Consider the following 224,878-nt stretch of genomic DNA (forward strand, 5'->3'; position numbering starts at 1 on the left):
CCCGCGCGGTGGCGAAACCGTGCCAGATGCGCAGCCCCGCCCGCTCGGACGGCTCGTACCAGGGCGGCGGCAGGTCGGACATGGTGGGTGCGGAGGCTAGTCGGATGCGCGGCGATGCTCGGCGCAACAGTACATCTTCTCGCCCGGCCCGGGCAATGCGTCGGTGGCGGGCAGGTGCAGGCCGCAGGCGGCGCATTGCACCATCGCCTCGGGGCCGCGCGGCTGGCGGCTCGCGGTCTGCTTCTGCACCGCCTTGCGCCGGTCGCCGCGCAGCAGCCAGACCAGCAGGGCCACGGCGGCCAGCACCATCAGCAGCTTCATGACGGTGTCCGCCCCAGCACGACTTCGAGCACGAAGCGCGAGCCCACGTAGGCCAGCAGCAGCAGCGCCGAGCCGGCGTACAGCCAGCGCAGCGCGGTGCGGCCGCGCCAGCCGAAACGCGCCCGGCCGAGGATCAGCACCAGGAAGGTGACCCAGGACAGCAGCGAGAAGATGGTCTTGTGGTCCCAGCGCCAGGCGCGGCCGTAGATGAGTTCGCCGAAGAAGATGCCGGCCAGCAGCGTGGCGGTCAGCAGCACGAAGCCGGCGGTGACGAAACGCAAGGTCAGGCGCTCCAGCGTCAGCAGCGGCATGCCGCTCTGCGGTTCGGCGGCCTGGCGCATCTGGCGCTCGGCCCGGGTCATCAGCCAGGCATGCACCAGGGCGGCGGCGAAGAGGCCGTAGGAAGCGATGCCCAGGGCCAGGTGCAGTGCGAAGAGCGTTGCGCTGCCTTCCACATGCAACGGGCTGCCGGGAAAGACCAGCGCCAGCAATACGGCCAGCGCGCCCAGGCCGGAAAGCGCCCAGCGTGCGCGCAGCAGCGGGAACATGCGGCTCTCCACCGCATAGACCGTCAGCACCAGCCAGGCGGTGACCGACAGCGCCGGCCCGAAGCCGAAACGCGCCGGCTCGCCCAGCAGCGTCCAGCCCAGCACCACGGCGTGCAGCAGCCAGGCGACGATCAGTGAGGTGCGCCCCGCGCCATCGGTGATCCGGCGGGCGAAAACGGCCGGCACGGCGTAGGCTCCGGCGGTCGCCAGGCCCAGCCCCAGTACCGCATTTCCCGCCCCGGACGCACTCGCTAGAATCATGCGTCCGAGTGTAGTGGCCTTTGTCGCCCGCACTTCGTGGGACCACCCCTCCAGCGCACCGGTTCGTCAGCCGCGTACATCCCCCTTTCTCCCCATGGCTTCCGCACTCACCGAAAAGCTCTCCCGCCTCGTCAAGGAAATGCGCGGCCAGGCGCGCATCACCGAATCCAACGTCCAGGACATGCTGCGCGAGGTGCGCATGGCCCTGCTCGAAGCCGACGTCGCCCTGCCCGTGGTGCGCGACTTCATCGCCCGGGTCAAGGAAAAGGCGCTGGGCGCCGACGTGCTCGGCTCGCTCAAGCCCGGCCAGGCCCTGGTCGGCATCGTCAACCGCGAACTGGCCGCCACCATGGGTGAGGGCGTGTCCGACCTCAACCTGGCCGCCCAGCCGCCGGCGGTGATCCTGATGGCCGGCCTGCAGGGCGCGGGCAAGACCACCACCACCGCCAAGCTGGCCAAGCATCTGATCGAGAAGCGCAAGAAGAAGGTGCTGACGGTGTCCGGCGACGTCTACCGTCCCGCCGCCATCGAGCAGCTCAAGACGGTGACCGCCCAGGCCGGCGCCGAATGGTTCCCCAGCACCGCCGACCAGAAGCCGCTGGACATCGCCCGCGCCGCCATCGACTACGCCCGCCGCCACTATTTCGACGTGCTGCTGGTCGACACCGCCGGCCGCCTGGCGATCGACGAAGCGCTGATGCGCGAGATCAAGGAACTGCATGCCGAGCTGAACCCGGTCGAGACCCTGTTCGTGGTCGATGCGATGCAGGGCCAGGATGCGATCAACACCGCGCGTGCCTTCAAGGAAGCGCTGCCGCTCACCGGCATCGTGCTGACCAAGCTCGATGGCGACTCGCGCGGCGGCGCCGCGCTGTCGGTGCGACAGATCACCGGCGCGCCGATCAAGTTCGCCGGTGTCTCCGAGAAGATCGACGGCCTGGAGGTGTTCGACGCCGAACGCCATGCCGGCCGGGTGCTGGGCATGGGCGACATCGTGGCCCTGGTCGAGCAGGTCACCGCCGGTGTCGACATCGAGGCCGCGCAGAAACTGGCCGCCAAGGTCAAGAGCGGCGACGGCTTCGACCTGGAAGACTTTCTCGGCCAGCTGCGCCAGATGAAGCAGATGGGCGGCCTGGGCAGCCTGATGGAGAAGATGCCCACCGAACTCACCGCCAAGGCCGGCCAGGTCGACATGGACAAGGCCGAGCGCGAGGTGCGCCGCAAGGAAGGCATCATCTGCGCGATGACGCCGCTGGAGCGCCGCAAGCCCGATCTGATCAAGGCCACACGCAAACGCCGCATCGCCGCCGGTGCCGGGGTTCAGGTGCAGGACGTCAACCGCCTGCTCAATGAATTCGGCCAGATGCAGACCATGATGAAGAAGATGAAGGGCGGCGGCCTGATGAAGATGATGAAACGCATGGGCGGCATGAAGGGCATGGGCGGCATGCCCGGCCTGGGCGGCGGCAAGCGCCCCTTCTGACCGCTTTCTCCAGACGTAAAAAAACCGGCTCGCGAGCCGGTTTTTTCATGGGCGCCTGAAAGATCAGGCAGCAGCCGCGGCCGTGGCCGACAGGCGCGGGCGGGAGAGGCGGTTGGCGTGCAGCCGTGCGCGGCGCAGCACCGAAGGCGACCAGCGCTCTTCCGGGATCAGCAGGAAACCGCGGCTGCGCATCGCGCTGCCCAGTTCCACATGGCTGGTATAGACGCTGACCGGAATGGCCAGCAGCAGCGGCAGGCCCACCGGCAGCAGCCAGACCAGGGCGCTGGCGTCGATGGCGGCGATGCCGGCGGCCAGCACGGCCACCACGGCGCTCATCGGAGCCAGGCTGGCGGCGGAATCCTTCCAGCCCAGGCCGTTGGCTTCGCGGGGGGGCGACTTCCAGTCCAGCTTGATGCCGGTCAGCGCGGTGATCACGAACAGCGAGTGGGCCAGCATGCGGACGGGCGATTGCAGGATGGCCAGCACGCTTTCCAGCGCCGAGCTCTTCAGCAGGCCCCAGGTGCCGCCGAACATGCGTTGTTCACCCTTGATCAGCACGGCGGCGATGCCCAGCACGCGCGGCAGGAACAGCACCGACACGGTGAAGGCCCACAGGCCCATCAGCTCGCCCGGCAGCACGTTGAAGTCCTGCACCAGGCGGCTGCCCGACAGCCACAGGGCGGTGCCCAGGGTCATGAAGGCCAGCCACAGGGGGGCCGACACATAGGACAGGGCGCCGGTCAGGAACATGGCGCGGTGCACACGGTGCAGGCCCGGCTCGGCGACGAGGCGGAAGTTCTGCATATTGCCCTGGCACCAGCGGCGGTCGCGCTGCAGTTCGGACAGCAGGTCCGGCGGTTGCTGCTCGTAGCTGCCGGCCAGGTCGGAGACCAGCCAGACCTGGTAGCCGGCACGGCGCATCAGCGCGGCTTCCACGAAGTCGTGCGACATGATGCCGCCCGACATGCCGCCGGTGCCTTCGATCGGCGCCAGGGCGCAGTGCTTCATGAAGGGTTCGACGCGCAGGATGGCGTTGTGGCCCCAGTAGTGCGACTCGCCCAGCTGCCAGAACTGCATGCCCAGGGTGAAGAGGCGGCCGGTCATGCGCGAGGCGAACTGCTGCGAACGGGCATGCAGGGTGGCGTGGCCGATCGATTGCGTGGCGGTCTGGATGATGCCGGCCTTGGGATGGGCTTCCATCAGCTTGACCAGGGTGGAGAGGCAGTCGCCGCTCATCACGCTGTCGGCGTCCAGCACCACCATGTACTTGTAGTCCTTGCCCCAGCGGCGGCAGAAGTCGGCGACGTTGCCGGCCTTGCGGTGCGTGCGGCGGGTGCGCAGGCGGTAGTACACCTCGATCTGCGGCTGCTCGGGATTGGCGGCCAGGGCGGCGCGCAGGTCTTCCCAGGCGGCGCGTTCGGCCGAGATGATCTCGGGCTTGTAGCTGTCCGACAGCACAAACACGTCGAACACCTTCGAATTGCCGGTGGCGGCGACCGATTCGCAGGTAGCGCGCAGGCCGGCGAAGACGGTGGAGACGTCCTCGTTGCAGATCGGCATGATGATCGCGGTGCGCGCATCGGGGTTCATCGCATGGCCCTGGACTTCCTTGGAAGACAGGGTGTGCGCGTCGCCGCGCAGCGAGACCCAGAAGCCCATCAGCGCGGTGGTGAAGCCGGTGACGACCCAGGCCGACAGCACGGCGAACAGGGCGATCTGGCCGTACTGCAGCCAGGCGCTGTCGTAGTCGGGCTGCACGCCGGCGAACAGCGTGGTGGCGATGGCGGTGGTGACGATCGTCAGCAGCAGGAAGGTCAGGCGGCGCGCATTGGCGGCACGCTGCCAGGCTTCGGGCGACTTGCGTTCGAGTTCGAGGGGGGTGGGGGTGCTGCGGCGGCGGGTTACGGCCGACAGCAGCACAGCGCCGACGCTGTTCCAGAAACCGCGCCAGGGCAGGGGTGCCATGGAACCGCGGTTCACCGGCGGCGCGGTGACCGCGTTGGGGTGACGCTCCTCACGCAGCAAGCTGCGGGCGGCGCGGGGCCGGCGGAAGGGGGTGGCATTTTGGATTCGCATGCCAACCAAGTTGCACGGACCGTGCCAGATATGAAAATCTGTTTTATATCAATGATATGGGATGAAAATCGGATGTCGTTTCTTCAAAAAACCATCCGCACCTTCGCGAAAACCCCTGTTTTTGTCGCCGAATCACGACAAGCTCGGATCAGGGTCAACCCTATTCCAACAAAATCAACAACTTAGCCTTGTCGTCACTCAGCGACGCCACTTGCGCCTTCAGCGACAGAGTCCGCCTTGAAGTGTCCGGCAGTCAGCGCATGCTTCTGCAGCAAGCGATAGAACTCGGTGCGATTGCGGTCCGCCAGGCGTGCGGCGTCGGCGACATTGCCGTCTGTCAGTTTCAGCAGACCGACCAGGTAGTCGCGCTCGAACTTGGTCTTGGCATCCGCATAACTCAGCACCTCGACCGAGGGCGTGCGCAGCGCCCGCTGCACCAGGGCCAGCGGCACCAGGGGGGTGGTCGAGAGCGCGCAGACCTGTTCCACCACGTTGTAGAGCTGCCGCACATTGCCCGGCCACTGGGCGCTGGTGAGGGCCTTGAGCGCCTCCGGCGCGAACCCCGACAGGCGCTTGCCGTACTTCTGCCCCAGCTTGTGCAGGAAGTAGTTGGCCAGCAGCGGGATGTCCTCGCGCCGGTCGCCCAGGGTGGGCAGGGTCAGCGTGACCACGTTCAGCCGGTAGTACAGGTCTTCCCGGAACTGGTTGTTGCGCATGGCGACATCCAGGTCCCTGTGGGTGGCCGAGATGATGCGCACGTCCACCGGAATCGAGGCGCTGGACCCCAGCGGCCGCACCGCGCGCTCCTGCAGCACCCGCAGCAGCTTGACCTGCAGGGCCGGCGGCATGTCGCCGATCTCGTCGAGCAGCAGGGTGCCGCCGTCGGCCTGCTGGAACAGGCCCTTGTGGTTGGCATGGGCGTCGGTGAAGGCGCCCTTCATGTGGCCGAAGAGTTCGGACTCCAGCAGGTTCTCCGGAATCGCGCCGCAGTTCACCGCCACGAAGGGTTTGCGGGCCCGCGGGCTGGCACGGTGGATGGCGCGCGCCAGCAGTTCCTTGCCGGCGCCGCTGTCGCCCCGCAGCAGCACGGACGCATCCGACTGGGCGATCATGCGCGCCTCGGCCAGCACCTCGGCCATGCGCGGCGAGCGGCTGACGATCTCCGAGCGCCAGGACTCGTCGGCATGCTCCTCGTCCACCTGCGGCGCGGTCAGCGCCAGCGCCTGCGAGATCTTGTCGAGCAGGGCCTTGCCGTCGAATGGCTTAGTGAGATAGCTGAAGACGCCGCGCGAGGTGGCCTCCACCGCATCGGGAATCGTGCCGTGCGCCGTCAGCAGGATCACGGGCAGGGCCGGATGGCGCGCCCGCACGATGTCGAACAGCGCCAGGCCGTCCTTGCCGGGCAGCTGCACGTCCGACAGCACCAGCTGGGGCAGCGAGAGTTCGAGCTGGTTCAGGGCCGACTCGGCCGAGGCCACGGCGGTGACGCGGTAGCCGGCGGAGGTCAGGCGCATCGACAGCAGGCGCAGCATGTCGGCATCGTCGTCCACCACCAGGATGGGGGCGCCCCGGCCCGGGCCGACGGGCGGGGCGGCGCTCACGGGCGGGCTCCCGGTGCGGCGGTGGCGCCGGCATTGGCGCCGGACCGCGTCAGGCTGCGCTCGATGGCGCGCACCGCCTCCAGCCGTTCGTTGAGCTGGTCGAGCTTGCGCTGGTTGTCGCGCATCGCCTGGTTCTGCTTGTCGAGCAGGTCTTCCACCCGGCGCTGTTCGGCGTAACGCGCGCCGATCAGGCGGGCCAGGGGCTGCAGCCGGCGCGCGTCCTCGCTGGTGCCGCCGACGACACGCTGCAGCAGCAGCTGGGCGCGCTGCAGGTCCTGCGGCTGGCGGGTCTGGCCCAGGGCCACGGCCAGCTGCAGGTCGCCGAAGGGGCCGCGCAGGGCGTCGGAGGTTTCGTTGAGGTGGCCGATCTCGGCGGCGAGGTCGCCGGTGCTGAGGGTGCGCACCCGGTCGGCATAGGCCAGCAGGGCGACATTGCCCTCGGCCTGCGCGCGGTTGCCGCCGCGCGATTCGTTCGCGGGCGGCGTGTTGCCAGCCGGCGCCGTGGCGTTCTCGTCGGCGGGCGGGCGCTCGCAGATCACCGGCGCCGGCGGTGGGGGAGGGGCCGGCGGAGGCGGCGTGGCGCAGCCGGCCAACAGCAGGGCCAGCGAAAAAGCGGTCGGTGCCGCCAGCGGCGTTGCGCGGGCGAGGCGAAGAAGATGGTTGCGTCTACAAGGCATGGGGCAATTCGATACGGAAATGGGCGCCGCGGCTGTCGGCGAGCAGCGTGATCTGCCCGCCATGGGCGGCAATGTATTCATGGACGATGGACAGGCCCACGCCGCTGCCGCGCGCCGCGTCGCTGGGCTGGACCTGGCCGCGGTAGAAGGGCTCGAAGATGCGGGCGCGGTCGGCTTCGGCCACGCCCGGGCCCTCGTCCTGGATCTCGATGCGGATGCGGCCGTCCACCCGCTCCAGCCGCAGGCCGATATGGCCGTTGCGCGGCGAGAAGCGGATCGCGTTGGACAGCAGGTTGGCCACCGTCGTGCCGATCTTGGCGCTGTCCACCTGGGCCGGGATCGAGCTGCCGTCGAGCTTCACCGACAGGCCGCGCGCCTGCCACTGCAGGCGCTGCGCATCGATCTGCTCTTCCAGCAGCTGCAGCAGGTCGACCTTCTGGCGATTGAGCTGGCGCGCCTCGAAGGCGGCGGCGTTGAAGCGCAGCAGCGCCTCGATCTGGCTCTGCAGCACGGCGGTGTTCTGCTGCAGGATGCGCGCCACCTCGCGCTGGTTCTCGTTGAGTTCGCCGGTCACGCCGTCTTCCAGCAGCGACACGCCCTCGCGCATGGCCGCCAGCGGCGTCTTCAGCTCGTGCGAGATGTGGCGCAAAAAACGCGCCTTGTCGGCATCCAGCTCGGTCAGCCGCAGGCGCAGCCATTCGAGCTGCTGGCCCACGCGCCGCACGTCGGCCGGGCCGCGGATGTCGATCGGCACATCCAGCCGGTTCTCGCCCAGGCCGACGATGGCCCGCTCCACCCGCTTGAAGGGCCGGCCCAGCCACACGCCCATGGCGATGGCCAGCAGCACGGCCAGGCCGATGGTGCCGATCACCAGGCGTGTCAGGCGGGCCCGGCTGTCGTCGAGTTCGGCGGCCATGGCGCGGTTGCGTTCCTCGATGGCGCGCTGCACCTCCTGGGCGACGGCGGCGGTCATGCGTTCGAGTTCGCGGAACTCGGCGGCCATGGCGCGTTCGCGGTCGAGCGCGGTTTCGGGCGCGCCGGCGAACAGGGCGGTGATGTCGGCCAGCTCGTCGCGCCAGCGCTGGGCCACCTCGGGGGCACATCGCCGGGCACCAGTTCTTCGAGCAGGCCCTGGGCCTCGCGCGCGGCCTCGTCGAAGCGCTTGCGCAGCATGCCGTCGTTGAGGATGAGCGACTGCCGCCCGGCGCGTTCCATGGTGGCGCTGCGGTCGCCCAGGCCCTGCACCGCGGCATTGAGCTGCAGCGCCCGCGCGGCGAAGCCGCGGCTCTGGCCCATCAGCCCGTCGAAGGTGAAGACGGCGCGCAGCGAGATGCCGCCCAGCAGCGCGGCGATCAGCAAGAAGGCCAGCAGCAGCATCTGCTGGAAGGAGCCGCGCAGCAGCAGCCTGCGCGGCTCCACGGCCCCTGCCATGTGGGCCGAGGCGGGCTGGGGCGGGTTCGGCAGCGCCGCCGTCATGCGGCGACCGGCTCGGCCGTCACCACCGAGCCGCGCAGCGAATAGCCCAGGATCTCGGTGACCTTCACATCCACCATCTGCCCGACCAGCCGTGCCGGCCCCTGGAAGTTGACGACCCGGTTGCATTCGGTGCGGCCCATCAGCTCGGGCGCCTCGGCGCTCGACTTCTTCGACGGCCCCTCGACCAGGATGCGCTGCACCGTGCCGACGCGGCTGCTGCCGATCTCGCGGGTGTGCTCGTCGATCACCGCCTGCAGCTCCTGCAGCCGGCGCAGCTTCTCGGACTGCGGCGTGTCGTCGGCCAGGTTGGCGGCCGGCGTACCGGGGCGCGGGCTGAAGATGAAGGAGAAGGAGTTGTCGAAGCGCAGGTCGCGGATCAGCTTCATCATCTTCTGGAAGTCTTCTTCCGTCTCGCCGGGGAAGCCCACGATGAAGTCGCTGCTCAGCGAAAGCTCCGGCCGCAGGGCGCGCAGCTTGCGTACCGTGCTCTTGTATTCCATGGCGGTGTAGCCGCGCTTCATCGCCATCAGGATGCGGTCGCTGCCGTGCTGCACCGGCAGGTGCAGATGGCTCACCAGCTGCGGCACCTTGTCGTAGGCCTCGATCAGGCGCTGGGTGAACTCGTTGGGATGGCTGGTGGTGTAGCGGATGCGGGCGATGCCCGGGATCTCGGCCACGTATTCCAGCAGCAGGGCGAAGTCGGCGATCTCGGCCGTGTCGCCCATGGCGCCGCGGTAGGCGTTCACGTTCTGGCCGAGCAGGGTGACTTCCCGCACGCCCTGGTCGGCCAGGGTGGCCACTTCCACCAGCACGTCGTCGAGCGGGCGGCTCACCTCGTCGCCGCGGGTGTAGGGCACCACGCAGTAGCTGCAGTACTTGGAGCAGCCTTCCATGATGGAGACGAAGGCGGTCGCGCCTTCCACCCGGGCGGGCGGCAGGTGGTCGAACTTCTCGATCTCGGGAAAGCTGATGTCGACCTGCGGCTTGTCCAGCCGGTCGCGCGCGGCCAGCATCTCGGGCAGGCGGTGCAGGGTCTGCGGGCCGAAGACCACGTCCACATAGGGCGCCCGCGCGATGATGGCCGCGCCCTCCTGGCTGGCCACGCAGCCGCCCACGCCGATCTTCACGCCGCGCGCCTTCAGGTGCTTGACCCGGCCGAGGTCGGAGAAGACCTTCTCCTGCGCCTTCTCGCGCACCGAGCAGGTGTTGAACAGGATCAGGTCGGCGGCGTCGATGTCCTGCGTGGGTTCGTAGCCCTGGGCGGCGCCCAGCACGTCGGCCATCTTGTCCGAGTCGTACTCGTTCATCTGGCAGCCGAAGGTCTTGATGAATACTTTTTTGGAGGCCATGGGGTGCGTCCCGGCGCCGCTGGTGGACGCCCGTGGTTGTGTCGGGGGAGGGATATCCGTCGGCTCAAAGGCCGAACCAGCGCTGGTACCACGAGGGCGAGGCGCTGGCGCGCGGCAGCGCGGCTTCTTCATCGGTCAGCAGCCAGACTTCGTTGAGCTGGCCTTGCGGATCGCGGGTGTAGTTCACCAGATGCACCTGGCCGTCGGCCAGGGTGGCGGAGGTGACGAGCAGGTTGCGGGTGTCGCGTATGCGGGCGCCCATGGAGAGCTGGTCGGCCTTGCCGTCGAGCTGCACCGCGGGCGGCGTGACGACTTCGAGCTGGCCGCGCAGCGCCGCGGGCGGGAAGTTGCGCACCGCGTCGGCCTGCGCGGCCGTGGCCGCGTACAGCAGCAGGCCGAGGGCCAGTGCGGTGCGTGGGTGGGGGAGGACGGCGGAGGTCCAGCGGGTCGTGGTGTTCATCCAGAGGCTGAGGGGGCCGGTAAACCCGCGATTTTACTTGGCCCTTTCCGCCTGAGCGGGCCGGTGGGACTATGCGGCGGACTTACGGCCCGGCCGGCGAGCCGGCCAGCACCTGGACGATGGCATCGAAGGTCTGCGCCTCGATCTGCTGCGACAGCACCGGCCAGCTGCGTCTCTGCTCCTCTGCGGAGAGCGCCTCGAATTCCATCGCCAGCTTCTTCTGCCCGGCAAGCATGATCTCCTGCGCCAGCAGTTCACGCAGCGCCATCGGGGCGGGTGCCAGCAGCGGTTTCAGGAAGGCCAGGAATTCCAGGTGTTCGCGGCTCGGGATGTAGAGCCACAGCCCGGCGATGAACTGCAGGTTGTCCGCGGCCAGCGCCTGCGTGGGCTGCACATGCAAGGCGCCGGCCGGCTCCCTCAGCCGCACCATGGCGGCGATGCGCGCACCGGGCTGCTTGAGCTGGTTGCGCACCATGTTCCTGCAGGCCGCCTGCAGCCGGCGCGAGACCGGCATGGTCGGCCCTTTCAGGAGTTCCGCATCGGCCCAGGCGCGCAGCGGCGCCGGCGTGGTTTCCAGGAAACGCTGGACGGCGGCGATCACGGCGCCGGCCATGCCGGGGGTGAGCATGTTCTCGCCCAAGGCGGGCTTGAGAATGTCCTCGCCGGCCAGGTCCTCGACCTCGCCCTGCACCAGCCGCAACAGCTGCCAGCGCTGCGGCAGGGCCTGCCGCGGCCCGAGCAGATCGCGAAAGCCCAGGTGCAGATGCGAGAGGAAGTCGATCGCCGCCACCAGCGCCGCGACCCGGGCCGCGGTGCCGCCGGTGCGGGCGCCTTCCAGCCGGCCGATCATCTCTTGCGTACCGGCGCGGGCCTCCTCCAGCCAGAGCTGTACCTGTGGCGCCCAGGTTTCCCGCGCGATGCGGTGGGTGCGGCGATCGACGTGGCCGAAGGAAAAGGCGTCGGCGAAATCGAGCTTGCGGATCACCTGGTGCACGAGCTTGTCGGGCAGACGGTGGAATGGATTGACGTCTTCCTTCACGATCCCGCTGCCCTTTTCAGGTGTTTGGCTGGCGGGGACGGTTTTGGCGGGCGATCGAAGCTTGAGTGTCGGGATCATGGCCGGGTTCCTCGTTGTGCAGGCAATGGAGCCGTCCCGGGCGCCGGCCGACAAGACCTGGCCCATGGCTTCGGCGTCTGCCGATTGGAGCGGCCGTGCCGCGCCGCGGGCGCCGCGGGCCGCAGCCGGGCCCGGTATCGCGAAGCTGGCTATGCTGCGGGCTCCATCAGCCGTCCGCGAGTCCGCCACGTGACTTCCAGCATCCCCGCCACCCCGCTCCATGACAGCGCCGCGCCGCAGGTCGACGACGCCATCCGCAGCCGCCGCTCGGTACGCGCCTTCCTGCCGCGGCCGGTCGAATCCTCGTTGATCTCCGAGATCCTCGACCTGGCCCGCTGGGCGGCCTCGGGCAGCAACACCCAGCCCTGGAAGGTGGCGGTGCTGCGCGGCGAGACCCTGGCGCGGGTGGTCGAACAGGTGGGCATCGCCGACCGCGCCGCCGCCGCCGATCCGGCCGAAGCCGCCCGCCACCAGGCCGAATACGACTACTACCCCGCCACCTGGACCGAGCCCTACATCGGAAGGCGCCGCCAGACCGGCTGGGGCCTCTACGGCCTGCTGGGCATCGGCAAGGGCGACAAGGAACGCATGCAGGAGCAGCACGGCCGCAACTTCCGCTTCTTCGACGCGCCGGTCGGGCTGATCTTCACGGTCGACCGCATCATGGGCCAGGGCTCGCTGCTGGACTACGGCATGTTCCTGCAGACCGTCATGCTGGCGGCCCGCGCCCGCGGCCTGCACACCTGCCCGCAGGCGGCCTGGAACCGCTATGCCGGCGTGATCCGGCCGCTGATCGGCGCCAAGCCGCAGGACATGGTCGTCTGCGGCATGGCCATGGGTTATGCCGATCCGGACGATCCGGTCAACGGCTTTCAGCCGCCGCGCATCGCCGCCGGGGAGTTCGTGCGATGGTTCGAATGATGCCGACCTTCTGCCGCCGCCTCCTGCTGGCCCTGGCCTGCGCGCTCGCCGGACAGGCCGCCTGGGCCCAGTCCGCCGGCTGCCGCGAACGGGCGGCGGACGAGTGCTACCACTCCATGAGCTTCGCCGGCGGCGCGCTGCACTATTACGCCTCCCTGCCGGCCGGTGCCGGGCCGACCAGGGCCATCGTCGCCATGCACGGCCATCCGCGCGATGCCAACCGCACCTTCGACGCCACCCTGCTGGCGGCCCGCAAGGACAGCGCGCTGGACGACACCCTGATCGTCGCCCCGGTGTTTCAGGTGCCGGCCGGCCAGTCGGGCAAATGCCATGCGCCCGGCACGCCGCCGCCGCAGGACGGCGACCTGCTCTGGACCTGCGCCTCCTGGCTCGAAGGCGGCCAGGCGGACAACGGCGACAGGCCCGGTTCCTTCGCCGCCCTGGACGCGCTGGTGGCCGAACTCGCCCGCCGCTGGCCCAGCCTGCGGGGCGTGACCATCGCCGGCTTCTCCGCCGGCGCGCAGATGGTGCAGCACTACATCGGCTTCGCCCGTGTGCAGGCGGCGCGGCCGCTGGCGCTGCGTTATGTGGTGGCCGACCCCGGCACCTGGCTGTACTTCGATCCGCTGCCCGGCACCGACAGCTGCCCGGCCGCCAACCAGTGGAAATACGGCACAGGAAACCTGCCCGCAGCGCTGGGCCGCAGCGCGGCAGAGGCGCGCAGCCAGTACGCGGCCGCCGACATCCACTACCTCGAAGGCGCGCTCGACAGCGCCGATGCGCCCGGCGCCTTCTACCGCATCCTCGACAAGTCCTGCGGCGCGGCCGCGCAAGGCCCGTTCCGGCTGCAGCGCGGCCAGGCCTATGTGGAATACGAGCGCCAGGTGCTGACGCCCGGCCGCAGCCGGCCGCTCACCGTGGTGCCGGGCTGCGCGCACGACGTCTCCTGCGTCTTTCCTTCGGACGCGGCGCGGCCGGCGCTTTTCGGACCCACCCGGTAACAGCCAGGCGCGTGGCCAGGGCTACGCTGCCGTCTTCATTTGGGAGCACACCACGCATGGCCGACAAGATCCTCGTTTTCTACGGTTCCTACCGATCCGACCGCATGGGCATCCGCCTGGCGGATTACCTGGTGCGCAAGCTGGCCGAGCGCGGCGCCGCGCCCGAGCTGATCGACGCGAAGGCGGTCGGCCTGCCGATGCTCGACCGCATGTACAAGGAATATCCCAAAGGCCAGGCGCCCGCAGCCATGGAAGCCCTGGCCGAAAAGATCCGGGCGGCCGATGCCTTCGTCTTCGTCACCGGCGAGTACAACTGGGGCCCGCAGCCCGGCCTGAAGAACCTCACCGACCATTTCCTGGAGGAGTGGTTCTGGCGCCCCGCCGCCGTCGCCAGCTATTCGGCCGGGCGTTTCTCGGGCGTGCGCGCGGGCACCACCTGGCATGCCATCCTGTCGGAGATGGGCATGGTGCCCATCTCCAGCGCCCTGGCCGTCGGCCCCATCGGCCAGACCCTGGACGAGCACGCCCAGCCCAGCGGCGGCGCCGGCGACTCGCTGGAAAAGGCCTTCGGCCGCTTCGCCGACGACCTGGCCTGGTGGACGGAAGCCGCGCGCGAGCAGAAGAAACGCAAGGCGCCGCCTTACTGAACGCAGGGCCGGGCGGCACGTGCATTGCTTGCGTCCGGTCCATGTCCGAAAGCGCCGCCGCCGAAACCGAATCCACCGCCTGGACCGAACGCCTGGGCCTGCTGCTGGAGTCCACCGGCGAGGGCATCTTCGGCATCGGCCTGGACGGCCACTGCGTCTTCATCAACCGCGCCGGCGCTGCCCTGCTCGGCTGGGAGGTGCAGGAGGTGCTGGGCCGCAACATGCACGAGCTGACCCACCACAGCTACCAGGACGGCTCGGCCTACCCCGACAGCGCCTGCCCGATCTTCCGGGCCTTCCGCCGCGGCCAGCCCTGCCGCATCGACTCGGAAGTCTTCTGGCGGCGCGACGGCTCGCCGCTGCCGGTGGAGTACTCCAGCCATCCCATCCTCGACGGCCACAAGGTGCGCGGCGCGGTCATCACCTTCGTGGACATCACCGAACGCCGCCGCGCCGACCAGGCCCTGCGCCAGTCGCGCACCGTGCTGGAGCAGCGGGTGGCCGAACGCACGGCCGAACTGACAGCCGCGCTGGAACAGCTGCGTGCCCTCTCGGCCTGGACCGACTCGGTGCGCGAGGAGGAACGCACCCGCATCGCCCGCGAGATCCACGACGAGCTGGGCAGCCTGCTGGTGGCGCTGAAGATGGAGGTCAACTGGCTGGACAAACGCCTGTCCGAGCAGACCGCCCGCACACCCGATGCGGCGCAGGCCATGCGCGAATCCATGCGCTGCAAATGCCAGGGCATGAGCGGCCTGATCGAGCGCGCGGTGGACGACGTGGGCCGCATCATCACCGACCTGCGGCCCAGCATCCTCGACCACCAGGGCCTGTGGGCGGCGCTGGAATGGCAGGCCCACGATTTCGCGCAGAAGGCCGAACTTCCGCTGGACTGGGACATGCAGGTGGCCGCCGCCGCCGAGCCCTCGGGACCGGCCGCCACCGCCGTCTTCCGCATCTTCCAGGAGATGCTCTCCAACGTCGCCCGCCATGCCCGCGCCGGGCAGGTGGCCGTGCGTATCCTGGCCTCGGGCTCGCTGCTGCAGGTGGATGTGCGCGACGACGGCATCGGCGCAGCCGCCCAGGCCTTCGGCGCACCCACGGCCTACGGCGTGCGCGGCATGCGCGAGCGGGCCCGCCACTTCGGCGGCACCCTGGACGTGTGGAGCGCGCCCGGCCAGGGCTGCACCGTCGGCCTGCGCCTGCCGCTGACCGGAAACTGAAAAGAAAACCATGTCCGTCCTGCCCCACGCCATCCGCGTCCTCATCGGCGACGACCACCGCATCGTGCGCGAGGGCATCAAGCAGATGCTGCGCGACCCCTCCAACGGCCAGCCCGAGATCCACGTCATGGCCGAGGCCCAGACCGGCCCGCAGGTCATCGACGAAGTGGCCGCCCGAAAGGGCAACGAAGGCCTGGACGTGGTGCTGCTCGACATCGCCCTGCCCGAGCGCGACGGCCTCGACGTGCTGCAGCAGCTGCGCCGCGACTGGCCCGCGCTGCCGGTGCTGGTGATCTCCACCTATCCCGAGAATCAGTACGCGGTGCGCTGCATCCGCCTGGGCGCCGCCGGCTACCTCAACAAGAGCGCCGATCCCGACGCCATGGTGCAGGCGGTGCGCCAGGCGGCGGCCGGCGGCATCTATGTCACGGCCGCGGCGGCGCAGGCCCTGGCGCTGGCGGTGGGCAAGGGCGCGGCCGGCGAGGCGCTGTCGCACCGCGAGCACCAGGTGTTCCGGCTGCTCACCACGGGGCGCACCGTGAGCGAGATTGGTGCGCAGCTGGGCCTGGCGTCCAACACCGTCAGCACCTACCGGGCGCGCATCCTGGAGAAGACCGGCACCAAGAACGACGTGGAGCTGGCGCTCTACGCCGAACGGCACGGGCGCGACGCGGTTTTGTAGGGGCAGCCCTACAGCACGTGGCCGCGGCACCCGTGAAAGGCCGAGCCGGGGCGCGCTTGGCACGCGGCTGGTCCGGCGGTTGCGATGGCGCAGGCATCCCTTTTCCGGAGCCGCACCATGTCCCGACTGCCGACCCTCCCCGCCGCCTACGATGCCGACCGCCCGCTGCTGCTGCGCTGCGCCTGCGGCGCCGACCACGCGCCCGGCGAACACGCCTCGGCCGAGGCCCTGTCCAACGACAAGATCGAGGCGGCCCTGGTCAAGGCCCTGTTCCCGCAGGACGGCGTGCGCCGCCGTTTCCTGCAGGCCGTGGGCGCCAACACCGCCCGAGCCGCCATCGCCTCGCTGCTTCCCCTGGGCGCGCTGCAGGCCATGGCCCAGGACAAGGCCCCGCTGGAGAAGAAGGACCTGAAGATCGGCTTCATCCCGATCACCTGCGCCACGCCGCTGATCATGGCCCACCCCCTGGGCTTCTACAAACAGCAGGGCCTGAACGTGGACGTGGTGAAGACGGCCGGCTGGGCGCTGATCCGCGACAAGATGCTCAACAAGGAATACGACGCCACGCATTTCCTCTCGCCGATGCCGCTGGCCATCTCCATGGGCGTGGGCTCGAACGCGGTGCCGATGGAAGTGGCCACCATCCAGAACACCAACGGCCAGGCCATCACCCTGGCCAACAAACACAAGGACAAGCGCGACCCCAAGAATTGGAAGGGCTTCAGGTTCGCCGTGCCCTTCGAGTTCAGCATGCACAACTTCCTGCTGCGCTACTACGTGGCCGAGCACGGCCTGAACCCCGACACCGACATCCAGATCCGTGTCGTGCCGCCCGCCGAGATGGTGGCCAACCTGCGCGCCGGCAATATCGACGGCTACCTGGGCCCGGACCCCTTCAACCAGCGAGCGGTGTTCGAGGAGGTGGGTTTCCTGCACATCCTCACCAAGGACATCTGGAACGGCCATCCCTGCTGCGCCTTCGGCACCAGCGCCGCCTTCATCCAGCAGAACCCCAACACCTTCGCCGCCCTGGTGCGTTCGGTGCTCACCGCCTCGGCCATGGCGCGCGAGCCGAAGAACCGCGAACTCATCGCCAAGGTGATCGCCCCCGCCCAGTACCTCAACCAGCCCGAGACGGTGCTGACCCAGGTGCTCACCGGCCGCTTCGCCGACGGCCTGGGCAACATCAGGACCGTGCCCGACCGGGCCGACTTCGACCCCATCCCCTGGCAGTCCATGGCCGTGTGGATGCTCACCCAGATGAAACGCTGGGGCTATGTGAAGGGCGAGGTCGACTACAAGCAGATCGCAGAGAAGGTCTACCTGCTGACCGATGCCAAGAAACGCATGGCCGAACTCGGCCAGAAGCCGCCGGAGGGGGCCTACCCCAAGTTCACCATCATGGGCAAGGTGTTCGATGCGGCCAAGGCGGAGGAATACACACGCAGTTTTACCATCTCGAAGATGGCGGGCTGAGACGGTGTCGGCGAAGAACCTCAACCTGAAGGCTGCATTGCTGTCGCTGCTGGTCCTGGTGCTGCTGATCGGCGTGTGGCACCTGGCCACGCTCTCCAGCGCGCCGAACAGCTCCGCAGCGGGCATGACGCCGGAGCAGATCGAGTACGCGAAGATGCTCGGCAAGGACCCGACGGCGGGCGCGGCGCAGAAGGGCTCGGGCTTTCCAACGCCAGCCCAGATGGCGGCCACCATCGCCCGGCAACTGGCCCATCCCTTCTACGACAACGGCCCCAACGACAAGGGCATCGCCATCCAGCTCGGCTGGTCGCTGCTGCGGGTGGGCAGCGGCTTCCTGCTGGCCTGCGTGGTGGCGCTGCCGCTGGGTTTCCTGATCGGCATGTCGCCCCTGTTCCGCAAGGCGCTGGACCCCTTCATCCAGGTGTTGAAACCCATCTCGCCCCTGGCCTGGATGCCGCTGGCGCTCTACACCATCAAGGATTCCTCGGCCAGCGGCATCTTCGTGATCTTCATCTGCTCGGTCTGGCCGATGCTGCTCAACACCGCCTTCGGCGTGGCCTCGGTCAAGCGCGAATGGCTGAACGTGGCGGCCACGCTGGAGGTGCGCCCGATGCGCAAGGCGCTGCGGGTGATCCTGCCGGCGGCCGCGCCCACCATCCTCACCGGCATGCGCATCAGCATGGGCATCGCCTGGCTGGTGATCGTGGCGGCCGAGATGCTGGTCGGCGGCACCGGCATCGGCTACTTCCTGTGGAACGAGTGGAACAACCTGTCGCTGACCAACGTGATCTTCGCCATCCTGGTGATCGGCGTGGTGGGCATGGCGCTGGACCTGGCCTTCGCCGCCGTCCAGAAGAAGGTCAGCTATGTCGAATGAACTGCTGCTGAAGATCCAGGGGCTGGCCAAGTCCTTCGTGCCGGGCCGGCCGGTGTTCGACGGGGTGGACTTCACGCTCGAGCGCGGCGAGTTCGTCTGCATCATCGGCCACTCGGGCTGCGGCAAGACCACCATCCTCAATGCAATGGCGGGCCTGGACCACGCGAGTTCGGGCCATATCTTCATGGACGGCCGCGAGGTGGTGGCGCCCGGGCTTGAGCGGGGCGTGGTGTTCCAGAGCCATGCGCTGATGCCCTGGCTCACGGTGCGCCGCAACATCGCCTTCGCGGTGGAGTCGCGCTGGCCGGACTGGAGCCGGGCTCAGGTGCAGGCGCAGGTCGAGAAATACGTCGCCCTGGTCGGTCTGAGCGCGGCCATCGACAAGAAGCCGTCCCAGCTCTCCGGCGGCATGAAGCAACGTGTGGGCATCGCCCGCGCCTTCGCGATCGAGCCCCGCATGCTGCTGCTCGACGAGCCCTTCGGCGCGCTCGATGCACTCACCCGCGGCACCATCCAGGACGAGCTGCTGGCCATCGTGCGCCAGACCGGGCAGACCGTCTTCATGATCACCCACGACGTGGACGAAGCCATCCTGCTGGCCGACCGCATCCTGCTGATGCGCAACGGCAGCGACACGGCGGCCGGCTGGCGGCCGGGCGGCGTGGCCGAGATCGTCGCCAACCCTCTGCCGCGCGAACGCAACCGGGCGGGCCTGCACCGGCTCGACGGCTATTACGCGATGCGCAACCGCATCGTCGATTTCCTGGTGGGCGCCGCCCACTGATCCACCCCCTCACGCATTTCCAACAGGAGTTTTTCCCATGAGCCGCAACGACGTTACCGAGAAAATCATGACCGCCAAGGTGCTGAACGGCATCAGCTGGGCCAGCGTGGCCGAGAAGGTCGGCCTGTCCAAGGAATGGACGACGGCCGCCTGCCTGGGCCAGATGACGCTGACGGCCGAACAGGCGGCCATCGTCGGCGACATCTTCGGCCTGGATGCCGACGAGCGGAAATGGCTGCAGGTCGTGCCCTACAAGGGCTCGCTGCCCACCGCCGTGCCCACCGATCCGCTGATCTACCGCTGGTACGAACTGGTGAACGTGTACGGCACGACGATCAAGGAGCTGATCCACGAGGAGTTCGGCGACGGCATCATGAGCGCCATCGATTTCTCCATGGACATGCAGCGCCAGAACGACCCCAAGGGCGACCGGGTGCGGGTGGTGCTGTCGGGCAAGTTCCTGCCCTACAAGACCTACTGAAGCGGCGCGGCCGTCACGACGGGGTCCACCGCCAGCCGGGCCTCTTCCTGCACCCAGGCGCAGAAGGCCAACTGCCCGGCGCTGGCCGGCTGCTGCTGGTCCAGGCAGAGGAAATAGCCCCGGCCGGTGGAAACCGGAATCGGGAAGGGGATCACCAGCTCGCCGCGCGCCAGCTCGCGCTCGATCAGGCAGGGCTGGGTGATCGCCACGCCCACGCCCTCCTTGGCCGCGAAGATCATGTTCATGCTCAGGTCGTAGCCCGGCCCCAGGCGCGGCTCGCCGCCCAGGCCGGCGGCATTGGCCCAGCGCGCCCAGTTCTCGGGGAAGTTGGTGTGGTGCAGCAGCACCTCGCGGCCCAGGTCGCGCGGCGCCTGCAGGCGCGGCAGCACCTCGGGGGCGCAGACCGGCACGATGTCGCGGCCCAGCAGGTAGGTCACCTGCAGCCGGCTCGGCCAGCGGCGGCGCGGGCGCTTCACGTCGATCCAGATGTCCACGTCGTCGCGCTGGAAATCCTCGTCGTGGCGGAACTGCCGCATCTCGATGTGCAGTCCCGGATGCGCCGCCTGGAAACGCGGCAGGCGCGGCAACAGCCATTTGGTGCCCAGGGTGGGGATCACACTCAGCCGCAGCTTGGCCGAGGAGCGCGGCTGCTGGAAAAGGGCGGTGGCCGACTCCAGCGCCATCACATGCCGCTCGGTCAGCTGGCGCAGCTGGCGGCCCTGCTCGGTCAGCGTCACGCCCTGGGGCGAGCGTTCGAAGAGCCGGCAGCCGCCCAGGTGCTGCTCCAGCCGCTGCACCGCGCGGCTCACCGCCGCCTGCGTCACGCACAACACCTCGGCGGCCTGGCGGAAGCTGCCCAGGCGGCACACCGCCAGGAAGGCATGCAGTTCGACCAGCGAGGGGGAGCGCAACTTCATGGCGGGAATTACATCATGTCATCGCGGACGATGATTTTGTCGTTTGAAACCCGCGGCGGTCCTGGCCTACGCTAGCCGCATTCCCGATCCTTTCGACGCCATGACTTCACCCGCATCCGACCGCCGCCGCTTCCTGCAATCCACCGCCGCCGCCGGCCTCGCCGGCCTGGGCCTGCCCGCCTTCGCCGCGGACACGCCGTACCCCAGCCGACCGATCAACCTGGTGGTGCCCTTCACGCCCGGCGGCTCGGTGGACGTGGCCGGCCGGCTGATCTCCGACCGCCTGGCGCGTGCGCTCGGCCAGCCGGTGGTGGTCGACAACCGGGGCGGCGCTGGCGGCACCATCGGCTCGACCTACGTGGCCAAGGCGGCGCCGGACGGCTACACCCTCATCGTCACCTCGCAGAGCACCCATGTGGTCAACCCCGCGATGAACCCCAGGCTGCCCTACGACGCGGTCAAGGACTTCGCACCCATCACCATCATCGGCCGCCTGGCCAATGTGCTGCTGATCAACGCCGACCTGCCGATCCGCAGCTTCGACGAGCTGGTGAAGTACGCCCGCGCCCATCCCACGGCGCTCAACTACGCCAGCGCCGGCACCGGCTCGGTCTCGCACCTGAGCATGGAGCTGCTGAAGAACCAGGCCGGCATTCCCATGGCCCACATCCCCTACCGCGGCGCGGGCGTGGCGCTGTCGGACCTGCTGGGCGGCCAGGTGCAGCTGACCTGGAACAACCTCTCGTCCAACCTCGGCAACATCCTGAACGGCAAGCTGCGCGCCCTGGCCGTCGCCGCGCCGGCCCGCGTGCAGCAGCTGCCCGATGTGCCCACCTTCGCCGAACTGAAGCTGCCCGACCTGAACCTCACCTCCTGGAACGGCCTGGCCGCGCCGGCCAAGACGCCGGATGCCATCGTGCAGAAGCTCTACACCGAGACTCGCAGGATCCTCGCCGAGCCCGCCACCCGGGCCACCTGGCTGGACAAGGGCATGATCGTGCCCGAGGACGTCACGCCCGCGGCCTACCGCAAGGAGATCGCCGAGCGCATCCAGTTCTACCAGCGCATCGCCCGCGACAACCGAATCGTCATGGATTCCAACTGATGAGCGCCCCCGTCCTCACCCAGGTCGCCGACCTGCAGCCGCTGCACGAGGAACTGAGCGTGCTGCGCCACCACATCCACCGCCATCCCGAGCTGGCCTTCGCCGAACACGCCACCTCCGACCTGGTCGCGGACAAACTCACGCAATGGGGCTACCAGGTCACCCGCGGCATCGGCCAGACCGGCCTGGTGGCGCAGCTGAAAGTGGGCGAGGGCGGCAAACGCCTGGGCCTGCGCGCCGACATGGATGCGCTGCCGATCCAGGAAGACACCGGCCTGCCGTACGCCAGTGCCACGCCCGGCCTGATGCACGCCTGCGGCCACGACGGCCACACGACCATGCTGCTGGGCGCTGCCCGCCACCTGGCGCAGACGCGGCGTTTCTCGGGCACCCTGAACCTGATCTTCCAGCCGGCCGAGGAACGCGGCTTCGACAGCGGCGGCAAGGCCATGGTGGCCGACGGCCTGTTCGAGCGCTTTCCCTGCGACATGGTGTTCGCCATGCACAACCATCCGGGTGCGCCGCAGGGGCATTTCCTGATGCGCCAGGGCCCCTTCCTGGCGGCGGGCGACCGGGTGTTCATCAAGATCCTCGGCGTGGGCGGGCATGCGGCGCGGCCGCACCTGGCGGTGGATCCGCTGGTGGCCTCGGCCGCCATCGTGATGGCCTTGCAGACGGTGGTGTCGCGCAATGTCGATCCCAACGAATCGGCGGTGGTCACCGTGGGCCGGCTGCGTGCGGGCGATGCGCTGAACGTGATCCCGGCCGAGGCCGAGATCGGCATCAGCGTGCGTTCCTTCAGCCCGGCGGTGCGGGCGCTGCTCAAGGAGCGGATCACCAGGCTGGTCGAGTCCACCGCCGAGGCCCATGGCGCCCGCGCCGAGATCCGCTACATCGAGGGCTATCCGGTGGTGGACAACGCGGCAGATGCCGTGGCCCTGGCCGGCGACGTGGCCACCGAACTGGTCGGCGCCGACCGTGTGGCGCGCGACTTCCCCAAGATGATGGGCAGCGAGGACTTCGCCTACATGCTGCAGGCCTGCCCGGGCGCGCTGGTGCGCATCGGCAACGGGCCTTCGGAAGGCGGGCGGGGGCTGCACAACCCGCGCTACGACTTCCACGACGGCAACCTGACGGTGGGGCGGCCTTCTGGAGCCGGCTGGCCGAACGTTTCCTGGCCTAGGAGCCCGGGCTCAGACCCGCAGGGCGCCGGGCGCGAGCAGCGCCACGTCGCCTTCGGCATAGGCCACGCAGGGGAGTACATAACCCTCCTGCTTCTCTTCGCGGCTGAGGCCGGGCCAGGCGATGCGGTAACTCACCTCGCCCGCGGTCTTCAGGCAGATGCAGCTGCGGCAGGTGCCGTTGCGGCAGGAGCTGGCCAGTTCCACCCCGGCCGCCTCGGCCGCCATCAGCAGGGTGCTGCCGGCCGGCACCGGCAGCAGCCAGCCATGGGGCTCGATGCGCAGTGTGGCGGGACTTGCTTCTTTCACTTCCATGCGTCGCGCGAGCGCTGGCGCACGCCCACCTCCATGCGTGCGGCCACCCGCGGGCCGGCCGTGCCGGCGGCCGGCGGCGGCCAGAACACCTGGTCGAAATCGAGCACCGCCCGCTCGTCGATGAAGCGGCTGCGCGCGGCATACATGTGGCGGTCGCCGTTGCGGGCCTGCTGGGTGACGTAGAAGCGGTGCGGCACCACCAGGTGCAGATGCTCGCGGGCGCGGGTCATGGCCACGTAGAGCAGGCGGCGCTCTTCCTCGATCTCGGCGCTGTCGCCGGTCGCCATGTCGGACGGGATGCAGCCGTCCACCACGTTGAGCACCGACACCGAGGTCCATTCCTGGCCCTTGGCCGAATGGATGGTGGAAAGGATCAGGTAGTCCTCGTCCAGCAGCGGCACGCCGGACTTGTCGCTGGTGGATTCCGGCGGGTCCAGCGTCAGTTCGGCCAGGAAACGTTCGCGCGAGCCATGGCCGGCCGCGAGGCGCACCAGCTGTTCCAGATCGGCCCGGCGGGTTTCGGCATCCTCGTGGATGCGCTCCAGGTGCGGCACATACCAGGCCAGCGCCCGTTCGGCATCGCCCGGCCAGCTGGACTGCTGCGCATCGCGCAGGGCGGCGTAGAGCGTGGCGAAGGCCTGCCAGTCGCCAGCCAGCGAGGGCTTGGGCCGGAAGCCTGCGATCACGCCGGCCGGATCGGGACTGGCCTCCATCGCATCGAGCAGCCGGCCGGCGGTGGCCGCGCCCAGGCCCGGCATCAGCTGCAGCACCCGGAATCCGGCCAGCCGGCTGCGCGGGTTCTGCACGAAACGCAGCACGGCCAGCAGGTCCTTGACGTGGGCGGCTTCCAGGAATTTGAGGCCGCCGAACTTCACGAAGGGGATGTTGCGCCGGGCCAGTTCCAGCTCCAGCGCGGCGCTGTGGCTGGCGGTGCGGAACAGCACCGCCTGCGAGGTCAGCCGCAGCCCGCCTTCGCGCAGCGACAGGGTGCGCTCGGCCACCCAACGCGCCTGCTGCATCTCGTCGGGCACCACCACCAGTTCGCTGCGCCGGGTGGAGGCCTTGTCGGTCCACAGGCGCTTGGCATGGCGCTCTGCGGCGCGGGCGATGACGGCATTGCTCACCTGCAGGATGGGCTGGGTGGAGCGGTAGTTGCGCTCCAGCGCGATGACGGTGGCGGGCGGCTCGAACTGCGCGGGAAAGTCCAGGATGTTGCGCACCGTGGCGCCGCGGAAGGAATAGATGGCCTGGGCGTCGTCGCCCACCACCGTCAGGCCCCGGCCCTCGGGCTTCAGGCCGAGCAGGATGGTGGCCTGCAGCCGGTTGGTGTCCTGGTATTCGTCGACCAGCACATGGTCGAAGCGCTCGGCCAGCAGCGGGCCGATGGCGGGGTCGGCGGCCATGTCGGCCCAGAAGAGCAGCAGGTCGTCGTAATCGACGGTGTTCTGCTGCTGCTTGGCGTCCACATAGGCGCCGAAGAGCTGCTTAAGCTCGGCCTCCCATTCGGCGCACCAGGGATAGGCCTCGCGCAGCACCTGCTCCAGCGGCATGCGGGTGTTGACGCAGCGGGAGTAGATGCCGAGACAGGTGCCCTTCATCGGGAAACGTTTGGCCGTGCTGGAAAAGCCCAGTGTGTGGCGCACGATGCCCATCAGGTCCTCGGCGTCGCCGCGGTCGTGGATGGTGAAGTTGTCCTCCAGTCCGATGGCCGCCGCATGCTCGCGCAGCAGCCGCGAGCCTATGCCGTGGAAGGTGCCGGCCCAGGGCAGCGAGGGCGCCTGGCCGCTCTTGCCTGCGATGCCCAGCACCTTCTGCAGCACTCCGCCGATACGCCGCTCCATATCGACGGCGGCGCGGCGCGAGAAGGTCAGCAGCAGCATGCGCTGCGGATCGGCGCCATCGAGCACCAGCCGGGCCACGCGGTGGGCGAGGGTGGTGGTCTTGCCGGAGCCGGCGCCGGCCACGATCAGCAGCGGGCCGTCGCCGAAGAAGACGGACTCGCGCTGGCGCTCGTTGAGGGAATCGAAGGCGGTGGAGGCCGGGGAGACCGGTGAATGGGGTGAGGGCATGGCACGGGCGGTGAAGCCCGTACTGTATATCCGTCCAGATGATGGCTGCCTATAAATCCAGCACCAGGGTCGGGGATAGCGCGCGTGAACAACACAGGGCGACCTGGTTCTGGGCGGCTTTTTCCTCCGCCGTCTGGTAGCGGTCGCGGTGGTCGGCCTCGCCGGCGAGCAGGGGCGTGAGGCAGGTGCCGCAGACGCCTTGTTCGCAGGAGGTCCAGACGGTGACACCTGCCTTCAGCAGCACGCTGGAGATGCTGCAGCCGACCGGCACTTGCACCGTCACGCCGCTGCGCGCGGCCTGCACGGTGAAGGCGCGGTCGGCCGGCTGGACTTCTTCGTCGGGCGGCTGGAAATGCTCCTGGTGGCAATGGTCGGCCGGCCAGCCCAGCGCCCGCGCGCCGGCCTGCACCGCACGCATGAAACCCTCGGGGCCGCAGGTGTAGGCATGGGTGCCGGGCTGCGGCTCGCCCAGGGCCTGGAGGATGTCCAGCTGTTGGGCGGCCGGGCCGTCGTCGGCATGGAGGTGCACCCGGTCGGCGAAGGGTGTGTCCTGCAGCAGTCCGGCGAAGGCCGCGCTGTCCTGCCCGCGCACCGCGTAGTGCAGCGTGAAAGGCGTGCCCAGCCGATGCAGCCGCCAGGCCATGGCCAGCAGCGGCGTGATGCCGATGCCGCCGGCCAGCAGCACCGCGCGCCGGGTGCCGGCGGCCAGGGGGAACTGGTTGCGCGGCGGGCTTACGGTCCAGCGGCTGCCCGGCGCCAGCCGGTCGTGCACCGCCTGCGAGCCGCCGCGCGAGGGCCGGGCCAGCAGGATGGCCAGCTGCCAGTCGCCCGGCAGGTCGGGATCGCCGCACAGCGAGTACTGGCGCACCAGGCCGTCGCCCAGGTGCAGGTCGACATGGGCGCCGGGCTCGAAGGCCGGCAGCGGCGCGCCGTCGGCCGAACGCAGGCGCAGGTGCAGCACGCCGCCGGGCAGCAGGGCGCGGGCCGCGACGGTGACGGCGAGGGTGGTGGAGACAGTGGTGGAGAGGGAGGCGGCGGCCATGGTCATGCCGGCTCCTGTTCGGCCAGGCGCAGGGCTGCCAGCAGGGCGCGGCCCAGCATGCCCTCGGGCGAGGCATAGGTTTCGGCCACCTCGAAATGGTCCAGGTCCGGCGCGGTCTCGCGCGCCATCAGCAGGCCGCGGCTGTCCAGCGCGGCGGCGAAGGCATCGGCCTGGGCCTGCATCAGCGGGTTGTCCAGCTCGCCGGTACCGACGAAGACCGGGCAGGCGATGGCACCCACCTGGTGGATGGGGCTGAGCGCGCGGGCCTCGGCGGCGTCCAGTCCCAGGTACTGGTTGCGTGCGCTGCGCGCCACCGGCGCCATTTCGTAGAAGCCGCTGGAGCAGATGGCCGCGCGCAGGAAACCGCCCGGCAGGCCGAATTCCGCCTGCCAGTCGGTGGCCAGGGCCAGCGCCAGCAGGTGCGAACCGGAGGAATGCCCGGCCAGCACGATGCGCTGCGGGTCCGCGCCGTATGCGGCGGCGCAGCGCCGTACATGGGCGATGGCCTCGCGCACCTGCTGCGCCATGGTGGCCAGGCTGACGGCAGGGCATTGCGCGAACTCGATCGGCACGAAATGCGCGCCGGCGGCCAGCACGGTGCCGGCGGCGAAGCTGTTGGTCTCCTTGCTGCCGGAGCGCCAGGCACCGCCGTGCACGAAGACGACCACGGCCCTGCCGCTGCCGCTGCTGGGTGCGAACCAGTCCATGCGCTGCGCCGGGTCGGGTCCGTAGGCGATGTCGGCGCGGTGCGGCAGGCGGCCGCGCAGGGCGGCGCTGGTGGCGGCGTAGCGGGCCAGGCCGGCGTCCATGTCGCGGGCCCAGGCGCGCTGGTCGAGCAGGCGGTCCAGCGTGGCCTGGTCCAGGGTGTCGAAGTCGAGCACGGGGTTCATGCCGCCATCCCCATGGCCCGGTCGAGCAGGGCCGAGACGCGCTGGCTCTGCTCCGCCGCCTCGGGGGTCAGCCCGGGCAGGCGCGGCTGGCGGCGGTCGGCCAGGCCTTCGAGTTCGCCCACGATGCGGCCGGGCCGCGCCGCCATCACCACCACCCGGCTGGCCAGCTGCACGCTCTCGATCACGCTGTGGGTGACGAAGACCACGGTGCAGCCCAGCTGGCGCCAGAGTGCCGCCAGGTCCTGGTTGAGCCGGTTGCGGGTGATCTCGTCGAGGGCGGCGAAGGGCTCGTCCATCAGCAGCAGGCGCGGCCGGGTGACGAGGGCGCGGGCGATCGACACCCGCATGCGCATGCCGCCCGAGAGCTGGCGCGGGTAGGCGTCCGCCGCCTCGCGCAGGCCGACCAGGGCCAGGGCCTCGTCGATGGCGCCGGCCACCTGGGCGCGCGGCACGTCCTGCAGCTGCCAGGGCAGGTAGACGTTGTCGGCCACGCTGGCCCAGGGCATCAGGGTGGCGTCCTGGAAGACGAAGCCGATCTCCGGGCGCTTGCCCTCTCCGCCCCACTGCAGGCTGCCGCCGCCGGGCTTGAGCAGGCCGGCGAGCAGGCGCAGCACGGTGGACTTGCCGCAGCCCGAGGGGCCGAGCAGGCAGACGAAGTCGCCCTCGTGGATGTCCAGGTCGATGCCGCGCAGGGCGGCGGCGCCGCTGCCGGCGAAGGTCTTGTGCACGCCCTGCAGGCGGGCCAGCAGGGGGCGTGTGGAGGGCGGGTTCATGGTGTCGGCCGGTTCAGTGCTCATGCGCGGTCTCGCTCTCGTGCCAGTGCGCCAGCAGGCGGCGCTGCACCAGCGTGGTCAGGGCCCAGACGGCCAGGCCGAAGAGCGACAGCAGCACCAGCGCCGCGAACATGCGCGGCACGTTGAGCATGCTGCCGCTCTCCACGATGGCCCAGCCCAGGCCGCGGGCGGTGCCGCTGCCGGCGACGAATTCGGCCACCACCGCGCCGATGACGGCCAGGCCCGAGGAGATGCGCGCGCCGGTCAGCACGTGGGGCAGGGCGGCCGGCAGCTGCAGGTGGCGGAACCGCTTCCAGCGCGAGGTGCCGTAGAGCTGGAAGAGTTCGGTCAGCCCCCGGTCCACCGATTTCAGCCCGGCCACGGTATTGGCCAGGATCGGGAAGAAGGCCACCAGCCAGGCCAGGATCAGCAGGGCCAGCCAGACCCGGTCCATGCCGACCCAGATCATCACGATGGGTGCGATGGCCACCACCGGCGTGACCTGCATCACGATGGCATAGGGCCAGAGCGTCATCTCCACCGTGCGGTTCTGCGCGATCAGCACGCCCGCGCCCAGGCCGGTGACCAGGGCCAGCGCGAAGGCGCCCAGCGTGACGGCCGCGGTGTTGGCCAGGCTCAGCAGCAGGCCGCCGCTGTCGGCCATGAAGGCGGCGGCGATGGCGCTGGGCGCCGGCAGCACGAAGGGCGGCACCCGCAGCAGGCGCACCAGCGCCTCCCAGGCCAGCAGCGCCAGCAGGCCGGCGGCGAGCGGCAGCCAGGTGGCGGCGCGCGGCCGCCAGCGCGGTGCATGCAGGCGCGCGGCCGCAAGGCGCACGGCGCCGGGATGGGGAGGGTGGGCGGCCATGGGCTTTCCTTCAGGCGGGTTGGGGCGCGGTGCCGCGCGGCAGGGCCACCGGCACCCAGGCCGGCGCTTCGGCGCGCTGCTCCTGCTCGCCGGCCTGGGCCAGCAGCTTCATGAACAGGCTGCGCATCACCAGGCCGGGGCGGTCGCTGGCCATGTGCAGCTCCTCGCCGTCGACCACGGCCAGCGGCACGTCGGGGTCGCAGCTCTCCAGGATGGCCTTGTCCTCCAGCGTCACCGCGCGGTCGAAGGCGATCACGCTGGCGGCGCTGGCCTCGGCTTCGCTGTCGTTGCGGTAGACCCATTGCAGGATCATGGAACGACGGTCGTCCATCGGCGTGGCGCAGGTCACGATCACATGCTCCAGTCCGTTGGGATAGCGGATGCCGGTGCGGCGCACGAAGGGCATGAACCAGGCCGAGGTCTGTTCGCGCACCGTCTCGGCCTCCTCGCTGCCGATGGCGCGCTGCGCCGTCTCGCCGCGCACCACCACCCGGTAGTGGGTGGTGGCCTCGAAGCCGTAGGCATGCTGCGAGGTGATGCGGTAGAGATTGGGCCGCGCATCCTGCACATCGCCGAAGGTCGCGCGGTGCACATAGGCCACATGGGCGTTGTCGAAGGAGTTCTCCATCAGCCGCAGCGCGCCGATGTCCCAGGGTTCGTGGAACTCGGCGATGCGGCGGAAGGACGGATCAGCGTCCTGCGGCAGCTCGGGCAGGCCGGCCAGCGGCTCTTCGCCGGGCGCCGCCAGCGTGACCCAGACATGGCCGTAGCGCTCCTGCGCCCGGTAGGCCGGCACGCAGGCATTGGCGGCGATCGGCGTGCCCGGTGCCTGCTGCGGCACCCGCACGCAGCGGCCCTGCGGCGAGAAGGTCCAGCCGTGGTAGCCGCAGACCACGTCGCTGCCTTCGACGAAGCCCAGCGACAGGCGCGCGGTGCGGTGGCAGCAGCGGTCGCGCAGGCAGGCGACGCTGCCGTCCTCGGCGCGCCAGAGCACGATCGGCTCGCCCAGCAGGGTGAAGGGATGCAGGCCGCCGCCGTCGAGCAGGGCGGCCGGCATCACCGGGTACCAGAAGCGGCGCAGGGCCGCTTGTCGGGTGATCTGCATGGCCAGCTCCTCAGGCGGACACGGCGATGGGCACCACGGTGCGCAGCCGGCTCTCGGTCTCGCCGTGGGCGGCCAGCAGCTCGCGCAGGCGGCGGCGGATGGTCAGGCCCGGGCGGTCCGAGCGCATGGCGATCTCCTCCTCGCGGGTGGGCACCAGGGGCACGTCGTATTCCATGCTTTCGAGGATGTTGCGGTCCTCGTCCACGATGATGCGGTCGTAGGCGGTGGCGGCCTCGAAGCTGACCTCTTCCTCGGTGTCGCTGCGGAAGCAGAACTGCACCAGCATGCAGGTCTTGTCGTCGATCGGCGTGGCGCCGGTGAAGAAGGTGCAGCGCAGGCCCGAGGGATAGCGGATCGCCAGGCGGCGCGAGAAGGGCATGAACCACTGGGCGGTCTGCGAGCGGTGCGTCATCTCGCCCTCCACCCGCAGCGCGGCGACGGCGCCGGTGCGGTTCATCGCCCGGTGGCTGCGTTCGGCCACGTCGAAGCCCTGGGCGGTTTCCTCGAAATGCAAGGCCTCCTGTACCACATCGGTGATGTCGCCGAAGGAATGGCGGTGGGTGAAGGCGATGTGCGAGGTGTCGAAGGAGTTCTCCATCACCCGCAGCGAGGCGCATTGCCAGACCTCGCAGAACTGGTCGAGGCGGCGCATGCCGGCATCGGCGGCCTCGGGCATCTCGGGGATGGGCGAGAGCGGATCCTCCAGCGCCACCCAGACATGGCCGTAGCGTTCGGCCACATGGTAGGACTCGATCGAAAGGCCGGTGGGCTTGCCCTGCTGCTCGGGCGCGGCCTGGGGGATGCACATCACCTGGCCGTCGGCCGCATAGGACCAGCCGTGGTAGGCGCAGGTGATGCAGTTGCCTTCGACATAACCACGCGAGAGCTTGGCCGAGCGGTGGCAGCAGCGGTCGCGGATGGCGCCCAGGCTGCCGTCGGCGCCGCGCCAGACGACGAGTTCGGTATTGAGCAGGGTGAAGGGCTGGGGGCCGGCCTCCAGGCGGCTGACGGGCATCAGCGGATACCAGAAGCGGCGCAGGACGGGATGGGCGGTTTGCAACATGGTCTGTTCTCGTGGGACTTGCATGGACGTGCGGCCGGCACCGCGCGCGCGGCGCCGTGGGTCACGGCCAGCGATGGATAGGGAATGGGACGGTGGCGGCGCCCGCGGGCGCCGTGGGGCGCCTACTTCGGCGTGGGCCCGCGGTTGACGAACTGCAGGGTGTAGGCACCCCTGGTGTCGGTGCCGGCCGGGAACACGCCTTCCTGCACCAGCACGTCCATGTGCTCGCGCCAGCGCTGGTCGGACATGGCGCCTATGCCGAGCCTGGCCGTGTTGGCGTCGTCCACCACCTGGAGCGACACCAGCCGCTCGCGGGCGAACTTCAGCAGGCCGTCGCTCATCTGCGGATCGCGCTGCTTGATCAGCGCCATCGCCGGCTCCGGATTGCCGTAGAGGAAATGCGACCAGCCCTCGGCCGTGGCATCGACGAAGGCCTGCACGGCGGCCGGCTTGTTCTTCACCCAGTCCTCGGGCACCACCAGCAGCACGCCGTAGCTGGCGTAGCCGTAGTCGGCCAGCAGGAAGGAGGTGGTCTCTGCCTTCTGCTGGCTGGCCAGGTATTCGGTCGAGGTGATGAAGCCCTGCTGGATCGCATTCGGGTCCGACAGAAAGGGCGCCAGGCTGAAGGCGAACTTGCGGATCTGCGTGTCGGTGAAGCCGTACTTGGCGCGCAGCCAGGGCCAGAAGGTCGTCGCCGAGCCGGTGGAGATCATGATGGGCTTGCCCTTCATGTCGGCCAGGGAAGCGATGCCGTTGCCCTTGTGGGTGATGAGCGTCTGCTGGTTCTTCTGCGCGAATGCCGCGACGGCGGTGACCGGTGCGCCGGCGCGTCTGAGGTTGACGACCGCGTCGTTGGACTGCACCAGGGCGAAGTCCACGGCCTTGGCGGCCAGCAGCTGGGAGGCATTGATGCCGGGGCCGCCCTCACGCAGTTCCACGGTGATGCCGTGCTTGTCGTAGAGACCCTCGGCTACGGCCTGGTAGAAGCCGCCGTAGTCGGCCTGGGCTGTCCAGCCCGTGAGAAAGACGATCTTTTCCCTCGCCTGTGCCGCCTGCGGTAGCCAACAGGACCACAGGCAGGCGAGCCCGGTCAGTGCAAGCTTGATCCTGCGTTTCGTTTCATGCCATAACACCCTTTTCACCATACGTCTCGCTCGTACTGCGCGACCGCCCGGTGCACCATGCACCGGACCCGAACAGCCTCTTAGACGCCTGGAGGATCCCAAGCAATGGATGTGCCATGACGCTTCTCGCCGGTTCCGCCTCCTGGACCGACCCCACCCTGCTGACCCCGGGACTCTTCTATCCCACCGACGTGCACACGGCCGAGCAGCGCCTGCGTTTCTATGCCTCGCGCTTTCCCATGGTGGAGGTCGACTCCAGCTTCTACGGCCTGCCCACGCCCCACAACGCGGCCCTCTGGGCCGAACGCACGCCGCCGGGCTTCGTGTTCGACATCAAGGCCTTCCGCGCCTTCACCGGGCACGACATCCCGCTGTCCTGCCTGCCGCGCGAACTGCGCGGCCAGGTCGGCACCCAGGAGACGGTGCAGTGGCGCGACCTGCCCAGCGATGTGCGCCAGGAACTCTGGTGGCGCATGCGCGCCGCGCTGCATCCGCTGCAGGCGGCCGGCAAGCTGGGCGCGGTGCTGTTCCAGTTCTCGCCCACGGTGCGGCCGGGCGCGGTGGTCGAGACCCACCTGGAGCACTGCGTGGACATGATGGCCGGCGCCACCGTGGCCTTCGAGTTCCGCCACCGCAGCTGGTTCGAGGGCCCGCAGGCGCGGCGCACGCTGGCGATGATGCGGGAGCTGGGTGTGGTCAACGTGGTGGTGGATGCGCCCCAGGGCGATTTCGACAACAGCGTGCCGGCGGTGTGGGAGGCGACGCATCCGGAACTCGCCATCGTGAGGCTGCACGGGCGCAATGCCTCGGCCTGGAACCGCAGCGCGGGGGCTTCCTCGGGGCGTTTCCAGTACGTCTACAGCGATGCGGAACTGGGCGCCATGCTGCCCGGGATGCGCCGGCTGGAAGAGCAGGCCGGCCAGGTGCACGCCACCTTCAACACCAACTACCGTGACCAGGGCCAGGTGAACGCGCGGCGGCTGCTGACGCTCTGGTACGGCGACGCCTCAACGCAGCTGCATTAACAGCACCCAGGGCTGGTCGTTGAGGCTGGCGTCGGGGTCGGCGGCATGCTCGCGGTAGCGGGCCGCCAGGCGGGGCGGCAGGGCCGGGTCGGGCTGTGGCTCCAGCGCCAGCGAACGCAGGGTGACCGACTGCAGCACGTTGCCGCCGATGGAGCGGGCCATGTGCGCGCCGCGGTTCACGTCGACCACCAGGTCGCAATGCATGGGCAGCGAACCGCCGGCGGCGAGCGCCAGGCCCAGGGCCTGGAAGTCGGTGATGGCGGCGGCGCGTGCGCGGGTGTTGCAGACCAGGTCGCCGGGGCGGGGCGGCGTGTCGGCCAGGTCGCAGGCGCGGTAGGCGCCGGTGTCGGGCTGGTGATCGGCCTCGTGCCGGCCGGTGGCGAAGGCGGCGCGGGCATAGTCGGCGTGGGCGTCGGAAAAGACGAATTCGTTCGCGCCGAAGCCGGCCTGGCGCATCAGGTAGCTGATGAAGACGGCCGACCAGGGGTTGTCCACCAGGGCGGCGCGTTGCACAGAGGCGTCCAGCGCATCGGCCTCGCGGGCGTTCAAGCCGATTTCGCTGGCCTCGCCGCCAAAGCTGGCCAGGCGTGCGCTGCTGGCCAGGTTCACGCCCTGGCGCAGCAGATCGGTGCGTTGCCAGCGGCCCTGGCTGTCGCGCACCTGGCCGGGCGATCCCGGCGACCAGGCCGACCAGAAGCGCTGCACCTTCTGCCAGGTGGGGTCGGGATCGCCCGGCTCTCGGTCGAATTCGGCCTCGCCGAAGCCGGCGCGCACCAGGCGGCCCTCGCTGTCGATCTCCTGGCGGCCGAAGGCGGCATGCTGGGCGCGGGCCTCGGCGATCAGCGCGGCGACACGGCCATCGGCCGGGGCCTGCGCGGCGGTGGCGCTGCACAGCGCCCCTGCATCGCCCGCCTCGGCCGCAGCGGCGGCGGCCAGCAGGGCCGCGGCCAGCGCCGCCTTAGAAGGCCACGAACGGACCTGTCCCCAGCGGAGTGCTTGCATCGATGATGGCGGTGAACACGCTGCGGCCATAGTAGAAGGGCAGGCCGAAGAGGAAGCCGGTGGTCGAGCCCAGGGTCGCGCCCACGTCCGGCAGCACGGCGGTGCTCGACGGCGTGGTGAACAGCGTGCTGGCGTTGGCGATGCGGAAGCTCACCGTGCCGCTGACCGCGTTGGTGCCGCTGATGGTGGCCGACAGGGTCTGGGTGGAAGTGGGGCAGTAGAAGCTGCTGCTGGAGCCGCTGCAGCGCGCCAGGGTGCTGTCGCTGAAGAAGTAGAAGTTGGAGCCGCTGTCGAAGGCGGTGCGGCTGTAGGTGCGGCCGTTGTAGGCCGAACTCAGGTAGCCGGTGCTGCGGTCCACCCCATAGGCCACGGCCGAGCCGACGGCGTTGTTGGTGCGGGTGCCTATGCCCATCACCAGCGAGCCGGCGACGGTGGTCTGGCCGCCGCTGTTCACGGTTGGGAAGACGATCATCGAGCCGTTGTTGTCGCTCGGCATCTTCGCCACCGGGTTGGCGATCTGCTGCGCCAGCGGGATCGCCGCCGGGGTGCAGCTGGAGGCGCTGGCGCAGGTGTAGTAGGCGGCGGAGACGGCGCTGGCGACGCAGGCGTTGCCGCAGTCCTGCACGAAGTGGCCGATGCCGAGGATGCCGTTGGCGCCCAGGTCCGACACATTGTTCTGCGAGCTGCCGGTGTTCGAGCAGGCCGTGGGCACGGTGGGATAGGCCGGGTCGGCGATCACCTGGATCGGCAGCGAGGCGGTGGTCAGCCCGCCCAGGGTGACATCGGCCTTGCGTACCGAACCCCAGGTATAGCCGCTGACGAAACTGCCGCATGCCGCATACGGCGTGCTCGATGCGGTACTGGTCTGCAGGGGGAAGTTGGTGGCGGTGCCGATGGCCGAGGCCAGCAGGCGCAGGCCGACGGAGCCGGTATCGACCAGCACGTGGTCGATGGTCACGCAGCCGCTGGCCGAGCCCGGCGGGCAGATGGTGACGCTGGCGTAGGGCAGGTTGGCGATGCGGCTGGTGATGCCGCTCGGGCCGCTGTCCACGACCAGGGCCACGACATTGGTGCCGCTGACGACACCGGAACCGCCGCTGGAGCCACCGCTGGAGCCACCGCTGGAACTGGAGCTGGCGCTGGAACCGCCACCACCGCCGCCGCCGCCGCAGGCGACCAGCGCGGCAGCCGTGCACAAGGCCAGGCCCCACAGCCGCAGGCGTTGGGAGAGGGTGCGGGAGAGGGAGGCTTCAGCGGATCGCATCGGTATCGACTCCGGCGGGCAGTTGCGGGGTGAGGTAGGCGCGGCCGGCGAAGGCGCGCATGTGGCCGGTGGAATCGAAGACCATGCCGGAGGCGTCGGCGGGCCGCAGTTCCATCGGTCCGCGCCGGCCTTCGCGGTTGCGGCTGCGGGCGCCGCTGTCGACCGCATCGAAGTGGGTGTTGCCCAGCAACTGCTTCAGGTCGGGCATGGCCGGACCCTCCCAGGCCACGGCGAAGACCACGCCGCTGGCGCCCAGGTATTCCCGGATCACGGTGGTCGAGGGCAGGGTGAAGGTCTTGACGGTATAGGCCGCCGCGGGCGCCGGGGTGCCGGCGGTGCCGCTCATGGCGACGCGGTCGGCTTCGATGGAGGCCTCGTCGCCGCCGAGGGTGGCGAAGGCATGCAGGGGGGCGAGGCAGGCGAGGACCGCGATGGCGCCGCTCAGGCGGCGCAGCGGTGAACGAAAGGGATGTGCCATGGCGGTCGGAAATCCTGAAGCTGGGCTGCTTCAGATTCTGGCATGCGGATGTATCGGCAAATCCGGATTTTGCTGCTTGTAGGGGCTTACGCAGGGGTCCTGTGGAGCCCGTCGCAAGCCGGAACTTGCGACGGAAATTGCCAGTGAGCGCCAACCATGAAGGCGTTCAGGACTGGCCGGCGCTGCGGTGCGCCCATCCGGTGGTGCGTTTCTCGATCACGCTGAACAGCTCGTACATGGCCATGGCCATGGCGCCCACCACCAGCAGGCCGGCGAAGGCCAGGCCCATCTGCATCGAGGAGCCGGCCGAGATCAGCAGGTAGCCGATGCCTTCGTTGGCCGCGGTCATCTCCGAGACGGTGGTGCCGACGAAGGCCAGGGTGATCGCCACCTTCAGCGAGCCGTAGAAGTAGGGCAGGGAGCGCGGCAGGCCGACCTTCATCAGCACGTCCCAGCGCTTGGCGCCCAGCACCCGCAGCACGTCTTCGAGCTCCGGCTCCAGCGTGGCCAGGCCGGTGGCGATGTTGACCATGATGGGAAAGAAGCTGATCAGGAAGGCGGTCAGCACCGCCGGCCCCACGCCGATGCCGAACCACACCACCAGGATGGGCACGAAGGCCGCCTTGGGCAGGGCGTTGAAGGCGGTCATCAGCGGATAGACGGCGGCGTAGGCCAGGCGCGAGCTGCCGATGACGAAACCCAGCAGCACGCCCACCACGATGGCGATGCCGAAGCCCACCATCGTCACCCAGAAGGTGCGCCAGGCATGGCCGGCGATGATCAGCTTGAACTCCATGAACTGCGCGGCGATGCGCGCCGGGCTGGGGAAAATGAATTCCGAGACGTTGAAGGCGCTGCAGACGATCTGCCACAGCGCCAGCACCACCACCAGCAGCAGCCAGGGCGACCAGCGTTCCATCTGTTTCTTGTCGAGCTTCATGGGAAGGGCGGCCTTCTTATTGCGGAACGGCGGCGGCGCCGACCGGGGTGCGGATGGCGCCGATGTGGCTGCGCAGCTCCAGCACGATGTCGGTGAATTCCTTGGCGTAGGTCAGCTCCAGCGGACGCGGGCGGGGAAACTCGATCTCGCGCTTGGCCACGAAGCGGCCGGGGCTCTTGCTCATCACATAGACCGAGTCGGCCAGGAAGACGCTCTCGCGCAGGTCGTGCGTGACCAGGATCACGTTGAAGCCCTGCTCGGCATGCAGGTCGCGCAGGATGCACCACAGCTCCTCGCGGGTGAAGGCGTCGAGCGCGCCGAAGGGCTCGTCGAGCAGCAGCATCTTGGGCTCGTGGATCAGCGCGCGGCAGATGCTGGCGCGCTGCTGCATGCCGCCGGAGAGCTGCCAGGGGAACTTGTCCTCGTAGCCGGCCAGGCCGACCTTCTGCAGCAGGCGGCGGGCACGCTCTTCGTATTCCTTCTTCTTCTGCTTGAAGCTGGAGCGGTAGGGCTCGACGATCTCCAGCGGCAGCAGCACGTTCTCGACCGTGGTGCGCCAGGGCAGCAGGGAGGAGGCCTGGAAGGCCATGCCGGAGATCTTCAGCGGCCCGGTCACCGGCTGGCCGTCGATCAGGATCCTGCCCATCGACGGCATGCGCAGGCCGGTGGTGAGTTTCATGAAGGTGGACTTGCCGCAGCCCGATGGCCCGACGATGGCGATGAACTCGCCGCGTTTGACCTGCAGGTCGATGCCCTCCACCGCGAAATGGTTGGCGCGCAGCAGCTCTTCGTTGTAGGCGAGCCAGACGTCGCGGAAATCGACGAAGGGTGGTTCTGTGGGCGCGTCTTGCATGGCGGGTGGGTTCCGGCGGGCTTACTTCTTCAGGATGTTGAGTTCTGCCTTCGAAGGCAGATAGGCCGAGGTCCACACGGTCTCGGGATTGACCCGCGTCTTGGTGCCGAAGGCATCCGAGACCTGCGAGGCCATCAGCGACAGGCGCCCCGGCACCACCTGGCCGAAGCCTTCGCTGCGCGCGTCGGGGCTGTTGATGACGGTGTCGATCGCCAGCTTCAGGCGGCGGGTCTCCAGCTCGCTGTTGACGATGCCGTCGCGCGCCTTGACCGTCTCGACGGCGGCGGCGGGATTGGCCAGCAGGTCCTTCACGCCCAGGGTGAAGGCCTTGAGGAAGGCCTTCACCGCCTCGGGCTTTTCCTTGAGGAACTTGGGGTTGACGATGATCGCGTTGCCGTAGAGCTTCACGCCGTAGTCGGGGTACTGCATCACCACCACGTCCTCGGCCTTGACGCCGCGCGCCTCCAGGTTGAGCAGCGAGGTGAAGGTGAAGCCGGTGATGGCGTCGACATCGCCGCGCACCAGCATGGTTTCGCGCAGCGGCGGGTCCATGGCGGTCCACTGCACCGGGCCGATCTTGTTGGCCGCGGCGAAGATCGGGTAGGCGCGGCGGCCGGCGTCGAACACCGGCGCGCCCAGCTTCTTGCCGGCCAGGTCGGCGGGTTTGGCGATGCCGGACTTCTTCAGCGCCATCACCGAGGCGGGCGTGTTGTTGTAGACCATCATCACGGCCACCGGCTTGTTCGGCGCGTCCGGGTTGTTGGCGTGGAATTCCATCAGCGAGGCCATGTCGGCGAAGCCGATGTCGTAGCTGCCCGAGGCCACCCGGGTGACGGCGCCGCCCGAGCCGTTGCCGGCATCCACCGTCACATCCAGGCCCGCCTGCTTGAAGTAACCCTTGGCGACCGGCACCAGGAACAGGGCGGCCGGGCCCTCGAAGCGCCAGTCGAGCTGGAACTTCACCGGCGTCAGCGACTGCGCCAGGGCCGGCACGGCGACCAGCGCCGCGAGTGTGGTGGCCAGGGTGGAGCGGAGGAAACTGCGTTTTTGCATGAAGTCGGGCTCGGGCAGGGAGTTGGAGGGGATGAGGCCTCGATTGCAAGAAGGATGCCCGGTGCACGCAGCTTCCGTACACATGGGTGTATACGATTTTTGCGTGCAGAACGGTCTGCAGCCTGATGGACGCCGCCCCGTAAGAAAGCACGGCGCACCGTCATGGTTCCTCTTCGGCTGTTTCGGCAGGCTTGGCGGGACTTCGGCCAGCGGTCGGGGCAGGAGCAAGGTCTGCGGGCGAAATCCTGTTTTCCATCTGCAGCCAGGCCATCCGCCTTGGTCGATCACCATGCTTTCACCGCGCCGTACCAGCCCGGCGGAGCCTGTCCACAGGCTCTCACCCGTTTGCCCGTCATCCAGGTCGCCGATCGCGCACGAGCCGGCGACGGACCTGTCCGGTGGCGAGAACCCCTCCCACCCATTGCCGCTGGCGGAGCTGGCGCAGGCCGGCAAGCGCCGCCGCTCGGCACAGGACGAGGCGCCATTCCAGGTGGTGCCCGCCCGGCAGAGCAAGGTCCGCAAGCCGAAGCCCGCGATAGCGATTGCGCAAGAGCCTGCGGCCGAATCCCGCGAGCTTGCCTGCCTGGGCTGGCCGGACCTCAAGAACGTCGAGGCCGTCCTGCAGATCCTGGAGACCATGCGCCGGGCCGGCGTGGAGGCCCGCTGCGTCCGCTGGGAGGAGGTGCTCGCGCTGCTCAATGAGCGCGGCATGGGCATGTCCTGGTCGGAGCTCAACCGTGTGCTCTGCATGGTGATGGCGGGGCCCGCGCCGGTGCGCAACTTTCCCGTCGCCGCGGGTCACGCCGCACGCGTGCTGCTGGAATTGCTGAACTGGTGCAGGGTCTGGCAGAGCAGCTTCAACTGGTCCGAGCTTTGCCTGCTGATGCCCCAATGCTCGGACTCCATGGTGCACAAGGCCACCAGGGAAGTGCTGAGGGCGGGCTGGCTGGAGCGGCCGGCCCACAACACCTACCGGTGCACCTCGAAATTCCTGACCGATCCTCTGCCCGCCCCACCGGGCGCCGAGTCCTGGTGGTCGCGGGGCTTGCCTGCCTTCGGGCCGCGCCCGCCGGGTTCGTCTTGCCCCTGACCCGGCATGCCGGACGGGGGCGAAATCCGCAGACAACCACTCTCTGCCGCCCCCCGGCGCGCATCCCCGCCATGTGGCAACCCTCCCTGCCTTCCGCCCTCGTACTGCCCCCGCATGCGGAGGAGGACGACGAGTCCCGCGACGGCTCACCGCCTGTTTCTCCAGGCGATTCCACGAACGCCCTCGATGCCCTGCAGCGCATGAGCGAAGACGTCTCCTCTTCCTTGGGCGCTTCCAGTGCGCCGTCCAGCTGGTCGCAGCCGCGTGTGCCGGCCGGCCCTGCCGTGTCGCTCTTCGGTGCCAGGCGCATGCTCAATGCCCTGCTTCGCCAGATCGGCAACGCCGGAATGGCCGACCGGCCATGGACCGAGGACGCGCTGCGGCGGGTGCTCGCCACGCGCAATCTCAACCTGTCGGCCGATGAGCTGCAGACCGTGATCGCCGCCGCGCAGCCTCGTTCGCCGGCAAGCTCCGGCAACGAGCCTGTGCGGGTACCGGTGCCGCGGGCCGGGCGGCCGCTGCAGCTGCCGGTGCCGCGGACCCTGTCGTGCTCCATGCCGACCGTGCCCGTGCCCCTGCCTCGCCGGCGCTCCACGGCCATCGGCCAGCCGCTGCTGGAGGCGCTGAACCGGCATGTCTTGCCATCGGACCGTAGCTTGCTGTCGCGTCCGCAGCTGATGGACCTACTGCGCACCGAACTCGACGATCCGTCGGAAAACACCTTGACCCGCGCGATCGATCGCCTGCTGGAGCTGGGCGTCCTGTCCACGCCCTGCCGCGGGCGCTATGCCCGCACCGGCAATGCGCTGCCGGTGGCCCGGCTGCTGGAGATGGGCCGCGACCGCAGGGTCGTCGGAACCCGTCGCCGTGCACGCTCGCACGGCAGCCGTTAGACCAGGCGGAAGCGACCGGCGCTTATTGCTCGCTGTAGCTCACCGACAGGCCGCCATCGACGAAGTAGGTGCTGCCGGTGACATAGGCGGCCTCCTCGCTGGCCAGGAAGGCCACCAGGGCGGCCACTTCGTCCGCCTGGCCCAGCCGGCCCAGCGGAATCTTGGCCTGCAGCGGGCGCAGCAGCTCGGGCGTATCCATCAGGTGGCGGTTGATCGGCGTGGCGATGGCGCCGGGCGCCACGTTGTTGATGCGGATGCCGAGCGGCGCGAGTTCGTTGGCCAGGTCGCGGGTCAGCATGCGCATCGCGCCCTTGCTGGCGCAGTAGGAGGCGAAATGCGGAAAGGCCAGCTCCTCGTGCACCGAACTCATGTTGACCACGGCGCCTTTCCTGGCGGCGGCGCGGCAGTGCTTCACGAAGGCCTGGGTGACGAAGAAGGGGCCCTTGACGTTGGTGTCCATCACCAGGTCGTAGTCTTCCTCGGTGGTGTCCCAGAAATCGCTGCTGCGCTCCACGCCGGCGTTGTTGACCAGCACGTCGAGCACGCCGATCGCCTCGACCGCCTGCGCCACCAGCGTGGCGGCCGCCGCGGCGGTGCCGACATCGGCGGCCACGAACACGCAGCGCTGGCCCATGGCCTGCAATTCGGCCAACAAGGCTTTGGTTTCCTCGCTCTCCTTGCGGCCATTGATGACCACGTTGGCGCCTTCCTTGGCGAAGCGCCTGGCGCAGGCTGCGCCAATGCCTTGGGAACTGCCGGTGACCAGAACCGAGCGGCCGGTGAAACGCGCCATGGATATCTCTCCTGATGATGTCGGGCCGGCCCTGGCGGTCGCAGGGCAGCGGTGGGGGGGCGAGCCATCATAGGCAGAGCATCCGCCGCGCATGGGCCGCTTCGCCGGAAAGCGGCGCTGTCCCACGCGTTCTTGCGCCGCGCGGGCAAACGCGCTCAGGGCTGGGCGGCAAGCTCGGCGAAGAAATCCGCCGAAATCAAAATGCTCTTGACCAGCGCGACAATATCCTGAATACCCGAATTCATTTTGTCGTCGAGATAGGATATGTAATACGGCATGCTCGGCACCGGCGGCCGGGTTTCAATGCGCCGCACCAGGCCGTTTTTCAGCGCCTCGGCCACCACGGGTACTGGTAATGCCGCAATGGCATGTCCCGATTGCACCAGCCGAATAATCATGGCAATCGAATTGCAGGAGCTGAAACTGTTGAATTCATAACCGGAGACATGCAGCCAGTCCTTGACCAGCCCGTGCAATATCGACGGCGCCGGATTGGTCACGATGGGCAGCAGCACCGCCCGCTCGGGCGTCAGCGGCGCCGGGCCGGCATCGAAGCCGCTGGCGGCGATCCAGGTCAGGCTGACATGGCCGAGCAGCTCGTCGACCACGTTCGGCCGTTGCAGCGCGGTGCCGTGCAGGGCCAGGTCGATCTCGCGCCGGGCCAGCTTTTCGCGCAAGACCTTGCTCACCTCCAGGCTGAGTTCCACCTTGAGCGCGGGGTGCAGCAGCTTGATCTGCCTCAGAAGCTCGGTGGCGGCGACGGCGGCGCCGGTCTCGTCCGCACCAAAACGGAGCACGCCTTGCAGCGGCACCGTGCTGCCGCCCAACTGCTGGAGTTCATGCCCGGCACGCAGCAAACGCTCGGCATAGGACAGGGCCTTGCGGCCCGCCGCCGTGAGTTCGATGCGCTGGTGGCTGCGCGAGAAAAGCGTGAGTTGCAGCGCGTCTTCCAATTCCTTGATTCTGGTGGAGACGGCCGGCTGGCTGATATGTAAATGCTGGGCCGCGGCATGCACCGTTCCGAGCATTGCGCACCAATAAAAGGCCTCGATTTGGCGCAGGGTAAAACGGGTCATCCATTTATTTTATCAAGCCGCTTTTGAATAATCAATTTTGCTGCCGTGCCTGCCGGCTGATAGCGTGGCGGCCTGTTTTGATTTCCTGAAAGCCGCGCCGTGTTCGTACTCAAATCCCTGCCGCCCCAAGTCGATCCGGCCCTGCTCGAACTGCTGGTGCAGGCGGAGCCCGCCGTCATCGGGCATTTCCGCTATACGGGCTTCATGTCGCCCGACATCAAGGCGCACCAGCAGGACCGTCGGGTGGTCGGCACCGCGGTCACCATCCGTGTGCCGGGCATGGACGGCTCGATGGTCCACTACGCCATCGGCCAGGCGCGCAAGGGCGACATCATCGTGATGGACCGCTGCGGCGAGATGTCCATCGCCTCCATGGGCGGCGCCCTGGCCTATGCGGCCAAGGTGATCGGCGTGGCCGGCTTCGTGGTCGACGGCCTGGTCACCGACCTGGGCGAACTGCGCCAGTACGGCGTGCCGGTCTGGTCCAAGGGCACCTCGGCGGTCACCGTCAAGTCGCTTGGCTTGGGCGGAGAGTTCTGCATTCCGGTGACCTGCGGCGGTGTGGCGGTGAATCCGGGCGATGCCATCCTGGCCGACGAGAACGGCATCCTGGTATTGCCGCCGGAGGATATCGAGGCAGCCGCCAAACGCGCGATCCAGATGCAGGCCGATGAAAAGATCACGCTGCGGCGACTGGATGCGGGCGAGAAATATCCCGACGTCATGGGCACCACGGCGATTATCAAGAAAGCCATGGGACTGGCATGAGCGCCTTGCCTTCCGCCCATACCGGCGCCGATTTTTCCGACGGGTTTCCGGGCATCGCCGAAATGGGGCAATGGCTGCGCGAGGGCCGCTGCAGCTCGGTCGACCTGGTCAAGGCCAGCCTGGCCCGTATCGAGGCGCTCGATGGCGAACTGCACGCCTTCGTCGCCGTGTATGCCGAGGAAGCCCTGCTGGCCGCCGAGGCCGCCGACCGGCAGATCGCCGCCGGCATCCACCTCGGGCCGCTGCAGGGCATTCCGGTGGCGATCAAGGACAACGTCGACCTGATCGGCCGCGCCAGCAGCGCCGGCTGGCCGATGCTGGACCGGCCCGCCACCGAGAACGCCTGGATCGCCCAGCGCCTGCTGGCCAATGGCGCGGTCATCGTCGGCAAGACGCACATGGTGCAGTTCGCCCTCGGCGCCTGGGGCCACAACGAACAGATGGGCGCGCCGCGCAATCCCTGGGGGCGCGATGTGCACCGTGCGCCGGGCGGATCGAGCAGCGGCTCGGCGGTGGCGGTGGCCGCGGGCATGGTGCCGCTGTCCATCGGCACCGACACCGGCGGCTCGGTGCGCATGCCGGCCTCCTTCTGCGGCATCACCGGCCTGAAGCCGACGGTGGGCAAACTCAGCACCCAGGGCGTGGTGCCGCTCAGTACCACACTCGACAGCGTGGGCCTGTTCACCCAGACGGCCGCCGATGCGTCCCTGGCCTATGCGGCCCTGTCGGGCGAGCCCGAGAAGCCGGCCGCCAGCCTGGCCGGCCAGCGCATCGGCTTTTTGGGCCGGGCCGACCTGCAGGGCGTGCAGCCCGAGGTGCTGGCGGCCTACGACGCGGCGCTGGAAGTCTTTCGGCAGGCCGGCGCGCACCTGCAGCCGATCACGCTGACCGGCTCCTTCGACGGCTTCGCCGACATCGCCGCCTCCATCATGCTGCCCGAGGGCGCCGCCTTCTGGGGCGAGCAGGCGGCCAACCCGGCACTGGCCATGGACGGCGCGGTGCGTCCGCGCCTGCTGGCCGGCGCCGCCATCCCGGCCGTGCAGTACGTCAAGGCGCTGCAGAAGCGCGACGCCCTCAAGCGCGAGATCGCCGAGGTGCTGAGCCGCTTCGACGCCTTCGTCACGCCCGCCACGCCGCACACCGCCACCGCGCTCGCCGACATCGACCATGGCAAGCCGCCGGTGAAGTACACGCGGGTGGTGAACCTGCTGGACCTGTGCGGCGTGTCGCTGCCGCTGGGCCTGGACGGGCAGCAACTTCCCATCGGCCTGCAGATCGCGGCAGCCGAAGGCGCCGACGCCCTGCTGATGCAGATCGCCCGTGCCTTCCAGGCCGCGACGCGCTGGCACGAAACACGCTGGAAGGCCTGAACACCGCACAGCCAGAGAGATCGCGCCGATAAGAACACCACACCGGCGGAGCGAAGAGGAGACGAGATTTCAGAAACCGCGGCCTGCGCGAGCCAGCCGCTCTTTCCAACTGCCACCTGGACCTCTTGTCATGAAAAATTTCCTCCGGTCCCTGACCCTCGCCGCGGCGAGCATCGCCTGCCTCTGCGCTCCCGCCTTCGCCGACGACTATCCCAACAAGCCGATCAAGCTGATCGTGCCCTTCCCGCCGGGCGGCAGCGTGGACATGGTCGGCCGCCTGGTCGGCCAGAAGCTCTCCGAAGCGCTCGGCCAGCCGGTGCTGGTGGACAACCGCTCCGGCGCCGGCGGCAACATCGGCATGGACTTCGTCGCCAAGGCGCCCAAGGACGGCTACACCCTGCTGGTCGCGCCCTCGGGTTATGCGGCCAACCAGCACCTGTTCGCCAAGCTGCCCTTCGATCCCAACAAGGACCTGACCCCGGTCATCCGCGTGGCCGACCAGCCGGCGGTGCTCATCGTCAATCCCAAGCTGCCGGTGAAGAACGTCAAGGAACTGATCGCCTATGCCAAGGCCAACCCGGGCAAGGTCAACTTCGGCACCTCCGGCGTCGGCGGCGCGCAGGACGTGGCGGCGCGGCTCTTCATGAGCATGACCGGCACCGAGATGGTCAACGTCGCCTACCGCGGCGGCGCCCCGGCCCTGGCCGACCTGCTGGCCGGCCAGATCGACCTGATGTTCGAGACCTCGCCCACGGCGGTGCCCTACGCCAAGAGCGGCAAGCTGATCCCGCTGGCCGTGACCACCGAGAAACGCATCGCCAGCCTGCCCGACGTGCCCACCATCGCCGAAGCCGGCATCCCCGGCTACCACTCCATCACCTGGATCGGCATGGCCGCCCCGGGCGGCACGCCGCCGGCCATCGTGGCCAAGCTCAATGCCGAGATGCAGAAGGTGCTGGCCGACCCGGCCGTCAAGAAGCAGATCGGCGAGATCGCGCTGGACATCGCCGGCGGCTCGGTGGAGGACTTCTCGAAGTTCCTGAAGAAGGAATCGGCGGACTACGCCAAGTTCGTGAAGGACAACAACATCACGCCGCAGTAAGCCCGGCTTTTTTCACAGAGGCGGGGTCGGCCGGTCCGGGGGGATTCGGCCGGCCCCGCTTTCTGCTTCCGCCCGTAAGAATTCCTCGAAGTGGTTCGGGCTGGTCGGAGGTAAGTAGCTTATAAGCTACGATTTCTGGCATGATCGAGCTTTTCCGCTACCGTCGCGACGACGGATACGAGCCCTTCAGCGACTGGCTCAACGCCCTGCGCGACAAGGCCGCCCAGGCGCGGATCCGCATCCGCCTGCGGCAGGTGCAGACCGGCAACTTCGGCGACTGCAAGTCGGTCGGCGAGGGCGTCAGCGAACTACGGGTGCACATCGGCCCCGGCTACCGCGTGTATTGCGGGCGCCATGGCAAGACGGTCGTGCTGCTGCTGTGCGGCGGCGACAAGGCCAGCCAGGCGAGCGACATCACACGGGCAAAGGAAATGTGGCTGCAATGGAAACGGAGTCAGACATGAGCAAACTCAAGAACGCGGTGTCCCACCATGATGCGGAGTTGGCCGAGCTGCGCGCCGACCGGCAGGTCGCGGTCGAATACCTCAAGGCCGCCATGGAGTCGCTGGACGACCCCAACGACCGCGCCGCCGGCCTGCTGGCCCTGCGCACCGTGGCCGAGGCCTACGGCGGCCTCGGCGCCGTCGCCCACGAGGCGGGGATCAGCCGGGAGGCGCTCTATCGCGCGCTGTCGCCCAAGGGCAATCCCACGCTCAAGACCTTGCTGGCGGTGCTCAAGACGGTTGGCCTGCGCCTTTCCGTCGAGTCGGAAAAACACGCGCACGCTTAAGAAGCCTGGACGATCACGCCTGTCGTCGATAACGCTGGCTCACCGATCCGACGAGTTCGGCAGGCGCGACCTGCAGGGCTGCCGCCAGCCGAAACAACGTTGAGAGCGAAGGGCTGGTCTGCGCCAGTTCGAGCTTCGCGACAAAGGTCCGGTTGAGTGAAGCCTTGAAGGCGAGGGCTTCCTGGCTGTCTCCGGTCGCGGTTCTGCGAGCCCGTATCTCGGCGGCGAAAGCCTGGAGAAGATCGCTGTCTTGTGCGGATTTCATCCGCTGCAATGTTCTGTAATTGCAGTGTTTATGCACCTGCTTATATGGTACAAAATGGCTTCTTCCCAAGGAGGAGGCATGAGCCATGCAGGGACCCACCGACGCCGAGCTGCACCAAGCGCAAGAGCTTATCGAACAGATCGTATTGCTGGCGGCCACGGCCGACCGGCTCTGTCATCACTTCCCGGCCGATAGCGAAGATCTGGAGCGTCATCGCGATCACGCCGATGTCCTGCGCCAGATCATTCAGCGGCTCGGTTGGACGGCTGACGCCGCGGCGTGCGCGCTGGCGCCGGAACGCACCACCGGCGATGCCGCCTGCTGGCTGTTGCCCATGACGCCTCGCTGACATCCAAAAGAAAAGCCGCGGCACTCGCATGCCGCGGCTTTCGTTCGTGGACCGGGCCGCAGCCCGGCCGGTCAGGCCGCCTTGGCCGCCGCCGCTTCGGCCGCCGCCAGCGCCGTCATGTTCAGGATCCGGCGCACCGTGGAGGACGGCGTCAGGATGTGCACCGGCGCGGCCGCGCCCAGCAGGATGGGGCCAATGGTCATGCCCTGGCCGCTGGTGGTCTTCAGCACATTGAACAGGATGTTGGCCGCGTCCAGGTTGGGGCAGATCAGCACGTTGGCCGAGTCGGTCAGCAGGCTGTCGGCCACGCCCGAGCCGGCGCGCACGCTGGCCGACAGGGCGGCGTCGCCATGCAGCTCGCCTTCGGCCTCGATGTCGGGTGCCAGTTCGCGGAAACGCTCGAAGGCCGCGCGCATCTTCAGCGCCGAGGGGCGCGTGCTGGTGCCGTAGTTGCTGTGCGACAGGAAGGCCACCTTGGGCGGCAGGCCAAAGCGCTTGACGGCCTCGGCGGCGGCCAGGGCGATCTCGGCCAGTTCTTCCGCGTCGGGCGTGTCGTTGATGTAGGTGTCGGCGATGAACAGGGTCTGCTGCGGCAGCATCAGCGCGTTGAGGGCGGCGAAGCCATGGGCGCCGTCCTTCAGGCCGACGATGTGGCTCACATGCTCCAGGTGGTGGTCGTAGCGGCCGACCAGGCCGCAGAGCATGGCGTCGGCATCGCCGAGCTTGACCATCAGCGAGGCGATCAGCGTGTTGCTGCGGCGCACGGCGGCCTTGGCGGCCTCGGTGCTGATGCCGTTGCGCTGCATGGTGGCGTGGTAGGCCTCCCAGTAGGTGCGGAAACGCGGGTCGTCCTCGGGATTGACGTTCTCGAAGTCGCGGCCGAGCTTCAGGCGCAGGCCGGCCTTCTGGATGCGCGCCTCGATGACGGCCGGGCGGCCGATCAGGATGGGCTTGCACAGGCTTTCGTCGATGGCGACCTGCACGGCGCGCAGCACACGTTCGTCCTCACCTTCGGCGAAGGCCACGCGCTGCGGGCTCACCTTGGCGGCGGCGAACACCGGGCGCATGAACATGCCGGTCTTGTAGACGAAGCGGGTCAGCGTTTCGCGGTAGGCCTCGATGTCCTCGATCGGGCGGGTGGCCACGCCCGAGGCCACGGCGGCCTGGGCCACGGCCGGCGCGATGCGCAGGATCAGGCGGGGATCGAAGGGCGTGGGGATCAGGTAGTCGGGGCCGAACACCAGTTCCACGCCCGGATAGGCGGCGGCGACCTCGTCGCTGGTCTCGGCCTTGGCCAGCTCGGCGATCTCGCGCACGCAGGCCAGCTTCATCTCCTGGGTGATCTTGGTGGCGCCGCAATCGAGCGCGCCGCGGAAGATGTAGGGGAAGCACAGGACGTTGTTGACCTGGTTCGGATAGTCCGAGCGGCCGGTGGCGATGATGCAGTCCGGGCGGATGGCCTTGGCCAGCTCCGGGCGGATCTCCGGCTCGGGGTTGGCCAGGGCCAGGATGATGGGCTGGCGCGCCATGGTCTTGACCATGTCCGCCGTCATCACGCCGGGGGCCGAGCAGCCCAGGAACACGTCGGCGCCATTGACCACGTCGGCCAGGGTGCGGGCCTCGGTCTTCTGGGCGTAGCGGGCCTTGGATTCGTCGAGCTTGCCGGGGCGGCCTTCGTAGATCACGCCCTTGGAGTCGACCATGAAGATGTTCTCGCGCTTCACGCCCAGGCCCACCATCACGTCCACGCAGGCGATGGCCGCGGCGCCGGCGCCGGAGACGGCGATCTTCACCTCGTCGATCTTCTTGCCGACCAGTTCCAGCCCGTTGAGCAGGGCGGCCGAGGAGATGATGGCGGTGCCGTGCTGGTCGTCATGGAACACCGGGATGTTCATGCGCTTGGAGAGCTGCTGCTCGATGTAGAAGCACTCGGGCGCCTTGATGTCCTCGAGGTTGATGCCGCCCAGCGTGGGTTCGAGCGAGGCGATGATCTCGATCAGCTTGTCCGGATCGCGTTCGGCCAGCTCGATGTCGAACACGTCGACGCCGGCGAACTTCTTGAACAGGCAGCCCTTGCCTTCCATCACCGGCTTGGCGGCCAGCGGGCCGATGTCGCCCAGGCCCAGCACCGCGGTGCCGTTGGTGATCACCGCCACCAGGTTGCCGCGCGAGGTGTAGTCGGCCGCCTTGGACGGGTCGGCCTGGATGTCCAGGCAGGGGTAGGCGACGCCCGGCGAATAGGCCAGGGACAGGTCGCGCTGGTTGTCCAGGCGCTTGGTCGGCTCCACCGAGATCTTGCCCCGGGTGGGCAGGCGGTGGTAGTCGCGGGCTGCGTCGCGCAGGGCCTCTTCGGCCGCGGAAAGCTGGGTCATGGCGTGTGTCGCCCCGAGTGGGGAGGGGTACAACAAAAGGGGTCGGCAGCTTACCCCAGCGCGGCCTGCTTTGGCCGTGCGGGGAAATACATACGCATGCTGCACTGCGGCATGGCGCGGGAGTGCCCCGCAAAGACGGGGGCTCATGCAGCACTGCTTGGTACACTGCGAACCCGTTTGTATTCGTAACAGATTTAGCAAAAAAGATGTCGAACTGCTGGAGCGCCTTCCCCGCCCTGGGCCGCCGCCCGGTGCTCCGCATCCGCTGCCTGCTGGCTGCCGCTTTCGGCGCCCTGGCGCTGTGCGGCGCGTCGTGGGCCCAGGTACCTTCCGATGCGAGCCGCGGCGGCATCCTGCCGGCAGCGCCCGGCGTGCTGCAGACGCAGGCCTTGCCGAGTTCCACGGTGAGCAACGCCCGCATCGGCAGCGGCGACGTGCTGCGCATCACGGTGCTGGGCCAGCCCGACCTGTCGGCCGAAGTCGGCGTGAACGACCGCGGCTCGGTGGCCGTGGCCCTGATCGGCGAGGTGCCGGTGGCGGGCCTGTCGACCAGCGACGCCGCCGCCCTGATCGCCGACCGCCTGCGCAAGGGCGGTTTCCTTCTGCAGCCCGAGGTGTCGGTGGATGCGGTGCAGATCCGCAGCCAGCTGGTCTCGGTGCTGGGCGAAGTGCGCCAGCCCGGCCGCTACACGATTCCCGGCCGGCTCACCGTGCTGGAGCTGCTGGCCACCGCCGGCGGCCTGACCGACAACGCCGACCAGACCGTCACCCTGCTGCGCCTGGCCGACCCGGCCGCCGTGGCCGCCTCGGCCGCCGGCAACGTGCCGGCCAGTCCCGACGCGGTGCCGGCCGATGGCGGCCGGCGCATCCCGATCCGCCTGGGCGACGCCACGGCCTCCGGCGGCGCCAGCCGCGGCGGGCTCGACGCCGAGCTGCGCACCGGCGACGTGGTCTATGTGGAGCGCAAGAAACTCTTCTACATCCACGGCGAGGTCAACCGCCCCGGCGCCTATCCGATGGAGCCCGGCATGACGGTGATGCGTGCCCTGGCCCTTGGCGGCGGCGCCAACCTGCGTGCCTCGCTCAAGCGCATCGACATCCACCGCAGCGTCAACGGTGCCGACCAGCCCTTCCGCGCCGGCATCGCCGAGCCGGTGCTGCCGGGCGACACGGTGTACGTCAACGAAAGCCTGTTCTAGATGGCCACCGTCAACGCACCTCCCGCCGGCATGTCGTCGACGCAGCTGATCGCGATGATCCGCGCCCGCCGCCGGCTGGTGCTGGGCGTGGCGGCGCTGACCTTCCTGGCCACCGCCCTGGTGCTGATGGTGGTGCCGCGCAGCTGGACCGCGTCGTCCGACGTGTATGTCGACTACAAGGCCGCCGACCCGATCAGCGGCCGGCAGTTCTCCGCCGGCCAGGACGAGAGCTACCTCAGCACCCAGATCGACATCCTGAGCAGCCGCGCCGTCACCGAGCGGGTGGTCGACAGCCTGAACCTGCGCGATTCGCCGGACTACCGCGAACTGGTCGCCAAGGTCGGCTCGGACAAGGCCTACTCGCAGCTCGTCAAGACGATCGCCGACAGCACGCAGGCGGTCAGCCGCCGCACCAGCCGGGTGATCGAGGTCTCGTATTCCGCCGACTCGCCCGACAAGGCGCGCGACTATGCCAATGCGGTGGTGCGCTCCTACATCGCGCTGTCCGCCGAGATCGCCTCCAACGCGGCGCGCTCGCGCAGCGAGCAGTACAACGCGCAGCTGGAGAAGCTGCGCGCCGAGGTCAACCGCATCCAGGACGAGCTGACCGCCTACCAGCAGAAGGTCGGCATCCTGAACGTGAACGAGCGCGACGACGTGGCCAATGCCGAGATCGGCAACCTGACCACCTCCCTGGTCAACCTGCAGAACCAGCGCCAGGAAGCCCTGGGCCGCCAGCACACCATCGACTCGATGCTGCAGAGCGGCCGGCCGGAAGACCTGCCCGAGATCGGCAGCCAGCCCGCCGTCGCCGACCTCAAGGCGCGCCTGAGCGATGTGGACCGGCGCCTGACCGAGGCCCGCTCGGTGCTCGGCCCCAACCATCCGCGCAGCCGCAGCCTGGTCGCCGAACGGGCCGAACTCAGCGCCCGCCTGGCCCGCGAGACGCGCTCGGCCGTCTCCGCGCGCCGGCTCGACCTGGACCGGCTGGCCGGCCAGCAGCGCGACGTGGAGCGGCTGATTTCCGTGCGCCAGAAGAAGCTGCTGGAGCAGAAGGCCCAGCGCGACACCCTGCTGGCCTACCAGCGCCAGCTCGATGGCGCCGAGCGTGTCTACACCGCGGCCACGCAGAAGTACGATGACATCCTGATGGCCGGCAACATCAGCGCGGTCAACCTGACCGTGCTGCGCCAGGCCGAGACGCCGAGCATCCCGTCCAAGCCGCGCGTCACCAGCAGCCTGGCCGCCAGCCTGGTCGCCGGCCTGCTGCTGGGCCTGTGCATCGCGCTGCTGCTGGAGCTGGGAACACGCCGTCTGCGCAGCCGCGAAGACCTGGTGCGCGGCCTGCGCCTGCCCGTCCTGGGTGAAATCGGCATGGTGGGCTGAAGCGATGGATCCTTTCGAAAGCACCGAAATCCCCCAGGCCGACCGCGCCCATGCGCCGGTGCGGCAGCGCCCGGTTCCGCCGCCGGTGATGCCGGTGGCCGCCGAGGCCGCGGAAACGGCCCAGGCACCGGTGGGCGCCACGCCCGACAAGATCGGCGACCGCTTCGTGCACGCCGGCCTGCTCACCCATGCGCAGGTCGCCCAGGTGGTGGAGCGCCAGCACAGCTCCGGCACGCGTTTCGGCGAGGCGGCGGTGCAGCTTGGCCTGCTGTCGCAGGCCGATGTGCAGTCGGTGCTGTCGCAGCAGTTCCGCTACGCCACCGGCACCGGGCCGCGCACCGGGCTCGATCCTTCCCTGGCGATCGCGCTGGCGCCCTACAGCGCCGAGGCCGAAGCCGTGCGCCGGGTGCGCGCCGAACTCTCGATCCGGCTGTCGGCCCTGCCCAAGCTGGCCGTGGCCATCGTCAGCCCGGGCGACGGCGAGGGCAAGAGCTACCTGGCCGCCAGCCTGGCGATCGCCTATTCGCAGCTGGGCAAACGCACGCTGCTGGTGAATGCCAACCTGCGCAGCTCCGGCCAGCGCGACTGGTTCGGGCTCAACCGCAAGGACGGCCTGTCCACCATGCTGGCCGGCCGCGCGCCGATCAGCGCGGGCGAGCCGGCGCCAGGCTTTCCGCTGCTGCATGTGATCGGCTCCGGCCCGCAGCCGCCCAATCCGCTGGAGATCCTGCTGGAGCCGGCGCTCGAACGCCTGCTGACCTCCTTCGCCGAGGACTTCGACGTGTTCATCATCGACACGCCCGGCGCCGGCGAATCCTCCGACGCCCAGGTCATCGCCCGCCAGGTCGGCCAGTGCCTGCTGGTGGGACGCCAGCATGTCACCCGCCTGGAAGACCTGGAACGCACCCAGGCCCAGCTGGTCACCTCCGGCGCGCAGATGGTGGGCATCGTCTACAACACCTTCGATGCCGGAGCCCGGGCCCCGGCGCTGCCGGCCGGCAAGCAGCGGGGCGGCTGGCTCAAAGCCTTGCGCCTATGGCCGCGCCGCAGCTGAAGCCCCCCGGCCGCGCCGGCCGCCGCCTGCTGCTCGACTCCTTCGCCTCGCTGTTCGACCAGGGCCTGCTCTCGGCGCTGAACCTGGCGCTGGGGCTGCTGCTGATCCGGCTGACCGCCAAGGAGAGCTACGGCCTGTACGCCCAGCTCTACGTGGCGGGCATCTTCACGACCTCGCTGCTCGATGCGCTGGTGACCGGGCCGCTGACCACCCTGGCGCCCGGCATGGACGATGCGAAGCGCCAGGCCCTCATCGCCCATCTCGACCGCTACCAGCGGCGGCTGGCCGCGGGGCTGGCGGTGGTCTCGGGCGTCGCGGCGGCTGCCGTCGTGGCCTGGTTCGGCCTGGATGCGCATCCCGTGGCCCTGGGCCTGGCCTTCGCCGTCTACGTGTGGGCCGGCTCGTTGCGTGAATACGGCCGCAGCGTGGGTTATGTCGAAGGCCGGGCGCGCGCCGTGCTGCGCATGGATGCCTGGTATGGCGTGGCGGTGGTCGTCTCCATCCTGGGGCTGGCCGCGCTGCAGTGGCTGAGCGTGCCGGCGGTGATGCTGGCGCTGGGCCTGTCCAACCTGGCGGCGCTGTCGCTGCGGCCGTTGAAGGCCGAGGGCGGCGCCGTCGGTTACGCCGAGGCGGTGGCCGCCGTCTGGCAGCGCAGCAAGTGGGCGCTGCCGGGCTCGCTGGTGGCCTGGCTGACCAACTACAGCTATCTCTACCTGGCCGCGCTGTGGCTGGGCGTGGGCGCCTCGGCCGATCTGAACGCCTCGCGCCTGCTGCTGATGCCGCTGTCGCTCTGCGCCCTGGCCTGGGCGCGGGTGGCGCGGCCGCATGCGGTGCGCCTCTTGAAGTCGGGCGGGCACAAGGCGCTGGACCGGTACGCGCTGCTGTCGGTGGCCGGCCTCGAACTGCTCACCTTCTTCTACGCCGGGATCCTGTGGCTGCTGCTGCCCTGGCTGGAAACCCATGTGCTGGGCGACAAGTACAAGGGCCTGGAGCCCCTGCTGCTGGTCTGGACGCTGTACTTCGCCGTCTACGGCGCCCGCTGGATCGGCACCTCGCTGCTGTCGAGCGGCGACCGCTACCGCATGCTGCTGATCAGCGGCGTGATGTGCCTGGTGGTGATGCTGGCCGCCACCGCCTACGCCGTGCCGCGCTGGGGCGTGCAGGGCGCGGTGGCGGCGCTGACGCTGGTGGAACTGCTCGACCTGCTGCTGATCTGGCTGGTGCTGCTGCCCGCCGCCCGGCGCGATGCCATGCGCCCGCCCGCCGCACCCCCGACCGGAGCCGCGCCATGAGCCTGGAGACGACACCGCAGGTCAGCGTCTGCATCTGCACCTTCAAGCGGCCGCAGCTGCTGGACGATCTGCTGCGCGCGCTGCACGGCCAGATCGGCCCGGATGCCGGCGTGGAGTTCGTCGTGGCCGACAACGACCCCGCGCATTCCGCCCGCGAGGTGCTGGCCGCCTGGAGCCAGCGCCTGCCGCTGCGGGTGCTGCATGTGCCGGTGCCCAACATCGCCTCGGCGCGCAACGCGGTGGTGGGCGCCGCGCGTGCGCCCTGGCTGGCCTTCATCGACGACGACGAATCGCCCGACGCCGACTGGCTGGGCCAGCTGCGCCAAGCGCAGGCGCGGTACCAGGCCGACGTGGTCTTCGCCCCGGTGGTGCCGCGCTACGTGGCCGGCACGCCCGACTGGCTGCGCCTGGGCGGCTTCTTCGACCGGCCGCGCTTCGCCACCGGCACGCCCATCACCACCCGCGACGCGCGCACCGGCAACGTGCTGCTGCGTACCGAGCTGGTCCGCGCCCTGGGCGACATGCCTTTCGACGTGGCCTTCGGCCGCACCGGCGCCGAAGACACGGTGCTCTTTCGCACCCTGCTGGCGCGCGGCGCGCGTTTCGTCTGGTGCGACGAAGCCACGGTGCAGGAAGAGGTGCCCCTGGCCCGCGCCAACACCGCCTGGCTGCTGCGCCGCTCCTACCGGCTGGGCCAGACCTGGCTGGTGTCCGAAACCTTCGAGCTGCGCGGCGGCGCCTGGCTGCTGCGCGTGGGCGCGCTGGGCCTGCGCGCCTTCGCCCAGCTGCTGATCGCGGGCGGGCTGGCGCTGCTGCTGTGGCCCTTCTCGCGCATCCGTTCCTTCCGCTGGCTGCGCGCGACCGTCGCGCAGCTCGGCAAACTCAGCGCCCTGGCGGGCCATCGCTACCATGAATACGGCGGCTGACACTGCGCCATCGTCCGGCGGCGGCATCGCCGCGCCCCTGGAGCTGTGGCTGATCCGCGCCCTGGTCGCCTTCAGCTTCGTCTTCTGCTTCCTGCCGTCCAACTTCACCTGGACCTACGACGAGCAGGACTTCGACTTCACCCAGGGCTCGATCGCCACGCAGCTGGAGTTCGGCTCCATCTTCCTGGCCGGCGTCTGGCTGGCCTGGCGCCATGCCGACTGGACCCTGCTGCGCCTGCGCCAGGCCAATCTGTTCCTCTTCCTCTTCGTGGGTTTCGCCGTGCTGTCGGCCGCCTGGTCGGGCTATCCGATGGTGACGCTCAAGCGCTCGGCGCAGCTGGTGGGCTTTCTGATCGTGGGCATCGCCATCGCCCCGCCGGTGGGCGGCTCGCGCCAGGTGCTGCAGGTGCTGATGTGCACCCTCACCGTGCTGCTGGTGCTGTCGCTGTTCACCGTGGTGCTCAACCCGCGCGTGGGCATAGACACCATGCTGGGCAATGCCTGGCGCGGCCTGTTCCTGCAGAAGAACACCACCGGCCAGGCCGCCGCCATCTGCGCGCTGCTGTGGCTGCGCGAGGGTTTCGAGGCACGCTGGCTGCCGCGCCCGGCCTGCGTGCTGGCGCTGCTGTTCTCGCTCTTCATGCTGGTGATGGCCAAGAGCAGCACCTCGCTGCTGGTGTTCTGCATCGGCAGCCTGCTCTACGTGGTGATGCGCCGGCAGTACGTGGTGATGCGCCAGCCCTGGTGGCTGATCGGCCTGACCGGCTGCGTGCTGCTCGGCCTGGCGGTGCATCTGTTCTACGTGCTGACCGGCCACCTGCCCGGCTGGGACGACATCGCCGGCTCGATCGGCGCGCTCTTCGGCAAGGATTCCGACCTGACCGGCCGCACCGACATCTGGGAGCTGGTGCTGCGCGAGGTGCGCCAGCACCCGGTGATGGGCACCGGCTACGGCGCCTTCTGGCTGGGGCTGGAAGGCCCGGCCGAGGCCATCGCGCGCGCCCTCTACTGGATTCCGCTGCAGTCGCACAACGGCTATCTGGACATCGTCAACGAGCTGGGTTTCGTCGGCCTGGGCCTGGCGCTCTGCGTCTTCGCGCGCCACGCGGTGCTGCTGGGCCGGCTGCTGCAGATCGACCGCGAGGAGGGCGCGATGCACTGCGTGATCTTCGTGCTGATCCTGATCAGCAACATGACCGAGAGCGAGATCTTCCGCGGCTCGCTGTTCTACAACATCCTGTTCCTCTACTCGGCCTGCAGCGTTGCCTCGCAGGTCGCCCTGGCCGGACAGGCGTTGACCGACGATGAAGGCACGCCGGCGCGGCCGGTACAAGGACTCGCATGAGGTGGACGGGTGTTTTCGCGGCGGCAGGCCTGGTGCTGCCGTTCTGGCTGGCGGCCTGCGCGCAGGCCCAGCCGGTGGTGCCGGCGCCGGCCTTCGTGCAGGACGGCGCGGGGGTGCCCTTCTTCCGTTTCGCGGTGGACGAGGATGGGCTGGGCGGCGCGCCCGACCGCTCGGCCATGAACCGGCCGCTGGATGCCGCCTCGCGCATCGTGGCGCACGACGGCCATTTCTTTTCCGTGGGTGCCGACGGCAAGGCCGGCGGCGGCGACGACCAGCGGGTGCGCCTCTTCGGGGTGAACCTGTCCTTCGCCGCCAACTTCCCGTCCGACATCGATGCGGTGAAGCTGGCCAAACGCCTGCGCAAGCTCGGCTTCAACGCGGTGCGGCTGCACCACATGGATTCGGCGCCCGACACCCGCGCCAACCCGCCGCGCAGCGTGCTGCTGCCGGGGCCGTTCCCCACCTTCAACCCCGAGGCGCTGATGCGCCTGCGCCGGCTGATCGAGGCGCTGTCGGCCGAAGGCCTCTACGTGGACCTGAACCTGCGGGTGGGCTACCGCTTCCGCCCCACGGTCGACCAGGTGCCGCCCATGGACGGCGGCGCGGCGGCCGCGCCCTACACCGCGCCGATCTACATCTACACCCCGCGCATGATCGAGCTGGAGGAGCGCTACGCCCGCGGCCTGATCCGCGGCCTGGGCCTGCGCAACCATCCGGCGCTGGCGCTGGTGGAGGTGAGCAACGAATCCTCGCTGCTGGCCGCCTGGCGCCGCCGCGAATGGCATGCGGCCGTGCCGCGCGCCTACGAACCCCTGCTGCGCGAGCAGTGGAACCGCTGGGCGGTGAAGCAGTACGGATCGGCCGCCGCCGCCTGCAAGGCCTGGGACGGCTGCCCCGACGCCAGCGCCCCGCTCGACCTGCCCATGCCCGGCGACGAGGCCATCGTGCCCGGCGCCCTGGGCCAGCTGCAGGAAAAAGTCAGCCGCCGAGCGCGTGAACTGGCCCAGCGCTGGTGGGGCGCCTCGGCCGCGGCCGGCGGCAGCGACGCCGCGCCCACCGGCCGGGTGCTGCGCACCCAGGACTTCCTGCGTTTCCTGGCCGACACCGACCGCGCCTACTACGAACGCATGCGCCGCGCGGTGCAGGAAGAGACCGATACCCGGGTGCCGGTCAGCGGCACCCAGATGGACTACGGCGGCGCGCTCAACCACGACGCCAGCACCGGCATGGACTGGCTGGACACCCACTTCTACGCCGACCATCCCGACTTCCCCGGCAACGACTTCAATCCGCTGAACTGGCGCATCCGCGATGCCTCGCCCGCCGCCCCGCCCTGGCTGGACCGCATGCTGGTCATGTCCTACTGGCGCGACGCCGGCAAGCCCTTCGTGGCCAGCGAGATCAGCGTGCCCTTTCCCAACCGGCAGGGCGGCATGGGCACGCCCCTGATCGCGGCCTTCGCGGCGCAGCAGGACTGGGACGGGCTCTTCCTCTTCGACTACGCCGACGGCGACACCTGGGCCGACGTGCCCGCCGGCTTCACCCTGTCGGGCGACTGGGGCCGCTACGCCATGGTGGGCCAGTCGGCGCAGCTGTTCCGCTCGCCGCTGGTGGCCAGCCTGCCGCCCGCGCCGCCGCTGTCGCTGCCGCTGTCGGGCCGCCTGGCCATCAATGCCAGCGAGGACCGCTGGGCCATGGATTCGGTGCTCGACGCCCGCACCGGCGTGCGGCCGGAGATGGCGCTGCAGCGGCAGATCAGCGTCTCGCCCCGCGCCACGGCCTGGCAGCCGGTGGCGCCCGCGCCGGCCGCCACGCCGGCCTTCGAATCCGACCGCACACGCGGCACGCTGCTGCTGCGCTCGCCCCAGGCGCGCGGCTTCTTCGGCGCGGTGGGTGCCGGCCGGTCGCTGGGCGATGCCACGGCGCAGCTCACGCTGCGGGTGGCCGGCGCCGGGCCGAAGGAAGCGCGCGGCATGGCCAGCGTGCTGCTCACCAGCCTCGACGGCAAGCCGATCGCCGATGCGCGGCAGCTGCTGGTCTCGGTGTCCGGCGCGGTGCGCGGCACCCAGCCGGCCTCCATGCCCCGGCGGCCGGTGGACCTGGTGCCCTACAACGGCGACCGCGAGTTCTGGACCTTCGAGCGCGATCCCGCCTCGCCCGGCCAGCCCTCGGGCTCGCGCGAGGCCACCGGCCCGGTCTGGGTGGAGCGTGTGGCCGCCGAGCTGCGTTTCGCCACCACGGCGCGCAGCGCCACCGTCTATCCGCTCGACGGCAGCGGCCGGCGCATGGCGGCCCTGCGCGCCGACCAGGTGCGCATCGAAGCCGGCCAGCTGCGTGTGCCGCTGCAGGTCGAGGCCGCGCAGGCCAGCCTCTGGTACGAGGTCGTCGCCCAGTGAGCCCGCGGCGCGCCGCCCTGGTCTGCCTGGCCGCGTTCTGCGTGCCGGTGGGCGGGCGCGCCACCACCGAGATCGCCGGGCAGGTCGGCACCAGCGTGCAGTCGGTGGACAACCCCTTTCTCTTTCCCGAGAGCAGCGCCGATCCCCTGAAACGCCGCGACCGCGTGCAGACCACCGACCTGGGCGTCGCCATGCGCATGCCGCTGCCCAGCGACCGCAGCTTCCTGGCGGTGGGCGCCACCGCCTCGCGGGTGGTGTACGACGCGCTCAGCCAGCTCGACTACACCGCCAGCCAGTTCGACGGCCTCTATCAGTGGGAGTACGGCAGCGCCCTGCGCGGCCGGCTGCGCCACCGCGAGGGCGATAGCCTCTACAACTACTACGGCGGCTTCTTCACCCAGCGCGAGGTGCCGCATGCGCGCCAGGACCTGGCCGAGGTGTCGCTGCGCATCACGCCCGAACTCGAACTGCCGGTGACGGCGACCAGCGGCTCGCTGAAATACCAGGACGCGGGCCTGGCCGAGCGCTACAACCAGGAGGAAAAAGGCCTGCGCCTGGCGCTGAGCTACACCTCCGGCCGCCGCTCCACCTTCAGTGCCGGCGTGCGCCAGAACGAGGTGCGGTTTCCCCAGCGCAACGCCGCCGACGTCGCCAGCATCGACTCGGCCTACACCGACCGCGAAGTCTTCGTGGACACCGCCTGGCGCTACAGCGACAACACCATCGTCTTCGGCCGCATCGGCCGCCTGGACCGCAGTTTCGCCAGCCTGAGCAACCGCGACACGCAGCTGGTCTCGCTGAGCTCCGGCGTCGAATGGCGCTATTCGCCCAAGACCTATCTCTCGCTGCGCGGCTACCGCCAGCCGCAGACCAACGGTCAGGCCGACCTGCGGCTCTACGTCATCTCCACCGGCATCGAGGGCCGGGTGCTCTACGACATGACGGCCAAGACCCGCATCTCGCTGACCGGCGGCTACGAGCAGCAGAAGTACCAGAGCTTCAGCAACACGGCGGCTGCCGCGACCGGCGGCACCGACAAGGTGATGCGGGTATCGGCCCGCGTCGAGTATTCGCCCACCCAGCACACGCTGGTGCGGCTGGAGGGCCTGCGCGAGCGCTATTCGCCGGACCCGGCGGTCAGCACCACCGGCGACTTCACCCGCAGCAGCCTGCAGCTGGGGCTGTCCTACACCTTCGAGAACATGCAGGGTGCCAACCGCGCCCGCACCCAGCTCGATGCGATGCGCTACGACCGGGTGCAGTGATGCGCCCCAGGACTCCGCCATGAACCTTGCCCAGCGCGCCAGCCGCTTCCTGTCCCGCCATACCGACCGGCGGCTGCTGCCCTTGCGGGGTGAGGTGGGGGTGGTGAGCTTCAGTTTCGACGATGCGCCGATGTCGGCCTGCATGGCGGGCGCGGCGGTGCTGGAGCGGCATGGTGTGCGGGGCACCTTCTATGTGGCCGGCGGCCTGACCGATGGGGTGGAGGAGGGGCTGGCCTGCCATTCCGAGGCTGTGCTGCGGCGGCTGGTGGCCGAGGGGCATCAGCTGGGCTGCCACAGTTTTTCGCATGTGCATGTGGATCGCATTCCTGCTGCTTCGCGGCGCGAGGAGTTCGACCGCAATGCGGCTTTTCTCGGTGGCCTGGGCGTGGATCTGCGGACGCTGGATTTCGCCTATCCCTTCGGTGGGGTCAATGTGGGGGCCAAGCACGACTGCGCGCTTCGGTTTCGCTCTTCCCGCGCCACCGGCGGCGGCACGCATGTGGGGACTGCCGACCTGAATGCCCTGCGGACCCACCGCTTCTACCGGAGCCAGCCGGATGGGGTTTCCTACGAGGAGCGGCTGGCGGTGGCCGCTGCGCAGCGGGGGTGGCTGGTGGTCAATACGCACGAGGTGCAGCCGGATGCCGGGGCGTTCGGGTGTACGGCTGAGGATCTGTCCCGGGCTGTGGGGCTGGCGCTGGAGGCTGGGTGTCTGGTGTTGACTGTGGGGGGGGCGCTGGACCATTGGATGGGGGCTGGGCGCTAGGGGGTGCTCCTTTGCGGAGGGCTTTGTCTCCTGCGGAGGGATGGTTCTCCTGCGGGGGCCTGGTTCTCCTGCGGAGGGCGGAGCTGGGGCTGCGCGCCCCAGACCGCGCTCACTTTCTTTGCTTCGCCAAAGAAAGTAAGCAAAGAAAGGCGACCCGACACCCGAGGCCCTTCGGGCACCGCTGCGGTACTCGCAAAGGCGGGGTCCACGACAACTCGCCTTCGGCTCAAACAGGTCGTGGCCCTGATCCGCCTTTGCTCCGTTCCTCGCTCTCGGGCTCACGGGACCCGGATACGGGGACAGCGGCTGCTTCGCAGCGCAACGGACCTTCGCTGCGCTCGGCCTCCACTGAAATGCGGCGCACAAGCTGGGGCGGGTATTCATCAGCCAGCGGCCGAGCGAAGCGACGGCCCGTTGCCCTGCGAAGCAGTGGCTGTCCCCGCTCCCGGGTCCCGTCTGCGGGTGAGCGAGGAGCGCAGCAAAAGCGGATCAGGGCCACGACCTGTTTGAGCGAAGCGAGTTGTCGTGGACCCCGCTTTTGCGAGCACCGCAGCGTGCCCCCTCCGAAGGAGGGGGACTCCCGCAGCCGGGTCGCCTTTCTTTGCTTACTTTCTTTGGCGAAGCAAAGAAAGTGAGCGCGGTCTGGGGCGCGCAGCCCCAGCTCCGCCCTCCGCAGGAGAACCAGCCCTAAGCAAGGACATCAGCCCCAAGCAAGGAGATCAGCCCTCCGCAAGGAGACCAGACCCAAGAGCTTCACCCCTTGCCACGCACCCGACGCACAAACGCCCGCAACGCCGGCACCTCCCGTGCCATCTCCCGCACCCGCTGCAGGTTGTAAGCACCGCGCCCCAGCGTCGTGAACGCCTCCCGCAGCGAATACAGCGGCATATGCCGGTCCGCCCACTGGAACTTGTAGGCCTCGTCGCCCGCGGTGAAGTCGAAGACCTTCAACCCGTCGTCGATGCTGCGGCGGATCGCCGCCTCCATCAGCACCCGCCCCGGCGAGAGCTTGGCCCAGGCCTCGTCGTAGGTCGGCATCAGCCAGTACAGCGTGTCGCCCATGCGCAGCCCCCAGTGGGTGGCGATCGGCTTGCCGTCGAGCATCAGGGCCGACACCACGGCCTGCACGCCCTGCAGCGGCGTGCTGTTGAGGCGATCGAAGAAGCTGCGGAAGGCGGGCAGGGCGAAGGCGTCGAAGGCGCCGGTCTGCTGCCAGCGGCGGGACTTCTGCTCGGCGAGGGCGTCCATCACCAGCCGCAGATCGGCGGGGTCTTCCACCAGCGGCAGCATGCGCAGCTCACCGGCGTCGGACAGGCGGCGCAGCTGGCGCCGCGTGTCGGCCAGCAGGCCGGTGCTGCGTCCGGCCGCGTACTCGGCGAAGCTGGCGGGCAGCCGGGCGGCATGGGCGCTTTCGTCCTGACGCGCGCCGGGCAGGGCGGCGAAGGGATTGGGCAGCTCGCCGATCGTCGCCGGCAGGCGCCGCACCCGCACCTGGTCCACCGAGGGCAGGGCGGCGATGAAGCCGCGCCACAGCCGCGCCGCATGGTCGGGCGTGAGGGCGCGGGCGAAGTCGGGGTCGATCAGGGGCGCCTGGTAGTCGATCATCTCGCCGCCCAGGAAACCCATCACCCGCAGCAGGCCCACGCGCCGGAAGCCCATGGGCAGGATCAGCACCGTGGGGCCGTCCGGGCTGTGCGCGCGCAGCTCGGCGATGCACACCTTCCAGCCCTGCGGCTTGCCCAGGGTCTCGAACCAGATGCGCACCCAGTCGAAGCTCTGGAAGGCCGTGGCGGCCATGCGCGGCCAGGCTTCGCGCCAGCGCGATTCGACCGACTCCAGGCTGGCATGCACCGCCACATGCAGCGAGGCGGGCAATGAAGGGAGGGGGGCGGTGGGGGCGAGCGGCGCGCTTGCCTCAGAAGGCATGTCGGTCCCGCACGACGAGCAGGGCGGTCATCAGGATGATGCGCAGGTCCAGCATCAGCGACCAGTTGCGGATGTAGTGCAGATCGAGTTCCACCCGGCGCTCCATCTTGTCCAGCGTGGAGGTCTCGCCGCGCGCGCCGTTGACCTGCGCCCAGCCGGTGATGCCGGGCTTGACCTTGTGGCGCAGCATGTAGCCGCGCACCTGGCGCCGGTACAGCTCGTTGTGCTGCACCGCATGCGGCCGCGGGCCGACGATGCTCATCGAGCCGCCCAGCACGTTGAAGAACTGCGGCAGTTCGTCGAGCGAGGTGCGGCGCAGGAAGGCGCCCACCGGCGTCACCCGCGGGTCGTTGCGTTTGGCCTGCTGCACCACGCCGGCGGCGTCGGGCTGGGGGTCGTTGCGCATCGAGCGGAACTTGTAGACCGAGATCTCCACCCCGCCCGCGCCGTAGCGCTTCTGGTGGAACAGGATGGGGCCGGGCGAACTCATGCGCACGGCGATCGCGCACAGCACCATCACCGGGCTGGCCAGCAGCAGCAGGAACATCGACATGACCATGTCCATCGCCCGCTTGCAGATGCGCGACAGGCCGAGGAAGGGCGTCTCGTAGGCCACCAGCACCGGCATGTCGGCCAGCTCGGCGTAGTGCACGTTACGCAGGCCGGCGGGGCGGTAGTCGGGCACGAAGTAGATCGAGACGACCGAGTCCAGCAGCGAATCCAGCAGCGCCTGGGCACGCGCGCCGTGGGCGCCGCGCAGGCCGATGAAGACCATGTCCACCCGGTGCGTCTGGATCCACTCGTGGGCCTTGGACACCTCGCCGAGCTTCTCCAGCCCCGCGGTGTTGAGCCCGCGCGGCACGTCGCGGTCGTCGAAATAGCCCAGCGGCGTGATGCCGAGAATGGGCGAATCGCGGAAGGTGGCCGAGAGCTGCGCCGCCTCCTCGTCGAAGAACACGAACACCGCCTTGCGCCGCAGGCTGGGCGCGCTGTAGAGGCCGATGGCCATGCGCCGGCACAGCAGCAGCAGCGGCAGCAGCACGAAGGGCGTGGTCAGCAGCCAGCCCAGCATCACCAGGCGCGACATGCTCTCGCCCACCTTGGCCACGTAGAGCGAGAACAGCACCACCGAGAAGGTGATCGCCCAGCGCCGCAGCAGCGAGCGCGCCAGCAGCTTCCAGCGCACCCGCACGTCCAGCAGCTCCTGGCCGATGTCGCGGAAGGCCACCATGCCCATGGCGAAGCCCAGCAGGCTGACAACATTGAAGTTGCTGAATTCGGCCTGGCTGTAGGCGCCCACCCACAACAGCAGCGTGACACTCAACGCGCTTGCGCAGATGAGGGCCACGACACCGTTGAAGAAGGTCGCGTGATGGGTTGTCTTTTGCACTCCGGCCATGTCGGGATTTCAGCGGTAAGCAGTGTTTTTATCGGACGTTGGCGCTGCGCTGCGCGGAGATGGTGCGCTCGTTCCACAACAGGCGTATGAAACGCACGCTCTGTACCAGGTAACGGCGCCAGAGACGTCGGGGTTCGGTGGCCAGGCGCCACAGCCATTCCATGCCGTGGCGCTGCATCCACAGCGGCGCCCGGCGCTTGTGGCCCAGGGCGAACTCCAGGGCGGCGCCCACGCACATCACCACCGAGGTGGCGAGGCTGGAGCGGTGCAGCATGGCCCAGGTCTCCTGCTTGGGCATGCCCAGGCAGACGAACACCATGGCCGGCTGGCTGCGGGCGATGCGGCGCACCGCCTCGTAGCCTTCGATGCCGTCGGCGGAAAACTGCATCGAAGGGGAATACACCTCGACCTGCAGCCCCGGGAACCGGGCCGACAGCTCGGCGGTCAGCTGCGGCTCGTCGCCCGGCATGCCGCCGACCACGAAGATCGGCAGGCGCAGCGCGGCGGCGCGCTCGGCCAGGGTCACGAAGAGATCGGCGCCGGTCACACGCTCGGGCAGCGGCGTTTCGGCCAGGTAGTGGCTGGCCCAGACCAGCGGCATGCCGTCGGCGAAGATGGCATCGGCGTCCCGGTACAGCGCGACGAACTCGGCCGTGGCGCGGTCCAGCCGCACCAGATGGTCCACATTGGTGGTGACCACGACCGTGGCCGGGCGCACGCCCAGCGTGGCGGTCTGCGTCAGGCGGTCCGCCGCTTCGGTGTAGCGCATGGCCAGGATGTCCAGGCCAAACAGATGGCAGACCGGCAACCGGTTCTCGCTACCGAACGGCCGCGTCTGGGCCGGCGGAAGAGGAATGGGATTCGACACTGTCATGGATGGGGGCGGGAACCGGGCAAGCGTAGCGTAACTTACTGTTAACGTCACTGTTAGGATGTGGCGATACTCTCTTTGTACTTCAGTTGTACCCAACTCCATGCCACGTTTGTCGCCATCCGAACTCGTTCCGGTGGAGTCGCCGCCTGCAGTAGAGCCACGCATCATTGCGATGGTGATCATCTCGCCGGTGCGTGACGAAGCCGAGTATCTGCGGCTGACCCTGGATTCGGTGGTGGCCCAGACCTGGCGGCCGGTGGAATGGATCGTGGTGGACGACGGCTCCACCGACGAAACCCCGCAGATCGTGGCCGAGTACGCGGCCCGCTACCCCTTCATCCGCCTGATCACCCGCACCGACCGCGGTTTCCGCAAGCTCGGCGGCGGCGTGGTCGCCGCCTTCGAATTCGGCCGCGCGCGCATCGAGCACCAGGACTGGCGCTACATCGTCAAGCTCGACGGCGACATGTCCTTCGGCCCTCGCTATATCGAACGCATGGTCGGCCGGCTGGAGGCCAACCCCCGGCTGGCGGCCGTCTCCGGCAAGGTGTTCCGCCGCGAGGGCGAGAGCTTCGTCGAGGAGGCGCACGGCCACGAACAGGTCGCCGGCCAGTTCAAGCTCTACCGGCGCGAGGCATTCGAGGACATCGGCGGCTTCGTCGAACACCTGGCCTGGGACGGCATCGACGTGCACACCTGCGCCATGAAAGGCTGGGAGACCCTGGCCACCTACGACAAGGAAGCCTGGCTCTGGCACCACCGGGTGATGGGCTCCTCGGACCGCGACCTCTTCGTCGGCCGCATGCGCTGGGGCCGCGGCAACTGGTACCTGGGCTACCACCCGCTGTATGCGGTGGTGGCGGGGCTCAACCGCATGCGCGAGAAGCCCTATGTGATCGGCGGCCTGCTGATGATCGTCGGCTACTTCTGGGCCGCCATCCGCCGGCTGCCGCGCTACGACAACCCGGAATTCCAGCGCCACCTGCGCAAATGGCAGAACGGCCGCCTGAAGGACGCGCTGACCGGCCGGCTGCGCGAGCGCGACAGCGCCTGAGGGGCGGGGCATTCAGCCGGCCAGCGCGGCCAGGGCCTGGCCCACATCGGCCGTGCTGCCCGGGCGCACCACCCGGGCGATCTCCTGGCCGTCGCGCAGCACCACCAGCGTGGGCCAGAGCTTGACCCGGAAGGCCCGGCCCAACGGGCGCCCGCTGCCGTCCTCCACCTTCAGATGGCGCAGCCCCGGATGCGCCTGCAGCGCCTCGGCGATCAGCGGCTGGGCGGCGCGGCAGTAGCCGCACCAGCCGGTGCCGAATTCCAGCACCGTGTCGCCGGCCAGCGCCTGGACCTCGGCCTGGCTGGGACCGGGATGGGCGTAGGGAGAGCTTTCTGTACTGGACATGGCCACTTCGTATTTGGTGATTTGCCGCCATTAAACCTGTCCGGCCACCGGCTGTCGCTACAGTGCGTTTCCTGGTCCGATTTCCGCCCGTTTTCCTCGCTCCGCCACCCATGCAGATCCAAGACAAGCCCCGTTCGACACCCCCTTCGAGTGGATGGGCGGCGAAACCCGGGTCCAGGCCCTGGTCGAGCGTTTCTACGACCTGATGGACCTGGAGCCGGCCTACACCGCCCTGCGCGCCGCCCACGGCCCCGATCTGGCCAACGCCCGTCAGCGCCTGTTCTGGTTCCTCTGCGGCTGGCTCGGCGGACCGCAGCACTACACCGACCGCTTCGGCCACCCGATGCTGCGGGCGCGCCACATGCCGTTCTCCATCGGCATCCGCGAGCGCGACGAATGGCTGGCCTGCATGGACCAGGCGATGGGCGAGACGGGGGTGCCGGAGGCTTTGCGCGAGCGCCTCAAAACCAGTTTCTTCCAAACCGGCGACTGGATGAGGAACAAGTGATCACCCCAGCCTGCGCACTTCGTGTCTCCGGCAACCCCTCAAGGGGCGGGCCGGCCGCTTGGGGCGGCCCGGCGCGGCGGCCCCTGGAATGGACGGCTCGCTGCGCATCGCTGTTTGAGGCGCGGTTCAGCCCGCAGGCAGCCGCCGCTTCATCGGCCGCAGCAGCACCACCAGCGCCCCCGCGCCGCCGTCGATCGGCCGGGCCTGCACGAAGGCCAGCACCTCCTGCTTCTGCACCAGCCAGCCCTGCACCCGGCCCTTGAGCACCGGCGTCTTGCCGACCGAGCCCAGGCCCTTGCCGTGCACCACCCGCAGGCAGCGCAGGCCGTGTTTGGCGGATTCGCGCACGAAGCCGCCCAGCGCCTCGCGGGCTTCGTCGGTGCGCAGGCCGTGCAGGTCGATCTGGCGCTGGATCGCCCATTCGCCGCGGCGCAGCCGGCGGGTCACGTCCACGCCCACGCCTTCGCGGCGAAAGCTCAGCGCGTCGTCGGTGTCGAGCAGGGTGCTGGCATCGAAATCGTCGCTGATCGATTCCTGCATCACCCGGGCCTCGTCCAGCTGGTGCTGCACCGGGATCGGCGGCGGCAGATCGGGTTCGAACACCGCGCGGTCGCGGTCGGGCAGGGGATGCACCGGGCCGACGGCGCGGGCGAAGACATGGCGGGCGGCCTCGCGCCGGGCGATGGCCGCGGCGCGCGCAGCCTGTTCGGCCTGGGCGCGGGCCTCGCGCGCGGCCAGCTCGGCACGGATCGCCTTCAGCTCATGCAGGCCGCGGGCGGTGACGCTGGCCGGTGCCGGGGCCGCGGGGCTTCGGTGTTGAGGAATCGCCATGCCGTCAGACCAGCCCCATCTCCGCCATCGACACCGTCTGCCCCGGCGCCACGATCACATGGTCGTGCACCCGCACGTCGATCAGCGCCAGCGCGGCCTTCAAGGTCTGGGTGAGTGTCTGGTCGGAGCGCGAAGGCTCGGCATTTCCGCTGGGATGGTTATGTGCCAGCACCACACCGTGGGCGTTGTGGTGCAGCGCACGCAGCACCACCTCGCGCGGGTAGACGCTGGTCTGGGTGAGCGTGCCCTGGAACATCTCCTCCATCGCCAGCAGCCGGTAGCGCACATCCAGGAACAGCACCGCGAACACCTCGTGCCGCCGCTGCGCCAGCTGCAGCTGCAGGTAATGGCGCACTTCACGCGGATCGGCGAATACTTCCGTCTCGCGCAGCTTCTGCGCCAGGGCGCGGCGCGCCAGCTCCAGCACCGCGATCAGCTCGGCGCGTTTGGCCGGGCCGCCCAGGCCCTTGAATTGCCTGAGTTCATCGGCCGTGGTGTGCAGCAGGCCGGCGATGCCGCCGAAGCGGTCGAGCAGGTCCTGCGCCATCTGCAGCACACCGCGCCCGGGCAGGCCGGTGCGCAGCAGCAGCGCCAGCAGTTCGACGTCGCACAGGGCGGAGGCGCCGCGCGCCAGCAGTTTTTCGCGGGGGCGGGCATCGAGCGGAAGCGACTGGACGGTCATGCGCAAATCCCTGGAACCGCCCCGTGGCCGACCGGCAAGCCACCGGCCACGGCCTGGAAAAACAAGGGAGAAGGGCGGTTTTCTACAATACGGGCCAGTTTATAGGGTCACGCATGTCCTCCCCCACCGCCTCTCCCGCCGTCGTCGAAGCCGGCTCCTTCCTCACCCTGCACTACCGCCTGAGCGGCAAGGCCGGCGTGATCATCGATACCTTCAGCGGCAAGCCGGCCACCCTGTCGCTCGGCTCCGGCGAACTGGCGCCCGCCATGGAAGAGGTGCTGATCGGCCTGCCCGAAGGCACCCACACCACCTTCGAGCTGCCCGCCGGCGCCGCCTTCGGCGAGCGCAACCCCGACATGCAGCAATGGGTGGCCCGCAAGCTGCTGGCCGAACTGGGCGACCCGGACGAGCAATACGCCTTCGGCGACGTGGTCCAGTTCCCCACGCCCGACGGCCAGGGCCGCTACGCCGGCACGGTGCGCGAGCTGGGCGCCGACGCGGTGCTCTTCGACTTCAACCACCCGCTGGCCGGCCAGCCGGTGAGCTTCGAAGTCCAGCTGATCGGCGTGCTGTGAGCGGAGCCGCCGCCGTGACCTCCGTCAACGAAATCCTGCTGGCCGAGCCGCGCGGCTTCTGCGCCGGCGTCGACCGGGCGATCGAGATCGTCGAGCGGGCGCTGGCCAAGTTCGGCGCCCCCATCTATGTGCGCCACGAGATCGTGCACAACACCTTCGTGGTCAACGACCTCAAGGAAAAGGGCGCCATCTTCATCGAGGACCTGGCCGACGTGCCGCCCGGCGCCACCCTGGTCTTCTCGGCCCACGGCGTCAGCCGCGCGGTGCAGGACGAGGCCCGCGCCCGCGGCTTCTCGATCTTCGACGCCACCTGCCCCCTGGTCACCAAGGTGCATGTCGAGGTCGCCAAGCTCGCCAGGGAAGGCTTCGAATTCATCATGATCGGCCACAAGGGCCATCCGGAAGTCGAAGGCACCATGGGCCAGCTCGACAGCGGCATCCACCTGGTCGAAGACATCGCCGACGTGGCCCGTGTGCAGCCTGTGCAGACCGAAAAGCTCGCCGTCGTCACCCAGACCACGCTGAGCGTGGACGACGCCGCCGGCATCACCGCCGCCGTGCGCGCGCGTTTTCCCAGCATCCGCGAGCCCAAGCAGCAGGACATCTGCTACGCCACCCAGAACCGGCAGGACGCCGTCAAGGTGATGAGCCCGCAGGTCGACGTGATGATCGTCGTCGGCAGCCCGACGAGTTCCAACAGCAACCGCCTGCGCGAGCTGGCCGAGCGCCTGGGCACGCCCGCCTACATGATCGACAACGCCGGCGAGCTGCAGGAAGCCTGGTTCGAAGGCAAGCAGCGGGTGGGCCTGACGGCCGGCGCCTCCGCCCCGAAGTGCTGGTGCGCGAGGTGATAGACCGCCTCAAGTCCCTGGGCGCCGTCGCCGTGCGCCGCATGGACGGCATCGAGGAGACCGTGAAATTCCCCCTGCCCAAGGGCCTGCGCATGGACGGCGCGCCGGGCGCCTGATCAGGCCCAGACCTCCAGCGCCGGCTCATCGGCCATCACCCGCAGCAGATCGCCGCGCGAGATGAAGCCGCTGAGCCCGCCCTCCGCATCCACCACCGGCAGCCCCGGCAGATCGGCCTGCAGCAGCACCTTGGCGATCAGGTGCACCTCGGTATCGGGCAGGGCGGCGGGCACCGGGGACACCATCACCTCGCGCACCGACATCTCCAGGTCGGCCCCGGCCGCCAGCAGCTGCGCCCGGGTCAGCAGGCCGACCAGCTGCTGGCGCTCGTCGATCACCGGCGCCTGGCCCACATGCTCGCGCAGCATCCAGGCGGCCGCCTCGGCCAGCGTGGCATCGGCCTGCACCGTCACCACCGTGGTCGTCATCACCTGCGAAGTCAGCCGCGGCAGCCGCTTGGGCGCCAGCGTGGGGTTGGCCGCCTGGCCATAAGCCGCCACGGCATCGTTGGCCAGGGTGCTGCGCGGCGGGGCAGGGGTGGCGGCGAGGGACTCCGGCTCCTCCGGCGGACGCTCGTCCACCATGAACTGCTGCACGCTCGCCAGCCGCTCGATGCGCTGCACCGGCACCACCGGCAGGTTCTCCGCACCGCCGCTGTAGAGCCGTCCGCCGACACCGTAGACATGGAACATCGTGCTGCTTTCTTCAGGGGAGAGGAGGACCGGCCATGGTAGTGCCCGATGCCGGGCCCCGCGCAAAATTACAATCGCCGCCATGCTCGACATCAACCTGCTGCGTCGCGACCTCGACGCCGTCCTTGCCCGCCTCCTCACGCGCAAGAACCCCCAGTCCTTCCTCGACGTGGATGCCTTCCGCGCGCTCGAAGCCGAACGCAAGACCCTGCAGACCCGCACCGAGGAACTCCAGTCCCGGCGCAACAGCCTCTCCAAGCAGATCGGCCACCTCAAGTCCAAGGGCGAGAACGCCGACGCGGTGATGGCCGAAGTCGGCTCGCTCAAGGCCGAGCTGGAAACCTCGGCCGCCCGCCTGTCGGCCCTGCAGCCCGAACTCGAAGCCCTGCTGCTGGCCGTGCCCAACCTGCCCCATGCCTCCGTGCCCCTGGGCGAGGGCGAGGCCGGCAACGTGGAAGTGCGCCGCTGGAGCCCCAGCGGCCTGGCCCCCAAGGCCTTCGATTTCCCGGTGCGCGACCATGTCGACCTGGGCACCCCCCTGGGCCTGGATTTCGAGATGGGCACCAAACTCGCCGGCGCCCGCTTCACCGTCATGAAGGGCCCCGTGGCCCGCCTGCACCGCGCTTTGGCCCAGTTCATGCTGGACACCCAGACCGAACAGCACGGCTACACCGAGTGCTACGTGCCCTACCTGGTCAACGCCGATTCCCTGCGCGGCACCGGCCAGCTGCCCAAGTTCGAAGGCGACCTCTTCGCCGCCAAGAAGGGCGGCCAGGAAGCCGAGGTCACGCCCGACGGCACCGCCTTCTACCTGATCCCCACCAGCGAAGTGCCGCTGACCAACTTCGTGCGCGACCAGGTCCTGGCCGAGTCCGAACTGCCGCTCAAGCTCACCGCCCACACCCCCTGCTTCCGCTCGGAAGCCGGCAGCGGCGGCCGCGACATCCGCGGCCTGATCCGCCAGCACCAGTTCGACAAGGTGGAGATGGTGCAGATCGTGCGCCCCGAGCGCAGCTACGAGGCGCTGGAAGAAATGACCGGCCATGCCGAAGCCGTGCTGCAGAAGCTGGGCCTGCCCTACCGCGTGATGTCGCTGTGCACCGGCGACATGGGTTTCGGCGCCGCCAAGACCTACGACCTGGAAGTGTGGCTGCCGGCGCAGAACACCTACCGCGAGATCAGCTCGGTATCGAACTGCGAAGCCTTCCAGGCGCGCCGGCTGCAGGCGCGCTTCAAGGTGGCGGGCGGCAAGAACAACGAGTTGGTGCACACCCTCAACGGCTCCGGCCTGGCCGTGGGCCGCACGCTGGTGGCGGTGCTGGAGAACTACCAGAACGCCGACGGCTCGGTGACGGTGCCCGAGGCGCTGCGGCCCTACCTGGGCGGCCTGGAAAAACTCTCGTCCTGATCGGCGAAACGCCCGGATTGCCTGCTAGAATCCGAGGCTCGACACACCAGGAGAGGTGGCAGAGTGGTCGAATGTACCTGACTCGAAATCAGGCGTAGTGGCGACACTACCGTGGGTTCGAATCCCACCCTCTCCGCCAAAAAGATAAAGCCCAAGTGACCGGTTCACTTGGGCTTTTTTCGTTTTGAACGTCCTGTCCGCCATACCTTGACAGAGGAAGAGACTCTCCCTATCTTGGCGCCCGGTGCTTCAAAACACCTTGGTTACAGCGGTGCAGCCTCCCCGTCAGCGAGGCTTTGTCACGTCTGATTTCGGCGATCGCCTTTTGGCGTTCGTCTTCGGTTTCGGACGGGATGGCCAGAGCGGCAACGCCTGGCGCATGGCTGTATCCATGTTTTGAACATCCCGTCCACCCCTCTGTGCTTCAAAACGCGGCGTGGTGGTTTTGATCTCATACAGGAGTACAAGCCATGTCCGAATTGCTGTCCTACTCAGGCCTAAGCGAGCTGCACGCACGGGGGTGAGGCATGAAAACCTCAGGTTCAACACTCTCCAGCGCATCACCCCTCGTCGTCTCCCGCCTCTTCCAGAACTGGGACGCCGACACCCCACCCCCCTTGCAGATCAACCCCGACGCTCCGCTGCACAGCCTGCTGGCCTGGTGCTGGGGCGAGGCGCTCGGTCTGGAGGGTCTTGCCAGCGCACTCATCGAAACCACCGGCGGCCGGGCCGAAGTCGTGAACCTGTTCTACGCCCGGCTCACGCCGCTGGTCGCGATGCTGGAGCATGTGAGCGCGGCCACCTGGAACCGGACGCAGGGCGGTGCGGGGTAAGTTGGCTGACTTGCTTGTGCCGTGGCGCTGGCGTCGCGCTTGCACGACCAGCGGATCGAGCCGGCACAGGCAAGCGCACGTTTAAGCTCGCACCAGCGCACCCGCGCATAGCCCCAACCCAAAGGTCCCCCACGTGAAAATCCTCATGCGCCTGTTCTCCGTCATGCATGGCCTGATGGCGCTGCTCTTCGCCTGTGCCTCCCTCATGCTGGTCGCCATCGCGGCGCATGTGGGCTGGGGCGCGGTATCCGGCGGCTGGAACGAAGCCGCGGCGCAGACCATCATCGAAGCCTTCGGCCTGCTCGCGGCGGCGGTGGTGGCGCTGCAGGTAGCCGAGACCATCGTGGAGGAGGAAGTCATCCGCGAGGCCGACATCAGCGCGCCGACGCGGGTGCGGCGCTACCTGTCGCGCTTCTTCGTGGTGCTGCTGGTGGCGCTGGCGGTCGAGGGCCTGGTGGCCACCTTCAAGGCGCTGCATGAAGACGCTTCGGAGCTGATCTACGCGGCGGCCCTGCTGGGCGCCACCGCCTTGCTGCTGGCCGCCTGGGGCGCCTTCGTCTACCTCAACCGCTCGGCCGAGGAGTTGGAGCCCGAAGCCATGGCCGATGCCAAGGAAGAGGACGACGAACTCGGCCACGACGACGCGGCCGATGAAACCGGCACCGCACCGGCCGAGGGCGGGCGCGGCGCATCTTCTGCTTCGCCGTCAGATCAGGGAAGCACCCGCGCCGGCAGCCGATGAGCGGCCGGGCGTGAGGATCACCTTGCGGCAGTCCTCTTCCTTCTTCGCGAAGATCTCGTAGCCCCGGGCCGCGTCCTCCAGCGCCAGGGTGTGGGTGACGATCACCTCCGGCCGCAGTTCCCCGTTCTGGATGTGCTCGAGCAGCTTGGGCATGTGTTTCTGCGCATGGGTCTGGCCCATGCGGAAAGTCAGGCCCTTGTCGAAGGCATCGCCGAACAGGAAGGCGTTGACCCAGCCGGCGTACACGCCCGGGGTGCTGATGATGCCGCCGCGCCGGGTGGCGGCAATCGCCTGGCGGATCACGGTGCCGGCGGAGCTTTCGAGCTTGATGGCGGTCATCACCGTCTCGACGGTGCTGCCCTTGGCCTCGAAGCCGACCGCGTCGATGCTGCAGTCCACGCCGCGGTGCTCGGTGCGCTCCAGCATGTATTCGGCGGGGTCGTCGATCTCGTCGAAGTTGATCGGCTCCACGCCGTAGGTCTGCTGCGCGAAGGCCAGGCGGTAGGCATGGTGGTCGATCATGAAGATGCGTTCGGCGCCCAGCAGGCGGGCGCTGGCGGCGGCCATCAGGCCGACCGGGCCGGCGCCGAAGATGGCCACGGTGGAGCCCGGGCCGATCTCGCCGTTGACCGCCGCCTGGTAGCCGGTGGGCAGGATGTCGGAGAGGAACAGCACCTGCTCGTCGGCCAAGCCCGCGGGAATCACCAGCGGGCCGACGTTGGCCTTGGGCACCCGCACGTATTCGGCCTGGCCGCCGGCATAGCCGCCGTAGAGGTGCGAATAGCCGAAGAGGCCGGCGGCGGGGCGCACGCTCTTCTTGTTGAGGATGGCGCCGCGGCCCGGGTTGGTGGTCTCGCAGGCGGCGAAGAGCTGGCGGCCGCAGAAGAAGCAGCCGCCGCAGGCGATGGTGAAGGGGATCACCACCCGGTCGCCGCGCTTGACGGCGGTGACCTCGGGGCCGGTCTCTTCCACGATGCCCATGAATTCGTGGCCCAGGATGTCGCCGGTCTTCATCTCGGGGATCTTGCCGCGGTAGATGTGCAGGTCCGAGCCGCAGATGGCGGTGGCGGTCACCCGCAGGACGATGTCGTCGGCGGCTTCGAGTTTCGAATCGGGAACGGTCTCGACGCGGACGTCCTTGGAACCGTGGTAGGTCAGGGCTTTCATGGCGCTTCCTTGGTTGGGATGCCCGCACGATTGCCGCCGCGCCCTGCGCGCCATGTAGGAAAAGTCGAGAGGCCGGTGTCGTCGATCCGGCCCCGCCGGCCGTCGCTCGCCCTCAGGCCTCGGTGGCCGCTTGGGCGGGCACATCGGCCGCCGGTTTCTCGCCCAGCACCGCGTTGACCTCGGCGCCGTAGATCAGCGTCGAGGCGCTCGCATACAGAAAGACCAGCGTGGCCACCACCCCCGCGAAGCTGCCGTACACCATGGCCAGCTTGCCGGCCGAGCGCAGGGTGTACGACAGGGTCGCGGCCGCCACCACCCAGAGCGCGGCGCCGATCAGGGCGCCGGGGATCACGGTGCGCAGGCGCTGGTGCACGTCCGGCAGCCAGGCATACATCAGGGCGTAGAGCGCCGACAGGGTGAGGAAGGCGCCGCCGTAGCGCACCGTGTCGCGCAGCCAGGGGGTTTCTTCGCCCACGCCCATATTGGCTTCGAGCAGGCGCCAGACATAGGGCGCCACGATCACCGAGCTGAAGGTGGCGATCACGCCCAGCCCGACGACGGTGGTGAACAGCGTGACCTTGAGGCGAGCCTTCCAGAAGGGCAGGCCGCGTTTCACGCCGTAGGAGCGGTTCAGCGCCGAGCGCACCGCCTGCATGCCGGAGGAGGCGGTCCACAGGGTGACCAGCAGGCCGATGGTGAGCAGCGCCTGGTTGCGCTGCTCCAGCACCTGGCGGATGACGGGTTTGAGGGCCTCGCGCACCAGCGGCGGCGCGTAGTCGAGCACCCGGTAGGCCAGCGACGCGGCCTCGCCCGGATCGCCGATGTAGCCCGCGGCGGCCGACACCAGGATCAGCAGCGGGAACATGGCCAGCACCGAGGAGAAGGCCAGGCTGCCGGCCTGGTTGGCGCTCTGGTGCCGCACATAGTTCTGCAGGGCGCGCAGCAGCACGCCCAGGGCGGGCGCGGCCATCAGGGTTTGCCGCAGTCTGCGCAGTCGAAGGAGGTATCTGTTCATGCGGCTCTGGGGGAGGGGGGCGGCGACGCAGCGACACAATACACTCGCGCGTCCAAGCCCGCCGGCCGCCCAGGATGCTGAGCCGCCCCGGCACAACCAGCCCGCAAGCCTCATGGCCCACCTCGACCCCGATCCCGAAGAAATTCCCGTCGCCAAGAGCACGCTGCCGTTTCCGGTGGTGGGCATCGGCGCCTCGGCCGGCGGCCTGATCGCGCTGCAGAAACTCCTGGGCAGGCTGCCGGCGGAACCCGGCATGGCCTTCGTCATCGTGATGCACCTGAGCCCCGAGCATGACAGCTCGCTCGGGCCCATCCTGCAGCGCACCAGCAGCCTGCCGGTGTTGACCGTCGCCGGCGATACGCATATCGAGGTGAACCGGGTGTATGTCATCTCGCCGGCTCTCAAGCTGATGATGACGGACGGCATGCTGCGTGTGGCGCCCTTCGCCTCGATCGAGGGGCGGCGCAGTTCCATCGACCTGTTCTTCCGCACCCTGGCGCATGCCCACGGCGAGCGCTCCATCTGCGTGGTGCTGTCGGGCAGCGGCTGCGACGGCGCGCAGGGCCTGCGCCGGGTGAAGGAGCTGGGCGGCATCGCGCTGGCGCAAAGCCCGGACGACGCCGAGTTCGACGGCATGCCGCGCGCCGCCATGCAGACCGGCATGATCGATTTTGTGCTGCCGGTGGAGGAGCTGGCGACCAAACTCGTGCTGCTGTGGGAGAACGCCCGGCGCATGGAGCTGCCCGCGCCGCCCTCGGACCTGGTGGTGGCCCGCTCCACCGGCGAGGCCGAGCTGCAGGCCGAGGAGGCGCTGCTGTCCATCAAGGCCATCCTGCGCGAGCGCACCGGCCACGAATTCGCCCATTACAAGCGCGGCACCATCCTGCGCCGCCTGGAGCGGCGCATGCAGGTCAATGCGGTGCCCGACCTGCCCAGCTACCGCCGGCTGCTGGATTCGGAGCCGCGCGAAACCGCCGCATTGCTGCAGGACATGTTGATCAGCGTGACCAATTTCTTTCGCGACCCGGACGCTTTCAGCGCCCTCGAACAAACCCTCAGGAGCTACCTGGCCGAGCGCGGGCCGGACGAGCCCTTCCGTGCCTGGGTGGCCGGCTGCGCGACCGGGGAGGAGGCCTACTCCCTGGCCATCGTGCTGCGCGAGGTGCTGGGCCACAAGGTGGCGATCCAGGTGTTCGCCTCGGACATCGACGAGCGTGCCATCGCCAGCGCCCGCACCGGCCTGTTTCCGGTGTCCATCACGGCCGACGTCAGCCCGGAGCGCCTGCGCGACTTCTTCGTGGCCGAGAGCAATGGCGTGCGCATCAACAAGGCGACGCGCGACATGGTGGTGTTCTCGGCGCACAACCTGCTGAGCGATCCGCCCTTCACCCGCATGGACCTGATCTGCTGCCGCAACGTGCTGATCTACCTGGACCGCTTCGCGCAGACGCAGGCCCTGCGCAGCTTCCATTTCGCGCTCAAGCCGCGCGGGCTGCTGTTCCTGGGCAGCTCCGAGACGGCCGACGCGGCCGACTCCCTGTTCGACGGTATCGACAAGGGCCACCGGCTCTACCGCGCCAACATCAAGGCGCAGCGCGCGCGGGCGCTGCCGCCCATCCCGAGCCGGCTGCCGGAGCTGCCGGTGCACCCCTACCGCGGCCCGAGCACCGAGCTTTCCAAGGCGCCGCTGGAACTGCTGCACGAGCGCATCCTGCGCAACTACGCGCCGCCCACGGTGCTGGTGGATTCCGACGACACGGTGCTGCATGTCAGCCAGCGCGCCGCGCACCTGCTGCGCCTGCCCGAGGGCGCGCCCACCAACAAGCTGCTGGCCCTGGCCCGGCCCGAGCTGCGCGCCGAACTGCGCGCCGCCCTGGCCCGGGCCGCCGAGACCGGCATGACGGTGGAGGCGCCGCGGGTGCAGCTGATGGTCAACGGCCAGCCGCACATCGTCATCATGACGGTGCGGCCGGCCACCGAGGAGGTGCCCAAGGGCCTGATGCTGGTGGTCTTCGACGAGGCCCAGGAGAGCATGGCCCTGCCGCCCGAGGGCATCCCCGAGCGCGATCCGCTGATCGCCTCGCTGGAGGACGAACTGCTGCGCACCCAGGAGCGGCTGAAGAACATGGTGGGCGAATCCAGCGCCTCCACCGAGGAGCTGCGCGCCTCCAACGAGGAGCTGCAGACCATCAACGAGGAACTGCGCTCCACCACCGAGGAGCTGGAGACCAGCCGCGAGGAGCTGCAGGCCGTCAACGAGGAGCTGACCACCGTCAACACCGAGCTGACCCTGCGCATGGAAGACACCACCAAGCTCAACGACGACCTGCAGAACCTGATGAACTCGGCCGAGATCGGCACCGTGTTCGTGGACCGGGACATGCGGCTCAAGCGCTTCACGCCGCAGGCCGCCACCCTGTTCAACCTGCTGCCCTCCGATGCCGGCCGGCCGCTGCTGGACATCACCCACCGGCTGCACTATCCGGAGCTGTCGGCCGACGTCAACGAGGTGCTGCGCGACCTCAAGCGCATCGAGCGCGAGGTGCGCAGCCAGGACGAGCGCTGGTTCCTGGCGCGCGCCGTGCCCTACCGCACCAGCGAGGACCGGATCGAGGGCGCGGTGCTGGCCTTCTTCGACATCAGCTCGCGCCGCGCCATCGAGGAGCAGCTGCGCCAGACCGAGCAGCGCATGCGCCTGGTGGCCGAGAGCATGCGCGACTACGCCATCATCACCCTGGACCGCGCCGGCATCATCGCCAGCTGGAGCCCGGGGGCGGAGAAGATCTTCGGCTACGCGCCGGAGGAGGCCATCGGCCAGTCCTTCGCGCTGATCTTCCTGCCGGAGGACCGCGAGGCCGGCAAGGCGGTCGAGGAACTGCGCCGGGCCGGCGAATCCGGCCGTGCCGACGACAACCGCTGGCATGTGCGCAAGGACGGCGAGAAGGTCTTCTGCAGCGGCATCACCACGCCGCTGGACGACGGGCAGGGGGTGGTGGGCTTCGCCAAGATCGCCCGCAATTTCACCGCCGAGGAAATGCGCGACCAGCAGCGCGAGGCCGCCCTGCTGGCCGAGCGGGCCACCAGCAACCGGCTGCAGGAAGCCGGCGCCATGAAGGACGAGTTCCTGGCCGTGGTGTCGCACGAGCTGAAGAACCCGCTGTCGGTCATCCAGATGAACGCCCAGCTGCTGGGCCGGCTGCCGTCCTTCCAGAACGACGGCCGTGCGCTGCGCGCCACCGGCGCCATCCAGAACGCGGTCTCCAGCCAGCTGCAGATCATCAACGACCTGCTCGAACTGTCGCGGGTGAACATGGGCAAGCTGGCGCTCACGACGGCGCTGCTGGACATGGCCGAGCTGGTGCGCAACATCGTCGATGCCGTGGGCCCGGACGTCGCGGCCAAGGCGCAGCGCCTGAGCATGGATCTGGCCCAGGCCCGCATCCACGCCGACGCGGTGCGGGTGGAGCAGATCGTCTGGAACCTGCTCACCAACGCCATCAAGTTCACGCCCCAGGGCGGCTCCATCGAGGTGAGCCTGCACAGCGCCGACGGCATGGCCGTGGTGACGGTGACGGACGACGGCATCGGCATGGAGCCTGGCCACCTGGCCGAGGTCTTCGAGATGTTCCGCCAGGTGGATGTGGGCCCCAGCCGGCGCGCGGGCGGCTTGGGCATCGGCCTGGCGCTGGTCAAGCAGCTGGCGGAGCTGCACGGCGGCAAGGTGCGGGCCCAATCCCGCGGCATGGGGCTGGGAGCCAGCTTCCAGGTCTGGCTGCCGCTGGCGGCGGACGGCCAGGCCGCGCGCCTGGCCACGACGGCCGGCCGCCTGCAAGGCCTGCGGCTGCTGCTGGTGGACGACGATGCGGAACTGCTGAGCGCCTTCGGCGCCATCCTCGAAGGCAGCGGCGCCCGGGTGCTGACCGCCGGCAGTTCGCAGCAGGCGCTGGAGATCGTGCAGGGCACGCCGGTGGATGCGCTGATCTCCGACATCGGCATGCCCGACCGCGACGGCTACTGGCTGGCCGAGCAGCTGCGCGGCGCACAGGACAGCCGCGATCTGCCGCTGATCGCCGTCTCGGGCATGGCGCGGGATGTGGACCGCGCCCGCGCTTTCGCCGCCGGCTTCGATGCCCACCTGGGCAAGCCGGTGGACCTGGAGATGCTGGAAGAAGCCGTCATCGCCGCGCTGGAGCGGCGCAGGCGCGGCGGCTGAAGCGGCGGCTGAAGCCCCGGGCCAGGCGCCGCGGCTCAGCCGCCGTGGCGTGCCGCGGCCAGGGCCATGAGCCTTTCGTCGCGCCAGGCGCGGCGCGCTTCCAGTTCGGCTTCGGACAGCAGCAGGCGCCGCTGCGATTCCACCTCGCCGATCAGCGCCGCGTCCCAGGGCGCTTCATGCTCGCGCGAGGCGGCCACCCGCTGGTAGAGCGGCCCCAGGCGCACGGCATAGTCGGCCACACCGCCCGGCGCGTTCAGGTCGATGGTCTCGAAGGGCCCCATGAAGGACCAGCGCCAGCCCAGGCCGTCGCGCACCGTCTTGTCGATGTCCTCGCAGCTGGCCACGCCCTCCTGCACCAGCGCCCAGGCCTCGCGCAGCAGCACGGCCTGCAGGCGGTTGAGCACGAAGCCCTCGACCTCCTTTTTCACATGCACCACCGTCTGGCCGACGGCCTGCATCAGGGCATCGGCGAAGGCGACCGTGGCGGGCGCGGTCTCGGGCGAGGGCACCAGCTCCACCACCGGCACCAGGTAGGGCGGGTTGACCGGATGCACGATCAGCACCCGCGGCGAGATCGACAGGCCCAGCGCGAAGGCCGAGCCGGGGATGCCGGAGGTGGAACTGCCCACCACCACATCGGGGCCGAGCAGGGCATCGAGTTCCAGCATCAGCGGGCGCTTCACGTCGATGCGTTCCAGCACCGACTCCTGCACATAGGCGACGCCCTGCACGGCCTCGGCCAGGGTCCCCACCGTGCGGATGCGGGCCAGCACATCGGCCGGCGCCTCCCGCAGCAGGCCGTGGCGCTGCAGGCCTTCGAGCTGGCCCTGGATCAGCGGGAGGACCCGGGCCGTGATCTCCGGATTGGCGTCGAACACCTGCACCTGCAAGCCGGCGCGGGCGTACACCACCGCCCAGCCGGCGCCCACCAGCCCCGCGCCCACGATGGCGACCGGTCGGCCGCGGGTGAGTGCCTGGATGTCTTCTTGCTGTCCGTCGTTCATGTCGTCCTTCAGGTGGTCCGCGCCCAGCGCTTCTCGAAATCCCACACCTCCTCGAAACCGATCAGCCGGCAGAACTCGCCGAAGTCGGCCATGGGAATGTCGGGCGTCTGGCTCAGGCCCTGGTCCTTCAGCACCCGCAGCGCCCGCTCCATCGCGGCGGCCGCCACCAGGCTGGTCATGGAGGGATAGATGGCCAGGGCGTAGCCGATCTCTTCGAGCACCTTGGCCGGCAGGATGGGGGTCTTGCCGCCATCGGCCATATTGGCCAGCATGGGTTTGTCGAAACCCGCGCAGGCGATGCGCATCTCCTCCTCGGACTGCGGCGCCTCGAAGAAGAGGATGTCCGCGCCCGCCTTGTCGTAGGCCTCCAGCCGGCGCATGGCCTCGTCCACGCCCAGGCTGGCGCGGGCATCGGTGCGGGCGATGATGAGGAAGTTCTCCTTGTCCTCGCGGGCCGCCGCGGCCACCTTGATCTTCTCCACCATGTCCTCCATCGGCACGCAGCGCTTGTTGGGCGTGTGGCCGCATTTTTTGGGGAATTCCTGGTCTTCGAGCTGGATGGCGGTGACACCCGCCGCCTCGTAGCCGCGCACCGTGTGGTGCACGTTCAGCAGGCCGCCATAGCCGGTGTCGCCGTCGGCGATCAGGGCGGCGTCGGTGGTGGCGCAGATGGTGCGCATGCGGTCCACCATCTGGGTATAGGTGGCGATGCCGGCGTCGGGCAGGCCGAGGCTCGATGCGGTGAGCCAGTAGCCGGTGCCGTAGACGATGTCGAAGCCGACCTTCTTCGTCATCACCGTGGCGATCATGTCCTGCACACCGGGGATGACGAGGAATTCGCCGGACTGCAGCCTTTGTTTGAGGATGGGGTTTGCCATTCGGAGGGGTCTCTCTGTGTCGGGGTGGAAAACGGGGTTCAGTCGATGGAGGCGAGCCAGGGCTGGCCGCTCCGCACACGCGCTTCGTAGGCCCGCAGCGCGTCGCTGAAATGCAGGGTGCGGGCGATGGGGTCCTCGGCCGAGAGCAACTCCTCGGCATGGCCTTCGGCCAGGGCGATCGGCAGGTCGAGGTCGCCCGGCAGGCTCAGGGTGCGGGTGGGCACGTCGAGCCGCAGCTCGGCTTGCGGCGATGCGGCCAGGGCGGCGAGCAGGGCGGCATGGTCGTCCGGCGCCAGGGTGGCGGCCACGATGTCGTTCCTCACGCAGTTGTTGCGGAAGATGTCGCCGAAGGACAGGGCCAGCACCGCCTGCACGCCGTAGTCCGCCAGCGCCCAGACGGCTTGCTCGCGCGAGGAGCCGCAGCCGAAATTGCGGGCGCCGAGCAGCAAACGCGGCGGCTCGGCCCGCTGCATGAAACCGGCCTCCGCCCGGCCCTCCGCACGCCAGTCGGCCAACAGGTGGCGGCCCATGCCGCTGCGTTCGGTCAGGCGCAGGAAGCGGCCGGGGAAGAGGGCATCGGTGTCGATGTCGTCGCGGTTCAGCACGGCCGCCTGGCCCTGCACGCTGGAGACGCTGCGTTTTCTCATGCCATCAGCTCCCGCGGATCGGTCAGCCGCCCGCGCAGCGCCGAGGCGGCCACCGAGGCCGGGCTCAGCAGGTGGGTGCGCCCGCCCGGCCCCTGCCGGTTCTCGAAATTGCGGTTGGAGGTGGAGGCGCAGCGCAGGCCGGGGGCCACGCTGTCGCCGTTCATGCCGATGCACATGGAGCAGCCGGACTCGCGCCATTCGAAGCCCGCATCCACGAAGACCTGCGCCAGCCCCTCGGCCTCGGCCGCCTGCTTGACCTGGGTGGAGCCGGGCACCACCAGGCCGCGCACGCCGCTGGCGATGTGCCGGCCGCGGAGCACGCCTGCGGCGGCGCGCAGATCCTCGATGCGGGCATTGGTGCAGGAGCCGATGAAGGCGATGTCGATAGGCACCGAGGCCATGGCCTGGCCGGGCTCCAGGCCCATGTAGGCCATGGCGGCGGCGATGCGCTTGCGCTCGGTTTCGTCATCGGTCCGCATGCCGTCGGCGACCCGGCCGGTGAGGGCGGCGCTGTCGGCCGGGCTGGTGCCCCAGGTGGCGCTGGGCACGACGGTGGAGGCGTCCATCTGTTCGCGGCGGTCGTAGTCGCCGGGCCGGTCGGTGAACAGGTCCTTCCAGGCCCGCACCGCGGCCTCGAAATGCTCGTGCGCGGCGCCCTTCACCCTGTCGCGCAGATAGGCCACGGTGGTGGCGTCCGGCGCCACCAGGCCGAAGCGCGAACCGGCCTCGATGGTCATGTTGCACAGCGTGAGACGCGCCTCGATGGACAGCGCCCGCACCGCCGCGCCGTGGTATTCGATCGCCTGGCCCACGCCGCCGCCGGTGCCGATGCGGTGGATGACGGCCAGCGCCAGGTCCTTGGCGTACACACCCGGCCCCAGCGCGCCCTCGATGGCGATGCCCAGGGTGCGCGGCTTCTGCATCCACAGGCTCTGGGTGCTCATCAGGTGTTCGACTTCGGAGGTGCCGACGCCGCACGCCAGGGCACCGAGTGCACCCAGCGTGGCGGTGTGCGAATCGCCGCACGCCACGGTGGAGCCGGGCAGGATCCATCCCTGTTCCGGCGCCACCACATGCACGATGCCCTGGCGCGGGTCGTCCAGGTCCAGCAGGCGCATGCCGGTGGCGCGGGTGTTGCGGCGCAGGGCCTCGATCTGCGCGGCGCTCTCGGGGCTGGCGATGTGCACCAGGCGGTCGGCGGTGGTCGGCACATTGTGGTCCTGCACCGCCACATGGCGGGCCAGCGATCGCAGCCCGCGCCCGGCCTCGGCCATGGCGGTGAAGGCCTGCGGGCTGGAGACCTCGTGCACCAGGTGGCGGTCGATATAGATCAGCTCGTCGCCGGCCGCGTTGCGGGCCAGGCGGTGGGCCTCCCAGATCTTGTCGAAGAGCGTGGCCATCGTCAGTCGAGCTTGATTTCCGCGGCCTTGACCACCGCCTTGTTCTTGGCGAGGTCGCGCACGATCTCGGCGCCGAAGGCCTCCGGCGGGCCGGGCATGGCGACGATGCCCAGCGAGTTCAGGCGCTCCAGCATGTCGGGCGCGGCCAGCACCTTGTTCAGCGCCTGGTTGAGCTTGTCGATCACCGGGCGCGGGGTCTTCACCGGGGCGAGCAGGCCGACCCAGGAGTTGATCTCGAAATCCTTCAGGCCCTGCTCGATGAAGGTGGGCGTGTCCGGCAGCGAGGGCGCCCGCTGGCGCGAGGTGACGCCGATCGGCCCGACCTGCCCGGCCTTGATGAAGGGCATGGCGCCGGCCACGGCGGTGAAGGTCATCGGCAGGGTGCCGCCCACCACGTCGGCCAGGGCCGGGCCGCCGCCCTTGTAGGGGATGTGCACCAGGTTCGCGCCGGTGCGCTGGCGCAGCATCTCGCCGGCCAGATGGGTGGTGCCGCCGGTGCCGGAGCTGCCGTAGGAGATGCCGCCCGGGGTGTTGCGCGCCAGGGTCTGCAGCTCGGCGAGATTGGTGGCCTGGACCTTGGGATTGACCACGGCCAGCAGCAGGGCGTCGCCGATCTTGCCGATGGGCGCGAAGTCCTTCACCGTGTCGAAGGGCACCTTGGCATAGACATGGGGGTTGATGACCATGGTGCCGTCGTAGCCCAGCAGCAGGGTGTAGCCGTCGGGCTCGGCCTGGGCCACCAGCTGGGTGCCGATGTTGCCGGCGGCGCCGGGGCGGTTGTCCACCACCACAGGCTGGCCCAGCTGCTGGCCGAGTTTCTCGGCCACGATGCGGGCGCTGGTGTCGGTGACGCCGCCGGTGGCGAAGGGCACGATCAGGCGGATCGGCTTGTTCGGATAGTCGTGCTGGGCCTGGGCGGCCGGCAGGGCGGCGGCGAGGGCCAATCCCAGCAGGCAGCGTCGGGAAGTCGTGCGGATGAAGGCCATGGCGTTCACTCCGGCTTGATGTTGCCGCGCTGCGCGACGGTGGCCCACTTGGCCGCCTCGCTGCGCACGAAACGGTCGAGTTCGGCCGGGCTGCTGAGCACCAGCTGCGCGCCCTGGTCGCGCAGCTGGCCGGCCACCGCCGGCTCGTTGCAGACGGCGCGCAGGTCGGCGTTGATCTGCTCGACCAGCGCGGCCGGCAGGCCGGCGGGGCCGAACATGCCGTACCAGCTGAGCGACTCCACGCCGGGCACGCCGGCCTCGGCGAAGGTCATGGCATCGGGGAACACCGCCAGGCGCTCGCGTGCCGCCACGCCCAGCACCCGCATGTTGCCGGCCTGCACATGGGGCAGGGCGGTGAGCACGCTGGTGTAGCCCATGGGCAGGTGGCCGCCGATGATGTCCACCATCATCGGCGCGCCGCCCTTGTAGGCCACCTCCACGGTCTTCAGGCCCGCGGCCTGGCGCACCAGCTCGCCGGTCAGGCGGGTCTGGCCTTCGGAGTTGCCCACGCCCAGCTCCTCCTTGCGGGCGGCCGTCAGCAGGTCGGGCAGGGTCTTGTACGAACCCTTGGACGCCACCACCAGCACCATCGGCGAGACGGCCACGTTGGTGATGGGCGTGAAGGCGCTCAGCGTGTCGTAGGGCAGGGTCTTCATCAGCACCGGGTTGAGTGCGTGCGAGCCCACCACCAGCAGCAGGGTGTAGCCGTCCGGCGGCGACTTGGCGACATGGGCGGTGCCGATCACGCCGTTGGCGCCGGTGCGGTTGTCCACCAGCACCGACTGGCCCCAGCGGTCGCCGAGCTTCTGCGCCAGCAGGCGGCCGACGATGTCGGTGCCGCCGCCGGCCGCATAGGGCACGACCAGGGTCACGGGTTTTTGCGGAAAGCGGGCGGCGGGCGTGGCGGCGCGGGCGGCCCAGGGCGCGGCGGCGGCCAGCAGCAGGGCGCGGCGCGACGGCCGGCCGGCGCCTGGCAGGAAGGCACTGTCCATCGGTGTTGTCTCTTTCGTTCTTGTGGTGCCTCCTGCAGTGCATCGGCCGTGCCAAACGCGGGCGCCGCCGCAAGTGCTTGATCCGCATGGACGGCCTAGGGTGAGCCCCGAGAGACGGATGTCGCACCGCGCAACCAGAATGTTGCAGCGCACGACATGTGCTTTTCGCCCGAGGCCCGCCATGCACACCGCTTTCGCGGCCGACGCCGCATCCCTGCCGCGGCTCTGTTTCCTGGGCTACCGCCATCTGCGCGAGTTCTCCGCGCCGGTGCTCGACGAATACCGCGACCGGGCCGACATCGAGCTGCTCGACGCCACGGTGGACGGCGCCGTCGCCCTGGCGCGCGAGCGCATCCAGCGCGGCGGGGTGGAGGCCTTCGTCAGCGGCGGCGCCAACGGCGGCATGCTGCGCCAGCAGCTGCGTGCGCCGGTGGCCACGGTGCAGCTCGACGGCATCGACGTGCTGCAGGCGCTGATCGCCGCGCGCCAGCATTCCACCCGGGTGGGGGTGATCGTCTACGGCCAGACCCTGCCCGAACTCGATGCGATCAAGGGCCTGCTGAAGATCGAGCTGCAGCAGCATGCCTACCGCACGCCGGCCGAGGCGCAACGGGGGGTGGACGTGCTGCATGCGGGCGGTTTCCAGGTGGTGGTCGGCACCAGCCTGGCGGTGGAGATGGCCGAGGCGGCCGGCCTGACCGGGGTGATGGCCTATTCGCTCGACAGCATCCGCCGCGGCTTCGACGAGGCGATCGAACTGGTGCGTGCCGCGCGCCAGCAGGCCGGCCGGCCGCTGCACCGCCGCCAGCCGGCCCCGGCCTGCGCCCGCCACCACTTCGAGGACCTGGAAGGCCAGAGCCCCGACTTCCTGCGTGCGGTGGACACGGCCCGGCGCTTCGCCCGCACCGACCTCACCATCCTGGTCACCGGCGAGAGCGGCACCGGCAAGGAACTCTTCGCCCAGGCCATCCACAACGCCAGTCCGCGCTCGGCCAAGCCCTTCGTGGCGATCAACTGCGCGGCCTTTCCCGAGAGCCTGCTGGAGAGCGAACTCTTCGGCTACGAGGAGGGCGCCTTCACCGGCGCGCGGCGCGGCGGCAAGCGCGGCCTGTTCGAGGCGGCGCACGGCGGCACCGTCTTTCTCGACGAGATCGGCGACATGCCGCTGTCCCTGCAGACCCGCCTGCTGCGGGTGCTGCAGGAGCGCGAGGTGCAGCGCATCGGCAGCGCCAGCCCCACGCCGGTGGACCTGCGGGTGATCGCCGCCACCCACCAGCCGCTGGCCGAGATGGTGGCGCAGGGGCGCTTCCGCCAGGACCTGTTCTTCCGCATCAACACCTTGCGCCTGGGCCTGCCCAGCCTGCGTGCCCGCGCGGCCGACGTGATCCCGATGGCCGAACGCCGGGTGCGCCAGTGCCTGGCCCGGCTGCAGGTGCGCGCCGCGCCGGGCGAGCTGCTGGCGGCCATCCATCCCCTGCTGCAGGGCCATGGCTGGCCCGGCAATGTGCGGGAGCTGGAGAACATCTGCGAGCGGCTGGCGGTGTTCATGGCGCAGTTCAGCAAGCCCTCGGCGATCGATTGGAGCGGGCTGCCGCATGAATGCCCGGAGCTGTTCGAGGTCGCCCCCGCCACGGCCGGACCCGCCATGGTCGCGGATCGTGCCGAGCGGGCCCGCCGCACCCTGGAGCAGCACTTCGGCAACCACCAGGCCGCCGCCCTGGCGCTGGGCGTGAGCCGGTCCACGCTGTGGCGCTGGCTGCGTTCGACGGCCTGATTCAGTCGGGCCAGGCCGAGCCGCGGATCACGTCGCAGAAGTTGCCCGGCCGAAAGCCCGCTTGCTTGTCGGCGATCACATCCGCCTTCACATTGCCGAAGGTGGTCTGGGGCTTGTGGCGGATGCCGTCGTGGAAGGCCTGGATGATGTTCTCCTTGAAGCGCTCGCCGCGTGGATGCGCCCGCACCACCGCCTCGCGTTGCGCCGGGCTGAAGTCGCCGTGGCCGAGGCCCAGCACATCCATCTCCACCCCGGCCGTGACCAGTGCGACCACCGGATGCATGTGCCGTGGTATGCCGGGCGTGGTGTGCAGGGCGATGGCGGTCCAGACGGTGTCGATGTCGGCCTGCGCGATGCCGCGGCCGGCCAGGAAATCGCGGGCGGCATGGGCGCCGTCCACCTCGAAGCGTTCGCAGGCGCTGCTGTGGCGGTGAGTCAGGCCCATGTCGTGGAACATGCAGCCGCAGTAGAGCAGTTCGGGGTCGTAGCGCAGGCCTCGCTGTTTTCCGGCCAGGGCGGCGAAGTAGAAGACGCGGCTGGAGTGGTGGAACAGCAGCGGCGAGGCGGTGTCGCGGACCATGTCGGTGATCTCGCGGGCGAGCTGGCTGTCGGGGATGCGGATGCCGTCGATATCGGTGCTCATGGGGCAATGGCCGGTGGTGGGGATGGCATCGATTCTGGTGAGCGGTCGGCGTGGCGCGTATCGGCGTAGCACGCCATATACTGCCATTTCACGTCCATGCCTGCCGCCGCCGCCCGAATGCCCAAGACCGTCGCCATCCTCGCCCTGCCGGGTGTCCAGCTGCTGGATGTCAGCGGACCGCTGGACGTATTCGCCCAGGCCAATGCCGAGGCTGGCCGCGTGGCCTACACACTGGCGGTGGTGGGATGCGAGCCCGGGCCGATCCGCAGTTCCTCGGGAGTGCGGCTGCTGCCCGATCTGGTGCTGGGGCAGGCCCATGCACGCATCGACACCCTGCTGGTCGCCGGTGCGCCGCAGGCTCCGCGAACGCTGTTTTCCTCGACGCTGCTGGACTGGGTGCGGGCCAGCGCCGGCAAGGCGCGGCGCTACGGCTCGGTATGCACCGGCGCCTTCGTGCTGGCGGCGGGCGGGCTGCTGGACGGACGTCGGGTCACCACGCATTGGGCGGAGGCCGGCCGCCTCGCGGCGGACTATCCGCGGGTGACGGTGGAACAGGATGCGCTGTATTTGCGCGACGGCCGGCTGCGCACGGCCGCGGGTGTCACCGCCGGGCTGGACCTGGCCCTGGCGCTGGTGGAGGAAGACCTGGGGCGCGATCTGGCCCTGCGGGTGGCGGCACAGCTGGTGATGTTCTTCAAGCGCCCCGGCGGGCAGATGCAGTTCAGCCGCAAGGGACATGCGGGCCTTGCCGGGCGCTCGGGCCTGCAGGAGGTGCAGCGGTGGGTGGCGGCGCATCCGGCATTGCCGCATTCGGTCGCGGCCCTGGCCGGGCATGCGGGGCTCAGCCCGCGGCATTTCGCGCGGCTGTTCCTGGCCGAGACCGGCGTGACGCCGGCCGCCTGGGTGGAGGCGGCGCGTGTCGCCGCCGCCCGCACGCTGCTGGAGGCGGGCGTCTGGGCGCCCAAGCAGGTGGCGGTGCAATGCGGCTTCGCCAATGCCGATGTGTTGCGCCGCGCCTTCGCCCGCCATGTGGGGGTGACGCCGGCCGACTACCGCAAGCGCTTCGGGGTCCAGGCGATGGCCTGAGGCTGCGTCGGTGGGTCAGGCAAAGAAACGAAAGCGCACGGCCGGGTCCTGCAGGATGCGGGCCGCCACGCCGCGCTCCCAGCGCAGGTAGTCGCGCCAGGCGGCATCGCGGCCCGGGCCGGCGATACGCATGACCGAGCCGTAGTCGTCGTCGAAGGGGGTGAGCAGCTGCGCGGGCTGCCAGCTGGTTTCGAGGGCGTGGCCGGCTTGCTTCCATGCGGTGGTGCCGCCCTGCAGCCAGGCCACGGACGCGGCCGGCGCGCGGGCCTGGGCATCGCGCGCGGCCAGTCGGGCGGCGCGGCCGTCGCTGGAGGTGAAGACCACGGTGGCCGGGCTGCTCAACAGCCGGTCGGCGGGCTGGAGCGAGCTGGGCAGCAGGAAGAAGGCGCCGGGCAGATGGCCCTGCTCGTATTCGGCGCTGGGGGCTATGTCGACCAGCGTGGCGCGGCCGGCCTCGATCAGGCGGGTGAGCGCGGGGATGTCCAGCGCCCGGCGGTCCGATGGGTTTGAGGGCGCCGATGCCGACGCTTCGGGCGGCGTGCCGTCCAGCACCAAGGGCTCGGCCTGGTTGAACTGCGCCAGCCAGAAGGCGGTGATGGCGGCGCGCAGGCCGTGCGGTTCGTCGATCAGCACCACCCGGGCGCCGCGGGTGCCGACGAGGTTCTCGAAATGCATCAGCAGCTGGCCGGCCGCCACCCGGCGGGCGCCGGCGGCCACCGGGCCGTCCAGCCGCAGGTCGAAGAGATAGGTGCTGCGGGCGGGGTCGGCCTGGAAGCGTTCCAGTGCAGCGCCGTCCACCCGCGCCAGGCCGTATTTCTGCACCAGTGCATCGGCGCGCTGGCGCAGGGCGGCGGGTGTGTCCTGCGGGATGTCGTCGGTCGCCCGGGCGTTCTGCACCACCGGCGATCCGCGCAGGCCCCAGGCCATCACGCCGTCCTCGACGAAGGCGACCGAGGGCGCGCCCAGCAGGCGCAGCGTGGTCGCGCCGATGATGCCGCGGGTGCGGCTGAAGCAGTTGACGGCCCAGAGCCGGTCCGGCTCTGCAGCGGCCAGGCGGCGCAGCGCGGCTTCGGTGCCGGGATAGTTGCGTGCGCCCGCGATGCTGAGAAAGGCGTATTCGCTGCCGGGGCGTATGTCGATGAGGGTGGTGGGCCGGCCCTCGCGCAGCCGGGCTTCCAGGCCGTCCGGCGACAGGGTCGGCGTGCGGTAGTGCTGGCGTGCCAGGTCGCCGAAGGACTTGATGAGGGCGCCATAGCCGTCGATGGTGGCCCGGCCCTGCGCCACCCAGGCGGCGAGGCCGCCCCGCAGCCGGCGCACATCGGTCCAGCCCAGGCGCAGCAGCAGGGCCTGGGCCCGCGCGGCGGCGCCGCCCTCGCGGTCGTCCTCGTCGTAGAGCACGACCGGCGTGTCGCGGCGCGGCACGAAGTCGGGCAGCTGCAGCTCCAGGCCGCTCAGCGCCGCATGGCGGGCCAGCGCCAGGTGCGGTCCCAGGGCCTGGCGGGCCTCGCGCACGTCGAGCAGCGCCAGTTCCTGCGGGTCTTGCAGCAGGGCCTGCAATGCGTCGGGCGAGAGGGGCATGGTGGGTCCTGGAAACACGGCGGCTGCGGTGAACAGCCGGCCAATCTAGGCGCCGCCCGTGTGGCGGCGAAGGATGTTTTGGTCATATCCGCATGCGGATTGATCGCAAGGTGGAAGGGAGTCGGGCGCCTAGCATGGGCTCGTCTCCTTCGAGTTGGGTGGCCGGTCTCCTTCGGGAGCCGGCTCTTTTTTTCTAAGAGACACCCACGCCATGCATCCAGCCCTCTCCCACGCCGCATCGCCCCTGCCCCGGTCGCGCTCCGCATCCGCCGCCTGGTGGCGCCGCTGCGAGGCGCCCACGGTGGCGCTGTGCCTGGTGCTCTATCCGGCCTGGGGCGCCCTGGTCTGGTGGCATTCGCTGCTGCCGGCCTGGCTGCTGGCGGTCTGCGGCGGCTACCTGGCGCATCTGCACTTCTCGCTGCAGCACGAGAGCATCCATGCCATGCGCGGCCTGCCGCGCTGGCTGCGGCTGGCGCTGGTGTGGCCACCGCTCAACCTGTGGCTGCCCTATCCGCTCTATCACAGCGGTCACAGCCAGCACCATGTGAACTTCCACCTCACCCATCCTCAAAAGGACAGCGAAAGCGCCTACCACTCGGCCGAGGCCTGGCAGGCCTATGGGCGGGCGCGGCGCCTGCTCTTCGTGGCCAACCAGACCCTGGCCTTCCGGCTGCTGCCCGGTCCCTTGCTGCGCCTGTACCGGTTGGGCTTCGACGAGGCGCGGCGCATCGCGCGGCGAGATTTCTCGCATGTGCCGGCCTGGCTGGGCCATGCGGCCAGCGTGGCGCCGCTGCTGTATTTCGTGGTGGGCGTCTGCGGCATGGCCTTCTGGCAGTACCTGCTGTGCTTCGTCTATCCCTCGATGATGCTGGGCGCCCTGCGCAGCTTCACCGAACACCGCTGGAGCGAGTCGCCGCATGCGCGGGTGGCCATCGTGGAATCCAACGCGGTGATGGGCCTGGTCTTTCTCTTCAACAACCTGCACCACGTGCACCACCGGGCGCCCACCATGCCCTGGTACGAGATCCCCGCTTATTTCCGCCGCCACCGGGCGGAGGTGCTGGCGGCCAACGGGAATTTCTACTGGCGCGGCTATTGGCCCATCGCCCGCCGGCATCTCTTGCGGCCGGTGTTCCTGCCGGTGCATCCGGTGTGGTGAGCCCGGTTTCCTGACTCTGCGTCCTGCCCATCCTCCATGTCCGATCCTGTATCTCCTGCCGCCGCCGCATCGCGCCGGCGTTTCCTGCGCAGCGGTGCCGGCAGCGCCGCGGTGCTGGCCTCGGCCGCCTCGGCCCAGGTGGCGCCGCTGGAGGTCGCGCCCTGGTCGCGCGAGCCCGGCGAGCCGGTGGGCTGGCATCCCTACGGCCAGCCCTCGCCCTTCGAAAAAGAGGTGATGCGCCGCAGCCGCCGCAGCGTGCCGCTGCCCGGCGCCAACTCCTCGATGACACCGCTGCATGCGCTCTTCGGCGCCATCACGCCGACCGGCCTGGTGTTCGAGCGCCACCATGCCGGCATTCCGCAGATCGACCCGGCCCGGCACCGGCTGGCGGTGCATGGCCTGGTGCAGCGGCCGCTGCTGTTCTCGATGGACGATCTGCTCCGTTTCCCCTCGGTCAGCCGGGTGCATTTCCTCGAATGCTCGGGCAATACCGGCAGCGAATGGCGCGGGCCGGGCACGCAGTCGGTGCAGATAAGCCATGGCCTCTTGTCCTGCTGCGAATGGACCGGCGTGCCCTTGTCGGTGGTGCTGCAGGAAGTTGGCCTGAAACCGGGCGCGGCCTGGGTGCTGGCCGAGGGCGCCGACGCCGCCGGCATGAGCCGCAGCGTGCCCCTGGCCAAGGCGCTGGACGACGCCCTGCTGGTCTATGCCCAGAACGGCGAACGCCTGCGGCCGGAGAACGGCTATCCGCTGCGCCTCTTCCTGCCCGGCTACGAGGGCAATATGAGCGTGAAATGGCTGCGCCGGCTGAAGGTGGGCGATGCGCCCTTCATGTCGCGCGAGGAGACCTCCAAGTACACCGACCTGCTGCCCGACGGCAGCGCGCGCCAGTTCAGCTTCGGCATGGATGCCAAGTCGGTCATCACCTTTCCGGCGCCGGAACACCTGCTGCGGGGCGCGGGCTTCTACGAGATCTCGGGCCTGGCCTGGACCGGCAAGGGCCGTGTGCGGCGGGTGGAGGTCTCCACCGACAGCGGCGCGAGCTGGCGCGATGCCGTCTTGCAGGAGCCGGTGCTGGACCGGGCGCTCACCCGTTTCCGCCTGCCCTGGCACTGGGACGGCGGGCCGGCCGTGCTGCAGAGCCGCGTCTGGGACGAGACCGGCTACCGCCAGCCGACGCCGCAGGAGCTGATCGCCGTGCGCGGGCTGGAGTCGGGCTACCACTACAACGCGATCCAGAGCTGGGGTGTGACGCCCGACGGGAAGGTGCGTAATGTCCGCGTCTAGGCTGTTTTGGCTGCCGGCGCTGGCCGGACTGTGTGCGCTGGCCAGCGCCCAGGCGCAGACCTATGGGCTGGGCCAGGCCTTGACCGCCCAGGCCATCGCGCCCTGGGACATCGATGTGGCCGCCGACGGCGCCGGCCTGCCGCGAGGCCGCGGCAGCGTGGCTGCCGGCAAGCTCGTCTACGACGCCCAGTGCGCCGCCTGCCACGGCGCCAAGGGGGAGGGCGGCATCGCCGACCGGCTGGCCGGCGGCAAGGGCAGCCTGGCCACAACCAAGCCGGTCCGCACGGTCGGCAGCTACTGGCCCTACGCCACCACGCTCTACGACTTCATCAACCGCGCCATGCCCTACACGGCGCCCAAGACCCTCAAGCCGGAGGAGGTCTATGCGGTGACCGCCTATGTGCTGCACCTCAACGACATCGTGGCGGCCGATGCGGTGCTGGATGCCAAGGGCCTGGCGGCGGTGCGCATGCCCAACCGCGACGGCTTCGTGGCCGATGCCAGGCCCGACACCGGGCCGACCGCCCGCCGGCCCTGAGCCGCGCTCAGCGCGCCGGCTTGACGAACCGCAGCGTCATGCGGTCCGACTCGCCGATGGCCAAATACTTCGCCCGGTCCACCTCGCCGCCGCGCAGCGTGGGCGGCAGCGACCACACGCCCCGGGCATGGTCGTGGGTGTCGCGCGGATTGGCGTTGATCTCGCTGATCGCCGCCAGCCGGAAGCCCGCCGCGCGGGCGCGGTCGACCACGAAATCCTGCGGCACGTAGCCGCTGGCGATCACCTGCGACAGGCTGGTGCCGGGCAGGGCGCGGTGCTCCTCCACGCCCAGCACGCCGCCGGGCTTGAGCACCGCGAAGAAGGCGCGCAGGGTCTCGTCGAAATGGCCGTCGGAGATCCAGTTGTGGATGTTGCGGAAGGTCAGCACCGCATCGGCGCCGCCGGGCGGGTGGATGTCGGTGAAGCGCTCCACCGGCAGGGTGCCGAGCACCACCCGGCCGTAGGTGGCCGGGTCGGCGACGAGCTTGTCGGCGAAGGCCTTGCGGGCGCGTTGCTGGCCGGGCGAGCCCTCGGCCGGCTCGTGCGCTGCATAGAGCCTTCCCTTGGGCGAGAGGTAGGCCGCCAGGATCTCGGTGTACCAGCCGCCGCCCGGCGCGATCTCGATGACCTGCGCATCGGGCCGCAGGCCGAAGAAGGCCAGGGTTTCGTAAGGGTGGCGCGCCCCGTCCCGGGCGCGGTTGGCGGCGCTGCGCTGCGGGCCGTCCACGGCGGCGCGGAGTTTGTCTTCGGGCGTAGGCGCGGCGAAGGCTGTTGCGCCCAGTGCCAGGGGCGACAGCGCCAGGGCGCTGAGCAGGCGGCGGCGCGTGCCGTGGGAGGGGGTGCGTGGGTTCATGCATGGCAGCATGCCCCAAGCCCGTGGGGCGTGCACGGCCAGGCCTTTGGATGGACTTTCGCAGATGGCCGGCTTCGACAAATATCGGCTTTTATCCGTGTCTGGATAAATTATCGGATCACGGATAAAAGCAGTTATTTGCCACGCCCGGCCGCCGCGCCGCCTCAGCGCCGTGGCGCGGAAGAAGGCTCCCACGAATCCGGCGTGCTGCCCACCAGCGACTTCAGGTCCGTCCACGGCCGGGCGCCGGGCACCTCCTTGCCGCCGACGATGGCCACCTTGGCGAAGGCCACCATGCGTTCGCGCAGGTATTGCTTGTCGCTCTCCGGCCAGGTCTCGATGGAGTGCGGGCCGCGCGCCACCACGATCTCGCGTGCGCCGGGAATCCGGTCGTAGGCGGCGATGGTGCCTTCGAGTGTCTCGGCGCGGTCCCACAGGCCCTTGCCGAAGAAGGCGGCGGGCCAGCGCTGCATGCCGGCCAGGGGCGTGGAGTTGGGATAGAAGAGGATGTGGTGGTCCGCCGCCATGCCGCCCAGGAACAGGTTGCGGTCGGCCAGGTCGGGCGAGCCGGGCAGGTAGCCGGCGCCGCTGGCGAAGGACGACAGCAGGATGGCGCCCTTGATGTTCTGCAGCCCCCTGGCCGGCTCGCACACCGGCTGCGGCATGTCGTAGCTGCAGGCGCGGTCGAAGTTGCGGCTCATGGCCCAGGCGGTGGACATGGAGCCGCGCGAGTAGCCCGCCAGCAGCAGCGGAATCTGGCGCGAGGTCTGCCCGCCCAGCAGCTGGCCGGCCGCGGCGGCGCCTTCGAGCACCCGGCCGTCGGGCAGGCGCAGGCGCATGCCCTGGCCGCTGTCGAGCTGGGCCAGCACGCGGAACACGTCCTCGCCCTGCTCCAGGGTGTTGGTGTCGCTGAAGCCGCCGGAGATGCCTTCGCCGCGCCGGTCGTAGGCCAGCACGTCGAAGCCGGCGGCGTTGAGCGCCTGGAGGTTCTCGCGGTACCAGCGCTGGCCCATGGTCTCGGTGGTGGTGTTGGGGAAACGGATGTCCACCGTCCTGCCGGTGGTCGGGTCGATGCGGTAGGCCTTCTCGTCGGGATGCTGGATGGCGGTGAGCTGGCCGCCGCCGCCGGGCGCGAACAGCACCAGGGCCCGCATGCGGCCGCCGTGGCCGTCGTCCACGCCGCTGCCGGCGATGTACCAGCCGCGCAGCTTGATCGGGTCGGCCATCTTCAGGTCGATGCGTTCGAAGGTGTCGCGCGGCACGGTGAATTCGACGACCGAGGTGCGCGCCTCGGCGGCGGCGATGGACTCGGCATAGGGCGGCTTGGCGAAGAAGCCCGGGCGGCGGATCTGGCCCAGGTCCACGCTGCCTTCGGAATCGATCCGGCCGACCGGATCGACCGTGCCGGTGGTGCGTGTGGAGCGCGCCTTGTTGGGCGGCAGCCAGCGCTGCATCTGGGCATCGACCCGGGCGAAGCAGGCGGCATCGGCCTTGCAGGCGCTCCAGCGTTCCTTGAGTTTGGCGTCGGTGAATTCCGCCACGTGGTAGTCACCCTGGTAGCCGGCGGGCGCGGTGCTGGCATTGACGCCCAGCGGCACGCAGACGCTGCCGCCGCCCTGACGGGGCAGCAGGTAGCCGGACATCTCCTGGTTGCGGTCGGTGCCGACCCAGGCGCGGCAGTCGGGGGCGGGCGGTGTGGCGCGGGCGATGGGTGCCGGACTGCCCGCCGGCGCGGCGCAGCCGGCGAGCGAGAGGGCGGCGGCGGGCACCAGGGCGGCCAGGCCTTGCGATGCTGGTTTCATGTCGTCTCCTGTTGTTCTGGCCGGCAGTATTGCGGCGCCAGCTGTCAGGCCGCTGTCACGGGTCTCCCGGAAAACCCTGGCGGCTTACAACCCGAACAGCCGGTCGATGCCCGCCTGCAGATGTGCCTGCGCAGCCGCGCGCGCCCCGGCCGCGTCCTGCCGTTCGATGGCTTCTTCCACCGCCAGGTGCTCGCGCCGCACATCGGCCAGCCGCTCGCCCTGCGGCCGCCCGGACAGCCCGCGCGCCAGGCCGATCGAGAAGCGCGTTTGCGGCGCCAGCGCGGCCATGGTCATCGCGAAGAAGCGGTTGCCGCAGGCCTCGGAGATGGCGTGGTGGAAGGCGATGTCTTCCTCCACCGCATCCTGGCCGGCCGCCAGCGCGGCCTCGTAGCGTTCGCGGCAGCGGCGGATCTCCTGCAGGTCGGCCGGGCGGCGCACCAGCGCGGCACGGGCGGCGGCCTCGCCCTCCATGCAGCAGCGGAAGTCGAGGAAGGCGCGGATGTCCGGCACGTTCTTCAGCGTGCTCAGCGACAGCGGCTGGGCCTGCGGCATCACGTCGGTGACATAGCTGCCCGAACCCTTGCGCACCGAGACCCGGCCTTCCTCGCGCAGCCGGGCCAGGGCCTGCCGCAGCACCGGGCGGGAGACACCGAGCCGCTGCGACAGGGCCGTCTCGCCCGGCAGCCGTGCCCGGGATTCGAAGCCGGGCGTGCCGAGCAGCTTCAGCAACTCTTCGTAGACCTTGTCGCCCAGCAGGCCGGGGGAGGGGATGGGTTTCATGACAGCTATTGACAGGGAAAACCTGTTGGTGAGGGTGGCGAGGGAAAGCCAAACTCTCCAAACACCGCCAGTTCCGGGCGAAGTTATAAAAAGCTGTCAAAGATGTCAATCATCCAATCCCTGCGTACCTGGCGCCTGCCAGACCGCCCCAGCCTGATCTGGCTGGAGATCGAAACCAGCGACGGCCTCACCGGCCTGGGCGAGACCTTCCGCGGCGGCCTGACGGTGGAGACCTGCCTGCACGAGGAGCTGGCGCCCTGGCTGATCGGACGCGACGCGCGCCACATCGAGGGCATCTCGCGCCACCTGCTCACGCCCTATGTGGGCTACAACAGCTCGGGCGCCGAGGTGCGTTCGGCCAGCGCGGTGGACATCGCCCTGTGGGACCTGGCCGGCCAGCGCCAGGGTGTGCCCATCTACGAAGCCATGGGCGGCGCGGCGCGCACCGGCGTGCCGGTCTACAACACCTGCGCCGGCTATTCCTACAACACCACCGGGCAGCGCCGCGACATCGGCGCGGCCGACCAGGCCGCCGGCCCCTACGACGACCAGGTCGCCTTCATGCGCGATGCCGGCACGCTGGCGCAGAGCCTGCTGTCCGAGGGCTACAAGGCCATGAAGATCTGGCCCTTCGACATCTACGTGCCGGCCAGCAACGGCCAGTTGATCACCCTGACCGACCTGGACAAAGGCCTGGAGCCTTTTCGCAAGATCCGCGAGGCGGTGGGCAACCGGATCGAGGTGATGTGCGAGCTGCACAGCCTCTTCGGCACCCATTCGGCCCAGCGCATCTGCCAGGCGCTGGAGGACTACGACGTGTTCTGGGTGGAGGATCCGCTGTGCAAGATGGACGACGCCGCCGGCCTGGCCGACCTGCGCCGCCGCACCCGGGTGCCCATCTGTGGCAGCGAGACGCTGGGCGGCCTGCGCCCTTTTCGCGACCTGCTGGCGGCAGACGCGCTGGACGTGGTCATGCTCGACCTGGCCTGGTGCGGCGGCTTCACCGAGGGCCGCAAGATCGCCGCCCTGGCCCAGGCGTACAACAAGCCGCTGGCGCCGCACGACTGCACCGGTCCGATCACGCTGATGGCCGGCCTGCACATGGCCCTGCATGCGCCCACGGCGATCTACCAGGAGGTGGTGCGGGCCACGCTGGCGACCTGGTACCGGGACATCGTCACCGGCCTGCCGGTGATCGTGGACGGCATGGCCCAGCCGCCGGTGGGCGCGGGGCTGGGCAGCCGCTTGAAGGACAGCTTCAAGCAGTCGCCCGAGGTGATCACCCGCCTGAGCGGCAAGGGGCGCTGAATGGAGGCCGCCATGAAGATCCAGATCGTCGGCCTGCATGCGCCCCATGCGCCGCGCCTGCGCAAGCTGCTGGGCGAGGGTTACGAGGTGGAGGCACTCGATGCCTTCCCCGCGGAGGGCGCCATCGAGGCCGATGCCGTCATCGCCAACGCCATCACCGCCGAACAGGCCGCCCGCCTGCGCTGCCGCCTGGTGCAGGTGCCCGGCGCCGGCTGCGAGCAGGTGGCGATGCAGGCCCTGCCGGCTGGCACCACGGTCTGCAATGTGCATGGCCACGAGGTGCCGATCGCCGAGTTCACGCTGCACGCCATCCTGGAGCACTGGCTGCAGCCCTGGCTCTACCCCGCACGGCTGGACGCGCCCGCCTGGGCCGAGTCCTATGCCAAACGCCCGCAGCACGACGAGGCCTGCGGCAAGACACTCGCCATCGTGGGTTTTGGCCATATCGGGCAGGAGATCGCACGCCGGGCGCGGGCCTTCGGCATGCATGTGATCGCCGTCACCCGCAGCGGCAAGCCGGCGGCTGCCGAGCTGGTGCATGAGACCGTCCCGGTATCGGCCCTGCACGATGTGCTGCCCCGGGCGCATTCCCTGGTGCTGTGTTGCCCGCTGGACGACAGCACCCGCGGCCTGATCGGCGCGGCCGAACTGCGCCTGCTGCCGCCGGGCGCGCTGCTGGTGAACGTGGCGCGCGCCGAGGTGGTGGACGAAGAGGCGCTCTACCTCGCCCTGAAGGAGCACCGCCTGGGCCGCGCCGCGCTGGACGTCTGGTACCGGTACCCGAAGAAGGGCCAGCCGCCGGTCGACCCCTCGCGCTTCCCATTGCACGAACTGCCCAATGTGCGCGCCACGCCGCACATCTCGGCCATCACACCCGCGCTGCTGGAGCGGCGCTACAGCTTCATGGCCGCCAACATCGCGCGGCTGCACAACGGGCAGGCGCTGCAGAACCTGGTCCACCGCGCGGCCTAGCCAGACACCCGCATTCCAAGGAGACAAGACATGAAAAATATCTTCACCCGCCGCGCCCTGCTGGCCGCCGCCGCGCTGGCCGCCGTGCTGCCGGCCCATGCCCAGGAGCCCGCCGCCGCCTATCCCAGCCATGTGGTGCGCATCATCGTGCCCAACCCGGCCGGCGGCACCTCCGACGTGCTGGCGCGCCTGCTCGCCAAGGAGCTGGGCGAGAGCTTCAAGCAGTCCTTCATCGTCGAGAACAAGGCCGGCGGCAACGGCCACATCGGCGCCTCCTTCGTGGCCAAGTCGCCGCCGGACGGCTACAACCTGCTGCTGCTCGACATGAGCAACCTCACCATCGGCCCGGCCGTCATGCCGGCGCTCAACTACAGCCCGCTGAAGGACCTGGCGCCGATCGCGATTCCCGCCTTCTCGCCGCACCTGCTGGTGGTGCGCAACGACCTGCCGGTGAAGAACATCGACGAACTCGCCGCCTATGCCAAAAAGAGCGGCAAGCCGCCGAGCTTCGGCACGCCGCTGGCCTCGATCAGCCAACTCGCAGGCATCCTGCTGGCGCAGGACCGGGGCTTCGAATTCAACGTGATCGGCTACAAGGGCGGCGCCCAGGCCCTGGCCGACCTGGCCGGCAGCCAGATCGACACCGCCATGGCCAGCGTGGTGGCGACCAACGCCCTGGTGCAGGGCGGCAAGATGCGGGCCATCGCGGTGACCAGCGCCAAGCCCTTCGCCTCGGTGCCGGGCGTGCCGACGGTGGCATCGCAGATCCCGGATTTCGTCACCGGCTCCTGGCAGGGCCTGCTGGCGCCGGCCGGCACGCCGCCGGCGGTGCTCGACAAGCTGCAGGCCGCGGTGCAGCGCATCGTCGCCAAGCCCGAGGTGGCCAAACGCCTGGCGGAACTGGGCTCGGAGCCCTCCGACATGGACCGCCAGCAGATCGCCGCCTGGATGCAGGCCGAGACGGCCCGCTGGGGCAAGGTCGTGAAGGACCACAACATCAAGGCCGAGTAGCGGGCAGCCAGCGTTTTTTGGGGGGAGCGCTGTCGGACGGCGCCTCGATATCCTGGAAGCGCCATCGTTTTTGGGCCCGTCGGCATCGCGCTTGCGCGGCCGCCACCTAGAATCCCCCGCGCGCCATCCCCCGGCGCCGCCCATCTTTCGGGCGGCCGGCAATCCGGATGGGCGAAACGACGGGAACTCCGATGAAAAGCGAAAACCAGGCCATCCACGCCCTGCTCACTTCCGACGAAGACAAGATTCTCGACGGCTGGCTCACCGAAGCCGCCGCCGGCGACCCCGGCGCACGCCGCGGCATGCAGGCCGACGCGGCCGAACTGCTGCGCCAGCTGCGCACGGCCATCGGCGCGGACGCCGACCTGGCCCATCCCGAATCGCCCGCCTGGAACGGCGTGCGCCAGAACCTGGAAGAACTCTCGCGTTCGCGCGCGGCCCGCGGCCAGTCCGCTGGCGAAACCAGCGCCTTCGTGCTGGCGCTGAAGAAACCCCTGTTCGAACTGCTGCAGGCTCGCCACGGCGACACGGCCCTGGGCGGCCTGCTCTGGAGCGTGACCGCGCTGGCCGACAAGCTGGCCCAGCACACCGTGGCCACCTTCCAGCATGCGCGCGAGGACATCATCCGCCGCCAGCAGGAAGAGCTGCTCGAACTCTCCACCCCGGTGATCAAGCTGTGGGATGGCGTGCTGGCCGTGCCCATGATCGGCATCCTGGACAGCAACCGCACCCAGCTGGTCATGGAGACGCTGCTGCAGAAGATCGTCGAGACCGAATCGGGCCTGGCCATCATCGACATCACCGGCGTGCCCACGGTGGACACCCTGGTCGCCCAGCACCTGCTGAAAACCGTCACCGCCATCCGCCTGATGGGCGCGGACTGCATCATCAGCGGCATCCGTCCGCAGATCGCGCAGACCATCGTGCACCTGGGCATCGACCTGCAGGGCATCAACACCAAGGCGAGCCTGGCAGATGCACTGCAGCTGGCGCTGCAGAAGACCGGCTGGCGCATCACGCGCACGCCGGCCTGAGGAGGCGCGAGCACATGGACCGCATCCCCATCCTCCGCATGGGCGAAACCCTGCTGGTGACGATCCAGATCGACATGCAGGACCAGACCGCCATCGCGCTGCAGGACGACCTGGCCAACAAGATCGCCGCCACCGGCGCCTCCGGCGTGATGATCGACATCTCGGCGCTGGAGATCGTCGATTCCTTCGTCGGCCGCATGCTCTCCAGCATCTCGGGCATCGCCCGCATCCTCTCGGCCACCACGGTGGTGGTGGGCATGCAGCCGGCGGTGGCCATCACCCTGGTGGAACTCGGCCTCTCGCTCGAAGGCGTGAAGACCGCGCTGAACGTGGAGCGCGGCATGGAACTGCTGCGCCGCACACGCGAGGAGCAGGCGCTTGGCCGTTGATCCCAGCGGCAGCATGCCGGTCGCCTCCGAGCAGCATATCGTCGCCAGCCGCCAGATGGTGCGTGCGCTTTGCCAGGAGCTGAAGTTCTCCCTGGTCGACCAGACCAAGGTGATCACCGCCGCCAGCGAGCTCTCGCGCAACACCCTGATCCATGGCGGCGGCGGCCGCATGCGCTGGGAGATCGTCGAGGCCCATGGCCGGCGCGGCCTGGTCCTGCACTTCGAGGACGAAGGCCCCGGCATCCCCGACACCAAACTCGCGCTGACCGACGGCTGGACCAGCGGCAGCGGCATGGGCCTGGGACTGCCGGGCAGCAAACGCCTGGTCAATGAGTTCGAGCTCGACACGGCGCCCGGCAAGGGCACGCGTGTGAGCATCACCAAGTGGAAGTGATTCCGGGCTGGGCCCATACCGTCTTCCCGATCGATGACGCCAGCCGTGTCGGCGAAGCCCGGCGTTTCGCCGCGCTGGCCAGCGCCGAGTTGGGCTTTTCGGAGCTCGACGCGGGGCGGCTGGCGCTGGTGGTCACCGAACTCGGCACCAACCTCCAGCGTCATGCCCGGGGCGGCCGGCTGCTGATCGCCGCCCGGCCCACGCTGGGCGACGTGGAGGTGATCGCGATCGACGACGGCCCCGGCATCGCCGACATGGCCCGCTGCATGCGGGACGGCTATTCCACCGGCAGCGGCAGCCCCGGCACCGGCCTGGGCGCGCTCAAGCGCCTGGCCAGCGATTTCGACATCCACTCCAGCCTGCCGACCGACACCACGCCCGGCGGAACGCTCTGCGTCGCGCGGGTGCGGCCCGAAGGGGCCCGGGCAGCGCCCCGCCGGGGCAGCATGCTGGTGGGCGCGGTCAATGTCTGCGCGCCGGGCGAGACGGTCAACGGCGACGGCTGGGCCGTCGCGCTGGACACCGACGACGCCGCCCTGATCGTGGCCGACGGCCTGGGCCATGGCCCGGAAGCGGCCAAGGCCTCGTCGGCCGCCACGGCGCTGTTCCGCGCCCAGCCCTTCGCCGACATGGCCGCGCAGCTGCAGGAACTGCACGTGGCGCTGCAGACCACCCGCGGCTCGGCCGTCTTCTGCATGCGCCTGGCGCCGCAGGAGGTGCGCTCCGCCGGTGCCGGCAACGTGGTCGGGCGCATCGTCTCGGGCGTGACCGACCGCAGCATCGTCACCCAGCACGGAACCGTCGGACTGCAGATACGCCGCGCCCAGGAGGCCAGCCTGCCGCTGCCGCCCTACGCGCTGGCCATCGTGCACAGCGACGGCATCGAAACCCGCTGGGACCCGGCGCGCATCCGCCCGCTGATGGACCGCGATCCCACCCTCATCGCCGCGCTGTTGCTGCGCGAACACAGCCGCGGGCGCGACGACGCCACCGTCGTCGTGCTGCGCCGGGCACACTAGGGCACCATGGCAGACCAAGCATCCTCGTCCACCGACAGCGCCAGGCTCGCGGCGCTGCGGCAGGAACTCGAACTCGCCCGCACCGAATCCGCCGAACTGCGCGCCGAGCTGGAGGAAACCAACCGCGGCGTGGTCGCGCTCTACGGCGAACTCGATGCCCAGGCCGAGCAGCTCAAGCGCGCCACCGAATTGAAGAGCCGCTTCCTGGCCTACATGAGCCACGAGTTCCGCACGCCGATCAATTCCATCCGCAGCATCGCCCGGCTGCTGCGCGAGCACACCGACGGCCCGCTCACCGCCGAGCAGGAAAAGCAGGTCGGCTTCATCCACAACTCGGCCAGCGAGTTCGGCGAGATGGTCGATGACCTGCTCGACCTGGCCAAGATCGAGGCCGGCCGGGTGGACATCTCCCCGGCCTGGTTCGACATGGTCGACCTGTTCCAGGCCCTGCGCGGCATGTTCAAGCCGATGCTCGTCAATCCCGAGGTGGTGCTGGTCTTCGAGGAGCCCGACGGGCTGCCGCGGCTCTACGCCGACAACCAGAAGCTCTCGCAGATCCTGCGCAACTTCATCTCCAACGCGCTCAAGTTCACCGCGCGCGGGGAGGTGCGGGTGTCGGCGCGGGCGGAGGACGGCGTGGTGCGCTTCTCGGTAGCCGATACCGGCATCGGCATCGCGCCGGAGTTCCACGCGGCCGTCTTCGACGACTATTCCCAGGTCAACTCGCCGGTGCAGAAACGCCTGCGCGGCACCGGCCTCGGGCTGGCGCTGAGCCGCCAGCTCGCCGGGCTGCTCGGCGGCGCGGTGAGCCTGGAGAGTGCGTTGGGCGAGGGCTCGATATTCTCCGTGACCGTGCCCCTGCATTTCCCGTCCGAAAACTGAAGAACAACGTGCCCGCCGACAGCGAATTCATCAGCACCACCATCGACCGCAGCCGCCATACCGTGCTGGTGGTGGAGGACGATCCGGCGATGCGCTACGCCAATGCCCGCACCCTGCGCGCCGGCGGCTTCCAGACTCTGGAAGTGGCCACCGGCATGGAAGCGCTGCAGGCCGCGCAGCGGCACCAGATCTCGGCCGTGGTGCTCGATGTGCACCTGCCCGACATCAACGGCTACGAGGTCTGCCGGCGCCTGCGCTCGGACAGCCACACCATGCTGCTGCCGATCATCCATCTGTCGGCCGCCTACACCCAGGACGAGGACAAGGTGCAGGGCCTGAACGCCGGCGCCGATGCCTACCTGGTGCATCCGGCCGAACCGGCGGTGCTGCTGGCCACGCTGCAGGCCCTGATCCGCGCCCGCATGGCCGAGGAGAAGGTGCGGCGCGCCGACACCCGCTTCAGCGCCGTCTACAGCCAGGCGCTGAGCGGCATCGCGCTGCTGCGCTCGGATGGCGTGGTGGACGACGCCAATCCCGCCCTGGTCGGCCTGCTCGGCCGGCCGCTGGAAGAACTCGCCGGCCGCGCGCTCGCCGACTTCGCGCCGCCCGACTGGGCCGACTTCGTGCGCGAGAAGACCGTCACCGGCTCCGAGGAAGGCCCGCCCTGGCAGGGCGAATTCCCGCTGACCCGTCCGGACGGCCGGCTGGTGCACCTCGAATGGAGCATCTCCTCGCATGTGGAGCCGGGCCTGCGGGTGGCGATCGCGCTGGACATCTCCGAGCGGGTGGAACTCGACCGGCGCCGTCAGGAGGTGCTGGAGCGCGAACAGGCCGCCCGCGCCGTGGCCGAGCGCCACAGCCGCACCAAGGACGACTTCGTGGCCGTGCTCTCGCACGAGCTGCGCACGCCGCTCAACTCGATCGCCGGCTGGGTGCACATCCTCACCCGCCGCAGCGGCACGCCCGAGCTTCAGAAGGGGCTCGACGCGATCGACCGCAACGTCAAGGCGCAGGCCCGCATCATCGCGGACATCCTCGACGTCTCGCGCATCAACAGCGGCAAGCTGCGGCTGGACCGCGAGCAGGTCGATCCGGCCGAGGTGGTGGCCACCTCGATCGAGGCGCTGCACGACGCCGTCGCCGCCCGCTCGCTGACGGTGGAGCAGCAGATGGACGCCGCCGCGCACGCCCCGGCCTGGCTGGATCCGACCCGCTTCCAGCAGATCGTCTGGAACCTGCTGACCAACGCCATCAAGTTCTCCGACGACGGCGGCCGCATCCGGGTGGCGCTGGCGCGCAGCGGCGACAGGCTGGAGCTGCAGGTGCAGGACTTCGGCCGCGGCATCGAGCCGGCCTTCCTTACGCATCTCTTCGACCGTTTCAGCCAGAGCGATTCGCCCGACAACCGGCTGCACGGCGGCCTGGGCCTGGGGCTGTCCATCGTCAAGCACCTGGCCGAGCTGCACGGCGGCGATGCGGTGGCCCACAGCCCCGGGCTGGGCCAGGGCAGCACCTTCAGCATTACGCTGGACGTGGCGCCCTCCGCGGCCGATGCGGGCGCGGAGCGGCGCAAGGCTTCGTCCGAAGGCGCGGGGCGCAGGTCGCCCGGCGATGACCGCCTGCTGCACGGCCTGCGGGTGCTGGTGGTGGAAGACAACGCCGACGCCAGCGAGATGCTGACCGTGGTGCTGGCCGATGCGGGCGCCCAGGTGGCCCTGGCGCCGCATTACGACGGCGCCATGGAACAGCTGGCGCAGCGCTGGCCCGATGTGCTGATCAGCGACATCGGCCTGCCGGGCCGCGACGGCTACGAACTCATACGCGCGGCGCGCGTCACCGAGCAGGCCCAGGCCCGCCCGCGCCTGCTGGCCATGGCCTTCACCGCCTTCTCGCGGCCGGAAGACAAGGCCCGCGCCCTGGAAGCCGGCTTCGACGCCCACCTGGGCAAGCCGCTGCAGCCGCATCTGCTGATGAAGATGATCGGCGAGCTGCGGGCCGGCGGGGCGGCCGGCACCTGACGGCGGGGCCGCTCAGGCCGCCTGCTGCAGCCGCCCACGCAGCGCCTGGCCCAGCACTTCGTGGATCACGCCCGGGTCGGCCGGCTTGACCAGGTGGGCGGCGAAGCCGGCGGCGGTGGTGTCGTTGCGGTCGCCGGCGGCGCCGTAGCCGGTCAGGGCCACGACCGGCAGGCGCGGGCTCAGCGCCCGGCCGATCTCCACGCCGCTGCCGTCGGGCAGGCCCAGGTCGGTCAGCACGATGTCGAAGGCCATGCTGTCGGCCGCGCGCAGGGCATCGGCGCAGGTCTCCACATGCACCGGCAGCCAGCCCAGGTCTTCCAGGCAGAGGCTCAGGGTTTCGGCGGCGGCGCGGTTGTCCTCCACCAGCAGCACCCGGCGGCCGGCCTGTTGCGGAATGGTCGCGGCCGGCTTGCCGGTGACGGCGGCGCCGTCGTTGGCGACCAGCGGCAGGCGCAGGATGAAGGTGGCGCCCAGGTCCGGCCCGTCGCTGTGGGCGGTGAGCGTGCCCTCGTGCTGGGCCACCAGGTGGCGCGCGATGGCCAGGCCCAGTCCCAGGCCGCCGAAACGCCGGGCCACGTCGCCGTCGGCCTGTTCGAAGGCTTCGAAGATGCGGCCCAGGGCCTCGGGCTTCATGCCCACGCCCTGGTCGCGGCAGGTGATCACCACGCAGCGCTGGTCGTCGGTGGCGCTGTCCAGGAAGACCTGCGAGCCCGCCGGGCTGAACTTGATCGCGTTGCGCACCAGGTTCGACACCACCTGCTGCAGCCGCGCGTCGTCGCCCACCACCCAGAAGGGCTCGGCGGCACGCTGGTAGACCAGCTGCACGCCCTTTTGTCGGCTCTGCTCCTGGCTGGTCTCGACCACCTGGCCCAGCACATCGCGCATGTCCACCACGTCGGGCTTGACGCTGAGCTTGCCGGTGGTGATGGCGGAGATGTCCAGCAGGTCGTCGATCAGCCGCGCCTCCAGCGCCACGTTGCGCCGGATGGTGGGCAGCAGCTCGCCGTACTTGGGCGGCACGGTGGCCACCTTCTCCAGCAGGTGCGAGGCGAAGGACATCGAGGACAGGGGCGTGCGCAGCTCGTGCGAAAGGATGGCGAGGAACCGGTCCTTGGCCCGGTTGGCCCGCTCGGCCTCTTCCTTGGCGGTGCGCAGGCGGGTCTCGGCATTGCTGCGGGCGGCGCGTTCGGCCACCTCGCGCATGGCGCGTTCCAGCACCACCGGCAGGCGCGACAGGCGGCCCTTGCTGACGTAATCGGTGGCGCCGCGCTTGAGCAGCTCCACCGCGTTGTCCTCACCGATCACGCCCGAGACGAAGATGAAGGGCACGAAGGGCGCCAGCTCGCGCGCCAGGTCCAGCGCCTCGCCGCCGGTGAAGCCGCCGAGTTCGTAGTCCGACAGGATCACGTCGAAGCCGCCCTGGCGCAGGGCCTCGCCGAAACCCTCGGCCTCGTCCACCACCCGCACGCTGGCGCGCGGATAGGCGGCGTGCAGCTCCTCGGTCAGCAGCTCGGCGTCGAAGGCCGAATCCTCCAGCAGCAATACCTTCAGGGGCAGTGGCGAGCTCATCGGGCTCATCCCTGCTCGTAGCTGCGGTTGGCGCGCGAGGAGCCCGGCGGCGGCTCGTTCAGCACCGCCCAGAAGATGCCCAGGTCGGCGATGGCCGAGACGAACTGCTTGAACTCCACCGGCTTAACCACATAGGCGTTCACGCCGAGTTCGTAGCTGCGCATCAGGTCGCTCTCCTCCTGCGAGGAGGTCAGCATCACCACCGGGATGCTGCGCAGGGTGGGATGGGCGCGCACGGCTTCCAGCACTTCCAGGCCGTTGACCTTGGGCAGCTTCAGGTCGAGCAGGATGACGGCCGGGTTGCCTTCGTCGCGCTCGGCGTAGTCGTTCTCGCGCCGCAGGTAGTCGAGCGCCTGGGCGCCGTCGCGCAGCACGATGACCTCGTTGGCGAGCTGGCTGCGTTCGAGTGCCAGCAGGGTGAGTTCGAGGTCGCGCGGGTCGTCCTCGACCAGGAGAATGGGTTTGATCATGTCCGGTTTTCCGTAGGTGTCTCGGCGGGCGTCTCGCCGCGGGGCGGCAGCACGAAGCCGAAGGTGGCGCCGGCATTCGGCGTTCCCCGGGCCCAGACGCTGCCGCCGTGCCGTTCCACGATTCTCTTCACATTGGCCAGGCCGATGCCGGTGCCTTCGAAGTCCTCGGTCTTGTGCAGGCGCTGGAAGACACCGAAGAGCTTGTTGACGTACTGCATCTGGAAGCCGACGCCGTTGTCCTCGACCTCCAGGCCCACGCCGTCCTCGCGCCGCACCGAGCGTACGGTGATCACGGCGGGCGTGCGTTTCCTGCTGTACTTGACCGCGTTGGCCAGCAGGTTGCGCACGGCCACCTGCAGCAGCACCGGGTCGGCATCGAGCCGGGGCAGGCCGGCTTCGATATGCCATTCGATGGGGCGGTCGGCTTCCTGGCGCTCGAGTTCGCGCACCAGGCCGTTGACCAGGTCCTGGGTGTTGAGCGGCCGCACCTTGAGCGCCGAGCGGCCCATGCGCGAGAAGTCGAGCAGGGCATCGACCAGCAGGCCGGCGAAGGCGGCGGCGTCCTTCACATGGCCCAGGTAGCGGTGGGCGCGCGGGCTCAGCAGCTGGCCCTCGGCCTCCATCACCAAGTCCACATAGCCGGCGATGTGGCGCATCGGCGCGCGCAGGTCGTGCGACACGGTGTACGAGAAGGCTTCGAGTTCCTTGTTGACCCGGCCCAGCTCGCCGGCCACGGCGGCCATTTCCTCGGCCCGGCGCAGCACGATGGCGATCAGGGCTTGGCGCAGTTCGCCGGCGGCACCCACCTCGGCGGGTGTCCAGGACTCGCAGCGGCCGGCGATCTCCTGCGTCCAGCTGCTGAAGGAAAGGCGCGGATGCATGCGGCCGGTGGCATCGGTGGCCGATTCCTTGCGCGGGTCGCCGGCCCAGGTGATGGTGCGCACGATCTCCGGCCGGAACCAGAAGATGACATGGCGGTGCACCCGCGAGATCGACAGCGCCAGCACGCCGGCCGCCACCTCGCGCCAGGGCGCGGCATCCGGGTAGGAGTGGGCCAGCCGGTCGCTTTCGTAGACATCCTGGCCCAGGTCCGCCACCCAGGCGGCCAGCGGCAGCAGATCGGCCTCGGGCGGGGTGTCGCCCACGGTCCAGACCTGCTCGTCCAGCACCACCGCGGCGCCGGTGGCGCGGGCGATGCGCAGCATCAGCGCCGCCTCGCCCAGCAGGCCGCGCAGGGAGGCGTCGGCGTCCGACAGCTGCGCCACCATCTCAAGGGTGAGCTTGCGCAGCTCCAGGCGCGACTGCACCTCGGCATGCGCCTCCTTGGCCTCGACCTGCATGGACAGCAGCTGGCCCAGGTGGCTGCAGGCAGCACGCACATCGGGCGGCAGATAACGCGGATCGTGATCGTGGCAGGAGGCCAGGCCCCAGAGCTTGCCGTCCACCACGATGGACACCGACATCGAGGCCAGCGTGCCCATGTTGCGCATGTATTCCAGGTGCACCGGCGAGACGCTGCGCAGGTGCGCCAGCGACAGGTCGATGCGTCCCACCTCCAGTCCGCCCTCCGCCATCAGCGGCACCGCCTGGTAGCGCGCGTCGGGGATCAGTCGGAAGCGGTTGAGCAGGTAGAGATCGCGCGCCTGCAGCGGGATGTCCGAAGCCGGGAAGTGGTGGCCCCGGTAGCTGTCGTAGCCCTCCGCCAGCGACTCGGCCAGCACCTCGCCATGACCCTCGGCATCGAAGCGGTAGATCAGGCAGCGGCCGAAGCCGGTGAGCTGGCGCAGTTCTTCGGCGGCGGCATCGAGCAGCTGGGGCACCGAGCGCGCGGATTGCAGCTGGGGCAGCAGGTCGCGCGCCAGGACATAGATCGGCGGCTCTTCCTCGCTGACCGGTTGCGCCGGCTCGAACTCGACGATGACGGCGTCGTCGCTGCGGTGCGCCCAGGCTTTCCAGGCTGCGCCCGCGATGCGCAACTCGCCGGCCGAGACGGCGCTCTGGCCGGCCGGCAGGCTGTGCAGCCGCTGCGGCTCCAGCGCCTGCGCGGCCGCGCGGGCATCGGCCGCATCGATCCAGTTGCCGCTCCAGGCCTGCAGCGCGAGCGTGCGCCCATGCAGCGCCAGCAGCCGTCCATGCGGCTGAATGGCGCCGGGGACACGGATCGGTTCACGATCACAGGCGGCGATGTCGGCGATGAGGGTCATGGCTGCTGGCAAACCGGCTGCGTTCGCGTCACGCGAGAAGCAGTCCGGTGCTCGGCTCAAAACGCCGATGATGCCAGTAGTCGGTGACTATCGCTCACGCTGTTACCTGATCAATCCTTCACTTCGTCGGCCAGCGTGGCCATGTCGATCACATAGCGGAAGCGCACCTCGCCATCCTCGACCTTGTCGTAGGCGTCGTTGACCTGCTGGATCGGGATGATCTCGATGTCCGGCCCGATGCCGTGTCGGGCGCAGAAATCCAGCACCTCCTGGGTCTCCGCGATGCTGCCGATCAGCGATCCGGCCACGCTCTTTCGGTGCATGGCCGTCTCCATGTTGTTGATCGGCGCCAGTGGCTCCAGCGCGCCGACCGCGACCAGGGTCTTGTCGCGCTTGAGCAGTTCGACGAAGGGGTTGACGTTGTGCTTCTGCGGCACCGTCGAGAGGATGAAGTCGAAGCTGGCCTTGAGTGGGGCCAGCGCTTTCTTGTCGTCCTCCATCACGCCTTCCACGCCCAGGCGCGCGGCCTCGTCGAGTTTCTCGCGGGTGCTGGTGAACACGGTGACCTGCGCGCCCATGGCCTTGGCAATCTTGGCCGCCATGTGGCCCAGTCCGCCGAAGCCCAGGATGCCGACCTTGTCGCCGGCCTGCACCTTCCAGTGCCTGAGCGGCGAATAGGTGGTGACACCGGCGCAGAGGATGGGCGCGGCCGCCTCGGGGCGCAGGCCGGCGGGGATCTTCAGCACGAAGTCCTGCTTCACGACCAGGGTGTCGCTGTAGCCGCCCATGGTGTTGTCGCGGCCGTACATGTTCTCGCCGGTGGGCGCTTTCTTGGCCGGCACCATGGGGCCGTTGTAGGTGGCCAGCCAGCTGTTGGGGCCTTCGCAGTAGTTCTCGAAGCCGGCCAGGCATGCCGGGCAGCTGCGGCAGCTGTCGATCATGCAGCCCACGCCGACGATGTCGCCCACCGCATGGCGGGTGACATTGGCACCGACGCGCGTCACCTTGCCCACCGCCTCATGGCCGGGCATGCAGGGATAGACGGTGTTGGACCATTCGTTCTTCACCTGGTGCACATCCGAGTGGCAGACGCCGCAATACATCACCGCGATCTCGACCTCGTCGGCACCGGCTTCCTCGCGGTCGAAGTCGAAGAGCTTGAGGCGGCTGAAGGAATGCTTGGCGGCGTAGCCATGGGACTTGATCACGGTGGGTTCCTTTATGCGGAGGCTGCAGAAGCATCGAGCCTCGCGGGCCGCGCGATGTCCCCGCGTGAGATCAGGCCGACGCCGGGCGTCGGAAGAATCACGCCGCGCACCTATCCGACAGCGCCGCGTAACCCAGGACCACACGGGAACCCTTCGCCGGCTGTCGCGATGCGGCCCGGAGGTCGCTTCCGATGGAGCCCTTCCAAAAACTCGCGCTACAAAGGTTTCCGCAATGGCCATTCACCACGTTTCCCGCCGCTCCTTCCAGGTTACCGCCACCGCACTCGCCGCATTGGGCGCCGCCCTGACCGTCGGCATGGCCCACGCCCAGACCGCACCCGCCATGCCCGATGCCGACATGAAGATGGTGCTCGACGCCCAGGCCAGCCTGAAAGGCAAGCCGATCGAGACCCTGACCCCGGCCGAGGCCCGCAAGCAGCCCACCGTGACCGATGGCGTGAACCGGGTGCTCAAGGCCGAGAACCAGTCGATCAAGCCGCAGGTGCTGGTGCCGGGCGTCTCCAGCAAGGACATCATGATTCCCGGCGCCGCCGGCCAGCTGCCCGCCCGTGTCTTCACGCCCGCCGGCCGCGGCCCCTTCCCGGTGGTGGTGTACTTCCACGGCGGCGGCTGGGTGATCGCCGACAAGCAGGTCTATGACGGCGGTGCCCGCACGCTGGCCAAGAACACCAAGGCGGTGGTCGTGTCGGTGGACTACCGCCGCGCGCCCGAAGCCAAGTTCCCGGCCCAGTGGGACGACGCCCTGGCCGCCTACAAGTGGACCGCCGCGAACGCGGTCCAGCTCAAGGGCGACCCCACCCGCCTGGCCCTGGCCGGCGAGAGCGCCGGCGGCAATCTGGCAGTGGCCACCGCGATCGCCGCGCGCGACGCCGGCCTGCCCAAGCCCGCCATCGTGTTGTCGGTCTACCCGGTGGCGCAGACCAGCACCGACACGGCTTCGTACAACACCTACGCCGATGCCAAGCCGCTGAACCGGCCGATGATCAAGTGGTTCGTCGACAACCTGACCAACTCGCCGGCCGACCTGAAGGATCCGCGCCTGCAGCTGATCGACGCCAACCTGGCCGGCCTGCCGCCGGTGGTCATCATCAACGCGCAGATCGACCCGCTGCTGGACGACGGCTCGCTGTTGGAGACCGCGCTGCGCAAGGCCAATGTGCCGGTCGAACGCAAGGTCTACGACGGCGCGACGCACGAGTTCTTCGGCACCGCCGCCGTGGTGCAGAAGGCGCGCGACGCCCAGGCCTTCGCGGCCGATCGCATGAAGGCGGCCTTCGGCACTGGCATGTAAACCGCGCCACGGCCTGCCGCGCGGGGCCCTACACTGCGCGGCATGCGAGCCCTCACCCAGCTGGCCGCCTGCAGCCTGATCCTGCTGCTGGCGGCCTGTTCCTCCGCACCGCGCCACCGGCCGCCCATCGTCTACCCCGAGCTGAGCCAGGAGCAGTCGGCCGACATCGCGGTGCATGCGCTGGGCCTGGTCGGCACGCCTTATCGCTACGGCGGCAATACGCCCGAAGGCGGCTTCGATTGCAGCGGCTTGATCGGCTATGTCTATCGCCTGCGGGCCGGCATCGCGCCGCCGCGCACCACCGCCGAGCTGGGCGACTTCGGGCATTCGGTGGGTGCCGGCGAGCTGCGCACCGGAGACCTGGTGATCTTCGGCCGCTTCCGGCCCACCCATGCAGGCATCTATGTGGGCGACGGCCGCTTCGTGCATGCACCGTCCACCGGCGGCGAGGTTCGGCTGGACCGGCTGTCCTCGGCGTACTGGTCGCGCCAGCCGGTGGCGTTCCGGCGACCTTGACGGGCTTGGCCTACGCCAGCTGTCGCCGACTGCCCGTTTCGCAGGCGCCGCATCCGGGCAGATTGGCTGCATGCCCCGCCGGGCTTCCAGGAGCCGACCCATGCCAGCACAGTCCATCGCCATTGCCGCCATCGCCATCCTGACCACGACCCTTTCCTGGGCCGCGATGGCCCAGCCGGCCAGCACGCCTATCGTGCCCGGCACGGAAGGCGCGCCGGGCGCCCGGCCGGCCAACACCACCTCCGCGCCACTCGACAGCGAAGGCGCCGGCAAGCCCGCCAAGGTCAGGCCGACCCGCCGGCCCACCGATCCCGCCACGGCAATGGAAACCACCGCGCCGGTCAGCCGCAGCGGCGATGTGCCGCGCCCGGCGCCTGCTCTTGCGCCTGAGTGCCCCAGGCCCTGACCCTGGGTGGTGCAGCCCAAGCGGCGTTCGCCAGTGCGGACATCGTTTCGCAGCCGGCGGCGATGACGGGCGCGCCATCCCAAGAATGGGCGGATGCTTGACCTCTCCACCCCCGCCTTAGCACCGCTGGTTTCCGGGCCCCCTGCGGCTGTACAGGATCGTGCGCCACCTGCCGCCTCTGGCCTTGCATCGCAGCCGGCCGGCCTGGGGGCGCTGGCCCATCTGCCGGTGAGCGCCGCCGCCACGCCGCTGGATTTTTCGTCCCATGACGACTCACCGCTGCCCTGGGCCTCGATTCCGATAGGGCCTTTCGCGGCAACGCAGTTCCTGAACGCGCCACACGGCTCCCATCAGGCGGATGCATCGGCGCCGCCGACACCGGGATCGGTGCCTATCGGTGTGCCGGCCTGGCAGGCGGCGCCCAAGTTCTATCCGCCTTCGAACCTGCCGCAGATGTGGGAGGTGCTGGGCCCGGTGATCCAAAAATCGCCGCTGCTGATGAACCAGCTGGACCAGGTCCGGCAGAACGGCTGGCGCATCGAATGGAGCGACTCCGGCCCGTCCATGTGCGACCACAATCAGAAGCTCATCCGCATGCGCTCGGATCATCCTCCGGCCCTGGCGATGCAGCTGCTGGCGCATGAAGTGGGGCACACCTTCCAGACGGCGCTGCTGCCGCAGCAGTTCTCCAACGACTATGACAGTGCCGCCGCGGTGGTGATGTACGAAGGCCAGGCGGTGTTGAACCAGTTCCTGGTGGCGGATGAGATCGAGAAGAACGGCGGCCCGAGCATCGGCTACGAGCTGCAGAACGCCGAGTTCTACAAGGCGGCGTTCCAGGCCTGGCAACAGCATGGCGATACCGAAAAGCTGCTGCGCCAGATCGAGAGCATGTATGGCTGGGAAACCTGTTCGGCCAGCGGCGGCTGCTACTGGGAGCTGGGCGCCAACCAGTGGCGCAGCGCTTTCGGGATGCCGCCGATCCAGCTCCCGCCGCAGCTCGTGCAGCAGGGCCAGGCCCACGCGATGGCGGCTTTGCAGCATGAGCTGCACGGCGCCGCGCGCCGGCCGCGCAACCCTGCCGCCGGGCGATCGGCCGTGCCGCTGCCGCCGCGCCGGCCACCGTTGGTGCCGGTGCCGGCTCCGGTACAGACGGCGGTTCAGGCCGGGCGGTCCTCGCCGGTGTCCCGGCGCGGCAGTTGGGCGCCGACCACGGTGCCGGTGGATGCCCTGCGCCGGGAACTGGGCGAGGTGCAGGCCCTGCTGCTCTATTCGGTGCAGAGCGAACTGGCGGTGCTGCGGGTGCAGCTGCAGCGGCTGGCGCCGATGCCGCCGCGGCATCCGGACCCGGTCGTGCACCGCATGGTGGCCTTGTTCCTGCTCTCGGCGATGGCCAGCCACAAGGCCGGCGGCGCGGCCGGGCGCGACTACGACAAGCTGCCGCGGCCGGCGGCGCTGTTCAATCCACGCGCGCGCCCGAATCCTTGACGATGGCGGCCCAGCGGCCCAGCTCGGTCTTCACCGATTCGCCGAACTGCGCCGAACTCAGGCGCCAGGGTTCGGCGCCTTGCTGGGCCAGGCGGTCCTGGATCTCCTTGGCGGCCAATGCCTGGTCCACCGCGGCGTGAAGCTTCTGCACGATGTCGGCCGGCGTGCCGGCGGGCGCGAACAGGCCGTACCAGGGGGTGAAGCCGAAGCCGGGCAGGGTCTCGCCGATGGTGGGCGCGTCGGGCAGCACCGCCACCCGCCTGGCGTTGACGACACCCAGCACCTTGAGTTTGCCGGCCTGGATGAAGCCGATGCAGGAGGGCAGGCTCTGCACCGAGATCGGCACCTGGCCGCTGACCACATCCGTCGCGGCGGCGGCCGACGACTTGTAGGGCACATGCTGGATGTCGATGCCGGCCTGCTTGCGCAGCACCTCGGCGATCAGGTGGTTGAGTGTGCCGTTGCCGGCCGAGGCATAGGAGATGCTGCCGGGCTGGGCCTTGGCCAGGGCGATCAGCTCCCTGACCGTGTTGGCGGGAAAGGCCGGGTTGGCGACCAGCACATAGCCGGCCGTGGCCACCGCCGCCACCGGCTCGAAATCCTTGATCGGGTCGAAGCCCGGGGCCTTGTACAGGGCCGGGGCGATGACCTGGGCGCTGTCGCTGGTCAGCATCAGCGTGTAGCCGTCCGGCCGGGCCTTGGCGGAATAGGCGGTGCCGATGTTGCCGCCCGCGCCGACCCGGTTGTCCACGACGAAGGCCTGGCCCAGCTGCTCCGATACCCGCTGCATGACGATGCGGGCGATGGCATCGTTGGCGCCGCCCGCGCCCTGGGGAACGACGACGGTGACGGCCCTGGCCGGATAGGCCTGCTGGGCCCTGGCCAGGGTGGCCAGGGGCAGGGTGCTCAGGGCCGCGGCCTGGATCAGGGTGCGTCGGGTGGTTCGGGGCGCTTGCATGGGTCTCCTCGCTGGTTTTTCGATGAGGAGATCATGGGGTGCCGCGGGCGACCGGCTTATTGGGAGTTTCCTGGCGGGGAGTCCATCCCCGAGCCGGCCTCAATCGAGCCGGTAGAAGGCCTGGATATAGTCCCACGCATCCTGCGGATCGTCGGTCAGGTGGAACAGGGACAGGTCCTTGGCCGAGATCGTTCCTTCTTCCACCAGCACCTCGAAGTTCACCGTGCGTGTCCAGAAGTCGCGGCCGAACAGCACGATGGGCACCCGCTTGGACTTGCCCGTCTGCACCAGGGTCAGCACCTCGAACAGTTCGTCGAAGGTGCCGAAGCCGCCGGGAAAGGCGACCAGTGCCTTGGCGCGCATCATGAAGTGCATCTTGCGCAGCGCGAAGTAGTGGAACTTGAACGACAGGCTGGGCGTGATGAAGCGGTTGCCGCTCTGCTCGTGCGGCAGGGCGATGTTGAGGCCGACCGTGAGCGCCCCGGCTTCGTGCGCACCCCGGTTGGCCGCCTCCATGATGCCGGGGCCGCCGCCGGTGCAGATGTAGAGCCGCTCCTCGCGCGGCCGCGCCTCGCTGTCGGTGGCCACCAGGTGGGCGAACTGGCGCGCCAGCTCGTACCAGCGGGCGTTGCGCACCTTCAGGCGGGCCGCGGCGATCGCGGTTTCGTCGCCCTCGGCCTCGGCGGCCTGCAGCAGGGCCTCGGCCTCGTCGGGTGCGAGGAAACGGGCGCTGCCGTACACCACGATGGTGTTGTCGATGCCCTGGGCCTGCTGGTCCAGGTCGGGTTTGAGCATTTCCAGCTGCAGGCGGATGCCGCGGGTCTCGCGGCGCACCAGGAATTCGGGGTCGGCGAAGGCGAGGCGATAGGCGTCGGCATGCAGGGTGTTGCCGCTGTCGGCATGCGATTGCAGCGTGGCCCAGGCGTCGGCGATGCGGCGGTCGTTGAGGTTGTGTGTGCTGTCCATGGCGCCATTGTCGTCGGATGCCTCTTCGGCCGCGGACGGGCCGTTTCGCCCGCCGCGCTCGACCGGCGCGGCAACCCCCAAAGCATGCGCGCGGCATGCGGCCGCTGGCTGCCTTCTTCATTCCAGGAACTCCATGCTTGACTCTTTCCTGCGCGCCGGCACGGCGGATGCCGCGGCGCGGCGCGGCGTCTTGCGCCAAGCGCGGCGCACGGCCCGGCCGGAGGTGGAGGTCGCAACCATCTGCGGCGGCGGTCCGTTCGCCGGATTGGCCGGCCTGGCCGGCTGCACCACGCCCGCGACGGCCGCGGACTTCTTCGCCGCCGACGCCGCCCCGCCGCCCGGCGTGCCCCCGGCGCGGCCCGGGCTGCGGCTGCGCCGCCAGCAACTCGATGCCCAGCAGCGCGCCATGCCGCACGAGCGGGCCGGCAGCGTCTGGCGGGCGCTGGCCGATCTGCCGCGCCTGCTGTTCGACAGCGGCATCGAGGCCGGCTGCTTCTTCGCCGCCAACGCGATCGCCCTGACGGCGCAGGCGCGTGTGCGCGAAGGCAGCCTGGGCGCCTGGACCGGCTGGGAGCCGCGCCGGCCCGACGAAGCCGAGACCTACGCGGACGGCCTGCGCGAGGCCGTGGTCGCCGCGGCCACCGTGGCGGCCCCGGTCGCGCTGGTGCTCTTGCTGGCGCGCTGGGCGATCCAGCCGGTGGCGGCGGCCCTCGGCCAGGCGCTGCTGGGGCCGCACGGCTGCAGCGCCACGCCGCCCGAGGTGTTCCACCCGAATCCCTCGCGCCTGCATGCCGATGGCCGCCTGTTGACGCGGGCCGAGTTGCGCAGTGCCTGGCAGGCGGTGCGGCGGGGCCGCATCGCCGTGGCGCGGCGGCAGCGGCAGTTCGAGCACGGCCGGCTGCGCAGCCTGGCCTGCGAGATGGCGCATCCGCTGGCCTTCGCGCTGCAGGGCCTGGCTCTGGATTTCCGGCTGCAGCGGCCGGGCATCCTCACGGCGGGGGGCATCACGCTGGGCACCGCGGCATTGGCGGCGACGCTGTCCGATGCCGGCCTGCATGCGCTGAAGATGTCCGCCCGGATGCGGGGCACCGGCGCCGGGGGCCGGCCGGTGTCGCTGCATCTCTTCGACGCGGGCCATGGCGATGCCGGCGCCAGCCTGGCGCGGCGGCTGCGGAAGGTCGCTGGCGGTGCCACTGGTCCGCGCGGCATGGCGCTGGCAATGGCCGCGGATCTGCTGCGCTGCCTGCTGGCGGTGCTGGCGCTCGATGCCTCGGCCGCGCTGGTCGACAGCCTGGATGCCCAGTTCAACCGCACGCCGGACCAGCGCCTGAGGGCCGAGGTCAACCTGGGCTTCAGCCTGCTGAGCAATGCGCTGGCCATGCTGGGTTTCCGGCTGGCTGCGCGGGCGTCTAGGGGATGCCTCGCCTGCGGCGATCGGCCATAGCGGCTATTCTCCGGGCCCTGCGCTCGCCCTCCGATTCCGCTTCCCGACCCCGATGACCGCCACCGACTACCGTTTCAAGGACCTGCTGCAGCAGCGGGATTTCATGCGTTTCTGGGGCACCCGCCTGTTCGGCACCGCCGGCCAGCAGATGCTGCTGGTGGCCATCGGCTGGCAGATGTACGACCTCACCGGCAGCGCCTGGGACCTTGGCCTGGTCGGCCTCTACCAGTTCGCGCCGGCCCTGCTGCTGGCCCTGGTGGCGGGCCATGTGGCCGACCGTTTCCACCGCGGCCACATCGTGGCGGCCTGCCTGCTGGTGCAGGGCGTGGTGTCGCTGCTGCTGGTGCTGGCCACCGAAGGGCATTGGGCCGGGCGCGGCCTGCTGCTGGGCATCTCGGTGGTGCTGGGCATGGTGCGGGCCTTCCAGCTGCCGGCCCAGCAGGCGCTGGTGCCCATGCTGGTGCCGCCGCTGATGCTGCCGCGCGCCATGGCCTTCGCCACCGGCGGCATGCAGACGGCGATCATCGGCGGCCCGGCGCTGGGCGGCGTGATCTTCGTGGCCGGCGCCAGTGCGGTGTACGGCACCTGCACGGCACTGTTCGTCATCGGCTGCGTGTTCATCGCCCGCCTGCGATACGCGCGGGTGGCCGCGCCGCGCGAGCCGGTTTCCATGCGCACCCTGCTGGCCGGCGTGGGTTTCATCTGGCACCGCAAGCCGGTGCTGGGCGCCGTCTCGCTCGACCTGTTCGCGGTGCTGCTGGGCGGCGCGGTCGCGCTGCTGCCGATCTTCGCCCGCGACATCCTGCACACGGGGCCCTGGGGCCTGGGCATCCTGCGCTCGGCGCCGGCGGTGGGCGCGCTGCTGATGTCGGTGGTGCTGACCCGCTGGCCGCTGGACCGCTACGTGGGCAAGCGCCTGCTGATCGCGGTCGGCATCTTCGGCCTGGCCACGGTGGTGTTCGGCCTGTCGCACAGCCTGTGGCTGTCGGCCGTGGCGCTGGCGGTGACCGGCGGCGCGGACATGGTCAGCGTGGTGGTGCGCCAGTCCCTGGTGCAACTGGAGACGCCCGACGAGATGCGCGGCCGGGTCAGCGCGGTCAACTCGGTCTTCATCGGCGCCAGCAACCAGCTCGGCGAGTTCGAGTCCGGCGCGACCGCCGCGCTGCTCGGCCCGATCGGCGCGACGGTGCTGGGCGGCGTGGGCACCATGGTGGTGGCGCTGCTGTGGGTGCGCCTGTTCCCGGGCCTGGCCACGCGCGATCGCATGGTGGCGCCGAAGTAGCAGGCACGGCGACGGTCTTCGTCGCTGGCGCGGGCCTTTCGTCTTGGCCGCCGGATGGCGGGATCGCGCACGAAGAATGCCTTGGGTCGGCCCACTGTCGGGTGCCGCCCACGAGGAGTCCTGTCCATGTTCCTGCCATCGATTTCCGGTGACCGCGCCCGCAGCCCCACCCGCCGTGCGGATGCCGCCACCAGCACCTCGGGCGATCCGGCCCGCGCAGGCGACGGGCCCGGCGCGGACGCCGAGCTGCCTGCCGGCGATACGCGGCGCCAGGGCGGCACCGCGGAAGCCGGCACGCAGACGCTGATGCACGACAGCCACTGCCATCTCGCCAGCGGTTATGCCGCCGTCCACATGCATGACTTCAGCGCCACGCTGGCCGAATCCCTGCTGCGCCAAGTGGCGCTGCTCGACGCGGCTGGCGTGGACTGCTGCCTGTGCATGGGCATTCCCACCCGCATCGAGGGCGGCGCCCTCAGCTGCGGCTGCGGCCACGACTTCCACGCCCTGGGCCGCAGCTACTACATGCCCGACGAGCTGCGCGACAACACCCGGCCGATCACCGTGGCCGACCTGCAAGCGCTGCGCCGGATCGGCCAGTACTACAACCCCGCGGTCGACTGGCAGCTGGCCCATGCCCTCGGCTCCCTGCCCGCCGAGGTGCGGCGCCGGCTGCTGGCCTCGGTCACCGGCATGCCGCTGCACGATCCCAACGGCGTGCACGATGTCATGCGGCTCAAGCGCGACCATCCCGGCGTCTTCTTCTGGGCCGGCGAGTTCACGCTCAGGAAGGGCGTGGTGGAGACGCAGAACCGCAGCTACCAGCCGGATTTCTCGCCCGAGGCGGCCATCCATGCCTACCTGGCCTTCTTCGCCCGGGCCTCGATGGGCGCCACCATGCACTGCGACGTCAGCGAGGAGCTGGAGTGCGTGCGCACCGGGCAAGCCGGCAGGGCCGAGTACTTCGAGGACGTCTGGGGCCTGTTCACCCGCCATCCCGGTAACGTCATCGTCTGGGCCCACCTGGGCGGCCTGGGCAAGTACAGCCCGCCTTCGCCGCGGCACGAAGACAATCTGCGCCGGCTGCTGAACGCCTTTCCGAACGTCTACATCGACATGTCCTGGGACGTCGTCGCCGCGCACTATTCGCCGTGTCCGGCACCGTCCCTCAACAGCAGCCAGGCGCAGCGCGATGCCTTCGATCCGGCGGCCGACCTGCTGTTGCGGCGCCGGCGCATCGCGGCCCTGGCGGCGGTGATCTCGGAGTTCCCCACGCGCTTTCTGTGCGGCAGCGATTCGCTGGTGGCGATGCGCGCGCAGTCGCTGACGGCGAGCTACGCGATCTATTCCGGTTTCGGCCAGGGTCCGGGCAGCGCGGCATGGGGCGGGCTGTTCGACCAGCTGTCTTCCGGCACGCTGGAGCTGGTGCTGCGCCTCAACACCGCGCGCCTCTACCGCCGTGCCCGCCGGCACGGCCTGGAATACGAACGGCAAGGCCTGCTGGCCGACATGCGGGCCATCCAGGCGCAGGCGACCATGTCGGGCCGCACGCCCAACCGCTGGCCCTGAACCCGCCGCCGCGCCGAACGCATCGGGTACAAAGCGCTTCATGAACCTGCGTTTCGTCGAGGCGTTCTACTGGGTGGTCACCCTCAAGAGCGTCACCCGCGCCGCCGAGAAGCTCTGCCTCACCCAGTCGGCCATGTCCAGCCGCGTCGCCGCGCTCGAAGAGGAGCTCGGCGTGCTGCTGCTGGACCGGCGCGACCGGCGCTTCCGCCTGACCGTGGCCGGCACCCGCTTCGCCGCCTATGCCGAGCGCCTGCTGGAGATGCAGCGCGAGATCCGGCTGGAGATGGGCGCGGCGCAGCGCCAGGCCGTCTCGCTGCGGCTGGGCACCATCGACTCGGTGCTGCATGCCTGGCTGATCCCGGCGGTGGAGCGGCTGCGCCGCGAGCACGAAGGACTGGAGTTCGAGCTCAGCGTCGAGACCACGCCGGTGCTGCTGGAGCAGGCCCGCCGCGGCACGCTGGACCTGATCTTCGCGGCCCAGCCCGCCGTGGCCGACGGCCTGCGTTCGCGTGCCCTGGCGCCGATGGAGATGGTGCTGGTGGGCCAGGCCGGCCGGCACCGCAAGGCCCGCTACACGCCGCAGGACATCGTCGATCTCGACCTGCTCACCTTCCAGCGCGGCTCGCAGCCGCATGTGGACCTGCTCGACCTGTTCCGCCAGGCCGGGCTGGAGCCGCGCCGGGTGCACACCATGTCCTCGATCTCGGCGATGAAGCAGCTGGCCGCCAGCGGCTTCGGCGTGGCCACCCTGCCGCGCGCGGCGGTCGAGAAGCTCGATGCCGAGGGCGGGCTGCGCATGCTGCGTTTTGCGCCGGCGCTCAAGCCCCTGCCGATCCATGCGAGCTGGCGGGCCGACCCCGGCTCGCGGGTGATCGAGACGGTGGCCGAGGCGGTCTTCGAATCGATCGCGCAGCAGCAGCAGTCGGCGCCGCGGCGCAAGGCCCGGGCCGTCTAGGCATCATCGATGCTTTCGATGGGCTGAGCGAAAAATTATCTGTTTGCGCCGTCCGGTACGGCCCCCAACAATCCCCGGTTTCCCCAGCAACGAACGTCGGCTCTTCCCTCCATGCAAGACCTCACCGCTTCCGCTTCCATGTCCCCCAACGCAGCGCCGTCCACGCCCCGGCGCTGGCAGTTCTGGATCGACCGCGGCGGCACCTTCACCGACGTGGTGGCACGCCTGCCGGATGGCAGCCTGCGCACCCACAAGCTGCTGTCGGAGAACCCCGAGCAGTACCGCGACGCGGCGGTGGCCGGCATCCGCCATCTGCTGGGCCTGGCGCCCGGCGAGCCGGTCACGCCCGCGCAGGTGGAGTGCGTGAAGATGGGCACCACCGTGGCCACCAATGCCCTGCTGGAGCGGCGCGGCGAGCCCACGCTGCTGGTCACCACCCGCGGCTTTCGCGATGCCTTGCGTATCGCCTACCAGAACCGGCCGCGGCTGTTCGACCGGCAGATCCTGCTGCCCGAGCTGCTCTACCGCCAGGTGATCGAGGCCGACGAACGGGTGGGCGCGCATGGCGAGCTGCTGCTGGCGCTGGACGAAACCGCCCTGCGCCGCGAACTCGCCGCGGCCTTCGACAGCGGCCTGCGCAGCGTGGCCATCGTCTTCATGCACGGCTATCGCTACACCGACCACGAGAAGGCCGCTGCCCGCCTGGCGCGCGAGGCCGGCTTCAGCCAGGTCAGCACCTCGCACGAGACCAGTCCGATGATGAAGCTGGTGAGCCGTGGCGACACGACCGTGGTCGATGCCTATCTCAGCCCGATCCTGCGCCGCTATGTCGACCAGGTGGCGGCCGACATGCCGGGCGTGAAGCTGTTCTTCATGCAGTCCTCCGGCGGGCTGACCGATGCGCGGCGCTTCCAGGGCAAGGATGCGATCCTGTCCGGCCCGGCCGGCGGCATCGTCGGCATGGCGCGCACCGCCGGCGTGGCGGGTTTTCCGGACGTGATCGGCTTCGACATGGGCGGCACCTCCACCGACGTCAGCCACTTCCGCGGCGGCCTCGACGGCGAATTCGAGCGCGAGTTCGAGACCCAGGTGGCCGGCGTGCGCATGCGTGCACCCATGATGAGCATCCACACTGTGGCCGCCGGCGGCGGCTCGTTGCTGCAGTTCGACGGCGCGCGTTTCCGGGTCGGCCCGCAGAGCGCCGGCGCCAACCCGGGCCCGGCCAGCTACCGCCGCGGCGGCCCGCTGGCGGTGACCGATGCCAATGTGATGCTGGGCAAGATCCAGCCGCATTTCTTTCCCCATGTCTTCGGCCCCCGGGCCGACGAGGCGCTGGATGCCGCCGTGGTGCGCGAGCGTTTCGCCGATCTGGCCGCCTTGACCGGCCGCAGCGCCGAGGAAGTGGCAGAGGGTTTCATCGCCATCGCGGTGCAGCAGATGGCCAATGCGATCAAGAAGATTTCGGTGGCGCGCGGCTACGACGTCACCCGCTACACCCTGCAGTGCTTCGGCGGCGCCGGCGGCCAGCATGCCTGCCTGGTGGCCGATGCGCTGGGCATGCGCCGGGTCTTCGTGCATCCGCTGGCCGGTGTGCTGAGTGCCTACGGCATGGGCCTGGCCGACCAGAGCGTGATCCGCGAACAGGCCTTCGAGCAGCCCCTGACGGCCGAGGCGATGGCGCCGCTGGCCGCGCAGCTGGATGCGCTGGCCGCGGCCGCCCGCGCCGAGCTGCAGAGCCAGGAGGTGAGCGCCGGCGCCATCGTGCTGCGGCGCCGCGCCCATGTGCGTTATGAAGGCAGCGACTCCGCGCTGGTCGTGCCCTTCACCGGCGATGCGGCCGATGCCGCCGCCGCCGTGGCCGCGCTCCGCGCCGGCTTCGAAGCCGCTTACCGCCAGCGTTTCTCCTTCCTGATGCAGGGCAAGGGCCTGGTGGTGGAGGCGGTGTCGGTCGAGGCGGTGATCGGCGGCGACGCGCCGGCCGAGCCGCGCCTGCCGCTGCAAGCTGAGCGCGAGGTGCCGCGCCGCGAGACGGTGCGCCTGTATTCCAGCGGCGGCTGGCACCTGGCGGCGCTGGTGGTGCGCGAGGACATGCGCCCCGGCGATGTGCTGGCCGGCCCGGCCATCATCGCCGAGAAGAACGCCACCACCGTGATCGAGCCCGGCTGGCAGGCCCTGCTGACCGAGCTCGACCACTTGGTGCTGGAACGCCGGACCGAACGCCAGGTGCGCTACGCCGCCGGCACGACGGCCGACCCGGTGCTGCTGGAGGTGTTCAACAACCTCTTCATGAACATCGCCGAGCAGATGGGGCTGCAGCTGCAGAACACCGCCTACTCGGTCAACATCAAGGAACGCCTGGATTTCTCCTGCGCGCTGTTCGACCGCGAAGGCAACCTGATCGCCAACGCGCCGCACATGCCGGTGCACCTGGGCTCCATGGGCGAGAGCATCAAGACGGTGATCCGCGACAACGCGGACGGCATGCGGCCCGGCCATGTGTATGCGCTCAACGATCCCTATCACGGCGGCACCCATCTGCCGGATGTGACGGTGATCACGCCGGTCTACCCGGAGGATGCGCCGGCCGACGGCTCGGTGCCGCCGCTGTTCTACGTGGGCTCGCGCGGCCACCAGGCCGACATCGGCGGCACCACGCCGGGATCGATGCCGCCGTTCTCCACCACCATCGAGGAGGAGGGGGTGCGCATCAGCAACTTCCTGCTGGTCGATGCCGGGCGGTTCCGCGAGGCCGAGACGGTGGCGCTGCTGCAGAGCGGCACCTGGCCCAGCCGGAATCCGCAGCAGAACGTGGCCGATCTCAAGGCGCAGATCGCGGCCAACGAGAAGGGGGTGCAGGAGCTGCGGCGCATGGTGGCGCAGTTCGGGCTGCCGGTCGTGCAGGCCTATATGCGCCATGTGCAGGACAACGCCGAGGAGGCGGTGCGGCGGGCCATCACGCGGCTGAAGGACGGGGCCTTCACCCTGCCGCTGGACAACGGTGCGCAGATCCAGGTGTCGGTGAAGGTGGATGCACGGGCGCGTTCGGCCATCGTGGACTTCACCGGCACCTCGCCGCAGCAGACGAACAACTTCAATGCGCCCACGGCGGTCTGCATGGCGGCGGTGCTGTATGTGTTCCGGACGCTAGTGGATGACGACATTCCCCTGAACGCCGGTTGCCTGAAGCCGATCCAGGTGATCGTGCCCGCGGGGTGCATGCTCAATCCTGCGCCGCCTGCCTCGGTGGTGGCTGGGAATGTGGAGACTTCGAGCTGCATCACCAACACCTTGTACGGGGCGCTGGGCATCAACGCGGCGAGCCAGTGCACGATGAACAACTTCACCTTCGGCAACGAGCGATATCAGTACTACGAGACGATCGCCGGCGGCAGCGGCGCCGGGGTTCGTGAGGGGGGCGAAGGGTTCGATGGGACCAGCGTGGTGCAGACGCATATGACCAATTCACGGATGACGGATCCGGAGGTGCTGGAGTTCCGGTATCCGGTGCGGCTGGAGGGCTATGCGATTCGTGCCGGGTCCGGCGGGGAAGGGCGTTGGCACGGGGGGGATGGGGGGTGCGGCGCATCCGGTTTCTGGAGGCGATGACGGCCAGCATTCTGTCTAACAACCGTGGCAGCGGGCCGTTTGGCATGGCTGGTGGGGGGGCGGGGGCTGCTGGGGTCAACCGGGTCTTGCGGGTGGATGGGGCTGTTGAGGGGCTTGGGCATATCGCGCAGGTGGCTATGCGGGCTGGTGATGTGTTTGAGGTTTTGACGCCGGGTGGGGGTGGGTTTGGGTTGGCTGGGTAAGCGGTTTTCTTTTTCTTCTCCTCTGCGGAGGGCGGAGCTGGGGCTGCGCGCCCCAGACCGCGCTCACTTTCTTTGCTTCGCCAAAGAAAGTAAGCAAAGAAAGGCGACCCAGCTGCGGGAGTCCCCCTCTTCGAGGGGGCACGCTGCGGTGCTCGCAAAAGCGGGGTCCACGACAACTCGCTTCGCTCAAACAGGTCGTGGCCCTGATCCGCTTTTGCTGCGCTCCTCGCTCACCCGCAGACGGGACCCGGGGAGCGGGGACAGCCACTGCTTCGCAGGGCGACGGGCCGTCGCTGCGCTCGGCCTCTGATTGATAAATACCCGCCCTTCGCGACGCCCGGTCTTTCAGTGGAGGCCGAGCGCAGCGAAGGCCCGTTGCGCTGCGAAGCAGCCGCTGTCCCCGCTCCCGCTCCCGGGTCCCGTGAGCCCGAGAGCGAGGAACGGAGCAAAGGCGGATCAGGGCCACGACCTGTTTGAGCGTAGCGAGTTGTCGTGGACCCCGCCTTTGCGAGTACCGCAGCGGTGCCCGAAGGGCCTCGGGTGTCGGGTCGCCTTTCTTTGCTTACTTTCTTTGGCGAAGCAAAGAAAGTGAGCGCGGTCTGGGGCGCGCAGCCCCAGCCCCGCCCTCCGCCAAGGAGACAACCCCCATCACCCCAAGGCAAGCCAAAAAACCCCACCCCCCAACCCCAACACCAAAAACGCATTGATCCGCGTGAACATCAACGCCAGGGTAGAAGCCGCAGCCACGCTCCAGGCCCAGGGCCCACCCTCGGCCGCACGCAACAGAGTGGCCGAAGCAGCCAGGATCATGCCCGCCGCCACCGGCACCAGCCCCGCCTCGATGGCACGTATCCAGGGCGTGTGCTGAAAGCGCGCCCACAGCCGCGCCAGTCCGTAGACCAGCACCGAGCAGGGCAGGAAGATGGCCGCCGAAGCAAGCAAAGCCCCGGTGAACCCGGCCACATGCCAGCCGACCAGGGTCACCAGCAGCGACCCAGGCCCAGGCGTGATCCGGGACAGCGCGAACAGGTCGAGGAACTCCCCGTCGTCCATCCACGCATGCACCGCCACCGACTGCCGGTGGATGTCCGACACGATGCTCTGCCCACCCCCCACCGTCAGGAAGGACAGCGGCCCGAACACCGCCAGCAGTTCGCCCAGCTTCTGAAAGATCATGCCGAAGCCCCCGCCTTGCGCAGCCGCAGCCAGGCGATGCCGATGGACAGCGGCGCCATTGCCGCCACCACCCACAGCAGCGGCAGCTTCAGCAGGAAGAGGGCGATGAAGGTCAGCGTCATGACCAGCAGCGGCACGATCTGCCGCGCCGCACGCCGGGCCGCGCGGATGCCGGTCTGCAGCGACAGCCCCACGGCCGCGGCCGCCACGCCGGCCAGCACCACATGCAGCGTGTGCGACTCCTTCAACTGCGAGAACAGCGCCGCCAGCCCGATGGCCACGAACATCGGCGGCACCACGATGCCCAGCGCCCCCATGGCCGCGCCCGGCCCGCCGCGCAGGCGAAAGCCGATCCAGATCGCCAGGTTGACCACGTTCACGCCGGGAAAGGACTGCGCCAGCGCCAGCCCGCTGAGGAACTCCTCCTCGGTGATCCAGGCGCGGCGCAAAACGAACTCGCGCATCATCCAGCCGGAGAGGCCGCCGCCGAAGCTGGTCAGGCCGATCTTGCTGAAGGCGGTGAAGATGGCGGCCAGCGAGGGCACGGGGCGGGGGGATGTCTCGTTGTCGTTGTTCATGAGGGGGCCACGAAAAAGCGGGGCCGATCTTAAGACCGCCCCGCCTGTCATCGGTGCCGCCCCCGGGGCAGCTTTACCCGCGCTTCACGCAGGCCGGAACTGGAACAGCCAGGTCTCCGACAGCGTCTGCTGCCCCTGGCGCAGGTACAGGCGCAGGTCGACGGGGGCATTGCCCTCGGGTGTGTAGTCGAACTGGGCGCGCCAGTGGCCGGAGACGCCATCGGGCACGGCCTCGGTGAATACATAGGAGAACTTGCCGCTGGGCGCGCTGAGGACGGCCTCCGGCGCCACGCCGAAGGGCAGCTGGCCCAGCGGGCCGCCCAGGAACTCCACCATGAACTTGATCACGCCCTGCGGCCGCGGCTGGCCCGGCACGCCGCCGCGCCCGGTGCGGGTAGCCACGCAGCTGGCCAGGGGCGAGGGGTAGGGCTCCTTGTCGGTCCAGTGCAGCTTGTAGCGCAGGGAGATGGCGCTGCCGGCCTTTGCCGGCGCGGCCGGCACCCACATGGCGACGGCGTTGTCGTGGATCTCGTCGTCGGTCGGCAGCTCCACCAGCGTGACCGAGCCCTGGCCCCAGTCGCCCAGCGGCTCCACCCACAGGCTGGGGCGCAGGTCGTACATCACGCCGTCCTGGTAGTGGTCGAACAGGCGGTCGCGCTGCAGCAGGCCGAAGCCCTTGGGGTTGGTGTCGCCGAAGCTGGAGGTGACGATGGAAGTCGGGTTGTTCAGCGGCCGCCAGATGCGTTCGCCCGCGCCGTTCCACAGGGCCAGGCCGTCGGAGTCGTGCACCTCGGGGCGCCAGTCGGCGTCGCGCGGTTTGCCGGTCTCGGAGAACCAGTACATCGAGGTGAGCGGCGCCAGGCCCAGGCGGGCCACGTCCTGGCGCAGGAAGAGGCGTTTCTCGATGTCCATCACCACCGCCTTGCCGCGCTGCATGACGAACTTGTAGGCGCCGGTGATGCTGGGACCTTCGAGCAGGGCATGCACCACCACCGTGTCGCCGCCGTTGGCCGGCGGGTCGAAGTAGAAGCGGGTGAAGGAGGGGAATTCCTCGGCCTTGCCCGGCTCGGCCACGTCGATGGCCACGCCGCGCGCCGACAGGCCGTACTGGTAGAGCTCGCCGATGGCGCGGAAATACGAGGCGCCGAGAAAGGCCACCCAATCGTTGGTCTGCCAGGGCTTCTTCTGCTGGTCGCCCGCGCGGCTTTCCTGGAAGCGGAAGCCGGCGAAGCCCGCGCCGTCGGGCAGCTGGTGCGCGGGGCTGTCGGCGGGCATGTCGAAGTACTTGTCGTCGTAGACGACTTCACGCGCGAAGTAGTCGCCGCCGGCGTTCTCCAGCACGTACATGTGCACCGGCGTCTGGAAGAAGCGGCCCAGGTGGAAGAAGGTGACCGGGAAGTTGCCCGGGCCGTTGGCGAACAGCGCCGATTCGGGCTTGAACTTGATCTTGCCGTGCGCGTCGTAGTCGATCTTGTCGAGCACGTCCTGCGGCAGCGGCGTGCCAGGCGCGAAGGGTGCGGCGGCCAGGCGGCGCGCCTGTTCGGTCAGGTCGTCGAAGGAGAAGGGGCGGGGCTCGGACAGGCGCAGCGGCGTGGCGCCCGCCGCCTGGGCCCGAGCGGATCCTGTGGCGCCGAGGGCGGCCAGCGCCAGGGTGGCGCTGCCGGCGGCCAGGAAGGAACGGCGATCGGGCTTGGCGTGCGAGAAGGGCATGTGCAGTGTCATCCGGGAAAACTCGGGGGCGTCAATCCTATCCCGGGGGCTCGCGGCAAAAGGAACAAGATGAAAGCGGGGGCGGAAACCATCGTGTGACAAACCCGTCATGGCCGCGTCTTGGCGCTTTTCTACGGTATGCGGCTTCATTCACTGAACGCGGCTTCTGCCGTCTTCCGATGCGCGCTCCTACCGATTCCAAGTCCAAGTTCCCCGCCGTTGCCGGCACCACCGGCATCACCCGCCGCTCGATGGCCGTCTCGCTGCTCGCGCCCTTCTACCTGAGCGCCTGCGGCGGCGGCAACGACGCGGTGATCGTCGACAACACCCCGGCCGGCAGCGGCGGCGGCAGCCTGACGATCCCGGCCGCGCCCTCGGGCCTGGGCAGCGTCGAGCTCGCCGCGGTGGCCGACGAAACCACGGTGCTGCCCTTCGTCGATTACGCCTTCACCAACCAGCGCGGCGATGCGCGCTACGCCACCCTGGCCACCAATGCCGGCGTGCGGGTGGCCTCGGGCTTCCTGGACATCTGGACGCCCAGCACCCTCATCGTCGATGCCGGCGTGACGGCGGCGGCCAGCGGCAGCTTCCCGGCCGTGGTGACCTCCACCTGGACCGGCATTCCGGGCGACTCCACCGACGGCACGGTCAAGAACGCCGCCGTGCACGCCGCCAACATCCAGTACGTGGTGACCGCCACCACCGCCCGCACCAGCGCCCAGGAACTGGCCGCCTACCTCGACGACCGCCGCGGCAAGGCCTACAGCGTGACCGACGGCATGGGCCCGCTGACCACCGCCTGGCGCACGGCGGCGCAGCAGACCACCTCGATCACCGCGATCGCCTCGGACGCCACCACCGTGGTCTACAACGACAGCGGCAACAACGCCGGCGTGACCACCAGCGGCGGCAACACCGCCTTCGGCCTGGCAGTGGACTTCATCGGCAACGTGGGCGAGAACGCCTCCACCGAACCGGCCAAGCGCTTCTTCAAGTACGCCCGGCCCTTCCGCTGGAGCAGCAGCGTGGTGGTGGTGCCGGCCCTGGTGCCGGCCGAAAGCACCACGCCCACCACCGACGGCGGCTACGTCAGCGGCCACACGGCAGAAGCCGTGCGCGACGCCGTCGGCATGGCCTACCTGGTGCCGCAGCGCTTCCAGGAAATGGTGGCGCGCGGCCTGGAACTGGGCGAGAACCGCATCCTCGCCGGCATGCATTCGCCGCTGGACGTGATCGGCGGCCGCATCCTGGGCCAGGCCTCGGCCGCGGCCAGCATCGCCACCGGCGCCAACCTGGCCGGCAAGACGGCCGCCTACCAGCAGGCGCAGACGGCACTGATGGCCGCGGCCGGTGTCACCACCTTCGCCGCGCTCAACACCTATGCCCACTCGGCCGCCACCAGCGCCGACCGCTTCGCCGACCGCGCCACCAACAAGGCCGCCTACCTGCGCCGCATGACGCTGGGTTTCAGCCAGATCGCCGACGCCACGAAGACGGCCATCGTGCCCAAGGGCGCCGAAGTGCTGCTGGAGACGCGCCTGCCCTACCTGACGGCCGCGCAGCGGCGGGTGGTGCTCAAGACCACCGCGATCGCCTCCGGTTATCCCGCGATGGACGATGCCGAAGGCTGGGGCCGCATGAACCTGTTCGCCGCGGCCGACGGCTACGGCGCCTTCAACGGCGACGTGGCCGTGACCATGGACGCCACCGCCGGCGGCTTCTCGGCCGCCGACAGCTGGCGCAACGACATCGCCGGCGCCGGCAAGCTGACCAAGCTGGGCACGGGCTCGCTGACGCTGACCGGCGCCAACGCCTACACCGGCGGCACGGTGATCTCGGCCGGCACGCTGGTCGCGGCCTCGGCGAGCGCGCTGGGCAAGGGCGCGGTCTACCTGGGCGGCGGCACGCTGGCCTGCCAGGGCAGCACGGCCGTGACGGTCGCCAGCTACACCCAGCTGGCCGGCACCACCCTGCAGCTGGTGCTGGGCGGCAGCGGCGCGGGCCGGCTCAACGTGACCGGCGCGGCAGTGGTTGCGGGCGGCACGCTGAGCGTAGGCTTCGCCAGCGGCTCGGCACCCAGCGTCGGTGACACGATCAACCTGATCACCGCCGGTTCGCTGGCCGGCACCTTCACCAGCATCACCGTGCCGGGCTACCAGGCCAGCGCGAGCTACAGCGCCACCGGCCTGCAGCTGCGCATCACCGGCTGATCGTTAGCACGAACTTCGATCGCAAGAAAGGGGCCCGGGCCGTCTCCCCGGGCTATTTCCCCCTGCTCGCCGCGGCCCTAGGCTGCGGCTTTCACACATGGGGGATGCCGATGAAAACGATGCGTGCGATTCATGCCCTGGTGGCGCTCGGCGTGCTCGCGCAGCTGGGCGCCTGCTCGGCCCCGGCGCAGCGGGTGGCCGCCGCCGGCGCGCCCTGCACCGCGCCGCTGAGCGGGGTGCGCGAGCGGGCCCACACCGGCACGCTGATGTATGTGGTGAGCGAGGATTTCCTGGGCGCCCATCCGTCCATCACGCCCACCAGCAACTTCGAGACCCTGGCCGAATACAACACGGACGCGGCTGGCTGCCGCCGCTGACGGCGCAGCCCCCGCGCGCCGCCGCTCAGTTCGACGGCGGCCCGCCCACATGCAGCCCGCGCCGCGAGAGCTTGGCATCGTGCTTGGCCAGCGCGGCCGAGGATGCCACCTCGTCGGCATGGCGGAAGTCGCCGCGCCGCACCCGCACCGCGCCGATCGACAGGGTGGTGCAGGGGAAGAAGCGCTCCTGCCCGTGGCGGTCGCGGCCATGGATGCCGCCGGTGATGCGGGCATCCTCGTTGAACAGGTCCAGCGCTTGCAGGTCGAAGTCGCCGACGATGCGTTCGCAGCGCTGCTGCCAGTCGCCGCTCTGGAACAGCACCATGAAATCGTCACCGCCGATGTGGCCGACGAAGTCGCGCCGGGCGTCGCAGTGCGACACGGCCAGGCGGGCGCACAGGCGGATCATCTGGTCGCCGCGCCAGTAGCCGTAGTGGTCGTTGAAGGGCTTGAAGTCGTTCAGGTCGGCATGGCAGGCGACGAACTCCACGCCGCTGTCGAGCAGGCGCTCGATGTGCAGGTTGATCGGGATGTTGCCCGGCAGGAAGGTCAGCGGATTGGCATGGCGCGCGGCCTCCACCCGGGCCTCGGTGACGGCGCGCACCAGCTGGTCGCCGGTGCCCAGCCCCAGGTAGCGGCCGCCCTCGGTGACGATGAAGCCTTCGCTCAGGTAGCGCTGGTCGGGCGAGGTCAGGATGCCGACCAGGTCGTCCACGTCGTAGTCCATCTCCACCACCCGCGGCTTGTGGTTGGCGAAACCCACGCAAGGCTTTCTGCCATGCACTTCGCGGAAGTAGAGCGTGGAGTAATGGTTCATGAAATGCTGGCGGTTGACCACCGCCACCGGCCGGCCCTCGGCCACCACCGCCACCGCATGCAGTTCCGGATGGCGCTGGAAGATCTGCGCCAGCTCGTTGTTGGTGGTGACCAGGCCCACCGCCGGCGCATGCAGCACCGGCAGCCGGCGCAGCACCGTGTGGCCGCCGGGCCGGCGCGGCGAGCGCGGCGGCAGCAGGGCGACGGCCTCGCGCTGCACCGTCTCGCGCGCCGGGCTTTCCAGCGCGGCGCGCGGCGTGGCGTGGGGGCGTCCCAGCAGATAACCCTGGCCGCAGGAAATGCGCAGCTCCTGCACGGCGCGCAGGCCCTGTTCGGTCTCTATGCCCTCGGCGATCAGGGTGCTGCCGAAGAGTTCGGCGATGCCCTTGATCGCCTGCACCACCTGCTGCGCATCGGCGTTGCTCTGCGCGCCGGCGGCCGGCGGCTGCTGCAGCAGGCTGGTGAAGTACTTGTCCATCTTCACCCAGGCTGGGCGCAGCTCGTGCCACAGGCGCAGGCTGGAGTGGCCGTCGCCGAAATCGTCCAGCGCCAGGTCGATGCCGCAGTCGCGCAGTTCGGCGGCGGCCTTGCGCAGGGCGGGGACGTCGCTGGCGCGCTGGTGTTCGGTGATCTCCACCACGAGGTCGTGCGGCGCGATGCCGCAGGCGCGCAGCTGCGACAGCAGTTCGTCGCGGCCATGGCGGCGCAGGGCCAGCACCAGGGCATCGGCGCCCATGTTCACGAAAAGCTTGCCGCCCACGCCGTGGCGGCTCCAGTCCTGCAGGGCGGTGACGGCGCAGTACAGCTCGAAGCCCGGCAGCATGCCCAGGCGCTGGGCCAGGGCCAGCAAGGCATCGGGCGTATGCAGCGAGGTGCCGGCCGGGCCGCGGATCAGCGCCTCGTGGCCCAGCACCGCGCCGGAGTCGAGGTCGGCGATCGGCTGGAACACCGCATGCAGCTTGCGGTAGCGCAGCAGGCGGGCGAGGGCGCGGAAATCGGCCCGGCGGGCGCTGGTGCGGCCTGTGGGCTGGCGGGTCGGGCGTGCATCGTGCGGGCCGCAGAGGGCAGGGCGCGGCGGCGTGAGGACGGCATCGGACATAACCCGATCGACTCTAGGCAGCCGGGGTGACGCAGCGGTGACACCGTTGCGCCGCCGCGTCGGCGCGCCAGCACTTACTTGGTGCTCATGGTTGCGGCCAGGCCCGCATCGGCTGGCGGATCAGCTCGAAGGCGCGCGCCAGCTTCAGCACCCCCAGGTCGTCGAAGCGCGGCCCGGCGATCTGCAGGCCCACCGGCAGGCCTTGCGGCGTGAAGCCGCAGGGCACCGAGGCGGCCGGCTGCTCGGACATGTTGAAGGGCACGGTGAAGCCGATGTGCTCCAGCGGATGCAGCGGGTCGTCGGTGGGCGATGGCAGCTCGGCATCGAAGGCCGGCATGGGCGCGACCGGCGAGATCACGTAGTCGTACACCGCGCAGGCACGCAGCGTGGCCACCCGGGTGGCGAAGAACTGCTGCTGCGCCTGGTAGAGGGCCGCGCCGGACATGCCCGCCACGCTGTCGGCCCATTGCCGGATGTAGGGCAGCACCCGGGCGCGGCGTTCGGCCGGCAGGCCGGCCATGTCCAGGTGCGAGCGCATGCGCCAGCTGTGATCCATGCCGTCGAGCATGCCCTGGGTCATGAAGGGCGCCATCGGCTCGACGATGGCGCCGGCGCGCTCCAGCAGGGCGGCGGCGGCTTCGACGGCCTCGTGCACCGAGGTCTCCACCGGCAGGCCGCAGCCGGCGTCCATCAGCAGGCCGATGCGCAGGCCCTTGAGGAATTCGGGCTGCACCGATGCGACCGATGCCCAGTCGATGTCCGCGGGCGGCAGGCACATGGTGTCGCGGGCGTCGGGCCGGGACAGCGCCTGCATCATCAGCGCCGCGTCGCTCACCGTGCGGGTGATCGGCCCGGCGACCCGGCCCAGCGTGGGCGGGTCGATCGGAATGCGGCCGAAACTGGGCTTCAGGCTAAAGACGCCGCACCAGCCGGCCGGCAGGCGCAGCGAGCCGCCGATGTCGGTGCCCACATGCAGCGGGCCGTAGCCGCCGGCGCAGGCCGCGGCGGCGCCGGCGCTGGAGCCGCCCGGGCCGCGGTTGGTGTCCCAGGGATTGCGGGTGAGCGGGTGGAAGCTCGACAGGCCGGAGGACAGCATGCCGTAGTCCGGCATGGTGGTCTTGGCCACCATCACGCAGCCGGCCTCGCGCAGGCGGGCGGCCGGCGGCGCATCGGCGGCGGCCGGCACCAGGGTGGTGGCGGCGGTGCCCAGCGGCACCGGGTCGCCGGCCGAGGCGATGTTCTCCTTGATGGTGACGGTGATGCCGTCCAGCGGCCCCAGCGGCTGGCCGCGGCGCCAGCGTTCTTCCGAGGCGCGGGCCTGGGCCAGGGCCACCTCCGGCCGCAGCAGGTAGGTGGCCAGCAGCTGGGGCTCCCAGTGGCCGATGCGGTCGAGCACCGCCCGGGTCACTTCCACCGGGGACAGCACGCCCTGGCGGTAGGCGGCCGACAGCTCGGCCGCTTCCATGTCGTGCAGGGCGGGCGTGGCGCGGGTGGCGCTGCCCATCGGTAGATCCATTTTCATGTCCAGCCCAGTACGGCGAGATGGTTGACGAAGATCGGCAGGTCCTTCCAGACACCGGTCAGCCCGCGCCGCGCCACCGTCACCCACTGGGGCTGGTAGAGGTAGAGCGAGACGGCGTCGCGCGCCAGCATCTGCTGCGCCTGGCCGAGCAGCTGCTTGCGCTGGGTCTCGGTGGGCGAGGTCTTGATGCGGTCGTAGAGCGCCTGGAATTCCCTGGACTGGTAGCCCCAGTAGTAGTCCGGCCGGGCGTTGTTGCCCAGGTCGAAGGGCTCCACATGGGAAATGATGGACAGGTCGTAGTTGAAGCCGCCGCCATAGGTGTTGGCCAGCCACTGCGCCCATTCCACGTTCTGCAGCTTGCAGACCACGCCCACCTTGGCCAGCTGCGCGGCCAGCACCTCGCCGCCCTGGCGGGCGTAGGCGGTGGGCGGTAGGGTGACGGTGAGTTCCAGCGGCGTCTTCACGCCGGCCTCGGCCAGCAGCTGCTTAGCTTTCCCCAGGTCGTGCGGATTGAGGCCGGTGGTGTCGATGTAGCCGGGCGCGCCGGGCACGTAGAAGCTGCCGATCGGCACGCCGTAGCCGTCGGCCGCGCCGGTGATCATCTCCTGCCGGTCGATGGCGGCGTAGAGCGCACGGCGCACGCGCACGTCGTCGAGCGGCTTTCGGCGGTGGTTGATCGAGACGATGGTCTTGGCGCGCGAGCCGCCCACCAGCACCTCGAAGCGCGGGTTGTTCTTGAACTGCTCGGCGCTGCGCGGCGCCAGGCGCGGGAACAGGTCCACGTCGCCGGCCAGCAGCGCGGCGGATTGGGCAGCCGGGTCGGGAATGAAGCGGAAGGTGGCGCGGCGGATGCGGGCGGCGGCGGGGCTGCGGTAGCCGTCCCAGGCGGCCAGGATCAGCGAGGCGCCGCGGTTGAAGCGCTCCAGCCTGTAGGGACCGGTGCCGACCGGCTGGGCCGCGTTGGTGTCGGCGCTGGTCGGCTCGACGATCACGGCGGTGGCCTGGCCGAGCAGGAAGGGCAGGTCGGGATCGATCTCGCGGTTGAGCAGCACCACGGTGTAATCGTCCACCACCTGCACGCTGAGGTTCTGGAAGGTGCGTTTGTCCTTGTTGGTGCTCTTGTCGGAGGCTGCGCGTTCGAAGCTGAACTTGACCGCGTTGGCGTCGAAGGGCCGGCCGTTGTGGAAGCTCACGCCGCGCCGGAGGCGAAAGGTCAGGGTCTTCAGGTCGGGCGACAGCTCCCAGCCCTCGGCCAGCAGCGGCGAGACGCTGCCGTCGCTGTTGACCCGGGTCAGCGTCTCGTAGACGTTGTAGAGCGTGACCTCGGCGATGGAGGAGGCGGCGGCGGCCGTCGGGTCCAGCCCCGGCGGTTCGAGTGCGATGCCGACCACCACCGCCGTCTTGCCCCGCGACTGGGCCCAGGCGGCGGGCGCGCCGCTCAGCAGGCAGGCGGCGGAAGTGGACGAGGTGGCGAGGAAGCGGCGGCGCGTGGGCATCGGTGGGTGGTCCTGTCGATGGGGCGGGGCTATGGAAAGGGACTGGAGCATAGAACGTGCCGCGATTCAAATCCGGCGGCCGCGGCTAGTCCAACGGGCGAGCAGGGAAAACACCGCTTCGCTGAGCAGGGCCAGGGCCGCCGCGGGTAATGCGCCGGCCAGCAGCAGGCCGTGGTCGTTGAGCGCCAGCCCGGTGACGATGCGTTCGCCATAGCCCCCGGCGCCGACGAAGGCGGCCAGGGTGGCCGTGCCGATGGCGATGGTGGTGGCGGTGCGCACGCCGGCCAGCAGCACCGGCAGGGCCAGCGGCAGCTCGATCAGCCGCAGGCGCTGGCCGTCGCCCATGCCCAGGGCGGTGGCCGCCTGGCGCAGGCCGGGCGAGATGCCGTCGAGGCCAGCCACCGTGTTGCGCATCACCGGCAGCAGGGCATAGAGGGCCAGCGCCACCAGCGCCGGCGCGGTGCCGATGCGGCCCATCCAGGAGATCAGGGCGGCCAGCAGGGCCAGCGAGGGCACCGTCTGCAGCAGGCCGGCGGTGGCCAGCAGCGGGCCGCGCAGCCGGGGCCTGCGGGCGCAGAGCAGGGCCAGCGGCACGCCGATCAGCACGGCCAGGGCCACCGAGATGGCGACCAGGGCCAGGTGCTGGCGGGTGAGGCGGGCGAGGTCGGGGCCGAAGAGGCGGTCGCGCCAGGTCGGCGCCCGTTGCGTGGACGGCGGCGCGCTGCCGTCCAGCGCCTCCCGCGCTACCACTTCGAAAGCCGCGCCGTCGATCTCGGCCCGCGCGTTGAGGGCGGCCATGCGGCTGGCATCGATGCGGCCTTCGAGCCGCTGCAGGGCGGCCCAGGCGGCGGGAAAGTGCTGCGGCAGGTCCAGGCGGTAGAGCAGCACGGCCTGGTAGCCGGGGAACCAGTGGTCGGTGTCGGCCAGCAGGCGCAGGCCGCGGCGGGCCACCTGGGCATCGGTGGTGTAGGCATCGACGATGTCCACATTGCCGGCTTCCAGCGCCTGGTAGGCCAGGCCGTGGTCCAGCGCCTGCGGCTGCTGCGGCAGGCGGTAGTGCGCGGCCAGGCCGGGCCAGCCGTCGGCGCGGCCCAGGAATTCGTTGGACAGGCCCAGGCGCAGCTCGGGATGCCGGGCCAGGTCGGCCAGCGATCGCAGCTGCAGGCGGTCGGCCACGTCGGCGCGCAGGGCCAGCGCATAGCCGTTCTCGAAACCCAGCGGCACCGCCACCCCCAGCCCCTTGGGCGCCAGCGCGGCCTGCAGGGCAGGCAGGGTGTCGATGTCCGGCCGCTGCAGCAATTCACGGGCGATGGTGCCGGTGTATTCGGGATAGACATCGATGCTGCCGGCCGCCAGCGCGGCGGCCACCACGGCCGTGTTGCCCAGTCCGGCCGACACGGTCACCGCCGTGCCGCTGGCGCGTGCCTGGCGCGCCAGCACCTCGGCCAGCACATAACTCTCGGTGAAACGCTTGGAGCCGATGCGCAGCGGCTCCGCGGCACCGGCCTGCCAGGCCGACAGCATGCAGAGGGCCAGGCACAGCCAGCGGATGCCGCGCATGCGCTAGGCCATCTTGACGTGGCGTATCGCCACGACGAGCCCGATGAGCGCCGCGATGCCGATGAACCACAGCTCGTAGTGGTGCAGATTGCCGATGATGGCCTTGAGCACCCCGGTCACCCACACACCCAGATAGGCCACCGCCGTCGCCCAGACCAGCGCCGCGAAGGCCGACAGCGGCACATAGAGGGCGGTGCGCATCTTCGTCATGCCCAGCGTCACCGGGAACACGATGCGCAGGCCCCAGGCGAAACGCATCAGCATCACGGTGGCGATCGGATGGCGGTCGACGAAGGCCACGGCCTTCTCGAAGCGCTTTTCCAGCTTGGGGTGGCGCTGTAGCACCTGCTGCCCCTTGCGCCGGCCGAGCTGGAAGTAGAACTGGTCGCTGAGGAAGGCCGCCGCCGCGCCGCAGGCGATCAGCGGCAGCATGTGCAGATAACCCTGGTGCACCGCGTAGGCGCCGAGCAGCAGGATGGTCTCGCCTTCGAGCAGGCCGGCGAAGAAGACGGCGTAGTAGCCGTAGTCGGCGAGCAGGTGGGCGGTGTGGAGATGGATCATCGTTGGGCGTGGAGCATGCCAGGGATGTGGCGGCTCCCCCGTAGGAATGCGCCCAGATCTTGCCGCTATAGCTGAAAGGCGACGGTGAGCAGCAGCCCCTCGCCGATGTCGCGCAGCAGGCTGGGCGGGCTGGCGTCGAAGGCTTGGGCGTCGGCGGCCAGGGCCTCGATCCAGGCGGCCAGCCAGGCAATGTCGGCGGGGTCGTAGAACAGCACGCCGGCCTCGTGGTTGAGCAGCAGGCTGCGCAGGTCGAGGTTGATCGAACCGCACAGCGCCAGCTCGTCGTCCACCACCACCGCCTTGGCATGGGCCATGGCCGGCAGCAGGTGAAAGCGCGCGCCCGCTCGCGCCAGGTCGCGCATCGCCCGGCTGCGCGCCATGTCGGCCAGGCGGTGGTTGGAGCGGCGCGGGATGGCGATGTCCACCTGCACCCCGCGCAGGGCGGCCAGGCGCAGCGCGTCGCGCAGGGCGTCGTTGGGCACGAAGTAGGGCGTGACGGCCAGGATGCGGCGCCTGGCGTGGAAGCAGGCCGCCACCAGGATGGCCTGGGCGGTGTCCTCGCTCTGGTCCGGACCGCTGGGCAGGAACTGGGTGACGGTGCCGCTGGCGGGCGCCGGCGCCACGCCCGGCGGGATGTGGCGCGGCCGCTTCTGGTGCACCGCGCTCCAGTCCTGCTCGAACTGACGGGCGGCGGCGGCGGCGGTGGGGCCCTCGATCTCGAAGGACAGGTCGGCCCAGGGTTCCAGGCCGGCATCCACATCGCCGGTGAAGTATTCGGCCGCCAGGTTGCGGCCGCCGGACCACAGCAGCTTCTCGTCGGCGATGACGAACTTGCGGTGGTTGCGCAGGTTGCGCGGCCCGTCGCTGCGCAGGCCCAGCAGCGGGCGGAACACCGCGATCTCGCCGCCGGCCTCGCGCAGCGCGTCGAAATGGCGGCGCGGCAGCATCAGCGCGCCGAAGCCGTCGAGCAGCAGCCGCACCCGCACGCCGGCCCGGGCCTGGCCGACCAGGCGCTGCATGGTGGCGCGGCCGAGCGCGTCCTGGCCGATGATGAAGGTGCAGACGTCGAGCCGCTCGCGCGCGGCGGCGATGGTGGCCCAGAGGGCGTCGCGGGCGATCGCGCCGTCGGCATGCAGCCGGGTGCGGGTGACGGCCGGCGCCGCCAGGTTGAAGCTCTCGGCCAGCTCCGCCGCCCAGTGGGCGTAGGGCTGGCCCTGGGGCACACGCGGCGCATGCGCCGGCCGCAGCTTGCGCCGGCCGAAGGCCAGGTACATCGGCAGCACCAGATAGGGCAGCAGCGCCAGGCCCATCACCCAGGCGATGGCGCTGGGCGGCGCCCGCTGGTCGCGCCGGGCGCGGGTGGTGACCACATACACCAGCACCGCGAGGACCGCGATCAGCAGGTGCTGGGACAGCGAGGGAAGAAACGGCAGCAGCGTATGCGGCAGGAGCACGGTGCGGCCCGGTGGATCAGGCGGCCAGCATGCGGCCCGGGTTCATGGTGTTCTGCGGGTCCAGCGCGGTCTTGATCGCCCGCATCATGGCCAGGGCGGTGGGCGATTCGTACTGCTCCAGCTCGTGCACCTTCATGCCGCCCACGCCGTGTTCGGCGGAGAAGGAGCCGTCGAAGGAGGCCACCGAGCGGTAGACGATGTCGTTGATCTCGTGCTCGCGCTCGACCAGGAAGGCCTTGATGTCGCCTTCGGCCGGCGCCTGCACGTTGTAGTGCAGGTTGCCGTCGCCAAGATGGCCGAAGTTGACCAGGCGCACGCCGGGAATCGCCTCGCGCAGCAGGCCGTCGGTGATCGAGACGAACTCGGCGATCTTCGAGACCGGCACCGAGATGTCGTGCTTGACGTTGAGGCCTTCCTCGGCCTGCGCCATCGGGATGTTCTCGCGGATATGCCACAGGCCCTGGGCCTGGGCGATGTTCTCGGCCACGACGGCGTCGCTGACCACGCCGTGCTCGATGGCGGTTTCCAGCAGGCGCTCGAACTGGGCGCGGGCGTGTTCCTCGGACTCGCTGTCGGAGTTCTCCAGCAGCACGCAGTAAGGCACGTCCGCATCGCCCAGGAAAGGCACGCGCAGCTGCGGCATGTGCTTGCCGACCAGGGAGAGCGCGAACTGGCCCATGGCCTCGAAGCCGGTCAGGTTGGCGCCCAGATGCTTCTGCGCCAGGCCGAGCAGGGTGACGGCGGCTTCCATCGAGGGCACGGCGGCCCAGGCGGTGAGCGTGGCGGCGGGCAGGGGAAAGAGCTTCATCGTCGCTGCGGTGATGATGCCCAGCGTGCCCTCGCTGCCGACGAAGAGGTTGCGCAGGTCGTAGCCGGTGTTGTCCTTTCGCAGGCCCGACAGGCCGTCCCACACCTCGCCCTGGGCGTTGACGATCTCCAGCCCCAGGCACAGCTCGCGTGCGTTGCCGTAGCGCAGCACCTGGGTGCCGCCGGCATTGCTGGCCAGGTTGCCGCCGATCATGCAGCTGCCCTCGGCGGCCAGGCTGAGCGGGAAGAGAAAGCCTTGCTGCTCCATCGCCTGCTGCAGCACCTGCAGCACGCAGCCGGCCTCCACCGTGACGGTGAGGTTGTCCGGATCGACCGCGCGGATCGCCGCCATGCGGCCCAGGCTCAGCACCACCTGGCGGCCGGAATCGTCCGGCGTGGAGCCGTTGACCAGGCCGGTGTTGCCGCCCTGCGGCACCAGCGAGACACCGGCGGCCACGCAGGCCTTGACCACCGCCGACACCTCGGCCGTCGTGCCCGGGCGCACCACCGCCAGCGCGCGGCCGCGGGTGCGTTTGCGCCAGTCCTGCTCGTAGCCGGTCAGGTCGCCTTCGGTCAGCAGATAGCTGTCGCCGACGATGTGGCGCAGGGCCGAGAGCAAGGGGGTGAGGTCGGTGGTGGTGGTCATGGAGAGGGCAGGGCTTGTCTATATGTGTTGGATGCGCGGTGCGCGCAGGCGCGTCCGCACGTGCAGGGCGCAGGCCAGGAACAGCAGCAGGCACAGCGCCACCTCGGCCAGCGCCAGCCAGTGGCCCGGCGCCGGATCGCCCCAGGCGCGCACCGTGCCCTCGGCGAAATACAGCCACACCAGCAGGCTGACCCAGCGGTAGGTGTACATGCGGTGCTTGAGCAGGCCGGCCAGCGGCAGGCACAGCGGCAGGGCCTTGAGCGCCAGCCAGGAGCCGCCCGGACGCAGCGGCGCCAGCCAGAGTTCCCAGGCCAGGCACAGCAGGATCAGGCCGAGCAGGCTGAACACCGCGAGGCTGCGCGTCAGGCGCACGGAAGAGGAGGGCGGTGTGGGGGGCGGCGTAAGGGGCGGCGTCATCGCGGTGGCATCATAGCGACCATGTCCATGCCGCCAACGCAGACCCGCCGTGGCGCGCAAGCGCTGGATCGGCTGCGCCTGGCTTCTGCGCATCTGGCGCAGGTCGGCGCGCAGGCCGCCGCCGCGCTGGCCCGCTTCCCCTGGCGCACCGCCGCCTCGCTGCTGCGCCAACGCTACCGCGAGGACCAGCTGGCGCTGACCGCCGGCAGCCTCACCTTCACCACCGTGCTGGCCCTGGTGCCCTTCTTCGTGGTGGCGCTGGCGGTGTTCACCGCCTTCCCCATCTTCAGCCAGATGCAGGACCAGCTGCAGCGCTGGCTGGTCGCCAGCCTGGTGCCCGAGGGCATCGCCCGGCAGGTGCTGGGCTACATGACGCAGTTCTCCAGCAAGGCCAGCCGCCTGGGCGCGGCCGGGCTGAGCGCGCTGGTGATCACCACCCTGGCGCTGATCCTCACCATAGACCGCACGCTCAACCGCATCTGGCGGGTGCGCCGGCCGCGCGGCCTGGCGCAGCGCCTGCTGATCTACTGGGCCGCGCTCACCTTCGGCCCGCTGGTGCTGGCGGTGAGCCTGGCGACCACCGGCGCGGTGGTCGCCTTCTCGCGCGACGTGGTGGACGTGGTGCCCGGCGGCGTGCGCCTGGTGCTGGGCAGCATCGAGCTGCTGCTGCTGGCCGCGGGCATCGCCGGCCTCTACCACTTCGTGCCGAACAAGCCGGTGCGCTGGTCGCATGCCTGGGGCGGCGGCCTGGCGGTGGCCGCCTGCCTGGAGATCGCCAAGAAGGGCGTGGGCCTCTACATCGGCTCGGTGCCGACCTACTCGGTGGTGTATGGGGCCTTCGCCAGCATGCCGATCATGCTGCTGTGGATCTACGTGGCCTGGAACATCGTGCTGCTGGGCGCCGTCTCGGTGGCCTACCTGCCGGGCCTGCTGAGCGGCGCGGTGCTGCGCCACGAAGGCGCGGGGTGGCGTTTCCAGCTGGCGCTGGAGGTGCTGGCGCACCTGCATGCCTCGCAGCGCGCCGGGCTGCACGGCCGCAACGCGGTCGAGATCGCCCAGTCATTGCGGGTCGATGTGCTGCAGCTGGAGCCGGTGCTCGAAACCCTGGTCGGCCTCGACTGGGTGGGCGTGCTGCGCGAGGCCCGGGACGGCCAGCCGCCGCGCCTGGTGCTGCTGGCCGACCTGCACGCCACCGCCGCCGGGCCGCTGGCCGAACTGCTGCTGCTGGAGCGCGGCGCCGGCACGCAGGCGACCTGGGAGCGCACCGGCATCGCCCGGCTGTCGGTGGCCGACCTGGTCTAGGAGCCCTGGCTCCTGGGAGCCGGCTCAGCACTTGAAGGCGGTCCAGAGTTTGGCCCACAGCCAGTAGAAGGGTTTGGTGTAGCAGGTGCGGGTGACGATCTGGCATTCGATCGTCTTCATCAGGCCGGCGCGCCACGGGTCCAGCGGATAGCGGCCCTCGGCCATCACGCGCAGGGCCTCCAGCCGGAATTTCTCGACCTGCTCGCGCACGATCTCGCCATCGACGCGGGCGAAACGGTTCAGGGCCTGCCGCTGGAAATGCGCCAGGCCGAGCTGGAAGCGGCCGATCATGCGGGCGCGCCACATGAACTGCTGGGCCGCCCGGGTGCGCGGCCCGCCCAGCAGCCGCACCGCCCTGCGCCAGATGCGCTTGGCCTCGCCCCGGCGCGGCTGCATGCGCAGCCGGACCTGCCACAGCACACGGCCGAAGTCGTCGAGCCACTGGCCGGCGGTCTTTTCGCCGATGCGCCAATGGGGGGTGAGGTTGGGGGACCAGGGGCGCAGCGAGATCCTGCGATTTCGTACCCGCGAAGGCTCCGCGCCGGCGCCCGGCTGGTCCCACAGCGGCAGGCCGTCAGGGCCGGGCGGCACCGGCAGCCGGGCGACGGCGTCCAGGTCTCGGTGCATGCCGGGGTGGCGCCGCGTGTCGGGCTGCGCTGGCGGCAGCGGCGGTGGGGCCGGCCGCACCGGGCCGGCGGCGGGAATGATGGCGAACGGCATGTCGGCGTGTTCCTTCGATCTGTGGACGGCGCCGGATCATCGTTTCGCGGCATGCCCGGCCGGGCATCCAGGGCGCGAAATCCGGCCGGTCCAGCCGAAGCGGGACAGGGATGTGCCCCCTCGGCAGACGCGTGTCGCTCGGCTATAGTCGCGGACCAAATCCTGCCAGGAGACCCCCCATGAAAGTCAGCGACATCCTTCGTGTGAAGGGCGGCACCCTCTTCACCGTCGAGCCCGACGATTCCCTGGCCACCGCCGTGGAAACCATGGCCGAGCGCGACATCGGCTCCCTGGTGGTGATGGAGCACGGCGACCTGGTCGGCATGCTGACCTTCCGCGAGGTGATCCAGACCATCGTCGCCAACGGCAATGCGGTCGGCAGCAAGCTGGTGCGCAGCGCCATGGACCGCGCCCCGCTCACCTGCACCCCCGAGACCGAACTCGACGAAGTGCGCCGCATGATGCTGGAGCGGCATGCCCGCTACCTGCCGGTGCTCAACGCCGGCCGCCTCGACGGCGTGATCAGCTTCTACGACGTCGCCAAGGCGGTGGTGGACAGCCAGAACTTCGAGAACAAGATGCTCAAGGCCTACATCCGCGACTGGCCGGAAGACCACGAAGAGCAGCCCACCTGAGAGCTGCCTGCGCGCTAGCACCGGATATAGCTCCACAGCTTGCGCATGGTGCTGCCGGTGATGCGGTCGATGCGGCAGACGATGGCCCGCTCCAGCCGCCCCACCATGTCTTTCTGGATCTGGAAGCCGGTGCCCAGCGTCTGCACGGAATATTGCAGCATCTTGCCGACTTCCTCCTCGATCAGGAGCGCATGCTGCTTCGGGTATTTCCAGAGCATGGCGTCACGCGCCATTTCCAGCTGGTCGATGAATTCGTCGATCATGGCGCAGCGCCGCATGAATTCCGAACCGTATTCGGTGTTTTCGCCGCCGAGGGCTGTCAGCGCCTCCACCAGGAGTTTTCCCGCTATCCGGCGATCGAAGCGGCTGTCGCGCCGAGCCTGCCACCTGGAGAAGCCGTAGCCCTGCAGCGCGCTGGCCACCGTCAGGCACTTGCTCAGCGCGAGCTTGCCGGAGGGCGGAATGACCTTGGCAGGCCGCAGCGGGCCGCGGCGTGTGCGCCTGGCCGGTGCAGGGTCTTCGGTCTGGTGATCCTTCTCGCCGTCCTCTAGCAGGGCGGCGATTCCCGGCGGCAATTCACGCTCGCCGAGCGGCACGGCGGGCCGGTAGGGCGCACTGCCGGAAGTCAGGTGCGCGGGCGATGTCCAGGTGGATGGCATCGCGATGGACGGCTGGAAGGCTTGCAGGGCAGGCATGGCTTTGCTCCATTGATGACGCGGCATCTTGGCCGCGGCAGGCCCTGTGCGAGGCGTGCCAGCGAAGCGCTGCGGCCGCGCGCGAACCGGCCGGGGCCGCATCCACGGCCGGTCGCAAGACCGCGGCGAAGCGCCACGCAGGCGGCGCTGGGATAATCGCCGCCCATATGAGCGGCAATACCTTCGGAAAACTCTTCGCGGTCACCAACTTCGGTGAATCCCACGGCCCTGCCATCGGTTGCGTGATCGACGGCTGCCCACCCGGCATGGAACTGTCGGAGGCCGACATCCAGGTCGAACTCGACCGCCGCCGGCCCGGCACCAGCCGGCATGTCACCCAGCGCAACGAGCCGGACGCGGTGGAGATCCTCTCCGGCGTCTACCAGGGCCGCACCACCGGCACGCCGATCGCCCTGCTGATCCGCAATGCCGACCAGCGCAGCAAGGACTATTCGGCCATCGCCGAGACCTTCCGGCCCGGCCACGCCGACTACACCTACTGGCACAAGTTCGGCATCCGCGATCCGCGCGGCGGCGGGCGTTCCTCGGCCCGGCTGACCGCGCCCACCGTGGCTGCTGGCGCCGTGGCCCGCAAGTGGCTGGCCGAGCACCATGGCATTTCGCTGCGCGGCTGCATGACGCAGATCGGCGAGCTGCCGATCGGCTTCGAGGACTGGGCGCATGTGCCGAACAATCCCTTCTATGCGCCGGTGGCCGATGTGTCGGCGCTGGAGGACTACATGGATGCCTTGCGCAAGGCAGGCGACTCCTGCGGGGCTCGCTTGCGGGTGGTGGCGCAGGGCGTGCCGGTGGGCTGGGGCGAGCCGCTCTACGACAAGCTCGATGCCGATATCGCCTACGCGATGATGGGGCTCAATGCCGTCAAGGGCGTGGAGATCGGGGCCGGGTTCGCCAGTGTGTCCCAGCGTGGCACGGTGCATGGCGATTCGCTGCGTCCTTCGGGGTTCGCTTCCAACAATGCCGGCGGGGTGCTGGGGGGATCAGCACGGGGCAGGATATCGAGGTGTCGATCGCCATCAAGCCGACCAGCTCCATCATCAGTCCGCGGGAGTCGATCGACGTGCATGGGAATCCGGTGGATGTGGTGACCAAGGGGCGGCACGATCCCTGTGTGGGGATCCGGGCCACCCCTATCGTCGAGTCGCTGCTGGCGCTGGTGCTGATCGACCATGCGTTGCGGCATCGGGCGCACTGTGGGGATGTGCGGGTTGCGGCCGGGGAGCCTATTCGGGCTTCCTTGCTCTGATTTTCGGGGGGCCCTCCGCAGAGGAGACAACCCCAACTAACCGCACTGGCAAACGCCGCTCCCCCACCTCAAGGAGCGGAAGAAGAATCGCCCTGTGAAGCCAGCGGCGGCGGCACCCCCGCAGTACCCGCCCGTCGATGGCGAAACACCGCCGCACGCATCAGGAAGAAGGTGCTGACCGGCACGGTCAGGGCCAGCAGCGCAGGCACCAGCAGTGGATGCAAGGCCAGGCGCTTCTCGCCAAAGGAGAAGAACAGCGCGGCGGCAATGGCCACCGACCAGGCCCCCAGCGTGCTGGCCAGCGTGGTCGCATGCACCCGCTGAAAGAAGCTCGGCATCCGCAGTACGCCCAAAGCGCCCACCAGCGCCAGTGCCGAACCCAGCAGGATCAGCATCCCGCACAGGGCCTGCACCCAGGCGGGCAGGTCGGCGACAGCGCTCATTCCACCACCTCCCCGCGCAGCACGAACTTGGCCATGGCACTGGAAGACGCGAAGCCCAGCAGCGCGATCAGCAGCGCCACCTCGAAGTACGCGCCGCCGCCGTTGGCACGCAGCCCCAGCACCAGCACCAGCAGCACCGAGGCGGTGTAGAGCGCATCCAGCGCCAGGATGCGGTCCTCGGCCAGCGGGCCCAGCAGCAGCCGCAGCAGGGCGCAGGCCATGGCCAGCAGCAGCATCAGGGGGCCCAGCCAGAGGGCGCAGGCAAGAACGGAGTTCATGTCTCGAAGATCTCCCGCAGGGGTTGTTCGTAATGGAGGCGGATATGGGCCAGCAGGCGTTCGTTGTCGCGGGTGTCGAACACATGCAGCAGCAGCGCGCTGCGGTCGGCCGCGAGCTCCGCCAGCGCGGTGCCGGGCACGGCCGAGACGATGACGGCCAGGGTGGCCAGGGCGTGGCTGTCCTGCAGCAGCAGCGGCACACGCAGGAAGCCGGAGGGGATGTCGCCGGCGCGGCGGGTCAGCAGCAGCCAGGCGACTTCCAGGCAGGAGCGGGTGGCATCGACCGTGACCCGCCACAGCAGCGCCAGCGCCAGCAGCGGCCGCCGCGCATGCGGGCGCGAAGGACGCAGCCCGGCGGTGAGCACTGGCACGGCCAGGCCGACGGCGATGGCGCCCAGCCAGACGACCGGGCCGTGTTCGTCCCACAGCACCAGCCAGAGCAGGGCCAGGGCGAGCGAGAGCAGGGGCGCGGGCAGCAGCTTCCTCATGGCGCGGCCTCCGTCGGAACCACGGCGCGGGTGCGCATGACGGCCTGCACATAGACCTGCGGCTTCTGCAGCGTGGCGGCGGTCTGTTCCAGATAGGCCAGCACCGGGCCGCCGAACACCGTCAGGCCCACGCAGCCGGCCAGCAGCAGTGCCACCGGCGCGCATTCCACCAGCCGCAGCCGCGGCACGCCGCGCTCGCGCGCGGTCCAGAAATGCCGCATGCCGGCGCGGCCGAAACCCACCAGGCAGGCCAGGCCGGTGGCCAGCAGCAGCGTGGCGAACAGCCAGCCGGCCGCGCCGGGTGTGTTGGATCCGCCTTGCAGCACCGCCACGTCGGTCACGCCATGGCCCAGGCCCAGCGGATTGAACAGGCCGGTCAGCAGCGCCACCTTGGCGGTGAAGCCCGACAGCGGCGGCAGTCCGGCCAGCACCAGGGCGCACAGCAGGAAGGCCATGCCCAGGGCGGCGATGGCGCCGGGCAGGGCGCGGCCGGTGGGTTGCTCCTGAGGCTCGTCGATGTCTATGCCTTCCAGCGGCTTGAGGTCACGGCCCAGGAAGGGCGCCTGGCTGGCCTGCTGGTGGGCGGGAAAGGCCGCGCCGCCGTTGCGCCAGCGCTCGATCAGGTCGGTCAGCAGCAGGAAGGCGCTGGCCGCGAGAGTGGAACTGGCCAGGTAGTAGAGGGCGGCGCCGGTCAGGCGCGGCGCCTCCAGGCCGATGGCCGAGAGCACCGTGCCGGATGACACCAGCAGCGCATAGCCCGCCAGATAGGCCAGTCGCTGCGAGGCCAGCAGGCCGGCGATGCCGAAGACGATGGTGCCCAGGCCCATGGCGATCAGCGCGTCGTGGCCGTCCGAGCCCGGAAAACACAGGGTGCCTAGGCGCAGCAGCGCATACAGGCCCACCTTGCTCATCACCGCGAACAGCGCGGCCGAGGGCGGCGTGGCGGCCGCATAGGCACGCACCAGCCAGAAGTTGAGCGGCCAGGCTGCGGCCTTGGTCAGGAAGGTCACGGCCAGCAGCGCCGCGCCGGTGCGTGCCAGCGCCGCGTCGCCGGGCAGCAGGCGCGGAATGCGTTGCGCCAGGTCGGCCATGTTGAGGGTGCCGGTGCTGCCGTAGACCAGGGCCGCGCCCACCAGGAACAGCGACGAGGCCGCCAGATTGAGCGCCACGTAATGCATGCCGGCCTGCACCCGCGCGCCGCCCGAGCCGTGCAGCAGCAGGCCATAGGAGGCGGCCAGCAAGATCTCGAAGAAGACGAAGAGGTTGAACAGGTCGCCGGTGAGGAAGGCGCCGGCCAGGCCCATCACCTGCAGCTGGAACAGCGGATGGAAATGCACGCCCACCCGCTGCCAGCGCGCGGTGGAGAACACCAGGCCGGCCAGCGCCACCGCATGCATCAGCACCAGCATGAAAGCCGACAGCCGGTCGGCCACCAGCACGATGCCGAAGGGCGCCTTCCAGTTGCCGGCGAGGTACACGGCCGGGCTGCCGTCGGCACCGCCCGCGCCCACCCGCAGCAGCAAGAACACCGACAGGATCAGCCCCAGGCCGGTGGCGGCGATGCCCAGCCAGGCCTGCAGCCGGTAGCGGCCGGTGCCGCCCAGCAGCATCAGGGCGGCGGCCAGCATGGGCAGCAGGACGGGGGCGACCACCAGGTGCTGCGGGCTCATGCGCGGCCTCCGGGGGCGGGCGGGTCTTCGTCGGCGTCCTCGGCGTCGCCACAGGGCATGGCGATGGTGCCCTGGCGGGCGGCGTCGGCGCTCTCGGCATCCTCGGCGCTGTCGTTGGGGCTGTCGTTGGCGCCGGTGTCGGCCGGCGATTCGTCGCGCGGGCCGGGCGGGGCATGGATGCCGTCCACATGGTCGTTGCCCGACAGGCCGCGCAGCGCCATGGTCACCACCAGCAGCAGGGCGGTCATGGCGAAGCCGATGACGATGGCGGTCAGCACAAGGGCCTGCGGCAGCGGATCGTCGTAGTGCTGCAGCGAGCCGCCCAGGGGGCCGAGCAGCACCGGCTCGCGGTCCACGCTGAGCCGGCCGGTGGCGAAGATGAACAGGTTGACCGCATAGGACAGCAGCGCCAGTCCCACCACCACCTGGAAGCTGCGGCCGCGCAGCAGCAGCCAGACGCCGGTGGAGGCGACCACGCCGATGGCGATGGCGAGGATGGCTTCCATCAGTCGTTTCCTTGCGCGGCGGTCGCGGCCTCGGCGGCCTGGCCGTGGCGGCGGGGTTTGTCTTCCTCGCCGCCGCGCGCCGAGGCGCGGTGGGCGCGCACCGACTGGTGGGCGACGGAGGTGAGCATCATCAGCGTGGTGCCGACCACCACCGCGAACACTCCCAGGTCGAAGAAGAAGGCGCTGGGCAGGTGCACGCCGTCCGGGCCCGGCCAGGGCAGGTGCACCGTGTGGCTGGTGAGGAAGGGATAGCCCCAGACCCAGGCGCCGGCGCCGGTGGCCAGCAGCAGGAGCATGCCGGTGGCGATCCAGCGGCGCGGCCGCAGGCCGACCCGCGCATCCACCCACTGCGTGCCCGACACCAGGTATTGCAGCAGGATGGCGATGGCCAGTACCAGCGCGGCCACGAAGCCGCCGCCCGGCGCGTTATGGCCGCGCAGGAAGAGCCAGGCCGCGACGGCCGCGGCCAGCGGCAGCAGCAGGCGCACCAGCACGGCGGGGATGGTGAGATAGCCGACGGCGGTGTCGTGCACATGGCGCGGGTTGACCAGGTCGGTGCTGGTTTCGGGCAGCTCGCGTTGCTGGGCCGGCAGCGCCAGGGCCGCGCGCGCCGGGCGGAAGCGCCGCAGCAGGGCATAGACGGTGAGCGCCACGATGGCCAGCACCACCGATTCGCCGAAGGTGTCGAAGCCGCGGAAGTCCACCAGCATCACATTGACCACATTGGCGCCACCGGCCTCGGACTGGCTGTTCTTCAGGTAGAAGTCCGAGACGCTGTGGGTCAGCGGCCGGGTCATGGTCCACCAGGCCAGGGCCGACAGGCCGGCGCCTATGCCGAGCGCCAACAGCAAATCGCGCAGGCGGCGCAGCTGGCGGCCGGCATGCATCTCGATCGGCCGGGCCGGCGGGCGCGGCAGCCAGCGCAGGGCCAGCAGCAGCAGCACGGTGGTGGCGATCTCGACGGTGAGCTGGGTCAGGGCCAGGTCGGGCGCGGAGCACCAGACGAAGGTCAGGCAGCAGCACAGGCCAGTGCCGCCCGACAGGGTGAGGGCGGCCAGCCGGCGCCGCCGCGCCGCCCAGGCGGTGCCGATGGCGCAGATGCCGCCGATGGTCCAGAGCAGGGCGAAGGCCGGGTCCACCGGCAGCGTGGCGCGCGCCGGGCCGGCGGGCAGGTAGGTGGACATGGCCCAGGTGCCGCCGATGAGCGCGGCGCCGAGCAGCCAGCGCAGCTGCGGCTGGAGCCGGTGGGTGTCGAGCAGCAGGCGCAGGTCGCGCGATTTGCGGGCCAGCTGCACCAGCAGCCAGTGCAGGGCGCGCTGGCCGCTGAGCCGGCCGATGATGGGCACATGGTCCGATGCGCCATGGGCCAGCCAGGGCCGCAGGAAGTACAGCGCGATGCCGCCAGCGAAGGCCGCCAGGCTCATCATCAAGGGCAGATTGAAGCCGTGCCAGATCGCCAGGCTGTATTCCGGCACCTCGCCGCCCAGCACCGGCCGCGCGGCGACGTCGAGGATGTGGCCGATGGAGCCCTGCGGCGCCACACCCACCACCAGGCAGGCCAGCACCAGCAGCTCGATCGGCAGGCGCATCCAGCGCACCGGCTCGTGCGGTGTCTTCGGCGACTTCAAGGCCGCCTTCGGGCCGAAGAACACATCGAAGACGAAACGCAGCGCATAGGCCACGCTCAGCGCCCCGGCCAGCGTGGCGGCCACCGGCAGCAGCCACTCCACCCAGGGCGTGGCAGTGACGAAGGTGGTCTCGGCGAAGAACATTTCCTTGGACAAAAAGCCGTTGAGCAGCGGCACGCCGGCCATCGACGCACTCGCCACGATGGCCAGGGTTCCGGTGATCGGCATCAGCCGCCACAGGCCAGAAAGCTTGCGGATGTCGCGGGTGCCGCTCTCGTGGTCCACGATGCCGGCGGCCATGAAGAGCGAGGCCTTGAAGGTGGCGTGGTTGAGGATGTGGAACACGCCCGCCACCGCCGCGGTATTGCTGTTGAGCCCGAAGAGCAGGGTGATCAGCCCCAGGTGCGACAACGTGGAATAGGCCAGCAGCCCCTTCAGGTCGTTCTGGAACAGCGCGGCCCAGGCGCCGATCAGCAGCGTGGCCAGGCCGGCGCCGCCCACCATCCAGAACCAGGCGTCGGTGCCCGAGAGCACCGGCCAGAAACGCGCCAGCAGGAACACGCCGGCCTTCACCAGCGTGGCCGAATGCAGGTAGGCCGACACGGGCGTGGGCGCGGCCATGGCCTGCGGCAGCCAGAAGTGGAAGGGGAACTGGGCGCTCTTGGTCAGCGCGCCCAGCAGCACCAGCACCAGCATCGGCAGGTACAGCGGATGGGCGCGCAGGCGGTCGCCGGCGGCCAGCACCGTGTCCATGTCGTAGCCGCCGGCGATATGGCCCATCAGCAGCAGGCCGGCCAGCAGGCATAGCCCGCCGGTGCCGGTCACCAACAGGGCGTTGCGGGCGCCGCAGCGGGCATCGCGCCGGTGGTACCAGTAGCCGATCAGCAGGAAGGAGAAGAAGCTGGTCAGCTCCCAGAAGAAGGCCAGCACCACCAGGTGGCCGGCCAGCACCACGCCCACCATCGAGCCCATGAAGGCCAGCATGAAGGCGTAGAAACGCGGCACCGGATCCTTGGGCGAGAGGTAGTAGCGGGCATACAGGGCGACCAGCGCGCCCATGGCGTAGATCAGCAGGCAGAACAGCCAGGCCATGCCGTCCAGGCGCAGGGAAAAGCTCAGGCCGATGCTGGGCATCCAGTCGATGCGAGTTTGCAGGGCGGTGCTGCCCACGGCCTGCAGCAGCGCGGGAAAGGTCGACACGGTGAGGCCGGTGCCCACCAGCGCGATCGCGCCCGCCAGCAGGGCGCCGGTATTGCGGGCGCGGGTCGGCAGCAGGGCCGCCGCCAGGCTGCCGAGAAAGGGCAGGACCAGGAGTGCGGTCAGCAGCATGCGCCGGGCCGGAGCAGCGATGAAAAGGAGTTGGGCGCCATCCCGTCGATCATGACGCCTGGTCTCTACCAGCGTGAAACAAAAAGAGGGCTGCCGCAGCATCGGCGTGACACAAGCGGCGCCTAGCATCCTGCGCCCATGAGCCCTTCCACCACACGTGAACTGGCCCTGGCAACGCAGCTGTTCCAGGCAGGCCGGCATGTGGCCGCGGCCGCCGCGCTGCGGCAGATCCTGGCGCGGGATGCCAGGGTGTCCAAGGCCTATGAGCTGCTGGCCTATCTGGCGGGCAACCAGGGGCGGCTGGCCGAATGCGAGTCCCTGCTGCGGCAGGCGCAGGCCCTGCCGGGCTGCTCGGCCGAGGCCTGCTTCTATCTGGGCCGGGTGCTGCTGCAGCAGGGCCGGGCCGCCGAGGCGCTGGCGCCCCTGGCGCGCAGCATGGAACTGGGTGGCGAGTTCTTCGAGGCCTGGCACGAGCTGGGTGTCTCGCACAGCGCTTTGGGTGAGGAGCAGAAAGCCCTCGACTGCTTTCTGCGCGCCGAGCGCCTGCAGCCGCGATCGCACGAACTCCAGACCAATCTGGCCAGCTGCCTGGCCGCGCTGCGCCGCCATGAGGAGGCGCTGCGCCACGGCCAGGCGGCCATCGCCATCGAGCCGCGCTGGGCGCCGGCCTGGACCGGCCTGGGCCAGACCCTCTCGGAACTGCACCGCCTGCCCGAGGCGCTGCAGAGCTTCGACCGGGCCCTCGCGTTTGCGCCGGGCGATGCCATTGCCTGCAAGGGCAAGGCGATCGCCCTGACCCGCGCCGGCCGCCATGCCGAGGCCCTGGCTGCCTATCGCGCGCTGGCCCGGGTCGCACCTGGCACCGACTATCTGCCGGGCCAGCTGCTGCTGGGTTCGATGCGCCTGTGCGACTGGTCGGACTGGAGACAGCGGCTCGACGCCGTGCTGCAGGCCGTTGATGCGGGACAGCGCGCCGCCGCGCCCTTCGCGCTGCTGGCCACGCCGGCCAGTCCGGCGCAGCTGCTGCGTGCCGCGACCGTCTTCTCGCTCGACCTTTGCCCGCCGGTGCCGGCCTCGGCCTGGACGGCGACCATGCCGCCGGCGATCCTGGGGCCACGCCTGCGCATCGCCTATTTTTCCGCGGACTTCGGCGACCACCCGACGTCGCAGCTGATCGCCGGTCTGCTGGAACAGCACGACCGCCAGCGCTTCGAGGTCTTCGCGTTCTCGCTCGCCAGGCGGCCCGAGACGGCGATGCGCCAACGTATCCGGGCCGCGGTGGATCACTTCGTGGAAGTCGCCGACCGCTCCGACGCCGAGGCCGCCGCCCTGGCGCGCGAACACGGCATCGCCATCGCCATCGACCTGATGGGTTTCACCGAAGGCTGCCGGCCGCGCATCTTCGCGCAGCGCGCCGCGCCGCTGCAACTGTCCTACATGGGCTTCGCCTGCACCATGGGCAGCGGCTTCATGGACTATCTGGTGGCGGACGCCACCCTGGTCACCGAGCAGGACCGGGTTCACTACAGCGAGAAGATCCTCACCCTGCCCGACAGCTACCAGGCCAATGACGACCGCAAGCCCATCGCCGCAGCGTCATCCAGCCGCGCCGACTGGGGCCTGCCCGAGCAGGGTTTCGTGTTCGCCTGCTTCAACGGCCTGGTGAAGATCACGCCCGACCTGCTCGACAGCTGGGTGCGGGTGCTGCGCCAGGTGCCGGGCAGCGTGCTCTGGCTGCTGGCCGGCCCGCAGCCGGCATGCCGGGCCCTGGAGGCCGAGGCCGTGTCGCGCGGGCTGGAGGCCGGGCGCATCGTCTGGGCCGAGGCCCTGCCGCTGGACCGCCACCTGGCCCGCCATGCCCACGCGGACCTGTTCCTCGACACCTTCCATTTCAATGCCCACACCACCTGCAGCGATGCGCTCTGGGCAGGGCTTGCCGTGCTGACGGTGCCGGGGGCCAGCTTCGCCTCGCGTGTGGCGGCCAGCCTGCTGAAGGCCGCCGGCCTGCCGGAGATGGTGGTGGATTCGGTGAAGGCCTATGAACAGAAGGCCGTGGCGCTGGCCCGGGCTCCGGAGGAAATCAGGGCCTTGCGCGAAAGGCTGGAAGCAGGACGCCGGACGATGCCGCTGTTCGATACGCGGCGTTTCGCCCGGCGCCTGGAGTCCGCCTTCGAGGCCGTCTGGGCGCGTCAGCTGCAGGGGCTGGCGCCGGACCACATCGACCTGGCGGATACGTGATTACTTGCCGGTGACCTTGTCCTTGGCTTCGCGGCCGAGTTCCTTGGTCTTCTCGACGGCGGCCTTGGCGCCGTCCTTGACCTTCTCGCCGACCGGCTTGGTGGCGGTGGTGCCGGGGGTGTAGCTGGCGCCGTCGATCGTCAGGCCTGCCGCCGACAGCTTGGCGGCGCGGCTGTCGCCGACGCCCTTGACGCGGGCGATGAAGTCATCCCAGTTCTTGAAGGCGCCGCTGGCGCGCGCGTCGAGGATGAGCTTGGACGTGGCCGGGCCTATGCCGCTGATGCCGTCGAGTTCGGCCGCGGTCGCCTTGTTGGCGTCGGCTGCGGCGAAGGCCAGGCTGCTGGCCAGCATCAGGAATACGGCGATGATCTTCTTGAACATTTCTTTCTCCTCGGGTGACTCCGGCACAAGCCTGCCGGCATGGCAGGAGGATCAACGTGCGGCGCGGACCGCGCGTTGACGGTGCGCGTCAGATAAAGCGAGAAAAAGAAGTGTCGGCTGACTTCACAGCTCTTCGACGCGGCGCGGCGGATAGCTGTCCCAGGTCTGGCAGCCCGGGCATTGCCAGAAATGCTGCTGCGCCTCGAAGCCGCAGGCGGCGCAGCGGTAGCGCAGCAAGGGCTTGGCGGCATGGTCCAGCGCCTTCTGCACGGGGGGATGCAGGCCTTCGTGCTGCAGGGTCTCGCCGGCCAGCCACTTGGCGGCGGCGACCAGGGACGGCTCGCGTTCCAGGTGGCGCAGGTACCAGCCGCGGGCGTCGTCGGTGCCCTGTTCCAGCGCCACGATGGCGTCGAGGATGTCGAGGGAGGGCGAGGCTTCGTAGCGGGCGGTGAGCAGTTCGCGCGCCTGCTGTGCGTGGCCGCTGGCGATGGCGGTTTCGGCCAGGGCGCGGGCCACCAGGGGCAGGGCGGGCGGCGCCACTTCGTTGAGCTGCAGGATGGCCTCGTAGGCCTGCTCGTCGCGCCCACGGCGGCGCTCCAGCAGGGCCAGTTCGATGCGGGGGCGCGGCGCGCCGGGGGCGGTGGCGGCGGCCTGCTGCAGCAGGGCCAGCGCGCCGTCGATGTCGCCGGTGCCGCTGCTGGCGACGGCCTGCTCGCACAGGTAGTGCGCACGGCGGATGGTGAAGTCGCCCTGGCCGGCGGCGGTGAGGCGCTCGGTGATCGCGGCGGCCTGCTGCCAGTCGCGCGAACGTTCGTAGATGGCCAGCAGGGCCAGCCGGGCCTGCTCTTCGTAGGCCGTGCCTTCCAGGCGCCGCAGGGCTTCCTCGGCGCGGTCCAATAGGCCGGCCTTGAGGTAGTCGAGCGCCAGGGCGTGCTGGGCGCGGTCGCGGTCGCCGCGGCTGAGGTCGCCGCGGTTCTGCAGGTGCTGGTGCACCCGCACGGCGCGTTCGTATTCGCCGCGCCGGCGGAACAGGTTGCCGAGCGCGAAGTGCAGTTCGGAGGTGTCCGGGTCGTTCTGCACCGCTTCGATGAAGGCATCGATGGCCTGGTCCTGCTGTTCGTTGAGCAGGAAGTTCAGGCCGCGGAAATAGGCCTTGGGCGCCTGGCGGTTTTCCAGCCGCATCTGGCGCAGGTCGAAGCGCGAGGCGAACCAGCCCAGCACGAAGGCGACCGGCAGGCCCAGCAGGATCCAGCCCAGGCCGATGACGACGTCAGAGTCCATGGCGTACCTGTTCGATCGGTACCGTCGTGGCGTTCGGGGTGCTGGCGGCTGCGGCCGGCGCGGCCTTTTCAGGCTGCATCTGGGCGCGGCGCGCCGCGTTGCGGTGCTTCCACCAGCGCGGCACCATGCCGAGCACGCCGCAGGCGATGCCCAGCGCGAAGGCGGTCAGCACCACCAGCACCAGCGGCGCCTGCCAGCGGGTGCCGAAGAAGAAGTTCACCGTCGCGTCCTGCTGGTTGTTCAGCGCGAAAGCGAAGAGGGTAAAAAAAATGGCCGCCTTCAGCAGCCATACGAGGTATTTCATGCGTCCGTGCCCGACATAGCGACAGGCGATTCTAGGCGTCCGTGGCGGGGCCGGCCTTCAGGGCGGTAGTGCGTGCATCCACCGCTTCGCGCAGCGCCTTGCCGGGCTTGAAATGCGGCACCCGCTTCTCGGGAATCGCCACGCTTTCGCCGCTGCGCGGGTTGCGCCCCATGCGCGGCGGACGGTGGTTGACGGTGAAGCTGCCGAAGCCGCGGATCTCGATGCGGTGGCCGCGCACCAGGGCGTCCGCCACGGCATCCAGCACGGTCTTGACGGCGGTTTCGGCGTCCCGGTGGGTGAGCTGGGCGAAGCGGGCGGCGAGTTCCTCGACGAGGTCGGAGCGGGTCATGCGGGTTCTGGGAAAACGACGGGCAAAAAAAAGCGGCGAGCGGCAATCATGCCGCACGCCGCTCCTTGCGACAACGGCCAGGCCGTTGTCGCTTTCTAGGTTCTCGACAACGGTTTAGCCGTTGTTCGAGTTGTCCAGCTTGGCGCGCAGCAGGGCGCCCAGGCTGGTGGTGCCGGCGCTTTCGCGTGCCGACTGCTGGCTCAGGTTGGCCATCGCGCCTTGTTCGTCAGCCATGTCCTTGGCCTTGATCGACAGCTGGATGTTGCGGGTCTTGCGATCCACGTTGACCACCACGGCGGTGACTTCGTCACCTTCCTTGAGCACGTTGCGTGCGTCTTCGACACGGTCGCGGCCGATTTCCGAAGCGCGCAGGTAGCCGATGATGCCGTCGGCCAGTTCGATCTCGGCGCCACGGGCGTCGACGGTCTTGACCTTGCCGGTGACGATCTGGCCCTTGTCGTTGACGGTGGTGAAGGTGGTGAACTCATCGCTGTCGAGCTGCTTGATGCCCAGCGAGATGCGTTCGCGGTCCACGTCCACGGCCAGCACGATGGCTTCGACTTCCTGGCCCTTCTTGTAGTTGCGAACCGCGGCTTCGCCGGTTTCGTTCCACGAGAGGTCGGACAGGTGCACCAGGCCGTCGATGCCGGCAGCCAGGCCGACGAACACGCCGAAGTCGGTGATCGACTTGATCGGGCCCTTGACGCGGTCGCCGCGCTTGGTGTTTTGCGCGAATTCCTGCCAGGGGTTGGCACGGGTCTGCTTCATGCCCAGCGAGATGCGGCGCTTGTCTTCGTCGATTTCCAGGACCATGACTTCGACTTCGTCGCCCAGCGAAACCAGCTTGGCGGGAGCGATGTTCTTGTTGGTCCAGTCCATTTCGGAGACGTGCACCAGGCCTTCGATGCCCGGTTCCAGTTCCACGAACGCGCCGTAGTCGGCGATGTTGGTGACCTTGCCGAACAGGCGGGTGGCCTGCGGATAGCGGCGCGAGACGCCCATCCACGGGTCGTCGCCCATTTGCTTGAGACCCAGCGAGACACGGTTCTTCTCGGTGTCGAACTTGAGGATCTTGGCGGTGATTTCCTGGCCGGGCTGGACCACTTCGCTCGGGTGGCGGACACGGCGCCATGCCATGTCGGTGATGTGCAGCAGGCCGTCGATGCCGCCGAGGTCGATGAAGGCACCGTATTCGGTGATGTTCTTGACCACGCCGTTGACGATGGCGCCTTCCTTCAGCGTCTCCATCAGCTTCTGGCGCTCTTCGCCCATCGAGGCTTCCACCACAGCGCGGCGCGACAGCACCACGTTGTTGCGCTTGCGGTCGAGCTTGATGACCTTGAATTCCAGGGTCTTGTTTTCGTACGGGGTCAGGTCCTTGACCGGACGGGTGTCGATCAGCGAGCCCGGCAGGAATGCGCGGATGCCGTTGACCAGGACGGTCAGGCCGCCCTTGACCTTGCCGGTGGTGGTACCGGTGACGAATTCGCCGGATTCCAGCGCCTTTTCCAGGGCCAGCCAGGAAGCCAGGCGCTTGGCCTTGTCGCGCGACAGGATGGTGTCGCCGTAGCCGTTTTCGATGGCGTCGATGGCCACCGAGACGAAGTCGCCGACTTGCACTTCGACTTCGCCCTTGTCGTTCTTGAATTCGTCCAGGGGAACGTAGGACTCGGACTTGAGGCCGGCGTTCACGACGACGAAGTTGTGCTCGATGCGCACCACTTCAGCAGTGATGACTTCGCCCGCGCGCATTTCGGAGCGCTGCAGGGATTCCTCGAACAAGGCGGCAAAAGATTCGGACATGTATTTTCCTGTTCCGCACGACAGGTTTTGCGCTGGCGGAAATCGCCTGCGACCCGGGAGCTGTGTGCGGTGATGGTTTGCGGTGGGAGCCGCGGTTGGTTGAACACACCCCATCGGTCGGTGCGCCAGTGGGCGCGGAGGGAACCGACGGGATCGATCAGGACTTGCGATGCCTGCGAATTCAGGCGCCGAAAGGCCGTTTGCCCTGCCACCAGGAAACTACCTGCGCCACCGATTGCTCGATGGTCGCGGTGGAGTTGTCCAGTACCAGGGCGTCTTGCGCGGGCTTCAAGGGGGCGACCGGGCGGGATGAATCCCTGAGGTCGCGCGCCTCCAGGTCCGCGCGAAGGTCGGCTATTTTAGCGGGAATCCCCTTGGCGAGCAATTGCTGGTGCCGGCGCTCGGCACGGGTCTGCGCGCTGGCGGTGAGGTAGACCTTCAGATCGGCGCCGGGAAAGATCACCGTGCCCATGTCGCGGCCGTCGGCCACCAGGCCCGGCAGGCGGCGAAAACCGTGCTGCAGCGCGACCAGCGCATCGCGCACCGCGGGCAGGGCGGAGACACGCGAGGCGTTCATGCCGGCTTCCTCGGTACGGATCGCGTCGGTGACGTCGTCCTCGCCGATCAGCACCCGGCCGTCGAGGAAACGTACCGGCAGGGTGCGGGCCAGGGCGGCGATGGCGGCTTCCTGCTCGGGGGCGATCGCCAGCCCGGCGCGGGTGGCGGCGAGCGCCGTCACGCGGTACATCGCGCCGGAATCCAGGAAGTGGTAGCCCAGGCGCGCGGCCACGGCGGCGGCCACGGTGCCCTTGCCGGAGGCGGTGGGGCCGTCGATGCACAGCACGGGGATGTTCGCCGTGGCGGTGCGGGCGACGGAGAACAGGGTCTCGAAGTAGTCCGGGAAGGTCTTGGCGACGCACTTCGGGTCTTCGATGCGCACCGGCAGGCGGTCCGGATTGAAGGCGGCGAGCGAGAAGCACATGGCGACCCGGTGGTCGTCGTAGGTGTGGATGGTGGCGGCCTTCCAGGCGCCGGCGGGCAGGGGGTGGATGCGCAGCCAGTCCGGCCCTTCCTCGACGGTGGCGCCGAGCTTGCGGGCCTCGGTGGCCATGGCGGCGATGCGGTCGGTCTCCTTCACCCGCCAGCTGGCGATGTTGCGCAGGGTGCTGGGGCCGTCGGCGAACAGGGCCATGACGGCCAGCGTCATGGCGGCGTCGGGGATGTGGTTGCAGTCGATGTCGATGGCCTTGAGCGGCCAGGCGCCGCGGCGGATCGCCAGGCGGTTGGCGCCGCCTTCGACCACGGCGCCCATCTGGCGGGCGGCGTCGATGAAGCGGATGTCGCCCTGGATCGATTCCTCGCCCAGGCCCCGGATGCGCAGCGGCTGTTCCACCGCGGCCATGGCGCCGAGCGCGATGAAGTAGCTGGCGGAAGACGCATCGGCCTCCACGTGCAGCTTGCCGGGCGAGCGGTAGCGGCTGCCGGCCGGGATGGTGAAGCGCTGCCAGCCCTCCCGCTCGACGGCGATGCCGAAGCGCTGCAGCAGGTTGAGCGTGATCTCGACGTAAGGCCGCGAGATGAGTTCACCCTGCACCTCGATGACCACCGGCCGCTCGGTGGCGACCAGGGGCAGGGCCATCAGCAGGGCAGTGAGGAACTGGCTGGAGACATCGCCGCGCACGGGGATGGGCGCATCGAGATGCAGCGCCGGCCGGCCGATGGCCAGCGGCGGATAGCCTTCGTTGCCCAGGTAGCCGATGGTGCAGCCCAGGGCGCGCAGGGCATCGACCAGGTCGCCGATCGGCCGCTCGTGCATGCGTGGCACGCCTTCGAGCACGAAGTCGCCGCCGAGCACGGCCAGGGCGGCGGTCAGTGGGCGCATGGCGGTGCCGGCATTGCCCAGAAAGAGGCGGGCCGAGACGGCGGGCGGCTGGCCGGCCAGGCCGTCGATCTCGACCTGGCCCGGCGCGATGCGCCGCACGCCGCAGCCCAGCTGCACCAGGGCGTCGAGCATGACGCGGGTGTCGTCCGAATCCAGCAGGTCGTGCACGGCGGTGGTGCCCTCGCTCAGGGCGGCGAGCAGCAGCACGCGGTTGGAGATGCTCTTGGAGCCGGGCAGGGCAACCTCGCCGACGGCGCTTTCCAGCGGAGGGAGGTCGAGAAAGGGAGTGGCGTACATCGGCGGCGAGAAACGGAAATTCAGAGGGCTGCGCCGGCCGTGTGCATGCGCCAGGCGCTGCGGACACGGCTGGCGCGGGCGATGAGGGCTTCGAGCTGTTGCGCGTCGCCGCGCTCCATGGCGTCCTCCAGCGCGTTGAGCGCCAGGCGGAAGGCATCGGCCTGGCGGCGCAGCTCGGCTCGATTGGCCAGCAGGATGTCGCGCCACATCTCCGGGCTCGCGGCGGCGATGCGGCTGTAGTCGCGGAAGCCCGGTCCGGCCAGGCCCAGGAATTCGCTGCCCTGGGGCTGGCCATCCAGCGCATTGACCGCGGCGAAGGCCAGCATGTGGGGCAGGTGGCTGATGGCGGCCAAGGCGGCGTCGTGGGTGTCCGGCGACATCTGGCGCACCGAGCAGCCCAGGGCCTTCCAGACCGCCTCGGCCTGTTGCAGCCGGATGGTGAGGGTGCGCTCGATCGGCGTCAGCACCACCTGGCGGTCACGGTAGAGGTCGGCGCGGGCCTTGGCCGGGCCGGAGCTTTCCGCGCCGGCGATCGGGTGGGCGGGCACGAAGGAGCCGATGCGTTCACGCAGGGCCTCGCGCGCGGCTTCGACCACGTCGGCCTTGGTCGAGCCCACGTCCATCACCAGCATCTCGGACGTGACCACGTGGCGGATCGCCTTGAGTGTGGGGCCGATGGCGGCCACCGGCACGGCCAGCAGCACGATGTCGGCGCCCGAGGCCGCCAGCAGCGCCGAGGGCGCCTCCACATCAATGATGCCCAGCTGCCGCGCCTGCTCGGTGGTGGAGGGCGACTTGCTATAGCCCACCACCCGTTTCACCAGCCCCGCCTGGCGCAGCGCCAGCGCGAAGGAACTGCCCATCAGGCCGCAGCCGATCAGGCCGAGCTGTTCGAACATCGGTGCCTCGCCTGTGCTCATGCCCCGACCGCGTAGGCGCCCAGCACCTTGTAGAAAGCGCAGAGCGAGCGCAGCTCTTCCAGCGCGGCGGCCACATGCGGCTGGGAAGGATGGCCGTCGAGGTCGATGTAGAAGTAGTACTCCCACTGGCCGGTCTTGGCCGGGCGCGACTCGAAGCGGGTCATGGAGACACCGTGGGTCTTCAGCGGCATCAGCAGGTCGTGCACCGCGCCCGGCTGGTTGGGCACCGAGACGACCAGGCTGGTGCAGTCGCGGCCGGTGGCCGCCGGCATGGCCAGCGTCTGCGGCAGGGCGATGACGGCGAAGCGGGTGCGGTTGTAGGCGTCGTCCTGTATGGCGTGCGCCACGATGTGCAGGCCGAACTGGGTGGCCGCGCGCTCGCTGGCGATGCCGGCCCAGGCCGGGTTGGTGGCGGCCAGGCGCGCGCCTTCCGCATTGCTGGAAACCGGCCGGCGTTCGGCATGCGGCAGGTGCTTGGACAGCCAGCCCTGGCACTGCGCCAGAGCCTGCGGATGGGCCAGCACGGCCTCGATGCCTTCGAGCGAATTGCTGGTGCGCAGCAGGTTGTGGCGGATCAGCATGCTGACCTCGCCGACGATGTGGCAGGGCGTGTGCAGGAACAGGTCGAGCGAGCGGGTGACCACGCCTTCGACCGAGTTCTCCACGCCCACCACGCCGTACTGCGCGCTGCCGGCGGCGGTGGCGTGGAAGACCTCGTCGAAGTTGGCGCAGTACATCATGTCCGCGGCGCCGCCGAAGAACTCGATGGCCGCCTGTTCGGTGAAGGTGCCCTCGGGGCCCAGCACGGCGACACGCTGCGGCGATTCGAGCGCCAGGCAGGCCGACATGATCTCGCGCCAGACGGCGGCCACATGGTTGCTCTTGAGCGGGCCGGGGTTGGCGGTCTGGATCTTGCCGATCACCTGGGCCACGCGGTCGGGGCGGAAGAAGGGCGTGCCTTCGCGCTTCTTCAATTCGCCGACGGCCTCGGCCACCAGGGCGCGCTGGTTGACCAGTTGCAGCAGCTGGCTGTCGAGCGCATCGATGCGCTGGCGCAATTCGTCCAGCGTGAGGTTGGGGGGCAGGGGTGCGCTCATGCTTGTTTCTCGAAGTCGCGCATGTAGTCGACGAGTGCCTGGACACCCTCGATCGGCATGGCGTTGTAGATGCTGGCGCGCATGCCGCCCACCGACTTGTGGCCCTTGAGCTGCAGCAGTCCACGCGCCTTGGCGCCGGCCAGGAAGGCCTCGTTGCGGCTCTCGTCGCGCAGCATGAACGGGACGTTCATGCGCGAGCGCGCGGCCTTGTCGACCGGGTTGGTGTAGAGCTGCGAGCCGTCGATGTAGTCGTACAGCAGACTGGCCTTGGCGATGTTGCGGGCCTCGATCGCGGCCACGCCGCTGAGGCTGCCTTCGGTCTGGCGGCGCAGCCAGGCGAAGGTCAGGCCCGCGATGTAGATGCCCCAGGTCGGCGGCGTGTTGAACATCGATTCGTTGTCGGCCACGATCTTGTAGTCGAAGGCGCTGGGGCAGATCGGCAGGGCGTGGCCCAGCAGGTCCTCGCGCACGACGACCAGCGTGAGGCCGGCCGGGCCCAGGTTCTTCTGGGCGCCGCCGAAGGCCAGGCCGACCTTGCTCCAGTCCACCGGGCGCGAGGCCACGTGAGAGGAGAAGTCGATCACCAGCGGCGCATCGCTGCCGAGCGCGGCCAGGTCGGGCAACTGCTGGAATTCGACGCCGTGGATGGTCTCGTTGCTGCAGATGTGCACGTAGCTGGCGCCGCGGCTGAGCTTCCAGCCGGCCGGGTCGGGGATGCCGTGGAAGCCGTCCGCCTCGCTGCTGGCCACCACGTTGACGGCGCTGGCGTACTTGCGGGCTTCCTTCTGCGACTTCTGGCTCCAGCTGCCGGTGAGCACCATGTCGACCGTGGCGGCGCGCGACAGGTTCAGTGGCACGATGGCGTTCTCGGCCAGGCCGCCGCCCTGCATGAAGAGGATCTTGAAGTTGCTCGGCACGCCCATCAGCGCGCGGAAGTCGGCTTCGGCGTGCTCGTAGATGGAGATGAATTCCTTACCGCGGTGGCTCATCTCCATGACGCTCATGCCGCTGCCGTGCCAGTCGAGCATTTCGGCCGCGGCCTCGCGCAGAACGTCTTCGGGGATGGCGGCGGGGCCGGCGGAAAAGTTATAGGGACGGGTCATCGGTGCGGTCCGGAAAATGCGCCGCCGGCAGCGGGTGGGGCAACGCGAGAGATAAGGGCGGGACCGGCGCCGCCAGGGGCGCCGGCGCGCTTCATTCGGCCGGGGTGTCCGGCGTGTCGGAACCAGCTTCGGGCGGGGTGTCGGAAGCCGGTGCGTCGCCTTCTTCCGGCGCGTCCTCGGCGGCCGCGACCGCGGCGTCGTTCTCGACGATGCGCTGCAGGCCCGACAGGCGCGAGCCTTCGTCCAGGTTGATCAGGGTGACGCCCTGCGTGGCGCGGCCGAGTTCGCGGATCTCCGCGACACGGGTGCGCACCAGCACGCCGCGGTCGGTGATCAGCATGATCTCGTCGTCGGCATGCACCAGCGTGGCGGCCACGACCTTGCCGTTGCGCTCGCTCTGCTGGATGGCGATCATGCCCTTGGTGCCGCGACCATGGCGGGTGTACTCGGTGATCGAGGTGCGCTTGCCGTAGCCGTTCTCGGTGGCGGTGAGCACCGATTGCTGCTCGTCCTCCGCCACCAGCATGGCGATGACGGACTGGCCTTCGGGCAGGTCCATGCCGCGCACGCCGCGGGTGTTTCGGCCCAGGGCCCGCACATCGTTCTCGTCGAAACGCACGGCCTTGCCGCCGTCGCTGAACAGCATCACGTCGTGCGTGCCGTCGGTCAGCGCGGCGCCGATCAGGTAGTCGCCGTCGTCGAGGTTGATGGCGATGATGCCGGCCTTGCGCGGGTTGCTGAATTCGTCGAGCGCGGTCTTCTTCACGGTGCCCATGCGGGTGCCCATGAAGACGTAGTTGTCGGCCGGGAAGCTGCGGAACTTGCCGGTCAGCGGCAGCACGACGTTGATCTTCTCGCCTTCCTGCAGCGGGAACATGTTGACGATCGGACGGCCGCGCGAACCGCGCGAGCCCGAGGGCACTTCCCACACCTTGAGCCAGTACAGCCGGCCGCGGTTGGAGAAGCACAGGATGTAGTCGTGCGTGTTGGCGATGAAGAGCTGGTCGATCCAGTCGTCTTCCTTCGTCGCCGTGGCCTGCTTGCCGCGGCCGCCGCGTTTCTGGGCGCGGTATTCGCCCAGCGGCTGGCTCTTGATGTAGCCGCCGTGGCTGAGCGTGACCACCATGTCGGTGGGCGTGATCAGGTCCTCGGTGGAGAGGTCGAAGGAGCTGTGCTCGACCAGGCTGCGGCGGGCGCCGAGCTTGGTCTGGCCGAACTCGGCGCGGATGTGGCCGAGCTCCTCTCCGATGATGGTGGAGACGCGCTCGGGGCGGGCCAGGATGTCCAGCAGGTCCTCGATGTGCGACATGACCTCCTTGTACTCGGCCACGATCTTGTCCTGCTCCAGGCCGGTGAGGCGCTGCAGGCGCATCTGCAGGATTTCCTGGGCCTGCGTCTCGGACAGGCGGTAGAGGCCGTCGGCGCCCATGCCGAGCCCCGCTTCCAGCGTCTCGGGGCGGTAGTCGTCGGCGTTGATCACGCCGCCGTCGGCGCGGGTGCGGGTGAGCATCTCGCGCACCAGCTTGCTGTCCCAGGCGCGGGTCATCAGTTCGGCCTTGGCCACCGGCGGCGTGGGCGACTCGCGGATGATGCGGATGAAGTCGTCGATATTGGCCAGGGCCACCGCCAGGCCTTCGAGCACATGGCCGCGCTCGCGCGCCTTGCGCAGCTCGAACACCGTGCGGCGGGTGACCACCTCGCGGCGGTGCTGCAGGAAGACGGCGATCAGCTCGCGCAGATTGCACAGCCGCGGCTGGCCGTTGACCAGCGCCACCATGTTGATGCCGAAGGTGTCCTGCAGCTGGGTCTGCTTGTAGAGGTTGTTGAGCACCACCTCGGGCACTTCGCCGCGCTTCAACTCGATCACCAGGCGCATGCCCGACTTGTCGGACTCGTCCTGGATGTGGCTGATGCCCTCGATCTTCTTCTCGTGCACCAGCTCGGCCATGCGCTCCTGCAGCGTCTTTTTGTTGACCTGGTAGGGGAGCTCGTCGACGATGATCGATTGCCGCTGGCCGCGGTCGATGTCCTCGAAGTGGACCTTGGCCCGCATCACCACCTTGCCGCGGCCGGTGCGGTAGCCCTCGCGCACGCCGTCGATGCCGTAGATGATGCCGGCGGTGGGGAAGTCGGGCGCGGGGATGATCTCCATCAGCTCATCGACCGTGGCCTGCGGGTGCTTCAGCAAATGCAGGCAGGCATCCACCACCTCGTTGAGGTTGTGCGGCGGGATGTTGGTGGCCATGCCCACCGCGATGCCGGCCGAGCCGTTGACCAGCAGGTTGGGCAGCTTGCTCGGCAGCACCGAGGGTTCCTGCTCGCTGCCGTCGTAGTTGGCGACGAAGTCGACGGTTTCCTTGTCGATGTCGCCCAGCATCTCGTGGGCGATCTTCGACAGGCGGATTTCGGTGTAGCGCATGGCCGCGGCGCTGTCGCCGTCGACCGAGCCGAAGTTGCCCTGGCCATCGACCAGCATGTGGCGCAGGGAGAAGTCCTGGGCCATGCGCACGATGGTGTCGTAGACGGCGCTGTCACCGTGCGGGTGGTACTTGCCGATGACGTCGCCCACGATACGCGCGGACTTCTTGTACGGACGGTTCCAGTCGTTGTTCAGCTCGTGCATCGCGAAGAGCACGCGCCGGTGGACGGGCTTGAGTCCGTCACGGGCATCGGGGAGTGCGCGGCCCACGATCACGCTCATGGCGTAGTCGAGGTAACTCCGGCGCATTTCCTCTTCGAGGCTGATCGGCAGCGTTTCCTTGGCGAAGGATGTCATATATGTGCAGTGCGAACAGACGAGCGGAAAACCTTTGATTTTACGGTCAAGTCGGCTTGTAGCAAGCAAGCAACAGCACGGGGGAAATGCGCTGCAGTCCTACGGCAGGCGTACCGTTTTGGCAACGACTTGGAAGACCGCTATGGCACAATCTTTTTCAGCGTTTTTGGTGATGGTCACTGATAACGTACAGGATCGCAGCGCGGCTGCGGCTTTTTCCCCAAGAGGAGAACCATGAAGAAACTCAACAAAGTGGCGATGTTGTTTGCAGTCGCTGCGGTCGCCTCCACCGCTGGCGCTCAGACCACTGTGAATGCTGCCAACGGCGGCAACGTCGTCGACAACTGGAAGAACGGCACCGGCGAACTCGTCTGGAAGAACGGCACGAACGAGCTGTGCTGGCGTGATGCCAGCTGGACGCCCGCCACCGCTGCTGCTGGTTGCGACGGTGCCCTGGTGCCTGCTGCCGCTCCGGTTGCTCCTCCTGCCGTCCGTCCGGCTCCTCCGGTCGCTCCCGTGGCTCCGGTTCCGGCTGCTGCCACCTCCAGCAAGGTCACCTTCGCTGCCGACGCCTTCTTCGACTTCGACAAGTCGGTTCTGAAGCCCGAAGGCAAGGCCAAGCTCGACGAGCTGGTCGGCAAGACCAAGGACATCAACCTGGAAGTCATCATCGCCGTGGGTCACACCGACTCCGTGGGCACCGATGCATACAACCAGAAGCTGTCGGTTCGCCGCGCTGAAGCCGTCAAGGCCTATCTCGTGTCCAAGGGCATCGAGAAGAACCGCGTCTACACCGAAGGCAAGGGCGAGAAGCAGCCGGTCGCGGACAACAAGACCGCCGCTGGCCGCGCCAAGAACCGCCGCGTGGAAATCGAAGTGGTCGGTACCCGCGCCAAGTAATCCTTCATCGGATTTTGGAAAAAGGCCCGCAGGCTCGCCCTGCGGGCCTTTTCTTTTGGCACGTGGGAAAATAGCCGAATGCAAGAAACTTTGAATGCAGACCCGGCCGAGCTGGCCAAGTTCTCCGAATTGGCGCATCGCTGGTGGGATGCGGATGGCGAATTCAAACCGCTTCACCAGATCAATCCGCTGCGGCTGGGCTGGATCGACGGCCAGGCGCCGTTGAAAGGCCGCAAGGTGGTGGACGTGGGTTGCGGCGGCGGCATCCTGGCCGATGCGATGGCGCGCCGCGGTGCCGATGTGCTGGGCGTGGATCTGGCCGACAAGTCGCTGAAGGTCGCGCGCCTGCATGCGCTGGAGGCGGGCACGCCCGGCGTGCAGTACCGCAAGGTCAGCGCCGAAGCGCTGGCGGCCGAGCAGTCAGCCGCCTTCGATGTCGTGACCTGCATGGAAATGCTCGAACACGTGCCGGATCCGGCCTCGGTGGTGCGTGCATGCGCCACCATGGTCAAGCCCGGCGGCTGGGTGTTCTTCTCGACCATCAACCGCAACGCCAAGTCATTCCTCATGGCGATCGTGGGCGCGGAGTACGTGATGCGCATGCTGCCCCGTGGCACCCATGAATACGCACGCATGATCCGGCCGAGCGAGCTCGCCGCTTTCTGCCGCGCGGCGGGGCTGGAGCTGCAGGGCTCGCGCGGACTCGAGTACAACCCGCTCAACCGCCGCTACAGCCTGACGGCCGACACTGGCGTCAACTACATGATCGCCACCCGCCGTGCCGGCGGCCAGCAGGGGGTCTGAGATGTTCGGCAATCTCCATGCCGTGCTGTTCGACCTGGACGGTACCTTGATCGACAGCGCGCCCGACCTCGGTGGCGCCGCCGATGCCATGCGCCTGGCACGCGGCCTGCCCTCCCTGCCGCTCGATCGCTACCGTCCGATGTGCGGCGCGGGCGCCCGCGGCATGCTGGCCGTGGCCTTCGGCATGGCGCCGGAGCATGCGGATTTCGCCACCATGCGTGAGGAGTTCTTCCAGCGCTACGAGCAGCGCATGACCGAGAACACGCAGATCTTCGACGGCGTGGCCGAGATGGTCGAGGCACTGGCACAGCGCGGCCTGGCCTGGGGCATCGTGACCAACAAGTCCCAGCGCTTCACCGGGCCGCTGCTTGGCACCGTGTCGGCGCTGGCGGGTGCCGCCACCGCGATCAGCGGCGACACCACGCCGCATGCCAAGCCGCATCCGGCCCCGCTGCTGGAGGCTTGCCGGCGCATGGATGTCGATCCCGCGCGCTGCATCTATGTCGGCGATGACGAGCGCGACATCGTGGCCGGCCGCGCCGCCGGCATGGGCACGGTCGCCGCCGCCTGGGGCTATCTGGGCAGCGCGACCGCCATCGAGGACTGGGGTGCGCATGCAATCGCTAAATCTCCGGCGCAGCTCTTGAAATTGCTGGATGCGGCGTAAAATGGTCCGCTTGGGGCTGCATTTGGTTTCGACGTGGGTTCGGATCCGCTGTGGTGCATGTCGAGCTCGGTGCGCTCGTAAATCAGACCGAAACAAGCTAATTGCCAACGCAAAAAGCACCGGGTTCTCCCGTGTTGCAGCAAACGACAGCCTCATCGCTGTCGCTGCCTAAGCACTAAGAACCTTCCGTCTCCTCGGAGACGGTCTCGCACCAGTTTGTCTACGGATTGGGTGCGGTTGAAGGCGCAAGCCTCCAGTCGTACAGCGGGGTAATTCACGCAGGCTGGGCTTCCCCCGGGTACCTTGGGGTGCGGCCGAGATCCAAGGGTGCTGGTGACGGGTGCAGCGTGCGACTGCGCGACATCCGCCATGAGACTCAAACCAGCTCGCTAAACATGTAGATCTGCGCGGTAAAGGCTTGCGGACGGGGGTTCGAATCCCCCCAGCTCCACCACTCTCCGAAAGGGCAATCCGTTGTGCGCAACGGCTTGCCCTTTTCCTTTTTCATCGACGCTTCATGCAGCAGCTTCAGGACATCCTCTATTCCCAAGGTTTCGGTACCCGCCGTGTGTGCGCCGGACTGGTCCAGCAAGGCCTGGTCGCGATAGGCGAGGGCGATGCGGCGGTGGTCTGCCGCGAGTCGGCCCAGCCCTTCGAGCCCGAGGGCCTGCGCCTGCGGGTGCAGGGCCGCGACTGGCAGGTCTTTGCCAAGGCCTACCTGATGCTGCACAAGCCCGCGGGCACCGAGTGTTCGCAAAAGCCGTCCACCTATCCCAGCATCTACACCCTGCTGCCGGCGCCGCTGCGCCAGCGGCCGGCCAAGGGCGCGGTGCAGGGCGTGCAGGCCATCGGGCGTCTCGACCAGGACACGACCGGGCTGCTGCTCATGTCCGACGACGGCCAGTTCATCCACCGCATGGCCTCGCCCAAGCATCACCTGCCCAAGGTCTACGAGGTGACGGTCAAGCATGCGCTGGAGACCAGCCAGGTCGAGCGCCTGCTGGCCGGCGTGGTGCTGGACGACGACCCGAAGCCGGTCGCCGCGACCGCTTGCGAGATCGTCGGCGAGCCGGGCCGTTCGCTGCACCTGCGCCTGACCCTCACCCAGGGCAAGTACCACCAGGTCAAACGCATGCTGGCGGCCGTTGGCAACCGGGTCGAGGGCCTGCACCGCTCGCGCATCGGCGGCCTGGTGCTGCCGCCGGACCTGGCACCCGGCCAATGGCGCTGGCTGCAGGCCGAAGACATGGCCTTGCTGAAATCCGCTTGACCCAAGTCAAGCCGGGCGTTTGTTACGACTGCCGCTGAACCTTCGCCCGAATCCCGCCCCTTACACTCTCCGGTTGCCTTGCCACTGCGCCACTCGATGTTGATTGCTCGTTCTCTCGCCCGCAGCACCGCATTCGCGCTTGCTGCACTGTTTGCCAGCCTTGCCCATGCGGAGCCCGCCCTGCCGGTTCTGCGTACACCCATCTTCGTGCTGAACTCGCTCGACGCCAGCGTCAGCGTGATCGACCCGGCGACCTGGACCGAGAAGGAGCGCATCCCCACCGGCAAGGAACCGCATCACCTCTACCTGACGCCGGACGAGAAATCGATCATCGTCGCCAACGCGCTGTCGGATTCGCTGACCTTCCTGGACCCGCGCACGGCCCAGGTCCAGCGCACGGTGCGCGGCATCGTCGATCCCTACCAGCTGCAGTTCTCGCCCGACATGAAGTGGTTCGTGACGGCCGCCAACCGGCTGAACCACGTCGACATCTATCGCTGGGACGGCCAGGACTTCACCCTGGCCAAACGTGTCGCCACCGGCAAGACGCCCAGCCATCTCTTCATCGACAGCAAGAGCCAGACCCTGTATTCCTCCATGCAGGACAGCGACGAACTGGTCGCCATCGACATGGCCACACAGGCGATCAAGTGGCGCACCAAGACCGGCGCCATGCCGGCCGACGTGTTCGTGGCGCCGGACGACCGCACGCTCTTCCTGGGCCTGACCGGCAGCGATGGCGTGGAGGTATACGACGTGGGCGGGCCGCAGCCGAAGTTCCTGCGCAAGATCGCCACCGGCCGTGGCGCGCACGCGTTTCGTGGCGCTGGCGACGGCCGCCATCTCTTCGTCAGCAACCGGGTGGCCAACACCATCAGCAAGATCGACATGCAGACCCAGACCGTGCTGGCCAGCTACCCTGCGCCAGGCGGCCCGGACTGCATGGACCTGACGGCCGATGGGCGTTTCATCCTGGTCACCTCGCGCTGGGCGCGCAAGTTCACCGTGGTCGACACGGTGACTTCGAAGGTGGTGATGCAGGTACCCGTGGGCCGCTCGCCGCACGGTGTCTGGACGCTGGAACATGCGCGGCGTTAAGCCGCTGCTGCTGGCGCTGGCGGCGGTCTGCGCCACGGCCGGTGCGGCCACCTGCGACAAGCCCGTCTACCTGACCTTCGACACCGGCCACATGGGCATCGCGCCCCTGGTCGCCGATGTACTCAGGCGCGAGCAGGTCCACGTCACCTTCTTCGGCGCCAACGAGCCCACGAAGGAGGGCGACGGCAGCCTGGGCGATTACTGGGCGCCCTGGTGGAAGGCGCGTGCCGCCGAGGGCCACGAATTCGCCTCCCACACCTACGACCACGCCTACTGGCGCGGCGATGTCAAAGGTAGCCGGCCGGTGAAGTTCCGCCTGCGTCCGAGCGCCGGCCCGCAGTCCGGCAAGGAATCGGTGGTGGATGCCGCCGCCTACTGCGCCGAGATCCAGCGCGCCGAAGACCGCATGCAGGCCATGACCGGCCGCAAGCCCCTGCCGCTGTTCCGCGCCCCGGGCGGCAAGACTTCGCCGGCGCTGCTGGCGGCGGCGCGCCAGTGCGGTTATGCCCATGTAGGCTGGGCGCCCGCGGGTTTCCTGGGCGACGAACTGCCGAGCGAGACCTTCAGCAACAAGGCCCTGCTCGACAAGGCCCTGCGCGACATCCGCCCCGGCGATGTGCTGCTGGCCCACCTGGGCATCTGGTCGCGCAAGGACCCGTGGGCGCCGGCCAATCTCGAACCGCTGATCCAGGGCCTCAAGCAGCGCGGCTTCTGCTTCGCCACCCTGCGTGAACATCCCGACTACCGGGCCTGGATCGCGCAGCATCCCTGAATCCGCCTGAACCGTTTGTCCGTTCGCGACTCCACAGCACATGGAATTTTTCGCCAACGTCTTCTCCGTCGCCCAGCAGTGGCTGTTCGAAACCGTGGTCCAGCCGCTGATGTTCATGCTGGGCATGTCCGGCATGATCGAGGACGCCTATGACGGCACCGGCTGGCTGCTGATCGGCCTGATCGAGGTGGCGATCCTGATCGTGGTGATCGGCCCGCTGCAGCGCTGGCGGCCGGCCGAGCCGGTGCGCGACCGGCGGGCGATCCGGGTGGACATCCTCTACACCCTCATCTACCGGGTCGGGCTGTTCCGGGTGGTGCTCTTCCTGGCGGTGCAGCCCTGGTTCGACGAGCTGTTCGGCTGGCTGCGGGTGAACGGCCTGCGCACTTTCCAGCTCGACGACCTGTGGCCGGGCGTGACCGACATCGCCGTGGTCAGCCTGCTGCTCTACATCCTGGTTTTCGACTTCCTGGAATACTGGATTCACCGCGGCCAGCACCAGCTCGAATGGTGGTGGAAGCTGCATGCGCTGCACCACTCGCAACGCCAGATGACCATGTGGAGCGACAACCGCAACCACCTGCTCGACGCGGTGCTGCACGATGCGATCGTGGTGGTGGTGGCGCAGCTGATCGGCGTGCAGCCCAGCCAGTTCATCGCGGTGGTGGTGCTCTCGCAGCTCAGCGAGAGCCTGCAGCATGCCAACCTGCGGGTCTGGTTCGGCCGCATCGGCGAGCGGCTGTGGGTCAGCCCGCGGTTCCATCGCCGGCACCACAACATCGGCGTCGGCCACGAATGGCCGCTGGCGGCCGACGATGCCGCCGCCCGCAACACGCCGCGCGGCGGTCACGAAGGCGACGGCATCCCGCCGGTCGGCACGGCCTACGGCGGCTGCAACTTCGGCGTGCTGCTGCCCTGGTGGGACATGCTGTTCCGCACGGCAGACTTCACCATCCGCTTCGACCCCACCGGCATCCGCGACCAGGTCGAGCCCGACGAACACGGCCGGGTGCGCGATTACGGCGAGGGCTTCTGGGTGCAACAGTGGCTGGGCGTCAAGCGGCTGTTCGGCCGCGGCTAGGAGCCTGGGGCAGGCAGGCGGCAAGACCGCTGCAAGGCAGGCGTCACCGGCTCGGGCTAGGATGCCGGGATGACGACCTCCCAGACCCTCCCCACGGACGGCAAGCCGCCCGTCTTCGGCCTCATCATCGTCGGCGATGAGATTCTGTCGGGCAAACGTGCGGACAAGCACATGCCCAAGCTCATCGAATTGCTCTCGGCCCGCGGCCTGCAGCTGTCGTGGGCCGACTATGTGGGGGACTCGCCCGAACGCCTGACGGCCACGCTCCAGCGGGCCTTCGCCAGCGGGGATGCGGTCTTCAGCTGCGGCGGCATCGGCGCCACGCCGGATGACCACACCCGGCAGTCCGCTGCAAAGGCCCTCGGCCAGGAACTGGTGCTGCATCCGCAGGCCGAGAAGCTGATCCTCGAACGCGTGCAGGACGTCGCCCGGGAAAGCGGCCTGCCTTACGAGCCCGAGCGGGCCGACAACCAGCACCGGCTCAACATGGGTGTGTTTCCGCAGAGCGCCCGCATCATTCCCAACCCCTACAACAAGATCCCCGGCTTCAGCTGCAAGGGTCCGGGCGGCGGCGAGGTGCACTGCGTGCCGGGTTTCCCGGTGATGGCCTGGCCGATGATGGAATGGGTGCTGGAAGACCGCTACTCGGCCTTCTTCCACCGCAGCACCTTCGAGGAGCGTTCCATCGTCGTCTACGGCGCGATGGAGTCCCTGTTGACCCCCCTCATGGTGCGTATCGAAGCCGACCATGCCGAGGTCAAGGTGTTCAGCCTGCCCAGCATGGACCATCCTGTGCACGGCCGGCACATCGAGCTGGGCGTCAAGGGAGAGGCAGCCGCCGCCCGTGCGGCCTATCCCGCGCTGCTGGCCGGCCTGCATGTGCTGGGCGCCAAATTGGGCCCCGAAATGGTGCGATAGACGGGTGTCATATTGGTGCGTCGCCATTGCGCCAAAAGCGTGCATTTTTCTCTGCCGACACAGGCACAATGCCGCGCTGGTGGCATGGCCTTGTGCACCAGCTTTGGCACAGAAACTGCATCCGCCTCCTGCCAGCCTTACCAACGAGCATTCAACTTTCTGGAGATTCCTGATGGCCAAGACCGTCGCAGACGTGATCAAGATGGTGAAAGAGAACGAAGTCAAGTTTGTTGACTTCCGCTTCACCGATACCCGCGGCAAAGAACAACACGTCACCGTGCCGGTTTCGGCCTTCGACGAAGACAAGTTCACCTCCGGCCACGCTTTCGACGGCTCGTCCATCGCCGGCTGGAAGGGCATCGAGGCTTCGGACATGCAGCTCATGCCCGACCCGAACACCGCCAACATCGACCCCTTCTTCGAAGAGCCGACGCTGATCCTGACCTGCGACGTGATCGACCCGGTCGACGGCAAGGCCTACGAACGCGATCCCCGCTCCCTGGCCAAGCGCGCCGAAGCCTACATGAAGGCTTCCGGCCTGGGCGACACCGCCTACTTCGGACCGGAACCCGAATTCTTCGTCTTCGACAGCGTGCGCTGGAAGAACGACATGTCCGGCTGCTTCGTCAAGATCGACTCGGAAGAGGCGTCCTGGAACAGCGACAAGGAATACGAACACGGCAACACCGGCCATCGTCCGGCGGTCAAGGGCGGCTACTTCCCGGTGCCCCCGGTCGACAGCTTCCAGGACATGCGCTCGGAAATGTGCTTGGTGCTCGAAGGCCTGGGCATCCCGGTCGAAGTGCATCACCATGAAGTGGCCAACGCCGGCCAGATGGAACTCGGCACCAAGTTCAGCACGCTGATCCAGCGCGCCGACTGGGTCCAGCTGCAGAAGTACGTGATCCAGAACGTGGCCCATGCCTACGGCAAGACCGCCACCTTCATGCCCAAGCCCATCGTCGGCGACAACGGCTCCGGCATGCACGTGCACCAGTCGGTGTGGAAAGACGGCAAGAACCTGTTCGCCGGCGACGGCTATGCAGGCCTGTCGGACTTCGCCCTGTACTACATCGGCGGCATCATCAAGCACGCCCGTGCCCTGAACGCCATCACCAACCCCGGCACCAACAGCTACAAGCGCCTGGTGCCCGGCTTCGAAGCCCCGGTGAAGCTGGCCTACTCGGCCAAGAACCGCTCGGCCTCGATCCGCATCCCCTTCGTGGCCAACCCCAAGGGCCGCCGCGTGGAAGCGCGTTTCCCCGATCCGCTGATGAACCCCTACCTGGGCTTCGCGGCCCTGCTGATGGCGGGCCTGGACGGCGTCGAGAACAAGATCCACCCGGGCGAAGCCGCCACCAAGGATCTCTACCATCTGCCGCCGGAAGAAGACGCGCTGATCCCCACCGTCTGCCACAGCCTGGACCAGGCCCTGGAACACCTGGACAAGGACCGCGCCTTCCTGACCAAGGGCGGCGTGTTCACCGACTCCTACATCGATGCCTACATCGACCTGAAGATGCAGGAAGTCACGCGTTTCCGCATGGCCACCCACCCGGTGGAATTCGACATGTACTACTCGCTGTAAGGCGAGCCGTCCGCTTCGGCGGACGTGCGACAGGGGCGGCTTCGGCCGCCCTTTTTCTTTTCTGCAGCGGTACGGGTCGTCGATGGGTGGCGCCGCCGCGTTAAGACGGCTTTGAACGCGGCGCGGCCGAATGGCGCCATACTGCCGGGTTCCAGCGCGGAGCAACTTTTCGATGATCCAGGTCTTCCGGTCTTTCAGTCTCGCCTGCGCAGCCGCCGCGCTGCTGCTGGCCGCCAGCGGCGCCGCCGTGGCGCAGGAGCGCATCTACCGCTGCGGCAACGAATACACCAACAACGCGGCCGTCGCCAAGCAGCGCGACTGCAAGGTGATGGAGGGCGGCAACGTCACCATCGTGCAGGGCACACGCGCGTCCGGCGGCTCGGGCGCTTCGGGCGGCAATGTCGGCGTGGTGACGGCGCCTGTGTCGAACGCGGCCCGCATCGACGCCGACCAGCAGCGCGCCCGCGATGCCGATGCCCGCTCCATCCTCGAGAACGAGTTGCGCCGCGCCCAGGCGCGCCAGGCCGAGCTGCAGAAGGAATACAACAACGGCGAGCCCGAGCGCCAGGGCGCCGAATCGCGCAACTACCAGAAATACCTGGACCGCGTGGCCGACCTCAAGGCCAGCATCGCCCGCAACCAGAGCGACATGGAAGGCATCCAGCGAGAACTCGCCCGCCTGCAGACCCGATGAGCCTGCGTATTCCCGGCGTGGGCAAGCGGCCGGCACCCAAGGCTTCCGAGCGTTACCAGTCCTTCGACCTGCTGGCCACGCTGGTGGCGGTGGTGGGCGCCAAGGGCGAGGTGCTGTTTGCCAATGCCGCGCTGGAGGATGCGATCGGCACCTCGCGCCGCACCATCGAGGGCACCTCCTTCGCGGAACTCTTCGCACAGCCCGCCCTGCTGCAGAACGCCCTCAACGGCGCCGAGAGCAACGAATTCGCCGCCCTGCGCTACGACGACGCGCTGCACCGCGCCAACCACGAGAGTTTCCCGGTCCACGTCATCGTGGCGCCCAGCGACCGCAAGGGCGAGATCGTCATCGAGCTGCTGCCGATGGAGCAGCAGGCCCGGCAGGACCGCGAGGAGCGCCTGATCGACCAGACCCAGGCCAACAAGGAACTCATCCGCAACCTGGCCCACGAGATCAAGAACCCGCTGGGCGGCATCCGCGGCGCGGCGCAGCTGCTGCAGATGGAGATCGAGTCGCGCGACCTGGTGGAGTACACCCAGGTCATCATCCACGAGGCCGACCGCTTGCAGTCGCTGGTCGACCGCCTGCTGGCGCCGCACCGCCGGCCGCACCTGGTGGGCGACGTGAACATCCACGAGGTCTGCGAGCGGGTGCGTTCGCTGATCGTGGCCGAGTTCCCGCGCGGGCTGCGGGTGGTGCGCGACTACGACACCTCCATCCCCGAGTTCCGCGGCGACCGCGAGCAGCTGATCCAGGCCGTGCTCAACATCACCCACAACGCGGCACAGGCCCTGGCCGAGCGCATCGCCGACGGCGACGGCCGCATCGTGCTCAAGACCCGCATCGCGCGCCAGGTGACCTTCGGCAAGCAGCGCTATCGATTGGCACTGGAATTGCATGTCATCGACAACGGACCCGGCGTGCCGGACTCGATCAAGGACCGCATCTTCTACCCGCTCGTGTCGGGTCGGGACGGCGGCTCCGGGCTGGGACTGACCCTGGCGCAGACCTTCGTGCAACAGCACCATGGACTGATCGAGTGCGAAAGCGTCCCAGGGAAGACAGATTTCAAGCTGCTCATCCCGCTGCCGTGAACACCTGAGCCAAAACGATAACTGACTGGGCGATAAGCAAGACATGAAGCCGATCTGGATAGTAGACGACGACCAATCCATCCGCTTCGTGCTGGAAAAAGCCCTGCTGCGGGAAGACCTCCCCACCCGCAGCTTCACCAATCCGCGCGAAGTGCTGGCGGCCCTTGAAGAGGCCGGCGAAGACGATCCCGACAACCAGGGCCCGCAGATCCTGGTGAGCGACATCCGCATGCCGGGCGGCTCGGGCCTGGACCTGCTGGAAAAGGTCAAGGCCAAGCACCCCGGCCTGCCGGTCATCATCATGACGGCCTTCTCCGACCTGGACAGCGCCGTGTCGGCCTTCCAGGGCGGCGCCTTCGAATACCTGCCCAAGCCCTTCGACCTGCCCAAGGCGGTGGAGCTGATCCGCCGCGCGGTCGAGGAAAGCCAGCGCGAGGAGATCGCCGAAGAGCGCATGGCCGCGACGCCCGAGATGCTGGGCCAGGCGCCCGCCATGCAGGACGTGTTCCGCGCCATCGGCCGGCTGTCGCAGAGCAACGTCACGGTGATGATCACCGGCGAATCCGGCTCCGGCAAGGAACTGGTGGCGCGCGCCCTGCACAAGCATTCGCCGCGCGCCAACGGCCCCTTCGTGGCGATCAACACGGCCGCCATCCCCAAGGACTTGCTGGAGAGCGAACTCTTCGGCCATGAGCGCGGCGCCTTCACCGGTGCGCAGACCATGCGCCGCGGCCGCTTCGAACAGGCCGAGGGCGGCACGCTGTTCCTGGACGAAATCGGCGACATGCCCTTCGACCTGCAGACCCGCCTGCTGCGCGTGCTGTCCGACGGCCACTTCTACCGGGTGGGCGGGCACAACGCCGTCAAGGCCAATGTGCGGGTGATCGCCGCCACCCACCAGGACCTGGAGAACCGGGTCAAGGAAGGCGTGTTCCGCGAAGACTTGTTCCACCGCCTCAACGTGATCCGCCTGCGCCTGCCCGCGCTGCGCGAGCGCCGCGAGGACGTGCCGACGCTCACCCGCCACTTCCTGCAGCAGAGCGCCAAGCAGCTCGGCGTGGAGCCCAAACGCATCTCCGACGGTGCCCTGGCCCGCCTGGCCACCTTCGGTTTTCCCGGCAATGTGCGTCAGCTGGAGAACATCTGCCATTGGCTGACGGTGATGGCTCCGGCGCAGGTGATCGAACCCAAGGACCTGCCGCCCGAGGTTTCCGGCGCCGAGCCGGCCGCCAGCGCCGTCCTCGCCGCGCCGGCCGCGCCCCTGGTCGGTGGGTTGGCGGCAGCATCGCCACCCGCCTATGCACCGGTCGCGGCGATGCCGCTGCCGTCTTCGGAAGGAGTGCGTCCGGTGCAGCCGGCCGCGATGGAGCCGATGACAGCGCCTGGTGTTGCCTCCGACAGCTGGGAGCAGGGCCTGGAAGCCGAGGCCCTGAGCCTGCTGGCCGAAGGCCGCAACGATGTGTGGGATCAGCTCTCGCGCCGCTTCGAATCGCGCCTGATCCTGACGGCGCTGGCCAGCACCCGCGGCCGCCGAATCGAGGCGGCCCAGCGCCTGGGCATAGGCCGCAACACCATCACCCGCAAGATCCAGGAACTCGGCCTGGAATAAGCGGGCAGGGCGGGTTCAGGCGCCCAGTTCCAGCACCACGGGGGCGTGGTCGCTGGGCTGCTTGTTCTTGCGCGGCGCGCGGTCGACCACGCAGCCCTTGACCTGGGGCTTGAGTGCATCGCTCACCAGGATGTGGTCGATGCGCAGGCCGCGGTTCTTCTGGAAACCCAGCATGCGGTAGTCCCACCAGGAGAAGGATTTCTCCGGCTGCTCGAACATGCGGAAGGCATCGCTCAGGCCCAGGTCGAGCAGGCTGCGGAAATGCGCCCGCTCCTCGCTCGTGTGATGAATGGTCTCGCGCAGGCCCACCGGGTCGTAGCTGTCGCGGTCGTCCGGCGTGATGTTGAAGTCGCCCAGCAGCACCAGTCTTTCGTGCTGCGTGAGTTCCGCCTGGACCTGCGCCCGCAGCGCGTCGAGCCAGCGCATCTTGTAGGCGAACTTGTCGCTGCCCGGCTCCTGTCCGTTGACGAAATAGCCGTTGACCACACGCAGCGGGCCCTGCGCCGTCTCGACGGTGCAGGTGATGACACGGCTTTGCTCGTCCTCGAAACCCGCGATGTTGCGGCTGACCGAGGACAGCGGCGCAAGGCTCAGGATCGCCACGCCGTTGTAGGTCTTCTGTCCGAACGAGACCGCTTGATAGCCGGCTTGCTGCAGCACATCGAGCGGGAACTTGTCGTCGGTGAGCTTGAGCTCCTGCAGGCACAGCACATCGACCGGGTGGGCGATCAGCCAGTCGAGGACCTGGGGCAGGCGCACGGCCAGTGAGTTGACGTTCCAGGTGGCGATTTTCATGGCTTGTGGGTAGCTGCGGTGCGCCGCGCGTCCAGGGACGGGCGCGCGAAAGCCGCAAAGTCTACCGCGCCATGTTGCAGCGCCAGACCACGGTCAACATCATGCCGATCCCGGCGATCAGCAGCGCCGGCACCGAGATGCCCGATTCCGGCGTGACCCGGGCCGCCTCGCTGTCGAGAAACACGGAGGCCGCGGAAACCGCCGATGCGCAAAGCGCCAGCAACAACATCGACACGATGAACTTCATGTTCCTGCCGCAAAAATGAACCGTGGAGCGGTGGCAGCCCGCGCCGCCATGAGGAAAAAATTGTGCGGTGCGCCATTCGGCGCGGCAATGGCTACACAAGACCAGCCATGCCGCGCAGCGCGCCGCCTCAGGTTCAGGGCCTGCCGATGGAGAGGTACTCCAGGCCGAAGCTGCGGATGAGCTGTGGATCGTAGAGGTTGCGGCCGTCGAAGACGAGCTTGTCCTTCAGCGCTTCGCGCAGGGCGTCGAAGTCCGGCGTGCGGAACTCCTTCCACTCGGTGATGATGATCAGCGCGTCGGCGCCTTCGAGCGCGGCGCTTGAAGAGTCTGCGAAAACCAGCCCCTTCTGCGGCGAACCGTCCTCGCTCAGAAGCACCCGCTGGGCCTCTTCCGATGCCACCGGATCGTAGGCTCGCACCTGTGCTCCCATCTCCAGCAGGGCGGCGATCACCACCCGGCTGGGCGCTTCACGCATGTCGTCGGTGTTGGGCTTGAAGGCCAGGCCCCACATGGCGAACGTTTTGCCGCTCAGGTCCTTGCCGTAGCGGGCGACGATCTTCTCGGTCAGCACCCGTTTCTGGGCGTCGTTGACCGCTTCGACCGCATCCAGCATGCGCGACGGCTCGCCCGCATCCGCGGCGATGCGGATCAGCGCCTTGACGTCCTTGGGGAAGCAGGAACCGCCGTAGCCCGCGCCGGCATACAGAAACTGCGTGCCGATGCGCGGATCGCTGCCGATGCCGACCCGCACCAGTTCGATGTCTGCGCCCAGGCGCTCGGCCACGCGCGACAGCTCGTTCATGAAGCTGATGCGGGTGGCCAGCATCGCGTTGGCCGCGTACTTGGTGAACTCGGCGCTGCGGATGTCCATCACCATCATGCGGTCGCGATTGCGCACGAAGGGCTGGTAGAGGGCGCGCAGCAGCAGGATGGCGCGTTCGTCCTCGGCACCCACGACCACACGATCGGGCCGCATGAAGTCGGCGACCGCGGCGCCTTCCTTCAGGAATTCCGGATTCGAGGCGACCGCGAATTCGAGCTGCACGCCGCGCTTTTGCAGCTCCTCCGCGATCGCGGCCTTGACCTTGTCGGCCGTGCCCACCGGCACCGTGCTCTTGTCGATGACGACCTTGTAGTCGGTCATGGACTTGCCGATGTTGCGTGCCGCGGCCAGCACGTACTGCAGGTCCGCCGAGCCGTCTTCGTCCGGCGGCGTGCCGACGGCGATGAACTGCAGGGTGCCGTGCGACACCGCTGCTTCGACATCCGTTGTGAACTCCAGCCGGCCTGCGCGGGCGTTGCGCTGCACGATTTCCTGCAGCCCCGGCTCATGGATCGGGATGCCGCCGGAATTGAGGATTTCGATCTTGCGCGAATCCACGTCGAGGCACACCACATGGTTGCCCATTTCGGCCAGGCATGCGCCCGTGACCAAACCCACATAGCCGCTGCCGATGATGGTGACTTTCAATTTTCTTCCCTCTGGAGTTGTTGAGAACAGGAATGCGCCGACGCCGGGCCTGCAACGCAGGCGCAAATGCCGTGCCCGATGAAATTAATAGCAAGCACTCACTATTTGTGTTTTTGGCCGGGAACAGCTGCTGTCGTGAAAGCTGTCGATAATGGCATTCCCGAAGTATCCTGCATGCGTTGCGCGCTGGCATGACAAGTGTGGGATCCATGCGCTTCGCGACTCGCGGCCGCATGGCTGCGGCGGCGTCGGATCGAGAAGTTCCGACGGGGCCGGGCAGTCCATGGCAAGAAATCTTGGGCGGCCCTACGCTGACGAGTTGTTCCACGCCAGAAGCTGCCGCTACCGACGCAGGGGTCGATCCGGTCCGTGACTATTTCCAAGGAAAACATGCAATGAAGGGCGGCTTAGGGAAAGCCGGAGTCTCGGCCGTCAAATGGAGCGCGATCTCCACCGTGGCACGCTTCGCACTCCAGCTGGTTTCGCAGATCATATTGGCCCGCTTGCTCGGTCCGGATAATTACGGCATTTTTGGAATCGGCATGATGGTGCTCCTGCTGAGCAACTTTCTTTCCAATTTCGGCTTCGCCTGGAATCTCCTGCATCGGCCCACGGTGACCGATGAGGATATCCGCTTCGCATTTACCTGGCAGGTGATGATAGGGCTGGTGTCGATGTCCGTGGTGTTTCTTGCCGCGCCGTGGATCGCCGACTATTTCCGCGATCCGCGGGTATTGCCGGTGATCCGCTGGCTGTCTCTGGTGTGTTTTCTCGCCGCGTCTTCCGCGACCGCGAACATCCTGCTGCAGCGCGCGCTCAATTTTCGCGCCGTCGGCATCATCCAGATTCTCAGTTATGCCGTCGCCTACCTGGGCTTCGGCATTCCCATGGCGCTGCTCGGCGCCGGTTATTACTCGCTGGTCGCTGCCTGCGTCGTGCAGGCGGCCGTTCAGCTGGTGGCCAATTACTGGGCCTATCGGCACACGACGCGGCCGCTTTTCAGCTACGCCGGCAGTTCGGCAGCGTTCAGTGCCGGCGGCACGGTGTTCCTGACGAATATCGTCAACTGGTGGCTGAGCAATATGGACCGCATCATCATCGGTCGCCTGCTCAATGCTCATTCGGTCGGCTTGTATTCAGTCGCCTATAACCTGGCCACCATGCCCAATACCTTGTTGCTGGGCGCGCTGCAGAGCAGTTTCATGTCGGCGGCAGCGCAAATGAGTGGGGAGCGGGAGCGGCTGCAGCGGGCATTTCTGCAAATTCTTGCCACCATCTGGATTCTGGGTTTGCCGGTCTTCGCCATCATGGCGACCCTGTCATTCGACCTTGTCGCCGTTTTGTACGGGCCTCGCTGGGCGGAGACCGGTTGGCTGTTGTCCATCCTGCTGCTTGGTATGCCGGCATTTGCCAGTTGGGGTGTATCGACCCCTATTCTTTGGAATACCAACAGGAAAAACTACGAGTTCCTGATGCAGTTGCCGGTTGTGTTGCTCGGGAGTGCCGCCTTATATCTCTGGACGCCGCTGGGGGTGCGCGCGGTCGGCTGCATCGTGACCATTCTGTTTTTTCTGCGCATGATGCTGGTCACCGGCGCTGCGCTGAAGGCTCTGGACCTGAAGTTTTCGGTTCTGGCCGGGCCCCTGGCCCGTGGCCTGGCGTTGACCGCGCTGGGCGTGTCGGCCGCGCTGGTGGGGCCCTTGTGTTTCGGCCGCCATGGCGCGCACCTGGCCTCGCTGGTGTTGGGCGGCTGCCTGGCGACCATGGTCTTTGTTGCGGCCGTGCTCTATCTGCCGCACCTGATTGGCGACACGGCTGCGCAGATGCTGGTGCGTTTTTCGCCGAAACTCGGGTTCTTCTGGCAGGCACGCCGTCGTCCCCTGGCGAGCGCGGAATAATACGAGAGACCTGGCCATGCTGTTTACTGTCGTCATACCGCTGTACAACAAGGCGCCGTATATCGCGAGCACCTTGCACTCGGTTTTTGCCCAGAGTTTTGAAGATTTTGAAGTCCTGGTGGTGGATGACGGCTCCAAGGATGACGGCGCCGCCGTCGTGGAGCAAATCCAGGACAGCCGTCTGCGGCTGATTCGGCAGGCCAATGCCGGTGTGGCCTGTGCTCGCAATCGCGGCATTGCCGAGGCCCGCGGCGAATGGATCGCCTTTCTGGATGGCGACGACTGGTGGCACCCGGAATATCTTGCCACCCAGCGCCAGTCCATGTCCCTATTCCCTGCGGTCGATGTCGTATCCACCGGGTTTGTTTCCCGCAAGGATTCGAAAGACTGGACGCCCGAGCCATGGCTGCTGCCGAGCCAGGATGTCCCGCGCACGCTGGTGCACGACCTGCCGGCGCAATGGCTGCGCAAGCTCTCGTTTTTCACCGGATCGGTGGCGGTGCGTGCCAGCAGGCTGCATGCGATGCAGCCGTGTTTCCCGGAAGGCGAGACCAATGGGGAGGATATGGACCTGTGGTTCCGGCTGGGCGAAGGCGGCGCTATCGTGACCTTGCCGCTGCCCTTGGTTGCCTACCGGGATGCCGCCAGCGAAAGCCTCAGCGCGCTGCATAACTACAAGGGCATGCCTCCTTATCTCACCCGCATGCAAAACCGTGCCTTGTCCGGCAATCTGGATGCCGGACTCGCGCGTTCGGCAATGGCATTCGTGGTCCAGGAGCAGGTTTCCATGGCGCGCAGGGCTTTGATGGCCGGCCGCCGCGGACCCGCCATGAAATGGCTGTGGAGTGCCGGCAAACGTTCGCTTTCCAATAAACGCTGGTGGGTGACGTTGGGCATGACCTTGTTTGTTCCGGCCAAGGCGGTGGCCGCCTGGCGCCTGTATTGCAAACGCCGTGCTTATCGCCAGATCACCGATTCGCTGCCCGGCGCGCCAGCACAGGATTGAACAGATGTCATTTTTCGACGATCTCAAGGTTTATCGCGAAAGCGTTTTTGCGCTTGGTTTCTGGGGTTTGCAGGTCTACCGCTTCGGGCATCTGCGCTATCGTTTTCAGAGCAAATTGATCCGTTATCCGCTGGCGCTGGCGCACGGCATTCTGGCGAAGCTGGCAGAGATCTTTTTCGGTATCACCATTGGCGTGAGCGCGAAGATCGGACGCCGCCTGGTGATCGAACATTCCGGAGCCATCGTGGTGCATGGCAATACCGTCATCGGCGACGACTGCATCATTCGTCAAGGCGTGACGATCGGCAATCGCCGGCTGGACGATCCATTCGGCGCGCCCACCCTGGGCAACCGCGTCAATGTCGGTGCGGGCGCCAAGATTCTTGGCCGCATCACGATCGGCGATGGCGCCGAGATCGGAGCCAATGCGGTTGTCATTCAGGACGTGCCGGCGAATGCGATTGCGGTCGGTGTGCCGGCCCGCATTATCTTGCGCGGCTGATTGGCGAGGAGTTGAAAATGGTCAAACGTATTCTTTATCTGAAGGGCGGCACCGCCGTTCAGGAAGCAAAAGATCTTTTTCCGCGCAAAGGTGAACTGCTCGACGGCGGGCCGGACAAATTCGTGCTGGGTGTCATTCACTATCTCGGCGATGCCGAATTTCGCCTGGCCACCTTCGGCGCTGAAAATCAGGCGGAACAGGTCATGGGTTATGAAGCGGTGGAATATGCGTTGCGTCCGCCGCATGTGCATGGCTGGAGGCGTCGCTGGGCATTTCTGAAGGGCATGTCCCGGTTTTTTGTCGAAACGGTGCGCTACAAGCCGACGCAAATCCTTTGCGGCCTCGATGGTCCGACGGGTGTGGTTACCTGGTTTGCCGCGAAACTGTGCGGCGCCCGTTTTGTTTTCCTGGTGCACAACGCGCTGGTTCTGCCTTCGGTCTCGGGCATTTACCGGGCATCGAACCGCCTGATCCTGAAGCGCTCGGACCTGGTGCTGGCGCACGGTCCTTTTCTGCGTCAGCAGGCATTGGCCGGTGGCGCCGTCGCGAATCGCGTGATCGAATTCCAGAATGGCCTGGATGAGAGCCATGGCGCCTTGATCGATGCTCTTCGGAAAGAGGATGCTGCCGAGGCGGCACCTCAGACCTTGATCTACGTCGGCCGTGTCGAAGAGGACAAGGGGGTGTTCGATTTGCTGCAGGCCTTTGAATTGCTCGCCGCCCGATATCCCGTGCGCCTGAAATTTGTGGGGGGTGGGTCGGCCGTGGCGCCATTGCGTGAATGCGCCGCCAGCTCGCCAGTGGCGGACCGGGTGGAAGTCCTGGGCGCCGTACCATTTCCGGAGGTATTCAGCCACCTGAAGTCTTCCCTGGTCGCTGTGACGCCCACGCAGTCGCGTTTTCCCGAGGGGCTCTGCAAGACGGTGCTGGAGTCCTATTTCGTCGGCGTGCCGGTGATCGGGCCGGACTATGGGCCATTTCCCTATGTGATCGAAGACGGCGTCAGCGGTTTGTTATACAAGCCTGATTCGGTTGCCGATCTCGTCAAGACGATCGAGCGTTACCTCGACCAGCCTGAATTGCGTGCCACCTTGAAGGACGGAGCGATCGCCGCGGGCTTGCGCAACAAGAAGCCGGAGCTGGGGTTTCATCAAGCTGTCAGGGACGTGCTGTTGCCGGCCGCCTGAAACCGACTCTTGGCGCCATATCCATCACTCGCTTCGTCAAAACCCTTTATTCTCATGCCGGATCTCCTTGCCCAGAATATCGATAGCCAAGGCTTTCCCAGTGCCTGTCGCGTCTCGATCGTCATCAAGGCGCTCAACGAGGAGCGCCGCATCGAGAAGGCGGTGAGCAGTGCCCTGACGGCAGTGGCTTCGATCGGCGGCGAAGTTGTCTTGGCAGACTCCTGTTCGAGCGACCGTACGGTGGAACTGGCCTCGCGTTTCCCCATCCGCATCGTGCAACTGGCCGCGGCGGCGGAACGCTGCTGCGGCATCGGTCCTCAACTGGGTTATCAGCACGCCTTCGGTGAATATGTCTACATCCTCGATGGAGACATGGAAATGCTGCCGGATTTTCTGCCCCAGGCCGTGGCGTACATGGACCGCCATCCCGAAGTCGGCGGGGTGGGGGGGCGCATCATCGAAATGAATACTTCCAGCCTGGAGTATCTGGCCCGCATGGAGCGCGCGTCTTCGCATATGGCCGCAGGCGATGTCGACCGGCTCGATATGGGCGGGCTTTATCGGCGCAACGCCATCGAGGAGGCCGGTTATTTTTCGGACCGCAATCTCCACAGCTACGAAGAGCTCGATCTTGCGATCCGCATGCGCGCCAAAGGGTGGCGGCTGGTGCGCATCGATGTGCCTTCGGTCACGCACCATGGCCACGATGCTCCGCCGTATGCCCTGCTGCGCAAGCGCTGGAAGACCGGCTATATCTGCGGCCTGGGCGAATTGGTCCGGGCGAGTTGGGGGCAGCCGCAAATGCCCTTTCTGTGGCGCGATGTGCGTGAGCTGCGGCTTTATATCGGTGTGATGGTGTGGTGGGCAGTGCTGGTGCTGCTGGCCCTGTGGCCCATGCCGGTGGCGCTGAAGTGCCTGGCCTTGCTGGCGGTGGCGCTGGGGCCGTGGGTCCTGATGGGGTGGCGAAAAAAATCCTTCAGGAAAGCGACTTTTTCCGTGGTGTCCTGGGCCTTCAATGTGGCCGGGCTGCTGCGCGGCATGCTGCGCGCGCGCACGCCTCCGGTCCGGCCGGTCGACAGTGTCGTGGTCCAGGAGCCGCCTGCTCATGCAGGAATATCGTGATTCGGGAAGGCTCGTCCATCGCGGCGGGAAGTGTTCTGCGGGCGGACGTCTGCATCGTCGGGGCGGGGGCCGCGGGCATTTCCATGGCCTTGCGCCTGACTGGGCACGGCATGTCGGTGCTGGTGCTGGAGTCCGGCGGTTTCGAGCATGACGATTCGACCCAGGCGCTCTACGGCGGCCGGGTGGCCGATGCCAAGCTGCACAGCCCGCCCGATAAATACCGCCATCGGCGGTTTGGCGGCTCGACGGCCATCTGGGGCGGTCGGTCCATGCCGTTCGATCCCATCGATTTCGAAGCGCGGCCTTATGTGCCCGACAGCGGCTGGCCGATATCTTTCGAAGACGTCCTGCCGTTTTATCCGGATGCGAATCTGCTGATCGAAGCAGGGCGTTTTCAATACGATGCGGAATCTGCCTTCGGTCCCGATGCCCCGCCATTGATCGATGGTTTCGACAGCCCCCGGGTACGTACCGAAGGCATAGAACGGTTTTCCACGCCCACCAATTTTGCGCTGAGATACCGGCGCCGGCTTGAATTGGCGCCCGACGTGACGGTATTGCTGGGTGCCAATTGCACCGGCATCCGTCTGGCGGCGGATGGAAAAACCGTGCGCAGGGTGGATGTGGCGACCTTGGCGGGCAATCGTTTCTCGGTCGAATGCGCAGATACGGTCATTGCCAGCGGGGGATTGGAAGTCGCGCGAATCCTGCTGGTTTCTCGTGACGTGGCCGCTGCCGGGATCGGTAACGCGCACGACAACGTGGGCCGCTATTACATGTGCCATATCGCCGGCAATGTCGGCACGCTGACGGTGAACGGGCCGGTTTCCCGGGTGCGCCATGGCTACGAGATTTCGCCGGACGGGATTTACTGCCGGCGCCGCCTGAGTCTCACCGAGCCGGAGCAGCACCGCCTGGGCGTGGCCAATATGATCGCCCGGCTGCATTTCGCGCGCATCACCGATCCGGCCCATCGCAATGCGGTGCTCTCGGGGCTTTTCATCGCGCGCTCGCTGCTCAGCTATGAATATGCCAAACGCCTGCAGGACGGCGCGACGCAGGGCTGGGGCCACAAGCTGCGCCATCTCTGGAATATCGTGTCCGGGCCCTACGATGCGGTGTCGTTCGTGACGCACTGGATATTCAAGCGGACATTGGCCCAGCGCAAGTTTCCGTCCATCGTGCTGCGCAACCGGACCAATCGTTTCAGCCTGGATGTGCATGGCGAACAGGTGCCGCTGCGGGAAAGCCGCGTAACGCTCACCGACGATGTCGATGCGCTGGGCATGCCGCGTATCCAGGTGGACTGGCGTTATTGCCAGTTGGATATCGATTCGGTGGCCAGGACCCTCGATGTATTTGCTTGCGAGTTCGAACGCAGCGGCGTCGGCACCTTCGAATATGAGCGTGATCGTCTGGAGGATGATTTGACACTTTTCGGCGCCTATGGCGGCCACCATATCGGCACGGCCCGGATGGGCAGCGATGTCCGCACCAGCGTGGTCGACGCCGACTGCCGGGTCCACGGCGTCGAGGATCTGTTCGTGGCCGGCAGCGCCGTCTTTCCCACATCGAGCCAGGCCAACCCGACGCTCACCGTGGTGGCCCTGGCGCTTCGGCTGGCGGACCATCTGAAGTCGCGCTGGCAGGCGGTGCAAGGATGAAGGTTCTGGTTCTGGGCGGGTCCGGGCATATCGGCGCGGCCTTTGTACGCCATGCCGGGTCGGGGGAGGATGTCGAAGTCTGGCGCGCCTCGCGGCGTGCGGTGGCCGCCGGGGAGCGGGCCGTGCAGCTGGATACGCTCGATGGTGCCGCCTTGGCGCGTGCCCTGGCGGGCTTCGATGGTGTGGTGAACTGCGTGGCAGGTTCGGCGCAGACCATCTCGGCCGGAGCCGGGCGCCTGGCCCAGGCCGCCTTGCAGGCGGGCTGCGGCCGTATCGTGCATCTGAGCACCGTGTCCGTATACGGCCCGGTGGAGGGGCGGATACGGGAAGACGCAGCGCTCGATCCTGGCCTCGGCTGGTATGCCCAAGCCAAATGCGAGGCCGAAGCCCGTATGGGCGATTTTGCGCGACAGGGCGGGCAGGTGGTGGTGCTTCGGCCCGGCTGTGTGGCTGGACCGGGCAGCCAGCCCTGGGTGGGGCGTATCGGCCGCTGGCTGCGCGCCGGCCGTCTCGGCGATCTGGGTGCTGCCGGCGACGGATGGACCAATCTGGTCCATGTGCTTGATGTCTGCCGCGCCATCGAGGCGGGCCTGCGCCTGCCGCTGCAGGGCGGCGCATTGCAGGTCTTCAATCTGGCCGCGCCGGACAGCCCGCGCTGGAGTTCGTACTTCGTGGACCTCGGTGTCGCCATCGGTGCCAGCCCGATCCAGCGCCTGTCGCCGCGCCGCCTGCGGCTGGATGCCAAGCTGCTGGGGCCGCCGCTGAAGGTGGCCGAGAAACTGATGTCGCGCCTTGGCCTGCCCGCGCAGGCGCTGCCCGAGGCGATCTCGCCGGCCCTGGTGCGGCTCTGGCAACAGCAGATCCAACTGGATGCCGGGGCTGCGAGCGATCGGCTGGGCCTGAGTTGGACACCCTATCCGGAGCTGCTTCAGGACAGTGCGGACTGGTTCAATTCCCGCGCCGGCTGAGCCGGTGACCTCTGCGAACGGCGTGCCGGCGATGCGCCGGTTGCGTGGCTTTCTTCAGTGCGAAATGCCCGACGCACCATTCTTGGCGCTCAGCTTGAGTGTGGTGGCGCGCATCAGGAAGACCGGGTTTCCGACCACGTAGCGCATGAACAGGCGGCGTGGCTCCAGCGCCAGCCGGAACACCCATTCGCAGCCCATGTTGCGCACCCACTGCGGTGCCCGGGTGGTCTTGCCGCCCAGGAAGTCGATGATGGCGCCGCCGCAGATGATCAGGCAGGGCGTGTTCTTCAGGGCCTTGCGCAGCTCCACCGCCAGCAGTTCCTGCTTGGGCATGCCCATGCCCAGCACGATGAGGTCGGGACGCTGGTGCATGGCCATCGCCACGTAGATGTCCAGGTCGTGGAAGCCGTGCACCGAATCGATCTGGCTGTGCGGCGTGAGCTCGTCGGCCATCGAGTCGCGGGCGCGGCTGGCGTATTCGTCCCGGGTGCCGAACAGGGCGATGCGTTTGCCGTCGTACTTGGCCATGATCCGCGGGATCAGGTCGGTGCCGTTGAGGTTGAGGCCCGGTTCACGTCCCAGCATGCGGTAAAGCGTGGCCATGCCGGAGCCATCGCGCAGCACCAGATCCGCGGCCAACAAGGCGGCGTGGAATTCCGGCGAGTGCGCGGCGGAGTTCATGGCGTGCGCATTCACGAAGGCCAGGATCTGCGCCCGCTCCGGCCGCTCCAGCTTGTCGAGCAGCAGCTGCAGCTCCGATTCGTCGGGCACCTGGCGGATATGCTCCACCAGGCTCAACCATCGGTGCCGCCATGACGAGGTGGGAATGGCGCTCATGGCTGGCGTGCACCCACGAACCGTGCCCGGACGGCATCCGGCAGAGCTGCCGTCATGTCGGCGGCGAAACGGGCCTGGATCGCGTAAGCGGATTCCGTCTTGGGATCGACCGAGGAAATGCGCACCAGCATGCCGTCGGGAATCGTGCCGTTCAGGCCGTAATGCATCTCGGCGATTTTCTTGGCCAGGCCGCCCTGGTAGTTGCGTTGTCCCACCATGGTCCAGTAGGTGAGCGGCTCGACACGCGGTCCCTGGGTGTTCATCTGGACGGCCGTGACGTCGTGGCCGTCGAGTTTGATTGGCCGGGGCCGGCGCTCCAGCACGGTGAAGCCCTGTGCGGGGTAGCAGGCTTCGGGCTGATGCAGCTGGAAGCCGTCACGCTGGTCGCGGCCATAGGCGATCGACAGCATGACGACGTAGTTCTGGCTGTTGACATACACACGCGACAGCGTCTGGCTGTAGATCTCGCTGATCAGCTGCTGCTGGCCGGGATCCACCACTGCCGCGCTTGCCGTGGGCAGTTCCTTCCAGTCGCCGAAGGCCTGGGGCACCATGGCGGCGAGATCGATGGGAACCTGGCCATCCACCAGAAGCGTGCGCGGTGTCAGCGCCCAGGCGAGCCCGGCGGCCATGAACATCGCGACCATCAGGATGCAGCTGCGTACAAGGGTTTTCATGGCGAGGCTGGTTTCGGATGATGGAGCTCTGTGCGCCGCCGGAACTTCTCCACCGTCTGCAGCAGCGTGTCCAGGCCGATGATGAGGCACAGCGCACTCATGAACAACACCATGCCGGCGAAACCGTGCAGGAAGCCCTGGCCCGCGGCATCGCCGAAGTGGTAGGTGATCAGCACCAGGGTGGTGACGCGGATCACGTTGGCCGTGAAGGAGATGGGCACGATCAGCAGGGCCAGTCCGGTGTTGCGGAACACGGAGTCGCGCCGCACCAGGTTGAGATACAGCAGGCCCAGGGCTTCGAGCGTCAGCAGGGTGTGCAGGCCGGCGCAGGCATCGGCGACCAGCAGCTTGTATTGGCCGATCTGCAGGATCACACCCACGCGGGCGATCGGATAGCCCAGCGTGTAGAGCAGGTTTTCCGCGACATAGGACACGGCGATCTTCATCGGCATGGTGACGAGATCGACGATCTGCCCCGGCAGCGGCACCATGAAAAGCAGGAAGAACAGGCTGAACCACTGGGCTTTGAGCGCGGCGGCGCCGCGCGTGAGCAGCAGCAGGGCGCACAGCATCCAGATCAGCGAGCCGACCTCGAAGATGAGGATGTCCTGGGAACGGCCGAGCACATACAGCACCAGTCCGATCGCCGCGACCGGCCAGCCCCACCGGGAGATCTGCTGGTGCTCGCTGACCTGCATCATTTCCGGCCATTTGCGGTAAATGAGCCAGGCGCAGATCGCGAGGATGATCGGGCCGTGGCCTTGTTCGCCACTGCCCCAGATGCCCTGGAAGAGGCTGACGAAAGTGGGCAGGTAGAGAGCGGCCAGCCCCAGTGCGAGCGGCAGCCACAGGACCAGCAGTTGTTGCCGCCGGGGGGGCGCCCCGGCGGTGGCAGCCGTGGTGGCGGCGGGAATCGCCGCGCGGCCGGACTTGGTGATCGGGCTGGCCATGGTGCTGCGCTCCTGCTGCCTCGTGGATGCCTTAGGCGTCGTTCAGCACCGAGCCCACCACGGTCGCGCCGAACTGCTGCAGGTCGCGCAGCAATTGGTGGGCCTTGGGAAGCAGGCTGTGGTTCTGCCGGGTGACCAGCAGTGCGGCGCCTGCTCGGACGGCGACGGTCTGGGCGTCGGCATAGCCGGCGCCTGGCGGCGTGTCGATGATGATCACGTCGAAGTCATGGCCCAGGGTCTGCAGCAGCGCGGCGAAGGCCGGCCGGCCCAGCAGTTCCTGTGGATTGGGCGGGGTCGGGCCGGCGGGCAGCACCGACAGGCCCAGCAGGGAGGTGATCGGCCGCACGGCTTCCATGCCGGCGCGTTCCGACAGCAGGCTGGACAAGCCGGGGCCGTCGCCGAGCTTGAACAGCTTGTGCTGGCTGGGCGAGCGCAGGTCGGCGTCGATCAGCAGCGTGCGTTCGCCGAGCTGCGAGAACACGATGGCCAGGTTGGCCGCGATGTAGCTGCGGCCTTCCTTGGCCTCCGCACTGACGATGGCCAGCGCCTTGCGGTTGGCATCGCTGTCGAACCAGCGCAGCATCAGCTGGCTGCGCAGTGCGCGCAGGTGCTCGACCGAAGGGCTGAAAGGCTGGTAGGCCGCGACGAGTTCCTTGCTCAGCGAGTTGTCGTCGATCGGCAGGTAGGGATAGTCGAACTGGTGCGACAGGGCGTGACGGATGTCGTCCTCGGTCAGCAGGCCCAGGCGGATGGCGGCCTCGCCGAAGCGCAGCCCTTCGTCCTTTTGCAGGCGAAGAATGCGTTCGGCGTTCTCGGGCGTGAGCCGGCCGTTGTCCACCAGGATCGCGCCGATCGAGCGGCCGGCGCCGGCGGCGCGCGTTCGGAAGTTGGTACCTTGAGGGTCCAGGACTTCGATCGGGGAATGGTTCATGCGGCACTCCGGTGGCCCAGCGCGGGCATAGAGGATTTGTTGGACAGCTTGCGTTGAGCTCGCGACATGGAACTGGATGCAATCGAGGCCAGCACCGGCAGTTCCAGGAAGTCTGCGAGGTCGTCGGTGGAGCGGACGCGGCGGTTCGTCAGTTCGATGAAGAGCGCGATGCAGATGCCCAGGAGCGTGCCCACGAAAACCGATGCCAGCATGTTCAGCAGCACACGCGGGCTGGAGGGCTTCAGCGGCGGGCTGGCGACGGTCAGCACCGACAGGTTGGTCTGGTTGGACAGGCTTTCCAGGCGCGATTGCGCGGCGCGCTGGCTGATGGCCTCGAATTCACGCTGCGCGGCATCCACATCGCCCTTGAGCACATTCAGTTCGTTGCGATGGTTGTTGATTTCCAGCACACGGTCTTTTTGCGCGGCGATGGCGGCCTGCAGTTCACGTTCGCGCTGCTTGCCCACCTGGTAGGCCGTGTTGATCGAGGCGGTGATGCGGGCCGTTTCGGTGTTGAGCTGCTGTTTCAGGCTGGCCAGTTCGGCTTCGGTGCGCTTGGTCTGCGGATGTTCGGCGCCGAGGTTGCCACTGCTTTCCTGCAGCTTGGCCTGCACCCGGGCGATCTCGGTCTTCAGGCTGTTGACCAGCGGGCTCTGCATCACTTCCTGCACGGTGTCGCCAGCGCCACGCTTGCTCTGGGCATCGGTGGTCATCGTCTGGATGGCCGTGAGCTGGGATGCGGATTCGTTGAGTTTGGTGGTTTCGAAATCGAGGCGCTCGTCGGTGGCGACAATGCCGACCTTCTGCTGGTATTCGTAGAGCGCGCGCTGGGCCTTGTTCAGCTTGTCGCGCGAGACCTGCGTCTGGCCCTGGAACCACTCGGCGTATTGGCGCGCCGGCTCGACTTTCAGGTCGAGGTTGATGTCGACATAGGCCTTGGCGAAGGCATTGGCTGCTACTGCTGCGAACTCCGGATCGGAGGTCTTGTAGTCGATGGTGATGACGTTGCTCTCGCGCGCAGGGCGCACATCGAGGTTGCGCCCGATGGAGTCGGCCAGGTAGTTGATGAACGAGCCCTTGCCGCCGGTTTCCTCCACCCACTGGCTGCGGATGGTGGGGTCCTTGTCCATGCCCAGCAGCGTCACCACACGTTGGGCAACGCGATCACTCGTGATCACGTCCACCTGGGTGGCCATGTAGCCAGGCGCCACCATGCCGGGGAGCACCACGCCGGTGAGACTATCGGGCGACTTCACATCCACCAGCACCGCGGCGGTAGCCGTGTAGCGCCGGGGCATCAGTGCGGTCAGAACGGCAGCCACGGCCACGGTGATCAGCAGCGCCAGGAGGGCAACCTTGTAGCGTGCACGCAGGATGAGGAGGAATTGCTGGATGGTCATGACGAGCGTCCTGTCGAGGGGCGGTATCTGTAAGTCCTAGAACAGGCTTTCGCGGACGTAGATCACGTCATCGGCCTGGATCGGATCGGTGAGATTGGGCGTGACGTTTTCGACGACACCCGAGGCGTTCTTGCGGCTCAGGCGCAGTCGGCTTTCGCTGCCGCGAGGGGTCGGGCCGCCGCCGGTCGCAAGAGCTTGCATGACCGTCATGCCGCGCTCGATGCGGTAGGGGCCGGGGCGCTGTGCTTCGCCGTAGATGTAGAACATGGGTGCGCGGTGCACATAGATCGTGTCGCCGTCGCGCAGCAGAAGCTGCTTGTCTTGGTTCTGGCCAATGAACAGGCCGGGGATGTCTATCGTCTGGCGAAAGGGCTTGCCATCACGGGAGCCGACCACGATGGCGATGTCGTCGCCCGTCGGCGTGACGCCACCGGCGGCGGCCAGCAGGTCGCTCGGCCGGTTGTTGGTGGTCTCCAGAGGGAAGCGGCCCGGCCGGTTGACCTGTCCAAGCACCGCCACTTGGCTGCCGCGAATCTGGCCCAGGCTGATGGTGACCTGGGGATTCTTCACGAAGCGTCCCTGCGCCAGCGCGTCGGCAATCGCTTTCTGTGCTCCCGTGACACTCAGGTCGCCGATGCGGACATTGCCGATCAGGGGGTAGCTGATGACGCCGCTTTCAGGTACCTGGGTATCGACTGTAAGGTCGGGGTTCTGGTAGACCTGGATGTGGATGACATCGCCGGCGCCGAGCTTGTAGTCGGGGGCGGCTGTCTGCGCGTGGGCAACGCAGGCCGACAGTGCGACCATCACGCAGGCCAGCAATTTTTGGTGGAAACGCTCGAACATTTTTCTATCTCTCCGAATGGGCTGATATGTTTATTTGGCCGAGTTGTCGGTGGGCGCTTCTGCAAATTCGCCAACGTAATCGATCTTGGCTTGCGATCGAAGATTCTTTACCAGCGTGGCCAAACTTTGTGTCAGGTTCTGGTTGTTCAGGAACTGTGCGATCCGCGGCAAAGCCATGGCTTCGGAAACAGGTGCTTCTTCGTAGGACTTGAGATAGATGACACTCACGGTTTGCGGATTGGCCGCCACCATGCCCTGCCCCTGGCGCAGCCGCTGTAGCTTGGGAAGCAATTCGAGCGAAATCTGCTCGGCGGATCGCTGCGAGTCAGCCTTAGCAAATTCCACGCCGCGTGCTTTTAGAATGGCGGCCGCGTCGTCGGCAGGGCGGCCGGCATCGACGGACGCGGTGACGGCGGATTTGATCGCATCCGGAGTGCTCGCCGCGAAGTTGATTTCCTGCAATTGGAACACGCGGCGCTGGCTGAACAGTTCCGGATGGTCGGCGTAGTACTTTTTGATCTGCCGCTCGTCTGGCTTGGAAGTTTCCGCGCTGGTGGCCTGCAGGTAGGCATCGGCCAGCACGTCGCGGCGGGCGTTTTCCAGGTTCATCTGGACATCGGGCGAGCGGTCGAGCTTGTCGTCGATCGCCTTCTGCACCAGCAACTGTTGATCGACGAGCTTCTGCAGGATCTGTTGCCGCAAGGCCTTGGCGGCCTCCGGCGTAGGCGGGTTGGCCTTGGATCGCGTCATCAGGTAGTTGATCTGGTGCACCGAGATCTCGGTGCCGTTGACCTTGGCGGCTACCTGCGAGGCCGCTTCCGGCTTGGCTTCCTTGCTGCAGCCTGCGGCCAGGAGCGCGACACCCAGGACTGCCACAGGTGCCGCGAAGCGATGCCAGCGCGGAGCGAAAAATTCAGGATTGGTTTCGGTCTTGTTGGTCATGGTGAAACGCCTGCGGCACTTCGTACGATTCAAAAAGAGATCTGGGCCAGCACGCCGACACTGCGGCTGGTGTAGGTGAAGCCGGTGTAGTTGGAATCGCGCCGGTCCTGTTGCAACCAGGCGCTCAGATCGACCTGTTCGCGGGGTTGCCATTCGACGCTGGCGCGGCTGAGATAGACGTGGTCCTCGCGCTGCTGCACCACATTCACGCCCGGTACATCGCCGCTGAAGCGGCGGCGGGAGACTTCCTGGCGCAAACGCAGCTTGAGCTTTTCCTTGACCTGCCAAACAGGGCCGAAGATCAACTTTTCGGTGGTCATCTGGTTGGCGTAGAGGGCCTGGTAGTCGCTCAGTTCGTGGGAAATGCCGGCTTCCAGGTTGGTGCGCGCGGAAAGCCCCCATGTCAGCGTGGCTCCGCCAGATACGCCGCTGTAGTCACGGAAGCTGAAATCGTTGAAGGTGCGCTTGCGATAGGCCAGGCGGCCGATGATTTGGCTCTTGTCCGTCACCAGCCACACCATCTGGAGCTGGTTTTCCGTCTCGTCGAAAGCGGAGGGCAGGAATGCGCCAGCGGCGAATGACACGGCACTGTAGCTGCCGCTACCACGCCGCAGTCGGTAGGAAAGCTGGGAGCCCGAGGCGAATACGCGCTGGATCCCGCCCTCGACGGAGTCGAGGTCGAAAGCTCGTTGCTCCTGCACAGTGGACGTGTTGGCGACGCTGAATCGCGAGGCGCCGCCTACCAGCTGCCAGGCGCCGTCCAGTTCGTAGATGCCGTCGGCGCGGGTATTGGTGACGATCCGCTCGTTGCGGATCGAATAGTTCTGAAAGTCGTTGAAGCCTACAAGCGACTTGTCGCGGGTTGCCGTGACGGTGCCGCGTATGCGCGGAGTCACGTTCCACTTGAGCAGGCCTGCGTAATTGAGCGCGCTGAAGCTCAGGTAACTGAAGTTTTGGTAGTCGTAATTGATCGCATTGACCGTTAATTCGACATGCTGGAGTCCGTAGTCTTTGACGAACGCCGCGGTGGCCGTCGCTGCCTTGATAGTTTCGGCAGCGCTGTCCCTGCCGACCAATGCCTGCGCGTTCGCACCCTTGGGCAGAAGGAAAAGGTTGTCGTTGTGGGTGACGGAGTAGCTGGCCGAGAGTTGCAGCGTGTCGTTCGGGTTCGCATAGGCGGATGCCGCCAGCAGGCACCACGGGGCCAGCCGGAACGGCAGGGCCCCCAAAAAACTGAACCTCATGAATGCGCCCCGATCATGCCCATATTGTCGCCAGAGCCTGTGAATGCTCGAAGTCGGTGTGTCAGCTGCTGGATGAGCAGTGAAAGGAATTTATTTCCGACTCTGGGATGCTCGTGGACTACGGCATCCAGGGATTGCCTCGTCAACACGGCGAAGTCGGTAGGCTCCGCGGCGATGCAGCTCGATTCGTAGTCGCTGCCATCGACCAGCGACATTTCGCCGGCCATGCCGCCAGGCCCTATCCGTTCTCTGGCGACCTGGTTGCCCAGGGTATCGGTCCGTATCAGGTCTACGCAGCCCGTCAGTACGATGATCAGGAAATCGCCGGCACGCCGTTGCCGCAGGATCGGTGTGTCACGCGGCACGCCAAAGCATTTCATGTAGTCGCTGAATATATTGCACTCCTGCAGACTGAATCGACCGAACAGCGCGTTGCAGCGCGTGGCCTCTGCAAATTCGTACGCGTAATCTGACGCCCGGCCCAATGGCTCTATATTGGGGACCAGCGAAATGGAAGAGTTTTGCATTGGCGAGACGGACGTTAATCAATTGGCAGCGCGTTGGGCTCACGAAATTGAAAGGCCAATAAATTTTACATCTAAAAACAATGGAGTACCCCATGGTACTCCATTGTTTTTAGATGCCCCTAGTCAGGGGCACGGGGGTGTCAATGCAGCTTCTTGCGGCGGCGGGCGATGAGGCCCATCATGCCCAGCCCGGCGGCGAGCATGGCATAAGTTTCCGGTTCTGGCACGGGTGGCGTCACCGGCAGCGTTTTGAGCGCGATGATCGCGGTGTAGCCGGCCACGCCGATGCTTTCGCCGGCAATGGACAGGGTGTAGTCGGTGTTGGCCGAGAGTGTGGCGGAAGTCGCCACGGTGGTGACCAGCGCGGAGCCGGTGTAGCTGGTGCTCGTGACCCAGCCGGTGGAGATCGGCGTGAGGCCGGCGAGGTCTGCCGTGTCTGTGTACAGCCCTTGGTAGATATTGATCTCCTTGACTAGTGCGCCGTACACGCCCTCGTAGGTCACGCTGGTGGCGCCAGAAGCGCCGATGCTGTTAGAGGCGATCTTGAAGCTCACGACGTCGGAGAAGGATCCGTTGGAAGTGACTTGATCTGTCGTATAGGTTCCGTAGATGAGGCCTGCGGGCGTGTATGCCGCTTCTGCGGAAAACTGCAGCCCTAGAAGAAGGCTAGTGGCTACAGCAACTTTAGTGATGACATTGCGCATGGTGATATTCCTCTATTGGTTAGGAGGTTGGGACGGGACGGAGGGGACAACTTCAATGTCTCATGCACCCCAAACACCCTCAATAGCCCAGTCAGACTAGCTTTCAATGTCTCCTGCAAGTCTTTGTGCTGGCGCGGATTTCACCCTTCAATTACCTTACGCAGCCGGCGCCGATTTAGTGCGCAGACCACGAACTGAGGTATTCTTCATGTGTCTAGGTGTATCGATGAGCGAGCCAAAATAATGTGGATAGTGAGTATTCGCAAACTTGTCCATGAGCATTGGACCCCGCGCCTGGACCTTGCAACGCGTGTCGACGACGGCCCGCGCCAGCCTGAGTTCCATGAACCGCAGCAGCACGACCGAGCAGCCCCATGACCTTCTTCTCGTCGCTCTCGGCGGACGACATCAGCCGGTACTTCCGCATGATCACGCAGGCGGTTGGAGTCAAGCGTCATTTCGACCTGCTGGTCTGGCTCCAGGGAGATGTGCAGGCGCACATCCCGCATGACATCCTGGTCGCGGGCTGGGGCGACTTCGACAAGGGCCCGCTCTACCACGACATCGTTTCGGACCTTCAAGGTGTGCGCTCGGAAAATATCGATTCGCGCGCCTTGTCGCCTTTCCTGAAAAACCTGTTCAATCGTTGGCTGGAATACGAGAAACGACCCTTCGTCATTTCCGCTAATGAAACCGGATGGTTTCCGACCGACGTCGATCTGCAACGCCAACTCGGCGATGGCTTGCCGAAGGCGCGTTCCATGCTCGTGCATGGAATCAGCGACGAGCGTGGCAAGCACGACTGCATCTACATTATTCTGAGTACCAAGGTGACTTATGGCGATGCGGTTTGCAGTGCCATGGAGGTATTGCTTCCGTATATCGATACGGCGCTGCGCCAGGTCGCCCATTTGCCGCTGCAGCAGATTCTTCCGGATACTTACAAGCCTTCCATCGATCCGGCCGAAGGTAATGCCGCGGAGAAATGGAATTTGAGTCCACGTGAAGTCGAAATCATGCATTGGGTTGCCATGGGCAAGACCAATTTCGAAATCGGCAGCATCCTGAATATCAGTTCGTTCACGGTGAAGAATCACATGCAACGGATATTCAAGAAACTGGAGGTCTCGAACCGCATGCAGGCCGTGTCGTCGTTCAAGGCCGCCAGTGCCAGCGAGTGACCCTGCCCCGCTGGTTTCGGCGCGGCGTTACAGCTCGGCAGTCAACAGCGGCAGCAGCCTGCTCGGGTCCATCGAATCCCTGCTGGAGCCGGTGGTGCTGGTCGGCAGCCTCTGGCTGGTCGCGATCTGCTTCGGAGAGGAGCGGGCGGCACCTTACATGGGGCTGTCCATCGTCGTGTTTGCTCTCACGTTCCCGGGCATCTCGCGCTTGCAGGAGCCGGCGCTGAAGCTGGTGGCGAACGTGGCGTTCTCCTGGGCGTGGATCGCGGGTCTGTTGCTGCTGGGGGGGTACGCGACGCGGACGCTGCACCAATTCTCGACCGCCATCGTGCAGACCTGGCTCGTGGTCGCGCCGGCCATGCTGGTCATGGCGCATTTCGTGGTCCGCTGGATGGCGCCTTCCATCCTGTCGCTGGAGGGCGCCGGCCAGAAAGTGGTGATCGTCGGCATGAATGCGCAGGGCCTGGCGCTGGCCGACAATATCGCGCAATCGCCCTACACGCCGATGAAGCTGGTCGGTTTCTTCGACGACCGCGAACCGGAGCGGCTCGGCAGCGTCGCCCGCTACCCGCTGATCGGCCGCATCGAGCAACTCGCCGCGTTCATGAAGGAGCAGCGCATCTCGGTGATTTTTCTTTCGTTGCCGATGGCGGCCGAGCCGAAGGTGATGCAGATCCTCGATGCACTGAAGGACACGACTGCGTCGATCTACTTCGTGCCGGACATGTTCGTGACCGACCTGATACAGGGCCGGACCTCCGAGGTGAACGGTGTCACGGTGATCTCCGTCTGCGAGACACCGTTCCATGGCCTCATGGGTGTGGTCAAGCGGTGCAGCGATGTACTGCTTTCGCTTTGCATCCTGGTGCTGATCGCGCCGGTGCTGGTCGCGGTGGCGGTCGCCGTCAAGCTGAGCTCGCCGGGGCCGGTGATCTTTCGCCAGCGGCGCTACGGTCTGGACGGCCAGGAGATCGTGGTCTACAAGTTCCGCTCGATGCATGTGCAGGAGGACGGCGCCTCGGTGCGGCAGGCGCAGAAAAACGACAGCCGCATCACCCCGCTGGGCGCGATCCTGCGCCGTACCTCGCTCGACGAACTGCCGCAGTTCATCAATGTGCTGCAGGGCCGCATGAGCATCGTCGGGCCGCGGCCGCATGCGGTTTCGCACAACGAACTCTACCGGCGGCTGATCAAGGGCTACATGGTCCGGCACAAGGTCAAGCCGGGGATCACGGGCTGGGCGCAGGTCAATGGTTTTCGCGGCGAAACCGAGACGCTGGAAAAGATGCAGGCCCGCATCGAATACGACCTGGACTACCTGCGCAACTGGTCCCTGCGGCTGGACCTGCGCATCATTTTCAAGACAGTACGCCTGGTCTTCTGGGATCGGCAGGCCTACTGAAGGCTTCGAGGCCAGAGGCGTGCCATGTCCAGGCACGCCTCGAACGTTGAACAAAAAAGAGTGCGTGCACTCACTTTGCTGGATAATGCCTCTTTTTGCGCGCAGCGTTTTTCAGCTTGCGTTTCTTGGCACTTATGGGCGTTGTCAGATGGGTCATCGGGTATGCGTCGTTAGGCATCGCCGCACTGGCGGCGCTGTGGTGGTGGCGCTTGCTGCCGCGGGCGGGCGGGCCGCACGGCATCGATCCGGCTCGCGGTACTCCTGCATTTGCACGCCATAGCGCCCCCCATGCGCCATGGCGGCGCCCACGCCCGGTGCGGATATCCACCTGGTGATGAACACCTTCAACCGGATGGCAGCCGAGCCGCAAGCCACGGAAGAGCTGCAGCTTGAGCAGATCTTCAACCTCTCCGACTATCTGCGGCATTGCCTGGAACATGCAGTTCCGGTGGAGGTCGAGCTGCAGCAGGAGATCGAGATGCTCGAAAGCTATCTGCGTCTCCTTGCCGCCTTCCGCCGTTGCGAGCTGTCGCTGCCGGTGCGTTGCCTGCCCGGTACGCGCGACCTGAAGCTGCGTGCCCATTCGACCTGCCTGATCGCCCATGCCCTTTTATGCGGCCATCCGGCTGAAATGGCGGGGCGCTGGACCTTGCCGATGCGCGTGGGCCTGACCGAGGAAGGGGACATGGCCATCGACATGACGCTCCGGCCGCTGTTCCACGCGGGCGAGCCGCGCATCGCCCGCGTGGCAGAAGAGCTGCAGTCGCTGTGCGACGCGATGTCCAGCCCATCGGCCCGCTGGCGCTATGGAATCCTGCCGGACACGGGCTGTGACGTGGCGGTCACGGTGAGGATCTCCTGATGCGTCCATCCAGCCCCAAAGGCACTCGACCGAAACCTATCCAGCCCATGCATGACACGACGATCGGCCGCCCGGCGCGGCATGTGGAAAGACGCGGCCGGCACCGCCGCCTGTGCCTGGTCATCGATGACGACGCGGTCTGCCGCAGCGCGGCGCAGCGCCAGCTGCGGACCCTGGGCTTCGATGCCATCCTTGCCGCATCGAGCCGGGAGGCCATGGACCTGATCGACCAGCGCAAGCCGTCCACGGTGTTGATCGACAACTGCCTGCCCGATGGCGACGGATACAGTCTGGCGCGCCGAATACGGCACCTGGAACGCGCTATCGTGGACCGCCGGTCTGCATGGCCGCTCGTGCTGGTGGCGTTATCGGCCCATGCCGGCAAGCTTCATCTGGGTCGGTGCCTGGCCGCCGGCATGGACCAAGTCCTGTCCAAACCTGTATCCCTGCCGGCACTGGCTTCGGCACTCGGCGTCGCCAGCACGGACGCACGCGCACCAGGCAACTTGCATATCTCCCGCTCCGGCCCGCTTGCGCAGAACGCGGTGCTCTCGGAACTGTACTGGAGCAGCTGCCGGGCTGACCTGGAAGTACTGAAAAAAGCCGTCGACGCGCGGGACTGGTCCCTGGTGCGTGCACGCGCTCACCGGATCCGTGGTGCCTCGCAAGTGGTGGGTATGCACTCGGTCGCCGGCTTGGCATTCGTACTGGAGCGGCTGGACGATGCCGAGATGAGCCACAGCGGCATACGGGCGCTGCGCTGGCTCGGGCGTCTGGTCGCGCATGGCGGCTAGCCAGCATGGGTGCGGCGCTTTCGGTTCCCCGCGCGATGGCTCGGCTCGCCCCGGCATTCGAGGACATCCGCATTGCCGTGCTCGACGACCACGTCGTGGTGCGCTACGGCATCGAGCTGCTGATCGGACACAGTCCCGGTTATGGCTGGACCGGGGCCGCGTCCACCCTGGCGGAACTGCTGCGCCTGCTGATCAGCTGCCCCTGCCATGTGCTGGTGCTGGATTACCAGCTGTCGCCGGACGAAATCGACGGCTGGAGCCTGGTGCGCTACCTCCGCTCCCGCTTCCCGCATATCCGGATCCTGGTCTACACCTCTTACGACAGCATCAAGATCGCCAGCATCGTGCGGCGCGCCGGCGCGCACGGCTTTCTCTCCAAGAGCGCGGGACTCGACCCCTTGCTCGATACGATCCGGCAGCTCGCCGCTGGCGAAACGGTGTATCCGGCCGGGCTGCCCGAAGCCGCGGCGATGCCGGATCTGGCAGGCGAGCAGCCAGGTCTTTCTCCGCGCGAGATCGAGGTGCTGCGCTGCAGCCTGCAGGGCATGAATGTCACCAGCATCGCCGCCAAGTTCTGCCGCAGCGTCAAGACCATCAGTGCCCAGAAGCAGGCGGGCTACCGCAAGCTCGGCGTGCGCAACGATCACGATTTTCTGATGATGTATGCCGACGCCCGATTCGAGCCCGGCTGGCTGCGCCTGGGCTGAACCGCCATGCAAGCCGCTTTCGGAATCGTCTCATTGTGTGCAGAGCCGGCCTCTTTCACCATCGCGCCCATGAGGCATTTCACCCAAGCGCGGCACGGCGCTCCATGGCAGGCGACTACGCCGGAAAAAACGGTTCCGAAGATGTCCGCGCGAAACGCCGCCAGCCCGCCGTCTGCGATCCTGATCCGCAGTTTCGGTGGCTTGCGTGTGTATGACCTGAAGGCGAACCGTGTCGAAGGCGCCTGCCGGACGATCGGCCTCGGCGCTCGCCAGCGTCAGCTGCTGCGATGGCTGCTGCTGGCGCGCTGGGGAGCACCGCTGGAGGTCACCGCCGTAGCCGACGCGATGTGGCCCGGGGCCGATGGCGCCGCTGCCGCGAGCAACTTCGCCAGCGCGATTCGTCGGCTGCGTGTGCTGCTGGGCGGGCCGGCCAGCATCCTGATCGAGGACGGCACGGTGGCGCTCGACCATGGTTGTTGCGGCAGCGACCTGGATCTGCTGCACGGCGACATGGCTGAGTCACTCGCCGCTTTTGGGCGGGAGCGCGCCGAGCAACTCGTCTGGCGCCTGCTGGAAGATCTGGCGGGAGACAATCCGGTCCTGCTGGCGCCACCCGACAACCAGGACATGGCCGAGCGCATCGCCGCTGTCGGGCTGGCCTGGAGCCGGCTGGTGATGCGCCTTTCGCAAGTCCTGCAGTGCGGTCCTGGCGCGCGGCTGGTGATGCAGCTCTGCGAGCGGCTGGAGCGCCATCGCATGGCCGATCCACAGCTCATGGCGCAATGGCAAAGCATGGCCCGCCGCCTGGATGCGGAGCGGCCGCAGACCGCCATTCCATTCCCCCATGAAACACACAAGGCGCGCGCCCACTGCCCATGAATCCGGTCTCCAACGCCATCTTCGTCGATCTGGCGAAATTCGATCCCGGCCTGCTGATCGATGCCCGCTACGCCGGGCATGACAATTTCCTCGGCCGTCCCGCCGCCGGCTACGACGCGCCGATCTGCCTGCTGACCTTGCGTGCCGCGCTTGCCCTGAGCACCGCCAACCGGCTGGCGGCCCGGCTCGGGCTGGGCCTGAAGGTCTTCGACGGCTACAGGCCGCAGCGCGCGGTGGACGATTTCCTGCAATGGGCGGCAGACCCCGAAGACCCGCGCACCCGGGCCATGTACCACCCGACGCTGCAGAAACACGAGCTGGTGCCGCTGGGCTATATAAGCGCACGTTCCGGCCATTCGCGCGGCAGCAGCGTGGATCTCACCCTGGTGCGGCTCATCGAGCAGGGCCAGCCGGTGCCGGCCGACCCTGGCGCGTTGACGGTCATGCTGGCCGACGAGGATTTCCTGCCGAACGGCGAACTCGACATGGGAAGCCCCTTCGATTTCTTCGGCGCCGATTCCCGCATGGACAAGCCTGAAATCGACCCGCAGTTCATGCGGCGCCGCCGTTTGTTGCGTTCGCTGATGCAGGCCGCGGGTTTCCAGGGTATCGCCCAGGAGTGGTGGCATTTCGGCCTGGTCGACGAGCCTTTTCCGCAGACCTACTTCGATTTCCCCATCGCACAGGGCAGCTGGCTGCAGAGCTAGGGCGCCGGTGCGCCGGTGCGCCCATCGGCCCGCTCGTCCTCCTCACGTTCCTCGGCGGCGGCCGCCAGCATTTTTTTCCATTTGCCGGCCTGCTCGTCGAGTGAGGCGATCAGTGCTTCATTGGCCGCGATCTGGCGGCGCAGTTCCGCGCAGGCCTGCAAGGCCTGATCGACTGCCGTGCCGGCCGCCGACAAGGAGGCCGCGGCTTCGTCGCATTGCAACAGCAGGGCCTGGGCATGCCTGCGCCCGGCTTGCAGATCCTCCAGTCTGACGGCCCGTCCGTGGCTGGTACGGTCCTGGAGCTGCAGCAGATAGTCGCCATGCGACTGCCGGCGCGCCTGCAGATCCTGCTCGCGCCGGGCCTGGCGCTCCAGGCAGCGCTCATGCTCCGATACCGCTTCGGCCAACTGGGCCTGCAGGGTCTGGCCACGCCGACGACGCACCTGCACGAGGGTGCCGAAGTCACGGATCGCGCGTTGCTTCTGGTCCATCCGGTCGGCCTCGGCGGGCCTTGCACTCCGGGCTTCAACCCATCAGCCCATCGTCGTCTTGGACGGCGTCTCGTTGTAGTAGCGGCGATAGCCGGCCGTCAGCGCGGTGCGGTTGCGGATGCCGTGCTTCATCGCCACTTCCATCACACCGGCACCGGTGGCTTCCTGCAGGTCCTCGCGGATCTTCTGCATGCGATGGCGCCGCAGCACCTCGCGCGGCGACAGCCCGATGTGCTCCTTGAAGGCGAGCTGCAGCGCGCGTTCGGATACGCCGATCACATTGGCCACATCGTTGATCGACAGGGTCGAGACATGCGAATGCGCCAGCATGTACTGGTAGGCGCGGCGGTAGCGGGCCGGCAGCCGCGCGCTGATGTCGTCCTTCACCACCGCATAGTGGCTGGCCGGTTTTTCATCGAAACGCTGGGCGATCGGATAGACACTGCGCATCGATTGCATGGCCAGCAAGGCATAGCCGGCATACATCGCCAGCCCCTGGTCCGACAGGCCTTGCAGCAGGCGCAGCTTGGCATAGCAATACACCAGCTGCCGCTGTTGCGGATCGGTTCCGTCGGCATTGGCCAGGTTGCGTTGCAGCGCGGTCGAGCCGCCGCCCACGATCAGGATTTCCGCGATGTGCACCAGCTTGCCCGCCAGTGCCGCCTGCGTCATTTCCAGCACCACCGTCTGATGGCATTGCGGCGACAGGATGCGGGTGTTGCTCAGGCAGGACTGCAGCGTCAGGCTGTCGCTGGCCTGACCGCGCGCCAGGGCCAGGGCGCGGCTGAGCTGATCGGCGCGCTGCTCGATCAGGCGCGCCACGGCCGGGTCCACTTCGCCCGAGACGACCGGCATCTCCATCAGTGCGGAAGGCGTGGCCGGGGTGCCGAGCGACTGCCAGTAGATGTCGTCTCGCAGTTCCGTCTGCTGCTGAACCGTGGCACGCACGTCGAAGTCATGCAGCATGAGCAGGGCCAGCTGCTGCCATGCAAAGTTCGCGGCCGCTGCGGCCTCGCTGGAAACCGTGTTGAGCAGGTCGCGGGCCCGGCTGCGCAGGCCTGACTCGAACAGGATGCCGGCCATCAGCATGTGGGCTTCGAACCGGGCAGGGCGTGTACAGGCGCTGCCGAGGATCTTGTGGAAGCAGCTGGCGGCGGTCTCGAAGCGGCGCTGGAACATCGCCAGCAGCCCCGCGCTGCGGCAGGACAGAGCCTCGGTCTCCGGCGAAGACTCCAGTCCCTTGAGCGAATGGCGATAGGCCTCCTCGGCATCCTCCAGCGCGCCGCGCAGCAGGTGGATGTCGCCGCACACCTGCCGCAGCCGGGCATGCTTCAGAGGATCGTTGGCTGTCTCGCCTGCGGCCAGCGCAGCGACGGCGGCCTCGGACAGACGGCCCTCGGACATGCAGTGAGCCGCCAGCGGCGCGATGACACTGCAGTCGAGGGTGGAGCTGATGAGCAGGTAGTGGTAGGCAATCATCTTGTCATCGGGTTGGACCTGGGGAGAGAACCGATCCCTTCAGTGTGGCGACCACTGCGGGCAGGAGAACTTGCATTCGTCTAGGAGCATTCCTAAAACGGCGGTGAACGAAGGCCTGGCCTGGTGCGCCGGCGTCCTGGCGAGCGGCTGCTTCGGTTTCAGCCGCCGCTGTCGCCGTCTTTCATGTCATCCATGTCGTCGGCCTCGTCCGTGTCGCCGCGCATTTCCAGCCATGAAGGCGTCCGCAGTTCCTGCATCTGCGCCATCAGCCGGGCCATCTCGTCGCAGTCGCCGCCGGATGCCTCGACCGGCTGGAGCGGCCGGCATGCCGCCGCCGCTCCGGGCCAGCCAATAGGGGAGAAGTGCGAGCTCATCGTTGTCCTGTGAGAAGTGATGCTTGACCGATCCGCCGCCATGATCGGCAGCGGCAATGGCGCGGCGACCGATCGAGGCGAAGTTGTGGCGGCGAATGCGAAGCCTGCGCGGAGTGCCTGCGCGCCTGCTCTTAAGGAGAAGGGCTGCGCTGCGTGCCGCCCGCCTCCAGGCGCCGCGCTGCTTCGTGCAGCAGTTCCAGCACCAAGGCTGCTGCAGTCAGTACCGCGGGCTGGCCTGACGCCTTGCCGGGGCCGGCCGCGAAGCCGTCCGCCCACTGCATGAATGGCGCGAAGTCCAGGTCCTGCGGCGCGCTGGCTAGCTGCTCGCGCACGCCCTGGCGAAATGCGTTGAGCCGCTGCCAGATCAGGCCGCGCATGAAATCCAGCTTCTGCTCCATGGCCGGGGACGGCGTGTGTCTCAGCTCGCGGCGCCCGATCTCATCCGTCAGCCTGAGCAACTGCCGCTGGGCACTGTCGAGGCAGGATGCGATTTCCAGCGCCAGGCCTTCCACCTGCCCGGGCTCGAGCTTGCGCAAGGGATGGGCGCTCTGGACGAGCCGTCCGGCCACCTGTTCGCTCTGCGTCAGCAGGGCATCGAGCGCGTACTGCGCATTCCTCTCGCGCAGTCCGGCGGGCATGGCCTCGATGCCGGACTCGAACTCGCCGCTGGCGGCCTTCGTTTGGCCGGATGCCGCCCGCAAGCCCTGCAAATGGGCGGCTTGCGCGTCGGCGCCGGAGCGCACGGGCGCGGCATTCGGCGCGGTGGCCGAGGCCGGCGCCGGCTGGCCCGTGAGGCCGGGAATAACTTGATTGAAGAAACGAAGGTCCATATCGGCGGTATTGGAAGAGTTCGATGGCTTGCAGCGTAGGACGCCGTCCGGCCTCTGTCCGCCCGCCGCCCGAAACCTTGCGATGCCAGGCGAAGTACTTCCGCTCCCTCGGTTTCGAGACTTCTTGTCTCGTCAAGCGAAATAGGGCCGGCATCGCGAAGCGGCCGGACCGGCTTTTGGGCATGCGACTTCGCATGCGGTGACGACGCTTCGCATCGACGTGCGGCGAATGCGCTGGCTGGCCTACGCTGAGCCCACCCCGAATCGCCTTCGTGTTTCGCCTCCATTTTTCCTCCCATGCCAAGCATCGCCACACCCCTGAACCGCGCCTTGCCGCAGGTCGATCGCGCGAGCGTCCGGCTGCGCAGTTGCGCGGCACGGGCGTTGCGCCGCGGCTGGCCATCGGCGGCCACGGGGGCTTGCTTCAGTCTGCAGAGCGTGTCGCCCGCACCTATCGCGGCGGATGCCTTGCTGGCCGTGGTGGCGACCTCGGCGGGCCAGATCAGCCTGGCGATCGAGCCCCAGCGCTGGCCCGCGCTCGCCATGGCCGCATCGCTGCCCGACAGCGGCACGCGGAGCGCGGTCGCATCGCTGCTGCTGGGCGAGTTCCTGGGGCGGCTGGCCGACACCTCCTTCACCGTCGATCTGCGCACCACGGCGCCGCCGGCCAGCCACGGCAGCGGTGTCGCGCTGCGCTGCGGCGACGCACTGCTGGAGGTGTTGCATGTGGACGATTACCTGTTGCAGGCGGCCGAGCGCCACTGCACAGCCCTTGAGCCCACCATGCCCGCCACCGCCCTGGCGTGGCGCCTGCCGAGCCGCCTCATCCTGGCATCCCGTCCCATGCCTAGGCAGGTGCTGCAAGGCCTGCGTTGCGGCGATGTGGTGGTGCTGCCGTTGCACCAGCTGCCGGACGACTCCGGTGCCGGCCGCGGACTGTGTGCCCGGGCCGTGCTGGCCTGGGGCGGCGACTCGCCGTCAGCGCTGCGCGCCCCTGTTCTTTTGCGTGACTCCACCATGACCCTGATCGATGCTCCCCATGAAGACGGCGCCAGCGCCATGCTGCCCATCGAGCGCGATGGCGCGGATGCCAGTGCCGGCATCGTGCGTTCGCTGGCGCGCCTGGAACTGCCGGTGCAGTTCGAACTGGCAGGCCCCAGCCTGCGCCTGGCCGACATCGCCGGCCTCGCGGCCGACGATGTGCTCGAACTCGCCATGCCGATCGAGCAGGCAAGGGTGCGTATCCGGGTGGCCGAACAGTGCATCGGCCACGGCGAACTGGTGGCGCTGGGCGGCCGGCTGGGCGTGCGTGTGCTGCGCATCGAGCCGGTCGATGGCCGGGGAGGCGCCGCGTGAACTTCCAGCCCGGGGACATCGTCGGCCTGGCGCTGGTCACCGTGGCGCTGGGCCTGCTGCCGCTGTTCGTGATGTCGCTGACCTCCTTCGTGAAGATATCGGTGGTGCTCACCCTGGTGCGCAACGCGCTCGGTGTGCAGCAGGTTCCGCCCACCATGGTCATCAACGGACTGGCGCTGATCCTCACCGTCTACATCCTGATGCCCACGCTGCGGGCGACCTTCGACGGCTTCAGGAACAAGCCCGCCGACAGCATCGCCCAGCGCGCCGCCGATCTGCTGGATGCGGCGCACGGCCCCTTCAAGGACTTTCTCGCCAAACACGCGCACGAACGCGAGAAGCGCTATTTCCTGAAGTCGGCGGCCGATCTCTGGCCCAAGGCCGATGCGGAAAAACTCAGGCCCGACGACCTGATGGTGGTCGCGCCGGCATTCGTCGTCAGCGAACTCACCGAAGGCTTTCGCATCGGTTTCCTGCTCTACCTGGCCTTCATCGTGGTCGATCTGGTGGTGGCCAACGTGCTGGTGGCGATCGGACTTTCGCAGGCCTCGCCGACCAACATCGCCATCCCCTTGAAGCTGCTGCTGTTCGTGGTGCTGGACGGCTGGTCCGTCCTGCTGCACGGCCTGGTGCAGACCTACCGCTGAGGGCGCCCGCCGTGGACTCCGACGACGTCATCCGCTTCACCTCGCAGGCCATGCTGGTCTGCCTGCTGGTCTCGCTGCCGGCCATTGTTTCCTCGGCCCTGATCGGGCTGCTCGTGGCCTTCCTGCAGGCGGTCACCTCGCTGCAGGACGCCAGCATTTCCCATGGCATCAAGCTCCTGGTGGTCTCGGCCGTGATCGCGGTCACGGCCAGCTGGTCGGGTGCGCAGATGGTCGACTTTTCACAGGCGCTGCTGCAAGCGGCTTTTCGTCGATGAGCGATATTTCCCCTCTCTTCACGCCGAGCCAGGGGCTCGCGGCCGTGCTGAAATCCGCGGCGCCCGAGCCGGCGACGGCGGTGTCGCATCCGGCCTCTTCGGCCGCGACGCATCGGGTAACGTCACCCGAGATCCAGGACCTGATCCAGAAGTTGACGCGGCCGCCCGTGCGCATGCGTCCCCGCCTGGTCGCCGTGGCAAGAGCGCCCGCGGGCAAGCCGCGGTCTCCGGCCCACCATGCAGAGGAAAGCGTGGTCGACGAAGGCTTCTTCGGCGATACGGGCAAGACTTCCGCGATCGGCGGCAAGGGCCAGTCCGGCCACTCGGACCAGTCCGGGTCGCAGCAGCAGGACTCCCATGGTGGGCATCCGGATGGCGCGTCCGCGCCGGCGGGCGTGGAAGCCGGCTTCGACATTTCAAGGTCGGCATCGCCGTCCACGGAAAACGGCCACCTGGCCCGGGCCTGCGCCGACCTGCCCGAGCGCTGCGCCAGGCATTGCCAAGCGCACGGCATCCAGGCCATGCCGGCCTTTCTGCGCGAGACCATGGGCAAGCTGCTGCCCGAGTTCCTGCAGGACCTGGCCGAGCGCCTGGCTGCACAGCTGCGTACCAGGGAGGATGGCGGCCCGCTGGACCTGGTGGGCCCGATCCGGACGGTCTGCGAGGACCTCCAGAACCGCATGCGACCCCTTCATGCCACCTATGGCCTGCAGCATTACCTGCTGAGCGATGTCCGCGAGACCTTGTGCTCGGCGGAAGACCCGCTGGACCGCAAGGTACAGGACCATGAGCCCGCGGTGCCGCTGCTGCGCCAGCTGCTGGGCGACAGTGTCTATCTGCTGCTGCCCGTCCTGTTCATGGCCTGCGTCGCACGGCCGCCGCAGACCGTTCTTGAGCCAACCGGAGACGCCGCATGATGTCCCTGCGTGTCCTCCTGGGACTGCATGCCGGCGCATCGCTGCCGCTGGTGCCGGGCCGGTACCGCATCGGCGCCGAAGAGGCGGATGCGGACACGGCCGATCGATCCGTCGTGTTGCTCGACTGGACGCTGCCGCCGCTGACGATCGAGGTCGATGCCGCCGGAGCGGTCAGCCTCGCGGCGCAGGAGGGCGAGGCCGATTCGGCCGTCCCTCAGGCCTGGCCCGAACTGCAGGCCCGCCGTTTCGGAGAAGTGGTGCTTTGCGTGGGCGACAGCGATGGTGCCTGGCCGAGCGATGCCGAGCTGCTCGATTGCCTGCAGCCCGGGCCAGTGATGGCCAGGGCCGTGCCTGCGGCGCGTCCGGCCTCCTGGGGCATGCGGGCCGGCTTGCTCGGCGCCGGGCTGCTGGCGGCTGTCACCGGCCTGTACGGCCGCTCCAGCGGACCTCCGCCGCATACCCCGCCGCCCGCGCGGCCCGAGTACGGCGCCCAGCTGCTGCAACAGGACCTGGCGCGGCGTGGGCTCGACGAGCTGACGGTGCGTCCCGCACGCGATGCCGTCGTGCTCAGCGGCCTGGTGCGCGATGCCGATCAGGGCCGCACGGTGCACACCGTGGTTTCGGAGCTGGAGCGCAGCACCGGCGTGGCCGTGCTGGGCCAATGGGAAGTCGCCGACGACATCGCCTCCACCATCGAGGCCGCGCTGCGCCAGCCCGGCGTGAACGCGCGTTACCTGGGCGGCGGGCGCTTCCAGGTCGAGGGCATCGTGGCCGATCCGGCGCGGCTGCGTGCCGCCGGTGCGCCCCTGGTCAAGGACCTGGGCATGAATGTGAAGGGCATCGACTTCGCGCTGGAGCGCAAGGCGCGGCCCAGCGCCTTCAGTGCGGCGATCGCGGCGGATGCGCTGCGGTATGCCGAGCGGCCGGATGGCGCCAAGGTCTTCTCGCGCAATGAGCGCGACTAGGAAGCTGCCGATGTTCGAGCCCTTCACCACCGATCACGAGCAAACCCTGCAGGCCTGGCTGGAGGGCGGAGTGCCAGCCGATGCCAGCGCGCTCACGCCCATCATCGAAGCCTTGGCCATCTGCCAGACCCGCCTGGTCGAAAGGCTCAAGTCCGAAAGCGATGCAGAGGTCCGCCATCAGTGCCGGGTCCTCTATCAGGGCCTGACCCAGTTTCGCGAATTCCTGGCAGCCGATGCAAGCAGGAGTTCTTCGAATTGAATCGCACCCCTCAGGGTGAATCCGTACCCGCGGTTCGGGATATTCGCAAGGAAATGACAATGATTGCAAATGCACTAAGATCGGCGGCCAATTTCGGCAGAAACGCATCGGGCGCCACAAATGGCGTCGGGACTGCTTTGGGTAATGCTTTTGCCAATTATGTTCAATCTTCGGTCGGTAATATGATGAACGATTGGGCAACGCAAAAAGCCGGCGCCGCCACGCGCAGGACCGTCGCCATCGGCGCGGCCGAAGAGGCCGCGACCAATGTGGCGAAGACCATGGCGAACGGTGTCATTGCCGGATCCAAATGGAGTCAGAAGGTTTCCAATGACATCGTGACGGATATGCACTGAGCGTGCATTCGCCAATTTATCTCCTGCCAATTTCTTATTGATCCCTCCACTGCGCCATGGCCCAGGACAAGCTGGCGGAACTGCTTCAGGAGTTCTGCGACACCGTCGGTCTGTATCCGCCCGAGATCCTTCGACGGCGGCAAGTCCAGGTCAAGGGGCTGGAGGTGACTTTCAGCCGCGTGGCCGGCGATGAGGACCATTTCTATTTCGCCTACCAGTTTGGCGCGGTGGCCGCCGGACGCACCTTGAAAGTATTCCGGCTGATGCTGGAGGCGAATGTTTTGGTATATGCCAAGGACGATGCGGTATTGGGAATGGACCCGGATACCGGTGGTGTGATTCTTTCGGTGCGCGGCACTTTCGGCCCGGCGGCGACCGGGCGCTGGCTGGCCGATACCTTGGCGCATTTTGCCGAGCATGCGATTTACTGGAAAAAGAACATCCTCGACTGCGTGGATGAAATGTTCAATGGAATTTCATCGGGAAAATATCAATGGATGCGGGCCTGAATCATGAATTGCCGGTGAATCAGCCTTCAGGCAAGCGGCTCGCCAGAAGCATGGTGCGCTGCGTGATGAAGATGTTGAAAGGCCCGGCGCCGCAGCAGGCGCAGAGCCTGCTCGACTGCATCGCCATTCTCTGCCCCCAGGTCGATATCCGGGAGCTGCAGGCCTTCGAGCATTTCTGCGCCCAGCAATATGTGGATGCGATGCGCCTGTGGAGCCAGTCCGACCAGCCGGCATCCCAGGCGCTCGTCACCCTGTGCCAGCAGGCGCTAGGCGAGCCCAGCTGGCTGGGCAATGCGCAGGCGCTGTTCGAAACGGGAGACCCGTCGGTCATCGAAATCCTCCAGCCCTGGCTGGGGCTTTCACCGACCGCTGAAGAGCCGGCCGAGGCGGGCCCCTCCGGTGAAACGCCGCCCCTTGTCCCCTCGGCTTCGTCCGAAGCCATTTCCCTGTCGCTGCGCGTATGACACTTCCTTCCGTTTCCCTCGCCGATGCCGGCCTGCCCGCGTCCGCGCCGGCTTTTGCCGGCCTGCCTGCCACCGGGGCGGCCGAATTCAGCCAATGGATGAGCGGGCTGGCGCCTGCCGCCGCCGCACGCACCGCACCCTCGATGGTGGCAAGCGTGGTGCGCTTGTCGGCCGCGGCCGGCAATCAGGCCCTGGCGCGCATCGGCGCCGCCGCGCCGCCCGGCGCCTCCCTGCCGGAGCAGATCGCCTTTCACGCCCAGAAGGAGGTCGATGTGAACAACATGAAGACCCTGAGCAACCTCGCGATCGCGGCGGCGCGGATCACCCGCAAGACCGTCGATACCGTGCTCAACAGCAAGTGACGAGGTGAGATGCCCATGAGATGCCTGCGCCGCCTGAGCGCCCTTGTCCTGGCCATGCTGCTGTCCCTGCTGCTGGCCGCCTGCAACGCGGAACTCTTCACCGCCATGACCGAGCCCGACTGCAACGAGGCCCTGGCCGTGCTGCTGGCCGCCGGCATCGCGGCCGAGAAGGCATCGCCGGACAACGGCAAGACCTGGAACCTGCGGGTGCCCGAGGACGCCATCGTGCATTCGCTGGAACTGCTGCGCGAGCGCGGCTTGCCGCGCAACCACTTCTCCAGCCTGGGCGACCTGTTCAAGAAGGACGGGCTCATCTCCACGCCGGTCGAGGAGCGGGTGCGTTTCGTCTACGGCGTCTCGCAGGAGCTGTCGGAGACCCTGTCGCGCATGGACGGCGTGATCGTCGCCCGGGTCCATATCGTGCTGCCCAACAACGATCCGCTGGCCACCGAAATCAAGCCCTCGAGCGCCTCGGTCTTCGTCAAGTACCGGCCGGGCATGGCGGTCTCGGCGCTGGTCTCGCCGGTCAAGAACCTGGTGGCGCACAGCGTGGAGGGCTTGAGCTACGAACAGGTCAGCGTCACCTTCGTGCCGGGCGATGCCGCCTCCGCCTCCGCCGCCGCCGCGACGGTGGTGCAGGAGTTCCCGGTGCTGGGCGTCGTCATGGCCGCCATCGGCGGCCTGGCGGCCTGCCTGGCGATGCTGGCCGGCTGGACCTGGGTGCGCCCCGAGCAGGCCGCGCGCGGCATCTGGCCCCTGCCGGTGCTGGCACGCTGGATGGACCGGCTGCGCGAGCGGCTGGGCAGCAGCGCTGCGACGGGAGCGGATGCATGAAGCCGCAGCTCGACCGAACGGCCATCGCGCCCCTGGCCCGGCGGCTGCAGGCCTGCGGCGATGCCTGGCGCCGGGCAGCCGACTGGGTGCATCCCAGCTGGTACCTGCCCCTGGGCCTGCAGGCGCCCGACCCGGCCAGCGACACGGCCGTGAGCCGTTTCTGCGCGGCCATGGGGCTGGCGATTCCGCCCGCCCAGGCCTTCGACCGCCCGGCCCACCGGCTGGCGGCGCTGCCGCCGGCCACGCTGTGCCGGGTGCTGCGCGCCCGTGCCCTGCTGCGGCATCGCCCGGCCTTGCGGCGCTGCGTGGAACCGGCGCTGCGCCGCCGGCTGGTGAGCTGGCTGCATCCGGTGGTCTTCGAAACCGTGCTGCGCGAGGCCGCGCAGGACATGCAGCGCGACGACGAAGGCCTGCCCCTGCCGCCTTGCGGCCCACGTCCCCATCCGGCCGACACCCTGGCCTGGGAGGGCTTCTGCCTGTTCGAGCGCGACGCGGTCTGGTCCGACCGCGCCCTGCTGCATCGGCTGCGCCTGGGCTTTGCGCAGGAGCTGTGCCGGCCCGCGGCGCTGGACGAGTTCCCCGGCGCACGCGACGGCAGCGCCTGGGTGCTGCAGCGCCTGGAGCGCTTCATACCGGAGGCCACATGGCTGTTTGGCTGAAATGCGCGAACGTCGAACTGGCCTTCGCGCACGACATCGTGCCGCGCGAGGCGATGCGCTCGCTGGAGCGCCTAGACGAGCTGGACGACATCGCCAGCGAAACCCTGGCCGGCCTGCGCGCCGAAGCAGAGGCCGAGGCCGAAGGCATACGCGCCGCCGCCCGGGCGGATGCGCAGGCGATCGCCGCCAAGGCCCAGCTCGATGCCGCCTCCGTCACACGGCTCGGCTATGCCCAGGGCCGGCGCGACGCCTTGCGCCACTGGCATGCCGAGGCGGTGCAACAGCGCCAGCAGGCGGCCGAGCGTTTCGGCGGGCAGCGCAAACGCCTGGCCGACATGGTGGTGCAGGCCACCGCCAGCCTGCTGCAGGGGCCGGCCATGGCCAGCTACATGGAGCAGGCGCTGCAGGCACTCGACACCCTGGCCGAAAAGGACCTGACGCTGTCGGTCACCGTGCATCCAGACGAGGAGCCGCTGGCGCGCGAGGCCATCGAGAAGCTGCGTCCGCGCTGGCGCGACAACACGGTGGTCAAACTGATCGTGTCGGACGCGGTGGCGCCCGGCAGCTGCATCTGCGAGTCGCCGCAGGGTTATGCGGACGGCAGCCTGTCGCAGCAGCTCGCCACCTTGCGCCAGGCCGCGATGGGCGCGCTCGAAGACCTGGAGCCCTTGCCCCATCCGGTGGAGCAGGCCGCGCCGCCGGTGCCGCAGTCCCCGCCGTCGCTGTCCTTCGCGCGGGGGCTGCAGGATCCGCTGGACCCGGGCGCGCCCGGCGCGCCCGACGCACTGGGCGCATTGGGCGATCCGGCCGATGCCATGCGCATGGCCGCGCTGGCCGCGCGCCGCTTCGGCCGCATGCAGGACGGCGAGCAGCTCGACGAGCTGGACGACTTGGACGACATGGATGAGTTCGACGACCTCGACGATCTCGACGCCCTGGGCGACGAGGCCGACTTCGAGAAGCTATTCGGCCGCGAAGGCGCCGCCTCCCTGATGCCACGCAACCGCAGCGGAAAACCATGGTGAGCGCCGTGAGCACATTGAACCCCGCCCCGGCGGCCCTGCGCTGGAAACCCGCCGTCGCCACCGCCGGCAAGGTGGCCGAGGTGGTCGGCACCCTGGTGCGCGCCACCGGGCTGGACGCGGTCTGCGGCGAACTCTGCGAGTTGCGCGAGCGCAGCGGCCGGCTGCTGCAGTACGCCGAGGTGGTCGGCTTTTCCAGCGAGCATGCGCTTCTGATGCCGATGGGCGGCGCGGCCGGCCTGTCGCGCTCCACCCTGGTCGTCGGCACCGGCCGGCCGCTGCAGGTGAAGGTGGGCCCCGGCCTGCTGGGCCGGGTGGTCGATGTGCTGGGCGAGCCGATCGACGGCCGCGGCCCGGTCGCCACCACCGATGAGCGTTCCATGATGTGCGCCCCGCCCGCGCCCATGGACCGGCCGATGATCGCCAGGCCGCTGCACACCGGCGTGCGCTGCGTCGATGCGCTGCTCACCCTGGGCGAGGGCCAGCGCATGGGCATCTTCGCGCCGGCCGGCACCGGCAAGAGCACGCTGCTGTCGATGTTCGCGCGCGGCGCGCAGTGCGATGTCAACGTGATCGCCCTCATCGGCGAACGCGGCCGCGAGGTGCGCGAATTCGTCGAGCGGGTGCTGGGGCCCGAGGGCATGCGGCGCAGCGTGGTGGTCTGCGCCACCTCCGACCGCTCCTCGGTGGAGCGGGCCAAGGCCGCGCATGTGGCCACGGCGGTGGCCGAATACTTCCGCGACCAGGGCGCCAAGGTGCTGCTGATGATGGACTCGGTCACCCGCTTCGCCCGTGCCCAGCGCGAGATCGGCCTGGCCGCCGGCGAGCCGCCGACCCGGCGCGGTTTCCCGCCTTCCATCTTCGCCGAGCTGCCGCGGCTGCTGGAGCGGCCGGGGCTGTCGCAGAAGGGCTCGATCACCGCGCTCTACACCATCCTGGCCGAGGACGACACCGGCTCCGATCCGATCGCCGAGGAGGTGCGCGGCGTCCTGGACGGCCACATGGTGCTGTCGCGCGAGATCGCCGCGCGCAACCACTATCCGGCCATCGACGTGACCGGCAGCCTGAGCCGGGTGATGACCGAGGTGGTCGGCGAACGCCATCAGCGCGCGGCCGGGCAGGTGCGGCGCATGCTGTCGCGCTACCGCGAGGTGGAGACGCTGCTGCGCATCGGCGAATACAAGAGCGGCAGCGATCCCGAGGCCGACGAAGCCATCGCCCGCCATGCGCAGATCCAGGAGTTTTTGGCGCAGCCGGTCGGCGAGATCGTCGACTTCCGCCAGACCATGCGCCTGCTGGAGTCGCTTCAATGATGGCCTCCATGTTCGATGTGCCCCGGCAGATACCGCTGTGGGGCGCGCTGTGGATGCTGTTCTTCATCCGTCCGGCGGTGGCCTTCGTGGTGCTGCCGGCGACCTCGGAGCCGGCCATGACGGCCACCACCCGCCATCTGCTGTGCGTGAGCTTCGCCGCGCATGTGGCCATGGGGGCGTCGCCCGCCACGCTCGAAGCCCTGGCCACGCCGCAGTTCCTGGCGACGGTGGCCGTGCGCGAGGCCCTGATCGGCTTCACCATCGGCTTCGCCGCGGGGCAGGGCTTCTGGGTGGCGCAGTCGGTCGGCGCGCTGGTGGACAACCTGGCCGGCTACAACAACGTGCAGCTGATCAACCCGTCGAGCCCGGAGCAGAACACGCCGGTCTCCGATGTGATGCTGCAGATGTTCGTCGCGGTGTTCTGGACCTCGGGCGGCATGCTCCTGCTGCTGGGCGTGATCGGTGAGACCTACCGCTGGTGGCCGGTGCTCGATCCCTTGCCGCAGTGGCCGGCGGTGCCCGAGGCGCTGGCCGGGATCGGCCTGACCCATCTGATGCGCATGGTGGTGTCGCTGTCCATGCCCATCCTGTTCCTGCTGGCCTTCGTGGATGTCGGCATGGGCCTGGTGGCGCGTGCGGCCAAGAACGCCGACACCTCGCCGCTGGCCACGCCGCTCAAGAGCGCGGTCGCGCTGCTGGCCATGGTGCTGTTCTCCAGCGTGTTCCTGGCCGACATCCGGCATTACCTGTCGCTGGCCGAGCTGCCGGCGGTGCTGGCCAGGTGGCACAGCCTGCGATGAGCGAACCGCCGGTCATCCCGCCGCCGGTACGGCCGGTGCCGCCGCCGCATCGTCCGCTTCATCCGCCGCGGGCGCATGCATCGCCTTGGACGGAAGCCTGGTCCGAACGCGGTACCGCGGTGCAGGGCGAGGCCGCGGAGCAGGCGCCGGGCCCGGCGCTGGCGGCGGCGCCCGTGCCTGGCCGGCAGGGCGGCGACGATGGTGGCGAGCAGGGCGGATCCGGCCAGGCCGATGGCGGCGCGGAGGAACTCGACTGGCGCCTGCAGCAGGTGGCCGATGCGGTCGGCATGGTCTGCCGCTTCGAGCAGGCGCAAAGCGTGTGGAGCGCGCGTATACCGCTGGATGCGCAGCTGCTGCCCGATACGGTGCTGCACCTGTCCTATGCGCCCGGCCTGCTCGCCCTGCGTTTCGAAACCACGCAGTGCTGGGTGCGCGAGCTGCTGAAGCTGCAGCTGCCGGCACTCCAGGCCCTGGTGGCCGAACTGCTGCCGCAAGGCTGCGACGCGTCGGTCATGCTCTGAGGCGTCGCAGTTCGCCTGCCGCAGCCCGGCTTCGCCCGTGGGTCGGGGAGGGCCGCGACGGCCCGAACAATCGAAGCAGCCCACCACCAGGAGCTGCCCATGACACAGGAAATCGCCTTGCGCACGATGCCGCCTGCGGCGGCGGTGCGGTTCCAGCTCGCGGACATCGCGGCGATCACCACCACGACCACCACGACCACCACCACGATCCGGCCCCAGCCGCCGCCGCAGGCCGGAACGGACTTCCTCGTGGCCCTGCACGAGCTCAATCCGGTGGAAGACCCGGAGCAGGGCGATGTCTACTACGACTGCCCCTCCACCTTCGCCGAGCCGGTACTGGACATGCTGGCCAAGGGCATGGACCTGCGCTGGCTGAACCAGCGTGCCGCCCAGGCCGAAGCCGACCAGGCCGCCCATGCGCGCCTGCGCCAGTACGTGGAGGACGGCGGTTGTGCGCTGTACCGCTGGCGCACCGCCGGTGTGCTGATCAAGACGGCGGTGCAGAGCGGCCTGATCGGCGGCATCAATTTCGGCACCTTCGCATGGATGGTCGCGGCGGTGGCGGCGGCCCGCAACCATGGGTCGCACGACCTGGCGATGGGGCCGACCACGCCTTCCTTCAGCGCCAGCGCGGCTGGCCGGCAGATCGTCAACGCCATGCTGGGCGCGGTGCCGGGAGCGCTGGGCTACGCCGTGATCGCCGGTGCCACCGCGGTCACGCTGCGGCCGCTGATCGATGCGATCGCGCTGCTGCTCAGCGGCGGCGGCGTCACCTCGGTGGTGCCGGTCGACCCGTCCATCCTGTATCCGGTGCCTTCGCCGCGGCACGAAGACGGCCGGCTCAAGGACGGCGAGCTCTACACCGCCGAGCTGAAGGCGCATGCCGAGGCCTGCGCCGAGGTGGCGCGTCTGCAGTCCGAGATGACCGGCATCGCCAGCATCTTCAACATCAAGTACGGGACTCCGGCCTTCGGTGCGTGCCATGCCGTCCGCCTGATGCACCAGATCGCCGTGTTCCACCAATGGGGGCTGGCGCCGCACGCGGCCCTGGCCGGGGCACTGTCGGCCCTGGCCTCGTGCTCCGCCAACATCATCTACGGCGGCGCCGCCGCGGCGGAGCGGCTGGGCCACCGGCATGGGCTGGGGGCGGCGGATCGCGTCAACAAGCCTGCCGGGCCGCTCCTGCTGCCGCTCTTCGTGACGGCCGATGCGCTTTGCGCCATCAAGGGTGAGGCCTCGCCGCGGCTCGGCCTGGCGATGCGCACCAGTTTCAGCAAGGCCAGCCGGGTCTATCTGGGCGGCAGCACGCTGGGCCGCAAGCTGGTGCTGGGCATGCCGACGACCGCGCTGGCGCTCTTTCTCGCCACCCTGGTGCCCGACGTGCTGCTGCCCCTGGGCACGCTGGCCTGCGAGATGCTGCGCAGCAACCGCATCGCCGCGCTGGCGGTCTCCGCGCTGACCGGGCTGCTGGCCTACGGCGTGGCTTTCACGCTGCTGGTCAAGGCGCTGGTGCTGATCGAGCGCCATGTGCGCGGCAATCAGAAACGCCGGCTGCAGGAGCAGCGGGCCCAGCTCTTCCGGCAGGCGCTGCGCCAGTTCGCGCACGAGCATCCTGGCCAGACCGGCCCGCTGCGCAGCGGCGAGCCCCGTGCCTGGAGCGCGACCGAGCTGGCTCGCGCCTTCGATGCGATGGACCGCAGGGTGCTGGCCGACATCGAGCATGCGGCGCAGGCCGGACTCAACCGGGACCGCGATCCCGGCGCCGACCGGCGCATGCAGGACGCCTACCGCGCCGAGGCCGAACAGGTGCGCGGCTGGCTGCTGGCAGCGGCCACCGATGCGGCCGAGCAGGCACCGCAGGGGCCGCCCATGCAACGCCGGACGAGCCTGCTGGAAGAGGTGCGCGCGGGCATAGGCGCGATCGCCGACGAGGCCTGCGATGCCGCCGTGGTGGAGGAGGACGACGAGCTGGTCACCGTGTTCTAGCGCCAGGGCGCCGGCGCTAGCGCATCCCTGGCGCTCCCATGCCGCCGCCGCCGCGCGGCGGCTCCGCCAGGCGCGCCTCGCCGGCCGAGACCAGCTCCAGGTGCTCGCCCAGCTCGTGGAAGGAAAACACGTTCAGCCAGGGCAGGCGCTGCTGGATCATGCGGCGCACATAACGCCGGATGTCCATGGCGGTGACGATGGCCAGGTCGTCCCGCGGCTGCTCGCCGCTGACCCGCTGGATCGCCTCGATCGCGCCGGCCACCTGCTCCGGCGGCAGGGTGAGGAAGTTGCCGGTGGGCGTGGGCTTGATGCCCTGGCGTATCAGCTGCTCCAGGTCCACCTGCAGGAACACCGCATGCAGCTTGCGGGCGCTGCCGCCGGCACGCCAGGCGATCATGCGGCCGAGGTCGCCGCGCACGTATTCGGTCAGCACCAGCACGTCCTTCTCCTTCGGTCCCCAGTAGACGAGGCTCTCCAGGATGGAGCGCAGGTTGCGGATCGGGATCTGCTCCTCCAGCAGCCGGCGCAGCACGTCGGCCACCCGCTGCAGCGGCAGCACCTTCTGCACCTCGGTGATCAGGCCCGGGTAGTCGGCATTGAGCTTGTCGAACATCCACTGCGTCTCCTGGATGCCGACGAAGAGATGGGCGTTGCGCGCCAGCACCGCGACCACGTCGGTGGCCACCGCGGTCTCCAGCTGCGCCAGGCCGGGCGGCGGCAGGGGGCGGGTCTCGACCGGCACGTCCTGCACCAGCACGTCGTAGCCGCGGCCTTCGGCCATCTGGCTGGACCAGACCGCCATGCCGGGAAAGGGCACGCCGTACTCCTCCTCCAGCGCGGCGCGCGCCACGCGGAAGGCGTCGTCGAGCGCGGCCGGCTGCAGCCGCGGCACCATGGCCTCGGACAGGC

At 68.8% G+C, this 224,878-nt stretch carries 206 protein-coding genes, 1 tRNA gene, 1 other RNA gene and 7 pseudogenes (2 of these 215 only partly in view); 113 read left to right on the top strand and 102 right to left on the bottom strand.

Going from position 1 to position 224,878, the window contains the following annotated elements; all coding sequences use genetic code 11:
- The 3 genes in view from GT347_RS18655 to GT347_RS18665 are tightly spaced (at most 14 nt apart) and all read right to left on the bottom strand, a layout consistent with a single transcriptional unit that may run on beyond the window.
- A protein-coding gene (locus tag GT347_RS18655; protein ID WP_160553634.1) for a sensor histidine kinase crosses the window boundary here: on the bottom strand, positions 1-82 show its beginning. The gene continues 1,607 nt to the left of window position 1, outside the view; only the first 82 of its 1,689 coding nucleotides appear in the window; the start codon lies at positions 80-82; its stop codon lies beyond the left edge, outside the window.
- 14 nt (positions 83-96) lie between these two features.
- On the bottom strand, positions 97-321 hold the full coding sequence (locus GT347_RS18660) for a PP0621 family protein (RefSeq protein WP_160553635.1): 225 nt from the start codon (positions 319-321) through the stop codon (positions 97-99).
- Positions 318-1,130, bottom strand: a complete 813-nt coding sequence (locus tag GT347_RS18665; protein ID WP_160553636.1) for a cytochrome C assembly family protein — start codon at positions 1,128-1,130, stop codon at positions 318-320. Before GT347_RS18665 ends, GT347_RS18660 begins: the two co-directional genes overlap by 4 nt.
- A 94-nt stretch (positions 1,131-1,224) precedes the next feature.
- Between GT347_RS18665 and ffh the strand changes: the two genes are divergently transcribed.
- Positions 1,225-2,613 carry a signal recognition particle protein gene (gene ffh, locus GT347_RS18670; RefSeq protein WP_160553637.1) on the top strand — a complete coding sequence of 463 codons (1,389 nt, stop codon included), beginning with the start codon at positions 1,225-1,227 and terminating at the stop codon, positions 2,611-2,613.
- A gap of 63 nt (positions 2,614-2,676) precedes the next feature.
- Here the strand turns inward: ffh and mdoH are convergent, their stop codons facing one another.
- The 7 genes and pseudogenes from mdoH to GT347_RS18705 all read right to left on the bottom strand — a co-directional run bounded on the left by mdoH (position 2,677) and on the right by GT347_RS18705 (position 11,291).
- Entirely contained in the window at positions 2,677-4,689 is a 2,013-nt protein-coding gene (gene mdoH, locus GT347_RS18675; RefSeq protein ID WP_160553638.1) for a glucans biosynthesis glucosyltransferase MdoH, read from the bottom strand.
- Positions 4,690-4,883: 194 nt separating this feature from the next.
- Positions 4,884-6,221: a sigma 54-interacting transcriptional regulator gene (locus GT347_RS18680; protein WP_229722927.1), complete on the bottom strand. Its 1,338-nt coding sequence runs from the start codon at positions 6,219-6,221 to the stop codon at positions 4,884-4,886.
- A 65-nt stretch (positions 6,222-6,286) separates the two neighbouring features.
- The gene (locus GT347_RS18685) at positions 6,287-6,967 is read right to left on the bottom strand and encodes a hypothetical protein (RefSeq protein ID WP_160553640.1); all 681 of its coding nucleotides are present in this window, start codon (positions 6,965-6,967) and stop codon (positions 6,287-6,289) included.
- Positions 6,957-8,398, bottom strand: a pseudogene (locus GT347_RS18690) (sensor histidine kinase). The gene GT347_RS18685 and the pseudogene GT347_RS18690 overlap by 11 nt, the downstream one beginning before the upstream one ends.
- Positions 8,399-8,439: 41 nt before the next feature.
- On the bottom strand, positions 8,440-9,792 hold the full coding sequence (gene miaB, locus GT347_RS18695) for a tRNA (N6-isopentenyl adenosine(37)-C2)-methylthiotransferase MiaB (protein WP_160553641.1): 1,353 nt from the start codon (positions 9,790-9,792) through the stop codon (positions 8,440-8,442).
- Between the two features lie 64 nt (positions 9,793-9,856).
- On the bottom strand, positions 9,857-10,252 hold the full coding sequence (locus GT347_RS18700; RefSeq protein WP_229722373.1) for a hypothetical protein: 396 nt from the start codon (positions 10,250-10,252) through the stop codon (positions 9,857-9,859).
- A gap of 82 nt (positions 10,253-10,334) precedes the next feature.
- Positions 10,335-11,291, bottom strand: a complete 957-nt coding sequence (locus GT347_RS18705) for an F-box protein (protein WP_229722374.1) — start codon at positions 11,289-11,291, stop codon at positions 10,335-10,337.
- Between the two features lie 267 nt (positions 11,292-11,558).
- Between GT347_RS18705 and GT347_RS27600 the strand changes: the two genes are divergently transcribed.
- The 9 genes from GT347_RS27600 (at position 11,559) to cynS (ending at position 19,461) form a co-directional block, all read left to right on the top strand.
- A complete protein-coding gene (locus GT347_RS27600) occupies positions 11,559-12,290 on the top strand; it encodes a nitroreductase (RefSeq protein ID WP_229722375.1) in 732 nt (243 codons plus the stop codon).
- Complete coding sequence (locus GT347_RS18715; protein ID WP_326830362.1) at positions 12,287-13,291, top strand: hypothetical protein; 1,005 nt, start codon at positions 12,287-12,289, stop codon at positions 13,289-13,291. Before GT347_RS27600 ends, GT347_RS18715 begins: the two co-directional genes overlap by 4 nt.
- A 56-nt stretch (positions 13,292-13,347) precedes the next feature.
- The gene (locus GT347_RS18720; protein WP_160553645.1) at positions 13,348-13,938 is read left to right on the top strand and encodes an NADPH-dependent FMN reductase; all 591 of its coding nucleotides are present in this window, start codon (positions 13,348-13,350) and stop codon (positions 13,936-13,938) included.
- Positions 13,939-13,979: 41 nt separating this feature from the next.
- Positions 13,980-15,161, top strand: a complete 1,182-nt coding sequence (locus GT347_RS18725) for a sensor histidine kinase (protein WP_160553646.1) — start codon at positions 13,980-13,982, stop codon at positions 15,159-15,161.
- Positions 15,162-15,171: 10 nt separating this feature from the next.
- Positions 15,172-15,843: a response regulator gene (locus GT347_RS18730; RefSeq protein ID WP_160553647.1), complete on the top strand. Its 672-nt coding sequence runs from the start codon at positions 15,172-15,174 to the stop codon at positions 15,841-15,843.
- 117 nt (positions 15,844-15,960) lie between these two features.
- A complete protein-coding gene (locus tag GT347_RS18735) occupies positions 15,961-17,319 on the top strand; it encodes a CmpA/NrtA family ABC transporter substrate-binding protein (RefSeq protein WP_160553648.1) in 1,359 nt (452 codons plus the stop codon).
- A 4-nt stretch (positions 17,320-17,323) separates the two neighbouring features.
- Positions 17,324-18,196: a nitrate ABC transporter permease gene (gene ntrB / locus GT347_RS18740; RefSeq protein WP_229722376.1), complete on the top strand. Its 873-nt coding sequence runs from the start codon at positions 17,324-17,326 to the stop codon at positions 18,194-18,196.
- The gene (locus tag GT347_RS18745) at positions 18,186-18,980 is read left to right on the top strand and encodes an ABC transporter ATP-binding protein (protein WP_160553650.1); all 795 of its coding nucleotides are present in this window, start codon (positions 18,186-18,188) and stop codon (positions 18,978-18,980) included. The genes ntrB and GT347_RS18745 overlap by 11 nt, the downstream gene beginning before the upstream one ends.
- 37 nt (positions 18,981-19,017) lie before the next feature.
- Complete coding sequence (gene cynS, locus GT347_RS18750; protein WP_160553651.1) at positions 19,018-19,461, top strand: cyanase; 444 nt, start codon at positions 19,018-19,020, stop codon at positions 19,459-19,461.
- Here cynS and GT347_RS18755 read toward each other — a convergent pair.
- Positions 19,455-20,378 (bottom strand): LysR substrate-binding domain-containing protein, encoded by a 924-nt coding sequence (locus GT347_RS18755; protein WP_160553652.1) that lies wholly within the window; start codon positions 20,376-20,378, stop codon positions 19,455-19,457. The two genes, cynS and GT347_RS18755, sit on opposite strands and share 7 nt — an antisense overlap.
- Before the next feature lie 100 nt (positions 20,379-20,478).
- Here GT347_RS18755 and GT347_RS18760 point away from each other — a divergent pair, with 100 nt between their 5' ends.
- The gene (locus GT347_RS18760) at positions 20,479-21,483 is read left to right on the top strand and encodes a Bug family tripartite tricarboxylate transporter substrate binding protein (protein ID WP_160553653.1); all 1,005 of its coding nucleotides are present in this window, start codon (positions 20,479-20,481) and stop codon (positions 21,481-21,483) included.
- Positions 21,483-22,666 (top strand): annotated as a pseudogene (locus tag GT347_RS18765) (M20 aminoacylase family protein). The gene GT347_RS18760 and the pseudogene GT347_RS18765 overlap by 1 nt, the downstream one beginning before the upstream one ends.
- 10 nt (positions 22,667-22,676) lie before the next feature.
- Here GT347_RS18765 and GT347_RS18770 read toward each other — a convergent pair.
- From GT347_RS18770 to GT347_RS18810, 9 genes are all read right to left on the bottom strand, one after another.
- On the bottom strand, positions 22,677-22,979 hold the full coding sequence (locus tag GT347_RS18770; RefSeq protein ID WP_160553654.1) for a 2Fe-2S iron-sulfur cluster-binding protein: 303 nt from the start codon (positions 22,977-22,979) through the stop codon (positions 22,677-22,679).
- Positions 22,970-25,048 (bottom strand): ATP-dependent helicase, encoded by a 2,079-nt coding sequence (locus GT347_RS18775; RefSeq protein WP_160553655.1) that lies wholly within the window; start codon positions 25,046-25,048, stop codon positions 22,970-22,972. The genes GT347_RS18770 and GT347_RS18775 overlap by 10 nt, the downstream gene beginning before the upstream one ends.
- Before the next feature lie 49 nt (positions 25,049-25,097).
- Entirely contained in the window at positions 25,098-26,096 is a 999-nt protein-coding gene (locus GT347_RS18780; RefSeq protein ID WP_229722377.1) for a PDR/VanB family oxidoreductase, read from the bottom strand.
- Positions 26,093-26,980, bottom strand: coding sequence for an alpha/beta hydrolase (locus GT347_RS18785; RefSeq protein WP_160553656.1), 888 nt, complete (start codon positions 26,978-26,980; stop codon positions 26,093-26,095). The genes GT347_RS18780 and GT347_RS18785 overlap by 4 nt, the downstream gene beginning before the upstream one ends.
- A complete protein-coding gene (locus GT347_RS18790) occupies positions 26,977-27,777 on the bottom strand; it encodes an ABC transporter ATP-binding protein (RefSeq protein ID WP_407704108.1) in 801 nt (266 codons plus the stop codon). Before GT347_RS18790 ends, GT347_RS18785 begins: the two co-directional genes overlap by 4 nt.
- Entirely contained in the window at positions 27,767-28,618 is an 852-nt protein-coding gene (locus GT347_RS18795) for an ABC transporter permease (protein ID WP_160553657.1), read from the bottom strand. Before GT347_RS18795 ends, GT347_RS18790 begins: the two co-directional genes overlap by 11 nt.
- A gap of 10 nt (positions 28,619-28,628) precedes the next feature.
- Positions 28,629-29,723 (bottom strand): aromatic ring-hydroxylating dioxygenase subunit alpha, encoded by a 1,095-nt coding sequence (locus GT347_RS18800; RefSeq protein ID WP_160553658.1) that lies wholly within the window; start codon positions 29,721-29,723, stop codon positions 28,629-28,631.
- A gap of 10 nt (positions 29,724-29,733) precedes the next feature.
- The gene (locus GT347_RS18805; protein WP_160553659.1) at positions 29,734-30,786 is read right to left on the bottom strand and encodes an aromatic ring-hydroxylating dioxygenase subunit alpha; all 1,053 of its coding nucleotides are present in this window, start codon (positions 30,784-30,786) and stop codon (positions 29,734-29,736) included.
- A 122-nt stretch (positions 30,787-30,908) separates the two neighbouring features.
- Positions 30,909-31,919 (bottom strand): ABC transporter substrate-binding protein, encoded by a 1,011-nt coding sequence (locus tag GT347_RS18810; RefSeq protein WP_160553660.1) that lies wholly within the window; start codon positions 31,917-31,919, stop codon positions 30,909-30,911.
- Positions 31,920-32,026: 107 nt separating this feature from the next.
- On the opposite strand from GT347_RS18810, the gene GT347_RS18815 reads away from it, so the two are divergent.
- Complete coding sequence (locus GT347_RS18815; protein WP_160553661.1) at positions 32,027-32,935, top strand: DUF72 domain-containing protein; 909 nt, start codon at positions 32,027-32,029, stop codon at positions 32,933-32,935.
- Here the strand turns inward: GT347_RS18815 and GT347_RS18820 are convergent.
- The 6 genes from GT347_RS18820 to GT347_RS18845 form a co-directional block, all read right to left on the bottom strand.
- Positions 32,918-33,937, bottom strand: coding sequence for a DUF2272 domain-containing protein (locus GT347_RS18820; RefSeq protein ID WP_160553662.1), 1,020 nt, complete (start codon positions 33,935-33,937; stop codon positions 32,918-32,920). The two genes, GT347_RS18815 and GT347_RS18820, sit on opposite strands and share 18 nt — an antisense overlap.
- Positions 33,894-35,201, bottom strand: coding sequence for a DUF3443 domain-containing protein (locus tag GT347_RS18825; RefSeq protein ID WP_160553663.1), 1,308 nt, complete (start codon positions 35,199-35,201; stop codon positions 33,894-33,896). The genes GT347_RS18820 and GT347_RS18825 overlap by 44 nt, the downstream gene beginning before the upstream one ends.
- Positions 35,188-35,679, bottom strand: a complete 492-nt coding sequence (locus GT347_RS18830) for a DUF2844 domain-containing protein (RefSeq protein ID WP_160553664.1) — start codon at positions 35,677-35,679, stop codon at positions 35,188-35,190. The genes GT347_RS18825 and GT347_RS18830 overlap by 14 nt, the downstream gene beginning before the upstream one ends.
- Positions 35,680-35,845: 166 nt before the next feature.
- Complete coding sequence (locus tag GT347_RS18835; protein WP_160553665.1) at positions 35,846-36,619, bottom strand: ABC transporter permease; 774 nt, start codon at positions 36,617-36,619, stop codon at positions 35,846-35,848.
- 16 nt (positions 36,620-36,635) lie between these two features.
- Complete coding sequence (locus GT347_RS18840; protein WP_160553666.1) at positions 36,636-37,472, bottom strand: ABC transporter ATP-binding protein; 837 nt, start codon at positions 37,470-37,472, stop codon at positions 36,636-36,638.
- 21 nt (positions 37,473-37,493) lie between these two features.
- Positions 37,494-38,525: an ABC transporter substrate-binding protein gene (locus GT347_RS18845; RefSeq protein WP_160553667.1), complete on the bottom strand. Its 1,032-nt coding sequence runs from the start codon at positions 38,523-38,525 to the stop codon at positions 37,494-37,496.
- A gap of 289 nt (positions 38,526-38,814) precedes the next feature.
- Here GT347_RS18845 and GT347_RS18850 point away from each other — a divergent pair, with 289 nt between their 5' ends.
- Positions 38,815-39,615 (top strand): hypothetical protein, encoded by an 801-nt coding sequence (locus GT347_RS18850; protein WP_160553668.1) that lies wholly within the window; start codon positions 38,815-38,817, stop codon positions 39,613-39,615.
- 200 nt (positions 39,616-39,815) lie between these two features.
- On the top strand, positions 39,816-40,508 hold the full coding sequence (locus GT347_RS18855) for a hypothetical protein (RefSeq protein WP_160553669.1): 693 nt from the start codon (positions 39,816-39,818) through the stop codon (positions 40,506-40,508).
- 22 nt (positions 40,509-40,530) lie between these two features.
- On the opposite strand, the gene GT347_RS18860 is transcribed toward GT347_RS18855, so the two are convergent.
- On the bottom strand, positions 40,531-41,301 hold the full coding sequence (locus GT347_RS18860) for an SDR family NAD(P)-dependent oxidoreductase (RefSeq protein WP_160553670.1): 771 nt from the start codon (positions 41,299-41,301) through the stop codon (positions 40,531-40,533).
- 155 nt (positions 41,302-41,456) lie between these two features.
- Positions 41,457-42,377 carry a LysR family transcriptional regulator gene (locus GT347_RS18865; RefSeq protein WP_160553671.1) on the bottom strand — a complete coding sequence of 307 codons (921 nt, stop codon included), beginning with the start codon at positions 42,375-42,377 and terminating at the stop codon, positions 41,457-41,459.
- A 99-nt stretch (positions 42,378-42,476) separates the two neighbouring features.
- Between GT347_RS18865 and GT347_RS18870 the strand changes: the two genes are divergently transcribed.
- From GT347_RS18870 to GT347_RS18890, 5 genes are all read left to right on the top strand, one after another.
- Positions 42,477-43,145 carry an RraA family protein gene (locus tag GT347_RS18870; RefSeq protein WP_160553672.1) on the top strand — a complete coding sequence of 223 codons (669 nt, stop codon included), beginning with the start codon at positions 42,477-42,479 and terminating at the stop codon, positions 43,143-43,145.
- Positions 43,142-44,515, top strand: coding sequence for an amidase (locus GT347_RS18875; RefSeq protein WP_160553673.1), 1,374 nt, complete (start codon positions 43,142-43,144; stop codon positions 44,513-44,515). Before GT347_RS18870 ends, GT347_RS18875 begins: the two co-directional genes overlap by 4 nt.
- A gap of 130 nt (positions 44,516-44,645) precedes the next feature.
- The gene (locus tag GT347_RS18880) at positions 44,646-45,617 is read left to right on the top strand and encodes a Bug family tripartite tricarboxylate transporter substrate binding protein (RefSeq protein WP_160553674.1); all 972 of its coding nucleotides are present in this window, start codon (positions 44,646-44,648) and stop codon (positions 45,615-45,617) included.
- 140 nt (positions 45,618-45,757) lie between these two features.
- Positions 45,758-46,081, top strand: coding sequence for a type II toxin-antitoxin system RelE/ParE family toxin (locus GT347_RS18885; RefSeq protein ID WP_160553675.1), 324 nt, complete (start codon positions 45,758-45,760; stop codon positions 46,079-46,081).
- On the top strand, positions 46,078-46,407 hold the full coding sequence (locus tag GT347_RS18890) for an addiction module antidote protein (protein WP_160553676.1): 330 nt from the start codon (positions 46,078-46,080) through the stop codon (positions 46,405-46,407). Before GT347_RS18885 ends, GT347_RS18890 begins: the two co-directional genes overlap by 4 nt.
- Before the next feature lie 13 nt (positions 46,408-46,420).
- Here the strand turns inward: GT347_RS18890 and GT347_RS18895 are convergent, their stop codons facing one another.
- On the bottom strand, positions 46,421-46,672 hold the full coding sequence (locus tag GT347_RS18895) for a helix-turn-helix domain-containing protein (RefSeq protein ID WP_160553677.1): 252 nt from the start codon (positions 46,670-46,672) through the stop codon (positions 46,421-46,423).
- An 85-nt stretch (positions 46,673-46,757) separates the two neighbouring features.
- Between GT347_RS18895 and GT347_RS18900 the strand changes: the two genes are divergently transcribed.
- Positions 46,758-47,021, top strand: coding sequence for a hypothetical protein (locus tag GT347_RS18900; protein ID WP_160553678.1), 264 nt, complete (start codon positions 46,758-46,760; stop codon positions 47,019-47,021).
- A gap of 71 nt (positions 47,022-47,092) precedes the next feature.
- On the opposite strand, the gene GT347_RS18905 is transcribed toward GT347_RS18900, so the two are convergent.
- Positions 47,093-49,393, bottom strand: a complete 2,301-nt coding sequence (locus GT347_RS18905; RefSeq protein ID WP_160553679.1) for an NADP-dependent malic enzyme — start codon at positions 49,391-49,393, stop codon at positions 47,093-47,095.
- Positions 49,394-49,599: 206 nt separating this feature from the next.
- Here GT347_RS18905 and GT347_RS18910 point away from each other — a divergent pair, with 206 nt between their 5' ends.
- From GT347_RS18910 to GT347_RS18950, 9 genes are read left to right on the top strand one after another with little or no spacing between them, the layout of a single operon-like run.
- Positions 49,600-50,592, top strand: a complete 993-nt coding sequence (locus GT347_RS18910; RefSeq protein ID WP_160553680.1) for an SLBB domain-containing protein — start codon at positions 49,600-49,602, stop codon at positions 50,590-50,592.
- Between the two features lie 30 nt (positions 50,593-50,622).
- Positions 50,623-51,978: a GumC family protein gene (locus GT347_RS18915; RefSeq protein ID WP_229722378.1), complete on the top strand. Its 1,356-nt coding sequence runs from the start codon at positions 50,623-50,625 to the stop codon at positions 51,976-51,978.
- A gap of 4 nt (positions 51,979-51,982) precedes the next feature.
- Positions 51,983-53,032, top strand: coding sequence for a polysaccharide biosynthesis tyrosine autokinase (locus tag GT347_RS18920; RefSeq protein ID WP_229722379.1), 1,050 nt, complete (start codon positions 51,983-51,985; stop codon positions 53,030-53,032).
- Complete coding sequence (locus GT347_RS18925; RefSeq protein ID WP_160553682.1) at positions 53,014-54,324, top strand: lipopolysaccharide biosynthesis protein; 1,311 nt, start codon at positions 53,014-53,016, stop codon at positions 54,322-54,324. The genes GT347_RS18920 and GT347_RS18925 overlap by 19 nt, the downstream gene beginning before the upstream one ends.
- Positions 54,321-55,250, top strand: a complete 930-nt coding sequence (locus tag GT347_RS18930) for a glycosyltransferase family 2 protein (RefSeq protein ID WP_160553683.1) — start codon at positions 54,321-54,323, stop codon at positions 55,248-55,250. Before GT347_RS18925 ends, GT347_RS18930 begins: the two co-directional genes overlap by 4 nt.
- Complete coding sequence (locus GT347_RS18935) at positions 55,234-56,595, top strand: O-antigen ligase family protein (RefSeq protein WP_160553684.1); 1,362 nt, start codon at positions 55,234-55,236, stop codon at positions 56,593-56,595. Before GT347_RS18930 ends, GT347_RS18935 begins: the two co-directional genes overlap by 17 nt.
- Positions 56,592-58,991, top strand: coding sequence for a glycoside hydrolase 5 family protein (locus GT347_RS18940; protein ID WP_160553685.1), 2,400 nt, complete (start codon positions 56,592-56,594; stop codon positions 58,989-58,991). Before GT347_RS18935 ends, GT347_RS18940 begins: the two co-directional genes overlap by 4 nt.
- Entirely contained in the window at positions 58,988-60,256 is a 1,269-nt protein-coding gene (locus tag GT347_RS18945; protein ID WP_160553686.1) for a porin family protein, read from the top strand. The genes GT347_RS18940 and GT347_RS18945 overlap by 4 nt, the downstream gene beginning before the upstream one ends.
- A 19-nt stretch (positions 60,257-60,275) precedes the next feature.
- On the top strand, positions 60,276-61,022 hold the full coding sequence (locus tag GT347_RS18950; protein WP_229722380.1) for a polysaccharide deacetylase family protein: 747 nt from the start codon (positions 60,276-60,278) through the stop codon (positions 61,020-61,022).
- Between the two features lie 753 nt (positions 61,023-61,775).
- Here the strand turns inward: GT347_RS18950 and GT347_RS18955 are convergent.
- From GT347_RS18955 to GT347_RS18965, 3 genes are read right to left on the bottom strand one after another with little or no spacing between them, the layout of a single operon-like run.
- Entirely contained in the window at positions 61,776-62,948 is a 1,173-nt protein-coding gene (locus GT347_RS18955; RefSeq protein ID WP_160553688.1) for a GNAT family N-acetyltransferase, read from the bottom strand.
- A complete protein-coding gene (locus GT347_RS18960) occupies positions 62,938-64,347 on the bottom strand; it encodes an undecaprenyl-phosphate glucose phosphotransferase (protein WP_160553689.1) in 1,410 nt (469 codons plus the stop codon). The genes GT347_RS18955 and GT347_RS18960 overlap by 11 nt, the downstream gene beginning before the upstream one ends.
- A 28-nt stretch (positions 64,348-64,375) precedes the next feature.
- Entirely contained in the window at positions 64,376-65,116 is a 741-nt protein-coding gene (locus GT347_RS18965; protein WP_160553690.1) for a WecB/TagA/CpsF family glycosyltransferase, read from the bottom strand.
- Positions 65,117-65,393: 277 nt separating this feature from the next.
- On the opposite strand from GT347_RS18965, the gene GT347_RS18970 reads away from it, so the two are divergent.
- On the top strand, positions 65,394-66,275 hold the full coding sequence (locus GT347_RS18970) for a glycosyltransferase family 2 protein (protein WP_229722381.1): 882 nt from the start codon (positions 65,394-65,396) through the stop codon (positions 66,273-66,275).
- 12 nt (positions 66,276-66,287) lie between these two features.
- Here the strand turns inward: GT347_RS18970 and GT347_RS18975 are convergent, their stop codons facing one another.
- Positions 66,288-66,620 (bottom strand): thioredoxin family protein, encoded by a 333-nt coding sequence (locus GT347_RS18975; protein WP_160553692.1) that lies wholly within the window; start codon positions 66,618-66,620, stop codon positions 66,288-66,290.
- A gap of 154 nt (positions 66,621-66,774) precedes the next feature.
- On the opposite strand from GT347_RS18975, the gene GT347_RS18980 reads away from it, so the two are divergent.
- A complete protein-coding gene (locus GT347_RS18980; RefSeq protein ID WP_160553693.1) occupies positions 66,775-67,128 on the top strand; it encodes a group II truncated hemoglobin in 354 nt (117 codons plus the stop codon).
- 126 nt (positions 67,129-67,254) lie between these two features.
- Here the strand turns inward: GT347_RS18980 and GT347_RS18985 are convergent, their stop codons facing one another.
- Positions 67,255-67,959 carry a Smr/MutS family protein gene (locus GT347_RS18985; RefSeq protein WP_160553694.1) on the bottom strand — a complete coding sequence of 235 codons (705 nt, stop codon included), beginning with the start codon at positions 67,957-67,959 and terminating at the stop codon, positions 67,255-67,257.
- 4 nt (positions 67,960-67,963) lie between these two features.
- Entirely contained in the window at positions 67,964-68,641 is a 678-nt protein-coding gene (gene radC / locus GT347_RS18990; protein ID WP_160553695.1) for a RadC family protein, read from the bottom strand.
- 113 nt (positions 68,642-68,754) lie between these two features.
- On the opposite strand from radC, the gene GT347_RS18995 reads away from it, so the two are divergent.
- The gene (locus tag GT347_RS18995; protein ID WP_160553696.1) at positions 68,755-69,216 is read left to right on the top strand and encodes an FKBP-type peptidyl-prolyl cis-trans isomerase; all 462 of its coding nucleotides are present in this window, start codon (positions 68,755-68,757) and stop codon (positions 69,214-69,216) included.
- Between the two features lie 14 nt (positions 69,217-69,230).
- Positions 69,231-70,183 (top strand): annotated as a pseudogene (gene ispH / locus GT347_RS19000) (4-hydroxy-3-methylbut-2-enyl diphosphate reductase).
- On the opposite strand, the gene GT347_RS19005 reads toward ispH, so the two are convergent.
- Positions 70,184-70,816 carry a CBS domain-containing protein gene (locus GT347_RS19005; protein ID WP_160553697.1) on the bottom strand — a complete coding sequence of 211 codons (633 nt, stop codon included), beginning with the start codon at positions 70,814-70,816 and terminating at the stop codon, positions 70,184-70,186.
- 82 nt (positions 70,817-70,898) lie between these two features.
- Here GT347_RS19005 and serS point away from each other — a divergent pair, with 82 nt between their 5' ends.
- From serS to GT347_RS19025, 4 genes and pseudogenes are all read left to right on the top strand, one after another.
- Entirely contained in the window at positions 70,899-72,224 is a 1,326-nt protein-coding gene (gene serS, locus GT347_RS19010) for a serine--tRNA ligase (RefSeq protein ID WP_160553698.1), read from the top strand.
- 49 nt (positions 72,225-72,273) lie between these two features.
- Positions 72,274-72,363: transfer RNA gene (locus GT347_RS19015), tRNA-Ser, on the top strand.
- Between the two features lie 388 nt (positions 72,364-72,751).
- On the top strand, positions 72,752-73,057 hold the full coding sequence (locus GT347_RS19020; RefSeq protein WP_160553699.1) for a hypothetical protein: 306 nt from the start codon (positions 72,752-72,754) through the stop codon (positions 73,055-73,057).
- A 145-nt stretch (positions 73,058-73,202) separates the two neighbouring features.
- Positions 73,203-73,688, top strand: a pseudogene (locus GT347_RS19025) (hypothetical protein); the annotation flags it as partial.
- Positions 73,689-73,763: 75 nt separating this feature from the next.
- Here GT347_RS19025 and GT347_RS19030 read toward each other — a convergent pair.
- Both GT347_RS19030 and GT347_RS19035 read right to left on the bottom strand, forming a co-directional pair.
- On the bottom strand, positions 73,764-74,966 hold the full coding sequence (locus GT347_RS19030) for a zinc-dependent alcohol dehydrogenase (RefSeq protein WP_160553700.1): 1,203 nt from the start codon (positions 74,964-74,966) through the stop codon (positions 73,764-73,766).
- A 112-nt stretch (positions 74,967-75,078) separates the two neighbouring features.
- Positions 75,079-75,981, bottom strand: a complete 903-nt coding sequence (locus tag GT347_RS19035; protein WP_160553701.1) for a YihY/virulence factor BrkB family protein — start codon at positions 75,979-75,981, stop codon at positions 75,079-75,081.
- 112 nt (positions 75,982-76,093) lie between these two features.
- Between GT347_RS19035 and GT347_RS19040 the strand changes: the two genes are divergently transcribed.
- Positions 76,094-80,194: a chemotaxis protein CheB gene (locus GT347_RS19040; RefSeq protein WP_160553702.1), complete on the top strand. Its 4,101-nt coding sequence runs from the start codon at positions 76,094-76,096 to the stop codon at positions 80,192-80,194.
- Positions 80,195-80,229: 35 nt separating this feature from the next.
- Here GT347_RS19040 and GT347_RS19045 read toward each other — a convergent pair whose 3' ends face one another.
- From GT347_RS19045 to GT347_RS19070, 6 genes are read right to left on the bottom strand one after another with little or no spacing between them, the layout of a single operon-like run.
- Entirely contained in the window at positions 80,230-81,198 is a 969-nt protein-coding gene (locus tag GT347_RS19045; protein WP_160553703.1) for a 3-hydroxyacyl-CoA dehydrogenase, read from the bottom strand.
- A gap of 8 nt (positions 81,199-81,206) precedes the next feature.
- Entirely contained in the window at positions 81,207-82,076 is an 870-nt protein-coding gene (locus tag GT347_RS19050) for an isocitrate lyase/PEP mutase family protein (RefSeq protein ID WP_160553704.1), read from the bottom strand.
- Between the two features lie 38 nt (positions 82,077-82,114).
- Complete coding sequence (locus GT347_RS19055; protein ID WP_160553705.1) at positions 82,115-82,723, bottom strand: 3-isopropylmalate dehydratase small subunit; 609 nt, start codon at positions 82,721-82,723, stop codon at positions 82,115-82,117.
- Positions 82,720-84,123, bottom strand: coding sequence for a 3-isopropylmalate dehydratase large subunit (leuC, locus tag GT347_RS19060; RefSeq protein WP_160553706.1), 1,404 nt, complete (start codon positions 84,121-84,123; stop codon positions 82,720-82,722). Before leuC ends, GT347_RS19055 begins: the two co-directional genes overlap by 4 nt.
- Positions 84,124-84,125: 2 nt before the next feature.
- Positions 84,126-85,109 carry a tripartite tricarboxylate transporter substrate binding protein gene (locus tag GT347_RS19065; RefSeq protein WP_160553707.1) on the bottom strand — a complete coding sequence of 328 codons (984 nt, stop codon included), beginning with the start codon at positions 85,107-85,109 and terminating at the stop codon, positions 84,126-84,128.
- Between the two features lie 5 nt (positions 85,110-85,114).
- Positions 85,115-86,101 carry a tripartite tricarboxylate transporter substrate binding protein gene (locus GT347_RS19070; protein ID WP_160553708.1) on the bottom strand — a complete coding sequence of 329 codons (987 nt, stop codon included), beginning with the start codon at positions 86,099-86,101 and terminating at the stop codon, positions 85,115-85,117.
- A 181-nt stretch (positions 86,102-86,282) separates the two neighbouring features.
- Between GT347_RS19070 and prpR the strand changes: the two genes are divergently transcribed.
- On the top strand, positions 86,283-87,875 hold the full coding sequence (prpR, locus tag GT347_RS19075; RefSeq protein WP_160553709.1) for a propionate catabolism operon regulatory protein PrpR: 1,593 nt from the start codon (positions 86,283-86,285) through the stop codon (positions 87,873-87,875).
- Between the two features lies 1 nt (position 87,876).
- Here the strand turns inward: prpR and GT347_RS19080 are convergent, their stop codons facing one another.
- Positions 87,877-88,518, bottom strand: a complete 642-nt coding sequence (locus tag GT347_RS19080) for an HD domain-containing protein (RefSeq protein WP_160553710.1) — start codon at positions 88,516-88,518, stop codon at positions 87,877-87,879.
- A gap of 117 nt (positions 88,519-88,635) precedes the next feature.
- On the opposite strand from GT347_RS19080, the gene GT347_RS19085 reads away from it, so the two are divergent.
- Positions 88,636-89,604, top strand: coding sequence for a GlxA family transcriptional regulator (locus GT347_RS19085; protein ID WP_160553711.1), 969 nt, complete (start codon positions 88,636-88,638; stop codon positions 89,602-89,604).
- Between the two features lie 15 nt (positions 89,605-89,619).
- Here GT347_RS19085 and GT347_RS19090 read toward each other — a convergent pair whose 3' ends face one another.
- Positions 89,620-91,182 (bottom strand): rhodanese-like domain-containing protein, encoded by a 1,563-nt coding sequence (locus tag GT347_RS19090; protein ID WP_160553712.1) that lies wholly within the window; start codon positions 91,180-91,182, stop codon positions 89,620-89,622.
- A gap of 211 nt (positions 91,183-91,393) precedes the next feature.
- Between GT347_RS19090 and GT347_RS19095 the strand changes: the two genes are divergently transcribed.
- The 3 genes from GT347_RS19095 to GT347_RS19105 are packed head-to-tail and all read left to right on the top strand — an operon-like array spanning position 91,394 to position 94,166.
- Positions 91,394-92,341: a fatty acid desaturase gene (locus GT347_RS19095; protein ID WP_160553713.1), complete on the top strand. Its 948-nt coding sequence runs from the start codon at positions 91,394-91,396 to the stop codon at positions 92,339-92,341.
- Positions 92,342-92,377: 36 nt separating this feature from the next.
- Positions 92,378-93,628 (top strand): sulfite dehydrogenase, encoded by a 1,251-nt coding sequence (soxC, locus tag GT347_RS19100; protein ID WP_160553714.1) that lies wholly within the window; start codon positions 92,378-92,380, stop codon positions 93,626-93,628.
- Positions 93,615-94,166 carry a c-type cytochrome gene (locus GT347_RS19105; protein ID WP_160553715.1) on the top strand — a complete coding sequence of 184 codons (552 nt, stop codon included), beginning with the start codon at positions 93,615-93,617 and terminating at the stop codon, positions 94,164-94,166. Before soxC ends, GT347_RS19105 begins: the two co-directional genes overlap by 14 nt.
- A 7-nt stretch (positions 94,167-94,173) precedes the next feature.
- Here GT347_RS19105 and GT347_RS19110 read toward each other — a convergent pair whose 3' ends face one another.
- The 3 genes from GT347_RS19110 to GT347_RS19120 form a co-directional block, all read right to left on the bottom strand.
- On the bottom strand, positions 94,174-95,019 hold the full coding sequence (locus GT347_RS19110) for a class I SAM-dependent methyltransferase (RefSeq protein ID WP_229722382.1): 846 nt from the start codon (positions 95,017-95,019) through the stop codon (positions 94,174-94,176).
- 164 nt (positions 95,020-95,183) lie between these two features.
- A complete protein-coding gene (locus tag GT347_RS19115) occupies positions 95,184-96,821 on the bottom strand; it encodes an alpha/beta fold hydrolase (protein ID WP_160553716.1) in 1,638 nt (545 codons plus the stop codon).
- Positions 96,822-96,905: 84 nt separating this feature from the next.
- Positions 96,906-97,601: a FadR/GntR family transcriptional regulator gene (locus GT347_RS19120; RefSeq protein ID WP_160553717.1), complete on the bottom strand. Its 696-nt coding sequence runs from the start codon at positions 97,599-97,601 to the stop codon at positions 96,906-96,908.
- Between the two features lie 102 nt (positions 97,602-97,703).
- Between GT347_RS19120 and GT347_RS19125 the strand changes: the two genes are divergently transcribed.
- From GT347_RS19125 to GT347_RS19165, 9 genes are all read left to right on the top strand, one after another.
- Complete coding sequence (locus GT347_RS19125) at positions 97,704-98,909, top strand: mandelate racemase/muconate lactonizing enzyme family protein (protein ID WP_160553718.1); 1,206 nt, start codon at positions 97,704-97,706, stop codon at positions 98,907-98,909.
- Between the two features lie 12 nt (positions 98,910-98,921).
- The gene (locus GT347_RS19130; protein ID WP_160553719.1) at positions 98,922-99,881 is read left to right on the top strand and encodes a 2-hydroxyacid dehydrogenase; all 960 of its coding nucleotides are present in this window, start codon (positions 98,922-98,924) and stop codon (positions 99,879-99,881) included.
- A 30-nt stretch (positions 99,882-99,911) separates the two neighbouring features.
- Entirely contained in the window at positions 99,912-100,892 is a 981-nt protein-coding gene (locus tag GT347_RS19135; RefSeq protein ID WP_160553720.1) for a Bug family tripartite tricarboxylate transporter substrate binding protein, read from the top strand.
- 191 nt (positions 100,893-101,083) lie between these two features.
- Positions 101,084-101,926: an STAS domain-containing protein gene (locus tag GT347_RS19140; RefSeq protein ID WP_160553721.1), complete on the top strand. Its 843-nt coding sequence runs from the start codon at positions 101,084-101,086 to the stop codon at positions 101,924-101,926.
- 14 nt (positions 101,927-101,940) lie between these two features.
- Positions 101,941-102,315 (top strand): STAS domain-containing protein, encoded by a 375-nt coding sequence (locus GT347_RS19145; protein ID WP_160553722.1) that lies wholly within the window; start codon positions 101,941-101,943, stop codon positions 102,313-102,315.
- On the top strand, positions 102,305-102,709 hold the full coding sequence (locus GT347_RS19150; protein ID WP_160553723.1) for an anti-sigma regulatory factor: 405 nt from the start codon (positions 102,305-102,307) through the stop codon (positions 102,707-102,709). The genes GT347_RS19145 and GT347_RS19150 overlap by 11 nt, the downstream gene beginning before the upstream one ends.
- Positions 102,700-103,728, top strand: a complete 1,029-nt coding sequence (locus GT347_RS19155; RefSeq protein ID WP_160553724.1) for an ATP-binding protein — start codon at positions 102,700-102,702, stop codon at positions 103,726-103,728. Before GT347_RS19150 ends, GT347_RS19155 begins: the two co-directional genes overlap by 10 nt.
- A gap of 6 nt (positions 103,729-103,734) precedes the next feature.
- Complete coding sequence (locus tag GT347_RS19160) at positions 103,735-104,610, top strand: ATP-binding protein (RefSeq protein ID WP_160553725.1); 876 nt, start codon at positions 103,735-103,737, stop codon at positions 104,608-104,610.
- Positions 104,611-104,618: 8 nt separating this feature from the next.
- On the top strand, positions 104,619-106,628 hold the full coding sequence (locus GT347_RS19165; protein WP_229722383.1) for a response regulator: 2,010 nt from the start codon (positions 104,619-104,621) through the stop codon (positions 106,626-106,628).
- 12 nt (positions 106,629-106,640) lie between these two features.
- On the opposite strand, the gene GT347_RS19170 is transcribed toward GT347_RS19165, so the two are convergent.
- The 4 genes from GT347_RS19170 to GT347_RS19185 all read right to left on the bottom strand — a co-directional run bounded on the left by GT347_RS19170 (position 106,641) and on the right by GT347_RS19185 (position 112,079).
- On the bottom strand, positions 106,641-108,197 hold the full coding sequence (locus GT347_RS19170; protein WP_160553726.1) for an ATP-binding response regulator: 1,557 nt from the start codon (positions 108,195-108,197) through the stop codon (positions 106,641-106,643).
- Between the two features lie 5 nt (positions 108,198-108,202).
- Positions 108,203-108,667: a response regulator gene (locus tag GT347_RS19175; protein WP_160553727.1), complete on the bottom strand. Its 465-nt coding sequence runs from the start codon at positions 108,665-108,667 to the stop codon at positions 108,203-108,205.
- Complete coding sequence (locus GT347_RS19180) at positions 108,664-110,871, bottom strand: ATP-binding protein (protein ID WP_160553728.1); 2,208 nt, start codon at positions 110,869-110,871, stop codon at positions 108,664-108,666. The genes GT347_RS19175 and GT347_RS19180 overlap by 4 nt, the downstream gene beginning before the upstream one ends.
- 110 nt (positions 110,872-110,981) lie before the next feature.
- Positions 110,982-112,079: an NAD(P)-dependent alcohol dehydrogenase gene (locus GT347_RS19185; RefSeq protein WP_229722384.1), complete on the bottom strand. Its 1,098-nt coding sequence runs from the start codon at positions 112,077-112,079 to the stop codon at positions 110,982-110,984.
- A gap of 232 nt (positions 112,080-112,311) precedes the next feature.
- On the opposite strand from GT347_RS19185, the gene GT347_RS19190 reads away from it, so the two are divergent.
- The 4 genes from GT347_RS19190 to GT347_RS19205 all read left to right on the top strand — a co-directional run bounded on the left by GT347_RS19190 (position 112,312) and on the right by GT347_RS19205 (position 115,801).
- The gene (locus GT347_RS19190) at positions 112,312-113,391 is read left to right on the top strand and encodes an alpha/beta hydrolase (protein ID WP_229722385.1); all 1,080 of its coding nucleotides are present in this window, start codon (positions 112,312-112,314) and stop codon (positions 113,389-113,391) included.
- Positions 113,392-113,433: 42 nt separating this feature from the next.
- Positions 113,434-113,907 (top strand): C40 family peptidase, encoded by a 474-nt coding sequence (locus GT347_RS19195; protein WP_160553730.1) that lies wholly within the window; start codon positions 113,434-113,436, stop codon positions 113,905-113,907.
- Between the two features lie 100 nt (positions 113,908-114,007).
- Complete coding sequence (locus tag GT347_RS19200) at positions 114,008-114,313, top strand: hypothetical protein (protein ID WP_160553731.1); 306 nt, start codon at positions 114,008-114,010, stop codon at positions 114,311-114,313.
- 93 nt (positions 114,314-114,406) lie between these two features.
- Positions 114,407-115,801, top strand: coding sequence for a hypothetical protein (locus GT347_RS19205; protein WP_160553732.1), 1,395 nt, complete (start codon positions 114,407-114,409; stop codon positions 115,799-115,801).
- On the opposite strand, the gene GT347_RS19210 is transcribed toward GT347_RS19205, so the two are convergent.
- On the bottom strand, positions 115,773-116,759 hold the full coding sequence (locus tag GT347_RS19210) for a Bug family tripartite tricarboxylate transporter substrate binding protein (RefSeq protein ID WP_160553733.1): 987 nt from the start codon (positions 116,757-116,759) through the stop codon (positions 115,773-115,775). The genes GT347_RS19205 and GT347_RS19210 overlap by 29 nt on opposite strands.
- A gap of 99 nt (positions 116,760-116,858) precedes the next feature.
- The gene (locus GT347_RS19215) at positions 116,859-117,725 is read right to left on the bottom strand and encodes an LOG family protein (protein ID WP_160553734.1); all 867 of its coding nucleotides are present in this window, start codon (positions 117,723-117,725) and stop codon (positions 116,859-116,861) included.
- Between the two features lie 133 nt (positions 117,726-117,858).
- Between GT347_RS19215 and GT347_RS19220 the strand changes: the two genes are divergently transcribed.
- From GT347_RS19220 to GT347_RS19240, 5 genes and pseudogenes are all read left to right on the top strand, one after another.
- Entirely contained in the window at positions 117,859-119,169 is a 1,311-nt protein-coding gene (locus GT347_RS19220) for a hypothetical protein (protein ID WP_160553735.1), read from the top strand.
- A 52-nt stretch (positions 119,170-119,221) separates the two neighbouring features.
- Positions 119,222-120,451, top strand: a complete 1,230-nt coding sequence (locus GT347_RS19225; protein ID WP_160553736.1) for an MFS transporter — start codon at positions 119,222-119,224, stop codon at positions 120,449-120,451.
- A 126-nt stretch (positions 120,452-120,577) separates the two neighbouring features.
- Entirely contained in the window at positions 120,578-122,020 is a 1,443-nt protein-coding gene (locus GT347_RS19230; RefSeq protein ID WP_160553737.1) for an amidohydrolase family protein, read from the top strand.
- A 40-nt stretch (positions 122,021-122,060) separates the two neighbouring features.
- Positions 122,061-122,975, top strand: a complete 915-nt coding sequence (locus tag GT347_RS19235; RefSeq protein WP_160553738.1) for a LysR family transcriptional regulator — start codon at positions 122,061-122,063, stop codon at positions 122,973-122,975.
- 138 nt (positions 122,976-123,113) lie between these two features.
- Positions 123,114-126,784: pseudogene (locus tag GT347_RS19240) on the top strand (hydantoinase B/oxoprolinase family protein).
- A gap of 648 nt (positions 126,785-127,432) precedes the next feature.
- Here the strand turns inward: GT347_RS19240 and GT347_RS19245 are convergent.
- The 3 genes from GT347_RS19245 to GT347_RS19255 all read right to left on the bottom strand — a co-directional run bounded on the left by GT347_RS19245 (position 127,433) and on the right by GT347_RS19255 (position 130,260).
- Entirely contained in the window at positions 127,433-127,960 is a 528-nt protein-coding gene (locus tag GT347_RS19245; RefSeq protein ID WP_160553739.1) for a chromate transporter, read from the bottom strand.
- The gene (locus tag GT347_RS19250; RefSeq protein ID WP_160553740.1) at positions 127,957-128,538 is read right to left on the bottom strand and encodes a chromate transporter; all 582 of its coding nucleotides are present in this window, start codon (positions 128,536-128,538) and stop codon (positions 127,957-127,959) included. Before GT347_RS19250 ends, GT347_RS19245 begins: the two co-directional genes overlap by 4 nt.
- 84 nt (positions 128,539-128,622) lie before the next feature.
- The gene (locus tag GT347_RS19255) at positions 128,623-130,260 is read right to left on the bottom strand and encodes a glucan biosynthesis protein (protein WP_229722386.1); all 1,638 of its coding nucleotides are present in this window, start codon (positions 130,258-130,260) and stop codon (positions 128,623-128,625) included.
- Positions 130,261-130,499: 239 nt separating this feature from the next.
- On the opposite strand from GT347_RS19255, the gene GT347_RS19260 reads away from it, so the two are divergent.
- Together GT347_RS19260 and GT347_RS19265 are read left to right on the top strand one after the other, a co-directional pair.
- Positions 130,500-132,458 carry a phosphatase PAP2 family protein gene (locus GT347_RS19260; RefSeq protein ID WP_229722928.1) on the top strand — a complete coding sequence of 653 codons (1,959 nt, stop codon included), beginning with the start codon at positions 130,500-130,502 and terminating at the stop codon, positions 132,456-132,458.
- Positions 132,459-132,577: 119 nt separating this feature from the next.
- Complete coding sequence (locus GT347_RS19265; RefSeq protein WP_160553742.1) at positions 132,578-132,835, top strand: hypothetical protein; 258 nt, start codon at positions 132,578-132,580, stop codon at positions 132,833-132,835.
- A gap of 25 nt (positions 132,836-132,860) precedes the next feature.
- Here GT347_RS19265 and GT347_RS19270 read toward each other — a convergent pair whose 3' ends face one another.
- The 8 genes from GT347_RS19270 to GT347_RS19305 all read right to left on the bottom strand — a co-directional run bounded on the left by GT347_RS19270 (position 132,861) and on the right by GT347_RS19305 (position 143,213).
- Positions 132,861-134,750 carry an EAL domain-containing protein gene (locus GT347_RS19270; protein ID WP_160553743.1) on the bottom strand — a complete coding sequence of 630 codons (1,890 nt, stop codon included), beginning with the start codon at positions 134,748-134,750 and terminating at the stop codon, positions 132,861-132,863.
- A gap of 85 nt (positions 134,751-134,835) precedes the next feature.
- Positions 134,836-136,266: an amidase gene (locus tag GT347_RS19275; protein WP_229722387.1), complete on the bottom strand. Its 1,431-nt coding sequence runs from the start codon at positions 136,264-136,266 to the stop codon at positions 134,836-134,838.
- 2 nt (positions 136,267-136,268) lie between these two features.
- Positions 136,269-137,768: an ABC transporter substrate-binding protein gene (locus tag GT347_RS19280; protein ID WP_160553744.1), complete on the bottom strand. Its 1,500-nt coding sequence runs from the start codon at positions 137,766-137,768 to the stop codon at positions 136,269-136,271.
- Positions 137,769-137,834: 66 nt separating this feature from the next.
- A complete protein-coding gene (locus tag GT347_RS19285; RefSeq protein ID WP_160553745.1) occupies positions 137,835-139,328 on the bottom strand; it encodes a glycine betaine ABC transporter substrate-binding protein in 1,494 nt (497 codons plus the stop codon).
- Positions 139,329-139,331: 3 nt separating this feature from the next.
- Positions 139,332-139,889, bottom strand: coding sequence for a DedA family protein (locus GT347_RS19290; RefSeq protein ID WP_160553746.1), 558 nt, complete (start codon positions 139,887-139,889; stop codon positions 139,332-139,334).
- Positions 139,890-139,954: 65 nt separating this feature from the next.
- A complete protein-coding gene (locus tag GT347_RS19295; protein ID WP_160555438.1) occupies positions 139,955-141,337 on the bottom strand; it encodes a phospholipase D-like domain-containing protein in 1,383 nt (460 codons plus the stop codon).
- Between the two features lie 22 nt (positions 141,338-141,359).
- The gene (locus tag GT347_RS19300) at positions 141,360-142,796 is read right to left on the bottom strand and encodes an FAD-binding oxidoreductase (protein WP_160553747.1); all 1,437 of its coding nucleotides are present in this window, start codon (positions 142,794-142,796) and stop codon (positions 141,360-141,362) included.
- A gap of 18 nt (positions 142,797-142,814) precedes the next feature.
- A complete protein-coding gene (locus GT347_RS19305) occupies positions 142,815-143,213 on the bottom strand; it encodes a DUF2069 domain-containing protein (RefSeq protein WP_160553748.1) in 399 nt (132 codons plus the stop codon).
- Between the two features lie 27 nt (positions 143,214-143,240).
- Here GT347_RS19305 and GT347_RS19310 point away from each other — a divergent pair, with 27 nt between their 5' ends.
- Positions 143,241-144,515, top strand: coding sequence for a YihY family inner membrane protein (locus GT347_RS19310; protein ID WP_160555439.1), 1,275 nt, complete (start codon positions 143,241-143,243; stop codon positions 144,513-144,515).
- A gap of 24 nt (positions 144,516-144,539) precedes the next feature.
- Here the strand turns inward: GT347_RS19310 and GT347_RS19315 are convergent, their stop codons facing one another.
- Positions 144,540-145,235 carry a hypothetical protein gene (locus GT347_RS19315; RefSeq protein ID WP_160553749.1) on the bottom strand — a complete coding sequence of 232 codons (696 nt, stop codon included), beginning with the start codon at positions 145,233-145,235 and terminating at the stop codon, positions 144,540-144,542.
- 179 nt (positions 145,236-145,414) lie between these two features.
- Between GT347_RS19315 and GT347_RS19320 the strand changes: the two genes are divergently transcribed.
- Positions 145,415-145,870, top strand: a complete 456-nt coding sequence (locus GT347_RS19320; RefSeq protein WP_160553750.1) for a CBS domain-containing protein — start codon at positions 145,415-145,417, stop codon at positions 145,868-145,870.
- A gap of 14 nt (positions 145,871-145,884) precedes the next feature.
- Here the strand turns inward: GT347_RS19320 and GT347_RS19325 are convergent, their stop codons facing one another.
- Positions 145,885-146,565, bottom strand: a complete 681-nt coding sequence (locus tag GT347_RS19325) for a hypothetical protein (RefSeq protein WP_160553751.1) — start codon at positions 146,563-146,565, stop codon at positions 145,885-145,887.
- Positions 146,566-146,732: 167 nt separating this feature from the next.
- On the opposite strand from GT347_RS19325, the pseudogene aroC reads away from it, so the two are divergent.
- Positions 146,733-147,832 (top strand): annotated as a pseudogene (gene aroC / locus GT347_RS19330) (chorismate synthase).
- A 68-nt stretch (positions 147,833-147,900) separates the two neighbouring features.
- Here the strand turns inward: aroC and mnhG are convergent.
- The 6 genes and pseudogenes from mnhG to GT347_RS19360 all read right to left on the bottom strand — a co-directional run bounded on the left by mnhG (position 147,901) and on the right by GT347_RS19360 (position 154,174).
- A complete protein-coding gene (mnhG, locus tag GT347_RS19335) occupies positions 147,901-148,275 on the bottom strand; it encodes a monovalent cation/H(+) antiporter subunit G (protein WP_160553752.1) in 375 nt (124 codons plus the stop codon).
- Positions 148,272-148,553: a K+/H+ antiporter subunit F gene (locus GT347_RS19340; RefSeq protein WP_160553753.1), complete on the bottom strand. Its 282-nt coding sequence runs from the start codon at positions 148,551-148,553 to the stop codon at positions 148,272-148,274. The genes mnhG and GT347_RS19340 overlap by 4 nt, the downstream gene beginning before the upstream one ends.
- Entirely contained in the window at positions 148,550-149,041 is a 492-nt protein-coding gene (locus GT347_RS19345; RefSeq protein WP_160553754.1) for a Na+/H+ antiporter subunit E, read from the bottom strand. Before GT347_RS19345 ends, GT347_RS19340 begins: the two co-directional genes overlap by 4 nt.
- A complete protein-coding gene (locus tag GT347_RS19350; protein ID WP_160553755.1) occupies positions 149,038-150,711 on the bottom strand; it encodes a monovalent cation/H+ antiporter subunit D in 1,674 nt (557 codons plus the stop codon). The genes GT347_RS19345 and GT347_RS19350 overlap by 4 nt, the downstream gene beginning before the upstream one ends.
- A gap of 170 nt (positions 150,712-150,881) precedes the next feature.
- Positions 150,882-151,217: pseudogene (locus tag GT347_RS27605) on the bottom strand (Na+/H+ antiporter subunit C); the annotation flags it as partial.
- On the bottom strand, positions 151,217-154,174 hold the full coding sequence (locus GT347_RS19360; protein ID WP_160553757.1) for a monovalent cation/H+ antiporter subunit A: 2,958 nt from the start codon (positions 154,172-154,174) through the stop codon (positions 151,217-151,219). The gene GT347_RS19360 and the pseudogene GT347_RS27605, both read right to left, overlap by 1 nt.
- A 138-nt stretch (positions 154,175-154,312) precedes the next feature.
- Here GT347_RS19360 and GT347_RS19365 point away from each other — a divergent pair, with 138 nt between their 5' ends.
- On the top strand, positions 154,313-156,412 hold the full coding sequence (locus GT347_RS19365; RefSeq protein WP_160553758.1) for an O-linked N-acetylglucosamine transferase, SPINDLY family protein: 2,100 nt from the start codon (positions 154,313-154,315) through the stop codon (positions 156,410-156,412).
- Here the strand turns inward: GT347_RS19365 and GT347_RS19370 are convergent, their stop codons facing one another.
- The 10 genes from GT347_RS19370 to gyrA all read right to left on the bottom strand — a co-directional run bounded on the left by GT347_RS19370 (position 156,413) and on the right by gyrA (position 168,605).
- Positions 156,413-156,793 (bottom strand): ComEA family DNA-binding protein, encoded by a 381-nt coding sequence (locus GT347_RS19370; RefSeq protein ID WP_160553759.1) that lies wholly within the window; start codon positions 156,791-156,793, stop codon positions 156,413-156,415. It lies immediately after the preceding gene.
- 123 nt (positions 156,794-156,916) lie between these two features.
- Positions 156,917-158,074 (bottom strand): lipopolysaccharide assembly protein LapB, encoded by a 1,158-nt coding sequence (gene lapB / locus GT347_RS19375; protein WP_160553760.1) that lies wholly within the window; start codon positions 158,072-158,074, stop codon positions 156,917-156,919.
- Positions 158,064-158,378, bottom strand: a complete 315-nt coding sequence (locus GT347_RS19380) for a LapA family protein (protein WP_160553761.1) — start codon at positions 158,376-158,378, stop codon at positions 158,064-158,066. The genes lapB and GT347_RS19380 overlap by 11 nt, the downstream gene beginning before the upstream one ends.
- Positions 158,379-158,409: 31 nt before the next feature.
- Positions 158,410-158,727, bottom strand: coding sequence for an integration host factor subunit beta (locus GT347_RS19385; RefSeq protein ID WP_160553762.1), 318 nt, complete (start codon positions 158,725-158,727; stop codon positions 158,410-158,412).
- A gap of 114 nt (positions 158,728-158,841) precedes the next feature.
- A complete protein-coding gene (rpsA, locus tag GT347_RS19390) occupies positions 158,842-160,530 on the bottom strand; it encodes a 30S ribosomal protein S1 (protein WP_160553763.1) in 1,689 nt (562 codons plus the stop codon).
- A gap of 181 nt (positions 160,531-160,711) precedes the next feature.
- Positions 160,712-162,709 (bottom strand): bifunctional 3-phosphoshikimate 1-carboxyvinyltransferase/cytidylate kinase, encoded by a 1,998-nt coding sequence (locus tag GT347_RS19395; protein WP_160553764.1) that lies wholly within the window; start codon positions 162,707-162,709, stop codon positions 160,712-160,714.
- 20 nt (positions 162,710-162,729) lie between these two features.
- Positions 162,730-163,608 carry a prephenate dehydrogenase gene (locus GT347_RS19400; protein WP_160555440.1) on the bottom strand — a complete coding sequence of 293 codons (879 nt, stop codon included), beginning with the start codon at positions 163,606-163,608 and terminating at the stop codon, positions 162,730-162,732.
- A gap of 17 nt (positions 163,609-163,625) precedes the next feature.
- A complete protein-coding gene (gene pheA, locus GT347_RS19405) occupies positions 163,626-164,726 on the bottom strand; it encodes a prephenate dehydratase (RefSeq protein WP_160553765.1) in 1,101 nt (366 codons plus the stop codon).
- Positions 164,723-165,829: a 3-phosphoserine/phosphohydroxythreonine transaminase gene (gene serC / locus GT347_RS19410; protein ID WP_160553766.1), complete on the bottom strand. Its 1,107-nt coding sequence runs from the start codon at positions 165,827-165,829 to the stop codon at positions 164,723-164,725. The genes pheA and serC overlap by 4 nt, the downstream gene beginning before the upstream one ends.
- Positions 165,830-165,920: 91 nt before the next feature.
- Positions 165,921-168,605, bottom strand: a complete 2,685-nt coding sequence (gene gyrA / locus GT347_RS19415) for a DNA gyrase subunit A (protein WP_160553767.1) — start codon at positions 168,603-168,605, stop codon at positions 165,921-165,923.
- Between the two features lie 234 nt (positions 168,606-168,839).
- On the opposite strand from gyrA, the gene ompA reads away from it, so the two are divergent.
- The 13 genes from ompA to ntrC all read left to right on the top strand — a co-directional run bounded on the left by ompA (position 168,840) and on the right by ntrC (position 181,100).
- On the top strand, positions 168,840-169,505 hold the full coding sequence (gene ompA, locus GT347_RS19420; protein WP_160553768.1) for an outer membrane protein OmpA: 666 nt from the start codon (positions 168,840-168,842) through the stop codon (positions 169,503-169,505).
- Between the two features lie 78 nt (positions 169,506-169,583).
- Positions 169,584-170,309, top strand: coding sequence for a bifunctional 2-polyprenyl-6-hydroxyphenol methylase/3-demethylubiquinol 3-O-methyltransferase UbiG (gene ubiG / locus GT347_RS19425; RefSeq protein ID WP_160553769.1), 726 nt, complete (start codon positions 169,584-169,586; stop codon positions 170,307-170,309).
- A gap of 1 nt (position 170,310) precedes the next feature.
- Positions 170,311-170,976 (top strand): phosphoglycolate phosphatase, encoded by a 666-nt coding sequence (gene gph / locus GT347_RS19430; protein ID WP_160553770.1) that lies wholly within the window; start codon positions 170,311-170,313, stop codon positions 170,974-170,976.
- Between the two features lie 12 nt (positions 170,977-170,988).
- Positions 170,989-171,430, top strand: a transfer-messenger RNA (tmRNA) gene (gene ssrA, locus GT347_RS19435).
- A gap of 63 nt (positions 171,431-171,493) precedes the next feature.
- Positions 171,494-172,246 carry a pseudouridine synthase gene (locus tag GT347_RS19440; protein WP_160553771.1) on the top strand — a complete coding sequence of 251 codons (753 nt, stop codon included), beginning with the start codon at positions 171,494-171,496 and terminating at the stop codon, positions 172,244-172,246.
- 96 nt (positions 172,247-172,342) lie between these two features.
- The gene (locus tag GT347_RS19445) at positions 172,343-173,344 is read left to right on the top strand and encodes a YVTN family beta-propeller repeat protein (RefSeq protein WP_407704109.1); all 1,002 of its coding nucleotides are present in this window, start codon (positions 172,343-172,345) and stop codon (positions 173,342-173,344) included.
- Positions 173,331-174,116, top strand: a complete 786-nt coding sequence (locus GT347_RS19450) for a polysaccharide deacetylase family protein (protein WP_160553772.1) — start codon at positions 173,331-173,333, stop codon at positions 174,114-174,116. Before GT347_RS19445 ends, GT347_RS19450 begins: the two co-directional genes overlap by 14 nt.
- 40 nt (positions 174,117-174,156) lie before the next feature.
- A complete protein-coding gene (locus GT347_RS19455; RefSeq protein ID WP_160553773.1) occupies positions 174,157-175,197 on the top strand; it encodes a sterol desaturase family protein in 1,041 nt (346 codons plus the stop codon).
- 69 nt (positions 175,198-175,266) lie between these two features.
- The gene (locus GT347_RS19460) at positions 175,267-176,115 is read left to right on the top strand and encodes a competence/damage-inducible protein A (protein WP_160553774.1); all 849 of its coding nucleotides are present in this window, start codon (positions 175,267-175,269) and stop codon (positions 176,113-176,115) included.
- A 172-nt stretch (positions 176,116-176,287) separates the two neighbouring features.
- The gene (gene glnA, locus GT347_RS19465) at positions 176,288-177,703 is read left to right on the top strand and encodes a type I glutamate--ammonia ligase (RefSeq protein WP_160553775.1); all 1,416 of its coding nucleotides are present in this window, start codon (positions 176,288-176,290) and stop codon (positions 177,701-177,703) included.
- A 172-nt stretch (positions 177,704-177,875) separates the two neighbouring features.
- Complete coding sequence (locus tag GT347_RS19470) at positions 177,876-178,397, top strand: hypothetical protein (RefSeq protein WP_160553776.1); 522 nt, start codon at positions 177,876-177,878, stop codon at positions 178,395-178,397.
- A complete protein-coding gene (gene glnL, locus GT347_RS19475) occupies positions 178,394-179,491 on the top strand; it encodes a nitrogen regulation protein NR(II) (protein WP_160553777.1) in 1,098 nt (365 codons plus the stop codon). The genes GT347_RS19470 and glnL overlap by 4 nt, the downstream gene beginning before the upstream one ends.
- 43 nt (positions 179,492-179,534) lie before the next feature.
- Entirely contained in the window at positions 179,535-181,100 is a 1,566-nt protein-coding gene (gene ntrC, locus GT347_RS19480) for a nitrogen regulation protein NR(I) (protein WP_160553778.1), read from the top strand.
- 15 nt (positions 181,101-181,115) lie between these two features.
- Here the strand turns inward: ntrC and xth are convergent, their stop codons facing one another.
- Entirely contained in the window at positions 181,116-181,895 is a 780-nt protein-coding gene (xth, locus tag GT347_RS19485; RefSeq protein WP_160553779.1) for an exodeoxyribonuclease III, read from the bottom strand.
- A gap of 71 nt (positions 181,896-181,966) precedes the next feature.
- Here xth and GT347_RS27615 point away from each other — a divergent pair, with 71 nt between their 5' ends.
- The gene (locus GT347_RS27615) at positions 181,967-182,161 is read left to right on the top strand and encodes a hypothetical protein (RefSeq protein WP_229722389.1); all 195 of its coding nucleotides are present in this window, start codon (positions 181,967-181,969) and stop codon (positions 182,159-182,161) included.
- 114 nt (positions 182,162-182,275) lie between these two features.
- Here the strand turns inward: GT347_RS27615 and GT347_RS19495 are convergent, their stop codons facing one another.
- Positions 182,276-183,613: a UDP-glucose dehydrogenase family protein gene (locus GT347_RS19495; RefSeq protein WP_160553781.1), complete on the bottom strand. Its 1,338-nt coding sequence runs from the start codon at positions 183,611-183,613 to the stop codon at positions 182,276-182,278.
- 209 nt (positions 183,614-183,822) lie between these two features.
- Here GT347_RS19495 and GT347_RS19500 point away from each other — a divergent pair, with 209 nt between their 5' ends.
- The 7 genes from GT347_RS19500 to GT347_RS19530 are packed head-to-tail and all read left to right on the top strand — an operon-like array spanning position 183,823 to position 191,960.
- Complete coding sequence (locus GT347_RS19500; RefSeq protein WP_160553782.1) at positions 183,823-185,511, top strand: lipopolysaccharide biosynthesis protein; 1,689 nt, start codon at positions 183,823-183,825, stop codon at positions 185,509-185,511.
- Positions 185,512-185,527: 16 nt separating this feature from the next.
- Entirely contained in the window at positions 185,528-186,517 is a 990-nt protein-coding gene (locus GT347_RS19505; protein ID WP_160553783.1) for a glycosyltransferase family 2 protein, read from the top strand.
- 4 nt (positions 186,518-186,521) lie between these two features.
- Positions 186,522-187,019: a serine O-acetyltransferase gene (locus tag GT347_RS19510; RefSeq protein ID WP_160553784.1), complete on the top strand. Its 498-nt coding sequence runs from the start codon at positions 186,522-186,524 to the stop codon at positions 187,017-187,019.
- Between the two features lie 17 nt (positions 187,020-187,036).
- Complete coding sequence (locus GT347_RS19515; RefSeq protein ID WP_160553785.1) at positions 187,037-188,206, top strand: glycosyltransferase family 4 protein; 1,170 nt, start codon at positions 187,037-187,039, stop codon at positions 188,204-188,206.
- A gap of 54 nt (positions 188,207-188,260) precedes the next feature.
- Entirely contained in the window at positions 188,261-189,328 is a 1,068-nt protein-coding gene (locus tag GT347_RS19520; protein WP_160553786.1) for a glycosyltransferase, read from the top strand.
- Entirely contained in the window at positions 189,325-190,992 is a 1,668-nt protein-coding gene (locus GT347_RS19525) for a GMC oxidoreductase (protein ID WP_160553787.1), read from the top strand. Before GT347_RS19520 ends, GT347_RS19525 begins: the two co-directional genes overlap by 4 nt.
- Positions 190,989-191,960, top strand: a complete 972-nt coding sequence (locus tag GT347_RS19530; RefSeq protein WP_160553788.1) for an NAD-dependent epimerase/dehydratase family protein — start codon at positions 190,989-190,991, stop codon at positions 191,958-191,960. The genes GT347_RS19525 and GT347_RS19530 overlap by 4 nt, the downstream gene beginning before the upstream one ends.
- A 54-nt stretch (positions 191,961-192,014) precedes the next feature.
- Here GT347_RS19530 and GT347_RS19535 read toward each other — a convergent pair whose 3' ends face one another.
- The 10 genes from GT347_RS19535 to GT347_RS19580 all read right to left on the bottom strand — a co-directional run bounded on the left by GT347_RS19535 (position 192,015) and on the right by GT347_RS19580 (position 201,018).
- Entirely contained in the window at positions 192,015-192,797 is a 783-nt protein-coding gene (locus GT347_RS19535; RefSeq protein ID WP_160553789.1) for a WecB/TagA/CpsF family glycosyltransferase, read from the bottom strand.
- A complete protein-coding gene (gene epsI, locus GT347_RS19540; RefSeq protein WP_160553790.1) occupies positions 192,794-193,474 on the bottom strand; it encodes an exosortase-associated protein EpsI, B-type in 681 nt (226 codons plus the stop codon). The genes GT347_RS19535 and epsI overlap by 4 nt, the downstream gene beginning before the upstream one ends.
- Positions 193,471-194,424: an exosortase B gene (gene xrtB / locus GT347_RS19545; RefSeq protein ID WP_160553791.1), complete on the bottom strand. Its 954-nt coding sequence runs from the start codon at positions 194,422-194,424 to the stop codon at positions 193,471-193,473. Before xrtB ends, epsI begins: the two co-directional genes overlap by 4 nt.
- Before the next feature lie 31 nt (positions 194,425-194,455).
- Entirely contained in the window at positions 194,456-195,355 is a 900-nt protein-coding gene (epsG, locus tag GT347_RS19550; RefSeq protein ID WP_160553792.1) for a chain length determinant protein tyrosine kinase EpsG, read from the bottom strand.
- Positions 195,352-196,755 carry a chain length determinant protein EpsF gene (gene epsF / locus GT347_RS19555; protein WP_160553793.1) on the bottom strand — a complete coding sequence of 468 codons (1,404 nt, stop codon included), beginning with the start codon at positions 196,753-196,755 and terminating at the stop codon, positions 195,352-195,354. The genes epsG and epsF overlap by 4 nt, the downstream gene beginning before the upstream one ends.
- Positions 196,756-196,791: 36 nt before the next feature.
- Positions 196,792-197,601, bottom strand: coding sequence for a polysaccharide export protein EpsE (gene epsE, locus GT347_RS19560; protein WP_160553794.1), 810 nt, complete (start codon positions 197,599-197,601; stop codon positions 196,792-196,794).
- 30 nt (positions 197,602-197,631) lie between these two features.
- Positions 197,632-198,543, bottom strand: coding sequence for an EpsD family peptidyl-prolyl cis-trans isomerase (locus GT347_RS19565; protein ID WP_160553795.1), 912 nt, complete (start codon positions 198,541-198,543; stop codon positions 197,632-197,634).
- A 29-nt stretch (positions 198,544-198,572) separates the two neighbouring features.
- Positions 198,573-199,787 (bottom strand): XrtB/PEP-CTERM-associated polysaccharide biosynthesis outer membrane protein EpsL, encoded by a 1,215-nt coding sequence (gene epsL, locus GT347_RS19570; RefSeq protein WP_160553796.1) that lies wholly within the window; start codon positions 199,785-199,787, stop codon positions 198,573-198,575.
- A complete protein-coding gene (locus GT347_RS19575) occupies positions 199,784-200,314 on the bottom strand; it encodes a Crp/Fnr family transcriptional regulator (RefSeq protein WP_160553797.1) in 531 nt (176 codons plus the stop codon). The genes epsL and GT347_RS19575 overlap by 4 nt, the downstream gene beginning before the upstream one ends.
- A 140-nt stretch (positions 200,315-200,454) precedes the next feature.
- Entirely contained in the window at positions 200,455-201,018 is a 564-nt protein-coding gene (locus GT347_RS19580) for an FxDxF family PEP-CTERM protein (RefSeq protein WP_160553798.1), read from the bottom strand.
- 374 nt (positions 201,019-201,392) lie between these two features.
- Between GT347_RS19580 and epsA the strand changes: the two genes are divergently transcribed.
- The 7 genes from epsA to GT347_RS19615 all read left to right on the top strand — a co-directional run bounded on the left by epsA (position 201,393) and on the right by GT347_RS19615 (position 207,550).
- Positions 201,393-202,199: an XrtB/PEP-CTERM-associated transcriptional regulator EpsA gene (epsA, locus tag GT347_RS19585; RefSeq protein WP_160553799.1), complete on the top strand. Its 807-nt coding sequence runs from the start codon at positions 201,393-201,395 to the stop codon at positions 202,197-202,199.
- Positions 202,186-203,601, top strand: coding sequence for an undecaprenyl-phosphate glucose phosphotransferase (locus GT347_RS19590; RefSeq protein WP_229722390.1), 1,416 nt, complete (start codon positions 202,186-202,188; stop codon positions 203,599-203,601). Before epsA ends, GT347_RS19590 begins: the two co-directional genes overlap by 14 nt.
- A 334-nt stretch (positions 203,602-203,935) precedes the next feature.
- Positions 203,936-204,463: a histidine kinase gene (locus tag GT347_RS19595; protein WP_160553800.1), complete on the top strand. Its 528-nt coding sequence runs from the start codon at positions 203,936-203,938 to the stop codon at positions 204,461-204,463.
- Between the two features lie 47 nt (positions 204,464-204,510).
- Positions 204,511-205,257 carry a response regulator gene (locus GT347_RS19600; protein ID WP_160553801.1) on the top strand — a complete coding sequence of 249 codons (747 nt, stop codon included), beginning with the start codon at positions 204,511-204,513 and terminating at the stop codon, positions 205,255-205,257.
- Positions 205,258-205,262: 5 nt separating this feature from the next.
- On the top strand, positions 205,263-205,964 hold the full coding sequence (locus GT347_RS19605; RefSeq protein WP_160553802.1) for a response regulator transcription factor: 702 nt from the start codon (positions 205,263-205,265) through the stop codon (positions 205,962-205,964).
- A 69-nt stretch (positions 205,965-206,033) separates the two neighbouring features.
- A complete protein-coding gene (locus tag GT347_RS19610; protein ID WP_160553803.1) occupies positions 206,034-206,843 on the top strand; it encodes a hypothetical protein in 810 nt (269 codons plus the stop codon).
- Positions 206,840-207,550 (top strand): M15 family metallopeptidase, encoded by a 711-nt coding sequence (locus GT347_RS19615; RefSeq protein ID WP_160553804.1) that lies wholly within the window; start codon positions 206,840-206,842, stop codon positions 207,548-207,550. Before GT347_RS19610 ends, GT347_RS19615 begins: the two co-directional genes overlap by 4 nt.
- Here GT347_RS19615 and GT347_RS19620 read toward each other — a convergent pair.
- The 4 genes from GT347_RS19620 to GT347_RS19635 form a co-directional block, all read right to left on the bottom strand.
- The gene (locus GT347_RS19620) at positions 207,547-208,041 is read right to left on the bottom strand and encodes a hypothetical protein (protein ID WP_160553805.1); all 495 of its coding nucleotides are present in this window, start codon (positions 208,039-208,041) and stop codon (positions 207,547-207,549) included. The two genes, GT347_RS19615 and GT347_RS19620, sit on opposite strands and share 4 nt — an antisense overlap.
- Positions 208,042-208,083: 42 nt before the next feature.
- Positions 208,084-209,520 carry a helix-turn-helix transcriptional regulator gene (locus GT347_RS19625; protein WP_160553806.1) on the bottom strand — a complete coding sequence of 479 codons (1,437 nt, stop codon included), beginning with the start codon at positions 209,518-209,520 and terminating at the stop codon, positions 208,084-208,086.
- 158 nt (positions 209,521-209,678) lie between these two features.
- The gene (locus tag GT347_RS19630) at positions 209,679-209,894 is read right to left on the bottom strand and encodes a hypothetical protein (protein WP_160553807.1); all 216 of its coding nucleotides are present in this window, start codon (positions 209,892-209,894) and stop codon (positions 209,679-209,681) included.
- 131 nt (positions 209,895-210,025) lie between these two features.
- Positions 210,026-210,724, bottom strand: a complete 699-nt coding sequence (locus tag GT347_RS19635) for a hypothetical protein (protein ID WP_160553808.1) — start codon at positions 210,722-210,724, stop codon at positions 210,026-210,028.
- 297 nt (positions 210,725-211,021) lie between these two features.
- On the opposite strand from GT347_RS19635, the gene GT347_RS19640 reads away from it, so the two are divergent.
- From GT347_RS19640 to GT347_RS19720, 17 genes are all read left to right on the top strand, one after another.
- Positions 211,022-212,080, top strand: coding sequence for a FliM/FliN family flagellar motor switch protein (locus tag GT347_RS19640; protein WP_160553809.1), 1,059 nt, complete (start codon positions 211,022-211,024; stop codon positions 212,078-212,080).
- Positions 212,077-212,727, top strand: coding sequence for a type III secretion system export apparatus subunit SctR (sctR, locus tag GT347_RS19645; protein ID WP_160553810.1), 651 nt, complete (start codon positions 212,077-212,079; stop codon positions 212,725-212,727). Before GT347_RS19640 ends, sctR begins: the two co-directional genes overlap by 4 nt.
- An 11-nt stretch (positions 212,728-212,738) precedes the next feature.
- A complete protein-coding gene (gene sctS, locus GT347_RS19650) occupies positions 212,739-213,002 on the top strand; it encodes a type III secretion system export apparatus subunit SctS (protein ID WP_195812359.1) in 264 nt (87 codons plus the stop codon).
- A complete protein-coding gene (locus GT347_RS19655; RefSeq protein ID WP_160553811.1) occupies positions 212,999-213,919 on the top strand; it encodes a hypothetical protein in 921 nt (306 codons plus the stop codon). The genes sctS and GT347_RS19655 overlap by 4 nt, the downstream gene beginning before the upstream one ends.
- Positions 213,919-214,884 (top strand): hypothetical protein, encoded by a 966-nt coding sequence (locus tag GT347_RS19660; protein WP_160553812.1) that lies wholly within the window; start codon positions 213,919-213,921, stop codon positions 214,882-214,884. Before GT347_RS19655 ends, GT347_RS19660 begins: the two co-directional genes overlap by 1 nt.
- 10 nt (positions 214,885-214,894) lie before the next feature.
- Positions 214,895-215,143 (top strand): hypothetical protein, encoded by a 249-nt coding sequence (locus GT347_RS19665; protein ID WP_160553813.1) that lies wholly within the window; start codon positions 214,895-214,897, stop codon positions 215,141-215,143.
- Complete coding sequence (locus GT347_RS19670; RefSeq protein ID WP_160553814.1) at positions 215,140-215,499, top strand: hypothetical protein; 360 nt, start codon at positions 215,140-215,142, stop codon at positions 215,497-215,499. Before GT347_RS19665 ends, GT347_RS19670 begins: the two co-directional genes overlap by 4 nt.
- A gap of 56 nt (positions 215,500-215,555) precedes the next feature.
- On the top strand, positions 215,556-216,008 hold the full coding sequence (locus GT347_RS19675) for a CesT family type III secretion system chaperone (protein WP_160553815.1): 453 nt from the start codon (positions 215,556-215,558) through the stop codon (positions 216,006-216,008).
- The gene (locus GT347_RS19680) at positions 215,993-216,472 is read left to right on the top strand and encodes an HrpB1 family type III secretion system apparatus protein (protein WP_160553816.1); all 480 of its coding nucleotides are present in this window, start codon (positions 215,993-215,995) and stop codon (positions 216,470-216,472) included. Before GT347_RS19675 ends, GT347_RS19680 begins: the two co-directional genes overlap by 16 nt.
- Positions 216,469-216,834 (top strand): hypothetical protein, encoded by a 366-nt coding sequence (locus tag GT347_RS19685; protein WP_160553817.1) that lies wholly within the window; start codon positions 216,469-216,471, stop codon positions 216,832-216,834. Before GT347_RS19680 ends, GT347_RS19685 begins: the two co-directional genes overlap by 4 nt.
- A gap of 9 nt (positions 216,835-216,843) precedes the next feature.
- The gene (gene sctJ / locus GT347_RS19690; protein ID WP_407704110.1) at positions 216,844-217,668 is read left to right on the top strand and encodes a type III secretion system inner membrane ring lipoprotein SctJ; all 825 of its coding nucleotides are present in this window, start codon (positions 216,844-216,846) and stop codon (positions 217,666-217,668) included.
- Positions 217,665-218,327, top strand: a complete 663-nt coding sequence (locus GT347_RS19695) for a type III secretion protein HrpB4 (protein WP_160553819.1) — start codon at positions 217,665-217,667, stop codon at positions 218,325-218,327. The genes sctJ and GT347_RS19695 overlap by 4 nt, the downstream gene beginning before the upstream one ends.
- Positions 218,312-219,352, top strand: a complete 1,041-nt coding sequence (locus GT347_RS19700; protein ID WP_160553820.1) for a hypothetical protein — start codon at positions 218,312-218,314, stop codon at positions 219,350-219,352. Before GT347_RS19695 ends, GT347_RS19700 begins: the two co-directional genes overlap by 16 nt.
- A 5-nt stretch (positions 219,353-219,357) precedes the next feature.
- The gene (gene sctN, locus GT347_RS19705) at positions 219,358-220,662 is read left to right on the top strand and encodes a type III secretion system ATPase SctN (RefSeq protein ID WP_407704111.1); all 1,305 of its coding nucleotides are present in this window, start codon (positions 219,358-219,360) and stop codon (positions 220,660-220,662) included.
- Positions 220,659-221,462 carry a type III secretion system export apparatus subunit SctT gene (gene sctT, locus GT347_RS19710; RefSeq protein ID WP_160553822.1) on the top strand — a complete coding sequence of 268 codons (804 nt, stop codon included), beginning with the start codon at positions 220,659-220,661 and terminating at the stop codon, positions 221,460-221,462. Before sctN ends, sctT begins: the two co-directional genes overlap by 4 nt.
- Positions 221,459-221,983 carry a type III secretion HpaP family protein gene (locus GT347_RS19715; RefSeq protein ID WP_160553823.1) on the top strand — a complete coding sequence of 175 codons (525 nt, stop codon included), beginning with the start codon at positions 221,459-221,461 and terminating at the stop codon, positions 221,981-221,983. The genes sctT and GT347_RS19715 overlap by 4 nt, the downstream gene beginning before the upstream one ends.
- 99 nt (positions 221,984-222,082) lie before the next feature.
- Positions 222,083-223,969: a hypothetical protein gene (locus GT347_RS19720; RefSeq protein ID WP_160553824.1), complete on the top strand. Its 1,887-nt coding sequence runs from the start codon at positions 222,083-222,085 to the stop codon at positions 223,967-223,969.
- A 16-nt stretch (positions 223,970-223,985) separates the two neighbouring features.
- Here the strand turns inward: GT347_RS19720 and GT347_RS19725 are convergent, their stop codons facing one another.
- Positions 223,986-224,878, bottom strand: partial view of an FHIPEP family type III secretion protein gene (locus tag GT347_RS19725; RefSeq protein ID WP_160553825.1) — the end only. The gene runs 1,096 nt beyond the window's last position; 893 of the gene's 1,989 nt are visible here — the last part of the coding sequence; its start codon lies beyond the right edge, outside the window — the gene reads right to left on this strand; it ends in the stop codon at positions 223,986-223,988.

This window comes from Xylophilus rhododendri (assembly GCF_009906855.1).
GTDB lineage: Bacteria > Pseudomonadota > Gammaproteobacteria > Burkholderiales > Burkholderiaceae_C > Xylophilus > Xylophilus rhododendri.

Bases quoted from the DNA above. Each gene is read 5' to 3' on its own strand.
- GT347_RS19195 (WP_160553730.1), top strand. From the start codon at position 113,434: ATGCGAGCCCTCACCCAGCTGGCCGCCTGCAGCCTGATCCTGCTGCTG.
- GT347_RS19600 (WP_160553801.1), top strand. From the start codon at position 204,511: ATGCATGACACGACGATCGGCCGCCCGGCGCGGCATGTGGAAAGACGC.
- GT347_RS18915 (WP_229722378.1), top strand. From the start codon at position 50,623: ATGTCGTCGACGCAGCTGATCGCGATGATCCGCGCCCGCCGCCGGCTG.
- GT347_RS19455 (WP_160553773.1), top strand. From the start codon at position 174,157: ATGGAATTTTTCGCCAACGTCTTCTCCGTCGCCCAGCAGTGGCTGTTC.
- GT347_RS27615 (WP_229722389.1), top strand. From the start codon at position 181,967: ATGTTGCAGCGCCAGACCACGGTCAACATCATGCCGATCCCGGCGATC.
- GT347_RS18865 (WP_160553671.1), bottom strand. From the start codon at position 42,377: ATGACCCGTTTTACCCTGCGCCAAATCGAGGCCTTTTATTGGTGCGCA.
- GT347_RS19360 (WP_160553757.1), bottom strand. From the start codon at position 154,174: ATGCTGCTGACCGCACTCCTGGTCCTGCCCTTTCTCGGCAGCCTGGCG.
- GT347_RS18890 (WP_160553676.1), top strand. From the start codon at position 46,078: ATGAGCAAACTCAAGAACGCGGTGTCCCACCATGATGCGGAGTTGGCC.
- GT347_RS19305 (WP_160553748.1), bottom strand. From the start codon at position 143,213: ATGACGCCGCCCCTTACGCCGCCCCCCACACCGCCCTCCTCTTCCGTG.
- GT347_RS18760 (WP_160553653.1), top strand. From the start codon at position 20,479: ATGACTTCACCCGCATCCGACCGCCGCCGCTTCCTGCAATCCACCGCC.
- serS (WP_160553698.1), top strand. From the start codon at position 70,899: ATGCTCGACATCAACCTGCTGCGTCGCGACCTCGACGCCGTCCTTGCC.
- gyrA (WP_160553767.1), bottom strand. From the start codon at position 168,605: ATGACATCCTTCGCCAAGGAAACGCTGCCGATCAGCCTCGAAGAGGAA.
- GT347_RS18980 (WP_160553693.1), top strand. From the start codon at position 66,775: ATGGGCGGCGAAACCCGGGTCCAGGCCCTGGTCGAGCGTTTCTACGAC.
- GT347_RS19215 (WP_160553734.1), bottom strand. From the start codon at position 117,725: ATGGACAGCACACACAACCTCAACGACCGCCGCATCGCCGACGCCTGG.
- xrtB (WP_160553791.1), bottom strand. From the start codon at position 194,424: ATGGCCAGCCCGATCACCAAGTCCGGCCGCGCGGCGATTCCCGCCGCC.
- GT347_RS18735 (WP_160553648.1), top strand. From the start codon at position 15,961: ATGTCCCGACTGCCGACCCTCCCCGCCGCCTACGATGCCGACCGCCCG.
- miaB (WP_160553641.1), bottom strand. From the start codon at position 9,792: ATGGCCTCCAAAAAAGTATTCATCAAGACCTTCGGCTGCCAGATGAAC.
- GT347_RS18995 (WP_160553696.1), top strand. From the start codon at position 68,755: ATGTCCTCCCCCACCGCCTCTCCCGCCGTCGTCGAAGCCGGCTCCTTC.
- GT347_RS19160 (WP_160553725.1), top strand. From the start codon at position 103,735: ATGGCAGACCAAGCATCCTCGTCCACCGACAGCGCCAGGCTCGCGGCG.
- xth (WP_160553779.1), bottom strand. From the start codon at position 181,895: ATGAAAATCGCCACCTGGAACGTCAACTCACTGGCCGTGCGCCTGCCC.
- GT347_RS19080 (WP_160553710.1), bottom strand. From the start codon at position 88,518: ATGAGCACCGATATCGACGGCATCCGCATCCCCGACAGCCAGCTCGCC.
- GT347_RS18925 (WP_160553682.1), top strand. From the start codon at position 53,014: ATGGCCGCGCCGCAGCTGAAGCCCCCCGGCCGCGCCGGCCGCCGCCTG.
- GT347_RS18660 (WP_160553635.1), bottom strand. From the start codon at position 321: ATGAAGCTGCTGATGGTGCTGGCCGCCGTGGCCCTGCTGGTCTGGCTG.
- epsL (WP_160553796.1), bottom strand. From the start codon at position 199,787: ATGAGGTTCAGTTTTTTGGGGGCCCTGCCGTTCCGGCTGGCCCCGTGG.
- GT347_RS18985 (WP_160553694.1), bottom strand. From the start codon at position 67,959: ATGGCGATTCCTCAACACCGAAGCCCCGCGGCCCCGGCACCGGCCAGC.
- GT347_RS19325 (WP_160553751.1), bottom strand. From the start codon at position 146,565: ATGCCTGCCCTGCAAGCCTTCCAGCCGTCCATCGCGATGCCATCCACC.
- GT347_RS19265 (WP_160553742.1), top strand. From the start codon at position 132,578: ATGCGTGCGATTCATGCCCTGGTGGCGCTCGGCGTGCTCGCGCAGCTG.
- GT347_RS19625 (WP_160553806.1), bottom strand. From the start codon at position 209,520: ATGATTGCCTACCACTACCTGCTCATCAGCTCCACCCTCGACTGCAGT.
- GT347_RS19315 (WP_160553749.1), bottom strand. From the start codon at position 145,235: ATGCCGTTCGCCATCATTCCCGCCGCCGGCCCGGTGCGGCCGGCCCCA.
- GT347_RS19110 (WP_229722382.1), bottom strand. From the start codon at position 95,019: ATGAACCCACGCACCCCCTCCCACGGCACGCGCCGCCGCCTGCTCAGC.
- GT347_RS18665 (WP_160553636.1), bottom strand. From the start codon at position 1,130: ATGATTCTAGCGAGTGCGTCCGGGGCGGGAAATGCGGTACTGGGGCTG.
- GT347_RS18955 (WP_160553688.1), bottom strand. From the start codon at position 62,948: ATGCCTTCTGAGGCAAGCGCGCCGCTCGCCCCCACCGCCCCCCTCCCT.
- GT347_RS19340 (WP_160553753.1), bottom strand. From the start codon at position 148,553: ATGAACTCCGTTCTTGCCTGCGCCCTCTGGCTGGGCCCCCTGATGCTG.
- GT347_RS19300 (WP_160553747.1), bottom strand. From the start codon at position 142,796: ATGACCACCACCACCGACCTCACCCCCTTGCTCTCGGCCCTGCGCCAC.
- epsE (WP_160553794.1), bottom strand. From the start codon at position 197,601: ATGTTCGAGCGTTTCCACCAAAAATTGCTGGCCTGCGTGATGGTCGCA.
- GT347_RS19685 (WP_160553817.1), top strand. From the start codon at position 216,469: ATGACACTTCCTTCCGTTTCCCTCGCCGATGCCGGCCTGCCCGCGTCC.
- GT347_RS19445 (WP_407704109.1), top strand. From the start codon at position 172,343: ATGTTGATTGCTCGTTCTCTCGCCCGCAGCACCGCATTCGCGCTTGCT.
- GT347_RS18880 (WP_160553674.1), top strand. From the start codon at position 44,646: ATGAAAAATTTCCTCCGGTCCCTGACCCTCGCCGCGGCGAGCATCGCC.
- GT347_RS19130 (WP_160553719.1), top strand. From the start codon at position 98,922: ATGAAGATCCAGATCGTCGGCCTGCATGCGCCCCATGCGCCGCGCCTG.
- GT347_RS18795 (WP_160553657.1), bottom strand. From the start codon at position 28,618: ATGGCCGCCCACCCTCCCCATCCCGGCGCCGTGCGCCTTGCGGCCGCG.
- GT347_RS19675 (WP_160553815.1), top strand. From the start codon at position 215,556: ATGGCCCAGGACAAGCTGGCGGAACTGCTTCAGGAGTTCTGCGACACC.
- GT347_RS19220 (WP_160553735.1), top strand. From the start codon at position 117,859: ATGCTTGACTCTTTCCTGCGCGCCGGCACGGCGGATGCCGCGGCGCGG.
- rpsA (WP_160553763.1), bottom strand. From the start codon at position 160,530: ATGTCCGAATCTTTTGCCGCCTTGTTCGAGGAATCCCTGCAGCGCTCC.
- GT347_RS19630 (WP_160553807.1), bottom strand. From the start codon at position 209,894: ATGAGCTCGCACTTCTCCCCTATTGGCTGGCCCGGAGCGGCGGCGGCA.
- GT347_RS18805 (WP_160553659.1), bottom strand. From the start codon at position 30,786: ATGTTGCAAACCGCCCATCCCGTCCTGCGCCGCTTCTGGTATCCGCTG.
- GT347_RS19460 (WP_160553774.1), top strand. From the start codon at position 175,267: ATGACGACCTCCCAGACCCTCCCCACGGACGGCAAGCCGCCCGTCTTC.
- GT347_RS18770 (WP_160553654.1), bottom strand. From the start codon at position 22,979: ATGGAAGTGAAAGAAGCAAGTCCCGCCACACTGCGCATCGAGCCCCAT.
- GT347_RS18885 (WP_160553675.1), top strand. From the start codon at position 45,758: ATGATCGAGCTTTTCCGCTACCGTCGCGACGACGGATACGAGCCCTTC.
- GT347_RS19605 (WP_160553802.1), top strand. From the start codon at position 205,263: ATGGGTGCGGCGCTTTCGGTTCCCCGCGCGATGGCTCGGCTCGCCCCG.
- ompA (WP_160553768.1), top strand. From the start codon at position 168,840: ATGAAGAAACTCAACAAAGTGGCGATGTTGTTTGCAGTCGCTGCGGTC.
- epsI (WP_160553790.1), bottom strand. From the start codon at position 193,474: ATGAAAACCCTTGTACGCAGCTGCATCCTGATGGTCGCGATGTTCATG.
- GT347_RS19620 (WP_160553805.1), bottom strand. From the start codon at position 208,041: ATGGACCAGAAGCAACGCGCGATCCGTGACTTCGGCACCCTCGTGCAG.
- GT347_RS19200 (WP_160553731.1), top strand. From the start codon at position 114,008: ATGCCAGCACAGTCCATCGCCATTGCCGCCATCGCCATCCTGACCACG.
- GT347_RS18775 (WP_160553655.1), bottom strand. From the start codon at position 25,048: ATGCCCTCACCCCATTCACCGGTCTCCCCGGCCTCCACCGCCTTCGAT.
- GT347_RS18815 (WP_160553661.1), top strand. From the start codon at position 32,027: ATGACGCTTCTCGCCGGTTCCGCCTCCTGGACCGACCCCACCCTGCTG.
- GT347_RS19380 (WP_160553761.1), bottom strand. From the start codon at position 158,378: ATGAAATACCTCGTATGGCTGCTGAAGGCGGCCATTTTTTTTACCCTC.
- GT347_RS19365 (WP_160553758.1), top strand. From the start codon at position 154,313: ATGAGCCCTTCCACCACACGTGAACTGGCCCTGGCAACGCAGCTGTTC.
- GT347_RS19090 (WP_160553712.1), bottom strand. From the start codon at position 91,182: ATGCCCCTCTCGCCCGACGCATTGCAGGCCCTGCTGCAAGACCCGCAG.
- GT347_RS18685 (WP_160553640.1), bottom strand. From the start codon at position 6,967: ATGCCTTGTAGACGCAACCATCTTCTTCGCCTCGCCCGCGCAACGCCG.
- GT347_RS19400 (WP_160555440.1), bottom strand. From the start codon at position 163,608: ATGTTCGAACAGCTCGGCCTGATCGGCTGCGGCCTGATGGGCAGTTCC.
- GT347_RS18745 (WP_160553650.1), top strand. From the start codon at position 18,186: ATGTCGAATGAACTGCTGCTGAAGATCCAGGGGCTGGCCAAGTCCTTC.
- GT347_RS19280 (WP_160553744.1), bottom strand. From the start codon at position 137,768: ATGCCCACGCGCCGCCGCTTCCTCGCCACCTCGTCCACTTCCGCCGCC.
- GT347_RS19535 (WP_160553789.1), bottom strand. From the start codon at position 192,797: ATGAGCGCCATTCCCACCTCGTCATGGCGGCACCGATGGTTGAGCCTG.
- GT347_RS19290 (WP_160553746.1), bottom strand. From the start codon at position 139,889: ATGATCCATCTCCACACCGCCCACCTGCTCGCCGACTACGGCTACTAC.
- GT347_RS19275 (WP_229722387.1), bottom strand. From the start codon at position 136,266: ATGGATCTACCGATGGGCAGCGCCACCCGCGCCACGCCCGCCCTGCAC.
- GT347_RS19565 (WP_160553795.1), bottom strand. From the start codon at position 198,543: ATGACCAACAAGACCGAAACCAATCCTGAATTTTTCGCTCCGCGCTGG.
- ntrC (WP_160553778.1), top strand. From the start codon at position 179,535: ATGAAGCCGATCTGGATAGTAGACGACGACCAATCCATCCGCTTCGTG.
- GT347_RS19005 (WP_160553697.1), bottom strand. From the start codon at position 70,816: ATGTTCCATGTCTACGGTGTCGGCGGACGGCTCTACAGCGGCGGTGCG.
- GT347_RS19370 (WP_160553759.1), bottom strand. From the start codon at position 156,793: ATGTTCAAGAAGATCATCGCCGTATTCCTGATGCTGGCCAGCAGCCTG.
- GT347_RS19700 (WP_160553820.1), top strand. From the start codon at position 218,312: ATGGCTGTTTGGCTGAAATGCGCGAACGTCGAACTGGCCTTCGCGCAC.
- GT347_RS19655 (WP_160553811.1), top strand. From the start codon at position 212,999: ATGAGCGATATTTCCCCTCTCTTCACGCCGAGCCAGGGGCTCGCGGCC.
- glnL (WP_160553777.1), top strand. From the start codon at position 178,394: ATGAGCCTGCGTATTCCCGGCGTGGGCAAGCGGCCGGCACCCAAGGCT.
- GT347_RS18830 (WP_160553664.1), bottom strand. From the start codon at position 35,679: ATGGCACATCCCTTTCGTTCACCGCTGCGCCGCCTGAGCGGCGCCATC.
- prpR (WP_160553709.1), top strand. From the start codon at position 86,283: ATGCACACCGCTTTCGCGGCCGACGCCGCATCCCTGCCGCGGCTCTGT.
- GT347_RS19035 (WP_160553701.1), bottom strand. From the start codon at position 75,981: ATGAACAGATACCTCCTTCGACTGCGCAGACTGCGGCAAACCCTGATG.
- GT347_RS19520 (WP_160553786.1), top strand. From the start codon at position 188,261: ATGCCGGATCTCCTTGCCCAGAATATCGATAGCCAAGGCTTTCCCAGT.
- GT347_RS18790 (WP_407704108.1), bottom strand. From the start codon at position 27,777: ATGAGCACTGAACCGGCCGACACCATGAACCCGCCCTCCACACGCCCC.
- GT347_RS18800 (WP_160553658.1), bottom strand. From the start codon at position 29,723: ATGCAGATCACCCGACAAGCGGCCCTGCGCCGCTTCTGGTACCCGGTG.
- GT347_RS18720 (WP_160553645.1), top strand. From the start codon at position 13,348: ATGGCCGACAAGATCCTCGTTTTCTACGGTTCCTACCGATCCGACCGC.
- GT347_RS18725 (WP_160553646.1), top strand. From the start codon at position 13,980: ATGTCCGAAAGCGCCGCCGCCGAAACCGAATCCACCGCCTGGACCGAA.
- GT347_RS19180 (WP_160553728.1), bottom strand. From the start codon at position 110,871: ATGACCCTCATCGCCGACATCGCCGCCTGTGATCGTGAACCGATCCGT.
- glnA (WP_160553775.1), top strand. From the start codon at position 176,288: ATGGCCAAGACCGTCGCAGACGTGATCAAGATGGTGAAAGAGAACGAA.
- GT347_RS19715 (WP_160553823.1), top strand. From the start codon at position 221,459: ATGAGCGAACCGCCGGTCATCCCGCCGCCGGTACGGCCGGTGCCGCCG.
- GT347_RS18900 (WP_160553678.1), top strand. From the start codon at position 46,758: ATGCAGGGACCCACCGACGCCGAGCTGCACCAAGCGCAAGAGCTTATC.
- GT347_RS18680 (WP_229722927.1), bottom strand. From the start codon at position 6,221: ATGCTGCGCCTGCTGTCGATGCGCCTGACCTCCGCCGGCTACCGCGTC.
- GT347_RS19470 (WP_160553776.1), top strand. From the start codon at position 177,876: ATGATCCAGGTCTTCCGGTCTTTCAGTCTCGCCTGCGCAGCCGCCGCG.
- GT347_RS18840 (WP_160553666.1), bottom strand. From the start codon at position 37,472: ATGCAAGACGCGCCCACAGAACCACCCTTCGTCGATTTCCGCGACGTC.
- ubiG (WP_160553769.1), top strand. From the start codon at position 169,584: ATGCAAGAAACTTTGAATGCAGACCCGGCCGAGCTGGCCAAGTTCTCC.
- GT347_RS19125 (WP_160553718.1), top strand. From the start codon at position 97,704: ATGTCAATCATCCAATCCCTGCGTACCTGGCGCCTGCCAGACCGCCCC.
- GT347_RS19205 (WP_160553732.1), top strand. From the start codon at position 114,407: ATGCTTGACCTCTCCACCCCCGCCTTAGCACCGCTGGTTTCCGGGCCC.
- gph (WP_160553770.1), top strand. From the start codon at position 170,311: ATGTTCGGCAATCTCCATGCCGTGCTGTTCGACCTGGACGGTACCTTG.
- GT347_RS18930 (WP_160553683.1), top strand. From the start codon at position 54,321: ATGAGCCTGGAGACGACACCGCAGGTCAGCGTCTGCATCTGCACCTTC.
- GT347_RS18835 (WP_160553665.1), bottom strand. From the start codon at position 36,619: ATGAAGCTCGACAAGAAACAGATGGAACGCTGGTCGCCCTGGCTGCTG.
- pheA (WP_160553765.1), bottom strand. From the start codon at position 164,726: ATGAGCGCACCCCTGCCCCCCAACCTCACGCTGGACGAATTGCGCCAG.
- GT347_RS19115 (WP_160553716.1), bottom strand. From the start codon at position 96,821: ATGAAACCAGCATCGCAAGGCCTGGCCGCCCTGGTGCCCGCCGCCGCC.
- GT347_RS19610 (WP_160553803.1), top strand. From the start codon at position 206,034: ATGAGGCATTTCACCCAAGCGCGGCACGGCGCTCCATGGCAGGCGACT.
- GT347_RS19350 (WP_160553755.1), bottom strand. From the start codon at position 150,711: ATGAGCCCGCAGCACCTGGTGGTCGCCCCCGTCCTGCTGCCCATGCTG.
- GT347_RS18975 (WP_160553692.1), bottom strand. From the start codon at position 66,620: ATGTCCAGTACAGAAAGCTCTCCCTACGCCCATCCCGGTCCCAGCCAG.
- GT347_RS19210 (WP_160553733.1), bottom strand. From the start codon at position 116,759: ATGCAAGCGCCCCGAACCACCCGACGCACCCTGATCCAGGCCGCGGCC.
- GT347_RS19450 (WP_160553772.1), top strand. From the start codon at position 173,331: ATGCGCGGCGTTAAGCCGCTGCTGCTGGCGCTGGCGGCGGTCTGCGCC.
- GT347_RS19235 (WP_160553738.1), top strand. From the start codon at position 122,061: ATGAACCTGCGTTTCGTCGAGGCGTTCTACTGGGTGGTCACCCTCAAG.
- GT347_RS19245 (WP_160553739.1), bottom strand. From the start codon at position 127,960: ATGATCTTTCAGAAGCTGGGCGAACTGCTGGCGGTGTTCGGGCCGCTG.
- GT347_RS19270 (WP_160553743.1), bottom strand. From the start codon at position 134,750: ATGTCCGATGCCGTCCTCACGCCGCCGCGCCCTGCCCTCTGCGGCCCG.
- GT347_RS18730 (WP_160553647.1), top strand. From the start codon at position 15,172: ATGTCCGTCCTGCCCCACGCCATCCGCGTCCTCATCGGCGACGACCAC.
- epsA (WP_160553799.1), top strand. From the start codon at position 201,393: ATGACCTTCTTCTCGTCGCTCTCGGCGGACGACATCAGCCGGTACTTC.
- sctJ (WP_407704110.1), top strand. From the start codon at position 216,844: ATGCCCATGAGATGCCTGCGCCGCCTGAGCGCCCTTGTCCTGGCCATG.
- GT347_RS18780 (WP_229722377.1), bottom strand. From the start codon at position 26,096: ATGACCATGGCCGCCGCCTCCCTCTCCACCACTGTCTCCACCACCCTC.
- serC (WP_160553766.1), bottom strand. From the start codon at position 165,829: ATGACCCGTCCCTATAACTTTTCCGCCGGCCCCGCCGCCATCCCCGAA.
- GT347_RS19385 (WP_160553762.1), bottom strand. From the start codon at position 158,727: ATGACCCGCTCCGACCTCGTCGAGGAACTCGCCGCCCGCTTCGCCCAG.
- GT347_RS19140 (WP_160553721.1), top strand. From the start codon at position 101,084: ATGAAAAGCGAAAACCAGGCCATCCACGCCCTGCTCACTTCCGACGAA.
- mdoH (WP_160553638.1), bottom strand. From the start codon at position 4,689: ATGCGAATCCAAAATGCCACCCCCTTCCGCCGGCCCCGCGCCGCCCGC.
- GT347_RS19175 (WP_160553727.1), bottom strand. From the start codon at position 108,667: ATGATCAAACCCATTCTCCTGGTCGAGGACGACCCGCGCGACCTCGAA.
- GT347_RS19510 (WP_160553784.1), top strand. From the start codon at position 186,522: ATGTCATTTTTCGACGATCTCAAGGTTTATCGCGAAAGCGTTTTTGCG.
- GT347_RS19635 (WP_160553808.1), bottom strand. From the start codon at position 210,724: ATGGACCTTCGTTTCTTCAATCAAGTTATTCCCGGCCTCACGGGCCAG.
- GT347_RS18965 (WP_160553690.1), bottom strand. From the start codon at position 65,116: ATGCGCTACACCGAAGCGGCGGACCGCCTGACGCAGACCGCCACGCTG.
- GT347_RS19530 (WP_160553788.1), top strand. From the start codon at position 190,989: ATGAAGGTTCTGGTTCTGGGCGGGTCCGGGCATATCGGCGCGGCCTTT.
- mnhG (WP_160553752.1), bottom strand. From the start codon at position 148,275: ATGAGCGCTGTCGCCGACCTGCCCGCCTGGGTGCAGGCCCTGTGCGGG.
- GT347_RS18825 (WP_160553663.1), bottom strand. From the start codon at position 35,201: ATGCGATCCGCTGAAGCCTCCCTCTCCCGCACCCTCTCCCAACGCCTG.
- GT347_RS18910 (WP_160553680.1), top strand. From the start codon at position 49,600: ATGTCGAACTGCTGGAGCGCCTTCCCCGCCCTGGGCCGCCGCCCGGTG.
- GT347_RS19170 (WP_160553726.1), bottom strand. From the start codon at position 108,197: ATGAGCTCGCCACTGCCCCTGAAGGTATTGCTGCTGGAGGATTCGGCC.
- GT347_RS19665 (WP_160553813.1), top strand. From the start codon at position 214,895: ATGTTCGAGCCCTTCACCACCGATCACGAGCAAACCCTGCAGGCCTGG.
- ffh (WP_160553637.1), top strand. From the start codon at position 1,225: ATGGCTTCCGCACTCACCGAAAAGCTCTCCCGCCTCGTCAAGGAAATG.
- GT347_RS19310 (WP_160555439.1), top strand. From the start codon at position 143,241: ATGCCGCCAACGCAGACCCGCCGTGGCGCGCAAGCGCTGGATCGGCTG.
- GT347_RS19615 (WP_160553804.1), top strand. From the start codon at position 206,840: ATGAATCCGGTCTCCAACGCCATCTTCGTCGATCTGGCGAAATTCGAT.
- GT347_RS19095 (WP_160553713.1), top strand. From the start codon at position 91,394: ATGCATCCAGCCCTCTCCCACGCCGCATCGCCCCTGCCCCGGTCGCGC.
- GT347_RS19190 (WP_229722385.1), top strand. From the start codon at position 112,312: ATGGCCATTCACCACGTTTCCCGCCGCTCCTTCCAGGTTACCGCCACC.
- GT347_RS19515 (WP_160553785.1), top strand. From the start codon at position 187,037: ATGGTCAAACGTATTCTTTATCTGAAGGGCGGCACCGCCGTTCAGGAA.
- GT347_RS18895 (WP_160553677.1), bottom strand. From the start codon at position 46,672: ATGAAATCCGCACAAGACAGCGATCTTCTCCAGGCTTTCGCCGCCGAG.
- GT347_RS18850 (WP_160553668.1), top strand. From the start codon at position 38,815: ATGCTTTCACCGCGCCGTACCAGCCCGGCGGAGCCTGTCCACAGGCTC.
- GT347_RS19030 (WP_160553700.1), bottom strand. From the start codon at position 74,966: ATGAAAGCCCTGACCTACCACGGTTCCAAGGACGTCCGCGTCGAGACC.
- GT347_RS19055 (WP_160553705.1), bottom strand. From the start codon at position 82,723: ATGAGAAAACGCAGCGTCTCCAGCGTGCAGGGCCAGGCGGCCGTGCTG.
- GT347_RS19120 (WP_160553717.1), bottom strand. From the start codon at position 97,601: ATGAAACCCATCCCCTCCCCCGGCCTGCTGGGCGACAAGGTCTACGAA.
- GT347_RS19500 (WP_160553782.1), top strand. From the start codon at position 183,823: ATGCGCTTCGCGACTCGCGGCCGCATGGCTGCGGCGGCGTCGGATCGA.
- GT347_RS18860 (WP_160553670.1), bottom strand. From the start codon at position 41,301: ATGGCGCGTTTCACCGGCCGCTCGGTTCTGGTCACCGGCAGTTCCCAA.
- GT347_RS18920 (WP_229722379.1), top strand. From the start codon at position 51,983: ATGGATCCTTTCGAAAGCACCGAAATCCCCCAGGCCGACCGCGCCCAT.
- cynS (WP_160553651.1), top strand. From the start codon at position 19,018: ATGAGCCGCAACGACGTTACCGAGAAAATCATGACCGCCAAGGTGCTG.
- GT347_RS19345 (WP_160553754.1), bottom strand. From the start codon at position 149,041: ATGAGGAAGCTGCTGCCCGCGCCCCTGCTCTCGCTCGCCCTGGCCCTG.
- GT347_RS19640 (WP_160553809.1), top strand. From the start codon at position 211,022: ATGCCAAGCATCGCCACACCCCTGAACCGCGCCTTGCCGCAGGTCGAT.
- GT347_RS18960 (WP_160553689.1), bottom strand. From the start codon at position 64,347: ATGGCCGGAGTGCAAAAGACAACCCATCACGCGACCTTCTTCAACGGT.
- GT347_RS18970 (WP_229722381.1), top strand. From the start codon at position 65,394: ATGGTGATCATCTCGCCGGTGCGTGACGAAGCCGAGTATCTGCGGCTG.
- lapB (WP_160553760.1), bottom strand. From the start codon at position 158,074: ATGGACTCTGACGTCGTCATCGGCCTGGGCTGGATCCTGCTGGGCCTG.
- GT347_RS19440 (WP_160553771.1), top strand. From the start codon at position 171,494: ATGCAGCAGCTTCAGGACATCCTCTATTCCCAAGGTTTCGGTACCCGC.
- GT347_RS19260 (WP_229722928.1), top strand. From the start codon at position 130,500: ATGGCCGTCTCGCTGCTCGCGCCCTTCTACCTGAGCGCCTGCGGCGGC.
- GT347_RS18875 (WP_160553673.1), top strand. From the start codon at position 43,142: ATGAGCGCCTTGCCTTCCGCCCATACCGGCGCCGATTTTTCCGACGGG.
- GT347_RS19105 (WP_160553715.1), top strand. From the start codon at position 93,615: ATGTCCGCGTCTAGGCTGTTTTGGCTGCCGGCGCTGGCCGGACTGTGT.
- GT347_RS19145 (WP_160553722.1), top strand. From the start codon at position 101,941: ATGGACCGCATCCCCATCCTCCGCATGGGCGAAACCCTGCTGGTGACG.
- leuC (WP_160553706.1), bottom strand. From the start codon at position 84,123: ATGGCCACGCTCTTCGACAAGATCTGGGAGGCCCACCGCCTGGCCCGC.
- GT347_RS18820 (WP_160553662.1), bottom strand. From the start codon at position 33,937: ATGCAAGCACTCCGCTGGGGACAGGTCCGTTCGTGGCCTTCTAAGGCG.
- GT347_RS19285 (WP_160553745.1), bottom strand. From the start codon at position 139,328: ATGCGCGGCATCCGCTGGCTGTGCCTGGCCCTCTGCATGCTGTCGGCC.
- GT347_RS19720 (WP_160553824.1), top strand. From the start codon at position 222,083: ATGACACAGGAAATCGCCTTGCGCACGATGCCGCCTGCGGCGGCGGTG.
- GT347_RS19225 (WP_160553736.1), top strand. From the start codon at position 119,222: ATGACCGCCACCGACTACCGTTTCAAGGACCTGCTGCAGCAGCGGGAT.
- GT347_RS18855 (WP_160553669.1), top strand. From the start codon at position 39,816: ATGAGCGAAGACGTCTCCTCTTCCTTGGGCGCTTCCAGTGCGCCGTCC.
- GT347_RS19505 (WP_160553783.1), top strand. From the start codon at position 185,528: ATGCTGTTTACTGTCGTCATACCGCTGTACAACAAGGCGCCGTATATC.
- epsG (WP_160553792.1), bottom strand. From the start codon at position 195,355: ATGAACCATTCCCCGATCGAAGTCCTGGACCCTCAAGGTACCAACTTC.
- GT347_RS19020 (WP_160553699.1), top strand. From the start codon at position 72,752: ATGAAAACCTCAGGTTCAACACTCTCCAGCGCATCACCCCTCGTCGTC.
- sctT (WP_160553822.1), top strand. From the start codon at position 220,659: ATGATGGCCTCCATGTTCGATGTGCCCCGGCAGATACCGCTGTGGGGC.
- GT347_RS19070 (WP_160553708.1), bottom strand. From the start codon at position 86,101: ATGGACAGTGCCTTCCTGCCAGGCGCCGGCCGGCCGTCGCGCCGCGCC.
- GT347_RS19045 (WP_160553703.1), bottom strand. From the start codon at position 81,198: ATGAACGACGGACAGCAAGAAGACATCCAGGCACTCACCCGCGGCCGA.
- GT347_RS18845 (WP_160553667.1), bottom strand. From the start codon at position 38,525: ATGCAAAAACGCAGTTTCCTCCGCTCCACCCTGGCCACCACACTCGCG.
- GT347_RS18935 (WP_160553684.1), top strand. From the start codon at position 55,234: ATGAATACGGCGGCTGACACTGCGCCATCGTCCGGCGGCGGCATCGCC.
- GT347_RS18905 (WP_160553679.1), bottom strand. From the start codon at position 49,393: ATGACCCAGCTTTCCGCGGCCGAAGAGGCCCTGCGCGACGCAGCCCGC.
- GT347_RS19580 (WP_160553798.1), bottom strand. From the start codon at position 201,018: ATGCGCAATGTCATCACTAAAGTTGCTGTAGCCACTAGCCTTCTTCTA.
- GT347_RS19680 (WP_160553816.1), top strand. From the start codon at position 215,993: ATGGATGCGGGCCTGAATCATGAATTGCCGGTGAATCAGCCTTCAGGC.
- GT347_RS19065 (WP_160553707.1), bottom strand. From the start codon at position 85,109: ATGGCCTTCATCCGCACGACTTCCCGACGCTGCCTGCTGGGATTGGCC.
- radC (WP_160553695.1), bottom strand. From the start codon at position 68,641: ATGACCGTCCAGTCGCTTCCGCTCGATGCCCGCCCCCGCGAAAAACTG.
- GT347_RS19230 (WP_160553737.1), top strand. From the start codon at position 120,578: ATGTTCCTGCCATCGATTTCCGGTGACCGCGCCCGCAGCCCCACCCGC.
- GT347_RS19255 (WP_229722386.1), bottom strand. From the start codon at position 130,260: ATGACACTGCACATGCCCTTCTCGCACGCCAAGCCCGATCGCCGTTCC.
- GT347_RS18950 (WP_229722380.1), top strand. From the start codon at position 60,276: ATGAACCTTGCCCAGCGCGCCAGCCGCTTCCTGTCCCGCCATACCGAC.
- GT347_RS18755 (WP_160553652.1), bottom strand. From the start codon at position 20,378: ATGAAGTTGCGCTCCCCCTCGCTGGTCGAACTGCATGCCTTCCTGGCG.
- GT347_RS19085 (WP_160553711.1), top strand. From the start codon at position 88,636: ATGCCCAAGACCGTCGCCATCCTCGCCCTGCCGGGTGTCCAGCTGCTG.
- GT347_RS19660 (WP_160553812.1), top strand. From the start codon at position 213,919: ATGTCCCTGCGTGTCCTCCTGGGACTGCATGCCGGCGCATCGCTGCCG.
- epsF (WP_160553793.1), bottom strand. From the start codon at position 196,755: ATGACCATCCAGCAATTCCTCCTCATCCTGCGTGCACGCTACAAGGTT.
- soxC (WP_160553714.1), top strand. From the start codon at position 92,378: ATGTCCGATCCTGTATCTCCTGCCGCCGCCGCATCGCGCCGGCGTTTC.
- GT347_RS19250 (WP_160553740.1), bottom strand. From the start codon at position 128,538: ATGAACAACGACAACGAGACATCCCCCCGCCCCGTGCCCTCGCTGGCC.
- GT347_RS19320 (WP_160553750.1), top strand. From the start codon at position 145,415: ATGAAAGTCAGCGACATCCTTCGTGTGAAGGGCGGCACCCTCTTCACC.
- GT347_RS18940 (WP_160553685.1), top strand. From the start codon at position 56,592: ATGAGGTGGACGGGTGTTTTCGCGGCGGCAGGCCTGGTGCTGCCGTTC.
- GT347_RS19575 (WP_160553797.1), bottom strand. From the start codon at position 200,314: ATGCAAAACTCTTCCATTTCGCTGGTCCCCAATATAGAGCCATTGGGC.
- GT347_RS19135 (WP_160553720.1), top strand. From the start codon at position 99,912: ATGAAAAATATCTTCACCCGCCGCGCCCTGCTGGCCGCCGCCGCGCTG.
- GT347_RS18700 (WP_229722373.1), bottom strand. From the start codon at position 10,252: ATGAACACCACGACCCGCTGGACCTCCGCCGTCCTCCCCCACCCACGC.
- GT347_RS19695 (WP_160553819.1), top strand. From the start codon at position 217,665: ATGAAGCCGCAGCTCGACCGAACGGCCATCGCGCCCCTGGCCCGGCGG.
- GT347_RS18715 (WP_326830362.1), top strand. From the start codon at position 12,287: ATGATGCCGACCTTCTGCCGCCGCCTCCTGCTGGCCCTGGCCTGCGCG.
- GT347_RS19395 (WP_160553764.1), bottom strand. From the start codon at position 162,709: ATGTACGCCACTCCCTTTCTCGACCTCCCTCCGCTGGAAAGCGCCGTC.
- GT347_RS19050 (WP_160553704.1), bottom strand. From the start codon at position 82,076: ATGGCAAACCCCATCCTCAAACAAAGGCTGCAGTCCGGCGAATTCCTC.
- GT347_RS19040 (WP_160553702.1), top strand. From the start codon at position 76,094: ATGGCCCACCTCGACCCCGATCCCGAAGAAATTCCCGTCGCCAAGAGC.
- GT347_RS18785 (WP_160553656.1), bottom strand. From the start codon at position 26,980: ATGAACCCCGTGCTCGACTTCGACACCCTGGACCAGGCCACGCTGGAC.
- GT347_RS19595 (WP_160553800.1), top strand. From the start codon at position 203,936: ATGAACACCTTCAACCGGATGGCAGCCGAGCCGCAAGCCACGGAAGAG.